Annotated in this window: 208 protein-coding genes, 2 tRNA genes, 5 pseudogenes and 2 riboswitches (1 of these 217 cut by a window edge); of the genes and pseudogenes, 132 read left to right on the forward strand and 83 right to left on the reverse strand. The window is 64.6% G+C overall.

Going from position 1 to position 226,930, the window contains the following annotated elements; all coding sequences use genetic code 11:
• On the forward strand, positions 1 to 336 hold the 3' portion of the coding sequence (locus PCE31107_RS01215) for a TonB-dependent receptor (protein ID WP_150605999.1). 1,911 nt of this gene lie to the left of the window's left edge; the window shows 336 of its 2,247 coding nt (coding positions 1,912–2,247); its start codon lies off the left edge, out of view; it ends in the stop codon at positions 334 to 336.
• Between the two features lie 15 nt (positions 337 to 351).
• Positions 352 to 1,038: a Fe2+-dependent dioxygenase gene (locus tag PCE31107_RS01220; RefSeq protein ID WP_130024500.1), complete on the forward strand. Its 687-nt coding sequence runs from the start codon at positions 352 to 354 to the stop codon at positions 1,036 to 1,038.
• 57 nt (positions 1,039 to 1,095) lie between these two features.
• On the opposite strand, the gene PCE31107_RS01225 is transcribed toward PCE31107_RS01220, so the two are convergent.
• Together PCE31107_RS01225 and PCE31107_RS01230 are read right to left on the reverse strand one after the other, a co-directional pair.
• On the reverse strand, positions 1,096 to 1,665 hold the full coding sequence (locus tag PCE31107_RS01225) for a Spy/CpxP family protein refolding chaperone (protein ID WP_150606001.1): 570 nt from the start codon (positions 1,663 to 1,665) through the stop codon (positions 1,096 to 1,098).
• Positions 1,666 to 1,900: 235 nt separating this feature from the next.
• A complete protein-coding gene (locus tag PCE31107_RS01230) occupies positions 1,901 to 2,308 on the reverse strand; it encodes a DoxX family protein (RefSeq protein WP_130024502.1) in 408 nt (135 codons plus the stop codon).
• A gap of 383 nt (positions 2,309 to 2,691) precedes the next feature.
• On the opposite strand from PCE31107_RS01230, the gene PCE31107_RS01235 reads away from it, so the two are divergent.
• The 3 genes from PCE31107_RS01235 to PCE31107_RS01245 all read left to right on the forward strand — a co-directional run bounded on the left by PCE31107_RS01235 (position 2,692) and on the right by PCE31107_RS01245 (position 4,733).
• Positions 2,692 to 3,279 carry a hypothetical protein gene (locus tag PCE31107_RS01235; RefSeq protein ID WP_246181677.1) on the forward strand — a complete coding sequence of 196 codons (588 nt, stop codon included), beginning with the start codon at positions 2,692 to 2,694 and terminating at the stop codon, positions 3,277 to 3,279.
• A gap of 148 nt (positions 3,280 to 3,427) precedes the next feature.
• Positions 3,428 to 3,829 (forward strand): PaaI family thioesterase, encoded by a 402-nt coding sequence (locus PCE31107_RS01240; RefSeq protein WP_130024504.1) that lies wholly within the window; start codon positions 3,428 to 3,430, stop codon positions 3,827 to 3,829.
• 55 nt (positions 3,830 to 3,884) lie between these two features.
• Positions 3,885 to 4,733, forward strand: coding sequence for a patatin-like phospholipase family protein (locus PCE31107_RS01245; RefSeq protein WP_130024505.1), 849 nt, complete (start codon positions 3,885 to 3,887; stop codon positions 4,731 to 4,733).
• A gap of 23 nt (positions 4,734 to 4,756) precedes the next feature.
• On the opposite strand, the gene PCE31107_RS01250 is transcribed toward PCE31107_RS01245, so the two are convergent.
• A complete protein-coding gene (locus PCE31107_RS01250) occupies positions 4,757 to 5,767 on the reverse strand; it encodes a D-2-hydroxyacid dehydrogenase family protein (protein WP_150606005.1) in 1,011 nt (336 codons plus the stop codon).
• Positions 5,768 to 6,329: 562 nt separating this feature from the next.
• Here PCE31107_RS01250 and PCE31107_RS01255 point away from each other — a divergent pair.
• The 3 genes from PCE31107_RS01255 to PCE31107_RS01265 all read left to right on the forward strand — a co-directional run bounded on the left by PCE31107_RS01255 (position 6,330) and on the right by PCE31107_RS01265 (position 9,103).
• Complete coding sequence (locus tag PCE31107_RS01255; RefSeq protein WP_246181678.1) at positions 6,330 to 8,216, forward strand: phosphoenolpyruvate carboxykinase (GTP); 1,887 nt, start codon at positions 6,330 to 6,332, stop codon at positions 8,214 to 8,216.
• A 251-nt stretch (positions 8,217 to 8,467) separates the two neighbouring features.
• On the forward strand, positions 8,468 to 8,668 hold the full coding sequence (locus PCE31107_RS01260) for a DNA-binding protein (RefSeq protein ID WP_130024507.1): 201 nt from the start codon (positions 8,468 to 8,470) through the stop codon (positions 8,666 to 8,668).
• A gap of 15 nt (positions 8,669 to 8,683) precedes the next feature.
• Positions 8,684 to 9,103 (forward strand): type II toxin-antitoxin system VapC family toxin, encoded by a 420-nt coding sequence (locus tag PCE31107_RS01265; RefSeq protein ID WP_130024508.1) that lies wholly within the window; start codon positions 8,684 to 8,686, stop codon positions 9,101 to 9,103.
• A gap of 74 nt (positions 9,104 to 9,177) precedes the next feature.
• On the opposite strand, the gene PCE31107_RS01270 is transcribed toward PCE31107_RS01265, so the two are convergent.
• Positions 9,178 to 9,810, reverse strand: coding sequence for a response regulator transcription factor (locus PCE31107_RS01270; protein ID WP_130024509.1), 633 nt, complete (start codon positions 9,808 to 9,810; stop codon positions 9,178 to 9,180).
• The gene (locus PCE31107_RS01275; protein WP_150606007.1) at positions 9,807 to 11,192 is read right to left on the reverse strand and encodes a cache domain-containing protein; all 1,386 of its coding nucleotides are present in this window, start codon (positions 11,190 to 11,192) and stop codon (positions 9,807 to 9,809) included. Before PCE31107_RS01275 ends, PCE31107_RS01270 begins: the two co-directional genes overlap by 4 nt.
• 365 nt (positions 11,193 to 11,557) lie before the next feature.
• Here PCE31107_RS01275 and PCE31107_RS01280 point away from each other — a divergent pair, with 365 nt between their 5' ends.
• A complete protein-coding gene (locus tag PCE31107_RS01280) occupies positions 11,558 to 13,624 on the forward strand; it encodes a carbon starvation CstA family protein (RefSeq protein WP_150606009.1) in 2,067 nt (688 codons plus the stop codon).
• A gap of 16 nt (positions 13,625 to 13,640) precedes the next feature.
• A complete protein-coding gene (locus PCE31107_RS01285) occupies positions 13,641 to 13,838 on the forward strand; it encodes a YbdD/YjiX family protein (RefSeq protein ID WP_130024512.1) in 198 nt (65 codons plus the stop codon).
• A 106-nt stretch (positions 13,839 to 13,944) separates the two neighbouring features.
• Here the strand turns inward: PCE31107_RS01285 and hemN are convergent, their stop codons facing one another.
• Positions 13,945 to 15,312 carry an oxygen-independent coproporphyrinogen III oxidase gene (gene hemN / locus PCE31107_RS01290; protein ID WP_150606840.1) on the reverse strand — a complete coding sequence of 456 codons (1,368 nt, stop codon included), beginning with the start codon at positions 15,310 to 15,312 and terminating at the stop codon, positions 13,945 to 13,947.
• Positions 15,313 to 15,920: 608 nt separating this feature from the next.
• On the opposite strand from hemN, the gene PCE31107_RS01295 reads away from it, so the two are divergent.
• A complete protein-coding gene (locus PCE31107_RS01295; RefSeq protein ID WP_017233789.1) occupies positions 15,921 to 16,889 on the forward strand; it encodes a LysR family transcriptional regulator in 969 nt (322 codons plus the stop codon).
• A gap of 98 nt (positions 16,890 to 16,987) precedes the next feature.
• Here PCE31107_RS01295 and PCE31107_RS01300 read toward each other — a convergent pair whose 3' ends face one another.
• From PCE31107_RS01300 to dprA, 3 genes are all read right to left on the reverse strand, one after another.
• Entirely contained in the window at positions 16,988 to 19,675 is a 2,688-nt protein-coding gene (locus tag PCE31107_RS01300) for a DNA topoisomerase III (RefSeq protein WP_150606013.1), read from the reverse strand.
• Between the two features lie 226 nt (positions 19,676 to 19,901).
• Positions 19,902 to 20,291: a thioredoxin family protein gene (locus PCE31107_RS01305; protein ID WP_130024515.1), complete on the reverse strand. Its 390-nt coding sequence runs from the start codon at positions 20,289 to 20,291 to the stop codon at positions 19,902 to 19,904.
• Positions 20,292 to 20,382: 91 nt separating this feature from the next.
• Positions 20,383 to 21,723 (reverse strand): DNA-processing protein DprA, encoded by a 1,341-nt coding sequence (gene dprA, locus PCE31107_RS01310; protein WP_174966515.1) that lies wholly within the window; start codon positions 21,721 to 21,723, stop codon positions 20,383 to 20,385.
• Between the two features lie 237 nt (positions 21,724 to 21,960).
• Between dprA and def the strand changes: the two genes are divergently transcribed.
• From def to PCE31107_RS01385, 15 genes and pseudogenes are all read left to right on the forward strand, one after another.
• The gene (gene def / locus PCE31107_RS01315) at positions 21,961 to 22,464 is read left to right on the forward strand and encodes a peptide deformylase (RefSeq protein WP_130024517.1); all 504 of its coding nucleotides are present in this window, start codon (positions 21,961 to 21,963) and stop codon (positions 22,462 to 22,464) included.
• A 146-nt stretch (positions 22,465 to 22,610) separates the two neighbouring features.
• Complete coding sequence (locus PCE31107_RS01320; protein ID WP_150606018.1) at positions 22,611 to 24,359, forward strand: ArnT family glycosyltransferase; 1,749 nt, start codon at positions 22,611 to 22,613, stop codon at positions 24,357 to 24,359.
• A gap of 30 nt (positions 24,360 to 24,389) precedes the next feature.
• Complete coding sequence (gene fmt / locus PCE31107_RS01325) at positions 24,390 to 25,373, forward strand: methionyl-tRNA formyltransferase (RefSeq protein WP_130024521.1); 984 nt, start codon at positions 24,390 to 24,392, stop codon at positions 25,371 to 25,373.
• A gap of 211 nt (positions 25,374 to 25,584) precedes the next feature.
• A complete protein-coding gene (htpX, locus tag PCE31107_RS01330) occupies positions 25,585 to 26,445 on the forward strand; it encodes a zinc metalloprotease HtpX (RefSeq protein WP_130024522.1) in 861 nt (286 codons plus the stop codon).
• Between the two features lie 172 nt (positions 26,446 to 26,617).
• Positions 26,618 to 27,931 carry a 16S rRNA (cytosine(967)-C(5))-methyltransferase RsmB gene (gene rsmB, locus PCE31107_RS01335; RefSeq protein WP_150606020.1) on the forward strand — a complete coding sequence of 438 codons (1,314 nt, stop codon included), beginning with the start codon at positions 26,618 to 26,620 and terminating at the stop codon, positions 27,929 to 27,931.
• Positions 27,928 to 28,521: pseudogene (locus tag PCE31107_RS01340) on the forward strand (DUF4390 domain-containing protein); the annotation flags it as partial. The gene rsmB and the pseudogene PCE31107_RS01340, both read left to right, overlap by 4 nt.
• Positions 28,522 to 28,720: 199 nt before the next feature.
• The gene (locus PCE31107_RS01345; protein ID WP_281352549.1) at positions 28,721 to 31,012 is read left to right on the forward strand and encodes a sensor histidine kinase; all 2,292 of its coding nucleotides are present in this window, start codon (positions 28,721 to 28,723) and stop codon (positions 31,010 to 31,012) included.
• On the forward strand, positions 31,013 to 31,753 hold the full coding sequence (locus PCE31107_RS01350) for a response regulator (protein WP_150606024.1): 741 nt from the start codon (positions 31,013 to 31,015) through the stop codon (positions 31,751 to 31,753).
• A gap of 104 nt (positions 31,754 to 31,857) precedes the next feature.
• Positions 31,858 to 31,933, forward strand: a tRNA-Phe gene (locus PCE31107_RS01355).
• A gap of 210 nt (positions 31,934 to 32,143) precedes the next feature.
• Positions 32,144 to 32,881 (forward strand): 7-cyano-7-deazaguanine synthase QueC, encoded by a 738-nt coding sequence (gene queC / locus PCE31107_RS01360; RefSeq protein ID WP_150606026.1) that lies wholly within the window; start codon positions 32,144 to 32,146, stop codon positions 32,879 to 32,881.
• 22 nt (positions 32,882 to 32,903) lie between these two features.
• A complete protein-coding gene (gene queE, locus PCE31107_RS01365) occupies positions 32,904 to 33,539 on the forward strand; it encodes a 7-carboxy-7-deazaguanine synthase (RefSeq protein ID WP_150606028.1) in 636 nt (211 codons plus the stop codon).
• 12 nt (positions 33,540 to 33,551) lie between these two features.
• Positions 33,552 to 33,992 (forward strand): 6-carboxytetrahydropterin synthase QueD, encoded by a 441-nt coding sequence (queD, locus tag PCE31107_RS01370; RefSeq protein WP_425494706.1) that lies wholly within the window; start codon positions 33,552 to 33,554, stop codon positions 33,990 to 33,992.
• 180 nt (positions 33,993 to 34,172) lie between these two features.
• A complete protein-coding gene (locus PCE31107_RS01375; RefSeq protein ID WP_150606030.1) occupies positions 34,173 to 34,559 on the forward strand; it encodes a hypothetical protein in 387 nt (128 codons plus the stop codon).
• A 38-nt stretch (positions 34,560 to 34,597) separates the two neighbouring features.
• Positions 34,598 to 35,020, forward strand: coding sequence for a DsrE family protein (locus PCE31107_RS01380; protein WP_130024529.1), 423 nt, complete (start codon positions 34,598 to 34,600; stop codon positions 35,018 to 35,020).
• A 171-nt stretch (positions 35,021 to 35,191) separates the two neighbouring features.
• Positions 35,192 to 35,905 carry a tetratricopeptide repeat protein gene (locus tag PCE31107_RS01385; RefSeq protein ID WP_150606032.1) on the forward strand — a complete coding sequence of 238 codons (714 nt, stop codon included), beginning with the start codon at positions 35,192 to 35,194 and terminating at the stop codon, positions 35,903 to 35,905.
• Positions 35,906 to 35,998: 93 nt separating this feature from the next.
• On the opposite strand, the gene rodA is transcribed toward PCE31107_RS01385, so the two are convergent.
• The 5 genes from rodA to PCE31107_RS01410 all read right to left on the reverse strand — a co-directional run bounded on the left by rodA (position 35,999) and on the right by PCE31107_RS01410 (position 42,122).
• Entirely contained in the window at positions 35,999 to 37,147 is a 1,149-nt protein-coding gene (gene rodA, locus PCE31107_RS01390; RefSeq protein ID WP_017231975.1) for a rod shape-determining protein RodA, read from the reverse strand.
• On the reverse strand, positions 37,147 to 39,360 hold the full coding sequence (gene mrdA / locus PCE31107_RS01395) for a penicillin-binding protein 2 (RefSeq protein WP_150606034.1): 2,214 nt from the start codon (positions 39,358 to 39,360) through the stop codon (positions 37,147 to 37,149). The genes rodA and mrdA overlap by 1 nt, the downstream gene beginning before the upstream one ends.
• Before the next feature lie 43 nt (positions 39,361 to 39,403).
• Complete coding sequence (mreD, locus tag PCE31107_RS01400; protein ID WP_130024533.1) at positions 39,404 to 39,916, reverse strand: rod shape-determining protein MreD; 513 nt, start codon at positions 39,914 to 39,916, stop codon at positions 39,404 to 39,406.
• A 9-nt stretch (positions 39,917 to 39,925) separates the two neighbouring features.
• Complete coding sequence (gene mreC / locus PCE31107_RS01405) at positions 39,926 to 40,894, reverse strand: rod shape-determining protein MreC (protein ID WP_017231544.1); 969 nt, start codon at positions 40,892 to 40,894, stop codon at positions 39,926 to 39,928.
• A 184-nt stretch (positions 40,895 to 41,078) separates the two neighbouring features.
• Positions 41,079 to 42,122, reverse strand: coding sequence for a rod shape-determining protein (locus tag PCE31107_RS01410; protein WP_010805637.1), 1,044 nt, complete (start codon positions 42,120 to 42,122; stop codon positions 41,079 to 41,081).
• A gap of 550 nt (positions 42,123 to 42,672) precedes the next feature.
• Between PCE31107_RS01410 and gatC the strand changes: the two genes are divergently transcribed.
• From gatC to PCE31107_RS01475, 13 genes are all read left to right on the forward strand, one after another.
• Entirely contained in the window at positions 42,673 to 42,972 is a 300-nt protein-coding gene (gatC, locus tag PCE31107_RS01415) for an Asp-tRNA(Asn)/Glu-tRNA(Gln) amidotransferase subunit GatC (protein ID WP_130024534.1), read from the forward strand.
• A gap of 122 nt (positions 42,973 to 43,094) precedes the next feature.
• Positions 43,095 to 44,585 carry an Asp-tRNA(Asn)/Glu-tRNA(Gln) amidotransferase subunit GatA gene (gatA, locus tag PCE31107_RS01420; protein WP_150606036.1) on the forward strand — a complete coding sequence of 497 codons (1,491 nt, stop codon included), beginning with the start codon at positions 43,095 to 43,097 and terminating at the stop codon, positions 44,583 to 44,585.
• Between the two features lie 89 nt (positions 44,586 to 44,674).
• Positions 44,675 to 45,091 (forward strand): hypothetical protein, encoded by a 417-nt coding sequence (locus tag PCE31107_RS01425; RefSeq protein WP_246173882.1) that lies wholly within the window; start codon positions 44,675 to 44,677, stop codon positions 45,089 to 45,091.
• A 127-nt stretch (positions 45,092 to 45,218) separates the two neighbouring features.
• Positions 45,219 to 46,691: an Asp-tRNA(Asn)/Glu-tRNA(Gln) amidotransferase subunit GatB gene (gene gatB / locus PCE31107_RS01430; RefSeq protein ID WP_150606842.1), complete on the forward strand. Its 1,473-nt coding sequence runs from the start codon at positions 45,219 to 45,221 to the stop codon at positions 46,689 to 46,691.
• A gap of 126 nt (positions 46,692 to 46,817) precedes the next feature.
• Complete coding sequence (locus PCE31107_RS01435; protein ID WP_150606040.1) at positions 46,818 to 47,624, forward strand: polyphosphate kinase 2 family protein; 807 nt, start codon at positions 46,818 to 46,820, stop codon at positions 47,622 to 47,624.
• Positions 47,625 to 48,115: 491 nt separating this feature from the next.
• Positions 48,116 to 48,763 (forward strand): type 4 pilus major pilin, encoded by a 648-nt coding sequence (locus tag PCE31107_RS01440; RefSeq protein ID WP_174966516.1) that lies wholly within the window; start codon positions 48,116 to 48,118, stop codon positions 48,761 to 48,763.
• Positions 48,764 to 48,818: 55 nt separating this feature from the next.
• Complete coding sequence (locus PCE31107_RS01445; protein WP_150606044.1) at positions 48,819 to 49,397, forward strand: toxin co-regulated pilus biosynthesis Q family protein; 579 nt, start codon at positions 48,819 to 48,821, stop codon at positions 49,395 to 49,397.
• Positions 49,398 to 49,447: 50 nt separating this feature from the next.
• On the forward strand, positions 49,448 to 51,241 hold the full coding sequence (locus PCE31107_RS01450; protein WP_150606046.1) for a secretin N-terminal domain-containing protein: 1,794 nt from the start codon (positions 49,448 to 49,450) through the stop codon (positions 51,239 to 51,241).
• 1 nt (position 51,242) lies between these two features.
• Positions 51,243 to 52,598 carry a type 4b pilus protein PilO2 gene (gene pilO2 / locus PCE31107_RS01455; protein ID WP_150606048.1) on the forward strand — a complete coding sequence of 452 codons (1,356 nt, stop codon included), beginning with the start codon at positions 51,243 to 51,245 and terminating at the stop codon, positions 52,596 to 52,598.
• Positions 52,588 to 53,049 carry a hypothetical protein gene (locus PCE31107_RS01460; RefSeq protein ID WP_130024542.1) on the forward strand — a complete coding sequence of 154 codons (462 nt, stop codon included), beginning with the start codon at positions 52,588 to 52,590 and terminating at the stop codon, positions 53,047 to 53,049. Before pilO2 ends, PCE31107_RS01460 begins: the two co-directional genes overlap by 11 nt.
• Entirely contained in the window at positions 53,033 to 54,751 is a 1,719-nt protein-coding gene (locus PCE31107_RS01465; protein ID WP_174966517.1) for a GspE/PulE family protein, read from the forward strand. Before PCE31107_RS01460 ends, PCE31107_RS01465 begins: the two co-directional genes overlap by 17 nt.
• Before the next feature lie 36 nt (positions 54,752 to 54,787).
• Entirely contained in the window at positions 54,788 to 55,885 is a 1,098-nt protein-coding gene (locus tag PCE31107_RS01470) for a type II secretion system F family protein (protein WP_130024544.1), read from the forward strand.
• On the forward strand, positions 55,885 to 56,778 hold the full coding sequence (locus PCE31107_RS01475) for a prepilin peptidase (RefSeq protein WP_246181680.1): 894 nt from the start codon (positions 55,885 to 55,887) through the stop codon (positions 56,776 to 56,778). Before PCE31107_RS01470 ends, PCE31107_RS01475 begins: the two co-directional genes overlap by 1 nt.
• Here PCE31107_RS01475 and PCE31107_RS01480 read toward each other — a convergent pair.
• Positions 56,704 to 58,428 carry a GMC family oxidoreductase gene (locus tag PCE31107_RS01480; RefSeq protein ID WP_150606052.1) on the reverse strand — a complete coding sequence of 575 codons (1,725 nt, stop codon included), beginning with the start codon at positions 58,426 to 58,428 and terminating at the stop codon, positions 56,704 to 56,706. The genes PCE31107_RS01475 and PCE31107_RS01480 overlap by 75 nt on opposite strands.
• A 289-nt stretch (positions 58,429 to 58,717) precedes the next feature.
• On the opposite strand from PCE31107_RS01480, the gene PCE31107_RS01485 reads away from it, so the two are divergent.
• Complete coding sequence (locus PCE31107_RS01485; RefSeq protein ID WP_150606054.1) at positions 58,718 to 60,382, forward strand: isovaleryl-CoA dehydrogenase; 1,665 nt, start codon at positions 58,718 to 58,720, stop codon at positions 60,380 to 60,382.
• Between the two features lie 70 nt (positions 60,383 to 60,452).
• Positions 60,453 to 61,931 (forward strand): coniferyl aldehyde dehydrogenase, encoded by a 1,479-nt coding sequence (locus PCE31107_RS01490; protein WP_150606056.1) that lies wholly within the window; start codon positions 60,453 to 60,455, stop codon positions 61,929 to 61,931.
• 129 nt (positions 61,932 to 62,060) lie between these two features.
• Here PCE31107_RS01490 and metK read toward each other — a convergent pair whose 3' ends face one another.
• Positions 62,061 to 63,239, reverse strand: a complete 1,179-nt coding sequence (gene metK / locus PCE31107_RS01495; protein ID WP_017235129.1) for a methionine adenosyltransferase — start codon at positions 63,237 to 63,239, stop codon at positions 62,061 to 62,063.
• Positions 63,240 to 63,427: 188 nt separating this feature from the next.
• On the opposite strand from metK, the gene PCE31107_RS01500 reads away from it, so the two are divergent.
• The 5 genes from PCE31107_RS01500 to PCE31107_RS01520 all read left to right on the forward strand — a co-directional run bounded on the left by PCE31107_RS01500 (position 63,428) and on the right by PCE31107_RS01520 (position 68,496).
• Positions 63,428 to 64,324, forward strand: a complete 897-nt coding sequence (locus PCE31107_RS01500) for a lipid A biosynthesis lauroyl acyltransferase (protein WP_130024547.1) — start codon at positions 63,428 to 63,430, stop codon at positions 64,322 to 64,324.
• A 43-nt stretch (positions 64,325 to 64,367) separates the two neighbouring features.
• Positions 64,368 to 65,219, forward strand: a complete 852-nt coding sequence (gene dapF / locus PCE31107_RS01505) for a diaminopimelate epimerase (RefSeq protein ID WP_150606058.1) — start codon at positions 64,368 to 64,370, stop codon at positions 65,217 to 65,219.
• 168 nt (positions 65,220 to 65,387) lie between these two features.
• Entirely contained in the window at positions 65,388 to 66,056 is a 669-nt protein-coding gene (locus PCE31107_RS01510) for a DUF484 family protein (RefSeq protein ID WP_130024549.1), read from the forward strand.
• A gap of 58 nt (positions 66,057 to 66,114) precedes the next feature.
• A complete protein-coding gene (gene xerC, locus PCE31107_RS01515; RefSeq protein ID WP_150606060.1) occupies positions 66,115 to 67,161 on the forward strand; it encodes a tyrosine recombinase XerC in 1,047 nt (348 codons plus the stop codon).
• Between the two features lie 120 nt (positions 67,162 to 67,281).
• On the forward strand, positions 67,282 to 68,496 hold the full coding sequence (locus tag PCE31107_RS01520) for a class I SAM-dependent rRNA methyltransferase (protein ID WP_150606062.1): 1,215 nt from the start codon (positions 67,282 to 67,284) through the stop codon (positions 68,494 to 68,496).
• A 19-nt stretch (positions 68,497 to 68,515) separates the two neighbouring features.
• Here PCE31107_RS01520 and PCE31107_RS01525 read toward each other — a convergent pair whose 3' ends face one another.
• Positions 68,516 to 69,391 carry a DMT family transporter gene (locus PCE31107_RS01525; protein ID WP_150606063.1) on the reverse strand — a complete coding sequence of 292 codons (876 nt, stop codon included), beginning with the start codon at positions 69,389 to 69,391 and terminating at the stop codon, positions 68,516 to 68,518.
• Between the two features lie 144 nt (positions 69,392 to 69,535).
• On the opposite strand from PCE31107_RS01525, the gene PCE31107_RS01530 reads away from it, so the two are divergent.
• The 7 genes from PCE31107_RS01530 to hslU all read left to right on the forward strand — a co-directional run bounded on the left by PCE31107_RS01530 (position 69,536) and on the right by hslU (position 77,456).
• The gene (locus PCE31107_RS01530) at positions 69,536 to 70,030 is read left to right on the forward strand and encodes a Fur family transcriptional regulator (protein ID WP_017235122.1); all 495 of its coding nucleotides are present in this window, start codon (positions 69,536 to 69,538) and stop codon (positions 70,028 to 70,030) included.
• A 91-nt stretch (positions 70,031 to 70,121) separates the two neighbouring features.
• Positions 70,122 to 71,183, forward strand: a complete 1,062-nt coding sequence (locus tag PCE31107_RS01535) for a CobW family GTP-binding protein (protein ID WP_150606065.1) — start codon at positions 70,122 to 70,124, stop codon at positions 71,181 to 71,183.
• A gap of 390 nt (positions 71,184 to 71,573) precedes the next feature.
• The gene (dksA, locus tag PCE31107_RS01540) at positions 71,574 to 71,993 is read left to right on the forward strand and encodes an RNA polymerase-binding protein DksA (protein WP_130027651.1); all 420 of its coding nucleotides are present in this window, start codon (positions 71,574 to 71,576) and stop codon (positions 71,991 to 71,993) included.
• Between the two features lie 234 nt (positions 71,994 to 72,227).
• A complete protein-coding gene (locus PCE31107_RS01545; RefSeq protein WP_150606067.1) occupies positions 72,228 to 72,710 on the forward strand; it encodes a hypothetical protein in 483 nt (160 codons plus the stop codon).
• 426 nt (positions 72,711 to 73,136) lie between these two features.
• Positions 73,137 to 75,149 (forward strand): TonB-dependent receptor, encoded by a 2,013-nt coding sequence (locus PCE31107_RS01550; RefSeq protein ID WP_150606846.1) that lies wholly within the window; start codon positions 73,137 to 73,139, stop codon positions 75,147 to 75,149.
• 289 nt (positions 75,150 to 75,438) lie between these two features.
• Positions 75,439 to 75,990 carry an ATP-dependent protease subunit HslV gene (gene hslV / locus PCE31107_RS01555; RefSeq protein ID WP_150606069.1) on the forward strand — a complete coding sequence of 184 codons (552 nt, stop codon included), beginning with the start codon at positions 75,439 to 75,441 and terminating at the stop codon, positions 75,988 to 75,990.
• 107 nt (positions 75,991 to 76,097) lie between these two features.
• On the forward strand, positions 76,098 to 77,456 hold the full coding sequence (gene hslU / locus PCE31107_RS01560; protein WP_150606071.1) for an ATP-dependent protease ATPase subunit HslU: 1,359 nt from the start codon (positions 76,098 to 76,100) through the stop codon (positions 77,454 to 77,456).
• 74 nt (positions 77,457 to 77,530) lie between these two features.
• Here hslU and PCE31107_RS01565 read toward each other — a convergent pair whose 3' ends face one another.
• Positions 77,531 to 78,073: a response regulator transcription factor gene (locus PCE31107_RS01565; protein ID WP_017235115.1), complete on the reverse strand. Its 543-nt coding sequence runs from the start codon at positions 78,071 to 78,073 to the stop codon at positions 77,531 to 77,533.
• Positions 78,070 to 79,338, reverse strand: a complete 1,269-nt coding sequence (locus tag PCE31107_RS01570) for an ATP-binding protein (RefSeq protein ID WP_150606073.1) — start codon at positions 79,336 to 79,338, stop codon at positions 78,070 to 78,072. The genes PCE31107_RS01565 and PCE31107_RS01570 overlap by 4 nt, the downstream gene beginning before the upstream one ends.
• A 252-nt stretch (positions 79,339 to 79,590) precedes the next feature.
• Between PCE31107_RS01570 and PCE31107_RS01575 the strand changes: the two genes are divergently transcribed.
• Positions 79,591 to 80,118 (forward strand): copper chaperone PCu(A)C, encoded by a 528-nt coding sequence (locus tag PCE31107_RS01575; RefSeq protein ID WP_150606075.1) that lies wholly within the window; start codon positions 79,591 to 79,593, stop codon positions 80,116 to 80,118.
• Between the two features lie 166 nt (positions 80,119 to 80,284).
• Here the strand turns inward: PCE31107_RS01575 and PCE31107_RS23580 are convergent, their stop codons facing one another.
• Positions 80,285 to 80,632, reverse strand: a complete 348-nt coding sequence (locus tag PCE31107_RS23580) for a cysteine-rich CWC family protein (protein WP_246181681.1) — start codon at positions 80,630 to 80,632, stop codon at positions 80,285 to 80,287.
• 431 nt (positions 80,633 to 81,063) lie between these two features.
• Between PCE31107_RS23580 and argB the strand changes: the two genes are divergently transcribed.
• Together argB and PCE31107_RS01590 are read left to right on the forward strand one after the other, a co-directional pair.
• The gene (argB, locus tag PCE31107_RS01585; protein WP_130024557.1) at positions 81,064 to 81,969 is read left to right on the forward strand and encodes an acetylglutamate kinase; all 906 of its coding nucleotides are present in this window, start codon (positions 81,064 to 81,066) and stop codon (positions 81,967 to 81,969) included.
• A 111-nt stretch (positions 81,970 to 82,080) separates the two neighbouring features.
• Positions 82,081 to 82,779 carry an adenine nucleotide alpha hydrolase gene (locus PCE31107_RS01590; protein ID WP_150606077.1) on the forward strand — a complete coding sequence of 233 codons (699 nt, stop codon included), beginning with the start codon at positions 82,081 to 82,083 and terminating at the stop codon, positions 82,777 to 82,779.
• A 15-nt stretch (positions 82,780 to 82,794) separates the two neighbouring features.
• Here PCE31107_RS01590 and PCE31107_RS01595 read toward each other — a convergent pair whose 3' ends face one another.
• Positions 82,795 to 83,700, reverse strand: coding sequence for a LysR family transcriptional regulator (locus PCE31107_RS01595; RefSeq protein WP_150606079.1), 906 nt, complete (start codon positions 83,698 to 83,700; stop codon positions 82,795 to 82,797).
• A gap of 250 nt (positions 83,701 to 83,950) precedes the next feature.
• On the opposite strand from PCE31107_RS01595, the gene mdlC reads away from it, so the two are divergent.
• From mdlC to PCE31107_RS01610, 3 genes are all read left to right on the forward strand, one after another.
• Entirely contained in the window at positions 83,951 to 85,579 is a 1,629-nt protein-coding gene (mdlC, locus tag PCE31107_RS01600) for a benzoylformate decarboxylase (RefSeq protein WP_150606081.1), read from the forward strand.
• A gap of 53 nt (positions 85,580 to 85,632) precedes the next feature.
• A complete protein-coding gene (locus tag PCE31107_RS01605) occupies positions 85,633 to 87,102 on the forward strand; it encodes an aldehyde dehydrogenase (protein ID WP_150606083.1) in 1,470 nt (489 codons plus the stop codon).
• Positions 87,103 to 87,196: 94 nt separating this feature from the next.
• On the forward strand, positions 87,197 to 88,564 hold the full coding sequence (locus PCE31107_RS01610; protein ID WP_150606085.1) for an MFS transporter: 1,368 nt from the start codon (positions 87,197 to 87,199) through the stop codon (positions 88,562 to 88,564).
• 115 nt (positions 88,565 to 88,679) lie between these two features.
• Here PCE31107_RS01610 and PCE31107_RS01615 read toward each other — a convergent pair whose 3' ends face one another.
• From PCE31107_RS01615 to PCE31107_RS01625, 3 genes are all read right to left on the reverse strand, one after another.
• Positions 88,680 to 89,624 (reverse strand): PDR/VanB family oxidoreductase, encoded by a 945-nt coding sequence (locus tag PCE31107_RS01615; RefSeq protein WP_130024563.1) that lies wholly within the window; start codon positions 89,622 to 89,624, stop codon positions 88,680 to 88,682.
• A complete protein-coding gene (locus tag PCE31107_RS01620; protein ID WP_150606087.1) occupies positions 89,621 to 90,694 on the reverse strand; it encodes an aromatic ring-hydroxylating oxygenase subunit alpha in 1,074 nt (357 codons plus the stop codon). The genes PCE31107_RS01615 and PCE31107_RS01620 overlap by 4 nt, the downstream gene beginning before the upstream one ends.
• An 84-nt stretch (positions 90,695 to 90,778) precedes the next feature.
• Positions 90,779 to 91,447: a GntR family transcriptional regulator gene (locus PCE31107_RS01625; protein ID WP_130024565.1), complete on the reverse strand. Its 669-nt coding sequence runs from the start codon at positions 91,445 to 91,447 to the stop codon at positions 90,779 to 90,781.
• 211 nt (positions 91,448 to 91,658) lie between these two features.
• On the opposite strand from PCE31107_RS01625, the gene PCE31107_RS01630 reads away from it, so the two are divergent.
• The 19 genes from PCE31107_RS01630 to PCE31107_RS01720 all read left to right on the forward strand — a co-directional run bounded on the left by PCE31107_RS01630 (position 91,659) and on the right by PCE31107_RS01720 (position 109,710).
• Positions 91,659 to 92,501: a gallate dioxygenase gene (locus tag PCE31107_RS01630; RefSeq protein WP_017233984.1), complete on the forward strand. Its 843-nt coding sequence runs from the start codon at positions 91,659 to 91,661 to the stop codon at positions 92,499 to 92,501.
• Positions 92,498 to 92,857 carry a protocatechuate 3,4-dioxygenase gene (locus PCE31107_RS01635; RefSeq protein ID WP_130024566.1) on the forward strand — a complete coding sequence of 120 codons (360 nt, stop codon included), beginning with the start codon at positions 92,498 to 92,500 and terminating at the stop codon, positions 92,855 to 92,857. Before PCE31107_RS01630 ends, PCE31107_RS01635 begins: the two co-directional genes overlap by 4 nt.
• A 19-nt stretch (positions 92,858 to 92,876) precedes the next feature.
• Positions 92,877 to 94,217, forward strand: a complete 1,341-nt coding sequence (locus PCE31107_RS01640) for a LysR family transcriptional regulator (RefSeq protein ID WP_130024567.1) — start codon at positions 92,877 to 92,879, stop codon at positions 94,215 to 94,217.
• 389 nt (positions 94,218 to 94,606) lie between these two features.
• On the forward strand, positions 94,607 to 95,803 hold the full coding sequence (locus PCE31107_RS01645; RefSeq protein ID WP_150606089.1) for an ABC transporter substrate-binding protein: 1,197 nt from the start codon (positions 94,607 to 94,609) through the stop codon (positions 95,801 to 95,803).
• 37 nt (positions 95,804 to 95,840) lie between these two features.
• Positions 95,841 to 96,713 (forward strand): branched-chain amino acid ABC transporter permease, encoded by an 873-nt coding sequence (locus tag PCE31107_RS01650; RefSeq protein WP_017233988.1) that lies wholly within the window; start codon positions 95,841 to 95,843, stop codon positions 96,711 to 96,713.
• 10 nt (positions 96,714 to 96,723) lie between these two features.
• Positions 96,724 to 97,812, forward strand: a complete 1,089-nt coding sequence (locus tag PCE31107_RS01655; RefSeq protein WP_150606091.1) for a branched-chain amino acid ABC transporter permease — start codon at positions 96,724 to 96,726, stop codon at positions 97,810 to 97,812.
• A complete protein-coding gene (locus PCE31107_RS01660) occupies positions 97,809 to 98,561 on the forward strand; it encodes an ABC transporter ATP-binding protein (protein ID WP_150606093.1) in 753 nt (250 codons plus the stop codon). The genes PCE31107_RS01655 and PCE31107_RS01660 overlap by 4 nt, the downstream gene beginning before the upstream one ends.
• The gene (locus PCE31107_RS01665; RefSeq protein ID WP_150606095.1) at positions 98,554 to 99,273 is read left to right on the forward strand and encodes an ABC transporter ATP-binding protein; all 720 of its coding nucleotides are present in this window, start codon (positions 98,554 to 98,556) and stop codon (positions 99,271 to 99,273) included. The genes PCE31107_RS01660 and PCE31107_RS01665 overlap by 8 nt, the downstream gene beginning before the upstream one ends.
• Positions 99,274 to 99,308: 35 nt before the next feature.
• Positions 99,309 to 100,064, forward strand: a complete 756-nt coding sequence (locus tag PCE31107_RS01670; RefSeq protein ID WP_150606097.1) for a PIG-L deacetylase family protein — start codon at positions 99,309 to 99,311, stop codon at positions 100,062 to 100,064.
• Entirely contained in the window at positions 100,061 to 100,765 is a 705-nt protein-coding gene (locus PCE31107_RS01675; RefSeq protein WP_174966518.1) for a 4-carboxy-4-hydroxy-2-oxoadipate aldolase/oxaloacetate decarboxylase, read from the forward strand. The genes PCE31107_RS01670 and PCE31107_RS01675 overlap by 4 nt, the downstream gene beginning before the upstream one ends.
• 10 nt (positions 100,766 to 100,775) lie before the next feature.
• Entirely contained in the window at positions 100,776 to 101,894 is a 1,119-nt protein-coding gene (locus tag PCE31107_RS01680) for a 4-oxalomesaconate tautomerase (RefSeq protein ID WP_150606099.1), read from the forward strand.
• On the forward strand, positions 101,891 to 102,646 hold the full coding sequence (locus tag PCE31107_RS01685; RefSeq protein ID WP_150606101.1) for an alpha/beta fold hydrolase: 756 nt from the start codon (positions 101,891 to 101,893) through the stop codon (positions 102,644 to 102,646). The genes PCE31107_RS01680 and PCE31107_RS01685 overlap by 4 nt, the downstream gene beginning before the upstream one ends.
• A complete protein-coding gene (locus PCE31107_RS01690; RefSeq protein WP_130024575.1) occupies positions 102,643 to 103,125 on the forward strand; it encodes a nuclear transport factor 2 family protein in 483 nt (160 codons plus the stop codon). The genes PCE31107_RS01685 and PCE31107_RS01690 overlap by 4 nt, the downstream gene beginning before the upstream one ends.
• A 195-nt stretch (positions 103,126 to 103,320) precedes the next feature.
• Complete coding sequence (locus tag PCE31107_RS01695; RefSeq protein ID WP_370363321.1) at positions 103,321 to 104,400, forward strand: porin; 1,080 nt, start codon at positions 103,321 to 103,323, stop codon at positions 104,398 to 104,400.
• Positions 104,401 to 104,685: 285 nt separating this feature from the next.
• On the forward strand, positions 104,686 to 105,489 hold the full coding sequence (locus tag PCE31107_RS01700) for an HAD-IA family hydrolase (RefSeq protein ID WP_017233997.1): 804 nt from the start codon (positions 104,686 to 104,688) through the stop codon (positions 105,487 to 105,489).
• A gap of 10 nt (positions 105,490 to 105,499) precedes the next feature.
• Positions 105,500 to 106,156 (forward strand): nucleoid occlusion factor SlmA, encoded by a 657-nt coding sequence (slmA, locus tag PCE31107_RS01705; protein ID WP_017233998.1) that lies wholly within the window; start codon positions 105,500 to 105,502, stop codon positions 106,154 to 106,156.
• A gap of 311 nt (positions 106,157 to 106,467) precedes the next feature.
• Positions 106,468 to 107,649: a homoserine O-succinyltransferase MetX gene (gene metX / locus PCE31107_RS01710; protein ID WP_150606103.1), complete on the forward strand. Its 1,182-nt coding sequence runs from the start codon at positions 106,468 to 106,470 to the stop codon at positions 107,647 to 107,649.
• Entirely contained in the window at positions 107,646 to 108,308 is a 663-nt protein-coding gene (metW, locus tag PCE31107_RS01715; protein ID WP_240756135.1) for a methionine biosynthesis protein MetW, read from the forward strand. The genes metX and metW overlap by 4 nt, the downstream gene beginning before the upstream one ends.
• 106 nt (positions 108,309 to 108,414) lie before the next feature.
• Complete coding sequence (locus PCE31107_RS01720) at positions 108,415 to 109,710, forward strand: AmpG family muropeptide MFS transporter (protein WP_150606105.1); 1,296 nt, start codon at positions 108,415 to 108,417, stop codon at positions 109,708 to 109,710.
• Between the two features lie 88 nt (positions 109,711 to 109,798).
• Here PCE31107_RS01720 and PCE31107_RS01725 read toward each other — a convergent pair whose 3' ends face one another.
• Complete coding sequence (locus PCE31107_RS01725) at positions 109,799 to 110,572, reverse strand: exodeoxyribonuclease III (RefSeq protein WP_150606106.1); 774 nt, start codon at positions 110,570 to 110,572, stop codon at positions 109,799 to 109,801.
• A 139-nt stretch (positions 110,573 to 110,711) separates the two neighbouring features.
• A complete protein-coding gene (locus tag PCE31107_RS01730; protein WP_017234003.1) occupies positions 110,712 to 111,656 on the reverse strand; it encodes a LysR family transcriptional regulator in 945 nt (314 codons plus the stop codon).
• Positions 111,657 to 111,852: 196 nt separating this feature from the next.
• Between PCE31107_RS01730 and PCE31107_RS01735 the strand changes: the two genes are divergently transcribed.
• The 14 genes from PCE31107_RS01735 (at position 111,853) to PCE31107_RS01800 (ending at position 124,915) form a co-directional block, all read left to right on the forward strand.
• Positions 111,853 to 112,296 carry a CidA/LrgA family protein gene (locus PCE31107_RS01735; protein WP_150606109.1) on the forward strand — a complete coding sequence of 148 codons (444 nt, stop codon included), beginning with the start codon at positions 111,853 to 111,855 and terminating at the stop codon, positions 112,294 to 112,296.
• 70 nt (positions 112,297 to 112,366) lie between these two features.
• Positions 112,367 to 113,050, forward strand: a complete 684-nt coding sequence (locus tag PCE31107_RS01740; RefSeq protein WP_017234005.1) for an LrgB family protein — start codon at positions 112,367 to 112,369, stop codon at positions 113,048 to 113,050.
• Between the two features lie 108 nt (positions 113,051 to 113,158).
• A riboswitch (S-adenosyl-L-homocysteine riboswitch) is annotated at positions 113,159 to 113,284 on the forward strand.
• 32 nt (positions 113,285 to 113,316) lie between these two features.
• Positions 113,317 to 114,732 carry an adenosylhomocysteinase gene (gene ahcY / locus PCE31107_RS01745; RefSeq protein WP_130024579.1) on the forward strand — a complete coding sequence of 472 codons (1,416 nt, stop codon included), beginning with the start codon at positions 113,317 to 113,319 and terminating at the stop codon, positions 114,730 to 114,732.
• Between the two features lie 176 nt (positions 114,733 to 114,908).
• Positions 114,909 to 115,268, forward strand: a complete 360-nt coding sequence (locus PCE31107_RS01750) for a phage holin family protein (RefSeq protein WP_017234007.1) — start codon at positions 114,909 to 114,911, stop codon at positions 115,266 to 115,268.
• Between the two features lie 47 nt (positions 115,269 to 115,315).
• Positions 115,316 to 116,155, forward strand: a complete 840-nt coding sequence (locus tag PCE31107_RS01755; RefSeq protein ID WP_150606111.1) for a TlyA family RNA methyltransferase — start codon at positions 115,316 to 115,318, stop codon at positions 116,153 to 116,155.
• Positions 116,156 to 116,181: 26 nt separating this feature from the next.
• Positions 116,182 to 117,012 (forward strand): methylenetetrahydrofolate reductase [NAD(P)H], encoded by an 831-nt coding sequence (metF, locus tag PCE31107_RS01760; RefSeq protein WP_017234009.1) that lies wholly within the window; start codon positions 116,182 to 116,184, stop codon positions 117,010 to 117,012.
• Positions 117,013 to 117,217: 205 nt separating this feature from the next.
• Positions 117,218 to 118,858: an ABC transporter substrate-binding protein gene (locus PCE31107_RS01765; RefSeq protein WP_150606112.1), complete on the forward strand. Its 1,641-nt coding sequence runs from the start codon at positions 117,218 to 117,220 to the stop codon at positions 118,856 to 118,858.
• Positions 118,859 to 119,088: 230 nt separating this feature from the next.
• A complete protein-coding gene (locus PCE31107_RS01770) occupies positions 119,089 to 120,093 on the forward strand; it encodes an ABC transporter permease subunit (RefSeq protein WP_017234011.1) in 1,005 nt (334 codons plus the stop codon).
• A 12-nt stretch (positions 120,094 to 120,105) separates the two neighbouring features.
• Positions 120,106 to 121,026 carry an ABC transporter permease subunit gene (locus tag PCE31107_RS01775; RefSeq protein ID WP_130024583.1) on the forward strand — a complete coding sequence of 307 codons (921 nt, stop codon included), beginning with the start codon at positions 120,106 to 120,108 and terminating at the stop codon, positions 121,024 to 121,026.
• Positions 121,023 to 122,027, forward strand: coding sequence for an ABC transporter ATP-binding protein (locus PCE31107_RS01780; protein ID WP_150606114.1), 1,005 nt, complete (start codon positions 121,023 to 121,025; stop codon positions 122,025 to 122,027). Before PCE31107_RS01775 ends, PCE31107_RS01780 begins: the two co-directional genes overlap by 4 nt.
• Positions 122,024 to 123,070 carry a peptide ABC transporter ATP-binding protein gene (locus tag PCE31107_RS01785; RefSeq protein WP_246181682.1) on the forward strand — a complete coding sequence of 349 codons (1,047 nt, stop codon included), beginning with the start codon at positions 122,024 to 122,026 and terminating at the stop codon, positions 123,068 to 123,070. Before PCE31107_RS01780 ends, PCE31107_RS01785 begins: the two co-directional genes overlap by 4 nt.
• 32 nt (positions 123,071 to 123,102) lie before the next feature.
• Positions 123,103 to 124,068 (forward strand): TraB/GumN family protein, encoded by a 966-nt coding sequence (locus PCE31107_RS01790; protein ID WP_150606116.1) that lies wholly within the window; start codon positions 123,103 to 123,105, stop codon positions 124,066 to 124,068.
• Positions 124,069 to 124,214: 146 nt separating this feature from the next.
• Positions 124,215 to 124,616, forward strand: a complete 402-nt coding sequence (locus PCE31107_RS01795) for a hypothetical protein (protein WP_150606118.1) — start codon at positions 124,215 to 124,217, stop codon at positions 124,614 to 124,616.
• Positions 124,613 to 124,915: a type II toxin-antitoxin system RelE/ParE family toxin gene (locus PCE31107_RS01800; RefSeq protein ID WP_165385220.1), complete on the forward strand. Its 303-nt coding sequence runs from the start codon at positions 124,613 to 124,615 to the stop codon at positions 124,913 to 124,915. Before PCE31107_RS01795 ends, PCE31107_RS01800 begins: the two co-directional genes overlap by 4 nt.
• A 32-nt stretch (positions 124,916 to 124,947) precedes the next feature.
• Here the strand turns inward: PCE31107_RS01800 and ureG are convergent, their stop codons facing one another.
• The 17 genes and pseudogenes from ureG to urtA all read right to left on the reverse strand — a co-directional run bounded on the left by ureG (position 124,948) and on the right by urtA (position 140,527).
• A complete protein-coding gene (ureG, locus tag PCE31107_RS01805) occupies positions 124,948 to 125,586 on the reverse strand; it encodes an urease accessory protein UreG (protein WP_150606120.1) in 639 nt (212 codons plus the stop codon).
• Positions 125,587 to 125,668: 82 nt separating this feature from the next.
• The gene (locus PCE31107_RS01810; RefSeq protein WP_150606122.1) at positions 125,669 to 126,394 is read right to left on the reverse strand and encodes an urease accessory protein UreF; all 726 of its coding nucleotides are present in this window, start codon (positions 126,392 to 126,394) and stop codon (positions 125,669 to 125,671) included.
• A 205-nt stretch (positions 126,395 to 126,599) separates the two neighbouring features.
• Positions 126,600 to 127,313, reverse strand: a pseudogene (gene ureE / locus PCE31107_RS23585) (urease accessory protein UreE); the annotation flags it as partial.
• 3 nt (positions 127,314 to 127,316) lie between these two features.
• On the reverse strand, positions 127,317 to 129,017 hold the full coding sequence (ureC, locus tag PCE31107_RS01820) for an urease subunit alpha (protein ID WP_017234020.1): 1,701 nt from the start codon (positions 129,015 to 129,017) through the stop codon (positions 127,317 to 127,319).
• Positions 129,014 to 129,319 carry an urease subunit beta gene (locus tag PCE31107_RS01825; RefSeq protein WP_130024590.1) on the reverse strand — a complete coding sequence of 102 codons (306 nt, stop codon included), beginning with the start codon at positions 129,317 to 129,319 and terminating at the stop codon, positions 129,014 to 129,016. The genes ureC and PCE31107_RS01825 overlap by 4 nt, the downstream gene beginning before the upstream one ends.
• Positions 129,320 to 129,364: 45 nt before the next feature.
• A complete protein-coding gene (locus PCE31107_RS01830) occupies positions 129,365 to 129,940 on the reverse strand; it encodes a HupE/UreJ family protein (protein ID WP_150606850.1) in 576 nt (191 codons plus the stop codon).
• A 233-nt stretch (positions 129,941 to 130,173) separates the two neighbouring features.
• Entirely contained in the window at positions 130,174 to 130,476 is a 303-nt protein-coding gene (locus PCE31107_RS01835) for an urease subunit gamma (protein ID WP_017234023.1), read from the reverse strand.
• Positions 130,477 to 130,640: 164 nt separating this feature from the next.
• On the reverse strand, positions 130,641 to 131,363 hold the full coding sequence (locus PCE31107_RS01840; protein WP_017234024.1) for an amino acid ABC transporter ATP-binding protein: 723 nt from the start codon (positions 131,361 to 131,363) through the stop codon (positions 130,641 to 130,643).
• Positions 131,350 to 132,000 carry an amino acid ABC transporter permease gene (locus tag PCE31107_RS01845; RefSeq protein ID WP_150606126.1) on the reverse strand — a complete coding sequence of 217 codons (651 nt, stop codon included), beginning with the start codon at positions 131,998 to 132,000 and terminating at the stop codon, positions 131,350 to 131,352. Before PCE31107_RS01845 ends, PCE31107_RS01840 begins: the two co-directional genes overlap by 14 nt.
• Complete coding sequence (locus PCE31107_RS01850) at positions 131,997 to 132,683, reverse strand: amino acid ABC transporter permease (RefSeq protein WP_150606128.1); 687 nt, start codon at positions 132,681 to 132,683, stop codon at positions 131,997 to 131,999. The genes PCE31107_RS01845 and PCE31107_RS01850 overlap by 4 nt, the downstream gene beginning before the upstream one ends.
• Positions 132,684 to 132,723: 40 nt before the next feature.
• On the reverse strand, positions 132,724 to 133,494 hold the full coding sequence (locus PCE31107_RS01855; RefSeq protein ID WP_130027659.1) for a transporter substrate-binding domain-containing protein: 771 nt from the start codon (positions 133,492 to 133,494) through the stop codon (positions 132,724 to 132,726).
• Positions 133,495 to 133,946: 452 nt separating this feature from the next.
• Positions 133,947 to 134,798 (reverse strand): urease accessory protein UreD, encoded by an 852-nt coding sequence (locus tag PCE31107_RS01860; protein WP_150606130.1) that lies wholly within the window; start codon positions 134,796 to 134,798, stop codon positions 133,947 to 133,949.
• 77 nt (positions 134,799 to 134,875) lie between these two features.
• Positions 134,876 to 135,577 (reverse strand): urea ABC transporter ATP-binding subunit UrtE, encoded by a 702-nt coding sequence (gene urtE, locus PCE31107_RS01865; RefSeq protein ID WP_017234029.1) that lies wholly within the window; start codon positions 135,575 to 135,577, stop codon positions 134,876 to 134,878.
• A 2-nt stretch (positions 135,578 to 135,579) separates the two neighbouring features.
• Positions 135,580 to 136,446, reverse strand: coding sequence for an urea ABC transporter ATP-binding protein UrtD (urtD, locus tag PCE31107_RS01870; RefSeq protein ID WP_150606132.1), 867 nt, complete (start codon positions 136,444 to 136,446; stop codon positions 135,580 to 135,582).
• Entirely contained in the window at positions 136,443 to 137,645 is a 1,203-nt protein-coding gene (gene urtC, locus PCE31107_RS01875; protein WP_150606134.1) for an urea ABC transporter permease subunit UrtC, read from the reverse strand. Before urtC ends, urtD begins: the two co-directional genes overlap by 4 nt.
• On the reverse strand, positions 137,646 to 139,268 hold the full coding sequence (urtB, locus tag PCE31107_RS01880) for an urea ABC transporter permease subunit UrtB (RefSeq protein ID WP_150606136.1): 1,623 nt from the start codon (positions 139,266 to 139,268) through the stop codon (positions 137,646 to 137,648). It abuts the gene before it with no gap.
• 62 nt (positions 139,269 to 139,330) lie between these two features.
• Complete coding sequence (urtA, locus tag PCE31107_RS01885) at positions 139,331 to 140,527, reverse strand: urea ABC transporter substrate-binding protein (protein WP_369751579.1); 1,197 nt, start codon at positions 140,525 to 140,527, stop codon at positions 139,331 to 139,333.
• Between the two features lie 569 nt (positions 140,528 to 141,096).
• On the opposite strand from urtA, the gene PCE31107_RS01890 reads away from it, so the two are divergent.
• From PCE31107_RS01890 to PCE31107_RS01930, 9 genes are all read left to right on the forward strand, one after another.
• The gene (locus tag PCE31107_RS01890; protein ID WP_425494700.1) at positions 141,097 to 142,392 is read left to right on the forward strand and encodes an MFS transporter; all 1,296 of its coding nucleotides are present in this window, start codon (positions 141,097 to 141,099) and stop codon (positions 142,390 to 142,392) included.
• Positions 142,393 to 142,413: 21 nt separating this feature from the next.
• Positions 142,414 to 143,400 carry a GlxA family transcriptional regulator gene (locus PCE31107_RS01895; protein ID WP_150606140.1) on the forward strand — a complete coding sequence of 329 codons (987 nt, stop codon included), beginning with the start codon at positions 142,414 to 142,416 and terminating at the stop codon, positions 143,398 to 143,400.
• A 585-nt stretch (positions 143,401 to 143,985) separates the two neighbouring features.
• Positions 143,986 to 145,416 (forward strand): DcaP family trimeric outer membrane transporter, encoded by a 1,431-nt coding sequence (locus PCE31107_RS01900; RefSeq protein ID WP_240756139.1) that lies wholly within the window; start codon positions 143,986 to 143,988, stop codon positions 145,414 to 145,416.
• A gap of 357 nt (positions 145,417 to 145,773) precedes the next feature.
• Entirely contained in the window at positions 145,774 to 146,616 is an 843-nt protein-coding gene (locus PCE31107_RS01905) for an ABC transporter ATP-binding protein (RefSeq protein ID WP_130024599.1), read from the forward strand.
• Positions 146,613 to 147,503: an ABC transporter permease gene (locus tag PCE31107_RS01910; protein WP_130024600.1), complete on the forward strand. Its 891-nt coding sequence runs from the start codon at positions 146,613 to 146,615 to the stop codon at positions 147,501 to 147,503. The genes PCE31107_RS01905 and PCE31107_RS01910 overlap by 4 nt, the downstream gene beginning before the upstream one ends.
• A 136-nt stretch (positions 147,504 to 147,639) precedes the next feature.
• The gene (locus PCE31107_RS01915) at positions 147,640 to 148,638 is read left to right on the forward strand and encodes an ABC transporter substrate-binding protein (RefSeq protein WP_246181683.1); all 999 of its coding nucleotides are present in this window, start codon (positions 147,640 to 147,642) and stop codon (positions 148,636 to 148,638) included.
• 415 nt (positions 148,639 to 149,053) lie between these two features.
• Positions 149,054 to 149,731 carry a response regulator gene (locus PCE31107_RS01920; RefSeq protein ID WP_130024602.1) on the forward strand — a complete coding sequence of 226 codons (678 nt, stop codon included), beginning with the start codon at positions 149,054 to 149,056 and terminating at the stop codon, positions 149,729 to 149,731.
• Entirely contained in the window at positions 149,728 to 151,104 is a 1,377-nt protein-coding gene (locus PCE31107_RS01925) for a sensor histidine kinase (protein WP_150606144.1), read from the forward strand. Before PCE31107_RS01920 ends, PCE31107_RS01925 begins: the two co-directional genes overlap by 4 nt.
• A gap of 73 nt (positions 151,105 to 151,177) precedes the next feature.
• A complete protein-coding gene (locus PCE31107_RS01930; protein WP_130024604.1) occupies positions 151,178 to 152,188 on the forward strand; it encodes an ABC transporter substrate-binding protein in 1,011 nt (336 codons plus the stop codon).
• A 96-nt stretch (positions 152,189 to 152,284) separates the two neighbouring features.
• Here the strand turns inward: PCE31107_RS01930 and PCE31107_RS01935 are convergent, their stop codons facing one another.
• On the reverse strand, positions 152,285 to 153,733 hold the full coding sequence (locus PCE31107_RS01935; RefSeq protein WP_150606146.1) for an aminotransferase-like domain-containing protein: 1,449 nt from the start codon (positions 153,731 to 153,733) through the stop codon (positions 152,285 to 152,287).
• Positions 153,734 to 153,921: 188 nt separating this feature from the next.
• Here PCE31107_RS01935 and aptA point away from each other — a divergent pair, with 188 nt between their 5' ends.
• Positions 153,922 to 155,250 (forward strand): omega-aminotransferase AptA, encoded by a 1,329-nt coding sequence (gene aptA / locus PCE31107_RS01940; protein ID WP_150606148.1) that lies wholly within the window; start codon positions 153,922 to 153,924, stop codon positions 155,248 to 155,250.
• Positions 155,251 to 155,372: 122 nt separating this feature from the next.
• Positions 155,373 to 156,899, forward strand: coding sequence for a CoA-acylating methylmalonate-semialdehyde dehydrogenase (locus PCE31107_RS01945; protein ID WP_174966519.1), 1,527 nt, complete (start codon positions 155,373 to 155,375; stop codon positions 156,897 to 156,899).
• A 144-nt stretch (positions 156,900 to 157,043) separates the two neighbouring features.
• On the opposite strand, the gene pxpA is transcribed toward PCE31107_RS01945, so the two are convergent.
• Genes pxpA through PCE31107_RS01965 form a run of 4 tightly spaced genes read right to left on the reverse strand, consistent with a single transcriptional unit; the run spans position 157,044 to position 160,074 of the window.
• Positions 157,044 to 157,790 carry a 5-oxoprolinase subunit PxpA gene (gene pxpA / locus PCE31107_RS01950; RefSeq protein WP_130024607.1) on the reverse strand — a complete coding sequence of 249 codons (747 nt, stop codon included), beginning with the start codon at positions 157,788 to 157,790 and terminating at the stop codon, positions 157,044 to 157,046.
• Positions 157,791 to 157,832: 42 nt separating this feature from the next.
• The gene (locus tag PCE31107_RS01955; RefSeq protein WP_150606150.1) at positions 157,833 to 158,843 is read right to left on the reverse strand and encodes a 5-oxoprolinase subunit C family protein; all 1,011 of its coding nucleotides are present in this window, start codon (positions 158,841 to 158,843) and stop codon (positions 157,833 to 157,835) included.
• Positions 158,840 to 159,493, reverse strand: coding sequence for a 5-oxoprolinase subunit PxpB (gene pxpB, locus PCE31107_RS01960; RefSeq protein WP_130024608.1), 654 nt, complete (start codon positions 159,491 to 159,493; stop codon positions 158,840 to 158,842). The genes PCE31107_RS01955 and pxpB overlap by 4 nt, the downstream gene beginning before the upstream one ends.
• Entirely contained in the window at positions 159,490 to 160,074 is a 585-nt protein-coding gene (locus PCE31107_RS01965; protein ID WP_150606152.1) for a 5-formyltetrahydrofolate cyclo-ligase, read from the reverse strand. Before PCE31107_RS01965 ends, pxpB begins: the two co-directional genes overlap by 4 nt.
• Before the next feature lie 111 nt (positions 160,075 to 160,185).
• On the opposite strand from PCE31107_RS01965, the gene PCE31107_RS01970 reads away from it, so the two are divergent.
• The 4 genes from PCE31107_RS01970 (at position 160,186) to PCE31107_RS01985 (ending at position 165,150) form a co-directional block, all read left to right on the forward strand.
• Positions 160,186 to 162,192, forward strand: a complete 2,007-nt coding sequence (locus PCE31107_RS01970) for a lytic transglycosylase domain-containing protein (RefSeq protein ID WP_150606154.1) — start codon at positions 160,186 to 160,188, stop codon at positions 162,190 to 162,192.
• A gap of 51 nt (positions 162,193 to 162,243) precedes the next feature.
• Positions 162,244 to 163,194 (forward strand): complex I NDUFA9 subunit family protein, encoded by a 951-nt coding sequence (locus PCE31107_RS01975; protein ID WP_150606156.1) that lies wholly within the window; start codon positions 162,244 to 162,246, stop codon positions 163,192 to 163,194.
• Between the two features lie 64 nt (positions 163,195 to 163,258).
• Positions 163,259 to 163,903: a glutathione S-transferase family protein gene (locus tag PCE31107_RS01980; RefSeq protein WP_150606158.1), complete on the forward strand. Its 645-nt coding sequence runs from the start codon at positions 163,259 to 163,261 to the stop codon at positions 163,901 to 163,903.
• The gene (locus PCE31107_RS01985) at positions 163,900 to 165,150 is read left to right on the forward strand and encodes a multifunctional CCA addition/repair protein (RefSeq protein WP_150606160.1); all 1,251 of its coding nucleotides are present in this window, start codon (positions 163,900 to 163,902) and stop codon (positions 165,148 to 165,150) included. Before PCE31107_RS01980 ends, PCE31107_RS01985 begins: the two co-directional genes overlap by 4 nt.
• A gap of 59 nt (positions 165,151 to 165,209) precedes the next feature.
• On the opposite strand, the gene PCE31107_RS01990 is transcribed toward PCE31107_RS01985, so the two are convergent.
• From PCE31107_RS01990 to PCE31107_RS02000, 3 genes are all read right to left on the reverse strand, one after another.
• A complete protein-coding gene (locus PCE31107_RS01990) occupies positions 165,210 to 166,103 on the reverse strand; it encodes a glutamate/aspartate ABC transporter substrate-binding protein (RefSeq protein WP_174966541.1) in 894 nt (297 codons plus the stop codon).
• Positions 166,104 to 166,398: 295 nt separating this feature from the next.
• The gene (locus tag PCE31107_RS01995; protein ID WP_017235747.1) at positions 166,399 to 166,593 is read right to left on the reverse strand and encodes a DUF2905 domain-containing protein; all 195 of its coding nucleotides are present in this window, start codon (positions 166,591 to 166,593) and stop codon (positions 166,399 to 166,401) included.
• A 28-nt stretch (positions 166,594 to 166,621) separates the two neighbouring features.
• Positions 166,622 to 167,836, reverse strand: a complete 1,215-nt coding sequence (locus PCE31107_RS02000) for a class I SAM-dependent methyltransferase (RefSeq protein WP_150606164.1) — start codon at positions 167,834 to 167,836, stop codon at positions 166,622 to 166,624.
• 258 nt (positions 167,837 to 168,094) lie between these two features.
• Between PCE31107_RS02000 and PCE31107_RS02005 the strand changes: the two genes are divergently transcribed.
• From PCE31107_RS02005 to glmS, 5 genes are all read left to right on the forward strand, one after another.
• Positions 168,095 to 168,946, forward strand: a complete 852-nt coding sequence (locus PCE31107_RS02005; protein ID WP_246181684.1) for an SDR family oxidoreductase — start codon at positions 168,095 to 168,097, stop codon at positions 168,944 to 168,946.
• Positions 168,947 to 168,967: 21 nt separating this feature from the next.
• Entirely contained in the window at positions 168,968 to 169,363 is a 396-nt protein-coding gene (locus PCE31107_RS02010; RefSeq protein ID WP_150551021.1) for a dihydroneopterin aldolase, read from the forward strand.
• 13 nt (positions 169,364 to 169,376) lie between these two features.
• The gene (gene ttcA, locus PCE31107_RS02015; protein ID WP_150606856.1) at positions 169,377 to 170,321 is read left to right on the forward strand and encodes a tRNA 2-thiocytidine(32) synthetase TtcA; all 945 of its coding nucleotides are present in this window, start codon (positions 169,377 to 169,379) and stop codon (positions 170,319 to 170,321) included.
• A gap of 111 nt (positions 170,322 to 170,432) precedes the next feature.
• The gene (gene glmU / locus PCE31107_RS02020; protein ID WP_150606166.1) at positions 170,433 to 171,794 is read left to right on the forward strand and encodes a bifunctional UDP-N-acetylglucosamine diphosphorylase/glucosamine-1-phosphate N-acetyltransferase GlmU; all 1,362 of its coding nucleotides are present in this window, start codon (positions 170,433 to 170,435) and stop codon (positions 171,792 to 171,794) included.
• Positions 171,795 to 171,912: 118 nt separating this feature from the next.
• The gene (glmS, locus tag PCE31107_RS02025; RefSeq protein ID WP_150606168.1) at positions 171,913 to 173,742 is read left to right on the forward strand and encodes a glutamine--fructose-6-phosphate transaminase (isomerizing); all 1,830 of its coding nucleotides are present in this window, start codon (positions 171,913 to 171,915) and stop codon (positions 173,740 to 173,742) included.
• A 219-nt stretch (positions 173,743 to 173,961) separates the two neighbouring features.
• Here the strand turns inward: glmS and arsN2 are convergent, their stop codons facing one another.
• On the reverse strand, positions 173,962 to 174,417 hold the full coding sequence (arsN2, locus tag PCE31107_RS02030; RefSeq protein WP_150606170.1) for an arsenic resistance N-acetyltransferase ArsN2: 456 nt from the start codon (positions 174,415 to 174,417) through the stop codon (positions 173,962 to 173,964).
• Positions 174,418 to 174,714: 297 nt separating this feature from the next.
• Here arsN2 and arsH point away from each other — a divergent pair, with 297 nt between their 5' ends.
• The 3 genes and pseudogenes from arsH to PCE31107_RS02045 form a co-directional block, all read left to right on the forward strand.
• On the forward strand, positions 174,715 to 175,485 hold the full coding sequence (gene arsH / locus PCE31107_RS02035) for an arsenical resistance protein ArsH (protein ID WP_150606172.1): 771 nt from the start codon (positions 174,715 to 174,717) through the stop codon (positions 175,483 to 175,485).
• A 12-nt stretch (positions 175,486 to 175,497) separates the two neighbouring features.
• Positions 175,498 to 175,818, forward strand: coding sequence for an ArsR/SmtB family transcription factor (locus PCE31107_RS02040; protein ID WP_150606858.1), 321 nt, complete (start codon positions 175,498 to 175,500; stop codon positions 175,816 to 175,818).
• Positions 175,819 to 175,974: pseudogene (locus PCE31107_RS02045) on the forward strand (VOC family protein); the annotation flags it as partial.
• A 75-nt stretch (positions 175,975 to 176,049) separates the two neighbouring features.
• Here the strand turns inward: PCE31107_RS02045 and PCE31107_RS02050 are convergent.
• Positions 176,050 to 176,391, reverse strand: a complete 342-nt coding sequence (locus PCE31107_RS02050; RefSeq protein WP_130024620.1) for an ArsR/SmtB family transcription factor — start codon at positions 176,389 to 176,391, stop codon at positions 176,050 to 176,052.
• Positions 176,392 to 176,595: 204 nt separating this feature from the next.
• On the opposite strand from PCE31107_RS02050, the gene PCE31107_RS02055 reads away from it, so the two are divergent.
• Together PCE31107_RS02055 and arsB are read left to right on the forward strand one after the other, a co-directional pair.
• Entirely contained in the window at positions 176,596 to 177,111 is a 516-nt protein-coding gene (locus PCE31107_RS02055; protein ID WP_130024621.1) for an arsenate reductase ArsC, read from the forward strand.
• A 2-nt stretch (positions 177,112 to 177,113) separates the two neighbouring features.
• Positions 177,114 to 178,187, forward strand: a complete 1,074-nt coding sequence (gene arsB, locus PCE31107_RS02060) for an ACR3 family arsenite efflux transporter (RefSeq protein WP_150606174.1) — start codon at positions 177,114 to 177,116, stop codon at positions 178,185 to 178,187.
• 151 nt (positions 178,188 to 178,338) lie between these two features.
• Here the strand turns inward: arsB and arsC are convergent, their stop codons facing one another.
• Both arsC and PCE31107_RS02070 read right to left on the reverse strand, forming a co-directional pair.
• Positions 178,339 to 178,767 carry an arsenate reductase (glutaredoxin) gene (gene arsC / locus PCE31107_RS02065; protein WP_150606176.1) on the reverse strand — a complete coding sequence of 143 codons (429 nt, stop codon included), beginning with the start codon at positions 178,765 to 178,767 and terminating at the stop codon, positions 178,339 to 178,341.
• A complete protein-coding gene (locus tag PCE31107_RS02070) occupies positions 178,764 to 179,846 on the reverse strand; it encodes an ArsO family NAD(P)H-dependent flavin-containing monooxygenase (protein WP_150606179.1) in 1,083 nt (360 codons plus the stop codon). The genes arsC and PCE31107_RS02070 overlap by 4 nt, the downstream gene beginning before the upstream one ends.
• Positions 179,847 to 180,208: 362 nt before the next feature.
• Here PCE31107_RS02070 and PCE31107_RS02075 point away from each other — a divergent pair, with 362 nt between their 5' ends.
• Positions 180,209 to 181,168 (forward strand): GlxA family transcriptional regulator, encoded by a 960-nt coding sequence (locus PCE31107_RS02075; protein ID WP_150606181.1) that lies wholly within the window; start codon positions 180,209 to 180,211, stop codon positions 181,166 to 181,168.
• Between the two features lie 79 nt (positions 181,169 to 181,247).
• On the opposite strand, the gene PCE31107_RS02080 is transcribed toward PCE31107_RS02075, so the two are convergent.
• Positions 181,248 to 181,574, reverse strand: coding sequence for a DMT family transporter (locus PCE31107_RS02080; protein ID WP_130024625.1), 327 nt, complete (start codon positions 181,572 to 181,574; stop codon positions 181,248 to 181,250).
• 81 nt (positions 181,575 to 181,655) lie between these two features.
• Positions 181,656 to 182,642 (reverse strand): SLAC1 anion channel family protein, encoded by a 987-nt coding sequence (locus PCE31107_RS02085; RefSeq protein WP_150606183.1) that lies wholly within the window; start codon positions 182,640 to 182,642, stop codon positions 181,656 to 181,658.
• Positions 182,643 to 182,952: 310 nt separating this feature from the next.
• Between PCE31107_RS02085 and PCE31107_RS02090 the strand changes: the two genes are divergently transcribed.
• From PCE31107_RS02090 to PCE31107_RS02100, 3 genes are all read left to right on the forward strand, one after another.
• Positions 182,953 to 184,983, forward strand: a complete 2,031-nt coding sequence (locus PCE31107_RS02090) for an aconitase family protein (protein WP_150606185.1) — start codon at positions 182,953 to 182,955, stop codon at positions 184,981 to 184,983.
• Positions 184,984 to 185,106: 123 nt separating this feature from the next.
• The gene (locus tag PCE31107_RS02095) at positions 185,107 to 186,231 is read left to right on the forward strand and encodes a nickel/cobalt efflux protein RcnA (protein WP_150606187.1); all 1,125 of its coding nucleotides are present in this window, start codon (positions 185,107 to 185,109) and stop codon (positions 186,229 to 186,231) included.
• A gap of 315 nt (positions 186,232 to 186,546) precedes the next feature.
• Positions 186,547 to 187,644, forward strand: a complete 1,098-nt coding sequence (locus tag PCE31107_RS02100) for a saccharopine dehydrogenase family protein (protein ID WP_150606189.1) — start codon at positions 186,547 to 186,549, stop codon at positions 187,642 to 187,644.
• Between the two features lie 85 nt (positions 187,645 to 187,729).
• Here PCE31107_RS02100 and PCE31107_RS02105 read toward each other — a convergent pair whose 3' ends face one another.
• From PCE31107_RS02105 to PCE31107_RS02120, 4 genes are all read right to left on the reverse strand, one after another.
• Complete coding sequence (locus tag PCE31107_RS02105) at positions 187,730 to 188,806, reverse strand: porin (RefSeq protein WP_150606191.1); 1,077 nt, start codon at positions 188,804 to 188,806, stop codon at positions 187,730 to 187,732.
• A gap of 100 nt (positions 188,807 to 188,906) precedes the next feature.
• The gene (locus PCE31107_RS02110) at positions 188,907 to 189,977 is read right to left on the reverse strand and encodes an ABC transporter ATP-binding protein (RefSeq protein ID WP_150606193.1); all 1,071 of its coding nucleotides are present in this window, start codon (positions 189,975 to 189,977) and stop codon (positions 188,907 to 188,909) included.
• Positions 189,970 to 191,733 carry an ABC transporter permease gene (locus tag PCE31107_RS02115; protein ID WP_150606195.1) on the reverse strand — a complete coding sequence of 588 codons (1,764 nt, stop codon included), beginning with the start codon at positions 191,731 to 191,733 and terminating at the stop codon, positions 189,970 to 189,972. The genes PCE31107_RS02110 and PCE31107_RS02115 overlap by 8 nt, the downstream gene beginning before the upstream one ends.
• Before the next feature lie 168 nt (positions 191,734 to 191,901).
• Positions 191,902 to 193,005, reverse strand: coding sequence for an ABC transporter substrate-binding protein (locus PCE31107_RS02120; protein WP_150606197.1), 1,104 nt, complete (start codon positions 193,003 to 193,005; stop codon positions 191,902 to 191,904).
• Positions 193,006 to 193,148: 143 nt separating this feature from the next.
• On the opposite strand from PCE31107_RS02120, the gene PCE31107_RS02125 reads away from it, so the two are divergent.
• From PCE31107_RS02125 to PCE31107_RS02135, 3 genes and pseudogenes are all read left to right on the forward strand, one after another.
• Positions 193,149 to 193,838, forward strand: a complete 690-nt coding sequence (locus PCE31107_RS02125) for a response regulator (protein ID WP_130024633.1) — start codon at positions 193,149 to 193,151, stop codon at positions 193,836 to 193,838.
• 24 nt (positions 193,839 to 193,862) lie between these two features.
• On the forward strand, positions 193,863 to 195,305 hold the full coding sequence (locus PCE31107_RS02130; RefSeq protein ID WP_150606199.1) for a sensor histidine kinase: 1,443 nt from the start codon (positions 193,863 to 193,865) through the stop codon (positions 195,303 to 195,305).
• Between the two features lie 115 nt (positions 195,306 to 195,420).
• Positions 195,421 to 196,578 (forward strand): annotated as a pseudogene (locus PCE31107_RS02135) (cysteine desulfurase family protein); the annotation flags it as partial.
• Positions 196,579 to 196,627: 49 nt separating this feature from the next.
• On the opposite strand, the gene PCE31107_RS02140 reads toward PCE31107_RS02135, so the two are convergent.
• A complete protein-coding gene (locus tag PCE31107_RS02140) occupies positions 196,628 to 196,909 on the reverse strand; it encodes a hypothetical protein (protein WP_150606201.1) in 282 nt (93 codons plus the stop codon).
• A 57-nt stretch (positions 196,910 to 196,966) separates the two neighbouring features.
• A riboswitch (Fluoride riboswitch) is annotated at positions 196,967 to 197,045 on the forward strand.
• Positions 197,046 to 197,153: 108 nt separating this feature from the next.
• Here PCE31107_RS02140 and PCE31107_RS02145 point away from each other — a divergent pair.
• The gene (locus tag PCE31107_RS02145; RefSeq protein ID WP_150606203.1) at positions 197,154 to 198,491 is read left to right on the forward strand and encodes a voltage-gated chloride channel family protein; all 1,338 of its coding nucleotides are present in this window, start codon (positions 197,154 to 197,156) and stop codon (positions 198,489 to 198,491) included.
• On the opposite strand, the gene PCE31107_RS02150 is transcribed toward PCE31107_RS02145, so the two are convergent.
• Positions 198,488 to 199,438, reverse strand: coding sequence for a DUF72 domain-containing protein (locus PCE31107_RS02150; protein ID WP_150606205.1), 951 nt, complete (start codon positions 199,436 to 199,438; stop codon positions 198,488 to 198,490). The two genes, PCE31107_RS02145 and PCE31107_RS02150, sit on opposite strands and share 4 nt — an antisense overlap.
• A 177-nt stretch (positions 199,439 to 199,615) precedes the next feature.
• On the opposite strand from PCE31107_RS02150, the gene PCE31107_RS02155 reads away from it, so the two are divergent.
• From PCE31107_RS02155 to PCE31107_RS23895, 4 genes are all read left to right on the forward strand, one after another.
• Positions 199,616 to 201,700: an ATP-dependent helicase gene (locus PCE31107_RS02155; RefSeq protein WP_150606207.1), complete on the forward strand. Its 2,085-nt coding sequence runs from the start codon at positions 199,616 to 199,618 to the stop codon at positions 201,698 to 201,700.
• A 131-nt stretch (positions 201,701 to 201,831) separates the two neighbouring features.
• Positions 201,832 to 202,602 (forward strand): bestrophin-like domain, encoded by a 771-nt coding sequence (locus tag PCE31107_RS02160; RefSeq protein WP_174966520.1) that lies wholly within the window; start codon positions 201,832 to 201,834, stop codon positions 202,600 to 202,602.
• Positions 202,603 to 202,668: 66 nt separating this feature from the next.
• The gene (locus tag PCE31107_RS02165; RefSeq protein ID WP_130024640.1) at positions 202,669 to 202,950 is read left to right on the forward strand and encodes a DUF1653 domain-containing protein; all 282 of its coding nucleotides are present in this window, start codon (positions 202,669 to 202,671) and stop codon (positions 202,948 to 202,950) included.
• A gap of 218 nt (positions 202,951 to 203,168) precedes the next feature.
• The gene (locus tag PCE31107_RS23895) at positions 203,169 to 203,339 is read left to right on the forward strand and encodes a DUF6726 family protein (protein WP_425494707.1); all 171 of its coding nucleotides are present in this window, start codon (positions 203,169 to 203,171) and stop codon (positions 203,337 to 203,339) included.
• A 280-nt stretch (positions 203,340 to 203,619) separates the two neighbouring features.
• On the opposite strand, the gene PCE31107_RS02175 is transcribed toward PCE31107_RS23895, so the two are convergent.
• The 7 genes from PCE31107_RS02175 to PCE31107_RS02205 all read right to left on the reverse strand — a co-directional run bounded on the left by PCE31107_RS02175 (position 203,620) and on the right by PCE31107_RS02205 (position 212,012).
• Positions 203,620 to 204,792, reverse strand: coding sequence for an alpha/beta hydrolase family protein (locus PCE31107_RS02175; RefSeq protein ID WP_150606212.1), 1,173 nt, complete (start codon positions 204,790 to 204,792; stop codon positions 203,620 to 203,622).
• A 157-nt stretch (positions 204,793 to 204,949) separates the two neighbouring features.
• Positions 204,950 to 206,344: an HdeD family acid-resistance protein gene (locus PCE31107_RS02180; protein WP_150606214.1), complete on the reverse strand. Its 1,395-nt coding sequence runs from the start codon at positions 206,342 to 206,344 to the stop codon at positions 204,950 to 204,952.
• A 216-nt stretch (positions 206,345 to 206,560) separates the two neighbouring features.
• Positions 206,561 to 207,895: an argininosuccinate synthase gene (gene argG, locus PCE31107_RS02185; protein ID WP_150606216.1), complete on the reverse strand. Its 1,335-nt coding sequence runs from the start codon at positions 207,893 to 207,895 to the stop codon at positions 206,561 to 206,563.
• 112 nt (positions 207,896 to 208,007) lie between these two features.
• On the reverse strand, positions 208,008 to 208,904 hold the full coding sequence (locus PCE31107_RS02190) for a LysR family transcriptional regulator (protein WP_150606218.1): 897 nt from the start codon (positions 208,902 to 208,904) through the stop codon (positions 208,008 to 208,010).
• Between the two features lie 105 nt (positions 208,905 to 209,009).
• Positions 209,010 to 209,858 carry a DMT family transporter gene (locus PCE31107_RS02195; protein WP_150606220.1) on the reverse strand — a complete coding sequence of 283 codons (849 nt, stop codon included), beginning with the start codon at positions 209,856 to 209,858 and terminating at the stop codon, positions 209,010 to 209,012.
• Positions 209,859 to 210,331: 473 nt separating this feature from the next.
• Entirely contained in the window at positions 210,332 to 211,306 is a 975-nt protein-coding gene (locus PCE31107_RS02200) for a pyridoxamine 5'-phosphate oxidase family protein (protein WP_246181685.1), read from the reverse strand.
• 16 nt (positions 211,307 to 211,322) lie between these two features.
• Positions 211,323 to 212,012 (reverse strand): glutathione S-transferase family protein, encoded by a 690-nt coding sequence (locus tag PCE31107_RS02205; protein WP_150606222.1) that lies wholly within the window; start codon positions 212,010 to 212,012, stop codon positions 211,323 to 211,325.
• Between the two features lie 146 nt (positions 212,013 to 212,158).
• Between PCE31107_RS02205 and PCE31107_RS02210 the strand changes: the two genes are divergently transcribed.
• Entirely contained in the window at positions 212,159 to 213,052 is an 894-nt protein-coding gene (locus PCE31107_RS02210; RefSeq protein ID WP_150606224.1) for a LysR family transcriptional regulator, read from the forward strand.
• Between the two features lie 87 nt (positions 213,053 to 213,139).
• Here PCE31107_RS02210 and PCE31107_RS02215 read toward each other — a convergent pair whose 3' ends face one another.
• From PCE31107_RS02215 to PCE31107_RS02240, 6 genes and pseudogenes are all read right to left on the reverse strand, one after another.
• Positions 213,140 to 213,442 carry a hypothetical protein gene (locus tag PCE31107_RS02215; protein WP_130024647.1) on the reverse strand — a complete coding sequence of 101 codons (303 nt, stop codon included), beginning with the start codon at positions 213,440 to 213,442 and terminating at the stop codon, positions 213,140 to 213,142.
• Positions 213,443 to 213,747: 305 nt separating this feature from the next.
• Positions 213,748 to 213,824, reverse strand: a tRNA-Val gene (locus PCE31107_RS02220).
• Positions 213,825 to 213,908: 84 nt separating this feature from the next.
• Positions 213,909 to 214,697 (reverse strand): annotated as a pseudogene (locus PCE31107_RS02225) (NYN domain-containing protein); the annotation flags it as partial.
• Positions 214,698 to 214,769: 72 nt separating this feature from the next.
• Positions 214,770 to 216,179: an MFS transporter gene (locus tag PCE31107_RS02230; RefSeq protein ID WP_217425176.1), complete on the reverse strand. Its 1,410-nt coding sequence runs from the start codon at positions 216,177 to 216,179 to the stop codon at positions 214,770 to 214,772.
• Between the two features lie 98 nt (positions 216,180 to 216,277).
• Positions 216,278 to 216,472: a DUF2783 domain-containing protein gene (locus PCE31107_RS02235; protein ID WP_130024649.1), complete on the reverse strand. Its 195-nt coding sequence runs from the start codon at positions 216,470 to 216,472 to the stop codon at positions 216,278 to 216,280.
• A 31-nt stretch (positions 216,473 to 216,503) separates the two neighbouring features.
• A complete protein-coding gene (locus PCE31107_RS02240) occupies positions 216,504 to 218,192 on the reverse strand; it encodes an FAD-dependent monooxygenase (RefSeq protein ID WP_150606225.1) in 1,689 nt (562 codons plus the stop codon).
• 189 nt (positions 218,193 to 218,381) lie between these two features.
• Here PCE31107_RS02240 and PCE31107_RS02245 point away from each other — a divergent pair, with 189 nt between their 5' ends.
• A complete protein-coding gene (locus PCE31107_RS02245; protein ID WP_174966521.1) occupies positions 218,382 to 218,837 on the forward strand; it encodes a MarR family winged helix-turn-helix transcriptional regulator in 456 nt (151 codons plus the stop codon).
• A gap of 188 nt (positions 218,838 to 219,025) precedes the next feature.
• On the opposite strand, the gene PCE31107_RS02250 is transcribed toward PCE31107_RS02245, so the two are convergent.
• Together PCE31107_RS02250 and PCE31107_RS02255 are read right to left on the reverse strand one after the other, a co-directional pair.
• On the reverse strand, positions 219,026 to 220,744 hold the full coding sequence (locus tag PCE31107_RS02250) for an acid phosphatase (protein WP_130027666.1): 1,719 nt from the start codon (positions 220,742 to 220,744) through the stop codon (positions 219,026 to 219,028).
• Positions 220,745 to 220,983: 239 nt separating this feature from the next.
• Entirely contained in the window at positions 220,984 to 221,913 is a 930-nt protein-coding gene (locus tag PCE31107_RS02255) for a LysR family transcriptional regulator (RefSeq protein WP_150606229.1), read from the reverse strand.
• A gap of 213 nt (positions 221,914 to 222,126) precedes the next feature.
• On the opposite strand from PCE31107_RS02255, the gene PCE31107_RS02260 reads away from it, so the two are divergent.
• On the forward strand, positions 222,127 to 222,747 hold the full coding sequence (locus tag PCE31107_RS02260; protein WP_150606231.1) for an NAD(P)-dependent oxidoreductase: 621 nt from the start codon (positions 222,127 to 222,129) through the stop codon (positions 222,745 to 222,747).
• 69 nt (positions 222,748 to 222,816) lie between these two features.
• Here PCE31107_RS02260 and alkB read toward each other — a convergent pair whose 3' ends face one another.
• The 5 genes from alkB to PCE31107_RS02285 form a co-directional block, all read right to left on the reverse strand.
• The gene (gene alkB, locus PCE31107_RS02265; RefSeq protein ID WP_150606233.1) at positions 222,817 to 223,476 is read right to left on the reverse strand and encodes a DNA oxidative demethylase AlkB; all 660 of its coding nucleotides are present in this window, start codon (positions 223,474 to 223,476) and stop codon (positions 222,817 to 222,819) included.
• On the reverse strand, positions 223,473 to 224,204 hold the full coding sequence (locus tag PCE31107_RS02270) for a 2OG-Fe(II) oxygenase (protein WP_150606235.1): 732 nt from the start codon (positions 224,202 to 224,204) through the stop codon (positions 223,473 to 223,475). Before PCE31107_RS02270 ends, alkB begins: the two co-directional genes overlap by 4 nt.
• Positions 224,201 to 225,406 (reverse strand): bifunctional DNA-binding transcriptional regulator/O6-methylguanine-DNA methyltransferase Ada, encoded by a 1,206-nt coding sequence (gene ada, locus PCE31107_RS02275; RefSeq protein WP_246181686.1) that lies wholly within the window; start codon positions 225,404 to 225,406, stop codon positions 224,201 to 224,203. The genes PCE31107_RS02270 and ada overlap by 4 nt, the downstream gene beginning before the upstream one ends.
• An 88-nt stretch (positions 225,407 to 225,494) precedes the next feature.
• Complete coding sequence (locus tag PCE31107_RS02280; RefSeq protein ID WP_150606237.1) at positions 225,495 to 226,484, reverse strand: copper resistance D family protein; 990 nt, start codon at positions 226,482 to 226,484, stop codon at positions 225,495 to 225,497.
• Positions 226,484 to 226,894, reverse strand: a complete 411-nt coding sequence (locus tag PCE31107_RS02285; RefSeq protein ID WP_150606239.1) for a copper resistance protein CopC — start codon at positions 226,892 to 226,894, stop codon at positions 226,484 to 226,486. Before PCE31107_RS02285 ends, PCE31107_RS02280 begins: the two co-directional genes overlap by 1 nt.
• Between the last annotated feature and the right edge of the window lie 36 nt (positions 226,895 to 226,930).

Raw genomic sequence — 226,930 nt, forward strand, 5'->3', positions numbered from 1 at the left:
CAGGCGAACGACGGCACGCAGGGCAATGTGCTGGCCAACACGCCGCGACACTCGCTGACGCTCTGGTCGACCTATACGCTCGGTCACTGGGAGGTGGGCGGCGGCATGAAGTACATGTCAATGCGCTATGCGGCGAACACGAACCTGATTCGCGTGGGGGGTTACACGCGCTGGGACGCCACGATCGCTTACCATCAGCCGAAATACGACATTCGCCTCAATCTGCTCAACGTGTTCAACAAGACCTACTTCGACGCCCTGGTGCCGTCCGACGGCGGGCGGGCTGCGCCGGGCATCGGGCGCACGGCGCTGCTCACGGGCACTTACCGGTTCTGACGGAGACGCACGTCGATGTTGCTACGCATTCCGAATGTCCTCAATGCCGATCAGGTGCGCTGGGTTCGCGCATCGCTCGACAACGCGGGCGACGCATGGGTCGACGGCCTGGCCACGGCGGGCTATCAGGGGGCGCCCGTCAAACAAAACCAGCAGATCGACGAGCGCTCGGCCGTGGCTCGCGAACTGGGCGACGTGATTCTCGGTGCGCTGGAGCGACACCCGCTGTTTATCAGCGCGGCATTGCCGAACAAGGTGTACGCGCCGATGTTCAACCGCTATGGCGAAGGCATGCACTTCGGCCACCACGTGGACGGGGCGATTCGTTTGCAGCCGGGCAGCGGCATGCGCATTCGCACGGATATCTCCGCCACGCTCTTTCTCACGTCTCCGGATGCGTACGACGGCGGAGAACTGGTGATCGAGGATCAGTACGGGGCGCACGAGGTGAAATTGGCGGCAGGCGACATGGTGCTGTATCCGGCGACCAGCCTGCATCGTGTGAACCCGATCACGCGTGGCACGCGGGTCGGGTGCTTCTTCTGGGTGCAGAGTCTCGTGAGGGACGACACGCAGCGCACGCTGCTCTTCGACATGGACAACGCGATCCAGCGTCTCAACGCGTCGGACGCGGACGAGACCGCGCGGCGCTCGCTCGTCGGCTGCTATCACAACCTGCTACGCCTGTGGAGCGAGACCTGAGCACCGGCGCGCGCCGGGCCATCGTGCCCGGCGGCGCTGGACTCGCACCGATGTGACTTACTGCGCTTGACCGGCCGGCGGTTGCGGGGCCGGGGCGTTCTTGTGCATCGGACCGCGATGTTGCCTTGCCTTGTCGTGCCAGGCCTTCATCTTGGCCCAGCGCGCCTTGATCGTAGTGCTCACGAGCGTCTTCTGGTCGTTGTTCAGACCGTTGTACACGTTCAACCAGGCATCCTCCGTCTGGCTGCGAAGCTGACGGTTCTCGTCGAACGCCTTCTCGCGGGCGGCGCGCATGCCGGCCAGGTCGAGGATCGTCTGATCCTTCGTCTGCGCCATCATCTGCCGGAACTGTTCGCCATTCTTGCGCATGGCGTCGTGATTCTGCTTCGACGTGGTCACGGCCTGCTGCCACGCTTGTTCCTGCTGCGCGTTGAGTTTCAATTGATCGTGCAGCTTGTGCATGTCGCCGAGCCCCCACGGGCCGCGCTCGCCGCGCATGTGGTACGCGGCGGCATGGGGTGCCGTGGCCGGTGCCGCCGCATCGGCGGCATTGGCGGTATGAGCGACGCCGAGCATCGAGGTGGCGACGAGGATGGCCGACGCGGCGGCGATCTTCAGTTTGCGCATGGTGTTGACTCCCTGTGGATACTGCCGGAATTGGCAGTTTCAGAGTAAGTCATCGCCGCAGCGAACACGTTGCAAAGTGCAACCGGTGTATTACCTGACGTTACCAGCGCCGGGATTCGCAATATTCCGAAACGACTCGGCCCGCCCTTGCCGGGTGTCGACAAGGGCGGGCCGTTCATGAACTGCGCGCGACAGTTCGCGCAAAAGAGTGCGACTGGCGCGCTTCGTCCGTCGATCAGTCCCAGGCGCCGCGACCGCCCGACACGCTGTAGCGGCCCGCGCCGAAGAGCATCAGGCAAACGCCCATGAACAAGTAGAAGGCTTGCAGTTCGAGCGACCAGCCGCCGGTCTTCGCGAGATCGCCCAGTTGGTTCAGGTGCACCAGCGCGAACGCGACCACCATGTTGCCCACGACGAGCAGGCCGCCCAGGCGGGTGAGAACGCCGAGAATCAGCAGGACCGGGGCGAGCAGTTCGCCGAGATAGACGCCGTAGGCGAGAAAGCTCGGCAGGCCGTGCGACGTGATCATGCCCTCGATGAAGCCGATCCCGTTGATGACCTTGCTGACGCCGTGAAACAGCAGCAGGATGCCGAGGGTAAGGCGCAAGATCAGTTTGCCGAGATCGTCTCTGGTGCTCTGCATGGGGAAGGCTCCTTCTTGACTCGCGAATTCGCGTAAGGGGGCTGACAGGTACGGAGTAGCACGCTCGCTCGCGCCGCGTGCCGGCCAAATGGGCACCACTGTATCAAATCGTTACGGTGCTGTCTGCGGGTGTCCTATCGATTTCAGGGACATAGCGCGAATCGCGACAGGCGCGCCGATTACACGTGGTTACTTTTCGGACTGCCCGGTTACACGCCGGCTGTCGGCGCGGCGCTCGCCTGCGCCGTTAAACCGCATAAGGACACGGTCATTCGCTGGCAATCCCGCCAACGGCCCGGATCCCCGCCGGTTTCCTGAAGACGCATCACCGCATGCGCGTTCAGGCCAATTCAAAGCAGTGCAAAGCCAATAAGGATTCCATTATGAACGTCCGCAAAACCGTGATTCTGAGCGCCGCGACCCTTGCCTTGGGCGGTGTGTTCGCCTCGCAGGCGTTTGCCCAGACGCCCACGACCGAGACGTCGCGCGACGTCAAGCAACAGCAGCGCATCGACAATGGCCTCAAGAGCGGTCAGTTGACGACGAAGGAAGCGTCGCGTCTCGAGAAGGGCGAGGCGAAGATCGACCGGATGCAGGCGCACGCCGATCACACCGGCGATACGGCGGCCGAGAAGGCCCGCATTGCCCGCGACCAGAACAAGGAGAGCGCCAAGATCGAGCAGCTCAAGCACAACGACCGGGCGGCGAATCCCGGATCGGCGTCGTCGGAGCGCATGCAGGCCGACGTGCAACGCAACGTCAATCAGGAGAAGCGCATCGCGCAAGGACAAGCCGCCGGTACGTTGACCAACCAGCAGGCCGGTAGCCTCGAGCGCGGGCAGGCGCATGTCGACGCCGCCGAAGCGCATGCCGGCAAGAACGGTCACGTGAGCGCGGGCGAGCAGGCCGGCGTGCAGCACCGCGAAAATCATCAGAGCCGCCGGATTCGTCACGACAAGACGAACGGATGAGGGGTCGCTGAGGGGTATTCGCGTGCATGACCCGTGCATGACCGAGGCGCATGACCCTGGCGGATGACACAAGCGCTACCCCTGGCGGGGTGGCGCTTGTGTTTTGGGGCTATCATCGGCGTCTCAACGAAACCGGAGGACGCTCAGGATGGAGCTGGTGCAAGCGCAGAAGATGCTCGACGGACTCGTGTCGCCGTGGGTGCGGCAATTGAATCTGCGGATCGAAGCGACCGGTCCGGAGCAAAGCGAGCTCAGATTGCCGTTCGATGCCGCATTCAAGCATGGCGGTGGCGTGATCTGCGGGCAGGTGTTCATGGCCGTGGCCGACACGGCGATGGTGGTGGCACTCTCAGCCGCGCTCGGCGGCTTCCAGCCGATGACAACCGTTACACTCAACACGCAGTTCATGCGCCCGGTGACCGATGGCGATCTGCGCGTGATCGCGCGAATTCTGCGTCGAGGCAAGAACCTGGTGTTCGGCGAAATCGAAATTCTCGACGCGTCGGGCAAGATGGCCGTGCACGCGACGACGACTTACGCGCTGCTGTGAGCACACGGGCGCGAGGCGGTCGACGTGGCTCGCGCGATAGTACCGAGGAGGGCAAGTGTTCGATCAGATCGTATTCGCCGGGGGCGGCAACCGTTGCTGGTGGCAGGCGGGATTCTGGGAGCGCGTGACGCGCGACATGCCGCTGCGCCCGCGTATCATCACCGGCATTTCTGCCGGCGCGGCCACGGCGTGCATGCTGCACATGCGCTCGTCGGACTGGGTGATGGATTACTACCGGCAGGCGCTCGCGAGCAATCGCAAGAATGCCTATTGGGGCAATCTGGTGCGCCGTGAGCGGGTGTTTCCGCATTACCGCATCTATCGTCAAGCGCTGCTCGCGATCTATGACGGCCAGCTCGACAAACTTGCCGCGGCGCCGGAGATTCGCGTGGGCGTGTCGCACATCCCGCGCTGGCTGGGGCCACGCATGGCGACGGCGGCCGGGCTAGTGGCTTACAACATTGACAAGCACGTGCGCCGCACGTTGCATCCAACGCTCGCGAGGCAGCTCGGCTTTACCCCCGAATTCGTGCGCGCGCAGGACTGCCGGACGACAGCGGACCTGGCCGACCTGATGCTGCAATCTTCATGCACGCCGCCGTTCACGCCGATTCTGCGGCGCGACGGTCGCCCTGTGCTCGACGGGGGCATGGTCGACAACGTACCGGTCGATGCGCTCGACGTCACGCCGGGGCGTGTGCTGGTGCTGGTGACGCGGCGCTATCCGCGTCCGCAGATCTTCACGCAACATCATGCCGGGCAGGACCGCTTGTACGTGCAGCCGTCCGTGCCCGTGCCGATTTCGAGTTGGGATTACACGCGTCCCGAGATGATGGGCCCGGCCTTCGCGCTCGGTCGCCAGGACGGCGAGACTTTCCTGCGACATCGGGACACGATGGCGTAGGCGCCTCGTCGGCGCTGCAAATATCAGCGCCCGAAACCGAGCAGCGCGGCCGGGTTGGCGACGTGCGAGCGGTCGCCGTTCAGGAAATCGACGATATTCTGGAAGGCCACGCGGAAATACAGCTCGTAACTTTCTCGCTCGACGTAGCCGATGTGCGGCGTGCACACGCAATTCTCCAGTCGCAGCAGGGGGTTGCCCTGCAGAATCGGCTCGCTCTCGAAGACGTCGATGGCGGCCATGCCGGGGCGGCCCCGATTGAGCGCCGTGATCAATGCGTTCTCTTCGACCAGTTCCGCACGGCTCGTATTCACGAACAGTGCCGTGGGCTTCATGTGCAGCAGGTCGTCGAGTTTGACGAGGTGACGCGTCTCGTCGCTCAGGCGCAGGTGCAACGACAGCACGTCGCTTTGCGTGAAGAGTTCTTCCTTGCTGTTCGCCACGCGCAAGCCGTCGGCGGCGGCGGCTTCTCGCGATCCTTCGCGGCCCCAGACCATCACTTCCATGCCGAACGCGCGGCCGTAGCCCGCCACGAGTCGGCCGATCTTGCCGTAGCCCCAGAGGCCGAGGGTCTGACCGCGCAGCACCTGGCCCAGCCCGAAATTCGCCGGCATGCTCGACGATTTCAGACCGGACTGCTGCCACGCACCGTGCTTGAGGCTGGAGACATATTGAGGAATCCGGCGCTGCGCGGCCATGATCAGTGCCCAGGTGAGTTCGGCCGGCGCGGTCGGCGAGCCGATGCCCTCGAGCACGGCCACGCCGCGGGCGGTGCAGGCGTCGATGTCGATGTGCGCACCGGCACGCCCGGTCTGGCTGATGATGCGCAGACGCGGCAGTTTGTCGATGAGCTGGGCGGTGATGGCGGTGCGCTCGCGAACCAGAACGAGCACTTCCGCTTCGCCGACGCGGGCGGCGAGTTGCCCGACGCCCTTGACCGTGTTGTTGAAGACCTTGACGTCGTGACCAGCCAGCAGGGAGAAGCAGTCGAGCTTGCGAACGGCGTCCTGATAGTCGTCGAGAATGGCAATTTTCATGGCAAAACGTAATCGGATCGGCGCAGGACGGCGAGCGCTCTGCGCGGGCGGAACATGGGTCTGAGGCCGCCGCGACCGGCGGACGAACGGGTCGACCACAGGGACCGCGTCTGTCGGGGCCACCCAGTGCCGGCCTTGTTGCGACGCAGCACCGGCGCGATTTGCGCGGTGGTATGCTGACGCCTCGTTTTGCATAGTATGGCAGGTGTCCTGGCAACCATGGCGAAACCGCCTCAACACGATGGCAAAAAATCGAACCCACCCCGCAAAAGCAAGTCGGACCCGGTGAGCGAGACGCCTGATGCGCACGTATCGGTGCGCGTGTTGCCCCCTGCTGCCCCGCGTGTGGACTTGCGTGCGACGCAAGCCACACAACACGCTCCGTACTTCGTGCGGCCCATGCCTGCGTGCGCGTTGAGGTTTTGCGCACACGGCGATCGCCGGGGCTATCCTGCCCTTCCGGTATCCCCAATCGGAAGGGTCGCCCGGCCATCCAAGGTGCCTGCACGACGGACGCCCGGCGTCCGCCTCGATTTCCCGACTCTGCATGGAGACAACCCCCATGACGCAAGCCAGTGTGAGCGCAAGCGCGCTCAACGCCTCCTCCTCGTCCAATGTCGCAACCCGTGATCTGCCCGCCTGGGTGCGTCATCGCAAGCTGATCGACTGGGTGTCGCACATCGCGGCGATTACCCAGCCCGAACGTGTCGTCTGGTGCGACGGCTCACAGGAGGAATACGACCGTCTGTGCGAGCAGATGGTGGCTGCCGGCACGATGAAGCGGCTCAACCCGGCCAAGCGCCCGAACTCGTTCCTCGCGCTCTCCGATCCGTCGGACGTCGCGCGGGTGGAAGACCGCACGTTCATCTGCAGCGAAACGCGCGAAGACGCCGGCCCGACCAATCACTGGATCGATCCGCGTGAAATGCGAACGACGCTCGACGGCCTGTTCCAGGGCTGCATGCGCGGTCGCACGATGTATGTCGTACCGTTCTCTATGGGTCCGCTCGGCTCGCCGATCGCCCATATCGGCGTGGAATTGTCCGACACACCGTACGTGGCCGTGAACATGCGCATCATGACGCGCATGGGCCGTGCCGTGTATGACGTTCTGGGCGCCGACGGCGAGTTCGTGCCGTGCGTTCACACGGTGGGCAAGCCGCTCGCCGCCGGTGAGCAGGACGTGGCATGGCCGTGCAACAACACGAAGTACATCGTGCATTTTCCGGAAACCCGCGAAATCTGGAGCTATGGTTCAGGCTACGGCGGCAATGCGCTGCTGGGCAAGAAGTGTTTCGCGCTGCGCATCGCCTCGAAGATGGGCCGCGACGAAGGCTGGCTCGCCGAACATATGCTGATTCTCGGCGTGACGTCGCCCGAGGGCAGGAAGTATCACGTGGCGGCGGCGTTTCCGTCGGCCTGCGGCAAGACCAACTTTGCCATGCTGATCCCGCCGAAGGGCTTCGACGGCTGGAAGGTCGAGACCATTGGCGACGACATCGCCTGGATCAAGCCGGGCCGCGATGGCCGTCTGTACGCGATCAATCCGGAAGCCGGCTTCTTCGGCGTGGCGCCGGGCACGAGCGAGAAGACCAACCCGAACGCGCTGGCGACGCTCGGCGAGAACGTCATCTTCACCAACGTGGCCCTGACCGACGATGGCGACGTGTGGTGGGAAGGCCTGACCGATACGCCGCCCGCGCATTTGATTGACTGGCAGGGCAAGGACTGGACACCGGAAAGCGCGAAGGAGACGGGCCGCAAGGCGGCGCATCCGAATTCGCGGTTCACGGCACCGGCATCGCAATGTCCGTCGATCGATGCCGACTGGGAAAACCCGGCCGGGGTGGCGATCGATGCGTTCATCTTCGGCGGCCGCCGCTCGACGACCGTGCCGCTCGTGACGGAAGCGCGCGACTGGACCGAGGGCGTGTACATGGCCGCGACCATGGGCTCGGAGACGACGGCCGCGGCGGCGGGCCAGCAGGGGGTGGTGCGCCGCGATCCGTTCGCCATGCTGCCGTTCTGCGGCTACAACATGAGCGACTACTTCCAGCACTGGCTCGATACCGGCGCGCATCTGGACAAGCTTGGCGCCGCGTTGCCGAAGATCTACTGCGTGAACTGGTTCCGCAAGGGCGCGGACGGCAAGTTCGTGTGGCCGGGCTTCGGCGAGAACATGCGCGTGTTGGCATGGATGCTCGGCCGTATCGACGGCACGGCGCAAGGGGTGGAGCATGCGTTCGGCATCACGCCGCGCTACGAGGATCTGAACTGGAACGGTCTGTCGTTCACGCCGTCGCAGTTCGACGACGTGACTTCGATGGACTCCGCCGCCTGGCACGAAGAGTTGAAGCTCCACACCGAACTGTTCGACACGTTCAATCATCGTCTGCCGCAAGCGTTGCTCGACACGAAGACCGACATCGAGCGTCGCCTGAAGTCGTGATTCGCCCGATGTTCGAATGATCGCTCGCCGAAGTTGAGAGACGCCGGCATCACGGATCAAGTCAAGGCCGCACACAACGATCCCACCGAGGGAGACTTCGGTGGGATTTTTGTTGCCTTGTGAGACTTCCGAAAGGCTTGCCAGGCAAGGATCCTGGCGGTTTTCGATAGGACTGTGGTGATAGCATTTCTCCTGTTGTTCTGTTCGGACAACGACTTTTCCATTCGGAACCCCAGGAGGCGCTGATGCACATGATGTTGATCGAAGGTATTGACGAACCGCTCATGCGATCGATACGGTCGCGTGCGGCCATGTACGGGAGAACCCCGGAGGAAGAAGTGCTGACGATTCTGGATAACGTGGCGCGGGTTCCCGGGTTTCGCTCGCTGGGGGAAGCACTGTTGGCCATGCCGAATGTTGGACTGGACAGCGATTTTGAACGTATCAATTAAGGCACTGAGCGTCCGATGTATTTACTCGATACGAACGTTATTAGCGAGTGTCGGAAATGTGGGGGCGGTGACGAAGGGGTCCAGCGCTTTATCCGTCGGACCGATCGTGATCAATCACCGCGCTTTCTTTCGGTCATCACGCTGGGGGAACTACAGCGTGGTGTGAAAGTCCTTCGGCACCGGAATGATGCGCGACAGGCGGTGTTGATCGAGACATGGCTCGAGAAGCTGAAACGCGATTACGCGCGCGAGATTTTGCCGGTGGACCAGACGATCTGTAACGTTTGGGCACGTCTGCGCGTGCCCCATTCGGAGCACCCCATCGACAAGTTGATCGCTGCCACTGCGCTGGTGCATCGGCTTGTCGTGGTCACGCGCAACGTGAAGGATTTTTCCAATACCGGAGTGGAGGTATACAACCCATTTGTGCACTGATCACGGTCGGTGTGAGCGCCGTACTGTCACCCGACCCACGCGCGCCGAGCGCTCGACAGGCGCCCTCACGCGACCTACAGTCGATTCTCCACCGCAAACTTGATCAACTCCGCCTGCCCTTCGATGCCGAGCTTGCGCTTGATGTTGAGCCGGTGCGTCTCCACGGTGCGGACCGACAAATCCATTTCCGTGGCAATTTGCTTGTTTGCCAATCCGCGCGCGATCCGCGAGAGGATTTCGCGTTCGCGAGGTGTGAGTGAATCGATGGGCGCGTGCGACGTCGAGGCCTGTACCACGCGCGCGGCAATGGCGGCGCTGTAGTACGAATCGCCGCGCGCCACGCGTTCGATGGCGGTCACGATCTCGTGGGCGGGCGCGTCCTTGAGCACATAGCCGCGCGCGCCGGCGCGCACTGCCTGACGCACATATTCGGCGTTGTCATGCATCGAGAGGATCAGCACGGCGATGTGGGGGAACTGCTCGCGAAACTGGGCGGTCAGTTCAATGCCGTTCGTGCCGCGCATGCTGATGTCCATCAGCGCCAGATCCGGCGACGATGTCTTCGCCCGCATGAGCGCTTCCTGTGCATTGCCCGCCTCACCGACGACCTGCAGGTTGGGCGAGGCATCGAAGCGTGCGCGCAGTCCATCGCGCACGAGCGGGTGATCGTCGATCAGGAGCAGTCGAATGGGATGCGCTTGCGTCATTGGCGTGAGGCTGTACGAAGCGCCGCTTTCGCGGCGGCGGGCGTGAGGGGCACCCACGCGCTGATGGTGGTAAGACCCGGCCACGACTGAATGCCGAGAACGCCGCCGACGGCATCGAGCCGCTCGCGCATATTGCGCAGGCCGATGCCATGGCTGGGATTGTGATGCACGTCGGTCACGTCGAATCCGCAGCCGTCGTCAGCAATCGACAGGTGAATGCCGCCGGGTTTGAACATCAACAGGATCGAAACGCGCGACGCGTGCGCATGGCGTTCGATGTTGGTCAGCGCTTCCTGCGCGATGCGATAGAGCATTGTTTTGATGTTGTCGTCCAGCACGGGGGCGTCGCCTTCGACTTGCATCTCGACAGGCAGATTCGCATGCGAGCCGAACTCCCGTGCGAGCTGGTCGATGGCCGCGGCCAGGCCGAGATCGTCGAGCATGGCCGGGCGCAGCGCCTGCGAAATACGTCGCACTTCCCCGAGCGTGCCGTTCAACCGCTCGATGGCCACGCCCAGCGCGGTACTGGCGGCGGCGGGCGAGCCCGGCAGACGCATCGACGCCGACTCGAGCAGCAGCTTGACCGACACCAGCAATTGACTGATGCCATCGTGCAACTCGCGCGAGATGCGCGCGCGCTCGAGTTCCTGCGATTCCACCACCTGACGTGCCAGTTGGCGCAACTTCGCATCGGCGGTCTTGAGTTCGGTGATGTTCACGACGAGCCCGCACAGGGCCACGATCGCCAGGCATGTCGAGGCGATGAGGGTGATCCAGATCAGCGTGCGATCGATGTTCGCCTGCGCGCGCTCGTCCGACGCGCGCAGCGTAGCTTCGACGTCGTCGAGATAAATCCCGGTGCCGATCATCCAGTTCCAGCGGGGCAGGGCGACGACGTAGCCGAGTTTTGGCGCCATCTGGTGCAGAGACGGCTTTTCCCACGGATATTGCACATAGCCGCCGCCGGCGCGCGCCGCCGCGATCAGGCGCTGGATCGTGGGCGCGCCCGACGCATCCTTGAGCGACCAGAGATTGTGGCCGACAAGCTCGGGTTGGCGCGGATGCATCAGGCTGCGGCCTTCGAGATCGTAGACGAAAAAGTAGCCGTCCTGGCCGAACTCCAGGCGGGCAAGGATGGCCAGGGCTGCCTCGCGGGCGGCGGGCGTGTCGGGGCCGTCGTACAGCGGCTCGATGGCCTTGCGCGCAAGGCCCACGTAATGCAGCAGCTCCGCCCGCTTGTTGGCCAGCGATGTAGTTTGCACAGCGTCGTGCTGCGCGCTCGAAAGCTCGTTGCCCTGGTGTCGCACGGCCAGCGCGATGGCGACCATCGCCAGGGCGACCGGCAACAGCGCCAGGACGAAAAATTTCTGTCGGAGATTCATGGCGTTCGGAAAGCTGCATTGCCGCGTTTCGCGGGGCTTCGCTACGTAATAGCACGTAGCGGACCTGCGTAGTTTCGCGCTTGTGGCGCGGCGGGCAAACGCCAATACTACACGCCGAATCGTGGCCGGGGCTGCCGAGTGTCACTCGTCAGCGTCTCGCCGGTGTTACGCCAGTTCGGATGTTCACACGCCGATGCGGTGCGTAGCACCTCCGGTCCTTGCTGTGCGCAGGCCCCCGAAAGAGGGGCGCGTGCAGCGAGCCACGTTCCACGGTGCCGTCATGGCGCCGGGTCAAGAGGCGGGGCAGTGCCGCAACGGCGCCGTCCCGGGTTGCTGCCTGAAGGAGGCAGTTCCGAGGAGAGACAATGAATCGCATCTGGCAACAACTGCCCTGGGCAGCCGTGGCCGTCGTCGGCGCTTGCGCGCTTGGCACGGTGGCTCTATCGCGCGGCGAAACCGTCAGCGCACTCTGGATCGTGATCGCGGCTGTCTGCGTGTATCTGATCGCTTATCGTTTCTACAGCAAGTTCATCGCCACGCGCGTCGCGCAGCTCGACGGCTCGCGCATGACGCCGGCCTGGCGCCATAACGATGGCCTGGACTACGTGCCGACCAATCGCTACGTGCTGTTCGGGCACCACTTCGCGGCCATTGCCGGCGCAGGACCGCTCGTCGGCCCGGTACTTGCCGCGCAAATGGGCTATTTGCCGGGCATGTTGTGGATTCTCGCCGGAGTGGTGTTCGCGGGCGCAGTGCAGGACTTCATGGTGCTGTTCATCTCCACGCGCCGCGACGGCCGCTCGCTGGGCGATCTCGTGAAGTCCGAACTCGGCATGATTCCCGGGGTGATCGCGCTTTTCGGCGCGTTCCTCATCATGATCATCATTCTGGCCGTGCTGGCGCTGATCGTGGTCAAGGCGCTGGCAGGTTCGCCGTGGGGCACGTTCACCGTCGGACTGACGATCCCGATCGCGCTGTTCATGGGCGTCTACACGCGCTACATCCGTCCGGGCCGCATCGGGGAAGTGTCGATCATCGGCTTTGTGATGCTGATGGCCGCGATCTTTTTCGGCCAGAACGTGCACGACAGCGCCACCTTTGCGCCGCTGTTCACGTTCGACGGCAAGCAACTCACATGGATGCTGATCGGTTACGGCTTTGTCGCGTCCGTCTTGCCTGTGTGGCTGTTGCTCGCACCGCGCGACTATCTGTCGACGTTCCTGAAGATCGGCACGATCATGGCGCTGGCCATCGGCATTCTGGTGGTCGCACCCGAGCTGAAGATGCCCGCGCTCACCCAGTTCGTCGACGGTAGCGGTCCGGTCTGGTCGGGCAAGTTGTTCCCGTTCCTCTTCATTACAATCGCGTGCGGCGCGGTGTCCGGCTTCCATGCGTTGATCTCGTCGGGCACCACGCCCAAGCTGCTCGATAACGAACTCAACGCGCGCTTCATCGGTTACGGCGGCATGCTGATGGAGTCGTTCGTGGCCATCATGGCGCTGGTCGCGGCCTCGGTGATCGATCCGGGCGTGTATTTCGCGATGAACAGCCCGGCCGCCGTGATCGGCACGACGCCCGAAGCCGTGGCGCACGTCGTCTCCGGCTGGGGTTTCGCCATCACGCCGGACGTGCTCACCGCCACCGCACACGCCGTGGGCGAGAACACGATCATCTCGCGCGCCGGTGGCGCGCCGACGCTCGCCGTCGGCATGGCGCAAATTCTGCACCGGGTGATCGGCGGCGAAGCGATGATGGCGTTCTGGTACCACTTCGCGATTCTGTTCGAAGCGTTGTTCATCCTGACGGCGGTCGATGCAGGCACGCGTGCCGGCCGCTTCATGCTGCAGGATCTGCTGGGGACATTCGTGCCGTCGCTCAAGCGCACGGATTCGTGGCCCGCGAACCTGACCGCCACCGGCCTGTGCGTGGCTGCGTGGGGCTACTTCCTGTACCAGGGCGTGGTCGATCCGCTGGGCGGCATCAATACGCTGTGGCCGCTGTTTGGTATCTCCAACCAGATGCTGGCCGCGATCGCGCTGATCCTCGCGACGTGCGTGCTCTACAAGCTCAAGCGCGAGCGCTTTGCCTGGGTGACGGTCCTGCCCACGCTGTGGCTGCTGGCCTGCACGCTCACGGCCGGGTGGCAGAAGATGTTCGACGCGAATCCGAAGGTCGGCTTCCTGGCGCACGCGGCGAATTATCAGGCGGCGCTCGCCGACGGCAAGTTGCTCGCGCCGGCCAAGTCGGTCGCGCAGATGCAGCAGATCGTGTTCAACGATTACGTCGATGCAACGCTCTCCGGCGTGTTCATGTTCGTGGTCGTGTCCGTGGCGATCTTCGGCGTACGCACCATCCTCGTGGCACGCCAGGCCAACAAGCCGACGGCCCGCGAAACGCCGTTCGAGCCGATGCCGACCGGTCGTCAGGTCTGAGACCGGGGGCGACGCCATGCTCGATGAAGTCGGTAAGGTGGGCCGGTATCTGGGGCAGGCCATGCGTCTGATGGTTGGCCTGCCCGACTACGACACCTATGTCGCGCATATGCAGGTCACGCACCCGGATCAACCGGTCATGAGCTACGAGGCGTTCTTCCGGGAACGGCAGGAAGCGCGCTACGGCGGCAAAGGCGGCGGACGATGCTGTTGAGGCGTCGTTGGCCTCAATCGCCTCGTCAGCCTCGTCAACCCAGAAAGTGAGAACGCCCGGTGAGCACTTCACCGGGCGTTTTTTCATGGGCCGACCCGCGCTGCGCTCACATCACTTTTGCGCATCGCGAGTGAGCGTTGCCGCGACGATAGCGATCGAAGACCTGGGCGACGACGCGAACCAGCAAGCGTCCGGCCGGCAAGATGCGCAGTCCGTGGGCCTCGATGGCCACGAGACCATCGGCCGCCAGTTCGGCCAACTCGCCCAACTCACTCGCAAAATAGCTGGCGAAGCGGATGTCGTAAGCCTGTTCGAGTGGCGCGAATTCCAGCGACATGTGGCACATCAGGCGCGAAATGACGTCGCGCCGGATATGGTCATCGTCATCGAGTCGCACGCCACGCGCGATGGCGAGTCCACCGGCATCGATGGCTTCGTAATACGCCTTTAGGGTCTTGGCGTTCTGTGCGTAGCTATCCCCCACCCGGCCGATGGCCGACATGCCCACCCCGACGAGGTCGCAATCGGCCCGTGTGCTGTAACCCTGGAAGTTGCGATGCAGACTGCCAGCGGCCTGCGCACGAGCGAGTTCATCGTCGGGCCGCGCGAAGTGATCCATGCCGATATAGACATAGCCCGCTGCACTCAGGCGGGCAATGATCGTCTGCAACAGCGCCAGCTTTTGCGGGCCGTCCGGCAGGGCGTCGGGCAGGCAGCGCTGCATCTTGAACTGTTGTGGCAGATGCGCGTAGCTGAAGACCGACAGGCGCTCCGGCGCCATCTCGATCACGGCGTCGAGCGTATTCGAGAACGACTCGGACGTTTGATACGGCAGGCCGTAGATCAGATCGAAGTTGACCGACCGGAAACCACAACGTCGCGCGGCGTCGAGCGTAGCTTCGACCAGCGCGCGCGGCTGCACGCGATGAATCGCGGCCTGAACACGGGGATCGAAATCCTGCACCCCGATGGACAGACGATTGAACCCGAGCGCGCGCAAGGCGCGAATCGATGCCGGGCCGGCGCTGCGCGGGTCGATTTCGATGGCGTACTCGGCGCTGTCGTCGAGCGTCATCACGAAGTGGCGGCTGATGGCCTCGACAAGGGAAGCGATCTGTTCCAACGACAGGAACGTCGGCGTGCCCCCGCCCCAATGCATCTGCGCGAGCCCGCGCCCGGCGCCGAGCAGCGACGCCTGCCGTGCGATCTCCGTATGCAGGCGCTCGACGTAGGCCTGCGCGTGAGCGCGATTGTGCGTGACGATCTTGGTGCACGCGCAATAGAAGCACACCGTGTCGCAGAACGGCACGTGGACATATAGCGAGAGCGGTTTGCCAGTGCGTTTGGACTGCGCGGCTGCACGCGCATAGTCGTCAGCGCCGAAGTTGTCACGGAATTGCAGTGCCGTCGGGTACGAGGTGTAGCGCGGCCCGTTCACGTCGTAACGGGCGAGCAGTTGTGCATCGAAGTGGATCGGGGCGGACGGGACCGCGGTGTTTCGCGGCGCGTGCCGCGTGCCGCATCGTGAATGCCCGTGGCCCTCGGACGACGCCCGCGACGCACAGCCGGGACATGGCGTACCAGCGTGCGGTTCGCTGGGGGCTGCGGCGTTGGCGCAAGGCGTCGACGAAAGGCGGAGCGGAGTCATGACGCGGCCTGTAACAGTAGGTGATAGGGGACTGTAGCGTCGCCGCGAACGCCGCGCCCTGACCTGCGTCAAACACCGGGCTCACGGCGCGAAAGTCGCGAGAAAGTGGCGAGAAGCAGGCGTGATGGCTGACGACGTTGAGTGAATTCCCGCATCTGTCGCGGACCCCGGTGCCCGGAGGCGCGAGTCGCATGGTGGTCATGCACCAAAATCGTTGCCACGTCAGGCAAGTTTCGGCTGCCTACGGTAAGCTAGCGCCTTATTGAAGTCTCCCCGCCGTGTCGAGAGCCCTGGCGGCACGCACGGCCCACCCCGGAACGATCCGGGGCGGGGGTCCGACCGGTGCCCGCAGGTACGCGCAGCGCCGGTGAACGGCCGGCCCGCCCATGCTTGTCCTTGCCAGTACGACGCGGCACATCACGATTGGAAACACTATGGATCGTCTGCAATCGATGCGCGTTTTCGTCAAAGTGGCCGACAACGGCAGCTTTGCCCGTACGGCTGCCCAGATGGACCTGTCGGCCGCCGTGGTCACGCGGCACGTCGCCGAACTGGAATCGCATCTCGGTGTTCGCCTGCTCAATCGCACCACTCGCAGTCTGTCGCTGACCGGTGCCGGGCAGGTGTATCTCGAACGCTGCCGGCAGATCATCGACGAAGTCGACGAGGCCGACGCCCTCATTTCCAGCGCCTCACGCGATCCGAAAGGCACCTTGAAGGTTGTTGCACCGGTGTCGTTCGGTCTGCGCAACCTCGCGCCGCTCGTCAAGAAGTACCAGGAGTTGCACCCGAAGGTCGTGGTCGATCTCGCGCTGACCGACCGTGCGGTCGATCTGGTGGAAGAGGGCTACGATTGCGGCATTCTGCTCACGCGCATGATCAACAGCGAAAGCCTGATTTCACGTGTGCTCGCCGAGACGCGCGTGATGTTGTGTGCTTCGCCGGCGTATATCGCCGAGCACGGCGAACCGGTCACACCGCAAGAACTGGGCGAGCACGGTGTGCTCGGTCTGCCGAATGACATCTGGAGCGAAGACCGCGTGTTTTCTGGCCCGGACGGCGAGGTGCGCGTGCGTGTGCAGAACAAGTTCATCTGCAACAACACGGCGCTGCTGCGTCAATCGGTGCTGCTGGGGCACGGCATTGCGTTCCTGCCGTCATACCTCGTGGGGCACGATGTGCGCGACGGCGATCTCGTCGCGCTGATGCGCAACTACTCACAAACGCCGGTCGATGTCTCGCTCGTCTATCCCAGCCGGAAGTATCTGTCGGCCAAGACGCGCGGCTTTATCGATCTCACCGTCGAGTATTTCCGCCAGAACGAAGGCATTTCGGCAGCCGAACGCTGGGTGCCCCCCAAGATTCCGTCGCCGAGCGCGCCCACCACGGGCATTTCGGTGTGACGTAGTGCCCATCGCGAGATGAAAAAACGGCCACTCCCGCAAGGAAGTGGCCGTTTTCATTGCCCGGTGACAACCGGGCGATGCCGTACTCGATTCGCCTAGAACGGCGGATCGTCGTCCTCGACGGCAGCGTTGTCCGACGCGCCGGACGTGGCTTCCTTCTTGGCCGGCTTGGCTTTGGCCGTCGTTTTCCGGGCCGCTGTCTTCTTGGCCGGTGCCTTCGCCGCCGCGGTCTTCGTTGCCGTCTTGCGCGCCGGGGCGGCTTTGCCGTCAGCCTCGGCGTCGCCTGCCTTCGCAGCCGTCTTCTTCGGTGCCTTCGCTTCGAATTCGAAGCCGATGGTGCCGTCCTTCTGCTTCGCCAGATACGCTTTGAAAGTACGACCGGTGCGCGACGATTTGAAGCTCGTCAGCAGATCTGTCTTGCCTTCGGTGAGCAGCTTGTGAATCTGCTCGCGCGTGATTTCCTGCTGGAGAATCACCTTGCCCGACGTGAAGTCGCAAGTCTTGGGGCTGGCGACGGCGTTCTCGCAGACATAACGCATGCCGTGCTCAAACACGTTTGCGCCGCACTTCGGACACTTGCCGACCGGCTCCTGTCCCGTGAAGTCGGGGGCCTCGCCGTCTTCGTCGCCGTTGTCCTGGCCGAAGTCGAACTCGAGCTTGTAACCCATCTCGTCGTCGGGCGAGAGCTTCAGAATGGCCGAGAACGGACGGCCCATCTTGCTGCGGAATCCCGACAGCGGTCCGATCGTCTTGTTCTTGAGCAGGTCTTCGACTTCCGGGATTTCGAACTGACGCCCGCCTGGAATCTTCGAGATCGAGAAGCTGCAGCTCGTGCATGCGAAGCGCCGGTAGTTCTCTTTGACCACGCTGCCGCAATGCGGGCACGGCGTGGTGAGCGTGGCGTAGTCGCCCGGGATCGTGTCCGAGTCGTATTCCTTCGCGCGCTTGACGATGGTCTGCGTCATTTGCGCGATCTCGTGCATGAACTCGTCACGCTTGAGGCCACCGCGCTCGATTTGCGAGAGCTTGGCTTCCCATTCGCCCGTGAGTTCGGGCAGCGTGAGTTCGTCCACGCCGAGCCCACGCAATAGTGTCATCAACTGGAAGGCCTTGGCTGTCGGATGCAACTCCCGGCCTTCGCGCACGAGATACTTTTCCGTCAGCAACCCTTCAATGATCGCCGCCCGCGTGGCCGGGGTCCCCAGACCCTTGCCCGCCATCGCCTCGCGCCACTCGCCCTCTTCAACGAGCTTGCCCGCGCCTTCCATGGCCGAGAGCAGCGTCGCTTCGCTGTATCGTGCCGGAGGCTTGGTTTGCAGGCCAACCGATTCGACCTTGTCGACGCCAACCTTCTCGTCCTTCGCGACCGGCACGAGGTTCGGCTGCTCTTCCTTACCCTCTTTCCCGTCGCCCTGCGCTTCCTTGCCGTAAATGGCCAGCCAGCCGGCGTTGACGAGCACCTTGCCTTCGGTCTTGAAGTGATGGCCCACCACTTCCGTGATCCGGGTCGTCACCTGATACTCGGCCGCCGGGAAGAACACCGCCAGGAAGCGCTTGACGACGAGGTCGTACAGCTTTTGCTCCGGCTCGGAGAGGTTCTTCGGCGCCTGCAGCGTCGGGATGATGGCGAAGTGATCGCTGATCTTGCTGTTGTCGAAGATCCGCTTGTTCGGCTTGACCCAGTCCTTGCTCAGGACCTGGTTGGCGAACTGGTGGTAGTTGTTGCTCTCCTTGAGCACGGCCATCGTTTCCTTGACGGTGGCCAGGTAGTCTTCCGGCAGCGCGCGCGCGTCGGTCCGCGGGTACGTCAGCACCTTGTGCTTTTCGTACAGCGCCTGCGCCAGGCCCAGCGTGTTCTTCGCAGAGAAACCGAAGCGGCCGTTGGCCTCGCGCTGCAGGCTCGTCAGGTCGAACAGCAGCGGTGAGAGTTGCGTCGACGGCTTCGATTCTTCAGTGACCGTGCCGTGCTTGCCGCGCACCGCCGCCACGACCGATTCGGCGGCCGCAACGCTCCACAGGCGCGAATCGCGCTGCTCCGGATCGAATTCGTTGCGCTTGAAGTTCGGATCGAACCAGCGGCCTTCATAGAAGCCCGAGGCGGCAACGAAATCGGCGCGCACTTCCCAATAGTCGCGCGACACGAACTTGCGAATCTTCTCTTCGCGCTCGACCACGATCGACAGCGTCGGCGTCTGCACGCGACCGACGGTCGTCAGGAAGAATCCGCCCCCCTTGCTGTTGAAGGCGGTCATGGCACGCGTGCCATTGATGCCCACGAGCCAGTCGGCTTCGGCGCGGCTGCGCGCGGCGTCGGCCAGCGGCAGCATGTCGTCGTCGCTGCGCAGGCGGCTGAAGCCGTCGCGAATCGACTGCGGCGTCATCGATTGCAGCCACAGACGCCTGACCGGCTGCTTCGCCTTCGCGTGTTGCGCAATCAGGCGAAAAATCAGTTCCCCTTCGCGTCCCGCGTCACAGGCGTTGATCAGGACGTCCACGTCCTTGCGCTTGATGAGCCGTGTGAGCACCTTCAGACGCGACTCGCTCTTGGCGATCGGCTTGAGGTCGAAATGCGGAGGAATCACGGGAAGGTTGGCGAAACTCCACTTGCCGCGTTTGACTTCATAGTCTTCCGGCGCGCCGATTTCGACGAGGTGGCCAACCGCCGACGAGACGACGTAGTCGTCGTTCTCGAAGTACTCGTCATGCTTGGTAAAGCCGCCCAACGCCCGCGCGATGTCATTCGCGACGGACGGTTTCTCGGCAATGATCAGAGCTTTTGACATGACGTTAGGTAATGGTGAGGGGGTGTCGCCAAGCGACATTCGTTGGCTTTATAACATATAGCCAGTCCGGCGTTGCCGTCGGATCGGGCACAAGGCATGCCTGAAAGCGGCACATCATAAGCGCGTCGCAAGCCGGCGGCAAGCGCAGGCCCGGCGGCGCGGCCCCACCGCTGCGACACGGCGTCGCGCTTTGCCTGATGCGCTTGCCGGTCGGCTCCGACGGGGGCTATCCGGCAAGCAGGTGCTCGCGCAGCGCAGGGGCGGCCACCGTCGTGTCGCCCAGCACTCGCGCGTCGAGCATGCGCTCGAGAATGCCGACGGCCGGCAGCACTGGGCCAAAAAAACGGGCCTGTCCCGCCGCCTGCTGCGCATCCTGAACGAGCAGGGTCGGAAAGTTCTCGATGTCGTGATCGTCGAGCCAGTCGGCGTGCGTCTCGATATCCACCCAGACGAAGCACAGCGCCGGATGGCGAGCCGCCAATTGCTCGAACACCTGCGCATACTCGCGGCAGGTGCCGCACCACGCCGCGCACAAACAGGCCACGAGACGCGTGTTGCCATCGGCCAGCGCGGCAGCCAGCGCGGAGCGGTCGGCGACAGGATCGAAAACGGGCATGGTGTCGGTGATGTCGGTATCTCGGAATTGGGAGGGGACGCAGCGGCGACCGGCGCATTTCAGGCATCGGCCTCGGCGACCCGGGCATTCGCTAGCGTACGTCCCGGTCGGTCTGCCGGGCAAACCGTCCGCCGGGCAGTCGGGCGATCCGGCCGTCGAGTTCAAGCACGCTCAGATGCGCAAGCACGGTGGTGATCCCCAGGCCGGTGCGCCCGCAAAGGGTGTCCGCGCTGACCGGATCATACCCCAGCGCTTCCAGGACTGCTGCCATGCCGGGGGGCGCGGCGGTGCGCGTCGCCACGGCGGCGCGGGCCGTCGGTGGGCCACTGGCGCGCACGGTCTCGGTCATGCTGAATAGATCGGTCGCCGCGCCGTCGGACGGCGGGCGCCTCGATCCACGGGCGCGTCCGCCATGTGCGCGCTTGCGCGCATTTCCCGCGCTTCCCATGTCCGACAGGGGGAGCGTTTCCACGGTCGGCGCGGGCGGCGCAATGCCCAAGGCTTCGAAGACGTCGTCGGGCGATGTCGCGAGCGTGGCGCCGTCGCGAATCAACGTGTGGCAGCCGCGACTTTGCGGCGCGTGGATCGAGCCGGGCACGGCGAGCACGTCTCGGCCCAGATCGCCTGCCAGACGTGCCGTGATCAGCGATCCCGAGTGCGTGGTGGCCTCGACGACCACGGTGCACCGTGCGAGCGCGGCAATCAGCCGGTTGCGCCGCGGGAAATGATCGGCACGCGGTGGCGTGCCCACGGGAAACGCGGACAGCACGAGGCCGCATTCGGCGATGCGCTCGGCCAAGTCGCGATGATGCGTCGGGTAGACGAGATCGGGCCCCGTGCCCACGACGGCGCAGGTGCCGCCCGCCGTCTCGAGCGCGCCTTCGTGCGCGGCAGCGTCGATGCCGGCCGCCAGCCCCGACACGACGGTCACGCCCGCGTCGCCGAGCGCGTGGGCGAAGTGTCGCGCGTTGTCGCGTCCCTGCGGCGTGGCGCGGCGGCTGCCGACAAGCGCCGCCGCCATGGCCCCGGCGCGGTTTGGCAGACCGGCATCGCCGCGGCAATACAGGATTGGGGGGGCGTCGCCAAGCGTCAGCAGCTCACGCGGGTAGGCCGGCTCGGACAACGTGACGACCGCACACCCGGGACGACTGGCCCAGTCGAGAGTGCGGGCGATCTGTGCCGTCAACTCGGCGGACATCGGCGCGAGCAGCCTGTCCACGAGCGTGTCCGGCAGCACGCCAGCGAGCCTGGCGCGCGACGCCCGGAAGATCGCTTCAGGCACCCCGAATGCGCTCAGCAGACGCCGTACCGCAGCCGGGGGCACCCCGGGCGTGTGGCACAGCCGCAGCCAGTCCTTGATTTCCGCGTGGTCGGCCCCGATCTGAGGGCTATCGTGCGTGGCGTCGGTGTGAAGGGCGCTTTCGCGGGACATGACATCAGAACGGGCCTCGGGACAGGGCTCGGCGCAAGAGGCTCGGGCGGGTCGCGCGTGACCCGCCGCCAGCGTCGAGAGGGGCGCTATGCTAAAATTTTTCATCATCCGGTAAGCATTGACCGGGGGGCCAAGGCGGATATCCCCTGCGGCGCGAACATCGCGACGCAGCTGCCATCACAGGATTGTGCGTTCACGGCCACTCGCAGGGCAATGCGGCGAATTCCCGTTTTCATCATGGCATTACTGACAATTCTTCAATATCCCGATCCGCGTCTGCACAAGGTGGCCAAGCCGGTTGCCAAGGTCGACGATCGGATCCGCAAGCTCGTCAAGGACATGGCCGAGACCATGTACGACGCCCCCGGCATTGGCCTCGCGGCCACGCAGATCGACGTGCACGAGCAAGTCATCGTGATGGATCTCTCGGAAACGCGCGACGAATTGCGCGTGTTCATCAATCCCGAGATCGTCTGGCGCAGCGACGAACAGAAGGTTTATGAAGAGGGCTGCCTCTCGGTGCCCGGCATCTACGACGAAGTCGAGCGCGCCGACCGCGTGCGCGTGCGCGCCCTGAACGAGCAGGGTGAGGCGTTCGAACTCGACGCCGACGGCCTGCTCGCCGTGTGCGTCCAGCACGAGATGGATCACCTCAAGGGCCGCGTGTTCGTCGAGTATCTCTCGCCGCTCAAGCGCAACCGTATCAAGCAAAAGATGAAAAAACAGGTCGAACGCGCCTGAACCCCTCCGGCGGCGCCCAGCGTGGGCGTGGCCGGTAAAGTCCTCTATACTTGCAGCGCTCGCGGGCGCGTGTGTCCGCTTTCTGCCGCTGCGACGGGGCGTCATCGAACGTCCGCCGTCGGGCCAACTCCCGACTGTTTGCCGAGATGTCCATCGCCATCGCTTCGTCGTCTTCCCGCACCCGCACGATCTACTGGCTGAGCGCCGCGCTCCTGTTTGCCTTCCTGCTGGCGGGCCTGTTCGACCGCGACCCCTGGAAAGCCGACGAGCCGTATTCCGTCGGCATGGTGCTCAACTTCTTTCGCGGCCACGATCTGGTCGTGCCGCACGTGGCCGCCGATCCGTTCGTGGAGAAGCCCCCCGTGATGTACTGGACCGGGGCGTTCTTCGCTCGGCTGGCGTCCGGTGTGCTGCCGGTCTTCGATGCGGCCCAGCTCGCGGTGCTCGCCTGGCTGGTCATTGCGGTGATCTGTGTCGGCCGGCTGGCGCAACGCCTCTACGGCCCTGCGGATACGCACAATACAGACACGTTCAACTGGCTCGCGCCCATGCTCATGGTCGGCAGCTTCGGGGCCATCGAGAACATTCACAAACTGACGGCGGATGTGCCGCAACTTGCAGGCGCCGCGCTCGCGCTGGCGGCGCTGGCCCGTCTGGCCAAGGCAGAGAACTCGTCGCGCTTGTGGGGACTCTTGTTCGGCACGGGCGCCGGAATTGCCTTTCTGAGCAAGGGCCTGCTGGTGCCCGGTGTGCTGGGTCTCACCGCACTGGTCGTGCTCGCCGTGCCGGCGTATCGCACGCGCCGCTATGCGGGCGCGCTCGGCTGGGCGGTGCTGGCGTCGCTGCCGTGGCTGGTCATCTGGCCTGCGTTGTTCTGGCATGCCTCCGAGCCGCTTTTCATTGAGTGGTTCTGGGATAACAACTTCGGCCGGTTCTTCGGCTTTGTCCATCTCGGCGGAGAACGCACGACCTATGGGAGCGATTTCGCGAGCCTGATCGGGCTGACCTTCCCGGCGGGCTGGCTCGCGCTTGGCGCGCTGATCGCGCAACTGCGACAGGGCGGCGGGTTACGGCGGTACGTGATCGATTTTCCGGAGCAGGCCATGCTCTGGCTGTACGCCGGCTTGTTCGTGGCGACACTCGTCGCGTCGTCGGCCATTCGCGACATCTATATGCTGCCGCTCTTTCCGGCTATCGCGGTGCTGGGTGCGAACGCACGCTTGCCGACGTGGCTCGAGAAGGCGTGGTCGGGCGTGGCGCTCGTGCTCATGAGTGCGCTGGGACTGTTCCTCTGGGTGCGTTGGGGGCTGCAACTGACCGGGAACGGGCACGTCGCCGCGGGCCCGATCGGCAAGTGGCTGCCCCTCGATTACGTGCTGCCGTTCTCGCCGGGACTGGTGCTCGCGGCGGTTGTCGTCGCCGCGTTGTGGGTGAGTGCCATCGTGCACCGCCGTCGGCTCGGTGCCCTGGTCTTCGGTTTCGCCGGGCTGATGTTCGTCTGGGGAACGCTTTCCACGCTGTTGCTGCCCTGGATCAACGAGGCGCGCAGCTACCGCACGCCGTTCGACGGACTGCGTGAGTCGCTTGCCCATGCGGCGCCACATGGCACGCCATTGGCGACCCGATGCGTCGGGTCGTTCAACGTTGGCGAGTCGGAGCGCGCCATGCTCGACTATTTCATCGACGTGCGTCCGGTACAGCTTCCGGATCTGGCAGATGCGTCGCGCTGCGACGTGTTGCTGGTGCTCGACAAGGCCAATGCGCGCATCCCCGCGCCGGACGGCTGGCGCGAGATCTGGCAGGGCGGCCGTGCAGGCGATACCAATGAGCGCTTCCGCGCCTTCGTGGCGCCTTCGACCGCGGTGGCCGCGTCCGCCGCCGGCACCGTCAAGTAAGTTATCGCGTTCAGCACAAGGAAGTTCGTCATGACGCTTCGCATCGTCTTCGCCGGTACGCCGGAATTCGCACAAACCGCGCTTGCCGCCATCGACGCCGCTGACTTCCCTGTCGAGTTGGTGCTCACTCAGCCGGATCGTCCGGCCGGTCGCGGCATGAAGCTGCACGCCAGTCCGGTCAAACGGTACGCCCAGACGCATGGCATGCCGGTGTCGCAGCCGTCGTCGCTGCGCCGTAACGGCAAGTTTGCGGAGGAAGCCGCGGCAGCCATTGAACAACTGCGTGCGCTGGCACCCGATGTCATGGTCGTGGCCGCTTACGGCTTGATCCTGCCGCAGGAAGTGCTCGATCTGCCTCGATACGGGTGCCTGAACATCCACGGCTCGCTGTTGCCGCGCTGGCGCGGTGCGGCACCGATTCATCGTGCCATCGAGGCGGGCGACGCCGAGACCGGCATCACTATCATGCAGATGGACGCCGGCCTCGACACCGGCGCGATGATTCTGCGCGAGGCCGAGCCCATCCGGCCGGACGACACCACGGCGACGCTGCACGACCGCATGGCGGCGCTTGGCGGCAAGTTGATCGTCGACGCCTTGCGTCAGCTCGCGCGCGACGGGCATCTGCCGAGTGTTGCCCAGCCCGAGACCGGGGTGACCTACGCGGAAAAGATCGCCAAGCAGGAAGCGGTGCTCGACTGGCGCAAACCCGCCGAGGGACTGGCGCGCCAGGTCCGGGCGTTCGATCCTTTCCCGGGGGCGCTCGGCACAGTGCACGACACCCCGGTCAAGCTGTGGCGCGCGTGCGCCGTGGCGGGCAATCCGGGGGCTGCCCCCGGCACCGTTCTCGACGTGAGCGCCGACGCAATCGTCGTCGCGTGCGGCGCGGGCGCGCTTCAGGTGACCGAGTGCCAGAAGCCGGGCGGCAAACGTCTGCCGGTACGTGAATTCCTCGCGGGGTTCGCACTGGCGCCCGGCGACGTTTTCGCGGCAGGCCACCCGCCGGCGCAGTAATATGCACCGAATCGACCGTTCTGGTCATTGAAACCGTACGGAAAAGTCGTAAAACGTCACGGAATCGGCGGGAAATTCCAGCGAACGTCTGAAAAGTATCGATGCGAACGCCGCTGCCGTTGAATTTTTGACGACCGGCACCATCTAACGCCCGAGGACACGCAAAGTGCGTGGTTTCCTCGGGTCATCAAGATTTGCAGAGGAGAACACCATGTTCAATTGGATGAAGACCACCCTGCTGATGGCGGCCATCACCGCGTTGTTCATGGTGGTGGGCGGCATGATCGGCGGCAGGCAGGGCATGATGCTCGCGCTGGCGTTCGCGCTGGCGATGAATTTCTTTTCGTACTGGTTCTCGGACAAGATGGTGCTGCGCATGTACAACGCGCAGCAAGTCGACGAGACGAGCGCACCGCAGTTTTACAACATGGTGCGCGAGTTGTCGCAGCGCGCCGGGCTGCCAATGCCGAAGGTCTACCTGATCAACGAGGACGCGCCCAACGCGTTCGCGACCGGCCGCAGTCCGGAACACGCCGCCGTGGCGGCCACGACCGGCATTTTGCGTGTGCTCTCCGATCGAGAGCTGCGCGGCGTGATGGCGCATGAGCTGGCGCACGTGAAGCATCGCGACATTCTCATTTCGACGATTTCCGCCACGATGGCCGGTGCGATTTCGGCGCTCGCCAACTTCGCCATGTTCTTCGGTGGGCGCGACGAGAACGGCCGTCCCGCCAATCCGATCGCGAGCATTGCCGTGGCGATTCTCGCGCCGTTGGCCGCCTCGTTGATCCAGATGGCGATTTCGCGGGCGCGTGAATTCGAGGCGGACCGCGGCGGCGCGGAAATCTCCGGCGACCCGCAGTCGCTGGCGATGGCGCTCGACAAGATTCATCGTTATGCGCAGGGTATTCCGTTCGAGGCGGCCGAGCAGCATCCGGCCACGGCGCAGATGATGATCATGAACCCGCTGTCCGGCGGCGCGATCGCGAATCTGTTCTCGACACACCCGGCGACCGAAGAGCGTGTCGCCCGGCTGATGGAGATGGCGCGCACCGGGCAGTATCCGGCCTGACCGGGCGTGCCGCGCGCACGCGAGTGAGGACTGACCTCGCTCGCCACGGCCTCGCCCGGCGGCGCGCACGCCACCGTCAGGCGGGGCGTCAGTCTGCTATTCTGTGGCCAGACAGCCGTCCGATATCTCCCATGCCCGCCGTCGCGCGGGCATGTTCGTTTGTAGAAAGCCCATGCCGCAATCGAGTCTGCCCACCGAATCCCTGGCCTATGCGCTGCAGCGCGCCGCGCAGGCCCTCGAATCCGTCCAGAAGGGCACCGCATTGCCGCAAGCGCTGGCCCAGGCCACCACGCAATGCGCACCGACCGTGCGGGCCGCCGCACAGGATCTCGCTTACCGCGCCGTGCGCCGGCTGGGAAGCAGCCGCGCGTTGCTCGCCTTGCTCGTCAAGCCCGCACTGCAAGCGCGCGTGCGCGACATCCTGCTGTGCGCATTGGCGTTGCTGCAAGACGCCGCCGAGGATGCTGCGTACACCGAATTTACGGTCGTCGACCAGGCCGTGGAGGCGATTGCCGTGCAGCGTCGCACCGTCGCCGCGAAGGGGTTGGCCAACGCCGTACTGCGTCGCTTCCTGCGCGAGCGCGAGCGCCTGATGGCCGAGATCGCGAAGCAGCCCGAAGCCCGCTGGAACTACCCCGCGTGGTGGATCGACACCGTGCGCGCAGGCTATCCCGATCAATGGGAGACGTTGCTTGCCGCCGGCGACAGCCGCGGGCCGATGACGCTGCGCGTGAACACACGTCGCGTCAGTGTGGCCGCCATGCAGGCAAGTCTTGCGGCGGCGGGCATGGATGCCGAGATCATCGGTCCGGTCGCGTTGCGGCTCGCGCAAGCGGTGCCGGTGGACCGTCTGCCGGGGTTTGCCGACGGATGGGTGTCGGTGCAGGACGCCGGCGCACAACTGGCCGCGCCGCTCGTGCTGGGCGAGTCTTCGCGTGCCGGCATGAAGGTGCTGGACGCGTGCGCGGCCCCCGGGGGCAAGACCGGCCATTTGCTGGAAATGGCCGACGTGCAGGTCACGGCGCTCGAGTCGGATCGCCTGCGCGTGCCGCGTATCTACGAAAACCTGGAGCGTCTGGGACTCAGTGCGGACGTGCGCATCGGCGACGCCGGCACGCCGTCGAAGTGGTCCGGCGGTGGCTGGGACGGCGTGCCGTTCGATCGCATTCTGGCGGACGTGCCGTGTTCGGCGTCCGGCATCGTGCGGCGTCATCCGGATATTCGCTGGCTGCGTCGCCGGGCCGACATTGCGGCCCTGGTCGAAGAGCAGCGGCGCATTTTGTTGGCGCTCTGGGACACGTTGGCCGTGGGGGGCGAGTTGATCTATGCAACGTGCTCGATCTTCCCGGCGGAAAATGAGCAGCAAGCGCAATGGTTTGAACGTATTCGCACAGATGCGGTACGATTGGACGCTCCCGGGCAATTGCTGATGACCCCTGGCGGCGCCCACGACGGCTTCTATTACGCTCGCTTCCAGAAACGGTGACCTTTTCCCAACGGCTACTGGCCAGTTTGCTGCCGCTGCTGCTGTGCGTTTTTGCGCTCGGCTTCGCTGCGCCCGCGCGTGCCGAAAATGACATCCAGGTGCGCGAAGCGCGGCTTGAGCCGTCCGAGGGCGGCTGGTTGCTCGACGCGCGCTTTGCCTTCGAGCTCAACAGCAGCCTGGAGGACGCGGTCAATCGCGGTATCTCACTCTATTTCACAACCGACTTCGAACTCACTCGCTCGCGCTGGTACTGGTTCGACGAGAAGGTCGTGACCACGTCGCAGAGCGTGCGGTTGTGGTTCCAGCCGCTCACGCGTCAGTATCGCGTCTCCAGCAATAGCGGCAACAGCAGCAACAGCGGATTGCAGCTTGGCTTCGGCTCGTTGCGCGAGGCGCTCGCACTCGTGCGCAATGTAAGCGGTTGGCGCGTCATCGAGAAGGGCGTCGTCAAACCGGGCACGCAATATCAGGCCTCGGTACGCATGCGGCTCGACAATGCGCTGATGCCCAAGCCGTTCCAGATCGACGCCGTCAACAATCGCGACTGGAATCTCAGCTCCGACTGGGCGCGCTTCATGTTCTCGCCCGCGCCATCGTCGGCGGCGGCCAGCGTCCCGGCGCTCCCGTCCGTGGCGACAAGCACGGCGCTCGACCCCGCGAATCATGCGTTCCGTCTGAGGGGCCATTTGCCACTTGCCTTCAGCGCGGCGCTGCCGCCCGGAGTCGCCCGTGTCAAATAACGGCGGCGGCCTGCTCAAGCGCATCGTCATTCGCACACTTATCGTCACGATGGCGCTCGTCGCCATCGGGCTCTTCGGCCTGCTTGCGCTGGCATCGGCCAATACCGAATTCTTCGATCGCTACTATTCACTGCTCTACACCGCGAACATCGCGGTGGCGATCATCTTCGTCTTCATCGTCGGTGCGCTCGTCTGGATCATTCTTGCGCGGCTGCGCGAGCGCCGCTTCGGCACGCGACTTCTCGCCAAGCTGGCCATCTTCTTCGCGCTGGTGGGGGTGCTGCCGGGCGGCATCATCTATCTGGTGTCGCTGCAGTTCGTCTCGCGCAGCATCGAGTCGTGGTTCGACGTGCGCGTCGAGACGGCGCTCGACTCCGGACTCGAACTCGGACGCGCCATCCTCAACAACGGTCTGTCGGACCTCAGCGCCAAGGCGCAACTCGTGGCCGACAACCTCGCGTCGAGCGGCGACAAGGGGGGAACGCTCGCGCTGCTGCGCATGCGTGACCAGTTCGGCCTGCAAGACGCCACCATCGTCGACGGCAACGGGCGTGTGCTCGCGTCGGCGTCTGGCAGCTTCAATGCGCTGGTGCCGGATTTGCCGACGCCGCTCATGTTGCGTCAGGCGCGCACGCAATCGCGCGGCTATACGGCCATCGAAGGCGGCAGCGAGGGCTACGACAAGCATCAGGCACGAGATCAATTGCGCTGGCGCGTGGTGATCCGCATTCCGTCCGGGTACACGTCGTCATTGCAAGACGAAGAGCGTTTCCTGCAAGTCACCCAACTGGTGCCGGCCAATCTTGCGCAGAACGCCGAGGCGGTGCAGAGCGCCTATCGCGAATACCAGGAAAAGGCGCTGGGCCGCACGGGCCTGCGCAAGATGTATATCGGCACGTTGACGCTGTCGCTGTTCCTCGCCACGTTCGTGGCGATGATGCTCGCGCTGGCACTCGGCAACCAGCTCGCGCGGCCGCTCTTCCTGCTGGCACGCGGCACGCAGGAAGTCGCGGCAGGCGATTTGTCCCCGAAAGGGGAAATGCGCACCAACGACGAACTGGGCTTCCTGACGCAGGCGTTCAATGCCATGACGCGTCAGTTGTCCGACGCGCGCGCCACGGTCGAGCGCAATCGGCTGGCGCTTGAAAGCTCGAAGGCGCACTTGGAGAGTATTCTGTCGAGCCTCACGGCCGGCGTATTCGTTTTCGATCGCGACTTCCGCCTGACGACGGCCAATGCCGGCGCCGAACGCATCTTCAAGCAGAGCTTGCAGGGTGAGCTGAACCGCTCGCCTGCGCATATTCCGGCGTTGGTGGAGTTTGGTGAGACGCTGCGTCGCGCGTTCGCCGATCGCGATGCGAACGCCGATCTCGGCCCGGGCGGGCACTGGCAGCAGCAGATCGGTCTGACGCTGCCGGGCGAGACCGATGCCGTGACGCTGCTCGTGCGCGGTTCGCATTTGCCTGAGCCGATGGTCGCGGTGGCGGGCGTGCCGACGCGTGCGGGCGGTGGCTACGTCGTGGTGTTCGACGATATCAGCGATGTGATTTCGGCGCAGCGTTCGGTCGCGTGGGCCGAGGTGGCGCGGCGCCTGGCACACGAGATCAAGAACCCGCTCACACCGATCCAGCTCTCCGCCGAGCGGCTGCAAATGAAATTGTCCGACAAGTTGCCGCCGGCCGATGCCGAGGTGTTGCGCCGGGGCGCGACGACCATCGTCAACCAGGTGGCGGCCATGAAGCGCATGGTCGACGATTTCCGCGACTACGCGCGACTGCCGCCGGCGATCATGCATTCGCTGCAACTCAACGAGTTGATCGGCGAGGTGCTGACGTTATACGGGGTGGATGAAGGGCGCGGCGCGATTCGTCCGAATCTGGACGCGGACCTGCCGGCGATACGCGGCGACTCAACGCAATTGCGCCAAGTTATTCATAATCTGCTGCAGAATGCTCAAGATGCCGTCAGCGCAACCGAAAAGCCGCTTATCACGGTGGAAACGAAGACAGTAGAATACGCAGGAACGGATGTGCATCCCGGCGAACCGAAACGCACGGCAGTGCGCTTGACGATCACGGACAACGGGCCGGGGTTCCCGGCGCGCATTCTGACCCGCGCATTCGAGCCCTACGTGACCACGAAGTCGAAGGGCACCGGGCTCGGACTGGCGATGGTCAAGAAAATCATCGACGAGCATCAGGCGCGCATCGACATTCGCAACCGGCCATTACCCGAGGGCGAAGGCAGCGCAGGCGCACAGATTTCGATCTTGTTTACTCAATTGGCTGACGACCAGGAACTGTCGCGCAACAAGCCGGCAGAACACACGAAGGTAGCGTAAATGGCAACCATTTTGGTGGTGGATGACGAAATGGGGATCCGGGAGCTGCTCTCCGAGATTCTGAGCGACGAGGGGCATGTCGTGGAGGTCGCGGAGAACGCGCAGGAAGCGCGCGCCTTTCGCGCCGCGCACACGCCCGATCTCGTGCTGCTCGATATCTGGATGCCCGATACCGACGGCGTAACCTTGCTCAAGGAATGGGCGGCGCAGCAGTTGTTGACGATGCCCGTGATCATGATGTCGGGCCACGCCACGATCGATACCGCCGTCGAGGCGACCAAGATCGGTGCCCTCAATTTCCTCGAAAAGCCCATTGCCCTGCAGAAACTGTTGCAGGCGGTGGAGCAGGGGCTCGCGCGCGGCAAACGCGATCCGTCCGGCGCCGCGCCCAGCGCGTTTGCCGCGGACGACGATGCGCCTGACGCGGGCGTCTTCGGCGAGAGCGAACCGCGCCACGTCGGCGGGGGCCTGAACGGCTCGGCGGTGCATCACGCGCCGCTCGGCGCACACGATCTCGATGGCGGTGTCGCGGGGGCGGTGGTGGGCATGTCGGGCGACATCTCGTTCGACGTTCCGTTGCGCGAGGCGCGCGATGCGTTCGAGCGTGCCTACTTCGCCTACCATCTGGCCAAGGAGCACGGCAGCATGACGCGCGTGGCCGAGAAAACGGGCCTGGAGCGCACGCACCTGTATCGCAAGCTCAAGCAACTGGGCGTGGAACTCACGAAGAGCAAGACATGACGGAGGTGCGGCGCGCCCGAGTGCGCCGCGACGCCGCTTTCCAGCGGATTTTTCAACGAAGGGCTTGCGCGAAGCGTCGGCAGTCTCTATAATCGCTTTCTCTTGGCCCGGTAGCTCAGTTGGTAGAGCAGCGGATTGAAAATCCGCGTGTCGTTGGTTCGATTCCGACCCAGGCCACCAAATTCGAAGGGCTTGCGTACATCGCAAGCCCTTTTTGCGTTTGAACGAAAACGCTGCCCGATGATGGGTATCACGCCCTGACGATAGCCATGCCGGGCGTCGCGGTTCACAATCGCGTGACCTATCCCGCACGCGGGCTGCCCGAGGGGCGGCCGCAAGCGCGTGCCCCGGCCCCCGTCGTCCTGACGGCGAGGGCGATACTGCTAGCGCATGATCATGACGACAAGCACTGATTCCGCTCTGGTCCTGTTCTCCGGTGGACAGGATTCGACTACCTGCCTCGCGTGGGCGCTGTCGCGCTATGCGCGCGTCGAGACGCTGGGCTTCGATTACGGCCAGCGCCACCGCGTGGAGCTGGAGTGCCGCACCGATGTGCTGGCCAAGCTGCGCGGGCGTTTTCCGCAGTGGGCGCCGCGTCTGGGCGACGACCACATGATCGACCTGTCGATCCTGGGCCAGATCAGCGAGACGTCGCTCACGCGTGAGACCACGATCGCGATGGCCGCGAATCATCTGCCGAATACCTTCGTGCCGGGCCGGAATCTGCTGTTCCTGACGATTGGTGCGACCATTGCGTATCGACGCGGTTTGCGCGTGCTGGTCGGCGGCATGTGCGAGACGGATTTTTCGGGCTACCCCGATTGCCGCGACGACACCATGAAGGCGCTGCAGGTCGCGCTCAATCTGGGCATGGACCAGCGCTTTATCGTCGAGACGCCGCTGATGTGGATCGACAAGGCCGACACGTGGCAGATGGCGCAGGATCTGGGCGGCGACGCGCTGGTCGAGACCGTGCGCGAAGATACGCACACGTGCTATCTGGGCGAGCGCAGCGTGCTGCATGCGTGGGGTTACGGATGCGGCGAATGTCCGGCCTGCCAGTTGCGCCAGCGCGGTTTCGAGCAGTGGCGCGCACGCGGTCACGATCAGGATCGCGGCGCGGTCTGATCCTGGGAGAATCGAGAGCATCATGACGTACGCGGTAAAGGAAATCTTCTACACCTTGCAGGGCGAGGGGGCCAACGCCGGACGTCCGGCGGTGTTCTGCCGGTTTGCAGGATGCAACCTGTGGACCGGCCGCGAAGAGGACCGCGCGGACGCCGTCTGCCAGTTCTGCGACACTGACTTCATCGGCACCGACGGCGAGAATGGCGGCAAGTACCGTACGCCGGCCGATCTCGTCGCGCAGATCGTGGCGTTGTGGCCGGCGGGCGACCGCGCCCACCGGTTCGTCGTGTGCACGGGCGGTGAGCCGCTGCTGCAGCTCGACGCGCCGCTCATCGACGCGCTGCACGCCGAGGGCTTTCGCATCGCGGTGGAGACCAACGGCACGCAAGCGATCCCCGAGGGGATCGACTGGGTGTGCGTGAGCCCGAAAGCCGATGCCGAGCTGATCGTCACGCGCGGCGATGAGCTGAAAGTTGTGGTGCCGCAAGATCGCCAACGTCTGGCTGAGTACGAAGCGCTAGATTTCCAGTACTTCTACCTCCAGCCGATGGACGGACCGCTGCGCGACACCAATACGAAGTTGGCGATCGACTATTGCAAAGCGCATCCGCGCTGGTCGTTGTCGATGCAGACGCACAAATACCTGAATATTCCCTGAGCCGTTGCCGTGATTACGATTACCCGGAAACTCGAATTCGATGCGGGCCACCGCATTCCCGACCACCGAAGCCAGTGCCGCAATCTGCACGGGCATCGTTATGTGCTCGAGATCACGCTCGCGGGCGAAGTGAGCCGCGAGAGCGGTGCATCCGACAATGGCATGGTGATGGACTTCGCCGACGTGAAGGCGCTGGCCAACGAGCATCTCGTGTCGGTGTGGGACCACGCGTTCCTCGTTTATGAGGGCGACACGGCCGTGCGCAATTTTCTCGAGACGATGCCCGACCACAAGACGGTGGTCTTCGACCGGGTGCCGACTGTCGAGAATCTGGCGGCGACGGCCTTCGAGACGCTGAGCCACGTCTTTGACGCGCATTACGGCCGCGACTTGCGCTTGGTGCGCCTGCGTTTGTACGAAACGCCGAACTGCTGGTCGGAAGTCACGGCGTAATACGCTTCGACGCTTGTGCGGTCATCGTTGATGCCGCGTCCCGTCGCTGGGATGACGCCCACGCCGCCACGAATTCGACACTCCCGCCGGCAAATTCGACGGCGGACGGTGGCCACCTGACCGAAAGTGCCAACCCGCCAGATCTTGAGTCTGGCGGGTTTTTTCATTTCAGGAGTTGGCATGGCAAAAATTTCAGCGGGCAGCGACGTCATTGCGCAGAACGTGCAGACCGTCGTGCGGCTTGTCGCGATGCGGCGACGAGATTCACACGGCAATCTGCATTCCCTGGACCAGGTGGCGAATCGCCCGGTGGCTGCCGTTCTCCCGCAGCGGCAGCCAAGCGCACCGCCGCTCGATCATGGCGATTTCCGCGCGCATTTTGTGAGTTCGGCACCCACAGGCCATGCGCGGTTGCCCGTGCCGGCGCGAGAGCAACGGGGGGTATGTTCCGACGCCGCGACGCAGACCGACGCGGCATGGGAGGCGCCGCCGCCGTATTCGGTGCGGGATGTGACGCCCGGCGCGCCGGGCCCGAGCGATGCCCTGGGGCGGGCCAACGCGCTATGATGCGGCTGACACCACGTAACCAATAGGAGACTCCGCAAATGAAGACGCTGCTGCGCGGCTTGCTGGCCGCATTCCTGTTCGCGGCATTCGCCGTGCCTGCCACACAGGCATTCGCGCGCGACAAGGTCGTGTATCACATCAACGACGCCGAGCAACAGGCGCTGGCCGCTTTGCGCAACGTTCGCAACCAGCTCGACACGGTACCGGATACCGACATCGTGGTCGTCGCGCACGCGAAGGGGGTCGACTTCCTGATGGAAAGTTACAAGGATGCCGCGACCGTCGGGCCGCTGATCGCGGCGTTGCATGCGCGCGGCGTCAAGTTCGAGGTGTGTGAAATCACGATGAAGCAGCGCAACCTGAAGAAGGACCAGTTTGTGCTCGACGCGGACTTCACGCCGTCCGGTGTCGTGGAAATCACGCGCTTGCAGCAGAAGGGTTACGCGTACATCAAGCCATAAGTCGGACGTCTTGCCTCCGATCCAAGCCCTGGCGCGATGCCGGGGCTTTTGCATTGGCCAACGCGATCTCGATGGTCAAGGCGACGGCGAAACCGGCGCCGGCATGCGACCCCGGCGCGTCTTTTCCATTTGGCGCACAATACGTCCAAAGCCAGTCTCAGGAGGTTCGCGATGTCGACGTCTTACACCATGCGCCGGCTGCTCAGCGGTCTTGCCGCCACGTTGGTGGGAGCGGCCTGCCAGCCGATTCCTTATGCGGTAGCCGCCGCGCAAGCCCCGGCCCAGGGGCTGACCGATCAGGCCGTGCAGCACTATGAGGCGGGCCAGCAGTCGCAGGCACTCGGCGAGTTTCGCCGGGCGGCCGAGCAGGGCAATCGTCTTGCCCAATTCGACTACGCCATGATGCTGCTCAACGGCGAGGGCGGCACGCCCGATCCGAGCGGCGCCGTGCAGTGGCTCGAGCGCGCCGCGAACGCAGGCATGACCCAGGCACAGTACGTCTACGGCAAGATGTTCGACGACGGCTACGTCGTCGGCAAATCGATTCCCCAGGCCAATCTCTGGTACGAAAAGGCGGCAAAGCAGGGCCATGTGCAGGCGCAGGCGGCCATCGCCAACGAGTATTTCATCGGGCGCGGCGTGCCCAAGGATTACAAGACGGCGTTTGGTTGGTACGAGAAAGCCGCACGCGGGGGCGATCTGCCGTCGCAGTACATCGTGGCGAGCTACTACGAGCGGGGCTATGGCGTCGTGACGCCGGATCTCGGACGTGCGCGTCTATGGTACGAAAAGGCCGCCGCCCAGGGCGACGTGGCCGCCCAAGGCAAGCTCGATGCGATGAATCGGGGGCCCGCGCCCGCCCTGTCCCCTGTGCCGGCCCGTTAGCCGCCGGGGTTCGCACAGGCAAAAAAAACGGCAGGGCGCAGAGTGATGCCCCTGCTCCTGCCGTCTGCCTTGTCGGCGCAGCGCGCCGGACCGTCAGCTTTGCATCAGGCGCTTCTCGCGCGCCACGCTCATCAGAATGCCGATCCCCAGGCCGAGCGTCACCAGCGCGGTGCCGCCGTAGCTCATGAACGGAAGCGGAACGCCGACCACCGGCAGAATGCCGCTCACCATGCCCATGTTCACGAAGGCGTAGGTGAAGAAGATCATCGTGACGGACCCTGCCAACAGGCGCCCGAACAAGGTGGCGCCGGAGGCCGCGATCACCAGCCCGCGCGCGACCAGCAGCAGATACAGCACCAGCAGAACGGCTTCGCCGATCAGCCCGAACTCTTCGGCGAACACCGCGAAAATAAAGTCGGTGTGCTTCTCGGGAATGAACTCGAGGTGGGCCTGCGTTCCCTTGAGCCAGCCCTTGCCGGTTGTGCCGCCCGAGCCGATGGCAATGACCGACTGGATCGTGTGGAAGCCCTTGCCGAGCGGATCCGACGTTGGGTCCAGCAGCGTGCACACACGATGCTTCTGGTAGTCGTGCAGGAAGTACCATTCGACCCCCGGCTGACAGATCTTGTCCTGTACGGCCAGAACGGTGCCGATGCCGATCACGACAGCGACGAGTACCGGCAGAATGAGCTTCCACGACAGCCCGGCCAGATAAATCACGTAAAGTCCGGCGGCGGCCACCAGCAGGCCAGTACCGAGGTCAGGCTGTTTGGCGATCAGCCCCACGGGCAAGCCGAGCAACACCATGGCGACCAGGTAGTCGAACCAGCGAATATTGCCTTCGCGCTTCTGGAAGTACCACGCCAGCATCAGCGGCATGGCGATCTTCATGATCTCGGACGGCTGGATCACCATCCCCACGTTCAGCCAGCGCTTCGCCCCTTTCTTCGTCAGCCCGAACATCGCGACCGCAATGAGCAGTGCTACACCGGCCGTATAGAGCGGCACCGCGAACTTCATCAGTGTCTGCGTGGGCAGCATCGCCAGCAGCCACATCAGAATGAACGTCAGCACGATGTTGCGCACCTGGTCTTCGACGCGCCCGGGCACATCGATACTGGCGCTATAGAGCGTGACCAGTCCCACGCACAACAGCAGGAAGACGATCAGCGCCAGGGGCCTGTCGAAACCGACGAACAGGCGCTTCACCTGCTGTTTCCACGTATGTTTGTCGAGCGCCATCATGGCGTTCCTCCTTGCGCGCGAATGGCCGCGCGATGGCGAGCTTCGTCGGCGACAGTCGGACTCACGGCCGGCTGACGATGCGGCGCCGGGGCGGGCTTCGGTGCACGGGCAGCGGAAGCCGTGCCGTCGGTGCTACGCGATACGCTCGCCGTCACGTTTGACGCGACCGGGGCGACGCGTGCCACGGTCGTGCGGCCGCTCAGTTCGGCAGCGCTGGCGGGTGCGGCATCGGGTGCGGCGGACACGGCCGAGACGCCCGATGCCGCCCCCGGACCCGATGCGCCCGCTTGCAACGCCGCGGCTTCGGCGGCGCGCTCCTTCGGCTCGTCGACGAGGTAGTAATCGAGCAGACGGCGCGCGACCGGACCGGCTTGTGCGCCGCCCCATCCCGCGTTCTCGACGATCAGCGCGACGGCGATCTTCGGATCGTCGGCGGGGGCGAACGCGATGAACAAGGCGTGATCGCGTTTGAATTCGGGGATAGCGTTGTGGTTGTACTTCTCGTTCTTGCCGAGCGAGTAGACCTGCGCTGTACCGGTTTTGCCACCGGCCTCGTACGGTGCGCCCGCGAACGCCTGACGGCCTGTGCCTTCCTTGATCACCCCGACCATCGCGCGTTTGACGAAATCGATGTCCGCCTGCTTATAGGGTAGCCGTGCGCTTTCGTGCGGCACGGTGAGCTGGCGTGTGTGCGTGACAGGATCCTCGATGGCTTTCACGAGGTGAGGCTTCATCACCACGCCATTGTTGGCCAGCGTGGCAGTGGCGTGCGCCAGTTGCAGGATCGTGAACGAGTTGTAGCCTTGTCCAATGCCCAGGCTGACCGTTTCGCCGTCGTACCATTTCTGCTGCGCGGGCTTCTTGTACGCCTTGCGCTTCCATTCGGTCGACGGCAGAATGCCGCGCGCCTCGCCTTCGATGTCGATACCCGTCAACTGACCGAAGCCGAGCGGCGCCATGAAGTCATGAATCGCATTCACGCCCATATCGTGCGCGAGCATGTAGTAATACGTGTCGTTCGAGACCACGATCGAGCGGTACATGTCGATCCAGCCCTGGCCGTTGCGCACGTCGTTGCGGAACGTATGGTTGCCGAGGGTGAACGCGCCGGTGTCCTGGAAACCCCAGCTCGTGGTGCGCTTGCCCAGTTCGAGCGCGGCGAGCGCCATGAACGGCTTGTATGTCGAGCCGATCGGATACGTGCCGCGCAACGGACGATTGAGCAGCGGTCGGTCGGGCGAGTTGTTCAGTGCGTCCCAGTTCTGCTGGTCGATGCCTTCGACGAACATGTTCGGATCGAAGCTCGGCGCCGATACGAACGCGAGCACGTCGCCCGTTTTCGGCTCGATGGCGACGACCGCGCCGCGCCGGCCAGCGAAGGCTTGCTCGGCGACTTCCTGGAGCTTGATGTCGAGCGACAGCACCAGGTTGTCGCCCGGCGTGGCCGGGGTGCGCGAGATCGTGCGCACCGGGCGGCCACCGGCGGTGACTTCGATTTCCTCGAAACCGGTGATGCCATGGAGCTGCGTCTCGTAGCTCTGCTCGACGCCGATCTTGCCGATGTAATCGGTGCCCTTGTAGTTGTTGACGTCGCGGCGGATGTCGTACTTGGCGCTGTCGCTGTCGTTCTCTTCGCTCATCGCCTCGATCCGCTGGCGATCGCGCTGCGAGATCCGGCCGATGTAGCCGATCACGTGCGCGGCGGTTTCGCCCAGCGGGTACTGACGGAAGAGCCGCGCGTGCACGTCCACGCCGGGAAAGCGGAAGCGCTGCGCGGTGAAGCGTGCGACTTCCTCGTCGGTCAGGCGCGTGCGGATCGGCAGGCTCTCGAAGCTCTTGCTGTCGTCCATGAGCTTCTTGAAGCGGGCGCGGTCGCGCGGCGTGATCTCGATCACGTCGGACAGATCGGTGATGAGATCTTCCAGCGGACGGCCGATCTTCGATGGCGTGATTTCCAGCGTGTAAGCAGAATAATTACGCGCGAGCACCACGCCGTTGCGATCCATGATCACGCCCCGGTTGGGCACGATCGGCGCGAGCGAGACGCGATTTTCGTCGGCTTGCAGCGCGTACTGGCTATGGCGGAAGACCTGCAGGTAGACGAAGCGTACGCCGAGCAGGCCAAAGCAGATCAGCACGAAAAATGCAGCCGCCGTGATCCGCAGATGAAACGTCTGCAGTTGTTGCTGGGGATTCTTGAACTCGGTCATGCAAGCAGGGCTCGGTGGCGCGATCGGGTGGGGACGGGGCCCATCAGATCGGACGCGTGTCGTCGCGGTCGACGGCGCGCTTCTGCGGCGCCAGCAACAGGATACTGATCACCGGCCAGAGCAGGGCTTCGACAAACCCCGCCGCGAGCGGCCACCAGCCCGGAAACGCCGCACCGGTCGCCAGACGAATGATGAATGGCACCACGTGCGCGAGCAACAGCAACGGCAGCACCGTCAGCGCCTGACCAAGCAGCGTAAAAAACAGGACGCGGCGGTGAATCATGATAGCGCCGTACGAAAGCAACGTGTAAGCGAGCGCGTGCTCGCCCAGCAGGCCGGCGTTGTGCACGTCCATGAGCAGGCCAACGAGGAACGCCACGCCCATGCCCACCTTGCGCGGCTGGTGGATGTTCCAGAACATCAACACCAGCGCGACGAAGTCGGGCATGGCGGGGGCGTGGCCCCACGGCATCAGGTTGACCAGAAACGCCACCACGAGACTGATCGCGATGAAGTACGGATTGACCGGCAGCAGAATGTATTGCGGTCGTGACATGTCGATTCCTCAATGACCCTTGCGGGCGGCCGGGGCGCGCTTCGGATCGGCGCGCGTGCCGCCCTTCTGGCCGGGCTTCTCGCCGCTTGCCGACGGATCGGACGCACGCGCGAGATCGGCGGCGGCGTCCGGATGCAGGGCGAGCGGCGTGGTGTATTGCAGCACCAGCACCTGACGCTGGCTGCGCAGATTGGCCACCGGCTGACACAGAATGCGCGCGAACGCGGTGTCGGATACGCGGTCGACCTTGGTGATACGGGCCACGGGCAGGCCGGCGGGGTAGATGCCGTCCAGGCCGCTCGTGGCGATTTCGTCGCCGACCTTGACGTCGGCCGACAGCGGAATGAAGCGCAGGTCCAGCACGTTGCCGCGCAGCCCGCCGTAGATCACGCTATGCACACCGCTGCGCGTGACTTGCACGGGCACGGCTTGCTCCTTGTCGGTGAGCAGCGTGACTTCGCTTTGCAGCAGGAAGACGCGCGAGACCTGACCGAGCAGACCCTGTTCCGTGACCACCGGGGCGCCGAGCTTCACGCCATGCTTTGTGCCGCGATCGATGACCACGCGCTGCGTGAACGGGTCGCGTGTGTCGTACTCGATCTCGGCGGGAATGCTCGGCACGGGCAGGCGCTCGCGCAAGGCGAGCATCTGGCGCAGATGTTCGTTCTCGGCGGTCAACTGGTTATTGCGTTGGGCCTGCACGGAGAGTTCGAGGTTTTGCGCGAGAAGCGCCCGGTTCTCGCCCGAGAGTTGCGATTCGGTCGAGAAGAAGCCCGCCACGCCGAGAATGGCGTCGCGCGGCAACAGCATCATGCGTTGCACCGGATACAGGGCGGTGCCGACAACGGCCCGAACCCGTTCCAGCGTGTTGTAGTGCGAGTCGACCACGAGCAGGCCGATGGCGAGCGCGACGAAACAGATTAGCCGGGCCAACGCCGACGGTCCCTGTTTGAACAGTGGCGGCGGACTGTACTGCATGGTGGGCCCTTCAGGGGAGCACGCGCAGCGAGGCGCCGCGGTGCGCGAATGGTGTCAGTCGGGTGCGACGGAACAGCATGACGACAAGCTCCGTGCGCATGGTCTTGCTGCGTGGCCCGTCGTGTCGGGCGAGGGGGGGAAGGGATGGCCCCACCGCGCCGGACGACGAACCACGCACGTTGGCTTACTCGTAAGAGAAAATGCTGCCGAGCTTGTCCATGCGCTCGAGCGCCATGCCCGAGCCACGCACCACGCAGGTGAGCGGGTCTTCGGCGACCAGCACCGGCAGGCCCGTTTCTTCGGCGAGCAGACGGTCGAGATCGCGCAGCAGCGCGCCGCCGCCCGTGAGCATCATGCCGCGCTCGGCGATGTCGGCGCCGAGTTCCGGCGGCGTTTGTTCGAGGGCGATCTTCACCGACGACACGATCTGGTTGAGCGGATCGGTCAGCGCTTCGAGGATTTCGTTGCTCGAAATGGTGAAAGCGCGCGGAATCCCTTCCGAGAGGTTGCGGCCCTTGACTTCCATTTCCTTGACTTCGGAACCCGGGAAGGCCGAGCCGATTTCCTTCTTGATCGCTTCGGCGGTCTGTTCGCCGATCAGCATGCCGTAGTTGCGGCGGATGTAGTTCACGATAGCTTCGTCGAACTTGTCGCCACCGACACGTACCGATCCCTTGTAGACGATACCGCCCAGCGAGATCACGCCCACCTCGGTCGTGCCGCCGCCGATGTCGACGACCATCGAGCCCGTGGCTTCCGAGACCGGCAGGCCGGCACCGATGGCCGCGGCCATCGGCTCTTCGATCAGATACACCTGCGAGGCACCGGCACCGTGCGCGGCTTCCTTGATGGCGCGGCGCTCGACCTGGGTCGAGCCGCACGGCACGCAGATGATGATGCGCGGCGACGGCGAGAACAGGCGCGACTCGTGAGCCATCTTGATGAACTGCTTGATCATCTGCTCGGTCACGGTGAAGTCGGCGATCACGCCGTCCTTCATCGGGCGAATCGCCTCGATGTTGCCCGGCACCTTGCCAAGCATTTGCTTGGCTTCCTTGCCGACGGCTTGAATCGTCTTCTTGCCGCTCGGGCCGCCTTCCTGGCGAATGGCGACGACCGACGGTTCGTCGAGCACGACGCCCTTGCCGCGCATGTAGATGAGCGTGTTGGCGGTGCCCAGGTCAATGGCCAGGTCGTTGGAGAAATAGCTTCGAAGAAAACCGAACATGCAAAATCCTGTGTCTGCGTGAGGCCGTCCCAATGGATGTGACTGGGACGGCGGCCTGTCATCTGGGTTCCGGCCTGTTCGCAAAAAAAATCGCCAGGCGCCACGCGGCGGCTCGCGAAACGTGCGGACAAACCGAGGAATGCGGTACCGGGCAGGAGGCGGGGCTGCCGTTATCCATCCGTCGCGTCAGGGTCTTCCAATGGACTGCGCGAACGTCTGTCGCGCCCCTCGGACTGGCCGTGGCCCACCTGCGCGACAGCGGCGAAGGGTGCAAAAACACGCTCCGACGCAAATTTAATGCGCAATGATACCTTATAATTTCGCAGGTTTTGCAGGAAAAACGAGCACGTTGACACCCCATTCGACGCCCCGGTGCGCCCGCCGGGAGCCTTGTGGCACGGCGCGCCAGCCCTCCTGCGCAGCCCGGTGCACGGAGTAAAACGGCGGACGAGTCCAACGCCGTCCGCACATTCTCCGCATTCTGGCCCTAATTTTGGCGTCAGGCATGCACCCGGCTGCTCTCCAATGCGCACTTTTTCGGGATTTCTTCATGGCTTTGAATCTCTCAGACGTCAAACGCATCGCCCACCTCGCGCGTCTCGAGCTGGCCGATGACGAGGCGGCTCACATGGAAAAGGAGCTGAACGGCTTCTTCGCGCTCGTCGAGCAGATGCAATCGGTCGACACGAAGGACGTCGCCCCGCTGGCGCATCCGATCGAGCAAATTCAGGCCGTCGCCCAGCGCCTGCGCACCGACGCGGTGACCGAGCAGGTCGATCGCGAGGCCAATCAGCGTCCCGCGCCCGCCGTCCAGGACGGCCTCTATCTGGTGCCGAAGGTCATCGAATGAGTCCGGCCCGTTGCGCGATGACCGTGTCCGGCGCGCCGGACGCTCGCGCAACGGATTGCCGCGCGCCCTCGGCGCCCCGCATGTCCTCATGCCTTCATGCGCTATAACGCACAGCCGCCACCATGGAACAAGATCTGATTCATTTGCAGGATTTGCGCGCCGCGCTCGACGCCAAGCGCGTCTCGAGCGTCGAGCTGACGCAGCACTACCTGGACCGCATTGCCGGGGCCGCCGATCTGAACGCGTTCGTGCACGTCGACGCCGAAGCGAGCCTCGCGCAAGCCCGTGCCGCCGACGCGCGCATCGCCGCAGGCGAGGGCGCGAACCGGCCGTTGCTGGGCATTCCCGTCGCGCACAAGGACGTATTCGTCACGCGTGGCTGGCGCAGCACCGCTGGCTCTCGCATGCTCGAGAACTACGTCAGTCCGTACGACGCCGCCGTCGTCGAGCGTCTGGCGCACGCGGGCATGGTCACGCTGGGCAAGACCAATATGGACGAGTTCGCCATGGGCTCGTCGAACGAAAACTCGTATTACGGCCCGGTGAAGAACCCGTGGGACACGCGCGCCGTGCCCGGCGGCTCGTCGGGCGGGTCGGCTGCCGCGGTGGCCGCGCGTCTCGCGCCGGTCGCCACCGGGACCGACACCGGTGGCTCGATCCGTCAGCCGGCGGCGTTCTGCGGCGTGACCGGCATCAAGCCGACGTATGGCCGCGTGTCGCGTTACGGCATGATCGCGTTCGCTTCGTCGCTCGACCAGGGCGGCCCGTTCGGTCATAGCGCGGCGGATTGCGCATGGATGCTCAACGGCATGGCGGGTTTCGACGAACGCGACTCGACCAGCCTGGAGCGCGCCGACGAAGACTTCTCGCGCGGTCTGGGCAAGCCGCTCGACGGCGCAACGGCCGACAAGCCGTTGGCCGGTCTGCGCATCGGCTTGCCGGCCGAGTATTTCGGTGAAGGCCTCGACGCCGACGTGCGCGAAGCCATCGACAACGCGTTGCGTGAGTTCGAGCGGCTCGGCGCCGTGCGCGTGCCGGTGTCGTTGCCGAAGACCGAACTGTCGATTCCCGTGTACTACGTGTTGGCACCGGCCGAAGCCTCGTCGAACCTGTCGCGTTTCGACGGCGTGCGGTACGGTCACCGCGCGGCCGAGTACCGCGATCTGCTCGACATGTACAAGAAGTCGCGTGCCGAAGGCTTCGGCACCGAAGTCAAACGCCGCATTCTGGTGGGCGCGTACGTGCTCTCGCACGGCTACTACGACGCTTACTACCTGCAGGCGCAGAAGATTCGCCGTTTGATCGCGCAGGACTTCCAGAATGCGTTCGCGCAGTGCGACGTCATCATGGGGCCGGTGGCGCCGTCCGTCGCGTGGAACCTCGGCGAGAAGAGCGCTGATCCGGTGCAGATGTACTTGGCAGACATCTACACGCTGTCGGTCAGCCTGGCCGGCTTGCCGGGGATGAGCCTGCCGGTCGGCGCGGGGCGCGATGCGCGTCCGGTCGGCCTGCAACTGATCGGCAACTACTTCGACGAAGCCCGCCTGCTGCAAGTGGCCGACGCGTTCCAGCGCGCGACCGACTGGCACACGCGCGCTCCGGCAGGCGTCTGATCGTGCGCCGCCAGCGCTTGACCACGTCGCTCGCACCGCAGGGGGCGCGCACCGCCGCATGGGCATTGAAGGGGTTGGCGCTCGCCGGCATGGTGCTCACGCTCGCGTCGTGCAGCTTGCCGATCGGGCGTCCGACGCCGATCGCCTACCGCGAGATCAATCTGTCGGGCTATTGCTCGCAGACGGACGAAGATGGCTTTCGCGAACAGGCAACGCTCAAGGTGTCGTCCAATCAGGTGCAGTCGCTCGACTGGCGCCTGTGGGTCGGCCAGCGGGGCAGCTGCCACTTCAATCTGGCGGATTTCCACCAGACGCAGTGGCGCCCGAGCATCGAACTGCGGGCGAACAGCGGAAGCTGCAAGCTGCTGATCTGGCAGGATCCGGGCAACGTGACCATCGGCCATGCCAACTGCGAGGCGTATTGCACGCCAGGCATTTACCAGAACGCCTGGCCGGTGAGTTTCGATCCGCGCTCTGGGATTTGCGCGGCGGACACTCGCCGGTAGACGCGAACCAGCGCCAGCCAGCATCGGCGAACAGGAACAGAGGCCGGAGCGTCACCGTCGCGGCGACGACCGGCGGCAAGGGCAGGGCGAATGCGCCATGCCGACAAGTTGAGACAGGGTGAACCTTATGCAATGGGAAGTCGTTATTGGTCTGGAGACGCACACACAGCTCTCCACCGCTTCCAAGATTTTCTCGGGCGCATCGACGCAGTTCGGCGCGGCCCCCAACACGCAGGCCTGTCCCGTGGATCTGGCGCTGCCGGGCGTGTTGCCGGTGCTCAATCGCGGGGCTGTCGAGCGCGCGATCGAATTCGGCCTGGCCATTGGGGCGACGATTGCGCCGCGCAGCATCTTCGCGCGCAAGAATTACTTCTACCCCGACCTGCCGAAGGGCTATCAGATCAGTCAGTATGAAATCCCGGTGGTGCAGGGCGGCTCGTTGAAGATTCAGGTCGAGGCGGATGCCCGCACCGGTCGCGAGGCCTATGAAAAAGTCGTGACGCTCACGCGTGCGCACCTTGAGGAAGACGCGGGCAAGTCGCTGCACGAAGACTTCGCCGGCATGACCGGCATCGACCTGAACCGCGCCGGCACGCCGCTGCTCGAAATTGTGACCGAGCCCGACATGCGCAGCGCGGCCGAGGCCGTGGCGTACGCGAAGGCGTTGCACGGACTCGTGGTGTGGCTCGGCATTTGCGACGGCAACATGCAGGAAGGCTCTTTCCGCTGCGACGCCAACGTCTCTGTGCGTCCTGTCGGTCAGAAGGCGTTCGGCACGCGTGCTGAAATCAAGAACCTGAACTCGTTCCGCTTCCTCGAAGAGGCGATTCAGTACGAAGTGCGCCGTCAGATCGAATTGATCGAAGACGGCGGCACGGTGGTGCAGGAAACGCGTCTGTACGATCCGGACAAGAAGGAAACGCGTTCGATGCGCAGCAAGGAAGACGCGCATGACTATCGCTACTTCCCGGATCCGGATCTGCTGCCGCTCGTGATCGATAACGAATGGATCGAGCGCGTGCGCGCCGGGTTGCCCGAGCTGCCCGCCGGCATGCAGGCGCGCTTCGTCGAGTCGTACGGCTTGTCCGACTACGACGCCGCTGTGCTCACCCAATCGAAAGCGCAAGCGTCATACTTCGAAGCCGTGGTCGCGAAGACGGGCAAGGCGAGTGCCAAGCCGGCCGCGAACTGGATCATGGGCGAGCTGTCGTCCCTGCTGAACCGCGAAGACATCGGCATCGACCAAAGCCCGGTCTCGAGCGCGCAGCTCGCGGGTCTGCTCGCTCGCATCGCCGACAACACGATCTCCAACAAGATCGCCAAGGAAGTCTTCCAGTTGATGTGGGAGGAGCGCGCCACCGATGAGGGCGCGGCGGATCGCCTCATCGAAGCGAAGGGGCTGAAGCAGATCACCGACACGGGCGCGATCGAGAAGATCATCGACGAGGTGCTGGCCGCCAACGCCAAGTCCGTCGAAGAGTTCCGCGCGGGCAAGGAGAAGGCGTTCAACGCCTTGGTCGGTCAGGCGATGAAGGCCACCAAGGGCAAGGCCAATCCGGCGCAGGTCAACGCGTTGCTCAAGCAGAAGCTCGGGGCCTGACGCGGGAGAACCCGCCGCCAACGCGGCGGCGAGAATCCCTCGGGCAAAAAGCGCGGTGGCCCGTTCGGCGCCGCGCTTTTGTTTTTGCGCGATACTAGCCCGCAGGCCTGTCACGAGGAGTTGGCGATGTTCGAGAAATACCGCGTACCGCTCGGCAAGAAGCTCGACCTGTCGGATTACGATCCGGCCGATACGCCATTCAACGGCGAGAGCAAGGGCGACGACAAGGCGCGCATGGCCGAGCTGGCGCTCAAGCTCGACGAGTTGCAGACGCTTCTGCACGCCAACTGCCGGCAACGTGTCCTGCTCGTGTTGCAGGGCATGGACACCAGCGGCAAGGACAGCACCATTCGCGCGGTGTTCCAGAACGTCGATCCGCTCGGCATTCGCGTGGCGAATTTCAAGTCGCCCACGCCCACGGAACTGGCGCGCGACTTTCTGTGGCGTGTCCATAGCGTCGTGCCCGGGGCGGGCGAGTTGGTCATCTTCAATCGCAGCCATTACGAAGACGTGCTCATCACGCGCGTGCACGACTGGATCGACGCCGACGAGTGCAAGCGACGCTACACGCACATCAACAACTTCGAGCGTCTGCTGGCCGACAACCACACGCGCATCGTCAAGTGCTTCCTGTATATCTCGTCCGACGAGCAGCGCAAACGCTTGCAGGAGCGCATCGACGATCCGAACAAGCACTGGAAGTTCGAACTGAACGATCTCAAGGAGCGCAGCTTCTGGCCGCATTACACCAAGGCTTACGAGGCGGCGCTATCCGCCACGTCGACGGAACACGCGCCTTGGTACGTCGTGCCGTCCGACGCTAAACGTCACCGCAACCTGATGGTGGCTGAGTTGCTGGTGCAGGCGCTAACCGATCTGAATCTGTCCTACCCGCCCGCACGACCGGAACTCGCGGGCATGAAGGTGGAATGACTGCGGTGCGCTGACGCGTCCGGCGTCGTGTTTTCGGCGGCGGGCGGCGCAAATCCGCGGTGCGTCCGGTCTTCCACGCCGCGTGGCGTTACCGTCCCGATCTGCGTACGCACGCATGCCACGCGCCTTGTGAAACCGCTGAATGATGACGTCGGCGCGCGACGTTGGGAATACTCTTGTTGCGGTTGGGCCGATTCTGACGGCCACGACAACCCCTGGTGCGACACTCGTTCGCGTCGATCCTTGCCCCTCCTTGCTCTGAACTTCCTCCAGGACGCTTGTTCGCCGTTTGGCGAGAGACAGCGTCTTATCGAAATTGGCACGCAGATGGGTGCTTTCCTGCCCCCCGGGATTGTCAATTTGCGAAAAATTCGGATAACACGCGATAACGCGGTGCCGAGTGTTCAGGCATAAATCGCCCCTGTCGCAGCGCACGGATGTCACCGCAAAGGCGCGCGGCTTTTCCAATCGATTTGCTCAGGAAGAGGGGTATGGACATGCAAGTGAACGAGGGCGCACTCGTGCAAATGAAAAATAAGATGAAGGGTCGATGGATCAAGCGCGGCCAGCGCGGTGTGACGCTGGTCGAATTGTCCGTCGCCGTCGCGGTCATGGGGCTGATCATGGCTGGGGCGATGGTGGGTGTGCCCAGGCTGATGAACTCCGTGCGCGTGAACCAGGAGATCAAGGACTGGCAGATGGCCGTGGTGTCGATTCAAAACGCCGTGCTTTCCGGGCAACTGACGGCCAAGACGAGCCCGCAAGATATGGACAAGATGGGTCTGTTCGGCTCGATTACCCCGTCTCCGGCAGGCACGGTCGGCGAATATCTGAACCGCTTCGGCGGAACGTTGAAAATGGCACCTATCACGACCAAGATCAACGATGGGCCGAATTTCGGGGTTCAGGTGACGTCGGAGGATGTGCCCAGCGATCAATGTCAGAAGTTCATGACGACGCTGCACTCGAACTTCACGACAGTCACCGTGAACGGTACGAATCTCAAGAATTTGAGAAAGCCCTTCGAGATGGGCAACCTGGCGGTGGCGTGCCAATCCTCGAATATGTCGGGGGACGACGCGGGCCAGAAGAACGACCTGACCAAGGCGAAGCTCGAGTTCACCATCAGCGGCTCCTGATCTCATGATCGAACCCCGTCCGGTATTTCGGCATTGAATTCGACGTGAGGAAAACATGCACATCAAAAGCGTGCTGACCGCTGCCGTCGCGACAACCGTCTGGTCGAGTACGGTTGTCGCTGTCGAGAGGTCTCAAGAAGCGCCTCGATCGCCCGATCTGCAGATCGCGTTCGCCAGTCACAAACCGTTGATGTCCGGCAGGGCGGCGGCAGTATCGCCGCCACCGCCGCTCGCGAGCGCGCTGGACACGGCACCGTCGAACGATGCGCCGCCGGAGGGGGGCTCGACGTCCGCATTGCCCACATTGCCCCTGTCGTCCGTATCGCCGTCGCCGGCCATCGCCGCGTCGGAACCGCTTGCGCAGGTCGAAGTGCGCGAGCTTCTCGAACTGCTCATGTCGCCGGGCGACGGCCGCGTCTCTGTGGCGCTTCAGCGTTACCTGGAGGCGCACGGCTGGCAACTCGCCTGGGAGATCGATCGCGACTTCCCCATCGAGTATCCCGCCACCTTCACGGGCGACTTCCTGGGCATCGTCGAGCAGGTCGTGGTTTCGTTGCAGAACACCGATGCCCCCATTCGCGTGAAAGTCTACGAGGCCAACCGCGTGCTGCGCGTCGTTCACGCCACTCAATAACAAGCGTTGCGCTCCCCCCGGCGCAGCCTTCATCACGGAAGCGGTAATCCATGAGTAAGCGACTTGGCGTGTTGTGCGCCACTACGTTCCTGACGGCGTGCGGCACGCCCGGCATGCTCTCCAAGACCGACGCCAACGTTTCGCAGGTGCTGACGAACGCGCAATCGGCGTTCGACACGCATGCGGCGGTCCCGATTCGCGCCATCGAGCACGTTGAGGGGGCGTGGCTGGCCAAGCGTTCCGTCCCGATCAACGCCTCGATAGCGTTGCCGGACTTCTTCAAGCGCAACGTGCGCTTCGCGACCGGCGCGCCATTGCCGATGTCGGTCGTGCTGGCCCAGGTGGCACGCGGCAACGGCTTGACCATTCGCCTGGCCTCGGACGTGTCGTGCGCCGCGGGTGGCGGGAGTGGCGCAGGTAGCGGGGGGGGCGGCCCGCGTGCCGCGAACCGTGGCAGCAACGGCGGCAGCCCGGCCAACCTCTTCCAGCTCAATTGCGCCGACACGGGCGAGCCGACGGTGCCGCTGCAATACACCGGCACGCTGTCGGGACTGCTGGACACCATTGCGTTTCGAACCGGCACGCACTGGACCTACCGTGACGGCGTGGTTCATTTCGCACGGTATGTCACGCGGACTTTCCAGATCAAGATGATGCCCGGCAGTTCGTCGTATCGGGCGTCGGTGGGCAAGGCGTCGCAAATGCAGGCCAGTCGCGGTGCCTCGGGCGGTGGCGGGGCGGGCGGCTCGGCGGGCGGCGTCGATCTGAGCTTCAATGCCGACGCGAAGGTCAGCGTGGAGTCCGAACTCGATTACTGGACGGATCTCGTCAAGACGGTGAGCGACATGCTCTCCGAGGGCGGACGTGTCACGCCTTCCGTTGTGACGAGTTCGCTGGTCGTGAGCGACTCGGCCGACGTCATCGAACGCGTGGCGAGCTATATCGACGCGGAGAACGCGGTGCTCGGCCGTCAGGTCAAGTTGCGCGTGCAGGTGTATTCGGTCTCGCTCGAGGAGAATTCGGCCACGGGCGTCGACTGGGATCTGGTGTATCAGGCGGCGAGCGGCATCACGCTGGGCCTGGCGGGCCCCGCAGCCGGCGGCTCGCTCATGTCGCGCAAGGGTGGGATGCAGCTCAGAACGATCGATACCGGCCGATTCAAGGGGTCCAACGCCTTCATCCGCGCGCTCAGCCAGCAGGGGCGCGTGAGTACGGTGATCGACACCACGGTCGTCACGCTGAACAATCAGCCGGCGCCGGTCGCCGTCACTCAAAATCAGGGCTTCGTCGCGCAAACGAAGATGACACCCGGCAATTACGGCGGACAAGCCGTCGTGACCGCCGAACAGTCGGTGCTGACCACGGGCTTCGTGATGAATCTGCTGCCCACGCTCATGGATAACCGAAGCGTGATGTTGCAGGTTCAGATCGACATGTCCGACCTCAGGAAGCTCGACAAGATCAACCTGCGCACGGGCAAGGAAACGCCGAGCGGCAGCAACGTGGGCGCCGGAGAGGGCTCAGGCACGGACGTGAGCGCGAAAATCGGAACCGATGGGGTGCAGGTGGGCATTGGCGGCCAGGGCGAGGGCGGTCGCGGGAGCGGCGACGACGGTCTCGGCGTGGGCACCTTTATGCAGTTGCCGATCACGGCGTCGATCCAGACCATGCAGCGGGCATCGCTCAAGTCGGGCGATACGCTGGTGCTCAGCGGCTTCCGCCGCAAGGACGATTCGACCGATCGCGACGGCATCTTCAATTACGAAGGCGGCACGAAGGAGGCGCGTCAGCAGGTCAAGGAAGTCGTCATCCTGATTTCGCCGGAACTGACCGAGGGCGTGTGACATGACGCGCATATTGTCCAACCATCTCGTCGTCGGTGGGCAGTGGGAGACGTTGATCGGCTTGCAAAAGGAAGCCACGGAGATCCGTGGGCTTGCCAGAAGCCGGGATGCATCGCACTTCGCCGTGGCCGACGACGGCGCCGGTACGCGCACCGTGGGCCTGTTTTCAACGGACCCGGTCATCAAGGGGCAAGGCACGCCGGAGCGATACGCGCTGGGCGCCGTGCTCGGTGCGATGGTCGATGCGCCGAATGTCGCGTTTCTGCATCCCGACCCCGACAACGCCGCGGCAACGCTCCTCATCACGCTGCGCGAGCACCGTCCGGAACTGGATCTGGTGGTGCCAGCGTCCGACGTGCGCGCGCGGCTGGAACAATGGGCCGCAGAGATCGACGGCGAGATCACGATTGCCGGTGTGGCGCCCCTGAGTTTCGGCGTTGCCGACGTGGCGCTCACGCTCGAGGACATCGCGAAGCAGGTCGATCAGGAACCGTCGCGCGAGGCGTGTCTGCAGGCGGTGCGCAAGCCCCTGCCGGCACGGCAACTGAAAATCGCGGCCATCGCACTCGTCACGCTCTGTCTCGTCGGTGGCGCCGGGGCGTGGGGGTGGTCCTGGTATGACGACATGCAGCAGGCGAAGCGCGCGGCGGCCAATCGGGTCGATCCGGTCGATGTCTACAAGCAGGCGCTTGCGCGCGCCATCGACGCAGAGCCGTTCGCGGCCGGGGCGTCGTATGCGCGTCGACTGCAATACACGATTCAGGCCCTGCCGGCGAACGCGGGCGGATGGCGTCCCGCCGCCATTTCGTGCAACACGCAGGACTGTGAGATTCAGTGGCAGCGCCAGGAGGGCGGCACATTCGATCTGCTCCTCTCGCAACGTCCGAACGCGCAGATCGTCGATCTCGACCACGCGACGGAGTCCATGACGCCCGTCGAGGCCGTCCCGCCGGTGTCGAAGTCCGCCGTCGCCGCGACGGCCAAGGCTGTCGCGCAAACGCCTGCCGACGACGAAGACGATCCTGACGACGGCGATACGCGTGTGACGCCTGTGCCGCGCACGCAATTCCTGCGCACGGCGGGTGCCCGTCTGCAATCGCTCGGCGACTACGGCATGGACATCTCGCTCTCGATGCCTCAGCCGCTCGTCAACGTGCCGCCGGAGGTCGCGAGACGCAGCGATGTGCCGCCGCCGATCGCCAAGGGCGAGTGGAAGATGGCCGGGCACCTGGCGTTCGTCGATTCCGTGGCCGGTCTGATGATGCGCGCCGGCAACATGTCGTTGCACGAGTTGACGATCGTGATCGACGACACCAAACCCGTCTTCTCCGCTCAAGGAACCTACTATGTCCACTAAGCTTCGCTTGACCGCTGGGGTCGCGACGGCCGCGATGCTGTCGTTGCCGATGTCGATCGTGCCCGCGCGTGCCGCCGAGACCATCGACACCTTTGCGCGCGCCCACCTCAAGTCGTCGCAGGAAGCCGCGGACGCCCAGGGCGAGGCAAAAGGGGCTGAGCGTCCGCCCACGAGCGGTGGGGCGCCCGACGTGCCGCCAGAGCTGCTCTTCATTCACGGCGTCGACGAGACCACGGTGGCCTATTTGCGCGTCGATGGCCGCTTCGGCTACAACGTGAGCAACGGCGACCGGTTTGGCGACTGGCGGGTGGTGAAGATCGGCAGCGACTTCGTCGACGTGGCGCGAGGCGGCAAGCCGCGTCGCCTGCTGTTGCCCAATGCGATGGGCCCGGCACCCACGAACAACGCCAGACAGGGCTCACCGGGGCGACGCGATGGCAACGATTTCTGACCGTTTCCAAGCCGCGTTCTCGCGCGTCAACGCGCGTGGCGGCGCTGTCGCACGACCGATTGCCGACCTTCGCCTGGAAGACATCCAAACGCAGGGCTGGCGTCAGGATCTCGGCATCACCCTGGCGGGCGCCGAAAACGGGTCGTTGGTGCTCGTGGCCATCAAGCCGCGCCTGTTCCTGGTGTTGCTCGAGCACACGACGTTCGTTCGCATGCAGGGCTCGGATCTGCTCTCGCGTTTCGAGCAGGCGGTGCGGGCGACGCACCGGCTCGATCTCGAAGGTGTCTATGTCGGCACGACCGAAGAGATCCTGCTCATGCAGTCGCGTCTGCAACAGAACGGCGATGACGGCGCACGCACCGAGGAGCAGCGCACCGGCGCCTACCGGAATTTCGATCTGATCATCGAGCGCGCCATTGACGCTCGGGCGTCCGACATCCATTTCGAGTTTCGCGAGGGCCGGCATGTGCGCGTGCGCATGCGCATTCACGGCAAGTTGCGCGCCACCAGCGAGGTCGATCGCCTGTCGCGCGACTACCATGCGATGCTCGACGCGGTCTCGGCGGCCTACAACTCGCGCGCCGACCCCAGCAGCCGCAGCCACAATCACTTCGACGAGGACCAGCATCAGAGTTGCTCGATTCCCTTGAACCTGCGCAATCGCAAGTATCAGCTGCGCCTGCAGAGCATCAAGGAGAATCGCGGCGTCGATGTCGTGCTGCGCCTGCTCGTCAACGAGGCCGTCGACGACGATGTCATGTCGCTCGCCGAACTCGGCTATTCGGACGACCAGGTCGAAGTGCTGGAGAACGCGGTGTATCGCAGCCCGGGGCTGACAATCATCGCGGGCGAGACGGGCTCGGGAAAGTCGACGACCTTGCGCACCATGATGATGTACGAGCGCGACGCCGGTAAGAAATTCTTCTCCATCGAAGATCCGGTCGAGTACATCCAGCCGCATGTGACGCAGATCCCGATTCAGCGGCGTGCCGAAGACGGTCACGGCGAATCGGCCTTCGGCGCGGCAGCGAAAGTGCTGCTGCGCGGCGATCCGGACAAGCTCATGCCCGGCGAGATCCGCGACGTGGAGACCGGCTCGTTCGCGAAATCGATGACCGAGACGGGGCACCAGGTGCTCTCGACCGTGCACGCGTCGAGCGCCTTCGGCATTATTCCGCGCCTGATCAGCGACGAGATCGGCATGCCCGTCTCCGCCGTGACCTCCCCCAATTTTCTTACCGCGATGGTGTACCAGAAGCTGATTCCGGTGCTGTGCGATCACTGCAAGTTGCCGGCTATCGGCAAGCTCGACGAGATGACGTTGAGCGTGATCGGTGGCCTCGGCATCGACACGGCGCGTGTCTGTGTGGCGGGGCCGGGGTGTGGGCATTGCAAGGGCCGGGGCACGGCCGGGCAGACGGTCGTGGCGGAGGTGTGCGAGTTGACCGAGGAATTGCTCGACCTGTTGCGGCAGTCGAAATTCTGGGAAGCGCAGCGGCACTGGCGCGCGTACCACGACGGCGATCTCACGAGCCCCGTCATGTGCGGCAAGTCGGCGATGGAGCATGCGATCTACAAGATGGCGCAGGGCCGCATCGATCCGCAGGACATCGAGGCGGCGTTCTACAAGCTCAAGAAGTTCCAGTTATGGAAGGGCGGCTCCACGTCGCCGCAGCCGCCGCGCCGACTCGCGAGTGTGTGAGCCGTTGTCACGAAACTGGTTTGAAACGCCCTTCAAATGCCTATGCTCGAAGCCGTCAAACATCTGCTAGCCAAGCTATCGCCCGCGCGCGATCCGTATCCGGGACTGAGCCGGGCGAAACGTCATTTTCGCAAGATGCGCGCGAAGTTCTACAGCGACTTCGCCGACGCTATCGAGGACGGTGCCAATCCGTTCGAACTGTTCTCCCGCCGGTATGCGCGCGCCAAGGAGCGGCGCAATCCGATGGCGCCGCTCTATGCCATCTGGCGCGACCGCGCCAGCTCGAAGAACCTGCGCAAGTCGTGGCAGGGCACGATTCCCGACGAAGACCTGATCGTGATTTCCGCCGGCGAAAAGGGGGATCTCGCCGGCACGCTGCGCTTTCTGGCGCGTGTGGTCACCTTGCAGCAGCAAACCCGCGCGGCGATCGCCGGGGCCGTGGTGCTGCCGATCTTCATGTCGGTGCTGCTCGCCGCGATCCAGTTGGGCGTGGCCTACGGCATGATGCCGATCATGACCGAGATCATGCCGCCGGAGCGGTTTCCGCTCGTGGGCAAGGGGCTGTATGTGTTGTCGGGCTTCGTGGCGAATTGGTGGCCGTTGCTCTATGGCGTGCCGCTTGCGGTCGTGGTGGCGATCTCGCTGTCGCTGAGTCGATGGGCGGGCCCGCTGCGTCGACGCGCCGACCGTTTCGGCCCGTACGCCGTGTATCGCGATGTGCGGGCGGGCGAGTTCCTTGTGGCGCTCGCTGCGCTGACGGGGGCGAAGACGTCGGTGTTCGACGCCGTCTCGCTGTTGCTCGTGGGCGCGTCGCCCTGGATGCGCTCGCACCTGCTGCGCATGCGCGCGTCGCTCAAGAGCGAGCGAAGTCTGGTCAAGGCGATGGACACCGGCATCTTCAACGAGGAGGTCTTCGATCGTCTGGTCGAATACGCGGGACGCACCAACTTCGATGCCGGCATTCGCAAGATCGGCCTGATGACCATCGAGGAAGTCGCGGAGCGCGTCAAGGCGCGTTCCGCTGCGCTACGCTCGGTGCTGATGGCGTTGGTCGGTCTGACGATCATCTTCACCGTGGGCGGCATGTTGCAGATCGGGCACGCGGCGGGTGAGTACGCGGAGTCGATGTTCTGATGATGGTGTTGCTCATCGATAACGTTGGGAATGACTTTCGGGCACTGCCGCGCGAAGCGGTGGTGGTGGCGATGGCGATGCTGGGGCTGCTCGTCGGGAGCTTTCTGAACGTCGTCGCCTCCCGTCTGCCGCGCATGCTGGAGCGACAATGGGCGCAGGAGGCCGCGACGTGGGCGGGCGAGTTGCCGCCGGTCACGCCCACGTTCAACCTCGCGTGGCCGCCGTCGCGCTGCCCGCATTGCGAGACTCGCATCGCAGCGCGTCACAATGTCCCGGTGCTCAGCTACGTCTTCCTGCGCGGCCGGTGCGCGCATTGCCGCGACCGCATTTCCCCGCGCTACCCGCTCGTTGAACTGGCCGTGGGTGTCATGTTCGCGACGCTCGCCTGGACGTTCGCGCCGTCGACGCAGTACGTCGCGATGCTGGCATGGTGCGGTTTCGGCGCGACGTTGCTCGCGCTTTCGCTGATCGACATCGACACGCGACTGTTGCCCGATGCGCTCACGTTGCCGCTGCTGTGGGCCGGCTTGCTGGGCAGCGTCGCGGGCCTGACATTACCCGTCGACGACGCCGTGCTCGGCGCTGCGTTGGGGTATGGCGTCATGGCGGTGATGGGGGGCGCGTATCGGGCGCTGACCGGCGTCGACGGACTCGGCGGCGGCGACGCCAAGCTCGTCGCCGCGTGCGGCGCGTGGCTGGGCTGGATCGGCACGCCGCTGATGCTCGCGTTCGGCGCGGTGGCGGCCACGCTCGCTTTCGCCGGCCTCGGCGCATGGCGCGGCCGCGCGTTGCGCGAGCCGCTGCCGTTCGGTCCTTGGCTATGCTTGGGTGCGGTGGCGAGCCGCCTGTGGGGCGAGCCTTTCCTGGATCTGTGGCTGCGCCCGGGCGGCTAACGTCGCTGGTGCTTGCGGCGCGGTGTCGACGGATGCCGATCCAACGCGCTGCGTCAATCGACCCCCGCCCGACAACATCAGGTCCGCGGCCTTTTCGCCGATCATCATCGACGGGGCGTTGGTGTTGCCGCCGATGAGCGTGGGCATGATCGACGCATCGACCACGCGCAAACCTTCCACGCCGCGAACCCTCAGTTCCGGATCGACGACCGACGCCGCGTCGCTGCCCATCCGGCACGTGCCGACCGGGTGGTAGATGGTGTCGGCGCGCGCACGGATCAGCGCGGTGAGCGCTTCGTCCGACTCGATGCCCCGGCTGTGCAGCTCCTCACCACCGAACTGCGCGAGCGACGGCGCTGCGAGAATCCGGCGAATCACGCGCACCCCGCGCAGCAACGTGTCGACGTCCTCCTGCGCTTGCAGAAAGGCCGGGTCGATCCGCGGCGCGTCGCGCATGTCGGCGCTGGCAAGCGTCACGCGCCCGCGGCTTTTCGGATGCAATACGCAGGCATGCAACGATAGGCCTCGGCGCAGATGCAGACGACGATTGTGGTCGTCGCAGATGCCCACGAGGAAATGCATCTGCAAATCGGGGCGTGCCAGCGACGGATCGCTCCTGAGGAAGCCGCCGGCTTCGGCCACGTTGCTGGCGAACAGGCCGCGCCGCTCGCGAAGATAGTCCAGCCCTTGCGTGAGCAGATGCCACAATCCCGCGGGCGTGTAGCCGACCAGATCGCGATGCGCCACGTATTTGTTGATGATGAAGTCGATGTGATCCTGCAGGTTCGCTCCGACACCCGGGGCATCGACGTGCACCTCCACGCCATGCGAGTGCAAGTGTTCGGCGGGACCGATCCCGGAGCACATCAGCAACTGCGGCGAATTGAACGCTCCGGCGCTCAGCACGACTTCAGCGCGTGCGCGCAACGTCTCCAGCGCGCCGCGCCGTTGTACTTTGACGCCGGTCGCGCGCTTGCCATCGAAGACAACGCGCTGCACCAGCGCGTCGGTGATGACATGCAGATTCGCGCGTGATTTTCCTTGCAGATAGGCGCGCGCGGCGTTCCAGCGCTGCCCGTCTTTTTGCGTCACCTGATAGATGCCCGCGCCTTCGTAGTGCGGACCATTGAAGTCGTCGCTCACGGGAAACCCGGCTTCGCGCGCCGCGTCGACATAGTGTTGCGAGAACGGATTGACCGTGCGCAGATCGGCAACGTTGAGCGGGCCGCCGGTACCGTGCCAGGCGTCTGCACCGCGTTCGTTGTTCTCGTTGCGACGGAAGTACGGCAGCACGTCGTCCCATCCCCAGCCGGTGCAGCCGGCCTGCGCCCATGCGTTGTAATCGTCCGGGTGACCGCGCGTGTAGATCATCGCGTTGATCGAACTCGAGCCGCCCAGGCCACGTCCGCGTGGCTGATAGCCCTGACGTCCGGCCAGCCCCGCCTGTGGCGTCGTGCGATAGCCATAGTTGCGCCGCGATCGGAACGGCACCAATGCGGCGAGACCGAGCGGCAACCGTACGAGAAAGCTGTTGTCGGGCGGACCCGCTTCGATCAGCGCGATCGTGCTGCCCGGCGCACCGTCGGCCAATCGCGCCGCCAAGGCACAACCGGCGGAGCCGCCGCCGACAATGATGTAGTCGTAGTCCATGCTGTCATCCTCCCTTGGATGGGCACTGCATCTACTGCTTTTTTTGACGTCTTGTACGCTGCATTTTGCTTGTCGTTCTGTGCGCGATTGTCTCGTGTCTGGCTGTGCGCGGTGCCGCTTCATGGGCGACGCCTCGAAGCGGCACTCATTGTAAGCAGACAATCCCTGCGCCCGGGGGGGATGTGAAGCAATCCTCTAATTTATGGGAGCGCGCGGACCTAGCCGCTATGATGAAAGGATCCCCATGGCGTGACCGTCACATACGGCAATTGGGCATACGGAGACACGGATGACGCAAGCCTGGCAGACCCACGACGTCACCAATCAGGTGCCGCCGCTTACCGACTACAACCTTTACGCCACCGACGCCGCGTTGCAAGCCGCAGTGGCGGCGTTCGGCGCGGGGTGGCATGCGACAACGCTGCATCGCCAGGGCGCTCGCCTGGGCGAAGCCGAGGTGCAGGCGTGGGCGGAGGCGGCCAATCGTCACGCGCCGGAACTGCAATCGTTCGATTCGCAAGGCAATCGCATCGATCGCGTCGAGTTTCATCCGTCGTGGCATGCGCTCATGGACTTGTTGCGGGGGGCCGAACTGCAGTCGTTGCCGTGGGCGCATCCGCGCGACGGTGCGATGACGGCGCGCACGGCGGCCTATTTCCTGCACGCGCAGAACGAGGCCGGTGCGTTGTGCCCCACGACGATGACGTTCGCGAGCATTCCGGTGCTCGCCAAGGAGCCCACGCGCTTTGCGTCGATCAAGGACAAGTTGCTCGCGCCACAGCACGACCCGCGCGACGTGCCGCTGGCGCAGAAGCACGCCATTCTCATCGGCATGGGGATGACGGAGAAACAAGGCGGCTCCGACGTGCGCACCAACACCACCACGGCCACCGATTGCGGGGACGGCACGTTCTCGCTCGTCGGGCACAAATGGTTCTTCTCCGCGCCGCAGTGCGACGCGCATCTGGTGCTCGCACGCGACGCCGACAGCGATGCGTTGTCCTGCTTCTTCGTGCCGCGCTACGCGCCGGACGGGCGCAAGAACGGTGTGCAAGTGCAACGTCTGAAGGACAAGCTCGGCAATCGCTCCAATGCGAGCAGTGAAGTCGAGTTGCAGGGCGCCTGCGGCACGCGAGTCGGCGCGCCTGGGCGAGGAATTCCCACCATCATCGAGATGGCGACGTACACGCGCCTCGACTGCGTGATCGGCAGCGCGGCAATGATGCGCGCGGGTGTCGTGCAGGCGATTCATCACGCGCGCCATCGCTCGGCGTTCGGGGCGAAGCTCGTCGATCAGGATCTGATGACGACGGTGCTCGCGGATCTGGCGCTGGAGTCGGAAGCGGCAACGTGGCTGGCCATGCGGCTGGCACAGGCGTTCGACGCGGGCGTGTCCGACAACGATTCGCCGCACGAGCGGGCGTGGCGTCGCATCGTGCTGCCTGCCGCGAAGTTCTGGGTATGCAAGCGCGCGCTCGAACTCGCGGGCGAGTGCATGGAGGTGTGGGGCGGAAACGGCTACGTCGAGACCGGCCCGCTGGCGCGGCTGTATCGCGAGGCGCCCGTCAATTCGATATGGGAAGGCTCGGGCAACGTGATGTGTCTCGATGTGTTGCGCGCCATGAGCCGCGAGCCTGACGTCGCACAGCACTGGTTCCGATGGGTCGGCGAGCGCACGGGATCGCATGCGCCGCTGCGCGCGGCGTTGGCGCAGTTGCACGGTTGGCTGGCGGCCGATCCGGCAACGCACGCGACTCGCGCGCGTGCGATTGCACAGCAGGTGGTACTGCTGGCACAGGCGGCGTTGTTGCTCGAACACGCGCCGGCCGAGTTGGCGCATGGCTTCATCGAGAGCCGATGCTCGAACGCGGGCGGGCGGGTGTACGGCGTGATGCCGGACACGCTCGCGGTGGCAGTGCAACGTGCCTGGCTCGACCGGGCTTTTCTCGCATAACGGATAACAATATATCGATGGCGTTGGGCGGCCCCTGCGGGGCCACCTGCGACCTCAGGGAGGAGAAGGCATGGGATACCAACATGAATTGAACGGGTTGCATGAGGCGACACCGTCGTCGGCACCGGATACCTCGACCGACGACGACATCGCCCGCGCGTCGCTATTGCCGCGCTTCGACGCGATGCGCCGCGCGCACGACGCCGCACCGCACGTCGAATGGCCGACGCGCAAGCGTCACCTGAAAGCGCTGCAAGCGATGCTTCACAAGCATCGCGAAGCGTTCGCGGGCGCCATCGACGCGGATTTCGGCGGCCGCTCGGCGCAGGAAACGGACATGCTCGAACTGTTCCCGTCGCACGGCAACCTGAAGCATGCGCTCGCGAACACGCGCCGCTGGATGCGTGGGTCGCGCGGCTGGGCAAACCTGTGGATGCTGCCTGCGCGACGCGCCGTCGTGCCGCAGCCGCTCGGCGTCGTCGGTGTGATCGTGCCGTGGAATTACCCGTTGTTTCTGGCCGTCGGTCCGCTCACCGACGCCTTGGCCGCCGGCAATCGGGTGATGATCAAGGTCTCCGAGGTCACGCCGCGCTTCGCGGATGCGTTTGCGGCCGCCGTGGCCGAGACGTTCCCGCCGGAGTGGGTCACGGTCGTGACGGGTGACGCACAGGTCGCGCGCGCGTTCTCGACGCTGGCGTTCGACCATTTGCTGTTCACTGGCGCGACGTCGATCGGCCATCATGTGATGCGAGCGGCCAGCGAACACCTCACGCCGGTGACGCTCGAACTCGGTGGCAAGTCGCCGGCCATCATCGGGCCGGGTGCGCGATGGGAGCACGCGGTGGAGCGCATCATGCTCGGCAAGCTGGTCAACGCGGGTCAGACCTGTGTGGCGCCCGACTATGTGCTCGTGCCGCGCGACAAGCTCGACGCCTTCGTTGCCACGGCGCGGCAGGTGGCGGCGCGCTTGTATCCCGACGCCGTGAACAATCCGCAATACACGAGCATCGTGTCGTCTCGGCACTTCGAGCGGTTGTCCGGGCTTGCCGCCGAGGCGGCGGCGCAGGGCGCCACGTCGCATGCGCTGTTCGATACCCCGGCGCAGGCGGCGCGCCGGCGTCTGCCGCCCGTGGTGCTTACCGGTGTTCATGACGGCATGCGCGTGATGCGCGAGGAGATCTTCGGGCCGCTGTTGCCGGTGGTGCCCTACGACGATCTGGACGCCGCCATCGCCTATGTCAATGAGCGTGCGCGTCCGCTCGCGCTGTATGTGTTCGATACCGACAACACGCGCATTGGCCGCGTCGTCGACGGCACGATTTCCGGCGGCGTGACGATCAACGACACGCTGCTGCACGTTGCGGAGCATGCGCTGCCGTTCGGCGGCGTGGGGCCGTCGGGCATGGGGGGGTACCACGGCGAGGCGGGCTTCCGGACGTTCTCCAAGGAGAAGCCGATCTTCCGGCAGGCGCGCTGGAACGGCGCCGGCCTGCTCAACCCACCGTATGGCAAGGTGTTCGCCACGATGATCCGGCAATTGATGCGCTGACCTCTGAGCTCTGACGTCGGGCATCCGACGTCGCGATAAAACAAAACCCCCGCCGGTTCAGTCCCGAGCGGGGGTTTTGTTGGGCGTTCGCCGGTCGAGACCGGCGGGCACCACGAGAGCGATGTCGGATCAGGCCACCGCGCGCAGGCCGGCGTCGGCCAGCAGGATGTCGGCGCGGTCGGTCGCTTCCCACGAGAATTCCGGCTCTTCACGGCCGAAGTGCCCGTAGGCGGCGGTCTTCTCGTAGATCGGGCGCAGCAGGTCGAGCATCTGGATGATGCCCTTCGGACGCAGGTCGAAGTGCTTCTCGACCAACTCGGCGATACGCTGATCGCTGATCTTGCCCGTGCCGAACGTGTTGACCATGACCGACGTCGGTCGCGCCACGCCGATGGCGTACGAAACCTGGATCACGCACTTCGAGGCAAGACCGGCGGCCACGATGTTCTTCGCGACATAACGGCCCGCGTAGGCGGCCGAGCGATCGACCTTCGACGGATCCTTGCCCGAGAACGCGCCACCGCCGTGCGGTGCGGCACCGCCGTATGTGTCGACGATGATCTTGCGGCCCGTGAGGCCGGCGTCGCCCTGCGGGCCACCGATCACGAAACGACCGGTCGGGTTCACCAGGAACTTGATGTCGCCCTTGATCAGGTCGGCCGGCAGCACCGGCTTGATGACTTCTTCGATGACGGCTTCGCGCAGGGCTTCCAGCGCAATGTCCGGATGGTGCTGCGTCGAGAGCACGACGGTATCGATGCTGTGCGGACGGCCGTTTTCGTACTTGATGGTGACTTGCGACTTGGCATCCGGGCGCAGCCAGGGCAGACGACCGTCACGGCGCACTTGCGACTGGCGCTCGACCAGGCGGTGCGACAGATAGATGGGCAGCGGCATGAGTTCCGGCGTTTCGTCGCAGGCGTAGCCGAACATCAGGCCCTGGTCGCCGGCGCCCTGATCGAGGTTGTCGTCATGCGCACGGTCCACGCCCTGGGCGATGTCCGGCGACTGGCGGTCGTAGGCGACCAGCACCGCGCAACCCTTGTAGTCGATACCGTAGTCGGTGTTGTCGTAGCCGATGCGGCGGATGGTCTCGCGCGCGACTTGCTGATAGTCGACCGTGGCGGTCGTGGTGATTTCACCCGCGAGCACGACGAGACCCGTGTTGCACAGCGTTTCTGCGGCAACGCGCGCGTACTTGTCTTGCTTCAGGATGGCGTCGAGCACGGCATCCGAAATCTGGTCGGCGACCTTGTCGGGGTGACCTTCGGAGACCGATTCGGAAGTAAAGAGATAATCGTTCGCCACTTCTGGCTCCTCTAAACGAATTTGGCGACTCACGTTGCCGTCATCGGAGGGGAAGCGGCGACGCTTTAGCGGAAAATTGGTCGAATGCGCTGCCTCGATAGGGTGGCACATTCGAATCGCCCCGCAAGTTGTCAGTTAACTCGGCGATGTCGCTTATTATACGCCCCTGAAGAAATCCTGCTTGCGACATGGCAACCACACCCAAGAAATCCCTCGGCTACTACCTGAGCGTTGGCCTGCTGCGCGGCCTCAACCTGCTGCCCTATGGCTGGGTCGCGCGCTTCGGCGCCGGTCTAGGGCACCTGTTGTACCTGATTCCCAGCTCGCGAAAGCGCGTTGTGCACACCAATTTGCGGCTGTGTTTCCCGCATTGGGACGAGGCGACGCGCGAGCGCGTGGCCAAGGCGTCGTTCGTGCATGCCATTCGCAGCTACGCGGAGCGCAGCGTGCAATGGTTCGCCGACGGCAAGAAGCTGGAGCGGCTCATCGAACTCGATTCGGCGGTCGACCTGCTCGACCCGAACATGCCACCCACGATCCTGCTCGGGTTCCACTTCGTGGGTATCGAGGCGGGCTCGATTTTCATCAATTACTCGCTGCACCGGCCGTGCGCGTCGCTCTACACGCCGATGTCGAACCCGGCGTTCGACGCGATGGCCCGCGAGCAGCGCGGTCGTTTCGACGCGGAAATGATCGCGCGCGGCGACAGTGCCCGCGATGTGCTGCGCATGTTCCGAAAGGGCAAGCCGGTCATGCTGGCGGCCGACATGGACTACGGCGCGCGGAACTCCACGTTTGTGCCGTTCTTCGGCGTGAACACTTGTACGCTGACGTCTGTGTCCCGTCTGGCCGAAGTCGGCCGGGCCCAGATTCTGCCGTTCATCGGCGAGGTGCTGCCCAACTACAAGGGCTACCGCCTCAAGGTCTTCCCCGTGTGGGAAAACTATCCCAGCGGCGACCCCGACGCCGATGCGCGCCGGATGAACGCGTTCCTCGAAGAACAAATCCTGAAGATGCCGGAGCAGTACTACTGGGTGCACAAGCGCTTCAAGACGCGCCCGCCCGGCGAGCCGAGCGTGTATTGACAGGCGCCGGATGCGCGTCGGCCTTCTCCACTACAATAGCGCCATGAAGCTCAAATTCACCAAGATGCAGGGTGCCGGCAACGACTTCGTCGTGATCGACGGCATCTCGCAATCCATCGATTTCACGCCCGAGCAGTGGCGCGCGCTCGCCGACCGCCATTTCGGCGTCGGCGCAGACCAGCTCCTGCTCGTCGAACGCTCGACGCAGCCTGGCGTTGACTTCCGCTATCGCATCTTCAACGCCGACGGCGGTGAGGTGGAGCATTGTGGCAACGGGGCGCGCTGCTTCGTCAAGTTCGTGCGCGACACGGGGTTGACCGACAAGCGCACGGTGCGCGTCGAGGTGCAGCAGGGCTTGATCACGCTCACGATGCGCGACGACGGCCAGGTCAGCGTGGACATGGGCGCGCCGATCCTCACGGCGTCGGATGTGCCGTTCGACGCCAGCGGGCTGGCCGGGCGGGGCGAGGGCGACGACACGCTTTGGCCGCTCGACGTGGCCGGCAAGACGACGTGGATTTCCGTGGTCTCGATGGGCAATCCGCATGCGGTGCAGGTGGTGGATAACGTCGATACCGCGCCGGTGGAAACGGACGGCCCGCTGATCGAGCGTCACGCGCGCTTCCCGCGCCGCGTGAATGCGGGCTTCCTGCAGGTGGTGGACAAGCATCGGGCGCGTCTGCGCGTGTACGAGCGCGGTGCGGGCGAGACGCTCGCCTGCGGCACCGGCGCGTGCGCGGCGGCAGTGGCAGGCATCCGCCGCGGGCTGCTGGCCGCGCCCGTGGCCATCGAAACCCACGGCGGCACGCTCACCATCGACTGGGACGGCGCAAGCGGTCCGGTCATCATGACGGGACCCGCCACCACGGTCTTCGAAGGGACGATCGAGATCTGACGCCAAACGTCGGTCCCGGTGTTCCGCGCGGGCAGGCCGCGGGAGCGGCACAGTAGGATTTTGGTTTCTGACGGACTCTGATTTAGCGACCCTGGCGGCCGTGCGCCACCGTTGTGCCTCGTGCGCGGCGGCGGCTGGCGGCAGTTGACGAACAGCAGACGGACACTCATGAACGACCGAGATATTGCGGAATACCTGATCGCGCATCCCGACTTCTTCGAACGCCATGCCGAATTGCTGGCCGGCGTGCGGCTCACCAGCCCGCACGGCCAGCGCGCCGTGTCGCTGCAAGAGCGCCAGATCGAGATGCAGCGCGAAAAGACCAAGCAGATCGAGCGACGCCTCGCCGAATTGATGCGCTACGGGCACGAGAACGACGACATCTCGGCCAAGCTGCATCGCTGGAACCTCGGCCTGCTCGGCGAGCGCGATCCGCACGCATTGCCCGACGCGATTGCCCGCGGCCTGCGCGACGTTTTCAACGTCCCCTTCGCGGCCGTTCGCGTGTGGAACGTGGCCGCGCCGTACCAACCGGCCGAGTTCGCCCGCAGCGTGAGCGAAGAGGTCAAGATCTTCGCCTCGAGCCTGGCGACTCCCTATTGCGGTGCCAACACCGGTTTCGAAGCCGTGACATGGCTCGGCGCACCGAGCGATCCGGCGTCGGTGGCGCTGCTCGCGCTGCGCGACCCGCAAGTGACGGATGGACCGGTCTTCGGCCTGCTCGTCATGGGCTCGGAAGACGCCCGCCGTTTCCATGAGGGCATGGCGACCGACTTCCTGACGCAGATCGGGGAACTGGCCGGCGCGGCGCTCAGCAAGCTGCGCGCGAACGACTGATGCGCGTCGCCGGCGCCCGGGCGGACTGATGCGCTGACGGCACCTTTCACCACGCCTTATGGCCACCTCGACCCGATCGCCGCGTCCTGCCAGCGTGGCCACGCCCAAGGCGCGCGCCGGGCGTGCCTCGCCGGATCGCGCGCGCAAGCCCGGGGCGCAAGCCGGGGCGTCGGACGACGAGACGCCGCTCGAACCGGGCATCCGCCACTACCTGACGTCGCTCGCCAGCGAGCGCAAGCTCGCCGAGCTCACCCTTGAGAACTACACGCGCGACCTGCGCCAGTTGCAGCGTCTGGCGCGCGGCCGCTCGCTCGAATCGCTGGAGCACGGCGACATTCGCCGCTTCGCCATGCAGTTGCACAGCGAGGGCCTCGTCGGCCGCTCCATCGCCCGCAAGCTCTCCGCCTGGCGAGGCTACTTCGCGTGGCTTGCCCAGCGCACCTCGCTAGCGGCCAATCCCGTCGACGGCGTGCGCGCGCCGAAACAGCCCAAGCCGTTGCCGAAAGCGCTGTCGCCAGATCAGGCATCGGCGCTCGTCGAGTTCGTCTCCGGCACGTCGGCCGAGGCCGTGCGCAATCGGGCGATGTTCGAGCTGCTGTACTCGTCGGGCCTGCGTCTGTCGGAACTCACGAGCCTCGATCATCGCTACGTCGAGGCCGAGGGCTACCGTTCCGTGAGTTGGCTTGATTTGCCCGAACGCGAGGTGGTCGTGACCGGTAAGGGGAACAAGCGACGCCGCGTGCCCGTGGGCGAGAAAGCGGCGCAGGCGCTGGCCGGTTGGCTGGACATGCGGGCAGGACTGGCAACGGCTGAGCCGCATGCGCTGTTCCTGTCGGCGCGCGGCAAGCGCATCGGCGCGCGCGCGGTGCAGCAGGGGCTGGCGCGCCACGCGCTGGCGGCCGGGCTGCCGACACACGTGCACCCGCACATGCTGCGTCACTCGTTCGCCACGCACGTCCTGCAATCGTCCGGCGATCTGCGCGCCGTGCAGGAGATGCTGGGGCACAGCAATATTTCAACGACACAGATCTACACGAAACTCGATTTCCAGCACCTTGCGAAGGTCTACGATCAGGCGCATCCGCGCTCGCGCAAGAAGCCCTGAGCGTTGCGGCGGACGGCGCGACTCGGTGTAGAATCGCGTCCTTCCTCAGCAAGTCCCGCACGTTCTCCGTCTGCTGGATGACTTGCCGTCACCCCGTCGTCAACCGTTGGTCCGTCCCGCATGAATACCTTGACCCTCAAGCCCGGCAAAGAAAAGTCCTTGCTGCGCCGTCACCCCTGGATTTACGCCACCGCCGTGGCGCGCGTGGACGGCAAACCGGCTTCCGGCGCGACGGTCGTGGTGCGCGCCGCCGACGGGCGATTTCTCGCTCGCGCCGCCTTCAGCCCGGTCTCGGCCATCCGCGCCCGCGTTTGGACGTTCGATGAAAACGAGCCGGTCGATCATGCGTTCTTCAAGCGTCGTGTGAGCGCCGCCCTCGCTTATCGCGAGCAGATGGTCCACGACACCGGGGCGACCCGCCTGATCTTCGGCGAGGCCGACGGCCTGCCGGGCCTGATCGTCGACCGCTACCAGTCCGCGCCCGGTGCGCCCGTGACGGACCAGATCGTCTGCCAATTCATGGCGGCCGGCGTGGAAGCGTGGAAGGACGCGATCGTGAACGCCCTCGTCGGCGCGACCGGCTGCCCCAATGTCTACGAACGGTCCGACGCCGCCGTGCGCGAGCGCGAAGGCCTGCCGAGCCTTACTGGCGTGCTGGCGGGGGCTGAGCCGCCCCAGGCGCCCGACTTGCTCACGACGTACGAGTGTGGCGTGAAGTATTACGTCGACGTGCGCAACGGGCACAAGACCGGCTTCTATGTCGATCAGCGCGACAATCGTCTGCTGGTGAAGCAGCAGGCCAAGGGCCGCGACGTGCTCAACTGCTTCTGCTATACCGGTGGCTTTTCGCTGGCGGCGCTGGCGGGCGGGGCGCAGAGTGTGTTGTCCATCGACTCGTCGGGCGACGCGTTGGCAATCGGCGCGCGCAATGTCGAACTCAACGGTTTCGACGCCGCGCGTGCCGAATGGCGCGACGCCGATGTCTTCAAGACCCTGCGCGCGTTGCGCGACGAGGGACGCCTGTTCGACATGATCGTGCTCGATCCGCCCAAGTTCGCGCCGTCGGCCCATCACGTGGAGCGTGCCGCACGGGCGTACAAGGACATCAATCTGGCCGGTTTCAAGCTGCTGCGCCCGGGCGGCCAACTGCTGACGTACTCGTGCTCAGGCGCGATCGACGCCGATCTGTTCCAGAAGATCGTGGCGGGCGCGGCCGTGGATGCCGGAGTGGACGCCCGCATTCTGCGCCGCCTGTCGGCGGGCATGGATCACCCCATGCTCACGCAATTCCCCGAAGGCGAATATCTCAAGGGGCTTTGGTTGCAGCGTATGTAAGCGCTCGCTTCTGTGGACGTCAGCCCAGTGTCAGTGCGACCACGCCCAACGCGATCAACACGGCACCGCCCACGCGGCGGTGCATCTCCCCCTCGCCCAGCAAACGCACGCCCAACAGCGCGGCAATCATCATCGACATCTCCCGCGCCGGGGCAACGTGCGACACCGGCGCGTACTTGAGTGCCGTCAGGATCAGGAAGTAGGACATCGGCGAGATCAGCGAGATCAGCACGATCTTGCGCCAGTTTGCCTGCCACACCATGACCATGCGCGCGGGACGCGAGCACGCCATCGGTGCCGAGAGCACGACGCGCAGCACATTCTCCAGGTAGTAGTAGACGAGCGGTGCAAGCAGCAGGGTGCGGATGGCGTAGGCGTCGGCCAGCGTATAAGCCGCGATGAATCCGCCGGTCAGCACGCCCCAGCCCGCGCCCGCGTGCATGGTGTCGCGCCGGAACAGGCGCTCGCCCCCGGCGATGATCAGCACGCCGGCGACCACCAGCCCGATCCCGAAAAGGGCCAGCCAGCCCGGGCGTTCCCCCAGCAGCACGATGGCGCCCAGCGACGACAGCAACGGCCCGGTGCCCCGTGCGAGCGGATAGACGACCGACAGGTCGCCCACCCGGTAGCCGCGCTGCAGGACCAGCGTGTAGCCGTAGTGCAGCATGGCGCTCGTGGCGATCACGCCCCAACCCAGCGCATTCGGCCAACTGGCGTCTGAACCGATCAGGAAAAACAGCGCCAGCGGCGTGTACAGCACGACGGTCAGCAGCGCATAGAGGAAGACGAGCTGCGGGCCGCCACCTTCGCGCGTGTCGATGCGTTTGGCGAGGAAATTCCAGGTGGCATGCAGGAATGCGGCGGTAACGACGAGGGCGAGAGCGGTGAGCGACATGGTGAGTGGTGTTTTTTGCGTCAATTGTATGACGCATTGCCCGTTCACCTCCGGACAGACTCGGTCGGCGGCCTTCGGGGCTCGGAAAATGCCTACTTTTGCAACTCCGTTGCAGTACTGGCGGTGCTGTGCTTAAATCGATTCATGAGCCTTATTCAACTACAACCTTATCTGGAAGCCGCCCGTACGAGCTTGCAAGAGCAGTCGGGCCGCGTGACCTCCGGACGCGTGCGCGTGCTGGCGATGCTGCTCAAGGCGGGCCGTCCGCTCACGCATCAGGAGGTGCTGGCCGATCTGGCCACCGACGCCGATCCGCTCGACCGCGTAACGGCCTACCGCGTGCTCGATTGGCTGGTCGCGCAGGGCTGGGCCATCAAGCAGGCCGGCGATGACCGAATCTTCCGCTTCGTCATGGCCGAGCATGTCGACCCGCAGCGTGCGGCATCGCCGCGTCCGCATACGCAACACGGACATTTTCGTTGCGTACGCTGCCACCGGACCTTCTGTCTTGACGATTGGCCCCAGCATCCCCAATTGAGTGAGCGCGAACTCAAGCGCCTGCCCAAGGGTTTCGTGGGCGAACAGGTCGAGCTGATGATTCACGGCACTTGCGCACAGTGCGCGGGCGCCCCGAACTGACGCGTCCCCAGCCGCTTTTCGTTACCTCGGGTACAGTGGGCGACATTCAGACGGCGTCAGGTACGCCGCATTACAACAGGACATAGCATTCATGACCCCCGTCACCATCCTGACCGGCTTTCTCGGCAGCGGGAAAACCACGCTGCTCAAGCGCATCCTGACCGAGGCGCATGGCATGAAGATCGCCGTCATCGAAAATGAATTCGGTGAAGAGAACATCGATAACGACATCCTCGTGCACGACAACGCCGAGCAGATCGTGCAGATGAGCAACGGCTGCATCTGCTGTACGATCCGTGGCGACCTGGTGAAGGCGCTGTCCGACCTGAACAGCCAGCGCGACGCGGGCGCGATTCAGTTCGACCGCGTGGTCATCGAGACGACCGGCCTGGCCAACCCCGGCCCGGTGGCGCAAACCTTCTTCATCGACGACGAAGTGGCCGACACCTACCGGCTCGACGCCATCATCACGCTGGTCGACGCGAAGCACGCCCAGCAGCAGCTCGATCAGCACGAAGTGGTGCAGCGCCAGGTGGGGTTTGCCGATCGCCTGTTCATCACCAAAGCCGATCTGGTCACGCCCGAGGCGCTGGACGACCTGAAGCATCGCCTCGCGCACATGAATCCGCGCGCGCCGCAGCAGGAAGTCGACTTCGGCCAGGCCGAGCTCAAGCAGATCTTCGACCTTCACGGCTTCAACCTGAACGACAAGCTCGACATCGATCCGGAATTCCTCGGCGCCGACGACCACGCGCACGATCAAGGCCATGATCACGATCACTCGCACTGCGATCACGATCATGACCAGTGCGCGCACGAGGGGCACGATCACGGTCACGCCCACGTCCACCACGACGACGCCATCAAATCGTTTGTCTTTCGCAGCGAGAAAGCCTTCGATCCGGCGAAGCTGGAGGATTTCCTCGGGAGCATCCTACAGGTGTACGGCGAACGCTTATTGCGTTATAAAGGTGTATTAAACATGCGTGGCATCGACCGCCGGGTCGTGTTCCAGGGCGTTCACCAGATGATGGGCAGCGACGTGGGCGCGAAATGGCAACCCGATGAGACGCCGAACACCAAGATGGTGTTTATTGGTGCCGAGCTGCCGAAAGACATCATCCTGCAAGGGCTGGAGCGCTGTCTGGTCTGAGCGGGACCGGCGAACCGTGCAACGGGAAACCCCTTAATCAGGGCTGTTGAACGATTCGGTTACAATACGTGCCCACTGGGGCTGCCGCCAGCGAACCAACGCGGCACTTCGGAGGGCAGGCAGGGGAGCACCGCCATGGCTACCGCCTCTCGCAAGACTGCCAACGCAGGCCCCACGCGCCGGTCAGAGCCGGCGTCGGAAGCGGGCGCCAAGCGGGCTCCAGCAGGTAATTCGAAGACGGGCGAAAAGGCCGCCGCCAAGCACGGGGCGCCCAAATCGTCCGGTAGGAACGTAACCCAAGAAGCCGCCCGCGGCATCGCCGGTAAGCAAGACGTCCCACTCGCTGCAGGGGCGTCACCGGACTATCCGAAAGAGACGCCACAAAAACCCATGAGCAAGAAAAGACTTTTGACCGAGGCCGAAATTCTGAAGATGGGCGAGAAGGACTACATGAATGAAGATCAACTCGCCTTCTTCAAGGATCGTCTGGAAAACCTGCAGGCTGACATTTTGCGTAACGCCGGTCAAACCACCGAGAACCTGCGCGAAACCATTCTCGTCCCGGATCCGGCCGACCGCGCCACGATTGAAGAGGAGCACGCGCTTGAGCTGCGTACCCGCGATCGTGAACGCAAGCTGCTGAAGAAGGTGCAACAGTCGCTCGCTCGCATCGAATCGGGCGAATATGGCTGGTGCGAAGAAACCGGGGAGCCGATCGGCGTTCCGCGTCTGCTCGCCCGCCCGACCGCCACCCTGTCGCTCGAAGCGCAAGAGCGTCGCGAATTGCGTCAGAAGCTGTTCGGCGACTGATCGCATCGCACCACCGGCCCGACGCCGCGCGGTGGCGGCAGGTCAGGTCCGTCGGCTCCCGGTTTGCCAAAGGCACGTCGTCTCGACGTGCTTTTTTGTTGCCGTTTTTTGACGTCGTCCGGTCGACCGCGCCCGTTCCTCCCGGAACTGTGGCTTGCACGCAACGCTTGCTGACGCTCGCCGTCGAGCCAACTTTATGCCACAATTGCAACTCAGTTGCAATTGTGGCCGCCCATGCCGTCTATCGAATCCGCTTCCCGCTTTTGGCGCGCGCGTCTGCGCACGCGGGTGGGGTGTGGGCGAAGCGGTTGGGTTGCGTGGCTCATCGTTGCGCTGATCGGCGTACAGATCTGGGGGCTGCAACACGAGATTCTGCATGCCCGAAGGTTGTCCGGCGTGCCGCCCGTTTCGGCAGATGCGGGCCGGTCAGCGGCGGCCGAGGCGAATGATCCGGACGAGGCGGGAGGTGCGGATCTCGCGATGGCCGCACACGGCCGCGCCCAAGCTGTCGGCACGGCGTCCGTCGATTTCGGCAACCCCCACCACCATTGCCATCTGTTCGAAGGCGCCACGCTGGCTGCGGCCATGGCCGTGGCCGTCCTTTCGTGGGGAAGCGATAACGTCATCGCGAGCCTCCCTCAGCGCCCGACTGGGCGCCGTCACCCGAGCGTTCACCGACGACCGTTCGACTCTCGCGCACCGCCGCTCGCGATCTGACGCGACGCGTATCTGCGCCACACCTCGCGTCATTCGCGTCATTCGAACTTCTCCGCGCTGACTGCGCGAATCCCTGCCACTGTCCGTCCCGACCCTCGCAGCCTTCGGGCCTGCGATGGCGGCGGCGGCTGCACGCTCGTCGGCCCATCATCGCCGGCGCGGCGGGGTTTCGTTCGCGCCGACGCCCGGAATCCTCGGGAGCCCGCTGACGAGGCTCCCGCGCACCGACCCAACACACCCGATACCGACATGGCACTTTCTGCTTTGAACAGCGCGCGTGAGCGCGCGACGCCCTTGCCCGCTCCCGCTTTCCCCATCGAGGCCCCTTCGGCTTCTCGCCGAACACGCCGCGCGTGGCCCGTGAACACGCCACGGCCGCTCGCCGCAGCGCTGACGTTCAGCGCGCTCGCTGCGGCAAGCGCGTCCGTGCAGGCGGCGGATGTGTCCGATGCACCTTTGGATGCAACGTCTGCCACTGCCGTTCCGGTGAGGCCCGAAGTGACGTTGCCAACCACCTTCGTGACCGGCAATCCGCTTGGGCGCGCCGCCGCGGACTTGACCGTGCCACTCACCGAACTCGACGGGAAGGCGCTGGCGTTGCGCCGTGCGGGCACGCTGGGCGAGACGCTCGACGGGCTGCCCGGCGTTTCGGCCACGTCGTACGGCCCGAACGTCAGCCGCCCCATCATTCGTGGCCTCGACGGCGACCGCATTCGCGTGTTGCAGAACGGCACCGCGGCGCTCGACGCCTCGTCACTGTCCTACGATCACGCCGTGGCGCAGGATCCGCTGACGATCGAACGCGTAGAAGTCGTGCGGGGCCCTGCGGCACTGCTCTACGGCGGCAACGCGGTCGGCGGCGTGATCAACACCATTGACAACCGCATTCCGCGTGAATCCATCACCGGTATTTCCGGTGCGACGGACTTCAGCGCTGGCGGTGCGAACCGCGAACGCGCCGGGGCCGCGCAACTCGAATTCGGCAACGGCGAGTTCGCGTTCCACGTTGACGGCTTCGCCCGAAAAAGCGCGGACCTGCGCATTCCCGGCTTCGCCCGTTCGGCGCAACAACGCGCCCGCGACGACGAGACCACGGCGCAACCGTCGGGCACCTTGCCCAACAGCCAGGGGCAGGCGAGTGGCGCGGCCGTCGGTGCGTCGTGGACGTGGGCCGACGGCTATACGGGCCTGTCGTACTCCGGTTACGACTCGGATTACGGCACCGTGGCCGAGGCGGACACACGCATTCGGCTGCGGCAGCAACGTCTGGCCTTGGCCAGCGAGATCCGCGACCTGGGCGGCCCGATCACGGCCCTCAAGTTCAACTTTGGCTACACGGATTACGAGCACAAGGAAATCGAAAACGGCGAGACGGGAACGACCTTCAAGAATCACGGCTACGAAGGCCGTATCGAAGCGCGTCACGCGAAGCTCGGGCCACTCGACGGCGCCGTGGGCGTGCAGTTCTCGCAGAACACCTTCTCAGCGCTAGGCGAAGAGGCCTTTGTGCCGAAGAGCGACACGCGCAATGTCGCGCTGTTTGCCCTCGAAGAGTGGGCCATGCATCCGGCGATCAAGCTCTCGTTCGGCGCGCGCATCGAGCACTCGAGCGTCAAGCCGACGGCGGGCGGTAATGAGCGCTTCGACAATCTCCCGTCGCGCGACTTCACGCCGGGCAGCGTGTCGGCGGGTGCGGTCTTCGCATTGGCCCCCGCGTGGTCGGTCGCGCTCAACACCTCCTACACCGAGCGCGCGCCAACGTTCTACGAGCTGTATGCGAACGGCCCGCACCTGGCGACCGGGGTCTGGGAAATCGGCAGTCCGCAGGCCGCGATTGAAAAGGCGTTTTCGACGGACCTGTCGCTACGCTATGAACAGGGCCCGAACAAGGCCAGCATCGGTCTCTTCTACAGCCGCTTCAACAACTTCATCGCACTCAACAATACGGGGCGCACGATCGATGAGGGCGGCCAAAGTTTGCCGGTCTATCAGTACGCGGGCGTGCCTGCCGACCTCTACGGTATGGAAGCCGACGGCCGTGCGCGCCTTTGGCGCGGTCACGGCAACCTCGATCTCGAACTGCGCGGCGACTACACGATCGCGCGCAACCGCGAGACGGGCGAACCGCTGCCGCGCATCGCACCCTTGCGTCTGACGGCGGCGCTTGCCTATGCGTTGGGTCACTGGGGCGCGCGACTGGAAATGGTGCACGCAAGTCCTCAAGCCCGCGTGCCCGCCAACGATCTGACGACCCGTGGCTACACCACGCTCGGTGCGGCGCTCACCTATCAGTTCAAGACGGGTGGCGCGCAGTGGCTGGCGTACTTGAAGGGAGAGAACCTGACCAACCAGGAAGTACGTTTGGCCAGCTCGGTGCTGCGCGACATTGCGCCGCAGGGGGGACGCTCGGTTCGCGTCGGTTTGCGCACCACGTTCTGAGCGGGATTGCGCCGCAAAAACGGGGTAATTTCCGAGAAATTTCCTCGCAGCACAGGATTCGCGCGGCGCCATGCCGCGCGAAGTTCACGATCCATGCCGCTTTGCGCGACATCGCCCCGAGGTCGCCAAGCAGGGCGCGCGTGTTGCCGTCGACGCCTCTTGATATTCTTTCGATTGCCCTAAACTACAGTGACATCTCGCTCGGTCGGGCTCGTCGTCACGGTTATGTGGCGCGCGCGGCCGGGCCAATCGTTACGGGGCGCACGTCGTCCCCCGAAAAGGAACAGGCATGGAGCAATATCACGGCACCACCATCGTCTGCGTTCGGCGCGGCGATCAGGTCGCGCTTGGCGGCGACGGTCAGGTCACCCTCGGCAACATCGTGATGAAGGGCACCGCCCGCAAGGTTCGCACGATTTACGACGGCAAGGTTATGGTTGGCTTCGCGGGTGCGACGGCCGATGCCTTCTCGCTGCTCGATCGTTTCGAGGCGAAGCTCCAGAAGCACCAGGGGCATTTGACGCGCTCGGCGGTGGAACTGGCCAAGGACTGGCGTACCGACCGCATGCTGCGCCGGCTCGAAGCGATGATGATCGTCGCCGATGCCGAGACCACGCTGGTCATCACCGGCAACGGCGATGTGCTCGATCCGGAGGGTGGCGTTGCCGCGATCGGTTCGGGCGGATCGTACGCCCAGGCGGCTGCCCGCGCGTTGGTCGAGAACACGGACCTGACGCCGGCGGAAGTCGTCAAGAAGGCGCTGACGATCGCGGGCGAAATGTGCATCTACACCAACGGCAATCACATCATCGAGACGCTGCCCCCGAAGGCAGCGCAGTGACGACGCGCGTGCCGCAGCGGGCCTCCCTCCTGCGGCACGATTGGCCGGTCGGCAGGTGACCGGCCGGGCGTCACCCTCCGTGCGAACCCCCTAATTTAGCGAACGTCATGACCCATATGACCCCCTCAGAGATCGTTTCCGAACTCGACAAACACATCATCGGCCAGCACAAGGCCAAGAAGGCCGTCGCGGTGGCGTTGCGCAACCGCTGGCGCCGTCAGCAGGTGGCCGATCCCCTGCGTCAGGAAATCACGCCGAAGAACATTCTGATGATCGGTCCGACCGGTGTCGGCAAGACCGAAATCGCGCGCCGTTTGGCCAAGCTGGCCGATGCGCCGTTCATCAAGGTCGAGGCGACGAAGTTCACCGAAGTCGGCTACGTGGGGCGCGACGTGGACAGCATCGTGCGCGACCTCGCGGAAATCGCGATCAAGCAGACGCGCGAAGCTGAAATGAAGAAGGTGCGCACCACGGCGGAAGATCGCGCCGAGGATCGCATTCTCGATTTGTTGCTGCCGAGCGGGCGCGAGTCGTCGCGCGATATCCGTTTCGGTTCGGCGTCGCACGAGGTCGAGGCCAGCAGCGAGGATAACGCTACGCGCCAGACGTTCCGCAAGCGTCTGCGCGAAGGTCAGCTCGACGACAAGGAAGTCGAGTTGGAAGTGGAAATTCCGGCGCAGGGCATGGAGATCATGGGCCCGCCGGGCATGGAAGAGATGACCGAGCAGATCAAGGGCATGTTCGCGAATCTGGGCAACCAGCGCAAGAAGCGCCAGAAGCTCAAGATCAAGGACGCGCTCAAGGTGCTGACCGACGAAGAAGCGTCGAAGATGCTCAACGACGAGGAGGTCAAGCAACTGGCCTTGCGCAACGTCGAGCAGAACGGCATCGTGTTCCTCGACGAAATCGACAAGATCGCCACGCGCAGCGAAGTGGGTGGCGGCGACGTGTCGCGTCAGGGCGTGCAGCGCGACCTGCTGCCGCTCGTGGAAGGCACGACCGTGAGCACGAAGTTCGGCATGATCAAGACGGATCACATTCTGTTCATCGCGAGCGGGGCGTTCCATCTGGCCAAGCCGAGTGATCTGATTCCGGAACTGCAGGGCCGCTTCCCGATTCGCGTCGAACTCGAATCGCTGTCGGTCCAGGATTTCGAAGCGATCCTCACGCAGACGGATGCCAGCCTCGTGAAGCAGTATCAGGCCTTGCTCGCCACGGAAGACGTGATGCTCGACTTCGCGCCGGACGGCATCAAGCGGCTCGCGGAAATCGCTTTCTCGGTCAACGAGAAGACGGAAAACATCGGGGCGCGACGTCTGTATACCGTCATCGAAAAGCTGCTCGAGGACATCTCGTACAACGCCGGCAAGCAGGCGAATGAAGTCGTGTCGATCGACGCCGGCTACGTCAATCGCTTCCTCGAGGAAGTGGCACAGAACGAAGATCTGTCGCGCTACGTGCTGTGATGGCGTAACGTTCGCTGCAATGTGAAAAAGGCCCCTCGGGGCCTTTTTTGCGTTTGACGATTTGACGATGGACGTTACTGCTTTACCGGACGCTTGAGCAGTTTGCGCTGCAGCGTGCGCCGATGCATGTTCAGCGCGCGTGCCGTGGCGGAGATGTTGCCGTTGTGCTCGGTGAGCACGCGTTGAATGTGCTCCCATTCGAGGCGCGCGACCGACAGGGGCGAGGGGTTTTCGATGGCTTCGTCGGCCTGGGTCTCGCTCGCGTCGCTGCGCAGCGACGCGAGGATGGTGTCGGCGTTGGCCGGCTTGGCCAGGTAGTTGTCGGCGCCATCCTTGACGGCTTGCACCGCCGTCGCGATGCTCGCGTAGCCGGTGAGCACCAGCATGCGTGATTTCGGTTGCAACGCGCGCAATGGCGCGATGAGCGGCAGCCCCGAGTCATGGCCCAGATGGAGGTCGACCGAGATCAGGTCGAACTGGCGCGTACGCGCCGCGAGCAGCGCCGCGGCACTGTCGGCGGCGATCTGGACGTCGTAGCCGCGCCGCGTCAGCGCGCGCGCGAGCGTTTCGGCGAAGACGACGTCGTCGTCGATAAGGAGGAAGTGGGAGGCGTTCATGTCTGACTCCGCGAGCCGAAGAGGAAAGTGGCCATCGGCAGGCGCAGCTCGGCGCGCGTGCCTTGCGGCGTGTTGGGGGTGAGGACGATGTCGCCGCCGAGACGCTGGGCACTGGCAAAGGCCAGATACAGGCCCATGCCTTGTCCGCCGTGCGTACTCATGACGGGTGAATTTCCCAGCCGGGTACGCAGTTCGGCGGTCATGCCGGGGCCTTCGTCGCAGACCGTGAAGCGGATGTCGTCCGGGGTGACCGCCACGTCGAGGGTGACCGACGACGGGCTGAAGTACGCGGCGTTATCGAGCACGATGGTCAGGATCTGGCCAACTTGCACGGTGTCTTCGATGCGCGCGGTCAACTTCGGCGGTACGCGCATCTGGAACTGGACTTGCGGATGCCGTAAGCGCCATTGCGTGGTGAACGCCGGCAACCATTCGGCCAACGCTTGCCGAACCGGTGCCGCCGCACGCGTCTGCACGTGGCCGATGGCGCTCTTGCACAGCGCGATCTGTTGTTCAAGCGTCTGCAGATCCGGCTCGTAGGGTTTCAACGCGGCATTGCCCAGGCTCTCGCTGCGCAGTTCGCCGACGACCACGGCCATGGTCGAGAGCGGCGTGCCGAGTTCGTGCGCCACGCTCGCGGCCTGAGCGCCGAGAGCGGCCATCCGCTCATCGCGCAGCAGCCGCTGTTCGGCGCGGGCGAGTTGCGCGTCGCGCGCGCGCAAGGCCCGCGACATCCGCGAAACGAACCACGCGATCACGAGCACGCTGACCACGAAGTTGACCCACATGCCGGCCAGATGCAGGCGCAGCAGATTGCCCGGGTCTGCCAGATCGAGCGGCACGTACTGAAAGTTCAGCGCGCCATACGCGACCAGCGAGAGCAGCGCCAGTTGCGACGCGTTGCGCCATGGCAGCACGGCGGCGGCGATCGCCAGGCCCGGCAGGAAGAGGGAGACGAACGGGTTGGTCGCGCCGCCCGAGAAGAACAGCAGCGCCGTGAGCGCGGCCAGATCGACGAGCAACTGGCTCATCAGGTCCAGATCGGTGCGGCGCCGTGCGCGCTCGATACCCCGTCGCGCGCGCACCCACGTGAGGACGTTGAACAGAACTTCGAGGGCGATGATGGTGAGCATCGGCTCGAGCGGCAGACGTACGCCGAGCCAGAGTTGCACGACGCCGATCGTCGCCAACTGGCCGACGATGGCCAGACAGCGCAACCAGAAGAGCTGAACGACGTTGGCTCGCTCGATGGGGAAATGGGTCATACGACAAGTGTACCAAGTCCGGGTCACGGGCTATCCCGCGTCGCGGGGCGCTGCGACACTCTGCCGCATGGGGGCCGATGAAGAACCGATGAGGCGCTGATGAGGCGCCGATGGGCGGCATCACGCAACGCGTTCCCGCGGGTGGCGGGGCGCGACTACAATGAGCATCCAAGTCTTGCGCGGCAGGGTGTCGCGTAACCTCTCATGCGATACAGGGCGGAGGCCCTCCGTCGACAACGATTAGGAGTTTGCATGAAGCACAAGCTATGGGCAGTTGCCGCACTGAGTCTCGGCATGGCTTCGGCCTACGCACAGGTGGGGCAGGTGACGGTGTCCGACGCGTGGGCACGCGGCACCGTGCCGGGTCAGAGTGCGACCGGCATTTTCATGACGTTGCAGGCGCCTCGGGCGACCACTCTCGTGGGCGTGAGCACCCCCGCCGCCGCAAACGCCGAAGTCCATGAAATGAAGCTCGAAGGCACGCTCATGAAAATGCGCGCCCTGCCGAGCGGTTTGCCGCTGCCGGCCAATCAGCCCGTGCAGCTCAAGCCGGGCGGCTATCACATCATGCTCAGCGACCTGAAGACGCCGCTCAAGAAGGGCGACACCGTGCCGGTCACGTTGCGCTTCGAATCCGCCGATCACAAGATGTCCGAGCAGCAGGTTCAGATCCCTGTGCTCGACCTGACGGCCAGCGGGCCTGCGGGCGCCGGCATGAGTGGTATGAGCGGTATGAGCGGTATGGCCGGCATGGCACACGGCGCCGCCCATAGTCAATAAAGCACCGGCGGTTCAGGCCATGGCCAACAAGACGCTCGGTACCCGGCAGAAGCTGATGTTTCGCGGCACGGCGGGTGTCGGCGGCCGGGTGGGCGCCCGTTACACGGGGGGGCGGCCTCCGCCACCGGCGCCTGGCGCGCCCGGGGTGCCGGGCCGTCGGCCGGGCTCAGTCGGGATTGGCAATGGTCGCGAGGTCGGTGGGGTTGGTGAGGTTGGCGGACGTCGCACGGGCGGCGGCGGTGCCGTTGATTCCCACACCGGCCGCAAGCAGCGCCGCGCTAAGACAGGCGGGGCATAGACAGGTGCCCGTGCCGAGCCGGGGCGAAGCGGGCAGATAGGGCCAGTCGAGGCACCAGCAGCGCACCTCATTCGGGTGTTCCGTGGGCGACGTCACCGCACCACACGCTACGGTCGCGCCACATTGCGGGCAGCGTGAGGGATCCGGCGTGCGTCCGTCCCGCCCATTCAGTCCGTCGCGTCCATCGGCGCGTTGATCCGCCACTGTCTCAGACATGGCCAAGTCTTCGTTTGTCATGGGTGTGCGGCTTGCATGCGAGGTCGGATCGTTTTGCCGGCGGCTCGCCGGTGCCACGCGGCGAAACGAGTTGCACAACTGCAACAGCGGCGGCATTGTCAGGGGCTGGCCTCTGGCGGCGGGCCGCAGCGCGTAAATCGGGGGCGAAAGCGGACGCGGTAAAAATCGGCCACTGACGGGCGTGCATGGAGCGGCCAAAGGGGAGATACGCACGCGCGGCCCTGCGCCGCTGACGGGGCGAGAATCGCCGCATTTGCGCTTGCCGCCCCGCATGTGATGAAGGGTAGCCACGGGCATCGACCGACGCAAGTCCCAGACCCCGCCGAATCCCGTCAAAGCCCCGCACGGCCGGGCGCCTTGGCTGTACAATTCGGCGTGTTTCTGGTCCACCTGCGAAAAACCTTCCCGCCATGTCCGATCTGCAACCGTCTTCCATCGACGACATCGCTCCTGCTCTCAAGGCCGAAGTCCTGGCTGAGGCGATGCCGTACATCCGCAAATATCACGGCAAGACCGTCGTGATTAAATACGGCGGCAACGCAATGACCGAGGAGCGCCTGAAGCGAGGCTTCGCGCGCGACGTCATTCTTCTCAAGCTCGTGGGCATCAACCCGGTGGTGGTGCATGGGGGCGGTCCGCAGATCGATCAGGCGCTCAAGAAGATCGGCAAGCAGGGCACGTTCATCCAGGGCATGCGCGTGACCGACGAAGAGACGATGGAAGTGGTTGAGTGGGTGCTCGGCGGCGAAGTCCAGCAGGACATCGTCATGCTGATCAACCAGTACGGCGGCCAGGCGGTGGGTCTCACCGGCAAGGACGGCGGCCTGATCAACGCGCGCAAGATGTTGATTCCGGATCGCGAAAACGCCGGCGAGCTGCTCGACATCGGTTTCGTCGGTGAAGTCGACTCGATCAATCCGGCCGTGGTGCGCGCGCTGCAAGACGACGCTTTCATTCCGGTGATTTCGCCGATCGGCGTCGGGGAAGATGGCCAGGCGTACAACATCAACGCCGACCTCGTGGCCGGAAAGCTCGCCACGGTGTTGGGCGCCGAGAAGTTGGTGATGATGACCAACATCCCGGGCGTGATGGACAAGGACGGCAATCTGCTGACCGACCTGTCGGCGCGCGAGATCGACGACCTGTTCGCCGACGGCACGATCTCGGGCGGCATGCTGCCGAAGATCTCGTCGGCACTCGACGCTGCGAAGAGCGGCGTGAAGTCGGTGCACATCGTCGACGGCCGCATCGAGCATTCGGTGCTGCTCGAAATCCTGACGGAACAGCCATTCGGCACGATGATCCGCTCGCACTGAGTGCGACGCGTGGGGCGGTGACGATGCCAACATCGCACGGCCCCCGAGTATCGAAGGCGGACCCTGCGGGGTCCGCTTTGTTTTGGTGTGATCCCCTCTTCGCGAGACCGCATGCCCACCCCCGCCTTTTTCTCCTGGAGCGGCGGCAAGGATTCCTGCCTTGCCCTGCATCACGCATTGTCTGGCGACACGCACGGCGAGCCGCACTACGAGGTGCGTCGTCTGCTTGCGATGTTCGACGAAACGGGCGACAGCTCGCGCTCGCATGGTTTGCCGCGTGAATTGATGCAGGCGCAGGCCGAGGCGCTCGGCATCGCGCTCGACGTCGGCCACGCCGGCTGGCGCGAATACGAGGCGGCGTTCGTCGCCCGCTTGCTGGCGATGCGTGCCGAGGGCATCACGCACGGTTTGTTCGGCGATATCGATTTGCAGCCGCATCGCGATTGGGAAGAGAAGGTCTGCGCGGCGGCGGGCATGACCGCCGTATTGCCGCTGTGGCAACGCGAGCGCCTGACGCTCGCGCACGAATTCATCTCGCTGGGCTACCGGGCGGTGATCGTCTGTGTGGACGGTCGGCACCTCGGGCCGGAATTCGTCGGCCGCGAATACGATGCCTCGCTGCTGGCCGACCTGCCGGCGCATGTCGACGCGTGCGGTGAGAACGGCGAGTTCCACACGTTCGCCTACGATGGCCCTCGCTTCACGCGCCCGGTGCCGTGGCGCATCGAGCGCGTCGAGACGATTCACGGCCCCAAGGAGTACGGCGGCACGCCGTACCATCGCGCGCAGATCGTGGCAGCGGGCGGCTGACCGGCGCCCGGGGCATCAGCCGGGCGCCGTCAGTCGACGTAGTTCGTCGAGCAACTTGGCGGCGGGGCTTGGCAAGATCCCTTGACGGCGGCGGAACGCCGTGAGCGTGCGCGTGGCGTGAACGGTCGGGATTGGCAGGGTGTCCATCACACGCGCGCGCGCTTCGACGTCATACATCGGCTCGGGCATCCACGTCAGAAAGCCACATCGCGCGACCATGCTCTTGAGCACCGGGACAGAGCGCGTCTCCACGACAATGGTCGGCAACGCGAGCCCATGCGCGGCGAACACGCTTTCCACATGCGCGTATGGCGCCGTGCCGCGTGGCGGAATCGCCCACCGTTCCCCGAGTGTGTCGGCCAGCGTGAGCGTCTTGCGCTGGCGCAACGGATGGTCGCTCGCGGCGACCACATAGCTGTCGTCCTTCCAATGGCAGTCGGAGATCGCGACGATGTCGTCGGTGTCGGGGGCCACCGTCGAGAGCGCCAGATCGATCTCGTGGCGCATCAGTCCCTGGGCGAGCCGGTCCCAAACCCCTTCGATGATTTCCACGCGCAGGTTCGGCCAGCGGTCGAGCACGCGCTCGACGGCGAGCGGCAGCACATGGCTGGCGATGGCACCGACCGCGCCGACCTTGATCGTGCCTTTCGCGAGCCCGCGCAGCGCATCGATTTCTTCACGCGCATGTTCGGCTTCGCGCTCGAGCAACATGGCGTGCGGCAGCAACGCTTGCCCGAACGCCGTCAAGGCCATCCCCTTGCTGTGACGCTCGAACAGCGGCGCGCCGAGATCGGCTTCGAGCCGTTTGATGGTGCGGCTCAGCGCGGGCTGCGTGAGATGCAGCTCGGTCGCGGCGCGTCCGAGACTGCCGGTCTCGACGATGGTCGTGAAAGCGCGCAATTGCTGGAGATTGAGGCTCATGAGGGGGAGGGCACTCCGGAGGTCGGAACGAGACCGAGCGCCGCTCCGGCAACATGGCAGCATGGCGGCGCATAAGTCATGCAGAATCGTAATGACTTCGGCACACAAAAGCAATTCCGGTGCATACATCGACTCCCTATACTCGTCGAAACGCTCGCCGAGACCCGCACCTGATCGCGCGGCCCGAGCTACGACAACCGCCCGCCGTCACGCGTTCGCCCGTCGACGGTGGCAGGAGACGACAGCCCTCATGAAAGACAGCCGAGAAGTTCGCGCCGGCCAACGCGCCGGCGACCCTCAGACCCTGACGGTTCGCGAGGTGGTCATCGATCTGATGCGCCGCCATGGCATGACCAAGGTATTCGCCAACCCCGGTTCGACTGAGCTGCCGTTGTTCCGCGACTTCCCTCCGGACTTCGAGTACGTGCTGGGCCTGCAGGAGGCCGTCGTTGTCGGCATGGCCGATGGTTATGCGCAGGCGAGCGGCAACGCGGCGTTCGTCAACCTGCACTCGGCCGCCGGTGTCGGCAACGCGATGGGCAACATCTTTACCGCCTACAAGAACCAGACGCCGCTCATCGTGACGGCCGGACAGCAAGCGCGCTCGATTCTCCCGTTCGATCCGTTCCTCGCGTCGGTGCGTGCGACCGAGCTGCCGCAACCGTACGTGAAGTTCAGTCTGGAGCCGGCGCGCGCCGAAGACGTGCCGATGGCGTTGGCCCGCGCCTATCACATCGCCATGCAGGAGCCGAAGGGACCGGTCTTCGTCTCCATTCCGGTCGATGATTGGGACCGGCCGGCCGAGGCGTTGCCGCCGCGTCAGGTGAGCACGCGGGTGCAGCCCGATCCGTTCGCACTTGCTCAACTGGGGGCGGCGCTCGACGCATGCTTGCGTCCGGTGTTCGTGGTCGGCTCGTCGATTGACCGCGCCGGGGCGTTCGATGCCGTGCGCGCGTTGGCCGAGCGGCATCACGCGCGCGTCTTCACCGCACCGATGTCCGCGCGTTGCGCGTTCCCGGAAGATCACCGATTGTTTGCCGGCTTCCTACCGCCGATGCGCGAGAAGATCGTCGATCTGCTGGGCGGTCACGATCTGATTCTTGTGATTGGCGCCCCGGCGTTCACGTATCACGTGGAAGGGACCGGGCCGCACGTGCCCGAGGGCGCTTCGCTGTTCCAGTTGATCGAAGATCCGGGCGTGGCCGCGTGGACGCCGGTCGGCGCCTCCGTCGTCGGTAACGTACGACTCGGTGTCGAAGCCTTGCTCGCGCGTGAGCTCCCCGGCGAGCGCGCGTTGCCGCCGCCGCGCAGCATGCCGACGGTGGCGCTGCCGAACGCGGCAGGCGAGCGCATGTCGACGGCCTTCGCACTGCAAACGCTCGCGAGCGTGCGCGCGGCGCACGACATCGTCGTCGAGGAGGCGCCGAGCGCGCGCTCTGTCATGCAGCAATACCTGCCGTTCTCGCAGCCGGGCACGTTCTACACCATGAATAGTGGCGGTCTCGGCTACTCGATGCCCGCGGCCGTCGGGGTGGCGATGGCGCATCCCGGGCGGCGCGTCGTCGGCCTGATTGGCGATGGTTCCGCGATGTACTCGATTCAAGGATTGTGGAGCGCGGCCCAAGCCAGGCTGCCAATCACGTTCGTTATCCTGAATAATCGGCGATACGCCGCGTTGCAGGACTTCGCGCCGTCGTTCGGCTTCGGCCCCGCCGATCCGGTGCAGGGGACCGATCTGCCCGATCTGGATTTCGTGCGTCTGGCCGAAGGCATGGGCGTGCGCGCACAGCGCGTCGCGCAGGGCGGCGAGTTGCACGGCGTCCTGTTGCAGGCACTCGCGAGCGGCGAGACGCGTCTTGTCGAGATCGTGGTGACATGACGCACGGCGTGTGCCATCCCGAGACGAACTACCGAGTCAGGAGACAAAACACCATGCAAGCCCAGCAAGACCCCAAAGCGCTGACGATGCTGATCGCCGGCAAGCGCGTCGGCGCCACGCACGGCGCCACGTTCGAGCGACGCAATCCGTTGGACGGCGAGGTCGCCTCGCGCGCCCCCGCCGCCACGGTCGACGACGCCCGCGCCGCGGTGCGCGCCGCGTGGGACGCGTTCCCCGCCTGGTCGAACACCGGTCCCGGCGAACGGCGCGCGCTGTTGATGAAGGCGGCCGACCGGCTCGAAGCGAAGATCGAGGCGTTTCAGGCGGCCATGGCGGCGGAAACGGGAGCGTCCGGTCTGTGGGCCGGATTCAACGTGCATCTGGCGGCGCAGGGCCTGCGCGAAGCGGCTGCCATGACGACGCAGATCGCCGGCGAGATCATTCCGTCGGATGTGCCGGGAAGCCTCGCGATGGGCGTGCGTCAGGCCGCCGGCGTAGTGCTTGGCATCGCGCCGTGGAACGCGCCGGTCATTCTCGGTGTGCGCTCGCTCGCGCTGCCGCTCGCCTGCGGCAACACGGTCGTCTTCAAGGGCTCGGAGCTGTGCCCGGCCACGCACGGCCTGATTGCCGATGCGCTCGACGAAGCCGGTCTGCCGCCGGGCGTCGTGAACTTCATCACGAATGCACCGAAAGACGCGGGCGCCATCGTCGAAGCGCTGATCGCGGCGCCTGCCGTGCGTCGCGTGAACTTCACCGGCTCGACGCGCATCGGCCGCATCATCGCCACGCTGTGCGGCGAGCATCTCAAGCCGGCGGTGCTGGAGCTGGGCGGCAAGGCGCCGTGTCTTGTGCTCGACGATGCCGATCTCGACGCGGCCGTCAGCGGTGTCGCGTTCGGCGCGTTCGCCAACTCCGGCCAGATCTGCATGTCGACGGAGCGCATCGTGGTGGCGGAATCGATCGCCGACGCCTTCGTCGACAAGCTCGCCGCCAAGGCGCGCGCACTGCCGCTGGGCGATCCGCGCGACGGCCCGGTCGTGCTGGGCTCGGTGATCGACATGGCGACCGTGGCGCGCTGCAACGCGTTGATCGACGATGCGCTTGCCAAGGGCGCAACGCTGCTGTGCGGCGGCCGTGCCGACACCACGCTCATGCCTGCGACGTTGCTCGATCACGTCACGCCGGACATGCAAATCTACCGCGAAGAGTCGTTCGGTCCGGTCAAGGGCATTGTGCGCGTGAAGGACGACGAAGCCGCCATCGCCTGCGCCAACGACAACGCCTATGGCCTGTCGTGCGCCGTGTTCAGTCGCGACATCGCCCGCGCGATGGGCGTGGCCAAGCGCATCGAATCGGGCATCTGCCACATCAATGGCCCCACGGTGCACGACGAAGCGCAGATGCCGTTCGGCGGCGTGAAGTCGAGCGGCTGGGGACGTTTCGGCGGCAAAGCCGGCATTCACGAATTCACCGATCTGCGCTGGATGACGGTGCAGACCACCCCGCGTCATTACCCGTTCTGAGCGACGTCCAGTCGCCAGCGCACCGATGACGTCATGCAGGACCACCATACCGCCGCAGCCGGGACACCGGAACAGACGGCCGGAGGAGACAACCGTGTCACAACCGTTTGAGACTGCGCCGGCGACTGCCGGCGCCACGTCCGGCCACACGCAGGCCGGCGACGCGCACCACTCCGAAGCGAACACCGCCGGCGCGACGGCGAATTTCGGCCGCGTAGTGGCGGCCAGTTGCTTCGGTACCGCCATCGAGTGGTATGACTTTTTCGTCTACGGCTTTCTCGCGCCCATCGTGTTCGATCGGCTGTTCTTCCCGCAGCTCGACGCGATGACCGGCATGATCGCCGTATTCGCTACGTTCGCCGTGGGCTTCCTTGCGCGGCCTATCGGCGGCATCGTGTTCGGGCACTTCGGCGACCGCATCGGGCGCAAGTCGATCCTGCTGTTCACGCTGATTCTGATGGGCGTGGCCACCACGATGATCGGTCTGTTGCCGACCTACGATCAGGTCGGCATGTGGGCGCCGATCATGCTTGTGACGTTGCGCTTCGTTCAGGGATTTGCGCTCGGCGGCGAGTCGGTCGGTGGGTTGCTGATGACCGTCGAGGGGGCCCCCGCGCACCTGCGCGGCCTGTTCGGCGGACTGATCCAGGCCGCCGGGCCGACGTCGATCGTTGGCGCGTCGCTCGCTATCGTGCTGATTACCCGCTTGCCCGAAAAGGATCTGCTCGCGTGGGGCTGGCGCGTGCCGTTTCTCGTGAGCCTGCTGCTCGTGGCGCTGGGCACCTACGTGCGTCTGAAAGTCGAGGAGTCGCCGAGCTTCAAGGCGGCGGCGCAGCATCGCGACATCGCGAAAGTGCCGGTCGTGGAAGTGCTCACGCATTACTGGCGGCCGACGCTCGTCACGTTCTTCATCTGCCTGGCCGAGACGAGCTTCTTTTACCTCGTGGCGATTTTCTCGCTGTCATACGGCACCAAGACGCTCGGCTTGCCGCGCAACATGATGGCCGACGGCGTGCTGTACGCCAATCTGCTCGCCATGTTGACGATCCCGATGTTCGGCATGCTCTCCGACAAGCTGGGCCGCCGTCCGATGTTCCTGTTGGGGCTGACGGCCACGGCGATCTTCATCTATCCGTTCTTCCTGATGCTGGGCAGCAAGGAGACTGCGCTGGTCGTGCTCGCCATCGTGATCGGCGCGGGCTTGATTCACCCGATGATGTTCGGCCCCGAAGGCAGTTTCTTCTCGGAACTGTTCGAGACGCGTGTACGCTTCTCGGGCGTGTCGCTCGGCAAGCAGATCGGTACCGTGCTGGGGGGCGGACTCGCACCGATGATCGCGGCGAGTCTGCTTGCCTGGAGCCATGGCCACATCTGGCCGGTCATCGTCTACTTCCTCGTGCTCGCCGCGATGGCGCTGATCTCGACGTTCCTCGTCCGGGAGACGAAGGCCCGGGTGCTGTGAGGCCTACGACGTAGAGACGTCGATGGCGCTCGCGACGCGGTCAGGTCATCAAAAAAAGTCAGCCCCGCTCGCGATGCGAAGCGGGGCGATTTCCTTCGGTGAGGACAAGGATGCGTTACAGATCGAGCACCAGCAAGGGCGACTGGCTACGCGAACAGCACGGCAGGATCTGATCGTTGGCGGCGCGCTCGTCGTCGGTCAGATAGACGTCGCGATGCTCCGGGGTGCCGTCGATCACCCGCGTGAGGCACGTGCCGCACACGCCTTGCTCGCACGACATCTGCACTTCCACCCCGTGCGCGGCGAGCGCCGCGACAATGGTCTCGCCCGCCTTCACGTCGATCACGCGGCCGCTCGAATGCAGCTTGACCTGGAATGCCTTGTCGCCCGCCGTGTCCGACGGTACCGGTGCGGCGAAGTACTCGCGATGCACATTGCCTTCCGGCCACTGCGCCGCTTCTGCGCGCGCCAGCACGGCATCGATGAATCCTGCCGGGCCGCACACATACAGGTGCTTGCCGCCGGACGGTTGCGCAAGGATCGCGTCGAGATCGGCCCGCTCGCCTTCGCTGTCGAAGTACAGACGCGTCTTCGCCGCGAGATCGTCGCGCGCGAAACGATCGCGAAACGCCGTGCGCGCTGGTTCCCGCGTGCCGTAATGCACTTCGAACGACGCGCCGCGGGCGCACAACGCTTCGGCCATGCACAGAATCGGCGTCACGCCGATCCCTCCGGCAAGCAGGATGCTGTGCGTGGCGTGTTCCACCAACGGGAAGTGATTGCGCGGCGCGCTGATCTCCACCGTCGTGCCGGGCGTGAGCGCGTGCATGGCGGTCGAGCCGCCGCGCGACGCCGGGTCGCGCAGTACGCCCACGCAATAGCGATGGGTCTCACCGGGCGCATTGCACAGCGAGTACTGCCGCACAAGCCCGTCGGCCACATGCACGTCGATGTGCGCACCCGCGGTGAAGGCCGGCAATGGGTTGCCGTCGACACTCACCCATTCGAATTCGCAGATGTCGGTGGCGACATCGCGCTTGCTCGCGAGCCGGACCTTCATGCCGCGTTCTCCGCGTTCCCCAGACTGCCCACGTTCCCCCGTCCGGCCCGTTCGGCCTCGATCAGCCGATCGAGCACCTTGCGCGACTGCACGCCGCCGGCGTCGATGTTGAGCTTCAGGATCTTCTTCTCCGGATACGCCGAGAGGTTGCGTTGCTGGGCTTCGAGCACTTCCTGGTCCTCGGCGAAGATACGGCCCTGGCCGCGCTTGATCGCGGCGGTCAGCTCGGCATCTTCGGGCTTGAAGTTACGCGCCATGCCCCAGAAGTACCAGATCGATTCGTCGGTCTCGGGCGTAATGAAGTCGACGACGATGCTGCCGGCCTTCTTGTCGGCCGGGGCGTCGTAACCGCCATGACCCGCGTGCGCCACACCGACTTCGATCATCACGTGACTTGGCGGCGTGAAGCGGCACACCTGCCAGCGGTCGCACGGCACCTGGTCGTCCAGGCCGTTCGCGCGCAGCGCGCTTGCCCAGAACGGTGGCGCCTTGATGTTCTCCATATGACGCGCCGTGATCACCCTGTCCCCCTCGACCGTCGTCTTCGGCGGGGCTTCCTCGATCTCGTCCTGACCGATGCTCGTCGCGTGCACGTAGGTCTCGTGCGTCAGGTCCATCAGGTTGTCGATCATCAGTCGATAGTCGCACTTGATGTGATACAGGCCACCGCCGTAAGCCCACTGATCGCTCACCGCCCATTCCAGGTGAGGAATTTCGTCGGGATTCGCGAGCGCGGCGTCGCCCGGCCAGACCCACACGAAGCCGTAACGCTCCACGCACGGATATGCGCGCGTTTTCGGGAAGCCGCCGACACGCTGGCCGACCATCTTCGTGCACTTGCCGCCGCCGTCGACCGTCAGGCCGTGATAGCCGCAAACGAGGTGGCCGTCCTTGACGAAGCCCAGCGACAGCGCCGCGCCGCGATGCGGACAGAAGTCTTCCAGGGCCGCGACGTTGCCGTTGGCTTCCCGGAAAAACACCATCGCTTCGTTGCAGATCTTGCGGCCCAATGGCTTGTCGGCGAACTCGTCCGGCGTGCACGCGACGTACCAGGTATTTTTCAGAAACATGATCGTTTGTCTCCTTGGCGCGCCGTCGACGGGCGCGCTCTCGTGTCGATAGAGGATGCTCGGGATGAAGTCGAGGGGCGCGTGTCAGAGCAACTGCGCGCCCATGCTGTGTTCCTGGGTGACGATGTGCTCGCGGCACATGAACTCGGCGCGATCGGGCTGACGGGCGGCAATCGCCTCGACAATCGCGTGATGCTGGCGATGCGCGTACGCGATGATGTCGGCGTACTGGCGTCGGTCCTTGTGTCCGAAGGCCACCGTACGCGGCGCGACGAAAGGCACCAGATTGCAGCGCGCGACGAAGCCTTCGAGCAGCGGATTGCGCGCACCGACGACGAGAAGGTCATGAAAGCGCGCGTTGAGCGACGCGTAACCGATCTGTACTTCGGCCGTCATCGTATGGTCGGCGAGCAGGGCGTCGCCTTCGGCCAACAGGTCGCGCAACTGCTTGAGCAGCTCGGCGCTTGCACCCTTTTCGGCCAGCAGACGCGCGGCATAACCTTCGAGCGCGCCGCGCAGATGCAGCGCCTCGACACTTTCCTCACGCGTATGCGCTCGCACCGCGTAGCCGCGCTGACCGGCACGCACGACCAGGCCTTCCTCGGCAAGCACCGGCAATGCCTGCCGCACCGGCATGCGCGAGACACCGAGTTGCTCCGCGAGCTTGGCTTCGGCGAGACGCTCGCCCGGCGCAAGCTCACCCTTGAGAATCATCTCGCGCAACTGAACCGTGGTGGGCGTGGGATGCAGCATGCGTCTCCTTTCGATGGCGGGAATCCGTGCCGGTCATTCTGGAGGCTTCCAGCCCCGGCTTTTTTATTATGGGATCCCATAATAAGACATTGCATCAGTAAATACCCTGCTTTATGTGCATATGGGATCCCGTATAGACTCGCCGCAGCATAACAGTGGGGGATCGCATGGCATCGCCCACGCATGACAAGACAAACGACGGAGACTTCACGTGGCAAAGATCATTGGGGGGATCGGTACGTCGCATGTGCCGACCATCGGCGTGGCGTACGACAAGGGCAAGCAGCAGGATCCCGCGTGGGCGCCGCTGTTCCAGGGCTACGAGCCCGTGGCGAAGTGGCTGGCGGAGAAGCAGGCCGATGTGCTGGTGTTCTTCTACAACGACCACGCGACCACGTTTTTCTTCGACATGTATCCGACGTTCGCGCTCGGCGTGGGTGACTCGTTCCCGATCGCCGACGAAGGGGCCGGGCTGCGTCCGTTGCCGCCGATTCGGGGCGACGTCGCGCTGCAGGCACACATTGCCGAGTCGCTCGTGAACGACGAGTTCGACATCACCGTTTTTCAGGACAAACCCATCGATCACGGCTGCGCGTCGCCGCTGCCGCTGCTGTGGCCGCACAAGCCGGACTGGCCGGGAACGGTCGTGCCGATCGCCATCAACGTTTTGCAATATCCGTTGCCAACGGGGCGCCGCTGCTATCGCCTGGGTCAGGCCGTGCGCCGCGCCATCGAGTCGTATCCGGAAGATCTGCGCGTGGTGGTGGTGGGCACGGGCGGTCTCTCGCACCAGATCCACGGCGAGCGCGCGGGCTACAACGACGAAGCGTGGGATCGCGAATTCCTGTCGTTGCTCGAACATCAGCCCGAGACGCTGACCGAACTCAGGCATGTGGATTACGTCGAGCGCGGCGGGGCCGAGAGCGTCGAGCAAATCATGTGGCTGTCGATGCGCGGTGCGCTGGGCCCGCGCATCAAGCGTCTGCATCTGAACTACTACCTGGCGACGACGACGGCCATGACCGTCGCCCTCTACGAGGAGGACGCCGCATGAATCCGCAGCTCGAAGGCATCGACGCGATCACCGGCACTTACGCGTTCGACTTGCGCGTGAGCCATCGCACGCTCAAGCTCAATCGCTTCTTCTGGCACATGATTCGCGCCGACAATCGCGAGACGTTTCTCGGCGACCCCGTTGCCGCGATGACCGCCGCTGGTCTGACCGCCGACGAACAGGCGATGGTGCAAGCGCAGGACTGGCTTGGCCTCGTGCGTCACGGCGTGAATTTCTTCGTGCTGGAGAAATTCGCTCGCGTGGTGCGCAAGACGAACCTCGAAGTCTATGCGCTCATGCGCGGCGAGACGCTCGACGAGTTCATGGCCACGCGTCGCGTGCCGACCCTGCGCTGAGCCCGGCGACGCACCGCGCATGTCCATCGACACTTCCATCAGCCTGACCACACCGTTGGCCGCCCCTCAGCTCGCCTGTCACGAGCGCGGCACGTGGAGTCGTACGCCGCAGAGCAACGAGGCGACGCTCCTGTGTCGAAAATTGCGTGGCCTGCGCGCGATGGTCGCCGTGCTGGAATGCGATTCGGTTGCGCGTGCGGCGCGCATGCTGCATCTCTCGCAGTCGGCCGTCGCACGCTCGATTTCCGACATCGAGTCGGCGCTGGGCTTCCCGCTGTTTCACCGCAGTGGACGCGGTCTGACGCCGAATGCGGCTGGCCAGCGCCTGGGCGTGCGCGCCTCGCGTGCACTCACGGAGTTGGCCAACGGGTATCGCGAGGCGTTTGCCGCCACGGCGTCGCAGGCCGACGGTGGCGCGCGGGCGGCAAGTCGCTTCGCGGCGGTCGTCGCCCCGCAGCAACTCACTAGCTTTATCGCGGTCGCGGAGCTGGGTAGCGGGCCGCTCGCGGCGAGCCGCCTGCAATGCTCTCAGCCGACCATCCAGCGCAATCTCGATCAGCTCGAAGATCTGATCGGCATCAAGCTGTTTCGACGCACGCCGCGCGGCACGCGTCTGACAGACGAGGCGCAGGCGTTGCTTGGCCCGGTCAAGCGCGCGCTGGCCGAGCTGGCGATCGCCGAAGACGAACTCGCGCCGTTCGGGGGGCGTCAGCAAGGCACCGTGATCGTGGCCGCGTTGCCGCTGTCCAGCGGCTTTCTGCTGCCCAAGGCCATCGACAGTCTGCTGTACCAGTCGCCGTATCTGAACGTGACGGTGGTGGACGGCACCTACGAAGCCCTGATTCGCCAGTTGCGACAGGCGGACGTCGACATGATCGTCGGTGCCTTGCGAGCGAGCGACGTGCCGCCGGACATTCGCCAGGAGGCGCTGTTCGAGGATCACCTGTCGGTGGTCGCCCGTGCCGATCACCCATGCCTGTCGCCGGGCCGCACGCCCACGCTCGCGGAACTGGCCGAGTACGGCTGGGTGAGCCCGCTGCCCTCCACGCCCGCACGCCGGGTATTCGAGCGCGTGTTTCATGCGGAGGGTCTGGCATTGCCGCGTACGCAGGTGCACGCGAGCAGTTCACCGGTGGTGCGCGGGTTATTGTCATCGAGCGACCGGCTTGCGTTGCTCTCGCCGGTGCAGATCACGTCGGAGTTGCGCACCGGCGAGCTGGCCGTCGTACCGGTGCCGTTGCAGCATGCACGTCGTGCGATCGGTGTCGCCACGCGGCGCGACGGTTTGCTGTCCCCGGCTGCTGAGCAATTGCTCGACGAGTTGCGCGCGATGGCCCCGACAATGCAGCATCCGACGTAAGACGCGTGTCAGGCTCGCGATACGGTTCGCGAGCGCGGCGAAATTCGCTGATTTCGCCATGGCTTGCATGTGGCGACGCGTTCTCTTCCTTCCGAGTCATTCGACTTGAAATGTGCCGTGACGCCTGCCCGCCGCGCCTTTCGCGGCGGGCGTTCCACCATGGGAACGCAAAACGTCTCGCACTGCGAAATCTCGCTCGCGAAATGCGTCCCGTCACGTAAGGGAAATCTCGGGGATATACGAAAAACGCGACGCTCGACGCGGGAGTTTCATTCGACGCGCCGCGCTCGGCTGCCTAAGCTGTTTCCCATACCTTGAAAAGGCTCGCCCCCCGGCGCGCCACATCGAAAAGACGGAGCGGCGCTCGACGCCGACGAGGAGACGACACCATGATGAAGCGCCATCTGTGGCTTGCTGTAGCACTTGCGAGTGTTTGCCAATTCACCGCTGTCTCGGCGCGTGCCGAGGAAATCAAGGTCGGCATGCTGGGGCTGTTCTCCGGCTCGGCGTCCTGGTGGGGCACGGAGTATCGTCGCGGCGTCAACCTGTGGCTCGAGCAGCACAAGAACAAAGTGGGCGACGACACGCTCGTGATCCTGGAGCGTGACGAAGGCGGCGTGAATCCGCAACGCACGCGTCAGCTGGCGCAGGAGCTGGTGGTGCGCGATCAGGTGCAGTACCTGTTCGGCGGCTCGTTCACGCCGAACGTGCTGGCCATGGCCGACGTGGCGACGCAGACCAAGACGCCGCTCGTCATTGGCAATTCGGGCACGTCCAGCGTGACGCTCAAGTCGCCGTATTTCGTGCGCACGGGCTTCACGCAGTGGGCCGTGAGCGTGCCGCTCGTGGAGTACGCCGCCAGCAAGGGCGTGAAGAATGCGGCCATCGTGGTGGCCGACTTCGCGCCGGGCTACGACGCGATCGACGCCTACAGCGAGACGTTCAAGAAGGCGGGCGGCAAGATTGCCACCGAAGTGAAGGTGCCGCTCGGCACGACCGATTTTTCGAGTTATCTGCAACGTGTTCGCGATGCCAAGCCGGATGCCCTCTTCCTGTTCATGCCGGTGGGGCCGATGTCAGCCGGGTTCGTCAAGGCGTTCAAGGAGCGCGAACTCGACAAAGCGGGTATCCAGCTCTTCGCAACGACGGAGACGATGGAGTCCGATTTGCCGGCCATCGGCGACAGCGCAATCGGCACGATTACCGCCCTGCATTATTCGCCGTACCTGACGTCGCCGGAAAACACCTCGTTCGTGAAGGCCTACAAAGCGAAGTACGGTCCGGGGGCGCTGCCGTCGATTGCCTCGGTGTCGGCCTACGACTCGATGACCGTCATCGCACAGATGATCAAGGCCACGAAGGGCAAGAAGGATGGCGACAAGGCGATCGCCGCGGTGAAGGGTTTCGCCTGGACGAGCGCCCGGGGTCCGGTGTCGATCGATCCGAAGACGCGTGAGATCGTGCAGAACGTGTATATCCGCCGGGTGGAGAACATCGACGGAAAGCTGGGCAACAAGCCCATCGAGACCTTCAAGTCGGTGGTCGAGCCGTGGCATGTGAGCCACCCCCAAGTGGCCGCCAAGTAACGCAGGCGTTGTCGCTCAGTTCGTTCGGTAATTCGTCATGACGCAATCGCTTGCCACTTTCCTGTCGTTGTCGATCGACGGTGTGGCCTACGGGATGTTGCTGTTCCTCATCTCCGTGGGTCTCACGGTCACGCTGGGCGTAATGCGCGTGGTCAATCTCGCGCACTCCGCCTTCGCCATGATCGGCGGATATTTCACCTTGTGGGCCATGCAGCGTGCCGGGCTCGATTTCTTCGCCGCGTTGCTCGTCGGGGTGGCGGGCACCATGGTGCTCGGTGCTGTGCTCGAACGCACGTTGTATCGCTGGGTCTACACGGCCAACGGTCTGGGGCAACTGCTCATGACGATCGGGCTCGCGTTCATCATCTGTGCGCTGGCCAAGCATCTCGCCGGGACCGAGCTGCAGTCGATTCCCATTCCCGAGGCGCTGCGCGGCACATGGGACTTCGGTGCATTCTCCGTGTCCGTCTATCGCATCTTCGCCCTGGTGTGCAGCGCGGTCGTGGCCCTCGGCATCTGGTGGGGGCTGGAGCGCACGCCGTTCGGTGCGAAGTTGCGCGCGGCCGTGGACAACCCGCGCATGGCGCGCTGCGTTGGCATCGACGTGCCGCTCGTGTTCTCGATCACATTTGCCATCGGATGCGGGCTGTCCGGACTGGGCGGCGCGCTGTCGAGCCAGATCCTGCCGCTCGAGCCTTACTACGGTCTGAAGTATCTGGTGCTCGTGCTGATCGTGGTGGCGGCCGGTGGTCTCGGCAGTCTGCGCGGCTCGCTCTATGCAGGTCTGCTGCTCGGCCTGATCGACACGCTCGGTCGCTATTACGTGCCAGCGCTCGGCGCTTTCATGATTTACCTGGCCGTGCTGGCCATTCTGCTGATCCGCCCGCAAGGGTTGGTCGGGCGCGCCTGAGCGGAGGGTCATGATGTCTCATACGAATCCGCTGCCGTCGGCCGCAGGCACGGCGCACGTTGTCCCCGCGCTGCGACGCAAACGTCTCGGTGCGCTCGATGCGGTGTTGCTTCTCGCCGCCGTTGCCACTTACTTCTTCGCCGATCTGTATCTCGCGCTAGCCACGAGCGTGCTGATCATGATCATCTTTGCGCTCTCGCTCGATCTCGTGCAGGGCTATTGCGGCATCGAGACACTCGGGCACGCGGCATTCTTCGGCAGCGGTGCCTACGCGGCCGGCCTCTTCGCGCTGCACGTCTCGCCCGACCCGCTGCTCGGGCTGGTAGCGGGTGCCGCGGTAGCGGCGCTGGTGGGGCTCGTGACCGGCATCGTCGTGCTACGGGTGAGTGGGCTCACGCAGATCATGCTCACGCTCGTGTGCGCCACGCTGCTCTATGAGGCCGGCAACGTCGCGAAGTCGATCACGATGGGCGACGACGGCCTGACGGGCTACACCATCGCGCCGGTGCTGGGCAAGTTCGAGTTCGATATCTATGGACATACGGCGTATCTCTACGCACTCGCCGTGCTGCTCGTCGTGTATTTGTTCGCGCAATTCCTCGTGAACTCGCCGTTCGGTCTGACCGTGAAGGGCATTCGGGAGAACGCCACGCGTATGTCGCTGCTCGGTGTGCGCGTCGGCTTGCGTCGCCTGATGCTCTACACCCTCGCCGCGGCCCTGGCCGGCGTAGCGGGTGCGCTCTCGGCACAGGTCAACAATATCGTGGCCCTCGACGCACTGTCGTTCACGCTGTCGGCCAACGTGCTCGTGATGCTTGCCCTGGGCGGCACCGGACGCCTCTATGGCGCGGCCCTCGGTGCCATCGTCTTCATGGTGTTGTCCGATCGCATCGCCGCCATCGACCCGACGAACTGGCTCGCCGCCCTGGGCGTGCTGCTCATTGTCGTGGTGCGCTTCGCGCCCGACGGCCTGATCGGACTGGTGGATCGCTTTGCCGCTCGCGTCTACCGTGCGCGGCGTCGCGACCCGCGCGCGAGCGTGACGCACACCGTCGGCAACACCCAGGCAACGACCACGGACAAGGAGGTGACGCCGTGAGCGCCGCACTCGACATTCAGGGTTTGTCCAAGCGCTTCGGCCAGCTCGACGTCACACGCAACGTCAGTCTGTCGCTGCCCGTGGGCGCGCGACACGCACTGATCGGCCCGAACGGCGCTGGCAAGAGCACGCTGATGAATCTGCTCACGGGCGTGCTCAAGCCGAACGCCGGTGTGGTGCGCGTGGGCGGCACCGATGTGACGTCGATGCCGTCGCACCAGCGCGTGAAGCTCGGGCTGGCGCGCACGTTCCAGCTCAACACGCTATTCGACACGCTCACCGTGGCCGAGAACGTTGCGCTCGCCCTCACGGCGCGCGGCGGCCTCGACGCTCGCATCGGCAAGCCGCTCGCGCGCCGTCCGGCGCTCGTGGAGGAAGCGGCGGAGCGTTTGCGCGCGCTCGGCATGCTCGATCTCGCGGGCAAGCGCATCGACGAGTTGGCCTACGGCCAACGTCGTCAGGTCGAAATCGCACTCGGTCTGGCGCTTGATCCCAAGGTGCTGCTGCTCGACGAACCCGTGGCCGGGGTGCCGTCGGGGCAGGGCCGCAAGCTGTTCGAATTGCTTGAACGCTTGCCCGAAGACGTGGCGGTGATGGTCATCGAACACGACATGGATCTGGTCTTCCGGTTCGCGCGCCGCATCACGGTGCTGGTCGAAGGCGCGGTGCTGATGGAAGGCGAGAAGAACGACGTGCGCCGCGATCCGCGCGTGCGCGACATTTATCTGGGGCGTCGCCATCATGACTGACATCGTGCTTGAAGCCAGCGGGCTCAGCGCCGGGTACGGCGAGACCATTGTGCTCGAAGACGTGAGCCTGCGTCTGGCGTCGGGAGAAGCGCTCGCCATTCTCGGTCGCAACGGCGTGGGCAAGAGCACGCTGCTGCTCAGCCTGCTGGGACTGACCACGCGCCACGGCGGCGTGGTGCGTTATCGGCATGACGACATCTCGTCGTGGCCGGCGTACAAGCGAGCACGCGCCGGGTTGGCGCTGGTGCCGCAGGAACGCGAGATCTTCAAGTCGCTCACCGTCGAAGAAAACCTGCAGGTGTCCGCGATGGGGACGGCCGCCGGCGCCTGGACGCTCGATCGCGTGTACGACCTGTTCCCACGCCTGCACCAGCGGCGTCGCAACCTGGGCAACCAACTCTCGGGCGGCGAGCAGCAGATGCTGGCCATCGGCCGCGCGTTGATCGGCAATCCGCGCGTGCTGCTGTTCGACGAGCCGTTCGAAGGGCTTGCACCGGTGATCGTCGATCAACTGGTCGATGCGTTCTGGAAGCTGCGCGCGGACGGCGGCATGGGCGTGGTGCTCGTGGAGCAGCACGCGGAACTGGGATTGGAGCTGACGGACCGCGCACTGGTGCTCGACCGGGGCCGCGAGGTCTGGGCGGGACGCAGCAGCGAACTGGCCGCATCGCCGGAACTGCTCGGCACGCTGGTCGGCCTGGAAAGCGCCTGAACGGGCACAGCACAACACGTATTGACGTCAAACATATGAGCACATCACAGCACACCTTCACCGGCGGATTGGCCGGCCTTGTGGTCAGCGCCCATTCGGCGGACTTCGTCTGGCGTGCGGCGGGCACGATTGCCACGCATGTCGCGCAGGGCTATCGCATGAAGGTCGTGTGCCTGTCCTTCGGCGAGCGTGGCGAGTCGGCCAAGCTCTGGCGCAAGGGCGCGGACATGACCGAGGCGAAGGTCAAGGTCGCGCGTCGCGAAGAAGCGCAGCGCGCGGCCGATATTCTCGGCGCGGAAATCGAATTCCTCGATATCGGCGACTACCCGATGCGCGTGTCCGACGAGACGCTCTTCCGGCTCGTCGACATCTACCGCGAGCTGCAACCGTCGTTCGTGCTGAGCCATTCCGAGAAGGACCCGTACAACTTCGATCACCCGCTGGCGATGCATGTGACGCAGGAAGCCCGCGTCATTGCGCAGGCCGAGGGCCACAAGCCGGGCGAGACGATCATCGGTGCCCCGGCGGTGCTCGCGTTCGAGCCGCATCAGACCGAACAGTGCGAGTGGATTCCGAACACCTTCGTCGATATCACGCCGGTGTGGGACACGAAGCGTGCCGCCATCGAGTGCATGGCGGGGCAGGAGCACTTGTGGGATTACTACACGCGTGTGGCGTTGCAACGCGGCGTGCAGGCCAAGCGCAACATCGGCATCGCCGCCGCGCGCGACATCAAGTACGCGGAGGGCCTGATGCGTCTCACACCGGTCGTGACGGAGCAACTGTCATGATCCGCGGCGTCGTCGTTCGTCAGATTCCCCGTGTCGATGCCGCCACGCTCGACGTGCTGCGCAGCGCAGGCAGCGCCACGGTGCACGAAGCGCAGAGCCGGCTCGGCCTCATGGCCACGTACCTGCGCCCGATCTACGCCGGCGCTGCGGTGGCCGGCAGCGCGGTCACGGTGCTCGCGCCGCCCTCGGACAACTGGATGCTGCACGTTGCCGTGGAGCAGGCGCAGCCGGGCGACATCGTGGTGGTCGGCGTGACCTCGCCTTGCGACGACGGCTACTTCGGCGACCTGCTCGCCACGTCGATGAAGGCGCGCGGTGTCGCCGGCCTCGTCATCGATGCAGGCTGTCGAGACATCGGCACGCTCACCGACATGCGGTTTCCGGTGTGGTCGAAGGCCATCTCGTCACAGGGCACGGTCAAGGAGACGCTCGGCTCGGTCAACGTGCCGGTCGTGTGCGCCCATCAGATCGTGAACCCGGGCGACGTGATCGTCGCGGATGACGACGGCGTGGTCGTGGTGCCGTTCGCGAACGCCGAGGCCGTGGCCCAGGCGGCGGCCGCACGCGGCGCCGACGAAACCTACAAGCGCGGTGTGCTCGCGGGCGGCACGCTCGGGCTCGACTATTACAAGATGCGCGAACGCCTTGCCGCGAAGGGCTTGCGCTACGTCGATTCGCTCGACGAGCTGCAAGGCGAATGAGGACCGCGACGTGACGCATTCGCAAACGCGTATCCGGGCGGCCGTCATGCGGGGCGGCACCTCGAAGGGGTTGTATTTCCTCGCCGAGGATTTGCCCGCGCAGGGCGCTGCGCGCGACGCCGTGCTGCTCGCGGCGATGGGCTCGCCCGATGCACGTCAGATCGACGGCATGGGCGGTGCGAATCCGCTCACGAGCAAGGTCGCCATCGTCTCGCGCGCCACGCGGCCCGACGCCGACGTGGACTATCTCTTTGCCCAGGTCGTGGTCGACGAAGCGCGGGTCGACTACGGACAGAACTGCGGCAACCTGCTCGCCGGGGTGGGGCCGTTCGCGATCGAGCGGGGGCTCGTGAGCGCACCGGGTAACGTGACGGACGTCGGCATTCACATGCTCAATACGGGGCAGGTGGCGGTGGCCACCGTGCAGACCCCGCGCGGCATGGTGAAGTACGACGGCGACGTGGCCATCGACGGTGTGCCGGGAACGGCTGCTCCGATTCCGTTGATGTTTCGCGATACGGCCGGTTCCTCCTGCGGTGCGCTGTTCCCGACGGGGCAGCGTCAGGATGTCGTGGACGGCATCACGGTGACATGCATCGACAACGGCATGCCGCTCGTGCTCCTGCGCGCGGCGGACCTGGGCATCACTGGCGCGGAGTCTTGCGAGCAGCTCGACTCGGCGCCAGCGCTTCAGGCGATGCGCGACCGGATCGAGGCAATTCGACTGGCTGTCGGCCCGCGCATGCATCTTGGCGACGTGCGTTCGCGCACAGTGCCCAAGATGTGTCTCGTCGCGCCGCCGAAGGCCGGCGGTGCCCTCGCGACACGTTGTTTCATTCCACATCGTTGCCACTCGTCCATCGGCGTGTTGGCGGCCGTCAGCGTGGCGACGGCTGCCGCGCTGCCGGGCACTGTTTGCCACGCGATGGCCGTGGTGCCGGACAACGACGCGCCGTTGCTCGCCATCGAACATCCGACGGGCGAATTCACCGTGCGCCTCGCGCTTGGCGTCGATGCCGACGGTGCGCCGGACGTTGCCGGCGCCGGCCTGCTGCGCACGGCGCGCTGGCTCTTCGACGGCGAGGTGTGCATACCGAATCGTGCTTGGCCGCAGGGAGGAAAGCCATGAGTGTCGAACGTTCCCCGTTGCTCCTGCTCCCCGGCTTGCTTTGCGATCACGTGGCCTGGGCGGCCACCGCCGCAGCGCTGCCGCAATACGATTGCCGCGTTCCCACGTGGGGCATGCTCGACACCATCGACGCGATGGCCGATCACGTGCTGGCAAGTACCGCCGCGCCATGCTTCGCCCTCGCAGGGCACTCGATGGGCGGACGCGTGGCGCTGGAGGTGGTGCGTCGCGCACCGCATCGCGTCACGCATCTTGCGCTGCTCGACACGGGTTATCAGGCGCTGCCCGACGGCGAGGCGGCCGAGAAGGAGCGTGCCGGACGCGCGGCTTTGCTCGCTCGCGCGCGCGAAGCCGGCATGCGGGCGATGGGGCAAGTGTGGGCGACCGGTATGGTGCATCCCGACCAGATCGGCACGCCGCTGTTCGGCACGATTCTCGACATGATCGAGCGCAGCCACCCCGATCAGTTCGCCGCCCAGATTCATGCATTGCTCGGTCGACCGGATGCAACGTCGCTGCTGGCCGGCGTTCGCTGTCCGACGCTCGTGTTGTGCGCCCGGCAGGACACCTGGAGCCCGCTCGCGCGTCACGAAGTGATGGCGGGGCTCATCCCGGGGAGCGTGCTGCACGTCATAGAACACAGTGGCCATATGAGTCCGATGGAGCGCCCGCAGGAAGTGGCGCAGGCCATGCGGTCCTGGCTGGCACGGTCCGCGTCGCACACCGAATCCTCCGAGGGGCGCGACGCATGACGAACGATGCCGCCGATCAGGACCTGACGCCCGGCGTCGACCCGCAATCGCTCGACGCCCTGCTGGCCAAACAGGCTTGCCACGACCTGGTGATGCGCTTCGTCGCCTGCAACGACCGGCGCGACGCGCAGGGACTCGCCGCGCTGTTTGCCGAGACGGGGGTGCTCGTGCGCCCCAACGGCGACGCGCTCATTGGCCCCGTCGCCATTGCGGCTGCCTATGCGCAGCGTCCGGTGGATCGGCTCACGCGGCACCTCGTAGGCAACGTGCTGATCGATGTCACGGCGCCGACGCGCGCAATCGGCAGTTGCACGGTGCTGCTCTGGAGCGGCTCGGCACACGATGTGCCGGGGCCGTTCGGACGTCCGGCACAGGGCCCTCAGGTGATGGGGGAATTCGAGGACACGTTTGTGCGGACCGCGCAGGGCTGGCGCATTGCCCGCCGCGAAGCGCGTTTCACTTTCGTACGCGACGCGTGAGGAAAAATCAGCACCGCACGTCGCGCCATCCATGCACTTGAACCCGGCGGAGGGCGCAGTCAGGGCGGTGGTTCCAAGGGCAGTACCCGAGGCGGCCAGCATGCCGTCTTGCAAAAGTCTGGGCCGGCGAGGTTGCCAACGGTCCGGAGGTTGAAGTCTGTAGTTGCTGTGTATTTCAAAAACAAGGGGACAGAAGTGAAAGTGAAACATGCATTGGCCGCTGGCCTGCTGCTGGGGGCGGGCCTGGCGCACGCGCAAAGCAACGTGACGCTGTACGGGATCGTCGATACCGGCATCGCCTACTACAACAACGCCGCCACGGGCGGCAGCTTCATCGGCGAGCCGACGCTCACGGGCAAGGTGCCGTCGCGCTTCGGCCTCAAGGGCGCGGAAGATCTGGGCGGCGGCCTGAAAGCCGTCTTCACGTTGGAAAGCGGTTTCCAGCCGGGGACGGGTAACCTGAACTACGGCGGACGTCTGTTCGGCCGCCAGGCCAACGTGGGTCTCGCGGGCGACTGGGGCACGGTGCTCCTTGGCCGCCAGAACAACATGACGTTCTATGTGACGGGCAACGCCGACGTGATCGGACCGTCGATCTTCTCGCTGGCCAGTATTGATCCCTACATCGCCAGCGCGCGTAGCGACAGCGCCATCGGCTACATGGGTAAATTCTCCGGCGTGACGCTTGGCGCGACCTACAGCTTCGGGCGCGATGGCTCGGCCGCGGGCGGCCCGTCGGCCACGAACTGCGCGGGCAACGTTGCCGGCAACTACCAGGCCTGCAAGCAGTTCACCGGCCTGATCGGCTACGACTACCAGAACTTCGGTATTTCGGCGTCTTACGACCAGATGCGCGGCAACACCGGCGCCGCGGCACCGCTGACCAGCTCGCACTACACCGATTCGCACTCGGTCATCAACGCGTACTACAAGTGGTCGACGGGACGCGTGGGCGGTGGCTGGATTCACCGCAACGTGAGCGCCGACGCCGCCTCGCTGCGCTCGGACATCTACTTCATTGGCCTGACCTATCTGCCGACGATCACCTGGGCGTTCGACGCGCAGGCCATTCGCTACCAGTTGAAGAGCCGTGCCAACGCGACGATGCTCATCGGCCGCGCCACCTACTCGCTCTCGAAGCGCACGTCGCTGTATGGCCTGGTCGGCTGGGTGGCGAACAGCCAGAATGGCGCGGTGGCGATTGCCGCCGGCGGCTCGGTCGCCACGGGGGGCAACCAGTTCGGCACGATGCTGGGCATTCAGCACACGTTCTGACCGGTCGCGCCGGCGACAAGACGCAAGACGTCATGGAGACGTCATCAAGACGTCAGCGCAACGCCAGAACGCGCAGCATCGCGTGCTGTTCAAGCGAGGGGATCGTTCCGGGGGGGGACGATCCCCTGGTGAGGCGGTGCTGCGCCCCCCCAGGTTTGTCAAAGCGGGATTCGCGCGCTAGCATCGTGCCTAGTCATGGTGGCACCGTGTTCTGCGACAGGAAGGGCGATTGTCGGGGCGTGGTGACCATCTCCCCGTATCTCCTCGCATGAATCCGCTATCTTCGTGTCTTCTTCTCACGTTCTGAGCCGGCGACGCCGGGCGCCCCGCGCCCGCAGCGAACACGGCACGCGCGGTCCGGTCTGGCTGTTCGATCTGGACAACACGCTGCATCGCGCGTCGCACGCGATCTTTCCGCGCATCAATCGCGCGATGACGGCCTATATCGTCGAGAAGCTGGGGCTGCCGCCCGACGAAGCCAATCGTCTGCGTACCGACTACACGGCGAAGTACGGGGCCGTGCTGCTCGGCCTCATCAAGCATCACGCCATCGATCCGCACGAGTTTCTGGCGCGCGTGCACGAGCTGCCACCGCTGGTCGAGGTGCTGCGCGCCGAGCGCGGGATCGCCCGCCTGCTCGCCGGCTTGCCAGGGCGCAAGATTCTCCTGACCAATGCGCCCGCGCATTACGCCCTGCCGATTGTCGAGGCACTGGGCATTCGCCGACATTTCGAGCGCTGCGTGAGCATCGAGGACATGGCGGACCGCCGGGCCTGGCGCGCCAAACCGGATGCGATCATGTTGCGTCGGCTGCTGGTGCGCGAGGGCCTCGCGCCGTATCGGACGTGGCTGGTCGAAGACACGCGCTCCCACCTCAAGCACCTCCGGCATTTCGGTATCAAGACGGTCTGGATCACGGGGCATCTGCCGGCCAGAAACAGTCTTGGCGATGCCATGCCGCGCAGTGGGCGCCCACACTACGTGGATATCAAAGTACAATCTCTGCGCGAGTTACGGGCGCGCCTTGCGACCGGGGCCGGTGCAAGACGCGCAGCCCGAGCCGCCCGACCCAAAAATACCTACCGATAACGACCAGACGATGCAGCAGGAAAACTCTTCGAGCGGTGCCGGTTACGGCGCCGCCGATGCGCTTGAGGCCGTGCCCGCGCCGGTGAAGACAACCCGCCCCAAGCCGGGTGAGCGCCGGGTGCAGGTATTGCAGACGCTTGCCGCCATGCTCGAGACGCCCAAGGGCGAAAAGATCACCACGGCCGCGCTCGCCGCGCGTCTCGACGTTTCCGAAGCGGCGCTCTATCGCCATTTCGCGAGCAAGGCCCAGATGTTCGAGGGTCTGATCGAGTTCATCGAACAGACCATCTTCGGTCTGATCAACCAGATCTCCGCGCAGGATCAGGACGGCGTGACGCAAGCGCGCGCCATCGTGCTGATGCTGCTCGGGTTCGCCGAGAAGAACCCCGGCATGACGCGCGTGCTGACCGGCGAAGCGCTGGTCGGCGAACACGAGCGCTTGCAGGAGCGCATGAACCAGTTGCTCGACCGCATCGAGGCGTCGCTGCGCCAGGTGTTGCGTCTGGCGTGTGCACAGGGCACGCTGCCGGAGACGTTCGATGCCAACTCGCGCGCCAACCTGCTCGTGTCCTACGTGCTCGGCCGCTGGCATCGCTTCGCCAAGAGCGGCTTCAAGCGCTCGCCGGTCGAGGGGGCCGAGCCCCAGATCGCCGCGCTCCTGCGCTAAGATCCCAAGTCTGCGCCGACGGCGCGGATTACGTTATACTTTTGCTTCCCGCGCCGAGGCCGACGTACGTTTGACCGGCCTTGATGCGATGATTGGCGCGCCGATTTGGTGACTCGCTTGCGGGCGCGCGAATGACTCTGACTGAGGGTTCCCCGGCAGAGGGCATTCATTAAAAATGCGGCTAAAGAGGTCGTGCGCGCACGCCGCCGTTTTCCCGTCGACCCCTTTTCCCGCACAGAACGCTTCAGGACGCCGTCCGTCGACCCTTGTCGACTGGGGCGCCGGCCCCGGCATGTTTCGGAAAGGGAGTTATGGAATCTTCAATCGGAATCGTCACACCGCAGCGGATGCACTTCGCTGAGCCGCTGGCACTGCAGAACGGCAGCATGCTCGCCGGCTACGACCTGATGGTCGAGACCTACGGTGAATTGAACGCCGATCGCAGCAATGCGGTGCTGGTGTGTCACGCGCTCAACGCGTCGCATCATGTGGCCGGAATCGCCGCCGACAATCCCAAGGACATCGGCTGGTGGGACAACATGGTCGGGCCCGGCAAGCCGCTCGACACGAATCGCTTCTTCGTCATCGGCGTGAACAACCTCGGCTCGTGCTTCGGCTCGACCGGGCCGATGAGTCTCGACCCAACCACGGGCACACCGTACGGCGCCCGCTTCCCCGTCGTGACCGTCGAGGACTGGGTCAACGCGCAGGCGCGCGTGGCCGATGCGTTCGGCATCCATAAGTTCGCGGCAGTGATGGGCGGCAGTCTCGGCGGCATGCAGGCGTTGGCGTGGAGCATCATGTATCCGGAGCGCATTGGGCATTGTCTGGTGATCGCCTCCACGCCGAAGCTCTCGGCGCAGAACATCGCCTTCAACGAAGTGGCGCGCTCGGCCATCCTTTCCGATCCGGACTTCTACGGCGGCAACTATTACGCGCATGGCGTGGTGCCGCGTCGCGGGCTGCGCGTGGCGCGCATGATCGGCCACATCACCTATCTGTCCGACGAGGACATGGCGACCAAGTTCGGCCGCGCGCTGCGCCGTGCCGAGGTGATGGCCGACGGCGTAAAGGGCGACGGCAACGCGCAGGACGACGGCTATCGTTTCAGCTTCGACGTGGAGTTTGAGGTCGAGTCGTACCTGCGCTACCAGGGCGACAAATTCGCCGAGTACTTCGACGCCAACACCTATCTGCTGATCACGCGCGCACTCGATTATTTCGACCCGGCCCGCACCGTGGGTGGCGATCTGGCGAAGGCGTTGTCGCACACCACGGCCAAGTACCTGATTGTGTCGTTCGCGACCGATTGGCGTTTCGCGCCCGCGCGCTCGCGCGAGATCGTCAAGGCGCTGCTCGACACGCGCCGTACCGTGAGCTACGCCGAGATCGATGCGCCGCACGGGCACGACGCCTTCCTGCTCACCGATGCGCGCTATCACAACCTGGTGCGCGCCTACTACGAACGTATCGCCCAGGAGGTCGGGGTATGAGTCAGTCCACGGTACCGGGGAACAGCGCCCAGGCGGCGGCGCTCGCAGCGTCGCGCGGCCGCATTTCGGCGTCGCTGGCCGAGCGGCCCGACTTCCGGGTGATCGCGCGATGGATCGAACCGTCGTCGCAGGTGCTCGATCTCGGGTGTAGCGACGGCTCGTTGCTCCGTCTGCTGATCGACGAACTCGATGTGAGCGGTTACGGCGTCGAGATCGACGACGCCGGTGTGCTGGCCTCGGCGCAGCGCGGCATTAACGTCATCCAGCAAAACATGGAAGACGGGCTGAAGCTCTTTGAGGATCAGAGCTTCGATACGGTCATCCTGTCGCAGACCTTGCAGACCCTTCACCGCACGGCGGACATCCTGCGCGAGACCGTGCGGGTCGGCCGCGAAGCGATCGTGTCGTTCCCGAACTTCGGTTACTGGCCGCACCGGTTGTCGGTGTTGCAGGGACGCATGCCGGTGTCGAAGAGCCTGCCGTTCCAGTGGCATAACACGCCGAACGTGCGCGTGCTGACCATCAAGGACTTCGAGGCGCTGGCCCCGGACGTCGGTGTGCAGATTCTCGATCGGGCCGTGCTGCATAACGGGCGACTCGTGTCCGTGGGCGCGAACTGGCGTGGTAGTCTTGCGGTCTATCGCGTCAAGCGTTCCTGAACCGACGGCAGCTAACGGGGCAGCGAAGCGCCGGGCCCCTGGCGGGTGAAGGCAAAGGGGGCCGGGTGCCGTGCACCGCGGGCGGCTGGCCCCAACTGTCCTTTCCATGACCGATTCGCTGCCGCCCGACGACGGGCGCGTCTTCCACCCCACGCGGATGCTCATCTGCGTGATTCTCGGTTTCACCTCCGGCTTGCCGCTGTTCATCCTGCTCAACCTGGTGCAGGCATGGCTGCGCAGCGAGCACGTGGACCTCAAGGCCATCGGCCTGTTCGCCCTCATCCAGTTTCCGTACACGTGGAAGTTCCTGTGGGCGCCGCTCATGGATCGCTTCGCACCCAACGTGTTCGGATGGAAGCCGGGACGGCGACGCGGCTGGATGTTCGTCACGCAACTGCTGGTGGCCGGTGTGGTGGCGCTCATGGGAACGTATTCGCCGCAGCGCGACCTGATGACGATTGCCGCGCTCGCGGCCGCGCTGGCGTTCTTCAGCGCCAGTCTGGACATTTCGCTGGATGCTTATCGGCGCGAGTTGCTGTCCGACCGAGAGCAGGGTCTCGGCACGGCGATGCATGTGAATGCCTATAAGGTGGCGGGACTCGTGCCGGGGTCGCTGGCCCTCATCATGGCCGATCATCTGCCGTGGTCGCAGGTGTTCTTCGCGACGGCGGCGTTCATGCTGCCAGGCATCGTGATGACGCTCGTCGTCAAGGAGCCGGCGATTCGCGGTACGCCGCCGAAGACGCTGCGCGAGGCGGTGGTCGAGCCGTTCCACGAGTTCGTCACGCGCGGCGGCTGGACAAAGGCGCTGTTGGTGCTCGCGTTTATCTTTCTCTACAAGTTGGGCGATTCGATGGCGACGTCGCTGGCCACGTCGTTCTACCTGGATCTGGGATTCACGAAGACGCAGATCGGCGTGGTCGCCAAGGCGACGAGCCTGTGGGCGAGCGTGGCGGGGGGCATCATCGGCGGGGTCTGGCTGATCAAACTCGGCATCAACCGTGGGCTATGGGTGTTCGGCGTGCTGCAACTGGTGTCGGTGCTGGGCTTCGCGTGGCTGGCGAAGGCAGGGCCGGTCGTCACGGGGCTGGGCGCGGTGATCGCCTTCGAAGCGTTCACGGCCGGGTTGGGCACGGCGGCGTTTACCGCCTACATCGCCCGTACAACCGACCCGCGTTACACGGCGACGCAGTTCGCGCTGTTCACGAGTCTGGCGTCGGTGCCACGCACGTTCGCGAACGCGGGCACCGGGTATATCGTCGACGGCGTGGGCTGGGTGACCTTCTTCCTCATCTGCACGGTGCTGGCCGTACCCGGCATGTTGCTCTTGCCGAAGGTCGCCCCCTGGGGGGCCGACGATGACGATGGCGATGGCGTGCCCGCGGCAAGCGGGTCGCGCTGACGCGAGGGGGCAGGCCCCCTTCGTCGCCTTCGCTGTGATGGTATGGCTCGGGCGCGGCACGAGCGTGCCGGCGCGTTGGGCGTCTGGATTACAGCGCGTGATCGTAGTCGACCGTGAGCGGCGCGTGGTCGCTGAACTTGATGTCGCGAAACACGGAGGTCGTCTTGGCTTTGCCGGCGATGCCGGGCGTGGCGATCTGGTAGTCGATGCGCCAGCCGACGTTCTTCGCATAGGCTTGTCCGCGATTGCTCCACCACGTGTATTGATCGGCGCGCGGGTCGAGCGTGCGGAAGACGTCGACATAGCCGTGGTCGTCGAACAGCTGTGTAAGCCAGGCGCGCTCTTCCGGCAGGAAGCCTGAGTTCTTCAGGTTGCCCTTCCAGTTCTTGATGTCGATTTCCTTGTGCGCGATGTTCACGTCGCCACACAGGACGACCTCGCGTCTCGCCGCCTTGAGCGCGAGCAGGTGCGGCATGAAGTCGGCCATGAAGCGGAACTTGGCGGTTTGTCGTTCCTCACCGCTCGAACCCGACGGGATGTACACCGAAATGACCGACAGGTTGCCGTAGCGCACTTCGACATAGCGGCCCTCGGCATCGAACTCGGCATTGCCCCAGCCGACGACGACGTCGTCCGGCTCGCGCCGCACGTAGACGCCCGCGCCGCTGTAGCCCTTCTTCTGCGCGTAATGGAAGTGGCCCTGGTAGTCGTGGGGCGTGAGGAAGTCCGGCGTCATGTCCGGCAACTGCGCCTTGATTTCCTGTACGCACAGGATGTCGGCGTCCTGATTGCCGAACCACTCGAAAAAGCCCTTTTTGGCGGCCGATCGCACGCCGTTCAGATTCGCGGTAATGATGCGCATGAGTGTCGATGCGCCGCGCTCACGCGGCAAGGGAAAAGGTCAGCGGCAAGGATACCGCAATCACCGGATCGTGTTGGACGACCTGCGATGGTCGGGGACGGCGTGCCGTCGGCATAGGGGTGTCGACGTTGGCTGGATGTCACGTGCGCCGCGCGCCGCCGGCGATGGCCGCCTTGGCCTCGCCGTCGCCGCCCGGGCCGAGTAGGTCGCGCGCGAGCGCGAGCCAGCGTCGCGCCGCGTGCGACAGATACGAGTCGCGCCGCCACGCCATCGCCAGATCCCACGGAATCTCGGGGTCGCGCACGTTCGCGATCACGAAGCGTTTCGGGTCGAGCCGCGCGCAGAAGGGCTCGGGCAGCAAGGCAATGCCGACGCCGTTGTCCACCATCGATGCAATGAAGTCCCACTGGCTGGAACGTCCCGCAATCTTGGGCGTGAAGCCCGCGCGACGACATGCGGTGATGACCAGTTCGGACAAGGCAAATCCCTCGCCGTAGAAGACAAACGGTTCGTCGCGCAACTCGCCCAGACCGATGGAGGCGCGGCCTTCCCAGCGTGAATCGCGCGGTGCAATCAACCGCAACGGGTAATGGCACACGGGCAGCACGTCGAGAATCGTGGGATCGACCGGCAGCAGCACGGCGCCCAATTCGATGTCGCCGGCCAGCAACGCCTGTTCGATGGCACGCGAACCGGTTTCGAAGAGCTTCATCTCGATATCCGGGTAGTGCTGATGAAACGCGCCGATCACCGGGATGAACAAGTCGCCGCCGAGCGGCGGAATTCCGATCGACAATTCGCCGCGCGCGACCGTCTCGAGATCGGCCACCTCCTGCTGCAGGCGCGCGTAAGCGGCGAGCACATCCTGCCCGCGCTCGAAGACGACGCGTCCCGCATCGGTCAACTGAAGCCTGCGGCCCATGCCGCGCTCCTCGCGCAACATCAGCGGCGTACCCAACTCGTCTTCCAACGCCTTGACCATCTTGCTCACGGTCGGCTGAGTGACAAACAGCGCCTCGGCCGCCGCCGTGAAGCTCTGCTGTCGCACCACTTCCACAAATCCTCTCAACGCGCGCAGTTCCATTTTGGATCTCTCTTGTGCACCGCATTGGTGCCATCAGCTGAAAAGCCCCGTCCTGTATGGCTTTCTCACGCACCATTAGGGTTAATACTTAAATTATTCCAATTTGGAATCGATTTGATAATTCTAATTCATTATATTTATGTTGCGGTGCTTCCTATACTCGGTCTCATATTGATGTCACACCCGGGAGCCCGCCATGACCAAGATGATTGCCAGCCGTATGTATCGCCGTAGCAAGGGCGTGGTGGACGTGGTTTGGCAGATCGCGCTGCTCACCGGTATCTATTTGGTGGCGGATGCTGCATCGCGTCATTTTCATCTCCCGCTGCCGGGTGGCGTACTGGGGCTGCTCGCCGTGGTGGCACTGCTCATGAGCGGTGTGCTGAAGACGGAGAAGATCAAGCGCGGTGCCGACTGGTTTCTGGCGGAAATGATTCTCTTCTTCGTGCCGATGGTCGCGGCCGTCATGCAATACACCGATCTGCTGCGCCAAGAGGGCCTGCAATTGCTCGCCGTGATCGGCGTCGGCACGGTGCTCGTGATGGTCTCGACGGCGCTGGCGGTCGATCTGGCCTGCCGCGCCGAGCGTCATCTCAAGCGTGCCCTCGTTCGCCGTGCGCACGCGCACGATGTCCGCTGATGCGTGACGTGTGCCAAGCCGCCGCTGTCGCAGCGGTGCCCAATCCTGCTGGCGCTTGCCGGGTCTTGCCATGAATCATACGGCGCTCCTGCTGCTCGTTCTCACGGTCGTCTTCTATTACGTGTCGAAGCGCCTCTATGCACGTTTCGGCAAGGTGTGGCTCGGCCCGGCCATTCTCGCGCCGGTCCTGCTCATCGCCGTGATGGTCGGCGGCGACATTTCGTACACGACGTACATCTCGGACTCGCGCTGGCTCGTGTGGCTGCTTGGCCCGACGACGATCGCGTTTGCCGTACCGATCTACGAGCATCGCGACATCATTCGCCGGCATGCCTTTGCACTGATCGTCGGCGTTCTCGTCGCGATGGTCGTGGCCGTGGGCAGTTCCTTCGTGCTTGCCCGCCTGTTCGAGCTGCCCCCCGAGATGGCGCGCAGCCTGCTCGCCCGGTCGATCTCGACGCCGTTTGCCCTTGCGGTCTCCGACAAGGTCGGCGGCTCGCGCGATCTGGTGGGGCTTTTCGTCATCATCACCGGGTTCATCGGCATGTTGCTCGGCGAGGCGCTGCTGTCGTGGTTGCCGCTGCGCACCCGCATGGCGCGCGGCGCGCCGTTCGGCGCGGGGGCCCACGGCTTCGGCACCGCCAAGGCGCGCCAGATCGGTAGCGAAGAGGGTGTCGTGGCCAGTCTCGTCATGATGATCAACGGCATCGTGATGGTCTTTGCCGCGCCGTTGCTCGCCCATCTGCCCATCTGACGGCCGGTCGGCACGGGCGCCGCGCCGTTCGCGTCTCCCCCTCGAAAAATATCCCTTCGGGCGTCGCCCTTGCCCCGACGGCGCGCATCAGTTTTGCTACAATGCCGGGGTCTTGAGGAGCGTTGCGACAGCCACGGTGCTGCCAGGCTCAAGATCCTTCCTATTGGCCCCGCCGGCCGCCGGTTACTTCCGGAGCGCATGGCGTGTGGGCCCCAAGAACGGCGCTCACGTCCCAACTATCTAGTCTTTTAGAGAAAGGAGGCGTGATGAACGCCGTAGTCGATTCAAAATTCTCCGATTTCCATGTTGCCGATATCAAATTGGCCGATTGGGGCCGCAAAGAGCTGACCATCGCCGAGAGCGAGATGCCGGGTCTGGTGGCCACGCGGGCCGAATTCAAGGCCAGCCAGCCGCTCAAGGGCGCGCGCATCGCCGGCTCGCTGCACATGACGATCCAGACGGGCGTGCTCATCGAGACGCTCACCGCCCTGGGCGCCGAAGTGCGCTGGGCCTCGTGCAATATCTTCTCGACGCAGGATCACGCCGCGGCGGCCATCGCCGCCGCCGGGATCCCCGTGTTCGCCTTCAAGGGTGAGTCGCTCGACGAATACTGGGAATACAGCCACCGCATCTTCGAATGGCCGAACGGCGAGTTCGCCAACATGATTCTCGACGACGGCGGCGACGCCACGCTGCTGCTGATTCTGGGCAGCAAGGCCGAGAAGGATCTGTCGGTCGTCGGCAATCCGACCAACGAGGAAGAAGTCGCGCTGTACGCATCGATCAAGCGCCACATCGCCATCGATCCGCAGTGGTACAGCAAGCGCCTGGCGCAGATCCAGGGCGTGACCGAAGAAACCACCACGGGCGTGCACCGTTTGTATCAGATGGAGAAGGACGGCACGCTGCCGTTCCCGGCCATCAACGTGAACGACTCGGTCACCAAGTCGAAGTTCGACAACCTGTACGGCTGCCGCGAGTCGCTGGTCGACGGTATCAAGCGCGCGACCGACGTGATGATCGCCGGCAAGATCGCCCTCGTGGCGGGCTACGGCGACGTGGGCAAGGGCTGCGCGCAAAGCCTGCGCGGTCTGGGCGCCACGGTGTGGGTCACGGAAATCGATCCGATCTGCGCGTTGCAGGCCGCGATGGAAGGCTACCGCGTGGTGACGATGGAATACGCCGCCGACAAGGCCGACATCTTCGTGACGGCCACGGGCAACTTCCACGTGATCGATCACGACCACATGGCGGCCATGAAGCACCAGGCCATCGTGTGCAACATCGGTCACTTCGATTCGGAGATCAATGTGGCGTCGACCCGCAAGTACGAGTGGGAAAACATCAAGCCGCAGGTCGATCACATCATCTTCCCGGACGGCAAGCGCATCATCCTGCTGGCGGAAGGCCGCCTCGTGAACCTGGGCTGCGCCACGGGCCACCCGTCGTTCGTGATGAGCAACTCGTTCACCAATCAGACGCTCGCGCAAATCGAGTTGTTCGTGCATGGCGACAAGTACAAGAACAGCGTGTACGTGCTGCCCAAGCATTTGGACGAGAAGGTCGCGCGCCTGCACCTGGGACGTATCGGCGCCGAATTGACGGTGCTCACCGACGATCAGGCAAACTACATCAGCGTTGACAAGAACGGTCCGTTCAAGCCGGCGCACTACCGTTATTGATCGGTAGCGATCGCTACCCATCAATAACGTGTCTTGCCGACCGTCGCCAGTGCGCTGCAAGGCACGGGTGACGGGCAGCGGTTTTGCGCGGCGGCATCGTACGCCGCCGCGTTGGGTTTTGTCACTGCCGGTGCCGGGACTGACCTCCCGCATCGGCCTGTTCTTCGGAGCTTGCCATGCGTCTGCTGCTGATTTGGCTCATCAATGCCATCGCACTTCTCGTTTTGCCGCACGTTGTGTCAGGCATTCAGCTCAAGGGCATCGGGACGGCCCTGGTCGTTGCGATCGTGCTCGGTCTGATCAACGCGTTTCTCCGGCCGTTGCTCGTCGTGCTGACGTTGCCGGTCACGGTGCTCACGCTCGGGTTGTTCATCTTCGTGATCAACGCGCTGTTGTTCTGGCTGGCGGCGCATGTCGTCAAGGGCTTTGAAGTCTCGGGCTTCTGGGCGGCGCTCTTCGGCTCGCTGCTGTACAGCCTGATCTCGTGGATTCTGTCGGCGCTGGTGTTCGGCGGCGACCGCGCTACCAACGTGTAACGGTCGACGCGTCGTCGTCGACCTTGTATTGCAGGAAATTCGCTGTCATGTCGCAAGCCCTTCGTGCCGATCAAGCCCTCGTCGCCCGAGGCTTGGCCGCATCGCGCACCGCCGCGCAACGTCTGATCGATGCCGCACGTGTTTATTACGCGGGTACCGAAACGGCCGTGAAGAAAGCCAGCGAGGTCGTGGCGAGCGACGAGGATCTGGAAGTGCGTGCCGCCGCCGACGGCTTGCCCGGCGAGGACCGCTACGTGTCGCGCGGCGGGCTGAAGCTGGCCGGTGCGCTGGCGCAAACGGGGCTCGACGTCACCGGCCGCGTTGCGCTCGACGTCGGGTTGTCGACCGGCGGCTTTGCCGACTGCCTCTTGCAGGCGGGGGCGACGCGGGTGGTCGGGGTCGACGTCGGTCACGGGCAACTGCATCAACGTCTGGCGCGCGAGCCGCGGCTCGTATCGCTCGAAGGGATCAACGCGCGGCATCTGTCGCGTGAGGCGCTCGATGCGCGCCTGGCGCAGCAGGCGGTGGGGGGCGGCGCACAGGGCGAACAGGCGTCGACGATGGCGGCTGTCCCGGAGGCAGGCTTTGACCTGATCGTCGGGGATGTGTCGTTCATTTCGCTCACACTGGTGTTGCCGGCCGTGGCGCCGCTGCTGGGCGCGACCGGCGATTTGCTGATGCTGGTCAAACCGCAGTTCGAAGTGGGGCGTGAGCACATTGGCCGCGGCGGCCTGGTGCGAGATGCCGCGCAATATGCGCAAGTGGAGACAAAAATCCGCGCCGCCTGTGAGACGCTGGGACTGACGGTAGCCGCATGGCTCGACAGTCCTATCGCTGGCGGTGACGGCAACCGGGAGTTCTTCGTGCACGCGACGCGCGCGGCATGAACGACTCTCTCGATAAAAGAACGATCATGACGCAACCTTCCTTCAGTTTCGAATTCTTCCCGCCCAAGACGGCGGAGGGCGCGGAGAAGCTGCGCGCCACGCGCCAGCAACTCTTCCCGCTCGGTCCCAAGTTTGTCTCGGTGACGTTCGGTGCCGGCGGCTCCACGCAGCAGGGTACGCTCGATACGGTTGTCGAAATCCAACGCGAAGGCGTGGAGGCGGCCCCCCACCTTTCTTGCGTCGGTTCGACCAAGGACAACATCCGCGAGATTCTGCAGACGTATCGCCAACACGGCATCCGCCACATCGTGGCGCTGCGCGGCGATCTGCCGTCGGGGATGGGGGAAATCGGCGAGTTTCGTTACGCGTCGGAGCTGGTCGAGTTCATTCGTGCCGAAACCGGCGAATGGTTCCACATCGAGGTGGCGGCCTACCCGGAGTACCATCCGCAGGCGAAGTCGCCGCGCCTGGACCTCGAGCATTTCGCCCACAAGGTGAAGGCGGGGGCGAATGCGGCCATCACGCAATACTTCTTCAATGCGGATGCCTATTTCCGTTTCGTCGACGATGCATCGCGTCTCGGTGTCGACGTGCCGATCGTGCCGGGGATCATGCCGATCACGAACTATTCGCAGATGATGCGTTTCTCGGAGATGTGCGGTGCCGAAGTGCCGCGTTGGATTGCCAAGCGTCTCGAAGGCTTTGGCGACGACCGCGACTCGATTCGCGCCTTCGGGCTCGACGTGGTGACGGCGCTATGCGAACGGCTGCTCGCGCAGGGCGTGCCCGGGTTGCACTTCTATACCCTCAATGCGGCGTCGGCTACCAAGGCGATGTGGCAGCGACTCGGCCTGTAACGAGTAGCGAAATCGTTTGCCAACCGGTAGGGCGGATGGGAAGTCAATTCTAATCACAATTCAGTGATTTCCTAATCAAAAACACCACAAATAGGCGGTTTGCTAGGGATTTGGCGTGTTGTAGCACGGGGGAAGCTTCAGTAATATCCCCGGTAGGCTCGGCGACAGACCGTTGCCGGGCATCACACCCGATCCCGAGGAGCCTATGAAACAGACTCACACCCTGCGTTTGCTTTTGGCTGCGACGTTGCTTGCCGGTGTGGCCGTGATCCGGCCCGCCGCAGCTGTCGAAATCCCGAACAAGACCCTCGTATATTGCTCCGAGGGCAGCCCGGCCGGCTTCGATCCGGGCCAGCTCACCACCGGCACCGATTTCGATCCTGCCGACGCCATCTACAATCGCTTGATCGCGTTCAAGGCGGGCGAGACGGGCGTGATGCCCTCACTCGCGGAGTCGTGGGACATCTCGCCGGACAACAAGATCTACACGTTCCATCTGCGCAAGGGCGTCAAGTTCCACACCACGGAGTACTTCAAACCGACGCGTGATTTCAACGCCGAGGATGTGAAGTTCACCTTTGATCGCATGGGCGATCGCGACATGCCCTTCCGCAAGGCCTATCCGACGGAGTTTCCGTATTTCGTCGACATGGGGCTGCAGGCTGATATCGACCACATCGAGGTCGTTGATCCGTACACCGTTCGCTTCGTGCTGAAGAAGGTCGACGCCCCGTTCCTTCAGAACCTGGCGATGCCGTTCGCATCGATCCTCTCGAAGGAGTACGCCGACAAGTTGCTCGCGGTGAACAACGCTCGCGATATCGCGCTCAAGCCGGTCGGTACCGGGCCGTTCATCTTCCGCAGCTATACGAAAGACGCCACGCTGCGCTTCGATGGCAACAAGGAATACTGGAACACGAGTCTGCCGCCGAAGGTCAGCAAGCTGATCTTCGCGATCACGACCGACGCCAACGTTCGCATTCAGAAGCTCAAGCGCAACGAATGCCAGATCACGACCTACCCGCGCCCGGCCGATGTCGATGCGATCAAGGCCGAGATCGCGGCGCAGGGCAAGGCGTCGAAGCTCAAGATGCCGGACCAGGTCGGCTTCAACCTCGGCTACGTGGCGTACAACGTGCAGAAGAAGCCGCTCGATCGTGTGGAAGTGCGCCAGGCACTCGACATGGCGATCAACAAGAAGGCGATTCTCCAGTCCGTCTATGGCTCGGCCGGTCAGTTGTCGAACGGCGCACCGATGCCGCCGACGCAGTGGTCCTACGACAAGAACATCAAGTCGGCCGGCTACGACCCGGAGAAAGCCCGTGCGCTGCTTGAGAAGGCGGGCGTGAAGAACATGGAAATCACGCTGTGGGCCATGCCGGTGCAACGTCCGTATAACCCGAACGGCAAGCTCATGGCCGAGATGATTCAGGCCGACTGGGCGAAGATCGGCGTGAAGGCCAATATCGTCACGTACGAGTGGGGTGAGTACATCAAGCGCGCCAAGGCGGGTGAGCACGACGCGTTGCTCATTGGCTGGACCGGCGACAACGGCGATCCGGACAATTGGCTCGGCGTATTGCTCGGCTGCGATTCGGTCAACGGCAACAACTTCTCGAAGTGGTGCTACAAGCCGTTCGACGATCTCATCAAGCAAGCACGCCAGACCACGGACGTCGCCTTGCGCACGAAGCTCTACACGCAGGCACAGGAGATCTTCGCGCAACAACTGCCGTTCTCGCCCATCGCGCACTCCACGCAGTACAAGCCGATGGCCACGAACGTGAAGGGCTTCAAGCTGAGCCCGTTCGGCCGCAACAGCTTCATTGGCGTATCGCTGGAGTAAGGCACCCGGCGTGGCGCGTTGATGACCGCATCCGGCTGACGCCGGGTGTCGGTCGCTACCTGTCGCCATCCGTCGTCATCCCGGTATCACGCAGGCAGACTCGGCCGCCGCGCCCGAGTCCGCCTGCCGCAACAGGACAAAGGATCGTCCATGATTGATTCACGCGGCATAGCGCCATCCGTCCCCGCACAGGGGATGGGCGGTGCGCGAAGCCCCCACGGAAACCTCCTATGCTGAGATTCGTCATGAGACGACTGGGCATGGTGATCCCGACGTTCATCGGCATCACTGTCCTGGCGTTCGCGCTCATTCACCTGATTCCCGGCGATCCGATCGAAGTGCTCGTGGGCGAGCGAAATCTCGACCCTGTCATGCATGCCGAGGCGATGAAGCGCCTGGGTCTCGATCAGCCGCTCACCACGCAATATTTCGTCTATCTGAAGCACGCGGCGCAAGGCGACCTCGGGCGCTCCATCGTCACCAACGAGGGGGTGCTTCACGAGTTCTTCGCCCGCTTTCCCGCGACGCTCGAACTTGCCCTGTGCGCAATGATCTTCGCGCTCGCCGTCGGCTTGCCGGCCGGCGTGGCGGCGTCGCTGCGGCGCGGCAAAATGCTCGACCACACCACGATGGGCGCGGCCCTCACGGGCTACTCCATGCCGATTTTCTGGTGGGGCCTGCTGCTCATCATGTTCTTCTCCGTCTACCTGCAATGGACGCCCGTGTCCGGCCGCATTGGCGTGGAGTACGATGTGCCGCACGTTACCGGCTTCATGCTCATCGACACATTGCTCTCGGGCGACGAAGGGGCGTTCAGTTCCGCGGTGAGTCATCTGATTCTGCCCACCATTGTGCTCGGCACCGTGCCGCTCGCGGTGATTGCCCGCATGACGCGCTCGGCCATGCTCGAAGTGCTTCGCGAGGACTACATCCGTACGGCGCGTGCGAAGGGACTCTCGCCGTGGCGCGTGATCGTCGTGCATGCGTTGCGCAACGCGCTGATTCCGGTCATCACCGTGATCGGTCTGCAAGTCGGCGCGCTGCTCGCCGGTGCGGTGCTGACCGAGAACGTGTTCTCGTGGCCCGGCATCGGCAAATGGCTGATCGATGCCATTCTGCGACGCGACTATCCGGTGGTGCAGGGCGGCATTTTGCTCATCGCAACGGGCGTGATCCTGGTCAACCTGCTGGTCGACGTGCTTTATGGCGTCGTCAACCCGCGCATCCGGCATTGAGGAACGTCAATCATGAGCGATACACCGGCTACGCTGCCGTCCCCCGCCGCCGTGACGGCCACGCCTCGTGGGCGTTTGTTCCGGGAGTTCCTGCGCAGCTTCACCGCGAACCGTGGTGCAACGGCCGCGGCCATCGTGCTGTTGTCGATGTTCGTGGCGGCGATTTTCGCGCCATGGATCGCGCCGCACAGCCCCATCGAGCAATATCGCGACTTCGTGAAGATTCCGCCCGCCTGGTTCGACGGCGGCAACCTTCAGTTCCTGCTCGGGACCGACGAGGCAGGCCGCGACATTCTCTCGCGTCTGATCTATGGCGCACGCCTGTCGTTCTGGATCGGCCTGTCGTCGGTGGTGCTCTCGCTGATTCCGGGCATTCTGCTGGGGCTGCTGGCGGCGTTCTTTCCACGTTGGCTCGACACGCCGATCATGCGGTTGATGGACATGATGATGGCGTTGCCGTCGCTGTTGCTGGCCGTGGCCGTGGTCGCCGTGATCGGCCCGGGCCTCGCCAACACGACCATTGCCATCGCGATCGTGACGTTGCCGGCGTATGTGCGTTTGACGCGCGCGGCGGCGATCGGCGAGTTGCAGCGCGAATATGTCATTGCCTCGCGCATGGCCGGGGCGGGGACGTTGCGACTGATGTTCTCGACGGTGTTGCCGAACTGCGCGGCGCCGCTCATCGTGCAGGCGACGCTGAGTTTTTCGGTGGCCATTCTCGATGCGGCGGCGCTCGGCTTTCTCGGCTTGGGCGTGCAGCCGCCGCTCGCCGAGTGGGGCTCGATGCTCGCCTCCGCACGCGACTACATGGAAAGTGCCTGGTGGATTGTGACGCTGCCGGGACTTGCGATCGTCATCTCGGTGCTCGCCATCAACCTGGTCGGCGACGGCCTGCGCGACGCACTTGACCCCAAACTGAAGCGAATCGCATGAGCCTGCTCTCCATTCGAAATCTTTCGGTCGACTTCGACGGCGCACGCGCCGTCGAGGCCATCGACCTCGACGTCGGCCAGGGTGAGATTCTTGGCGTGGTCGGCGAATCCGGTTCGGGCAAGAGCGTGACGATGCTCGCGCTCATGGGGCTGGTCGACGCGCCAGGCCGCGTACGCGCCGACGAAGTACGCTTCGACGGACGCGATCTGCTGCGCGCGTCGGCGCGCGAGCGGCGCGGCATCGTCGGCCGCGACGTGTCGATGATCTTTCAGGACGCGCTTTCCAGCCTGAATCCGAGCTACACCGTTGGCTATCAGATCGCTGAGGTGTTGCGCCGCCACATGGGGCTGCGCGGACGTGCGTTGCACGATCGCGTCGTCGAGTTGCTGGAGCAGGTCGAAATTCCCGATGCCGCGAACCGGGTCGGCGCGTATCCGCATCAACTCTCCGGCGGAATGAACCAGCGGGTGATGATTGCGATGGCGATTGCCTGTCGCCCGAAGCTGCTCATTGCCGACGAGCCGACCACTGCGCTCGACGTCACCATCCAGGCGCAGATCATGGCCTTGCTGCTGCAATTGCAGAAGGATCACGGCATGGCGCTCGTGCTGATATCCCATGATCTCGCCGTGGTGGCCGAAGTCGCGCACCGGGTGGCCGTCATGTATGCGGGGCAGGTGATCGAAAACCAGCAGGTGCCGGCGCTGTTCGATGCCCCGCATCATCCCTACACGGAGGCGTTGCTCGCAGCGATTCCCGAGCACAACCGGGGCGTGCGGCGACTGCGTACGTTGCCGGGCATGGTGCCGGGGCGCGACGATCGGCCGACGGGCTGTCTGCTTTCGCCGCGTTGTCCGTATGCCGACGACCATTGCCGCACGGTGCCCCCGGCGTTGAAGCCCTACGTCGGGCCGAACGCGTCGGGCTCGCCCCAGGTGCGATGCTTCAAGCCGCTACCGCATGCGGTGGCGGACGAACGGACGACAGGAGGAGCGCAATGAGTGAAACCGTTTTCGCGACACCTCCGGGAGTGCCGCAGGCCCCGGCCGCACATGAAGCTGGCCGCGACGGCAGCCGCGTGGTGCTCGCCGCCCACGATTTGACGCGTTTCTACACCGTCAATCGTGGCTTCATGCGCCCACAGGCCACGGTCAAGGCACTCAACGGCGTGTCGTTCTCGCTGGCCGCCGGTCGTACGCTGGCCGTGGTCGGCGAGTCGGGGTGCGGCAAATCGACGCTGGCGCGGGTGCTGACGTTGATCGAAGCGCCGACGTCCGGCAGACTCGTGGTCGACGCGACCGAGACCACGGCGGCGTCGGCGGGGGCGCTGGCGCCGCTGCGCACGCGGATCCAGATGGTGTTCCAGAACCCGTATGCGTCGCTCAACCCTCGCAAGACGGTGGGGCAGGCGCTCGACGAGCCGCTGTCCATCAACACCTCGGCGAGCCGTGCCGAACGCGGCGAGACGATCGCGGCGATGATGCGCACGGTGGGGCTGCGTCCGGAACATGTGGCGCGCTATCCGCACATGTTCTCTGGCGGGCAGCGGCAGCGGGTGGCGATCGCCCGGGCGATGATCCTGTCGCCGGCCATCGTGGTCGCGGACGAGCCAGTTTCGGCCCTGGATGTCTCAATTCAGGCACAGATCCTGAATCTTTTCATGGATTTGCAGGACCGATACGCGACGAGTTACGTATTCGTGTCGCATAATCTCGCCGTGGTCGAGCATGTGGCCGACGACGTCATGGTGATGTATCTCGGCCGGGCGGTCGAACACGGCCCCAAGGCCGCCGTGTTCGGCAAGCCGCTGCATCCGTACACCAAGGCGCTGATGTCGGCGACGCCGGCGATCAAGGCCGCCGAGCGGCGCGTGAAGATGGCGCTGACCGGCGAGTTGCCCTCGCCGCTGCGGCCACCGCCGGGGTGTGCGTTTGCGCCGCGCTGTCCGTACGCGATAGACCGTTGCCGCGAAGAAGTGCCGCAACTGCGCAAGCTCGACGAGCGTCTGGTGGCGTGCCATCGGGTTGAAGACATTGAGGGATGACGAGATTGGGTGGACCACCACGCGCGACGCATGTGAGTCGGGGCGCTGCATTGGCCGGCTGGCTGCTCGGTTGCCTGCTGATGACGTTCGCCATCACGCTGGACGCGGCGTCGATCGTAACGCCGCAAGCCGTGGCGCCGCGAACGTTGCCGCTGGTCGTGCCCGAGCCGGGCGAATCGCCGCCCGGCGCCAATCTCCCGTTCTACGAAGCCCGCAAGGGCGACATGACCATCTACGTGATGGGCACCCTGCACGTCGGCAAGCCGGACGACTACCCGTTTCGCAAAGTCGTGGTCGATGCGCTGCGCGTGTCGTCGGTGGTGGCGTTCGAGTTGTCGCCCGACGACCTGACGATGTCCCAGGACGACGTGCAGAAGTACGGCATGTGCTCACGCGCCTGTCTGCCGAGGCTGATCCCGGGGCCGCTGTGGCGTAAGCTGCGCGCGCGTCTCAAGGGCAATCCGGCGATGCTGGCCGAGATTCGTCACATGCGCCCCTGGCTGGCGGCGCTGCTCGTCGAGACGCTGGATTCGATGGGGGCCGATCTGCAAACGGAGTACGGCACCGAGAACCAGTTGGAGAATATCTATCGCGGTCGCATCGTCGGTCTCGAATCGCTGGCGGAGCAGATGGATGCCTTCACCGGACTGTCGTCGGCCCAGCAGAACGAACTACTGGCGCAGGAGTTGGTGCTCACACCCAAAACGGCAACGGCGCAGGTCGAGGAGTTGCATCGCCTGTGGCGGGCCGGGGATGCCGAGCTGGTGTTCGACTGGTCGCAGAGCAAGGCGGCACAGGTGAGGCGCAACGTGGCACTGGCCGATGCCATCGACGAGCGCATTCTGTACTCGCGCAATCGACGTTTTCTGGCGCGCATGCTGTTTCTGGCGGACCCGGGCAAGCCGGTCTTCGTCGCCATCGGCACGCTCCATCTCGGCGGCCCGCATGGGGTGCTGCAACTGCTGCGGGAGCATGGATTTTCCGTGACGCAGCGGTAGTCTGAAACGGACCTGAGACAGGCGGGCGATCCGGCTAGGAATCGCCCGAGAAACAATCCCACCCGATTGACTCCCCCATCCCTGACGATTAATTTGGTCACACTCGTGTGAATGGCCCCCCGCCCAAATCCTTGTCAGGAGTCACGATGCCAATTGTCGATCAAAGCGCCGATCTTGCCGCGCGCCAAGCGCCGGTGCATGCCATTCCCTCCACGTCTTTCGAGCCGTCTGAGCCCGTTGAGCCCAAAGAGCATTACGCGCTCAGCGTTGAAGAAGAAGCGCAGATTCTCTACGACGCAACGATCCGTGGACTTGCCGACGTGGCCGCCGGCCGCAAGCTGCCCAGCGAGGTCGTGAAGACCGGATGCTCCGTCGACCTCAATGAAGCGTATTTCGAGTTCCCGCATGACCCCAGCGAGATCCACGTCGACGAGTTTGTGGGCATCCTACTGGGGCTGCGGGACGCCGACGCCGGGCGCACGGTACCTGATGAGGTGGTCAGCGCCCAGTTCGCCGAATATCGCCGGAGGCTGTTGGATTCGCTGTGAGTGTGACGATTCGTTGGTCGGAATATGCCCTGCGCGAACGCGTTATCCTCTGGAACCAGTTGTCGAATGCCAGCCCCAGCGCAGCCTTGAACCTGAATGTGTCCGTGGAGCGCGCGCTTAGGCATCTGCGGTGTTTTCCGGCGATGGGGCGTCCGCACAGGGCGGGGAACACCCGGGTGTTGGTGCCCCATAAACGCTACAAACTCATCTATCGATTAAAGGAGAACGCGGTCACCATCCTGTCATTACACAACGTCAGTCGTCCCTGGCCGCCCAGGGACTACCCGTTCCACGACTGACGTATCCCCGGCCGGCGGCTTCGTGCATGACCTCAAGCCAGCATCCCCCGCGCCTCGATAAAACGGATGATCTCCTGAAGGCCTTTGCCTTCCCTCATGTTCCCCATGACGAACGGACGCATGCCGCGCATCTTTTGCGTATCCGCACGCATGATGTCCAGCGATGCGCCGACGTAGGGGGCAAGGTCGGTCTTGTTGATGACGAGGAGATCGGACTTGGTGATGCCGGGGCCGCCCTTGCGCGGTATCTTCTCGCCACCGGCCACATCGATCACGTAGATCGTGAGATCCGAGAGTTCGGGACTGAACGTGGCGGCGAGGTTGTCGCCGCCCGATTCGATGAAGACCACATCGGCGTCGGGAAAGCGTTCGAGCATGCGCTCGACCGCTTCGAGGTTGATCGACGCATCTTCCCGGATGGCCGTATGCGGGCACCCGCCCGTCTCGACACCGAGAATGCGCTCGGGCGCCAGCGCGCCGGCCACCGTGAGCAGGCGCTGGTCTTCCTTCGTATAGATGTCGTTGGTGATGACGACGAGATCGTAGCGCTCGCGCATGGCTTTGCAGAGCATCTCGGTCAGGGTGGTCTTGCCGGAGCCGACCGGGCCTCCGATGCCGACACGCAGCGGCGGATTCTTTTTGGTGCGACGGGTGTTGGCAGATGTCGTCATGGCGAATGTCGTGGGCGGCGGAGAAAAAGGGAGGTGACGAAATAGCGAAATGACGGAAATTGAAGACGCGACGTACCGCGTCTCACGAACGGAACAGGCGTGAATACTGTGTCTCGTGACGCGACGCGAGAATGGCGAGCGCCGGGGAAAACGTATTGATCTGGTCGTCAGGTAACGATGCGGCTCGATGCGCGGCATCGACCACACGAGGACGCAATGCCACGATCACACGTTGCGCGGCCAATTGTCCGAGCGGCACGGCCTTGAGCGCGCCGGCCACCTGATTCTCAAGCCAACTGAACGCGTAAGCGACGAGCGTGTCCAGCAGCGGAGCGCCATGCGTCAGCGCCGCGAAGGCGAAGGCCGTCGGCAACGCGATCGGACGCAGCGAGGACAGGTGTTCGCGCTGTATCGGATCCCCCCATTCGAGGGAGATCGCCAGTTGCGTGAGTGACCAGCCCATCTGCTCAGTTTCCGCACGCAACTCGGCCGCCTCGCGCGTGGCGAGTAGCCAATCGTTCGCACGGGCGATCGACGCGACATCGCCGGCTTGCCAGTGGCGCCACTGTCTGGCGAGCAGGGCCATCTCGCCGGTCGTGAACACGCCGTCGAGCTGGCTGGCAATCCAGCGCTCGGCGCTCGGGGCATCGTGAATGATGCCGTGTTCGACCGCGGCTTCAAGCCCTTGTGAATAGCTGAACGCGCCGATGGGCAGCGCCGGGGAGGCGAGATGCAGCAGCGCCGCGAGCGACTGCAGCGACGCGGCGGCAACCGTTTCAGTGAGCGGTCTGGCCAGACTTGCCGTCATTGGTCGAACTCACAGAAAGAGGTGCATCGTCCGGTGCGCGGGCATGATCATGCACGCCATCTGGGCCGTGCGCATGGACATGGTCGCGATGAACGTCGTGGGCGTGTGAGTGCGCGCAATCAGCCCCATGCACGTGAGCCGGCGAGTGATCACAATCGGGGGCGTGCACGTGACTTGGCGAGTGGGCGCAATCGGGGCCATGCACGTGAGCCGGCGAGTGATCGTGATGGCACCCCGGGCCGTGAACATGACCGTGGTCGTGGTCGTGGTTGTGATCGTGCGAATGCGCGTGCCCATGCCCATGCCCTTGATCTTGGTCGTGGTCATGACCCTGGTCGTGCGAATGGCCATGGTGCTCATGGAACACGCGCTGGGCGAGCGCCATGTCCTCGGCAAAGGTCGCGTCATGACCGTGCTTGTGCCCACCGCCATAAGCGCCCGCTTCCGGTTCGAACGGCATCAGCGCTTCGGCCACATCGACATCCAGTCGCAGCAACATGTCGCGTAGCACCGGGTCGTACTCGAGCTTAAGATAGCCATCGCCCACTTCGACAGGCGTGTGCCGATTGCCGAGATGGTATGCCGCGCGGGTCAGCGCGAGCGGCGTGGCGGCCGTTACGAGCAGCACCGTCTCCGGGGCGGCTTCCACGCGAATGAGGCCGCCGTCGTCGGCCACGAGGCCATCACCGCCACGCAGCACAGTGCCGCGCGGCAGGAACAGGGCGACGTCTTCGCCGGTCTCCAGCGTGGCGCGCAGGCGGCTCTTGCTGCGCGCATCGAACGGCAGCACGAGCGCCGGGGCACGCCGCATGAGCGGCGCAGCCAGGCGTCCGGCCTCGAGGCGCTTCTCGACGCGACGAAGCGTCGTCGAAGGGGCGGCGTTGTCCGCCGAGGGGGGCGATTCGGGGGCTTGCGACATAGGTCAGAAAAGGAAGTAACGTTGCGCCATCGGCAGCACGCTCGCAGGCTCGCAGGTCAGCAACTGGCCGTCGGCGATCACCTGATAGGTCTCGGGGTCGACGCTGATATGCGGCAGCCAGTCATTGTGGATCATGTTGGCCTTGGTCACCTGCCGGATATTGCGCACCGGCACGATGCGCTTGGCCAGTCCATAGCGGCCGGCCACGTCGCCATCGTACGCCGCCTGCGACACAAACGTGAGCGACGTGCGCGCCAGCGCCCCGGCGCGCGCGCCGAACATTTCGCGATAGTGCACCGGCTGAGGCGTCGGGATGGACGCGTTCGGGTCCCCCATGAGCGCTGACGTAATCATGCCGCCCTTGAGAATCAGCGACGGCTTCACGCCGAAGAACGCCGGCTCCCACAGGACCAGGTCGGCCCATTTGCCGACCTCCACCGAGCCGATCTCATGGGCCATGCCGTGTGTGATCGCCGGGTTGATCGTGTACTTCGCCACGTAGCGCTTGACGCGGAAGTTGTCGGCCTGCGCCGAGTCGGTGCCGAGCGCGCCGCGCTGTACCTTCATCTTGTGCGCCGTCTGCCAAGTTCGCATGACGACCTCGCCGACGCGCCCCATGGCCTGAGAGTCCGACGAGATCATCGACAGTGCGCCGAGGTCATGCAGGATGTCTTCGGCGGCAATCGTTTCGCGGCGAATGCGCGATTCGGCGAACGCAATGTCTTCCGCGATGGCCGGATCGAGGTGATGGCAGACCATCAACATGTCGAGATGCTCGTCGAGCGTGTTGATGGTGTACGGCCGCGTCGGGTTGGTGGACGACGGCAGCACGTTCGCCTCGCCGCAAACTTTGAGAATGTCCGGTGCGTGACCGCCCCCGGCGCCCTCGGTGTGGTACGTGTGGATCGTGCGGCCCTTGATGGCCGCAACGGTGGCTTCGACGAAGCCGCCCTCGTTGAGCGTGTCGGTGTGGATGGCGACCTGCGTATCGGTCGCATCGGCCACCGACAGGCAGGCGTCGATGGCGGCCGGCGTGGAGCCCCAGTCTTCGTGCAGCTTCAGGCCGATCGCGCCGGCCTCGATCTGCTCCATCAGCGGGGCGGGCTGGCTGACGTTGCCCTTGCCGAGAAAGCCGAGGTTGATCGGCCAGCCGTCGGCCGCTTGGAGCATGCGCTCCAGGTGCCATGGCCCCGGCGTGCAGGTGGTGGCGTTCGTGCCGGTCGCCGGCCCGGTGCCGCCGCCGAGCAGCGTGGTCACGCCGGACGACAGCGCCTCGTCGATCTGTTGCGGGCAAATGAAGTGGATGTGCGAGTCGATGCCGCCTGCCGTGACGATCATGCCTTCGCCGGCGATCACTTCCGTCGCGCCGCCCAGTGGAATGGTCACGCCGGGCTGGATGTCCGGATTGCCCGCCTTGCCGATGCCCCAGATCCGGCCGTCCTTGAGTCCGATGTCGGCTTTGACGATGCCCCAGTGGTCGATGATGACGGCATTGGTGATGACGGTATCCACGACGTCGGCGCGCGTGCGCTGCGATTGGCCCATGCCGTCGCGAATCACCTTGCCGCCGCCGAACTTCACTTCTTCGCCGTAGATCGTATAGTCGCGCTCGATCTCGACGATGAGTTCCGTGTCGGCGAGCCGCAGCCGGTCGCCCGTCGTGGGGCCGAACATTTCCGCATAGGCGCGGCGTGAAATCTTCATAGCGCCCCCATCACGCGACCCGCGAAGCCGAAGACGCGTCGGTCCCCCGCCAGCGCGACCAGTTCGACCGTGCGTTGTTGCCCCGGCTCGAAGCGCACCGCGGTGCCGGACGCAATGTTCAGGCGAAAGCCGCGCGTCGCTTCGCGGTCGAATTGCAGCGCGTCGTTGACTTCGTAGAAGTGAAAATGCGAGCCGATCTGGATCGGGCGATCGCCGGTGTTGGCAACGCTCACGCTGAGGGTCGGGCGACCCTCGTTCAGCGTGATGTCACCTGCGGCGGGCAACAGTTCTCCGGGAATCATGAGCGTCTCTTGGAGGAATTGAAGGATGCGCGCAACCTTGGCGGCTCAGGCTGCCGCGACGAGCAGCGCCGCGCCGTAGGCGAGCACGCCCGCTCCGAGCACGCGCGGCAACCACGCGGTACGGCGACGCAGCGCAACGCCGGCCACGATGCCCAGACTGTGCAGCACGCCGGTCGCAAGCAGGAAGCCGGCCATGTAATGCATGGCGCTCGCCTCGGCCGGCAATTCCGCACCGTGAGCCACCCCATGGAAGATCGCGAACGCGCCGACGACGGCGGCCCCCGCTGCGCCGGGCAGATTCGCGCGCGTCGCGAGCATGAGTCCCAGCACGAGCAGCGAGACGGCAATCATCGGCTCCACGCCCGGCAGCCCCGCGCCATACGCCATGCCGAGCAACCCGCCTGCGGCAAGCATGGCGACGAAAGCCAGCGGGGCGAGCCAGACACGTTTCGACGTGAGCGCACTCCACAAGCCAACCACGATCATGGCGCAAAGGTGATCGGCACCGGTGAGCGGATGCACGAAACCGGCGACGAAACTGCCCGCCGCGTCATGGCCCGGATGACCGGGGTGTGCGAGCGCGAGACTCGATGCGGCGAGCAGCGCGAGGCCAGTCGTCACACGCACGACGCGACGGTAGGTGCGACTGGGGGCCGGGGAAGCATCCGCCGCGCACGCGACGGTCACTTCATGGGCATCATGGGCATTCGGGAGGCGGGCCACTGACATGAGACGTCCTTAAGATGGGATTGTCGACGATAGAAAAACGGTTTCGAATCGAAGGACAACGATGAACGAGCGCGAATGGCGACGATGGCCGCCACTGCACGAGGGGCGTTCCGCGCGTGCGCCCTTCAGGGAATCGGGTGGTGCACGGTGACGAGCTTGGTGCCGTCCGGAAACGTGGCTTCGACCTGAATGTCCGGAATCATTTCGGGCACGCCTTCCATCACGTCGTCGCGCGAGAGCAGCGTGGTGCCGTAATGCATCAGGTCGGCCACGGTGCGTCCGTCGCGCGCGCCTTCCATGAGGGCGGCGCTGATGAAGGCCACGGCCTCCGGGTAATTCAGCTTCAGCCCGCGCGCACGCCGACGTTCGGCGAGCAAGGCGGCGGTGAAGATGAGCAGCTTGTCTTTTTCGCGCGGAGTGAGCTTCATCGTGAACGGGGGGGAACGTCAATGCGAAAGGGTCGTGGGGCGGTCGCCGTTGCCGCACATCATAGGCGCACGCCCTTGTCCGCGCCACTGGGTTTTGCCGTCTGCGTGGCGCGCACCAAAACTGTGCGAAACGACGCGGCGGCAGGTGTCGGTCATTGGCGTCGTCATTGGCAGAGAAAGCGCTGCAATTCCGGTGTCGACGGCTGCGTGAAGAGGGTTTCCGGCGCGCCGGACTCCCAGATCTTGCCCTGATGCATGAACACCACGCGGTCCGACACATGACGGGCGAAGCGCATCTCGTGCGTGACGAGAATCAGCGTCATGCCTTCGGCGGCAAGGTTTTCAAGCACCCCAAGCACTTCGGCGACCAACTCGGGATCCAGCGCCGAGGTGATCTCGTCGCACAGCATCACGGCCGGACGCATGGCGAGCGAGCGGGCGATCGCCACACGCTGCTGTTGACCGCCCGAGAGCTGCGATGGATAGCTGTCGAACTTGTCGGCCAATCCCACCTTGTCGAGCATGGCGCGGGCAACGTCGCGCGCTTCGGCGCCAGGGGTTTTCTTCACCACCTTCTGCGCGAGCATCACGTTTTCGCCGGCCGACAGATGCGGAAACAGGTTGTACTGCTGGAACACCATGCCGACTTTCAGACGCAGGGCGCGCAGATCGGTGTCGCGCGCGCCGACGTGCACGCCCTCGACGGCGACACTGCCCGCGTCGAACCGCTCCAGGCCGTTGAGCGTGCGCAGCAATGTGCTCTTGCCCGACCCGCTCTTGCCGATGATCGACACGACCTGACCGCGCTCGACGTCCAGATCGATGCCCTTGAGCACGGGGGTTTCGCCGAAGCGCTTTTGCATGCCCCTGACTTCAATGAGCGACATGGAGTTTCCTTTCGAGATGACGCGCCCACAGCGACAGCGGATAGCAGGCAGCAAAGTAGAACAGCGCGACGAGGCCATACACGGTAAACGGCTGGAACGTCGCGTTGGTGAGCATGGTGCCGGTCTTGGTGAGTTCGTCGAAGCCGATGATCGACGCGAGCGCCGTGCTCTTGACGACCTGCACCGAGAAGCCGACCGTGGGCGCGATGGCAATGCGCAGCGCCTGCGGCAAGATCACGTGACGCAGTTGCTCGCGGTAGCGCATGGCGAGACTCGACGAGGCCTCCCATTGGCCGTGCGGAATCGCGTCGACGCAGCCGCGCCAAATCTCCGTGAGATAGGCGCTCGTGTAGAGCGTGAGGCACACGGCCGCCGCGACCCAGGGCGAGACGTCGAGGCCGAGCAGCGGCAAGCCGAAGAACACCAGGAACAACTGCATGAGCAGCGGCGTGCCCTGGAACACTTCGATATACAACGCCACGGCGCGTGCTGCCCAGGAAACGCGTCCAACGCGCACGACAAGCAACATCAGGGCGACGCCGCCGCCGCAGACGAAGGCGATGGCCGACAGGGCGAGTGTCCAGCGTGCCGCGAGCAGCAGGCCGCGCAGCATGTCCCACGTCGAGAACTCGATCATCGGGCACCTGCCTTGACGTTGACCGTGCCGCGAAAGAGGCGCCGTGCGCAGCGCATCAGCACACGACGCAGTGCGATCGCGAGCGCGAGGTACACGGCGGTGACGATCAGATAGCTCTCGAACGCCCGGAACGTGCGCGACTGCACGAAGTTGGCGGCGTACGACAGATCGGGCACGGAGATCTGCGAGACGACGGCCGACCCCAGCATCACGATCACGATCTGGCTGGCGAGTGCGGGGAACACCTTGGCAAACGCCTGCGGCAAGATCACATGACGCAGGATCTGAGCGCGCGTCATGGCGAGCGACAGTCCCGCTTCAGACAGACCGCGCGGCACCGCGCGCATGCCGGCGCGAATGATCTCGGTGGCGTATGCGCCGAGGTTTACGCTCATGGCGAGGACGGCGGCGGTCGTCTCGTCGATATGAATGCCAAGACTCGGCAGTCCGAAGAAGATGAAGAAGAGCTGCACGATGAACGGCGTGTTGCGGATCAGCTCGACGTACAGCCCGGTAATGGCTTTGAGCCACGCCGCGCCTTCCTCGCGGGCGACGGCGCACAGCGCGCCGACGCTCACACCCACGACCGTGGACACGGCCGTGAGCACAACTGTGAGCGCGGCGCCGCGCACGAAGAGCATCAGGTATTGCCGCAGATCGGCGAAATCGAGAACGTAATGCATGTGAAGCCGGTGAGGAGTCGCGAGGGGCGGGATGTCAAGATCAGAGATTCGTCGGCAGCGGCATGCCGAGCCACTTCTGCGAGATGTTGCTCAGCGCGCCATCTTTCTTCGCAGCGGCGAGAATTTCGTTGACCTTGCCGAGCAGGCGCGGCTCGTTCTTGTTCAGGCCGACGAAGCACGGCGAGTTCTTGATGAGAAACTTCGGCTCCGGCAACTTGGGCGGGTGCTTGGCGAGAATGGCCGCGGCCACGACGTTGCCCGTGGCGACCAGTTGCACCTGCCCGGAGAGAAACGCCGAGATCGTGCCGTTGTTGTCTTCGAAGCGCTTGATCGTGGCGTCGGCCGGGGCGATCTTCGAGAGTTCGATGTCTTCGACGGCGCCGCGCGTCACGCCGACAGTTTTGCCCGACAGGTCGGCGGGCTTGGACACCGCGAGATCCTTGGGCCCGAACACGCCGTTGTAGAACGGCGCATACGCTTGCGAGAAATCGATGACCTTCTCGCGCTCGGCGCTCTTGCCGAGGCTGGAGATCACCAGGTCGGCCTTGTTCGTCGTGAGGTAGGGGATGCGGTTGGCGCTCGTCACCGGCACCAGTTCCAGCTTCACGCCCATGCCCTTGGCGAGCAAGGCGGCAGCGTCAATGTCGTAGCCGACCGGCTTCATGTCGGCGCCGATCGAGCCGAACGGCGGGAAGTCTTGCGGCACGGCCACGCGCAGGGTGCCACGCTTGACGATGTCGTCGAGTCCGTCGGCATGCGCGCTGCGCGGCACCGCCACGGCGAAGACGGTGATTGCGCTCACGGCCAGCATCAGCGTGGTGAAAGCGCGACGGGTCCGTGCGCGTGCGCCGAGCGTGGCGGCAACGGTGTCGTGAGAGAAGGCACTACGAATGAACGGCAGCATAGAGGCAACCTCGGGGATCAGGGGGGCGAAGCATTCCGGTAACAGGAGTGTTCCGGCGGCCGGCACATCTGGTCTGACCGGTCGATACAGTGATCTAGCAGGAATCGTGCCCGGCAATGCTTCGGGTCACGAGGCTGATGGGATGGGGCGCACGCACGCGCAACGTGCCGTGGCGACGGCTACGGCGACGGCGATGCCGACGACAACGGGAAGTGGCGAAAACGGGGAGGGAAGCCCAGCATTGGTGCGAAATCGGGCCGGCGAGGGTGACGCGGCATCGCGCGCGTCACCGTTATGGTGCGTGTGGTGCGTGTGGTGCGTGTGGTGCGTGTGGTGCGCGTGACGGGAGGGAAGCCGTCTCACGTCGCCCAGAGTCGCAGCGGCTCCGCGGGCACGCCGTGAACGAGCGGGCGCAGCGTCAGCCAATGCGAGACCAGCAACCGCCGTACCGTCTCCATGTCGTGTCCGAGCACGCGCAGCACGAGCACGTTGCCCGGCAGGCACGTGATCCCCGCGCGCAGTGTGTCGTCGAACGGCAGGCCTTGGGCGAGCGACTCGGCCAGCTCGCGTGTGCAAGCGGCACCGACGGCCCACAGCGTGGCGAAGACCGGGAAGCCCGCAAGCGCGGTGGTGCCGGTGCGTTGCGCATCGTCGGCGTCGAGCACGGCCTGTTCCGCCCACAGCAGACGATCCGTCGCATCTCGCAGTTCGAAGCGCGCGCGCCATTGACCGTGCGTCCACTGCTCACCCGCCGCCTGACGGCCAAGCAGCGTGGCGTCCCAGCCGATGACGGACGCGTTCTCGCCAAGCTTCACGGTGATGCATTGGCGCGCATCCGCATGCTCGAACACGATGTTCTCGAGCGGCAACCAGTCGAGCTTCGCGCCGTCGCGCACGCTGAGGCGGATGTCCTGCGTCCCGAATCGGCCTTGCGACTTGTACCACTTGGTCGCCCCGGGCGTGGTCAATACCGCGTGCGCGTTCTCACCGACCTCGACGTCGATGGACAGCGTGTCGCCGCCCGCAATCCCGCCGGGCGGATGCACGACCACGGCATGGCAAATGCCGGGGCCTTCCGGATGAAGCGACTTCTGGACGACGAGCGGGCCGTGGTGGCGTCGCGTGGCGAGAACGGTGCGTGCTTCGTGACGGGCGAAGCCGAGCGTCAGCGCGGCGTGCCAGCCGGCGCTGGGCGTGTGCAGAGAATTCATGAAAATCGTTCGGCTATGGATGGCGCGAATCTAGCACGCGCCGCCAGCGCGCGACATCGAAACCTGCCGCCTCTGTTTCACACGGCCACCTGATGCCGTACGCCGTCGGCTTCCATGTCCTTGCCCAGGCCGCTCGCCACGATGGCGCCCCGACTCATCACGCGATAGTGATCCGCGAGTTGCAGGGCAAAGTCGTAATACTGCTCGACCAGCAATACCGTCATGCCGCGTTCGTCGACCAGACGCCGCAATGTTGTCCCGATGTCCTTGATGATCGACGGTTGAATGCCTTCGGTCGGCTCGTCGAGGATCAGCAGTTGCGGGTCGCTCATGAGCGCGCGTCCGATGGCGAGTTGCTGTTGTTGCCCGCCGGACAGGTCGCCGCCGCGCCGCTGCTTCATATCGCGTAACACGGGGAACAGTTCGTAGATGTGCTCGGGCACGCCGCGCTTGGCCTCGCGCGCGGGACGGCTCGCCGCACCGATCAACAGATTCTCTTCGACAGTGAGACGAGGGAAGATCTCGCGTCCTTGCGGTACATACGCCAGCCCATGCGCCACGCGCGCATACGGGGGGGCCGATGTCAGTGCAGTGCCGCGCCACGCGATGCTGCCCGACTTCACCGGCACCACGCCCATGAGGCACTTGAGCAATGTGGTCTTGCCCACGCCGTTGCGCCCGAGCAGCACGGTGAGCTGGCCGTCGGGCACGGTGAACTCCACGTTGCGCAGAATGTGGCTGCCGCTGTAGTACTGATTGAGTGCGTGAATTTCCAGCATGGTCAGCGTCCCAGATACGATTCGATCACGCGCTCGTCGCGTTGCACGACATCGAGCGTGCCTTCCGCCAGCACCCGCCCTTCGGCCATCACGGTCACGAGTCCCGTCTCGCCGGCGAGGGCGGCGACGAACGCCATGTCGTGCTCGACCACCATCATCGAACAATGCCCGCGCAGCCGGTTGAGCAACTCGGCGAGCTGCGCGGTCTCCTCGTCGGTCATGCCGGCGGCGGGTTCGTCCAGCAGCAGGAGTTGCGGTTGCTGCATGAGCAACATGCCGATCTCCAGGCGCTGCTTCTGGCCGTGCGACAACTGCCCCGCACGCACATGTGCCTGATGCTCCAGGTGCGTGAGCGCGAGCACTTCCTCGATGCGGCGTCGAATGGTCGGCGTGAGCATGTCCCACAGTGCGCGGAACCAGCGTTTGTCGCCCGCACACGAGAGTTCGAGGTTCTCCCACACGCTGTGATGTTCGAACACCGTCGGCTTCTGGAACTTGCGGCCAACGCCCGCCTGCGCGATGGCGGGCTCGTCGAGCCGGGTGAGGTCGAGCGTCTGGCCGAGGAAGGCGCGGCCGGCATCGGGGCGGGTCTTGCCCGTCACGACGTCCATCATCGTTGTCTTGCCCGCGCCGTTCGGGCCGATGACGCAGCGCAGCTCGTCGGTCTTGATCGCCAGCGACAGGTCGTTGAGGGCGCGAAAGCCGTCGAACGATACGGAGATGTTCTCGAGGTACAGGATAAGACCGTGCGACGTGTCGATCTCTCCCGGCACCACGAGATGCGACATTCCGGTAGCGTCGCCGCTGACGGTGACGGATGCATCGGGTGCGTCGGCGATCTGCCAGCTGATGTCGATGTCGGGTCTCATGCGCGGTCTCCGGTGGCAGGGTGCGGCGCATCGCCTTCGGCGGCGGCCGGCGCGTGCAGCGTGCGCTTGCGGGACAATTGTGCGACGAGGCCGATCACGCCCTGCGGCAGCAGCAGGGGCACGAGCACGAACATCGCGCCGAGGAAGAACAGCCAGTACTCAGCGAAGTAAGCCGTGAAGAAGCTTTTCGCGCCGTTGACGAGGAACGCGCCGGCAATCGCGCCCACCAGCGAGCCGCGCCCGCCGATCGCGACCCAGATCGCCATCTCGATGGAGTTCACCGGCGCCATCTCGCTCGGGTTGATGATGCCGACCTGCGGCACGTAAAGCGCGCCCGCAACGCCGCACAGCATGGCGGACAACGTCCACACGAACAGCTTGTAGCTCAGCGGCCGGTAGCCGAGGAACATGGCGCGCGATTCGCCGTCGCGAATGGCCGTGACCACGCGGCCGAACTTGGAGACGACCAGCGCGCGGCACAGCAGGAAGGCGCCGATCAGTACGACGAACGTCACGAGGAACAGCACCGTGCGCGTGTTCGCCGACGTGATCGAGTAGCCGAGAATGCGCTTGAAGTCGGTGAACCCGTTGTTGCCGCCGAAGCCGGTCTCGTTGCGATAGAAGAGCAGCATGGCGGCGAACGTGAGCGCCTGCGTGATGATCGACAGGTACACGCCCTTCACGCGCGAGCGGAAGGCCAGGTACCCGAAGAGCCACGCCACCACGCCGGGCAGCGCCACGACGAGGAACATCGCCCACGCGAAATGCTCGGTGCCGGTCCAGTACCAGGGCAGCGACTTCCAGTCGAGAAACACCATGAAATCGGGCAAGTTGCTGTGATACACGCCGTCGCGCCCGATGCCCCGCATCAGGTACATCCCCATGGCATACCCGCCGAGCGCGAAGAACAGGCCGTGGCCCAGGCTCAGGATGCCGCAATAGCCCCACACCAGATCGAGCGCGAGCGCCGCGATCGCGTAGCACATGATCTTGCCCACGAGTGTCATCGCGTAGGCCGACAAGTGCAACGGGTGCGTGGCCGGCAGCACCAGGGCGCAAACCGGCACGAGAATCGTTACCGCCAGCACGAACGCGAACAGCAAGGGCGCGACATGCTTCGGCAGGAGCCGGGCGCGCGCCGGCACGTCCAGCGAGATCGAAGGGGCGATCCCTTCGGGCAGGAAGTTCGATGTCTGCATTCAGGCCTCCGCGCTGCGCCCTTTGAGCGCGAACATGCCCTGCGGGCGTTTCTGGATGAACAGCACGATCAGGATCAGCACGGCGATCTTGGCGAGCACGGCGCCCCACACCGGTTCGAGCAGCTTGTTGGCGACGCCCAGGCCGAACGCACCGACGATGGTCCCGGCCAGTTGTCCCACGCCGCCCAGCACCACGGCCATGAATGAGTCGATGATGTAGCTCTGCCCGAGGTCCGGGCCGACGTTGCCGATCTGCGAAAGCGCGCATCCGCCCAGGCCGGCAATCCCCGCGCCAAACGCGAAGGCGTAGCTGTCGACGCGTCCCGTCTTCACGCCCACGCAGGCGGCCATCGACCGGTTCTGCGTGACGGCGCGAATGAACAGCCCCAGGCGCGTGAGGTTGAGCACCGACCACGTGAGCGCCACGACCACCAGCGCGAATATCAGGATCGCGATGCGGTTGTACGGCAGCATGAGGTTGGGCAGTACGGCGACGCCGCCGCTCATCCACGACGGATTGATCACTTCGACGTTCTGTGCACCGAACAACGTGCGAACGCCCTGGATCATGAGCAGGCTGATACCGAATGTTGTGAGCAGCGTTTCGAGCGGGCGGCCGTACAGATGCTTGATGACGGTACGCTCCAGCACGAAACCGAGGGCGGCCGCCACGAGAAAGGCGGCGGGCACGGCGGCTACCAGATAGGCGTCGAAGGCCCCCGGCAGGAAGCGCTGAAAGAGGGTCTGCACCACGTACGTGGCATACGCGCCGACCATCAGGAATTCGCCGTGCGCCATGTTGATGACACCGATCAGGCCATAGGTGATGGCCAAGCCGAGCGCGGCGAGCAGCAGCACACTGCCGAGCGACAGGCCGGCGAAGAGCGTGCCGAAGAACTCGCTGCGGCGCTGCGCCGCGGCCAGTTTCGTCAGGGCGATGTCGGCGGCGCTGCGCACGTTGGCGTCGGGCTCGGCGTAGGTGCCGTCCGCTTGCTTCGCGACGATGGGCAGCAGCAGATCGCGCATCTGCGGGTCACCCGCCGCGGCGATCAGATCGATGGCTTCACGACGCTTCTTCGCGTCGGTGTCATGCAATGCTGTTTGCGCCCAGAGTTGGTCGAGCCGTTTGCGCAGCGTCGGATCGGTCTCCTTCTGGCGCGCCTGTTCGATGAGCGTCTTGAACGCGGGCGACGGGTTTTGCAGCATCGTCTCGATGGCTTTCGCCCGGGCGTCGTGATCGGGCGAGCGCAAGGCGCCGGCGGCGGCGGCCGTATCGACCTTGGCGCGCAGCACGTTGTTGAGCGTGATCGAACCCGCGTTCTCGCCCTTGATAGGGGCGCCTGTGATCGGATCGAGGGTCTTCTCCCCATCCTGGATGGCGAGGCGATCGCCCACGGTCACGACCGTGTCGTCGGCCAGCGCCTTGAGGAGCGCGACGGCCTGCGGCGAGCCGTCGGACACGAGATGATCGATGGCTTGCGATTTGGCGTCGAAGTCGTCGCCGGCGAGCGCCGTGAGGTCAGCGCCAGAGACGGCGGCATGGGCCAGGGAGGGAGTGGTCAGCGCGGCGCCCAGCGAGAGCAGGACAAGGGCGGCAGCGGTCCAGCGTCTTATCGTTATCATCAAAACCTCTGCGCGCGCCGGCGGCCGTCGATCCGGCGCCGGCGCAGGGAATGGAAGGAGGGTCAGACCTTGTCGGGCTTGCCTTCGTTACCCGCGATGTACGGGCTCCACGGCTGCGCACGCACCGTGGTCTTGGTCTTCCACACGACGTTGAACTGACCGTCCGGGCGGATCTCGCCGATCATCACCGGCTTGTGCAGGTGGTGATTGCCGTCCATGACCATGTCGAAGCCGTCCGGCGACTTGAAGGACTGGCCGATCATCGCGGTGCGTACCTTGTCGACGTCGACGCTGCCCGCTTTCTCGACGGCTTGCTTCCACATATGCATGCCGACGAACGTGGCTTCCATCGGATCGTTCGTGACGCGCTTGTCGCCGCCGGGCAGGCCCTTGGCCTTGACGTAGGCGAACCACTCCTTCTTGAATGCGTCGTTGGTCGGGTTCTTCACCGACATGAAGTAGTTCCATGCCGCGAGGTGTCCCACGAGGGGCTTCGTGTCGATGCCGCGCAGTTCCTCTTCACCCACGGAGAACGCCACCACCGGCACGTCGGTCGCTTTCAGACCCTGGTTGCCCAGTTCCTTGTAGAACGGCACGTTCGAATCGCCGTTGATGGTCGAGATGACTGTGGTCTTGCCGCCCTGGGCGAACTGCTTGATGTTGGCAACGATGGTCTGGTAATCGCTGTGGCCGAACGGCGTGTAGACCTCCTGAATGTCCTTGTCGGCCACGCCCTTCGAATGCAGGAAGGCGCGCAGGATCTTGTTGGTCGTGCGCGGATAGACGTAGTCGGTGCCGAGCAGGAAGAAGCGCTTGGCGCCGCCGCCTTCCTTGCTCATCACGTATTCCACCGCCGGGATCGCCTGCTGGTTCGGCGCCGCACCCGTGTAGAAGACGTTCTTCGACATCTCTTCGCCTTCGTACTGCACCGGGTAATAGAGCAGGCCGTTGAGTTCTTCGAAGACGGGCAACACCGACTTGCGCGACACCGACGTCCAGCAGCCGAACACGGCGGCGACTTTGTCCTTGGTGAGTAACTGGCGGGCTTTTTCCGCGAAGAGCGGCCAGTTCGACGCCGGGTCGACCACCACGGCTTCGAGCGGGCGGCCCATCACGCCACCCTTGGCGTTGATGTCGGCAATCGTCATGAGCGCGACATCCTTGAGCGACGTCTCCGAGATGGCCATCGTGCCTGAGAGCGAGTGCAGGATGCCGACCTTGATGGGCGACTTGCTCTGCGCGAACAAGTTGGGCGCCATGCCCGTCAGCGATGCGGCGCCCGAGAGGGCCGCCATCTGGAGTAGCGTGCGTCGTTTCATGGTACGTCTTCCCCTTTCCTGGTTAGACCGGTCGATCCGGTACCGGGGGACTTACGCAAAGGCCGTGCCAGCGATGGACGGAATTGGGCATGCGAGGTCACGGTGCACGTTCGCGCGAAGGGGAAGTGCCGGACGTCGCAAGGTGCGCTCAGGCCCGTGCGGGACGCGTTGGCGGGCCGAATCGGCGGGGGCGATCGCGCGGTGCGCCGGGGACTCTGTACCGGGGTACATGGGCGTGTCGTCCTCCGAAAGAAGCACGTTGGTGCGGCTGCGCGCTGAGTTGGTGCGCACCGACTTGGCGCGATCTGGCGACCTGCGCGGCGGGAAGGTTGTTGTTCGCGGCGGCTGAGTGGCGCCCGAAGTGCGCGAAGTGCCCGAAGTGCCCGAAGTGCCCGAAGTGCCCGACGACGAGGTGGCACTTTTTGATGCATGATTGGCATTCGTGCCAAACCGGCTGACGGCAAGATGAGGGCTCCCGACGACTCTCCGACTTGTTCGACAACACGCTCATGACCGATGCCATTGCCGGGCGCGCCGCGCGCCCCACGGATTCCGAACCCAGCGGGCGCCAGAAGCATTCCGGGCGCCCCGATCGTTCGATGGGCCGCCGCTATGCCGCGGTGTTGGCCGCGTGTCAGGCGCTATTCACCGCGGGGTTGTCCGTCGATCTGACGTTGACGGGACTCGTCGGCTACATGCTGGCGTCCGACAAAGGTTATGCGACGCTGCCCTTCTCGTTGATTACCGTGGCATCCGCCATCACCACGATCTTTGCGTCGATCTTGATTCAGCGCATCGGACAGCGTCTCGGCTTCGCGCTGGGCGCATTGTTCGGCACGGTCGGCGGGCTGGTGTCGGTCATGGCGATCTACGAGCGCCACTTCGCGATGTTCTGCGCGGGGACGGCATGTGTGGGGGTGTTTCAGGCATTCGCGCGCTATTACCGGCTGGCCGCGGCCGACGTCGTGCCGCTCGAAGACAAGCCACGCGCCATTTCCATCGTGCTCACCGGCGGCGTGCTGGCCGCGGTCATCGGACCAGCGCTCGCGGCTGGCAGTAAAGACTGGCTCGCGCCGGTGACGTTCGCGGGATCGTATCTCGTCGTGGCGATCCTCTCGGCGATATCGCTGGTTTTGCTCGTCGGATTGCTGCGCGATTTACCGGTGCATGCCGTCGGCGGTGCGACCGGCGACGCCGATGCGTTACCGGCCAGACCGCTCGGCGAGCTCATGCGTCAGCCGATTTATGTGGCGGCGCTGGCGAACAACCTGATCGGCTTCATGGTGATGATGTTCGTCATGACGGCAACACCCATCGCGGCGGTGGCGTGCGGACACAGTATCGACGACGGGGCGCACATCATCGAGTGGCACCTTGTGGGAATGTATGCGCCGTCGTTCTTCTCGGGGCATCTCGTCAAGCGCTGGGGTGTGGTGCCGGTGTTGCTGGCGGGCATTGCGATGAGTGCCCTGTGCGGAGTCGTCGCCCTTGCATCGACGAGCCTGCCGTACTTCTATGCGGCGCTGGCGTTGCTCGGCGTGGGCTGGAATTTCATGTTCGTGGGCGGCACGACGTTGCTCACGATGTCGTATCGTCCGGCGGAGCGTGCTCGCGCGCAGGCTGCCAACGAATTCATCACCTTCGCCGGGACGGCGCTCGCGAGTCTGTTCGCGGGGCAGTTGCTCGCTCGCTTTGGCTGGGCCACCATCAATCAGGCGACCTTCCCGCTGCTCGCGATCGCGGCGCTGGCGACGGTATGGTATGCCGTCGACGCGAAGCGCCGTGCGGCGCCCGCGACGGCCTGACGCTCCCATGTTCTCGTGACCATGAACCCACCTCGTCTCGTTGCCTTTCTCATCGTGCCGCCGTTCGTGTTGCTGGATCTGGCCGGACCGCTCGATGCGTTTCACGCCGTTATCCGCAACTTCGCGGCGTTGGGGCAGGCGACGCCGTACCGAACCGTGGTGGTGTCCGAGCACGGCGGGCCGGTGGAGACGGGGTCGGGCATCACGTTGCATACCGAACCGATGCGCGCACTCGACGCGATGCCCGTCGATACGTTGATCGCGGTGGGCGGAGCCGTGGCGCATCGTCCGGCGGTGCCGGGTGAGGTGGGCGAGTGGTTGCGCGCCTATGCGCCGCGCGTGCGGCGCGTGTGTTCCGTGTGCGTGGGGGCGTTCGTTCTGGGGGCGGCGGGGTTGTTGGATGGACGTCGCGCGACGACGCACTGGCTCGACACGGCGATGTTGCAGGCGTGCTTTCCGAACGCGCGGGTCGAGTCCGATCCGATTTATGTGCGTGAGGATCCGGTGTGGACATCGGCGGGGATTACGGCGGGGATCGACCTGGGGTTGGCGCTGGTCGAGGACGATTTGGGTGCGGATATCGCGTTGCAGGCGGCGCGCCGGCTGGTGGTGTTCCTCAAGCGCGCCGGGGGGCAATCGCAGTTCAGTCCGCCGTTACAGGCGCAGGTCGCGGCGGGAGCGCCGTTCGGGGATTTGCATGCGTGGATGTCCGAACGGCTCGATGGCGATCTGTCGGTGGTGCGGCTGGCCGAGCAGGCGAACATGAGCGCGCGCACGTTTGCGCGGAGTTATCTCGCGCGCACGGGGTCGACGCCGGCCAAGGCGGTCGAGCGCATGCGCCTGGAAGCGGCTCGGTTTGCCTTGCTCGATTCGGATGCGCCGCTCAAGCGCATCGCCGCACGGGTGGGCTTCGGCGACGAACAAAACCTGCGGCGCGCCTTTCAACGTCAGTACGGCGTGACACCGGTGGCGTATCGGGAGCGGTTTGGGGTCGTGGGCGTGGCGTAGGCGTGAGACGTTTGCGGCGGCCAGGGATGGTCGGCGTCAAATGCTCTCGGCGCCATTGCTGGCTCATGCGGCGCACGAACGATGCAGCGCGCCGTGGCGGTCGGTTGAACCGGTTTTCGAAGCGTCCATCCGGTATGGCGATCCGGTTCACAAGACCGATCCTTTCATCACGGTGCACGTCAACGGACGCCTGGTTCGGATGCGGCTCGACACCGGGTCGAATCGTCACGTGATCGCCGTGGGTATGGACGTGCTACGCAACCGTATGGTATTTCACGACAACGCGCGCCTCCGGCTCGCCTTGCTCGAACGGACCGACGCGTCTCCTCCAAGGCAATTGCCGCAGGGGACTTAGACCGCAGACCCCACGCCGCCCACTTCCTCACCGCCCCGGGTAAACACCGTCAATTCAGTCCCGCCAGCGTCAGCTAGTTGACAGCTAGTCCTCCCTAAGATTCGTTCACTGCTCACGAAGCTTCCTTGAGCGGGTTTGCATGAACAACAATCAGATGCAGGAGACAACGGATGAAACGGTGGGCGAAGTTACCTAAGAGGCGAGAACGTCGTTCGAAATTGGACAAGTCGTTGTCGGCGAAAGTCCTGTGCTGCGCAATTGCCGGTCTCGGCGCGATGCCGGCGGCACATGCCGATGACATGAGCCAGCTCCAGGCGGAGATTCACGATCTGTCGGTACGGCTCGATCAGTTGAAAATGGCGCAGAGCCAGACAGCCAAGAATCCCGTCGCGGTATCCGTGGCGCAAGCGCCGGCCGAGAGTCTGCCGCCGACGAAGGCCGAGCAGATGAGCATTTCGGACCAGTACATCCGTCGCGGCGCCATGCCGGGGTCGTTCATCGTCCCGGGCACCGACACCTCGCTCAGTATTGGCGGCTTCATCAATTTTCAGGGCATTTACGATCCCACCGAAAATCTCGGACCAAAGTTTGCGATAGGCAACCTGGATCCTGCCGGCAGCAACGCCCGAGCGCAATCGGCGCGTACGTTCCATTTCCAGGACAAGGTTTCACGACTGGTCGTGGGGAGCAGCACGCCAAGCCCGTACGGCAACATCACCACCAATTTCGGACTCGACTTCTACGGCTTCGTCTCGGGCGGCGACAACAACCAGGCATTGCAGAACAATAGCTGGGGTGCTCGCGTGGTCACCGCCTACGGCACGATTGGCGGGTTCCTCGTCGGTATGGCGAATTCGAACTTCATCGACGACCCGGACGCGGTCGAAACGTTCGACAACGCCGGACAGGCAGGTCTTCCGGCCGCGCGCACGCCGCAAGTCCGTTACACGATGCCGCTCGGCAAAGGCAGTGCCGTGTCGTTCGCACTGGAAAACCCGCAGACCGGCTACCAGGACACGCGCGGCAACATCGAGGCCGTGACGAAATCGAATCCGTTCCCGGATCTGAGCGTGAAATACGAGCGCGAAGCCGACTGGGGGCACTTTCAGGTTTCAGGGATTGCCCGCGAGCTCGGCTTTACCGACCAGAATGGATCGCGCACGACAAAGCTTGCGGGCGCGATGCTGATGGGCGCGACATTCAATCTGCCGAAGGCGGGCGGCGGATATGGTCGTGACAATTTCGGCGGCCAGATCTGGTACGGCGCATTGGGCCGATACATTCCGGACGATTTCGGTGCCAACACGGCTTCCGTGCTTGCGATCAACAACGGAACGGCCGCGAATCCCACGGGGGCCACGGATGTCCAGGTTCAGCCCGAGCTTGGGGGAGGCCTGTTCTTCCAGCATTGGTGGACCGACAAGCTGCGTTCGAACATTGGATTCGGATACAACCACCAGCGATTGGCATCGTTCCTGCCCGCCGATCCGCAGAACGCCGTCACTACCAAGACCGTTCACCTCAACCTGATTTATCGACCGTTCCGCACCGTCGACGTGGGCATCGAGGTGATGTGGGGGCAAAAGACGTTCCAGAACTCGACGGGACTGTCTGCCGCGACGGCGAAACGTATCGAGGCCGGCGGCATCTGGCATTTCTGATCGAACGTTGACGAGTCAGACGGAAGAATCGACGCCAATGCGTTTTTCCGACAGCGCTTGCTAAGTGCGATTCTCGTAGCCAAAAAATCTGAGTGGTGCGCGGAGTCTGTCATTCGAGTGCTTTGCAAGTCTATGAAGATAGGAGTCCTATTTATATGGGTGATCGGCGTGTTCGAAAGTTTCAGTGATTCTAAATTTTCAAGCCGGTGCTTGCCTTTCGGCAATGGGTCACTGAAGGGGTAGCCCGATACGGGTTCGAAGAGAGCTCGATGTGGGCAGCGTGAGATTTTTGCAATTCACTCATCGGCGTCCACCACTTGGTCGGATGTCGATGGGTACACGACATAAGGTTTTGCGATGGTAGCGAATTCAGCAGGGCAAGGAGGTATTCAGTTCTCCGGGGTGACGAAGCGTTTTCCCACGCGAGACGGCACCGAAAAAACGGTGTTGCGCGATGTCAGCCTCGTCATCGAGCCGGGCATGTTCTGCGCGGTGGTGGGGCCGACCGGATGCGGCAAGTCCACGACCTTGACGCTGGCTGCGGGGCTGTATCGACCCAGCGCCGGCGTTGTCAAGGTGTCTGGCCAGGCCGTCGACGGCATTTCCGGCGGTGCCGGCTTTGTCTTCCAGAACGACGCCCTCCTTCCCTGGAAGTCGATCCTGAAGAATGTGGCGCTCGGGCCGTCGTTTCGTGGCGTCCCGAAAGAGGCCGCGATGGACGAGGCGCGTGAGTGGCTGCGGATTGTCGGTCTCTCGGGCTTCGAAGACTACTTCCCGTATCAGCTGTCCGGGGGCATGCGCAAGCGCGTCAGCCTTGCCGCCGCACTCATCAACAAACCCTCCATGCTTCTCATGGATGAGCCGTTCTCTGCGCTCGACGTGCAAACGCGCGCCATCATGTCCAACGAATTGCTGACGCTATGGGAGCGCACCCGACCGTCGGTCCTGTTTGTGACGCACGACCTGGAGGAGGCGATCGCCCTCGCCGATCGCGTCGTGGTGATGACCGCCGGGCCTGCCACCGTCAAGGCGGTGTTCGACATCGACCTGCCGCGCCCGCGCGGCGAAGTGCAGGAGATCCGCTTTCATCCGCGGTTTCTCGATCTTTATCAACAAATCTGGGAATCGCTGCGCGAGGAAGTCGAGCAAGCCTATTCCCGAACGACCTCCGCAGCGAAGGTCAGGGGGGCCGCAGCATGACCAGCTCGAACTCAAGCGCAAAGCTCAACGGCGCGATAGCAGGGAGCGATTCGGTGACGGTGGCGGCAGCCGCGCGACGCAAGGCACAGCGTCGCAAGAACCTCGTTTGGTTGGGGCGGGCGACCCTGTTCGTACTGTTGGTCGGCGGCTGGCAGCTGTTTTCATACTGGGGAGTCATCGACCCGTTTTTCTTCGGATCGCCGAGCGGGATCGTCGCTCGACTCATTGAATGGGCTCGCAGCGGGACAGCTTACGGCTCTATTTGGCTACAGATCTGGGTCACCATCGAAGAGTCGCTCCTCGGCTTTATTGCAGGCGTGACGTCCGGCATCCTGTTCGGCGTGCTGTTGGGCGAGATCCCGTATCTGGCAGACGTGGTCGGCCCATTCATCAAGATCGTCAACGCGCTGCCGCGGATCGTGTTGGGCTCGGTGCTCGTCATGTGGCTGGGGCTCGGCATGCCGTCGAAGGTAGTGCTGGCCGCCGTCCTCGTGTTCTTTGTCGTGTTCTTCAACGCGTTCCAGGGCGTGCGCAGCGTCGATCGCAACCTGATCGCCAACGTGCGCATTCTGGGCGGATCGCGCTTCGATGTCATCGCGAACGTGGTCTTCCCCTCCGCGATGACGTGGATTATCGCGAGCCTGCACGTCGCCTTGGGCTTCTCGATCATCGGGGCCATCGTCGGCGAGTTTCTGGGCGCGCAGCAAGGCCTGGGCCTGGTGATCGCGACGGCACAGAACACGTTCGACGCCAATGGTGTCTTCGGCGCGATGTTGATCATCGGTGTCGTCGCGCTCAGCGCGGAAGTGTTGATGGCAATGCTGGAAAAGCGACTGCTTTCCTGGCAGCCCCCTACGGGTGCCGATAGCAATATGCCGGGCGTTTGATCGCGCCCAACCCAGGCAATACGAGTGGAAACCACCGACAAGGGATCTCCTCGCGGAATCCCGAATATCCAAGGAGATGAGAGTCATGAAAAAGAAATCACACGCAGTAAAGCTTTTGGCGGGCGTGCTGTGCGCCGTGGGCCTGATCAGCGGCCACTCCATGGCTGCCACGCTACCCAAAGTAAGCATGATGATCGGCGGGATCGACAAGCAGATCTATCTGCCGTACCAGCTCGCACAGAATCTCGGCTTCTTCAAGAAGTACGGCGTTGACATGCAGTTGAGCACGGAAACGGCCGGCGGTGTTGGCGCGGAAGAGGCCGTGGTGTCCGGGCAGGTCGAGATGGCGGGGGCGTGGTACCTGCATACCATCGATTTCCAGCAGCATGGCAAGAACGTGATCGGCATCGTCCAGCTCAGCGGCGCGCCGGGCGAGCGGGAGATGTGTGCGACCAACGCCGGCGTCAAGACGCCGGCCGACTGGAAAGGTAAGGTGGTGGGCGTGACGGACGTCGGGTCGGGAACCGACGACCTGACGCTCTACCTTGCTGCCCGCTACCACCTGACGTCAAAAGACTTCACCCGCGTGGGCGTTGGTGCGGGGCCGACCCTGATCGGCTCGCTCAAACACAACCGAATTGTCTGCGGAATGACGACTCAACCGACCGTCAATGCCGTCGAGAAGATGCATCTCGGCTATTCCGCGATCGACCTTGCCACCGGCCCGGGCGTCAACAAGTGGCTGGGCGGCTACTGGCCGACGGCCAGCGTGCTTGCGCGAGGCGAGTGGGTCAAGGCACACCCGGTCGAAACGCAGGCGGTCGTCAACGCGATGGTCGCCACCATGCACTGGATCCATACGCATAGCGCCGCGGAGATCGCCGATCATCTGCCAAAGGATTTCGTCAGTAATCAGCTGTCGAGCAAGGAGGAATACGTCAAAGCGCTCGAGCAGGACAAGGGCCAGTTTCTACCGGACGGCATGATGCCGAAGGGCGGCCCCGAGACCGTCCTCGCCGTGGAAAAGCTGGCCGGCAAGATCGTTAAGCCGATCAATCTCGACGCGACGTACACAAATGACTTCGCGATCAAAGCCAATACGCTGCTGGCGAGCGAAGCCAAGGGAGGGAAATAACCGATTGCCGGAATCGGAAGGGGCACGTAATTTGCTGCCAAATGCCCTTTTCCGCAAAAAATGACGTCTGACAGGAGCTGTCTGCGCTTGCGCGGATACCTCCTGATCGGCGCAGCCTGAGCGACCGCGAGGAAACGGTGCGAGACGAACGTTCGACGCAAGTGCGGCACTCGGGTGAAACGCGCCCCAGCCGCGGCTTCGCCAAGACGACTTGAAGTCCGACGTCGCTTGGCCAGTCGAATATCCCCGAGCCGAGAAACCCGGGATCATCGATCACCGTCCTTTGCGAGATTCGTGATCTCTGCAAGCGACGTTTCGTCCAGCTACGTGCGACCCGCCGCTGTCCTGTCGCTTGTTTTGCGCAACCGGAGGCGGATTGCCGACACAGTTTCGGTGTGGACTGTTGGATAGCTCGATGAAACTACTACTGGTAGAAGACAACCTGGAATTTGCGCTCTGGCTCAGCAAGGCATTGCAGGCAGAGCGCTTTACTGTCGAGTGCGTGCATGACGGCTCGACAGCCATTCATCACATCGAGCAGTCGCAGTACGATTTGTTGTTGCTCGACCTTCGTCTGCCGGGCATGGATGGGCGTAGCGTGTTGCGCAACATCCGCCGGCGGCGTAACGATATGCCGGTGCTGGTCGTGACGGCCAACGCATCGGTCGACGCCAAGGTCGACTGTCTGGATCACGGTGCGGATGACTACGTGGACAAGCCGTTCGAGCTGAGGGAACTCGTTGCGCGCATCAAGGCGCTTATTCGGAGGAGGGGGCGTAGCAGCCAATCGATCGTGCAGTGCGCCGATCTGCAGTTCGATCTGGATACCCACGAGTTCCGGGCAGCGGGCCTGCCGCTCGAACTGACGCTGCGCGAGCACGATGTGCTTGAAACGCTGATGTTGCGCCAAGGCAAGACGGTGACGAAGGCGCAATTGATGGTCAAGGTATTCGATCTTGGCAGCGAGGCGAGCGAAAACGCTATCGAGACCTACGTGCACCGTCTGCGCCGCAAGCTTGCGGGCTCCCAGGCACGTATCCTCACGCTGCGCGGCTTGGGCTACTTGTTGCGCGATGCCGGCGCAACGACATGAACCAGTTGCGCGTTCGCCTGCTGCTGTGGGTTCTGGTGCCCATGACCCTGGTATTGGCGTTGATGGCCGGACTGTCGTTGGAGAATGCGCGCAGCACCGCGCGCCTGGTTCAGGACCGCCGGCTGCTCGCGTCCGCCGAGGTGATGGCCGGGCAGGTGCGCTGGCAGGACGAGCGATTGAGCGCAGAAACACCGCCGGCGGCACTCAGGATGTTCGCTTCAAGAGCGCGGGATCGCGTTTATTTCCAGGTGCGCGCAACGCCTGGCGAACTGCTCGCCGGCTGGCCGGATCTGCCCGAAGGCGTTGCACCGGATAATGGCGGGCCTTCTTATAGCGATATAACGTACCGCGGCAATAGCCTGCGCATGGTGACATTGATGCGCCGCGTATACAGGAACGGACGCACGATATCGGTATCGGTGAGTGTAGCCGAGGGCCACAATGCCTTCCACCGTCTAATTGCCACGTTATGGCGGCCTGTCCTTATTCAGGAGTCGGTGCTGCTCGCGGTGGCGCTGGCGCTCATGATCGTCGGATTGACGCTCGAACTGAGGCCGCTTTTGTTGCTTCGCAGAGATTTGGAGGCGCGCGAAGCGGACGATCTGACGCCGCTGGACACGGTGCGGTTGCAAGGCGAGCTGCAACCCATCGTCGAGACGATCAACCAATATGCAACGCGTCTGACCGCACAGGTCAACATACAGAAGAGGTTTGTCGCAGACGCGGCCCACCAGTTGCGCACGCCTGTCGCGCTTGTCAGCACACAACTCGACTACGCCGCTCACCTTGCCGTGGATCCCGAGTTGAAGGAAACGCTGCGCGCCGTGAGGGCATGTACCCGGCGTCTCAAGGATCTCATCAACCAGTTGCTGAGTCTCTCCCACGCGGAAGCCGCTCGAGGCACCCATCTGCCGCGTCAGAATGTGAATCTGCTTGAGCTGACGCAGCAGATACTGGTCGACCTGTCGTTGCTGGCGGATGACAGGGGCATCGATCTCGGGTTGAGCTCAAGCAGTGCGGACGTCTGCGTGATGTCTTACCCAGCCCTGGTCCATGCGCTACTTTTCAATCTTGTGGATAACGCGGTGCGCTACACTCCGCGCGGCGGCAATGTGACCGTCCACGCAGGGCTCGCGGACGCGTACGCAATTCTGCAGGTTGACGACACGGGTCCGGGCATACCGGACACACTAAAGCCGCATGTCTTCGAGCGCTTCAGCCGCGGAAACGTTTCCGACAATAACGGGTTCGGGCTTGGCCTCGCCATTGTCAACGAGGCGGCAAAGGCTTGCGGCGGTGTCGTTGAGTTGTCGAGCCGACCGGGCGGCGTCGGACTCAGTGCCGTTGTCCGGTTTCCGGCGCGCGGAACATAGCGCGCACCCGGATACAGACTGCATGCCTTGCAGCGATGCCGCCAGACTTTATATTGCGTACACGGGAAAAAGCATGAGCACTTTGAGGCGTATTGCCGTCACGACGGTCATGTTGGTCGGATGCTGTTCGTTCGCGAGCATCGTCCAAGCCGCCGAGAAGATTACGATCATGGTCGGCGGCGAGGACAAGATCATCTATTTGCCAGTGATATTGGCGACACGACTTGGCTACTTCTCGCAGCAGGGGCTGGATGTCGCCGTCGTAACGGAGCCGGCCGGGGTCAATGCCGAGAACGAGATGATCGCGGGATCGGTACAGGGCGTGGCGGGTTTTTACGACCACACAATCGATCTGCAAAGCAAGGGGATCGAAGTCGAATCCGTGGTGCAGTTCTCCGACGTGCCTGGCGAGGTAGAGCTGGTCTCTACCACCCAGCAAGAGAAGATTGGCTCGCTGATCGACTTTCAGGGCAAATCGTTAGGCGTGACCGGGCTCGGTTCGTCGACAGATTTCCTGACCCAATATCTTGCAAGCAAAGTGGGTCTTGATAGAGACGATTATCGGCTGGTACCGGTCGATGCCGGTAAGACTTTCATTTCCGCCATGCGGCAACATCTGATCGTCGCCGGTATGACGACCGATCCTACCGCGGTTGAACTGCTATTGACGGGCGAGGCCAAAGTGCTGGTGGACCTGCGCACCGAAGCGGGTACGCGTGATGCCCTCGGCGACATCTATCCTGCGGCATGCCTTTACATGCCCACGGCGTGGGTCGAGACACATCGGGACGAGACGGGAAGGCTGGTCAAAGCGATTGTCGGCGCACTGCGATACCTCCATGCTCACAGTGCCGAGCAAATCGTCGATCAGTTGCCGCGCAACTACTACACCGGCAAAAAGGCACTGTATGTTGCTTCGATGAAGTCATTTTTGCCGATGTTCACGAGCGACGGGCGTATGCCTGCGGGGGGGCCGCAAGCCGTGCTGAGGGTGCTGTCCGCGATCATGCCCGCGGTGAAAGCGGCCGACATCGACTTGTCGAAGACGTATACTGCCGCCTTCGTCGACAGCGCTGCCAAGTAACGGCGAAGCTGACATTGCTGGCGAGCCTTGGTCGGTTGGTCGTCGACGGCCGACCGGCGATCTCACCCACCAGATCCCATCGGCCGACGCATAGCGTCATGCCGCCAACTTCCCCGCCGCCGCCTGATCGAGAAAGCGGAACAGGCGCGCGTCGTCCGAATAGGCAACGTTGAAGCGGAACCAGTGGCAGGGCTCGTTGTGAGCCAGAAAGAACTCGCCCGGTGCCAACATGATGCTCTCCGACAGCGCCGCCTCGGCCAGCTCGCGCGCCGGTTGCGCCGTCTCCGGCAAGCTGCCGCACACGAACATCCCGCCTTCCGGCTGCGCCAGCAGTGTCACCCCGTGCGACTGCAACTGCGTGATGAGACGCGCACGCGAACGCGTCAGTCGGTCCGACAGGCGTTCGATGTGCTTGCGATGACGTCCCTCGGTGAGAATCGCATGCACGATGCGCTCGTTGATTTCCGAGGACGTGAGGCCCGCGACCATCTTGCTGCGCGCAATCTCATGCGCCAGATCGCGCGAACACGCCAGATAGCCCACGCGCACCGACGGCGAAATTGTCTTCGAAAAGCTCGACACGTAGATCACGCGCGACAGACCATCCATCGCCGCCAATGACGGCGTGCCCGCCGGCGCCAACTCGCGATAGATGTCGTCTTCAACGATCCAGAAACCATGCTGCTCGGCACACTGCAAGATGCGATGCGCGGCCGCCGGTGTGAGCGAGGTGCCCAACGGATTCTGCAACGCCGGATTTACGAACAGCGCCCGCGGACGGTGCGTCTGCGCCGCCTGCTCCAGCGCCGCGAGGTCAAGACCGGCCTCCGTGCGTGGAATGCCCACGACGTTGAGGCCCGCCAGACGCAACACCGCCAGCAGATTGCAGTACGCCGGCGCCTCGACCAAGACCGTATCGCCCGGCTTGAGCAGCGTGCGCACCACCAGGTCGAGCGCTTGCGTCGCGCCATGCGTGAGCACGATATGCTCGGGCGGCGCGTCGATGGACAACTCGCCGAGACGCCGCGCCAGCCACTGACGCAACGGCCCATAGCCCCGAGGATGTCCGTAGTGCGCGAAATGCGCGCCCGGCCCCTTCGAGAGCGAACGCAGCGCGCCATGCAGCCCGTCTTCGTCGAGCCAGCTGTCGGGCAACCATCCGCAGCCGCTCTTCACCGCGATCGCGTCGTCCGCGAAGATCTCGGAAAGCAGCCACGCATTGGTGACTTCGCTGGCTGTGGTGCTCACCGCCAGCGCGCCGCCGGGGCTGGTCAGCCCAGTGTCTCGTGCGTCGGCCGCCCCCGCGACAAAGAAGCCCGCGCCGCGCCGGGCCACGAGCGTGCCGCGCGCGACGAGCCGGTCATACGCCTCGACCACTGTGAACGTGCTGATGCCGTGCGCCTTGGCCAGCGAACGGATCGACGGCATGCGCATGCCGCCGTGCAGCGTCTGACGCTGTAACGCTCGCTCGACCTCCCGCACGATCTGATCGACGAGCGCTTCCGGTTGGGCGCGGTTCAGGGAAAAGGCAAGCGGTTGGACCATGGTATCGGGGCATCGGCTGTTGCCAATACAGTTGAGGCGATTGACCAATACAGAATATACATTTTACGAGTGACTGTACATGTCTGTATCGGTTCGTCTCTCGTAGGATCGATCCCATCCACCCGTGGCGCGCCGTCGTGCCGAGCGCGGGACATTCTGATCGAGCCAAGCTCTGGGGAGACCCCGCGATGAACATGAAAGACCTGAATCTCGACATGACGGCGTTCTGGATGCCGTTCACCAACAACCGTCAGTTCAAAAGCTCGCCGCGCCTGTTGGTGAAGGCCGAGGGCATGTATTACACGTCGTCGGACAATCGCAAGATTCTCGACGGCACCGCCGGTCTGTGGTGTGTGAACGCCGGCCACTGTCGCACCGAGATTGTCGAGGCGATCCGTCAGCAGGCCGGCGAGATGGACTTCGCGCCGACGTTCCAGATGGGACACCCGAAGGCGTTCGAGGCCGCCAGCAAGATCGCCGCAATCACGCCGCAGGGGCTCGATCGCATCTTCTTCACGAACTCGGGCTCGGAGTCGGTCGACACCGCCCTGAAGATCGCCCTGGCCTACCATCGTGCGCGCGGCGAAGGCCAGCGCACGCGCCTCATCGGTCGCGAGCGCGGTTACCACGGTGTGGGCTTCGGCGGCATTTCGGTCGGCGGCATCTCGCCGAACCGCAAGGCCTATTCGGGGCAACTGCTGCCGGCGGTCGACCATCTGCCGCACACGCTCAACATCAAGGAAGCGGCCTTCACGAAGGGGCAGCCGGCCTGGGGCGCCCATCTGGCCGACGAACTCGAACGTTTGGTGACGCTGCACGACGCGTCGACCATCGCCGCCGTGATCGTCGAGCCGCTCGCCGGTTCCACGGGGGTACTGGTGCCGCCGCACGGCTATCTGCAAAAGCTGCGCGAGATCTGCGACAAGCACGGCATTCTGCTGATTTTCGACGAAGTCATCACCGGACTCGGCCGCCTGGGCAAGCCGTTCGCCGCCCAGTATTTCGGCGTGACGCCGGACATCATGACGATGGCCAAGGGCGTGAACAATGCCGCCGTTCCGATGGGCGCCGTCGCGGTGAAGACGGGCGTGCACGACACCATCGTCGACGCCGGTAACTCGGGCGCGATCGAGTTCTTCCACGGCTATACCTACTCGGGTCATCCGCTGGCCGCCGCCGCGGCGTGTGCCGCGCTCGATCTGTACAAGAGTGAAGGCCTTTTCGAACGCGCAGCAACGCTTGCGCCGCATTTCGAGAAGGTCATTCACGGTCTGCGCGATCTGCCGAACGTCATCGACATCCGGAACCTCGGGATGGTCGGCGGCATCGAGCTGTCCAACCGCGACGGCAAGCCAGGCGCACGCGCGCACGAAATCTTCGTCAAGTGCTTCGAGAAGGGAGCACTGGTGCGTTACACGGGCGACATCCTGGCGTTCTCGCCGCCGCTCATCATCAGCGAAGCGCAGATCGACGAGTTGTTCGGCATCGTGGCGGAAGCCATTCGCGAGACGGCGTAAGCGACATCCACCGCAAGGCTGGGCGGCCGCCGCGCGACGCCCCGCCATCCATCAGACAGTCAGGGCGAACGCCCGCCTCGGGCGGACGCTCGCCCACCGACAGCGTTTTCACGGACATCGACATGAATCAACGAGTGAGCACCGAACGTATCGAGCATTGGATTGGCGGCGCAAGCGTCGCGTCTGGAGAAGCCGATTGTCGCTTCGGCGAAGTGACGAACCCGGCCACCGGCGAAGTTATCCGTCAGGTGGCCCTGGGCGGCGCGACGGATGTCGCCGGTGCGGTGGCCGCCGCACGTGCCGCCTTGCCCGGCTGGCGCGCCACGCCGCCGATGAAGCGCGCCCGCGTGATGATGAAGTACCGCGAGCTGCTTGAAACGCATCGCGAAGCACTTGTGCAACTGATCACGCAGGAACATGGCAAGACGCTCGACGACGCCCGCGGCGAAGTCACGCGCGGTATCGAAGTGGTCGAATTCGCCATGGGCATCCCGCAGCTGCTCAAGGGCGAGATCGCGCCGCAGGTGGGCACGGGCGTGGACACGTATTCGATTCACCAGCCGGTCGGCGTCTGCGCGGGCATCACGCCGTTCAACTTCCCCGCGATGGTGCCGCTGTGGATGTTCCCGATGGCCGTGGCGTGCGGCAACACCTTCGTGCTCAAGCCGTCGGAGAAGGTGCCCTCGGCGGCGCTGTTGCTCGCGCGCCTGGCGAAGGACGCCGGGCTGCCCGACGGTGTGCTCAACGTCGTGAACGGCGACAAGGCGGCGGTCGATGCGCTGCTCACGCATCCCGACGTGAACGCCGTGTCGTTCGTCGGCTCGACGCCGATCGCGCAATACATCTACAGCACGGCGTCGGCGCACGGCAAGCGCGTGCAGGCGCTCGGCGGCGCGAAGAACCATGGCGTGGTGATGCCGGACGCCGACCTCGATTTCACCGTCGATGCGCTGATCGGCGCCGCATATGGCTCGGCAGGCGAGCGCTGCATGGCCATCTCGGTGGCCGTGGCCGTCGGCGACGTGGCGGATGCGTTGGTGGCGCGTCTGGCGCAAGCCGCGACGTCGCTGCCGGTCGGTGACGGTGCCGACCCTGTCGCGCAGATGGGGCCGTTGATTACCCGCGCGCATTGCGACAAGGTGCGCGGCTATGTCGACGCCGGTGTCGGCGAAGGTGCGAAGCTCGTGGTGGACGGCCGTGGCCTCAAGGTCGCACAGCGCGACGACGGCTTCTTCATCGGCCCGTGCCTGTTCGACAACGTGACGCCGGAGATGTCGATTTATCGCCACGAGATTTTCGGGCCAGTGCTGGCCGTGGTGCGCGTGAAGACGTTGGAAGAAGCGATCGCGCTCATCAACGGTAATCCGTACGCCAACGGCACGGCGGTGTTCACGACGTCGGGCGGTGCCGCGCGGCGCTTCGAAGACGAGATCGAAGTCGGCATGGTGGGCGTGAACGTGCCGATTCCGGTGCCGGTGTCGTACTTCTCGTTTGGCGGATGGCGCAATTCGCTGTTCGGCGATCAACACATCTACGGACCCGAGTCGGTACGCTTCTACACGCGCTCGAAGGTGGTCACGCGTCGCTGGTCGGAGGGACGTCCGGCGAATGCCGCGTCGTCGCTCGTCATGCCGACGCTCGGCCAATAACGGCGATCAAGCGGCAATCGGCGCAATCGGCGCTAACGCTGTGCCGCGCAGGTGCCGATGCTTGCCGGTAGAGAAATGAAAACGCCGTCCGGGGGATCTGAACTGCCCTCGGACGGCGTTTTTTGACTTGTGATGGCGGCGAAGTCAGGTCAGATGAACCGGCGCGACGTCGATGCCCTCGTCGAGCAGGAAGCCGCGAATGCGCCGCGCGAAGTCGAGTGCGTGTTCGCCGTCACCGTGCAGACAGACGGTTTGCGCCCGAATCGGCACGAGCGTGCCGTCGATGGCGCGCACGTGTTGCTCGCGCACCATCATCAGCGTTTGGGCGAGCGCATCTTCCTCTCGCTCGATCAATGCGCCAGGCGTGCCACGTTTGACCAGCGAGCCGTCCGGGTTATAGCCCCGGTCGGCGAAGACCTCATCGACGGCCTGCATGCCGGCAGCCCGTGCCGCCTTCACCAACTCGCCGCCCGCCAGCCCGAAAATCGCCAGGTCGGTGTCGAACGCGCGAATGGCTTCGACGATCGTCTCGGCCAGTGCCGGGTCGCGCGCCGCCTGATTGTAGAGCGCGCCGTGCGGCTTGACGTGCGAGAGCCAGCCGCCTTGGGCGCGCACTATCGCGGCGAGGGCGCCGATCTGATACAACATGCCCGCGCGGATGTCGTCCAGCGGAAGCTGCATTTCCGTGCGGCCGAAATTTTCGCGGTCGGGAAAGCTCGGGTGCGCGCCGATGGCCACGCCGCACGCCAGCGCCCAGCGCACCACCTGCTGCATCGTGCCCGCGTCGCCCGCGTGCCAGCCACACGCCACATTGGCCGAGCTGACCTGGGCGAGGAGTGCTTCGTCGTAGTTGCAACCTTCTCCGAGGTCGACGTTAAGATCGATTTTCATCCGGGATTCTCCTGCGGGGGACGACGATGCGCGGGCGTGGCGTCAGGCCTTGCGCGAGATGGCCGGCCGCCGCGACGTCGTCAGAATGCCGTGATCGTGCCACGCGAGCGCGCGCTCGATCTGGGCCAGATAGCGTCGCTGTTCGTGCAGCGCTTCGCGCGCCTCGGCGCCGCTGCATTCCGAAAAATACAATGTGCTGCCGAGCCGCGCCTGTCCGAGCCGCCACAGATCGGCGCCGATCACGACGCCGATCTTCGGGTAGCCGCCGGTGGTCTGGGCGTCGGCCATCAGAATGATCGGCTGCCCCGACGGTGGCACCTGAATCACCCCCGGCACCACACCGTGCGAGAGCAGATCGTGGTTGCGATTTTTCTTGCGCGCGAGCGGCTCCGGGCCCGACAGCCGGTAGCCCATGCGGTTGCTGTTGGGCGTGACATGCCAGGGACTCTCCCAGAAGCCCTTGTGCGAGGCGGCCATGAAGTCGTCGTATTCCGGACCGGGCAGCACCCGCACGCGGTGCGCCAGCGGATCGGACAACCACACCGGCGGACGTACCCCCAACGGCGCGGCCTTGCGCGCGGCGGCGCTGGGTTGCCCGATGGCGATGCGGTCGCCGTCGCGCAGGGCACGGCCCTCGAAGCCGCCGAAGCCGGCCGCCAGATCGGTGCTGCGCGAGCCGAGTGTCTCGGGGACATCGACGCCGCCCGCCACGGCCAGATACGTGCGCATGCCGAAGCGTGCCGGGCGCAACGTCAATGTCTGACCGCGCGCGACGGGGAAGCGCCACCACGACCACACGGGGACGCCGTCGAGATCGGCATGGCAATCGGCACCGGCCAGCGCCACGAGGGTCGCGCTCGCAAAGCGCAACACGCACGCCCCCATCGTGATTTCCAGCGTGGCGGCGTTGGGGTCGTTGCCCGCAAGACGGTTGGCGACGGCGCAGGCCAGCGCATCGACGGCACCGCCGCTGGCAATGCCGAATTCACGCAGACGGGAGCGGCCCAGATCCTGGACCGTGGTGAGCAGGCCGGCACGCAGGATATCGATCACAGGTCGAGACTCGCGATGGTGAAGCGCACACGGTCGCCCGGCGCCAGCAAGGCGGGCGGTGTCGCGGTGGGGTCGAACAGCGCGCTGGACGTGTGACCGATGATTTGCCAGCCGCCGGGGGAGGCGAGCGGATAGATGCCGGTCTGGTTGCCGCCGATGCCGACCGACCCCGCCGGTACCGACAGGCGAGGCTCGGCCCGGCGTGGCGTGGCAATCGACTCGTCGAGCCCGCCCAGATAGGCGAAGCCCGGCTGAAAACCGAGGAAGTAGACGATGTATTCCGGTGCGGTATGACGTTGCACGACCGTCTTCGGTTGCAGACGTGCGTGCTTTGCCACGTCGGCAAGGTCTGGGCCGTGCTTGCCGCCGTAGTGCACGGGGATCTCGATGTCGCGTCCGACTTCCCCGGCGACGGGCTGCGTCTGCCAGGCGTCACGCAGGCGCTCGCTCAGCACGTCGATATCGGTGGCCAACGGGTCGAACACCAGCGTGAGGTTGTTCATGCCGGGCACGACGTCGCGCACGTGAGGCCAATCCTTCGCGAGGGCCGCCGTGTGCCAGACGCGGCGTTGGGACGCGAGCGTGGGCGAGGTGCCCGCTTCGCACACGAGCGCGCTGTCGCCGAGCGGCAGGATCTTGAGCGTTGTCATGGCGAGGGGGGCCTGGATTCGCGACGGTTGTCGTCGGCGCGCGTGAAGGTGGTCGATTCGGTCACGATGACGTCGAGCGCCAGATCGTGGGCTTCGGCCGTGAGACCGTCGATTTCGAGTGCGTCGTAAGCAATGCCGACCGTTTGTGGTGCCGGGGACATTGAATGCAGGGTGCGGTCGTAGAACCCCCCGCCGTAGCCGAGTCGCAGGCCGTCGCGCGTAAAGCCGACGCAGGGAATCAACAGCAGGTCGGGCACGAGCACGTCGGCCTCGAGCGGCACGGGAATGCGGTAGCGGCCTTCCGTCATGCGGGCATCGGGGGTCCAGCGGTGAAAGACGAGCGGCGCGGCCGGGGCGGTCACGACCGGCAATGCGGCCAGGCGTAACCCCTTGCGCGACGACTGCGCGAGCCATGCCGAGATCACTTCGCGGGCGTCGAATTCGCCCTGGATCGGCCAGTAGAAGCCGACACAGCGCGGCGCGCGACGCGTCAGCTCGTCGGCCAGCCGGGCGGCGAGTGCGGCGTCGCGACCGGCGCGTCCGGCGAGCGTGGTGCGCGTGTCGAGCAAGGCCTTGCGCAAACGTGCCTTTCCGGCGACCGATTCGGTCCCATTTCCGGACGTTTGGGCCGCCGGTTGGGCGGGGTCCCGTGCTATGCTTGGATTCACTTTTTACCCGACGCTCCCCCGAAGATGTCAGATCGTTTGACCCGAGTATATCGCGCCGTTGCGCTGGCCCTGACCGCTGCCACGCTCGTTGCCTGCAGCACGACCCAGGCAACCGGTCGTTCCAAGGCGCATTCGGCGGCAAGCCGTGCAACGGCATCTGCCGATCAGCTTTCGCAGCGCTCGCCCGACGACATCTTCGTGCAACTGCGCGAAGCGGCCCGCGCCAACGACGCGCCGCGCGCCACGGCGCTCGCGGCGATGCTCTCCGGCTACGACGTGCCGTCGTACGTCCAGTACTTCCAGATCAAGCCGCGCATGTTCGACCGCTCGGGCAAGGCGCTCATCGATGCGCCCGACGATGATATCCGCGCCTTCTTGCGCACGTATGACGGTCAGGCGATCGCTGACCGTCTGCGCAACGACTGGCTGCTGGTGCTGGGCAAGCGCCACGACTGGCAGACGTTCGATGCCGAATATCCGAAGTTCGTGCTCGACGACGACACGCAGGTCAAATGCTACGCGCTGATGTCGCGTGCCGCGCGTGGCGAAAATGTCACGCAGGCCGCCACCGAATTGCTGACCACGCCGAAATACTACGGCGAGGGTTGCGTCGACATGATCAATACGCTGGCCGCGAGCGGCCAGTTGCCGCGCAAGGAGGTCTGGCACCAGATCCGTCTGGCCTACGAGGAAAACTACACCTCGCTCGGCAAGCAGATCGCCGATGCGTTGGGCGCCGCGCGCCCGGACGACAGCCTGCTCGACCTGGCCGCCACGCGCCCGGCGCAGATCCTCGCCCGTGGGGTGGACGGCTCGGAAGCGTCGCGCCAGCTCACGCTGCTCGCCGTCGTGCGCATGGCCCGCAGCGACGCCATGCTGGCGGCGAGCAGTTTCTCCAGCGTCGCGGACAGTCTGTCGCCGGACGAGCGCGCCATCGGCTGGGGCAGCATCGGCATGCGCGGGGCGTTGTCGCAGAATCCGATGGCCATCACCTGGTACCGTCAGGCCGGAAACGCCAAGCTCTCGGCGACGGCGCAGGAGTGGAAGATTCGTGCGGCGCTGCGCGCGGGCGACTGGAATCTCGTGCGCACCGGTATTGAAGCGATGCCGGCGGCGTTGCGCGACGACGGTGTCTGGACTTACTGGTACGGGCGTGCACTGCGCGAAGCCGGGAAGGGCGATGCGGCGCGTGCGCAATTCCAGAAGATCGCCATGCAGCCCAACTTCTACGGTCAACTGGCGAACGAGGAACTGGGCAACAAGACGTCGCTGCCACCGCGCACGACCGTCACCCAGGCCGAGGTCGATGCGAACCGGGCGAACGCCGGCTTCCGGCGCGCCGCGAAGTTCTACGATCTCGGTTTGCGTTTCGAAGGCAATCGCGAGTGGAATTGGGAACTGCGCAACATGACCGACCGCCAGTTGCTCGCCGCCGCGCAGTACGCTAACCAGATCGAACTGTTCGACCGCACGGTCAACACGGCCGATCGCACGAAGGTCGAACACGACTTCGCGCTGCGCTACCTGATGCCGTTCCGCGACAAGGTGGAGCCGCTGGCCGCGGCCGTCGATCTTGACGAAGCGTGGGCCTACGGGCTGATCCGGCAGGAGTCGCGCTTCATCATCAATGCCCGCTCGTCGGTCGGGGCAGGCGGTCTGATGCAGATCATGCCGGCCACCGCGAAGATGGTCGCGCGGCAGATCGGCATGGATTACCAGCCGGGCATGATGCACGACATCGACACGAATATCCGTCTGGGCACGAGCTATCTGGCGGATATCTACAACAAGTTCGACGGCTCGGCGGTGCTGGCGTCGGCCGGTTACAACGCCGGCCCGGGACGTCCGCGCACGTGGCGCTCCACGCTGGATCGTCCGGTCGAGGGGGCCATCTTCGCCGAGACGATTCCGTTCAACGAGACGCGCACCTATGTCGAGAACGTGTTGTCGAACACCACGTACTACTCGGCCCTGATCACGGGTCGTCCGCAATCGCTCAAGGAGCGGCTCGGCATCATTCTGCCCCAGTGACCCGGCAGCGGTCGGAGCCGCGAACCCACCGTCATGTCGCGGAGGTGACGCATGCGCCATAACGTTTGTGTCGTGGGTGGCACCGGCTTTGTCGGCAGCCATCTGGTTGCCCGGCTGGTGTCGATGGGATACGCCGTGCGCCTGCCAACGCGGCGTGTCGACGCCGCCAAGGCGCTCGGCGTGCTGCCGGGTGTGGAACTCGTCGAATGCGACGTGCACGATCCGCGCGCGCTGGAGCGCGTGATCGCGGGCAGCGACGCGGTCATCAATCTCGTGGGCATTCTGCACAGCGACCGAGGCACGCCCTATGGCCGCGCGTTCGCGCGCGCACACGTCGAGCTGCCGCGCAAGATCGCGCAAGCGTGCAGCGACCGGGGCATCGCGCGGCTCATCCACATGAGCGCTCTGGGCGCCGATTCGAATGGCCCGAGCATGTACCAGCGCTCGAAGGGCGACGGCGAAGTTGCGATTCGAGCGACGGGGATTCCCGTCACGATCTTTCGTCCGTCGGTGGTGTTCGGTCCGGGCGACCACTTTCTGAATACCTTCGCGGCGCTGCAGCGGCGTTTGCCCGTTGTGCCGCTCGCGTGCGCCACGGCGCGCTTTCAGCCCATTTACGTGATGGATGTGGCGCAGGCCTTCGCGAGTGCGATCGACAACGACGCCACGCTTGGCAAGACGTACGAACTGGGCGGCCCGGAGGTATACACGCTCGAAGCACTCGTTCGCTTTGCGGGCGCCGCGTGCGGCTGCGAGCGGCCGATCCTGCCATTGCCGGAGGGCGCCGCGCGCCTGCAGGCCGCTTTCTTCGAGAGGCTGCCGGGCGAGCCGATCATCACGCGCGACAACCTCGATTCGATGCGTGTCGATAACGTCATGAGCGGCCCTCTGGCGCCCGAACTCGGGCTTACGCCGAATGGGCTCGAGATTGCCGTCGATTATCTCGACGGCGATAACGAGGAGCGTCGTCTGTCGGACTACCGGCGTTACGCGGGGCGCTGACACCTCACTCTTTTCAATCCGGCGCGTCACTCCCCGATGCGTCATGCGCGCAAGGAACGTCTTCATGCAACTGATCATTGCCAACAAGAGATACTCGTCGTGGTCGATGCGTCCGTGGGTCGTGCTCAAGCACTTCGGCATCGCCTTCGAAGAATGCAACGTCTGGCTCGCGCAGCCCGACTCACGTGAACAGATTCTGCGCTATTCGCCCACCGGTAAAGTCCCGTGCCTGATCGATAACGGCATGACCGTCTGGGACTCGTTGGCCATCTGCGAGTACCTGGCGGAGAGCTATCCGCATCTGCCGCTATGGCCGAAGTCGCGTGAAGCGCGAGCCCATGCGCGCAGCGTTTGTGCCGAGATGCACAGCGGATTCACCGCCCTGCGCACGCATATGTGGATGAACGTCGGCGTGCATTGGCCGGGGGCATCCGCGACGGATGAGGTGCTTGCCGATGTCCGTCGTATCGAAGCGATCTGGGAGGATTGCCTCGCGCGCCACGATGGCCCGTTCCTGTTTGGCGACTTCACCATTGCCGATGCGTTCTACGCCCCGGTGGTGATGCGTTTCGCAACGTTCGAGCCCGCGTTGTCGGCGCGCGCACAGGCGTATGCCAATCGCATTCGCGAAGTGGCGGCCGTGCAGGCGTGGGTGGCTGCGGGACGCGGCGAGACGCAGCGTGTGGCTTACTACGAAGCGCGTCCATGAAGATTTACGCGGTTGGCGGCGCGATTCGCGACGCCATGCTGGGTTTGCCCGTCAAGGATCGGGACTACGTGGTGGTGGGCGCGACGCCCGAGGAGATGGTGCGGCAAGGCTTCAAACCGGTGGGCCGCGACTTCCCGGTGTTTTTGCATCCCAAGACGCAGGCCGAGTACGCGCTCGCCCGCACCGAGCGCAAGACGGCGCGCGGCTATCACGGATTTTCGTTCTACTTCGCCCCCGAAGTCACCCTTGAAGAAGACCTTGTGCGACGCGATTTCACCATCAATGCGATGGCACGCGAGGTCATGCCCGACGGCAGTCTGTCGGATCAACTGGTCGATCCCTATGGCGGCCGACGCGATCTGGAGGCGAGGCTGTTTCGCCACGTCGGCGAGGCTTTCGCCGAAGATCCCGTGCGGATTCTTCGGTGCGCCCGTTTTGCCGCGCGCTTCACGGACTTTTCGGTGGCCGACGAGACGCTCACGCTCATGCGCGAGATGACGGCCAACGGCGAGGTCGATGCGCTGGTGGCCGAGCGCGTCTGGCAGGAAATTTCACGCGGGCTGATGGAGCATCGGCCGTCGCGCATGTTCGATGTCTTGCGCGCATGTGACGCCATCGATCGCATCCTGCCCGAGGTGGCCCGGTTATGGGGGGTGCCGCAGCGCGCCGACTTCCATCCCGAAGTGGACACCGGCGTACACGTGATGATGGTGCTCGACTACGCCGCGACGCAGGGCTATTCGCTGCCGGTACGCTTCGCCGCCCTCACGCACGATCTCGGCAAAGGCACGACGCCTGAAGACGTATTGCCGCGTCACATCGGGCACGAGGGACGAAGTGTCGACTTGCTCAAGCCCTTGTGCGCGCGTTTGCGCGTGCCGGTCGATTGCCGTGAGCTGGCGCAGGTCGTGGCACGTGAGCACGGCAACATCCACGCGAGTCCGAAGTTTGGCGCGGCGGCGCTCGTGCGTCTGCTGGAGCGGTGCGACGCCCTGCGCAAGCCCGACCGGTTCGTGGAGATACTTCAGGCTTGCGAAGCCGATGCGCGTGGACGCGGCGGGGATTTCGCCACGGCACCCTATCCGCAACGCGATCGGTTGATGGCGGCGCTGGGCGCGGCGCGCAGCATCGATGCGGGCGCGGTGGCGCGACTGTATGCCGACAACCCTGTGAAGATTCGCGACGCCGTGCAAGCCGCAAGAATCGATGCCGTCGAGGCGGCGGGGCTGGGGGGCGAGGGGCGCTGAGTCGCCCGGGGCATGCGAGACGTTCGCGTCTGCGCATGCCCGCGACAAACGAGGGTCGCTTACTCGAACGCCTTGTCGTTCGGATTCGCGTAGATCTGCTTGAGTTGTTCGCTCATCGCGAAGTTGAAGTTGATCTGCTTCGGCGGCACCGGCGATTCGAACCACTTCTTGTACATCGTGTTGATCTCGCCGCTCTTCATCACGCCGGCGAGCGTGTCGTCGACGAGCTTCTTGAACTCGGCGTCGCCGTGTCTCATCATGAAACCGTAGGCTTCGAACGATTGCGGCGTGCCCGTGACGACCCAGTCGTCGGGGTTGCGGCCCATCGTGCGCGCACCGGCGAGCAGCACATCGTCCATCATGAACGCCTGCACGCGACCGCCCTGGAGCATGGTGAAGGATTCCCCATAGTCCTTGCCCGAGATCACGCTCATGTTCATCTTCTTCTCGTTGTTCATCCTGTTCAGGATGCGCTCCGACGTCGTGCCCGCATTGGTCACGACCGGCTTGCCCGCCAGATCCGGGAAGTCCTTGATGCCCGAGTGCTTGTTCACGAGCAACCGCGTGCCCGCGACGAAGAAGGTGTTCGAGAAATCGACCTGCGCCTGACGCGCCTTCAGGTTCGTCGTCACGCCGCACTCGATATCGACGGTGCCGTTCTGCACGAGGGCAATGCGGTTTTGCGAGGTAACGGGGATGAAGCGCACTTGCAGGTCAGGTTTCTTCAGGCGCGTCTTCACCGCATCGACGACCTTGTTGCACAGGTCCTGCGAGTAACCGATGACGTTGTGATTGTTGTCGTAGTACGAAAACGGAATCGACGACTCGCGATGCCCAATCGAGATCACACCGCTGCTCTCGATCTTCTGCAGCGTCTCCGAGGCGGGCTGCGCCCACGCCGCGCCCGTCGCGAACCCCATTGCTACGCCCAGCATCATCCCGGTCAATCGCATCTTGATCATGTCCTGCTCCTGAAATGGCCTCACTTTGATTCGTGATTGAATTATTTGTTGCATGGTAATTTTTTTGCAACAAATGATCAAATCGTAGTTAACCCTAGCGATGGTTGCCATCCGGCGCACCGCGATGACGGCGACGCGCGCAGACATGCGTCGGGCCGACGATCGGCGGCGGATCGGGGCTGCGGGTGGACGCGCGGAGCGGGGGGGCTGGCGGCGCCGGGGGAAACCGAGAGGCGCGTGCGGGGTTGGCGGATGTTGCAACAGGTGTTGCGTCGCTCGCCAGTGACTACAGCAGGCGAATCAGCAGATTGAAGACGAGCGAGAGCACGACGGTCGAGGCGAACGGGAACACCATTTCGCGGCCGCGCCAGCGAAGGCGCAGATCTCCGGGCAACCGGCCGATGCCGAGCTTGGTGAGCCACGGCGAGGCCGCCGAGAGGATGCAGATCGCGATGAAAATCGTGAACATCCAGCGAAACATATCGGTGTGGCCTCGCGGTGAAGGGGGGTCAGAGGGCGTGGCTACGGTCGCCGGTGGCGAAGCCGAGCAGGCCCGCCCACTCGTCCATGCCGCGACCGAACGCGATGACCTTGAAGAGTTCGCCCATCTCGGCTTCCGAGAGCAGCTTCTGCGCGGCGGCGGCGGCCGGCAGGAACACCTTCGGATCGGACGGATCGAGTGCGCTCATCAGCTCGATGATGCCGGCGTTCATCAGGAATCGGGCTTGCGAGGTGAAGCCCAGCAGATCGAGACCGGCTTCGACGCCGGCATCGGCAATCCCTGAAAACTCCACGTGAGCCGTGATGTCCTGCAAGCCGGGGTAATAGAACGGATCGTCGTGCGCGTGGTGGCGGTAGTGGCACATCAAGGTGCCGTCTGCGCGCTGCGGATGATAGTACTCGCGCGCGGGAAAGCCGTAGTCGACGAGCAGCAAGACGCCGCGCGCGAGCAGGGGCGCCACGCTGCGCACGAATGCCGAGGCGGCTTCGTGGGTCTCCGTCCGATATTCCTGCGTCGGCGGCAGATCGGCCAGCGCGTCGAGGGCCTGCGGCAATGGGCCGGTATGGCGATGGGCGTCCCAGGCGAAACCGTCTTGCGTACGCACTACGCCACGTTCGAACCAGACGGGCTGCCCAGTGTCGTCCGGGCGGCGTGTCCACAGGCGCACCGGCATGGCGTCGAGCACTTCGTTGCCGAGCATCACGCCGTGAAAGGCGTCGGGCAACCGGTCGAGCCACGTGACACGATCGAGCAGATGCGGCGCGGTGCGGGCAATGGTTTCGCGCTGGCGCGCTCGCAGCTCGCCGGAGAGTTCCATGATCGAGTAGCGCTCGCAGGGCGTGCCTTCGGCGTCGAGCGCGAGCAGCAAGTCGGCCGCCAGACGCCCGGACCCAGCGCCGAATTCGAGCACCTGCGCGTCGCCCGTCTGTTCGAAGATCTCACCGATCTGACGGGCCAGCGTGCGCGCGAAAAACGGCGTGAGCTCCGGCGCCGTGACGAAGTCGCTTCCGTCGGCGGCCAGGCGCCCGAATTTCGCGGCACCGGCGGCGTAGTAGCCGAGGCCGGGCGCGTAAAGGGCCAGTTCCATGAAGCGATCGAACGGCAGCCAGCCGCCGGCCGCGTCGATGGCGTCGGCAAGATAGGCCGTGAGGCGGCGCGAGTGTTCGAGCGCGTCCGGCTCGGGAACGGGTAAACTATGGGGTTTCGGTGCGGCCTGATTCATGCGGGCATTGTAGCGGAGACACCGTCGGCCGGCTGCTTTGGTTGGCATTGACGTGTCTGCGGACGATTTCTGGGTGATTTTTGACAGTTTTCGTCAATTTTCAGTCGTTTTTTCGCGGTTTTCGCCAGTGTTCGCGGTGCATGTCCGCTGCATGGATGCCGCGCGAGGGCGTCGCGAGCGACGGCGCCGAGCATGGATCCAAGCCCATCGCCGTCCGAAGTGCATCGACCCAACCGCCCTCTGACAGGAATTCGCCGCATGACCGTTGCATCGACGCCACGCCCTACGTCCGCCGCAGGTGATGCCGCCTGCACGCCGGCTGTGCCGCCGGTGCCACGTGTCGCGCTCGTGACGGGTGGCGCGCGTCGGATCGGCCGCGCGATCGCGCTGCGGCTCGCCGGTGCGGGGTGGGACGTCGCGGTTCACTACGAGCGTTCGCACGACGAGGCGCTCGAGACCGTCGCGGCCATCGAGGCGCTGGGGCGCCGGGCGGTCGCGTTGCAGGCATCGCTGGCGGATGAAGCCGCCACGGCCGGGCTCATCGGCCGGTGTGCCGAGGCGCTGGGCGTGCCCGCTTGCCTCGTCAACAATGCCTCGCGCTTCGAGTACGATAGCGCGGGCGATTTCGGCTATCAGGCGCTGGAGCGCCACATGCGCGTGAATGCGGGCGCACCGCTCGTGCTCGCGCGCGAGATGCATGCCGCATTGGGCGAGTCGGGGCGAGGCGTCGTCGTCAATCTGCTGGATCAGAAGCTGGCGAATCCGAACCCTGATTACCTGTCGTACACGCTGTCCAAGGCCGCGCTGGCGGTGGCCACGACGTTGCTTGCCCAGGCGTTCGCGCCCCGCTTGCGCGTGGTCGGCGTGGCGCCGGGCGTGACGCTGCTGTCGGTCGACCAGACCCCGACGGGCTTTGCGGCGGCACATGCGGCCACGCCGTTGGGCGCATCGTCGACGCCGGAGGACATCGCGCAGGCGGTGGCGTATCTGGCCGACGCGCCTGCGGTGACCGGCACCGTGTTGTATGTCGATGGTGGGCAACATCTCGCGAGTTCGTCGCGGGACGTGAAATTTCTGACCGAGCCGGCCGATGCCGACCGGTCTCGTTGATTGTCATTAAGAGTTTTCAAAATGCATAGCGCTCTTTCCCACCCTCGCCTGATGGACTGCCGTCGCATGTTCCTGCGCGACTACGAAGTGTTCATCAACATCGGCGTGCACGATTACGAGAAGCGTGGCGAGCAGCGCGTGCTGATCAATGTGCAACTGTTCGTGCCGCTCGCCGAGAGCACGCCCTTGGCGGACAAGCTCGACGAAGTGGTCGATTACGACTTCATGCGCGAGACCATTGCCAAGCGCGTAGGGCTGGGCCACATCCACCTGCAGGAAACCCTGTGCGACGACGTCGCGAGCGCGCTGCTCGCGCATCCGCGTGTGCGCGCCGTGGGCGTGTCGACCGAGAAGCCCGACGTCTATCCCGATTGCCACTCGGTCGGCATCGAAGTGTTCAAGATGAAGGATGTTTGACATGAGTGCCGTCATGCCCGAGACCGGCGCGCCGCTGGTCGCGACCGGAAACGTCGCCCCCGATAGCGTGAAGAAAGCGCAGAAGCTCGCGTTCGAGAACAACAAGCTCGAGAAGCGGCTGTTCCGTCTGACGGGACAGGCCATTGGCGACTACAACATGATCGAGCAGGGCGATCGTGTGATGGTGTGCATGTCAGGCGGCAAGGACAGCTATGCCATGCTCGACATCCTGCTCAAGCTTCGCGAGCGTGCACCGATCGACTTCTCGATCGTTGCCGTCAACCTCGACCAGAAGCAGCCCGGTTTCCCGGAACATGTGCTGCCCGACTACTTCCGTTCCATCGGCGTGGATTTCCACATCGAGAATCAGGACACATACTCGATCGTCAAGCGCGTGGTGCCCGAGGGCAAGACGACGTGCTCGCTGTGCTCGCGCCTGCGTCGCGGCATTCTCTACCGCGTGGCGGGCGAACTCGGCGCGACCAAGGTGGCACTGGGCCACCACCGCGACGACATCATCGAGACCGTCTTCCTGAATCTGTTCTACGGTGGCAAGCTCAAGGGCATGCCGCCGAAGCTGCAGTCGGACGACGGCAAGAACGTGGTGATCCGCCCGCTCGCCTACGTGCGCGAATCGGATCTCGAACGCTACGCCGAGTACAAGCAGTTCCCGATCATTCCGTGCACGCTGTGCGGCAGCCAGCCGAACCTGAAGCGTGCCGAGATGAAGTCGCTGATTCGCCTGTGGGAGAAGCAGCATCCCGGGCGCATCAAATCGATTTTCAGTGCGCTGTCGAACGTGGTGCCGTCGCATTTGATGGATACGAACCTTCACGACTTCAAGAGTCTGCGCGCGACGGGGCAGCCCGATCCGCTCGGCGATATTGCGTTCGACGAAGCGCCGTGCGGCGACGAGAACGACGCGGGCATCATCCGGATTACGCAATTCGACGACTGATCGCGAGCGGCTTCATTCGCGGCATCGACACCCGAGGCGGCCTGCCGGACAAACCGGCGCGCTCGCCTGACCCTGACACACGAACTTCCACTTTCGAATCGTCACGACACCATGAATATTGTGATTCTCGCTGCCGGCATGGGAAAGCGCATGCGCTCGAAGCTGCCCAAGGTGTTGCAGCCGCTGGCCGGCCGGCCGCTTCTGTCGCATGTGATCGCGACCGCACGCAAGCTCACGCCGGGGCAGCTCATCGTGGTGATCGGACACGGGGGTGAGGCCGTGCGCGACGCAGTGGCCGGCGACGGCGTGCATTTCGCCGAGCAGGCACAGCAGTTGGGCACCGGACACGCCGTGCAACAAGCGGTGTCGCTGCTCGACGAATCGGTGCCGACGCTGGTGCTCTACGGCGACGTGCCGCTCACGCGCCCCGAGACGTTGCAGGCGCTGCTCGACGCTGCGGGCAGCGAGAAGCTGGGCGTGCTCACCGTCGATCTGGACAACCCGACGGGGTATGGCCGGATTGTGCGCGACGCGGCGGGCAACGTGCTGCGCATCGTCGAACAGAAAGATGCGAACGAGGCCGAACTGGCCATTCGCGAAATCAACACCGGCATCATCGTGGCGCCGACGCGCGCGCTCAAAGGGTGGCTGGCGGGTCTGAAGAACCAGAACGCGCAGGGCGAGTACTACCTCACCGACGTGATCGCGTGTGCGGTCGCGGACGGCGTGCCGGTCGTCACCACGCAACCGGCCTTCGCGTGGGAGCCCAACGGCGTGAACGACAAGGCGCAGCTCGCCGAGCTTGAGCGCGACTACCAGCGCAATGCGGCGGGCGCGCTGCTGGCGGCGGGCGTGACCCTGATCGATCCGGCGCGTTTCGACCTGCGCGGCGAGATCGCGTGCGGCACCGACGTCTCGATCGATGTGAATTGTGTGTTCGAAGGCAAGGTGACAATTGGCGATGGCGCGACCATCGGTCCGAACTGCGTGATTCGCAACTGCACCATTGGCGCGGGCACGCGCATCGAGGCGTTCAGTCACCTGGACGGCGCCGTGGTGGGCGCCGACGCGCACGTGGGGCCCTACGCACGTCTGCGACCGGGCGCAGATCTGGCCGACGAGGTGCACATCGGCAACTTCGTGGAAGTGAAGAATGCGTCGCTCGCGAAGGGCTCGAAGGCCAACCATCTGGCGTATGTCGGCGACTCGACGGTGGGCGCGCGGGTCAATATCGGCGCGGGCACCATCACTTGCAATTACGATGGCGCGAACAAGCATCGCACGGTGATCGAGGACGACGTCTTCATCGGCTCGGACACGCAGCTCGTGGCGCCGGTGACGGTGCGGCGCGGCACGACGATCGCCGCCGGCACCACGGTGTGGAAGGACACGCCGGAAGATTCGTTGGTGCTCAACGGCAAGACGCAGGAAGCGAAGACGGGTTACCTCCGTCCGCGCAAGCAGAAGCAGTAAAATCGGCGGTTATGGACCGGCGTGCGAAGCAGTCGCAAGCACAGGCGCGCGCCGGCGAGTCAAAACGGATTGAATCCGATCGAATGCGCCAGGGTTTCTGGCACGAAGGGAAACGAATATGTGCGGCATTGTCGGCGCGGTAGCGCGACGTAATGTAGTACCGGTGTTGGTCGAAGGGCTGCGCCGTCTGGAGTACCGTGGCTACGACTCGTGCGGCGTCGCGGTATTGAAGGATGGTGTGCCGCAGCGTGCGCGCAGCGTATCGCGCGTGGCGGATCTCGATGAGCAACTGGCGCAGACGCATCTGGGCGGCGAGACGGGCATTGCCCACACCCGCTGGGCGACGCATGGCGCGCCGATCACGGACAATGCGCATCCGATCTTCTCGCGCGACGACGTGGCGCTGGTGCACAACGGCATCATCGAGAACCATGAGAGCCTGCGCGACGAACTGCGCGGTCTGGGCTATGAGTTCGTGTCGCAGACCGACACCGAGGTCATTGCGCACCTGGTGCATCACCTGCTGTCGAACGGCGCCGCGGGCGATCTGTATCACGCGGTGCGTCTGGCGACGCGCCGTCTGCACGGCGCCTACGCCATCGCGGTGTTCCGCAAGCAGGAGCCGCACCGCGTGGTGGGCGCGCGCGCGGGGTCGCCGCTGGTCGTGGGCGTGGGTGAGGGCGAGAACTTCCTCGCGTCGGATGCGCTGGCGCTGGCCGGCACGACCGATCAGTTCATCTACCTGGAAGAGGGTGATGTCGTCGAACTCACGCTTGAGGGCGTGAAGATCGTGGACCGTAACGATGTGGCCGTCGAGCGCGAAGTGCGCACGGTGCAGGCATACACGGGTGCGGTGGAGCTGGGTCCGTATCGTCACTACATGCAGAAGGAAATCTTCGAGCAGCCGCGTGCGATCGGCGACACGATGGAGGGCGTGGAAGGCATTTCGCCCACGCTCTTCGGCGAGAAGGCCGAAGCGGTGCTCCGCAGCGTCGACTCGATCCTGATCCTGGCGTGTGGCACGAGCTATTACTCGGGCCTGACGGCCAAGTATTGGCTGGAGTCGCTGGCGCAGATTCCGACGCAAGTGGAAGTGGCGAGCGAGTATCGCTATCGCGACAGCGTGCCGAATCCGAAGACGCTGGTGGTAACGATTTCGCAGTCGGGCGAGACGGCCGACACGATGGCGGCGCTCCAACATGCGCAGTCGCTGGGCATGACGAACACGCTGGCGATCTGCAACGTGGGCACGAGTGCGATGGTGCGTCAGACGGCGCTGCACTACCTCACGCGCGCGGGGACGGAGATCGGCGTGGCGTCGACGAAGGCGTTCACCACGCAGTTGACGGCACTGTTCTTGCTGACGCTGACGATTGCGAAGCTGCGCGGGCGATTGACGGCGGCGCAGGAAGCCGACTATCTGACGCAGTTGCGTCACTTGCCGGCAGCGCTGCACAGCGTGCTGGCGTTGGAGCCGCAAATCATCGCGTGGGCGGAGGACTTTGCGCGTCGCGAGAATGCACTGTTCCTCGGGCGCGGGCTGCATTACCCGATCGCGCTGGAAGGCGCGCTCAAGCTCAAGGAAATCTCGTACATTCACGCCGAGGCGTATCCGGCCGGCGAACTCAAGCATGGTCCGTTGGCGCTGGTGACGGAAGAGATGCCGGTGGTGACGGTCGCGCCGCGTGATGCGCTGGTCGAGAAGCTGAAGTCGAACATGCAGGAAGTGCGTGCGCGTGGCGGCCAGTTGTATGTATTCGCCGACGCGGACACGCAGATCGCGAACGCCGACGGCATCCACGTGATTCGCATGCCGGAGCACTACGGCCAGCTGTCGCCGATTCTGCACGTCGTGCCGCTGCAATTGCTCGCGTATCACACGGCCTGTGCGCGCGGCACCGATGTCGACAAGCCGCGGAATCTGGCCAAGTCGGTGACGGTGGAGTGAGGCGGGAAGGGCTGACGGATGGCTTGGCAACTTCGATTAGTTGCACTTAAGTCATTTGGAGAAGTTTCGCTTTGGGCCACGAAAAAATCCCGGACGTTCATATGGGATAAGGCTGAAGCGAAACTTCCCGAGCGAGTGCTCTCGCCCCCCTCACACATCCCGGCTGCGTTTCCGAATGCGCCGAAAATGACGTGTGCCCGGTTGCGACTCGTTGTGGCGTTACGCGCGCAATGTCTTGGACATGCAGGTCGCGGATGCCGGGCAAATGCTGGCGAATTGCGAACTCGCCTGTAGCGCTTGCGGCGCGGCGCTTCGGTCCACAATCACGTATCCCGCACGGGCAAAGAACGGGCCCGCTGTGGTGGTCAGCAAGTAAAGGGCTTCCATGGCTTGCTGCCGGGCTTCCGCTTCCGCCGCAGTGACCAGCGCACGCCCAATCTGCATACCTCTGGCGCTCGACGTAACGGCGAGCGAGCGCAATAGTCCGACGGGACCGTAGGCTTCTAACCCGGCACTTCCGACGACTTCCCCATCGCTTGTTGTCGCGACGAGAAAGGCTATCCGTGTCGGCTCAGTGATGTCCTCCCATGGCAAGTCGCACTTTGCCAGGAGCGCTCGTATCTGAGGAAGGTCCCTTGCCCCCGCCCGTCGGATTGTGATGCCACGTTCGTCCATCGCGATTGACTCCGGTGAAACGTCAGGCCGCGAGCGCGACACGCAAATGGAAGTGCGGCGTTTGTATCTGTGCGAGTCCAGCCCATGTCGCCGCCAATCCGCTCTCCGCGTTTGACGGGGAAGGGCTTGAGGGCGGCTGATTCAGCGGCGAACTCGACGCGTTGGGTTCCATACCGGGGTGTCCCCTCGCTTCACATGGATTGCTTGGTCTGGAACGGCGACTTTCGGCGATTCTACTTGCAATTATTTGATATTTCCATAAATATCGAACAATAGGATGCTCAACGGACCGATTCAATGACCCCCCCTGACCCGAACGGAACAACCTTTCCGGCTGCAAAGACGGAATATCTCGACACGTCCATCGCGGCACGCCTTGGCATGCCAGGCGCCGCACCGGTGCGGATCCTCCTTTTGTATGGCTCGCTGCGCCAGCGCTCGTACTCCAGGCTGCTCGTGGAAGAGGCCGCCCGCTTGCTCCAACGGTTCGGTGCTGAAACGCGCATCTTTGACCCGCGAGGGTTGCCGTACCCGGACGAACCGGGCGTTGAAGACCATCCGAAGGTCAAGGAGCTACGCGAGCTCTCCATCTGGTCTGAGGGCCAGGTCTGGTGCAGCCCCGAGCGTCACGGGACGGTTTCTGGCGTCCTGAAGACGCAGATTGACCAGTTGCCTTTGTCGATGGGCGGGATCCGGCCGACTCAAGGACGCACGCTTGCGGTGATGCAGGTCAGTGGCGGCTCGCAGTCGTTCAATACCGTGAATCAACTGCGCCAGTTGGGCCGTTGGATGCGTATGTTCACCATCCCCAATCAGTCGTCGGTCGCGAAGGCCTACGATGAGTTTGATGACGCCGGCCGTATGAAGCCGTCGCCGTACTACGACCGCGTTGTGGATGTGATGGAAGAGCTCGTGAAGTTCACGCTGTTGCTGCGTGGGCGCGCGGACTACCTCGTCGACCGATATAGCGAACGAGCCGAGAAGGGGCGGGTGCTCGATGTGAACGCAGACTTGGCGTCGCTCGCGATGGGGATGAACGCAACACCGCAACATGAAGAGGTGGAGTAAGCGGTGGCCAATATTGATTCGATGCGTGCTGTAACCGCGCTCGCCGCGCTTGCTCAGGAGTCGCGCCTCGCGGCGTTCCGATTGCTCGTGACGGCCGGGTCTGCGGGCATGAACGCGGGGGCTATTGCCGATGCGCTCGGTACGCCGGCCCCGAGCTTGTCATTTCACCTGAAGGAATTGACCCACGCGGGCCTTATCGAAGGCCATTCGCAGGGGAGAAACGTCATCTACCGGGCGAACTACGAAAACATGCAGACGCTCATCGATTTTTTGCTGGAGAACTGTTGCGCGGCCGAAAAATGTGGCCGCGCTTCCAGCGTGGCGGAGATGTAAATGAAGCGGTTTCACGTACATGTTGTCGTGCCGCGCCTCGACGAAAGCGTACGATTTTACAGTGGCCTGTTCGGCGCAGACCCTACCGTGCTGACAGGCGACTATGCCACGTGGATGCTGGAAGACCCGCGCGTCAATTTCGCGATCTTGTCCCGCTGCTGCTGAGCGTCGTGCAGATGCGAAATGGCCGCCTGATCAAGCGGCCATTTTCTTGTCTTCGTGCATGGAGGGTCAGGCAGCGACCGCCTTCGGTTTGCACTTGACCGTCTTCTTCGGCGTACACGCCTCGGCACCTTGGCAGCAATTTTCCGTCAGGAAGTCGATGAGCCTGTTCATGTGGTCAATCGCCGGTGCGTAATAGATGAATCGCCCCTCCTGGCGCGACGTGATAAGGCCGGAGTGGGCCAATTCCTTCAGGTGGAAGGACAACGTGGCGCTCGCGAGACCGAGGGCCTCTTGAATCACGCCAACGCTGAGCCCGTCCGGCGCGGCTGTGACGAGCAGGCGAAAAACCGCAAGGCGAGTAGGCTGCGCCAAGGCGGCAAGCGCTTTGACTGCGTCGTTTTCCTTCATGATGCTGGGTCGCATTGGTTAAGCAACCATTCTAAGCCTATCGCGATGGCTATGGCACGTGAGCTGCTTCCGATAGCCCGACCCGGTGAATGGGGTAACAGCCCGGTGACTTACCGTCCCCAAGTCGGTTGTCGGACGCCAACATTTCGATTATATTGGAAATATAGATTTAATTCGGCCAGGCCCAACCCGCGGAGAATTATCGTGACCGAACAACGCAAATACAACGTCCTCTTCCTGTGCACGCACAACTCAGCGCGCTCGATTCTCGCGGAGGCCGCGTTGAACGCGCTGGCCGGTGACAGATTTGTCGCCTACAGTGCGGGCAGCCATCCGGGGAAGGCTCCGAATCCGCACGGTATCGCGTTGCTGCGCTCGCAGCACATTTCCGTTGAAGGGCTCCGGAGCAAGAGCTGGGACGAGTTTGCGGTCGACGGCGCACCACGCATCGACTTCATTTTCACCGTTTGCGATGACGCGGCAGGTGAAGTCTGCCCGATTTGGCCCGGTCATCCGGCCAAGGCCCACTGGGGTGTGCCCGACCCTTCGCAGGTCGAGGGTAGCGACGAGGAAAAGCGCCGGGCTTTCCTGAAGACCTTCGTGCAGCTCAAGAAGCGCATCGAACTGTTCACAAACGTGTCGCTCGACAAGCTCGACCGTATGGCGGTTCAGAAGGAGATGCAGAACATCGGCACGTCGTTGCGCGAGAAAGGGGAGTAAGGATGTCGGACAGTCAAACCGTCGATACGCCGTCGGAGAAAGCTGCGGGAGGTATCGGGTTCTTTGAGCGATACCTGTCCGTGTGGGTTGCCCTGTGCATCGTCGCTGGTATCGGGCTCGGCAAACTGATGCCCGGCGCCGTGCAGTCGATTTCCGCGCTCGAGGTCGCTCACGTCAATCTGCCGGTGGGGCTCCTCATCTGGGTGATGATTATCCCGATGCTCCTGCGAATCGACTTCGCCTCGCTGGGTAAGGTTCGCAGCCAGCTCAGGGGGATCGGCGTCACGCTCGTTATCAACTGGGCGGTGAAGCCGTTCACGATGGCGTTCCTCGCGTGGGTATTCGTGCGGCACGCGTTCGCCTCGATGCTGCCGGCCGACCAATTGGATAGCTATGTTGCCGGCCTGATTCTTCTGGCTGCCGCGCCGTGTACGGCGATGGTATTCGTCTGGAGCCAACTGACGAAAGGTGACCCATACTTCACGCTCTCGCAGGTAGCGCTGAACGACCTGATCATGGTCTTCGCGTTTGCGCCGATTGTCGGACTGTTGCTGGGCATTTCGAACATTGCCGTGCCGTGGGATACGCTGCTTACTTCCGTGGCGCTGTATATCGTCATCCCGGTCATCATCGCGCAGCTCATTCGCAAGATGCTGCTGGCCGGAGGGGAACCTGGCTTTCAGCGCGCACTTGCCAAGATTGGGCCATTCTCCATTGCAGCGCTGCTGCTCACGCTGGTGCTGCTGTTTGCTTTCCAAGGTGAGCAAATCATTGAGCAACCGGGCGTTATCGTGCTTCTCGCGGTGCCCATCCTGATTCAGGTCATCATCAACGCATCGCTTGCCTATCTGGCCAACCGCAAGCTCGGTGTCGCCCATGAGGTCGCTGCGCCGTCGTGCCTGATTGGGGCCTCGAACTTCTTCGAGCTGGCTGTGGCCACTGCAATCAGCCTCTTTGGCCTCAAGTCAGGCGCAGCCCTGGCAACGGTTGTCGGGGTTTTGATTGAAGTGCCGCTCATGCTTGCGGTCGTGAAGGTGGTGAACGCTTCCCGACAGTGGTATCAACGTCAGTCGTAAGGTCACCCGGCAGGCCGCGAATTCGCGGCCTGCCGCATTTTGATACGACCTCGTGCGATTCATGGCCGGCATCGGTGATGCCGACCTCAAGGTTGTTCTAACGTGGATTCTGGCAGGCGCACCGAAGCAGTAGCGCGCCTGAACTCGCTGATCACCCCTTGATGAGGCGGTTGCCTGCACTGTCGACGACGACTTCACCGTCTTCCTTGGTGAAGGCACCCTGTTGCGGCGCCTGCAAGATATCCAGAACCACCTCAGACGGACGGCACAGTCGCGCACCGAGGTCAGTCGCAACGATAGGCCGATTGATGAGGATGGGGTGAGCCATCATCGCATCCAGAAGCTGGTCGTCCGTTACGCCTTGTTCGCCCAGCCCCAGCGCTGCGAACGGCGTGCCTTTCTCGCGCACGACCTCGCGCACCGAGAGGCCCGACCGCTCGATGAGATCGACGAGTTGGTCTCGCGTGGGAGGATTCTTGAGGTATTCAATGACTTCGGGTTCGATACCGGCATTCTGAATCATGGCCAGCGTGTTGCGCGACGTCCCGCAATCGGGGTTGTGGTAGATGGTGACCTTCATGAGCTACTCCGTTCTCGAATTGATGCAAGGTATTCGGCAACCTGATTGGCCGTGTCTCGAGCACTACGCATCACGCCGATGAGCGTTGCTGACGCGAAGCCTGTCCACTCGCCATAGCCCACGAGCCATAGTCTGGGTTCGCGAACGGCGTGAGTGCCTTCGGTTGCTACGCGTCCGTCGCCTTCGAGCACCCCTAACCCGTCCAAGTGGTCCAGGGCTGGCCGGAAGCCGGTGCACCAGATGACGACATCCACGGGCGAGTGAGAACCGTCCGCCCAGACCACACCGTCTGCGACGAAGCGCGAGAACGGCCGTACCGAGTGGAGTACACCCCGTGCCCTGGCTTCCTTTACGCTCTTTACCATGACGACGTCGCCGAGACCGCCGGTAGGTGCCGGGGCCGGTCTGCCTTCGCTTTGTGCTTTCCACTTTTCCGTCGCGCGCTCGAAAAGCACTCTGCCATCCACGTCATCCGGCAGGAAAAGTGGCTCGTCTACCGTAACCCATGTCGCGTTACAGGCCTGCGACACCTCCGCCAATATTTGGGCGCCCGAGTTGCCACCTCCAACGACCAGGACGTTCTTACCGTGAAGCGCATCGGCATTTCGGTAATGGGCTGAGTGAAGTTGCTCACCTTGGAACAGTTCCTGCCCGGGATAAGACGGGATGAAAGGCTTCTTCCACGTACCCGTGGCGCTAATCACCGTTTGTGCCAACCAGTTGCCGTCATTGGTTTCGACAAGCAGGCGCGTATCCGCCCGCTTCACAGAGGTCACGTGCACGGGACGTCGAACCGGAATTTGATATCGGCGTTCGTAATCGGTCAGATAGCGAACGATTTCGTCGCGCAACGGATATTCGCTCTCGCTGCGTGGCATTGGCCAGCCGGGGAGTGAGCTCCATTGCGCCGGCGAGAACAATCGCAGCGAATCCCATGCCTGCAGCCATGCGCCACCGGGAGCGGGCTGCTCGTCCAACAGAACGTAGTTCAAGCCGGCACGGCGGAGGAAGTAGGCGACAGCCAGTGCAGACTGACCGCCTCCAATTACGCAAACGTCGGTTGAATGGATTTGTTGCATCGTGAGTGTGGCCAAGTCCGCGACTAACCAATATTTCCATAATGCCGGAAATGTCGCCTTTATGCTCGGCGGTGTATCTCTGTCTCTTGAGAATGTGTGTTTGGATTGCCACGGTGCATGGGGATTCCTGATGGAGAGTCTTTACGCCGACAGCGCATGCTCTCAACATCCATTGTTCCGATTCGCGCCCCGGGGCGATTCAGGGAGCGTCATTCAGGGCGACGTAGCCCTGACATCAATCCGCTCATAGCGCGGCGCGATCGTTCCATCTCGGCCAGAATACGTGAATTCTCGGCCACGTTCTGGCGAGCGAGGGTCGAGGCAGCTACACTGGAATGTCATCGGGACTACAGGTCGCGGCCATGAAAGTTGCTGTGCTCACCTTTCCAAACGTGCAAATGCTGGACGTTGTCGGGCCAGTGGAAGTGTTTCACGAAGCGGCGCGACAAGCCGGCGCGCCGTCGACCTACCAGTTTGAAATTGTCTCCACGACGCCCGGCATGTTGCTGGCGTCCAACGGGATGCGGATCACACCCGACGCGACACTGGACACGAGCAGCGCGGATATCGATACGCTGTTGATCGCGGGCAGTCCATCGATGCAGCTGCTGGAGGACGATGCAGCCATCCGTCAGTGGATACTGCGTTACGCAAAGACGGCGCGTCGTATTGGCTCCGTCTGTTCAGGCGCGCTCCTTCTCGCGCGCGCGGGCTTGCTCGACGGGCGCAAGGCCACCACCCACTGGAACTACACGGCGCGCCTGAGCCGCCTGTACCCGAAGGTGGACGTCCAACCGGACCAAATTTTCGTCAGGGATGGTGGCATCTACACGTCAGCGGGCGTGACGGCGGGGCTGGACCTTGCCTTGGCGCTCGTGGAGGAAGACCTGGGGCGTGCCGTCGCCATGAAGGTCGCGCGTCAGTTCGTCATGTTTCTCAAGCGCCCCGGCGGGCAGTCGCAGTTCAGTGCGCATCTGAGCGCACAGGTGTCGGAGAAGAGCGCGATTCGCGACGTGCAGGAATGGGTGCTTCAGAATCTGTCCCAGTCGCTATCGGTCGAAGCGCTTGCGGAGCGTGCCGGAATGAGTGCGCGAAATTTCGCGCGCATCTTCAAACAGGAATGTGGCACAACCCCCGCATCGTTCGTCGAGGACGCCCGCATCGATGCGGCACGCAGACTGCTTGAGGAAACCAAACACCCCTTGAAGAAGGTGGCGAGTCTGACGGGTTTTGCCGATCCCAATGGACTGCGACGCGCCTTCCTGCGCAAGCTCAGTGTCTCCCCTGTGGACTACCGCCGACGCTTTCGGATGGCCGCCTAGCGGCATACGACCGACGCGTCGCCCCGCCTCGTGGGACCGTGCCGGTCGGCACGGCGCACCGATATCGCTTGGCGCGAAGCTAAGCAATCGCGCCGGCCGTAATGCGCAAGCCGACGACGCCGGACAGAATGAGCGCGATACATACCACGCGCGCCACCGACGCGGATTCGCCGAGGAAGATCATGCCGACAACGGCCGTTCCGGCTGCACCAATCCCTGTCCAAACTGCATAGGCCGTGCCGACCGGGAGCGATCTGAGCGACGTGTTCAACAACCAGATGCTGCCTAGTCCGGTGATGGCGGCATAGACGCTTGGCCAGAGCCGGCTGAATCCCGCCGACCATTTCATCCCGAAGGCGAAAGCAATTTCCAGAAGTCCAGCGACACTGAGCACGATCCAAGACATAGCGAATTACCGATGTAGCGTAGGGGCGATCAAAATGAAAACGCCCTCCGGGCAGAGGGCGCCGTGGCAGAGCCGGCAATTTCAGCCGACCAGAAGTCGATGAGTGAACAGGCGGTGCAACGTGCGCACGAAGAGCACGAGGATGGCAGCGCTCAGGAAGGCCAGGATAAGGCCGGCGAGCCCCTTGAGCACCCAGGTATCCGAGTAGGCCGCGTACTTGATGGCCGCATTGGACAGCGCCGCGATCGGGAAGCTGACGGCCCACCACGAGGCAGCGAAGGGAATCGATCGGCGGAAGACCTTGAGCGAGAGCGAGATGAACAGGAACAGGCCGAAGTAAAAGAGCAGGGCGGCAAACATGTCCACGTGGTGGGTGACGTTCACGTACGCCAGGAAGCCCACTTCGAACGGTGCAATCATGATGATCAGCGACGGCACCATGCCGGCCGGCAGCGGTTCATGATGCACCACGCGCGAGAAGATCATCGTGAAAAACACGAGCGCCATCATCGTGCCGATTGCTATCGAAAACATGTTCAGTTCGTGCGCCCATGCCATCGGCATCGTGCCGCCTGCCACGGCGATATCGAGTGTGGCAACGCCGGGAATCAACCAGGCCGGCGCCGCATGGGCCGGATCCTCCTTGCCTCGGAAGAGCCGACCCGCGATAACGAACGCGAGACCGATCGTCAGAATGGATCCGAGGGTCCAGATGACTTCGCCGAGCGCCGCGCTGTAGAAGCCGACGACGGACGAGAGCAGCAGCACCGCAATCGTGATGGTGCCGAAGAAGTTGCCTGCGACGGGATGATGGAATTCCGCTTTGACGACCGCGGGATACCGCGCCCACTTGATGGCGTAGCCGATTGACAGGGCCAGGAACGTGAGAATGGCGATGACGCCAATCCCCTCTGCGATTTCTACATCGGCGCCGAAGAGCTGATGTGCTCCACGCCACGCAAGCGACAGTCCGGAAATGCCCATGACTGACGCAAACAAATTGACGGGCAGGTGCTTTACCGAGCTACGCGGCTGAATATATTGCGTAGCGTTGGTGGCATGACTCATGATGTCCTCACTGACTTTCGGTCTTACGCCGGTGCCGCGGTGGCAACCCGGCTCGCTGGAGCGAAGCGTCGCTCGCGCCGTGAGGAAATTATGGGATGCGGTGCGCAAGACCGAAAGTGACGTAATGCGGCAATTCCTGCCAACGTTGTGGCAGACATTGCCATCTGCGGGGAAAGGCGCGCCAGCGATGTGTCAGAGGCGCGTCGCGCGCGCAAGCCGGGGCCTTCGCAAATCGGGATGGCGACCTGCATGAATCGGCACTTCAGGATCGCGTGAGCGTTCGGTACATTTCCGGGACCAGGAGCGCTGCATGACCGACCTTCACATTCCAGGCCGCATTCTCTTCCTCAGCGAAGACCCCGATACGATCGATGCCCAGCTTCAAGGGCATACACTGAATCTTGCGCAGGCGGGGTCGCTGCGCAACGATGTGTCGACCGACGAGATCACGCCGATTCCGGTGCTGACGTATTACGACGACCGTCTGGGACGCTATCCCTACGTCGGCCTGAAGGCCGGCGAGCGGACACCGATCGGCACGGACGGCGTGAAGCACGGCGGGTTCAGCGTGACAGTCGCTGGCAAACGCTACGGGAAAGGCTCCTCGCGCGAGCACAGTCCGGTCGCGGAACGTCGTGCGGGCATCGTCCTGGTCATCGCGGAAAGCTTCGAGCGCATCTATCGACAGAACGCCGACAACGTCGGCTTGTTCACGTCGACGGACTTCGGACTCATCGACCGAATCCAGCGGGGTGAAGCGATCGACATCGAGGAACTGGTGGCGCCGCGTGACACACTCGCTGCCGCGATTCTGAGGCACGGTGGCCTGCTCAAGTACGGCCAGGCGCGCATGCGCGACGTTCGCCCTTACGCCATGGCGAACACGTCGCCCAGGCCGCAGACCCTCGCGGAGAAGATTCTGTCGCGTCATCTCGTTGTGACCGACGATGTCGCCGGCGGCTTGCAGCCCGGCGTCGGCGGATTCGTGAGAGCCGACTGGCGTTTCATTCATGAGTACTACACGGGCATGTGTACCCACATGCTGCATGTGGCCTTCGGGCAACCGACGGTGCTCCACGCGCCGCAGTCAATCGTTGCCTTCGAAGATCATCTCTCGTATTCGAACCGTAGCCCGGTGCATAGCAAGGACGAGCTGATGACCGGTGTCTACCACTTGTCGAACGCGCATCGCGACTTCGTTCGCGAGTACGGCATTCGCCATCATGGCTACCTCGGCGACGCCGACGTGTCGGATGGAAATGGCTCCGAAGGCATTTCGCACGCCATCATGGCCGAGACGTATGCGTTGCCGGGACAGGTCGTGGTCGGCACGGACTCCCATACGCCGCATAGCGGTGCGGTGGGTTGCGTGGCGTTCGGCGTGGGAACGACGGACATGGCCAACAGCATGGTCACCGGTGCCGTGCGGTTGACGGTGCCTGAGTCGCTGCGCATCGATCTCGTGGGTCGGATTCCTGCGGGCGTGACGGCAAAGGACATCGTGCTCGAACTGCTCGCGGCGCCCCGCATCAAGGCAGGCGCGGGCGTGGGCAGGGTCTTCGAGTTCACGGGAGAGGCGATCAAGCAGTTGTCGACCGACGAGCGCGCTACGCTGACGAACATGACCGCCGAACTGGGCGGATTTACCGGCCTCGTTGCGCCGGACGAGGAAACGGTTCGATTCCTGCACGAACGCCGAGGGGTGACGTTCGTCATCGAAGACTGGATGCACAGTGATGAGGGCGCAGTCTACGCGGACGTCATTCGCATCGATTGCAGCGCGGTCGTCCCGATGGTGGCGCGGCCGGGCGATCCCGGGAACGGCGTGCCGATCACCGCCGTCACTGAAGGGCCGATTCGCTTCGACATTGCCTATGGCGGATCCTGCACCGCCGGCAAGCGTGAAGACTTCGACTATTACCATGCGGTCCTGTCATGGGCGGCGGAGCGCGGGCTGACGGTGCCCTCGCATGTGAAGTTGTATCTGCAATTCGGGACCGTTGCCGTTCGGGACTACTGCGAGCGTCGTGGCTACCTGAAAGCGTTCGAGCAGGTGGGCGCGGAATTGTTGCAGCCCGCGTGCGGCGCGTGTGCGAACTGTGGCCCGGGGTCGTCGACGCACGCCGAGCAGGTGACGATCAGTGCCATCAATCGGAATTTCCCAGGGCGCTCCGGACCCGGCAAGGTTTGGCTGGCCAGTCCGCCGACGGTCGCCGCGAGCGCCATCGCCGGTGAGTTGGTGTCGTTTGAGGAATTGCAGCGACGGTTCGGTGATCGCCTGCCGGACGCGCAGTCTCCATCGACGTCGCCGAGAGCGCTCCCTTCGTCTCCGCGTGCCTGAGCAATCCCCCGCCCTTGCGAGGGCTCGAGGGGCGGAGCGACGCGAGAAACGTGTAGAAAAAAGTGGCGCCGATATACTGGGGTGGAGTATATTGGCGCACCCACACTATGCACCTTCTCCGACATGGCCGACTTCGCCAACCTACTTCAACAGGGTAACGCGTGGCTTTTCATCCCCAGCGCAATCCTGCTCGGGGCGCTCCACGGACTGGAGCCTGGACATTCCAAGACGATGATGGCCGCGTTCATCGTGGCCATTCGCGGCACGATTGGGCAAGCGGTGTTGCTCGGCCTGTCCGCGACGGTGTCGCACACGGCGGTCGTTTGGGGCGTGGCGTTAGGCGGCTTGTATCTCGGCCGGAATTGGGACGCGCAAGCGACCGAGCCGTATTTTCAGATCGCCTCGGCGGTGCTGATCGTCGCCGTCGCCTGCTGGATGGTCTGGCGCACCTGGCGCGATCAACATCACCACGGTCATGACCACGACCATGATCACAGCCACGGCCACATCCACGAGCATGATGAGACGCGAGTCATCGATACGGGGCACGGTCTGGTCCGTCTGGCGATCTTCGAGGACGACGTGCCTCCGCGCTTTCGTTTGTCCCGCCAAGGAAATCACGGTCAGGATTGGGCGGCGGATAACGTACGACTCGAGACCGAGCGTCCGGGAGGCGCCAAGCAAACGTTTACGTTTGTGCCGCGTGACGGGTATCTGGAGTCTGTCGAAGAGATTCCGGAGCCTCACGCGTTCAAGGCGCGCCTGCTGCTGGAACACGGCTTCCATCGTCATGGCTACGATGTCGAGTTCGCGGAGCACGATCATTCGCATGGCGGCCTGGACGTGGCCTCGGACGAATACCAGGACGCCCACGAGCGGGCGCACGCCGACGACATCAAGCGCCGCTTCGCGAATCGGGACGTCACGACCGGGCAGATCGTCATGTTCGGTCTGACGGGCGGACTCGTGCCATGCCCGGCGTCGATTACGGTGCTGCTGCTTTGCCTTCAACTCAAAAAGTTCGCCCTGGGGGCGGGGCTGGTGCTGTGCTTCAGCATTGGACTGGCGCTCACCATGGTGGCCTCCGGCACGCTCGCCGCGCTCAGCGTCAAACACGTGTCCAGGCGTTGGAGCGGCTTCGGTGAGTTCGCGCGCAAGGCGCCCTATTTCTCCAGCGCCCTGATCGTAATGGTCGGCTTGTATGTGGGCTACCAGGGGTATCTCGGCTTGGCGACAGCGACTCACTGACACACCGCGTTTCGGCGATCGGCGGGCATCGTGCCCGCCCGAGTCCCCCTCCTTCCCCATTCCTCCGAACAGCTCATTGCGTCAAGGCCGAGCCGGCCGACGTTTCTTATGGGGGGGCAGCCCACAGAATCGTAGTTCGTCATGATGTTCGTCATTTCGGCAGGTAAATCACAAATTTCGACGAAATGACGCTACATATCATCCGACACTCTCCCTAGAATGGATGTGGCGGTGCTTGCACAAACGTCGAAGCCATCGATTCGGCGTGGTGCTGGCCAGCCCTGACGTTCGACGTTTCCATTCGAGGGGAAGACCATGAAGAAGATCGCCTTGCTTGGCGCGGGACACATCGGCCAGACCATTGCGCGCCTGTTGCACGATAGCGGCGAGTATCGGGTCACGGTTTTCGACCGCAACGCGCAGGCGGCTGCCGTGGTGCGCAACCATGCCCACACGTTCGTCGAACTGACGGGATGCGATACCGGCTCGCTGCAACGGGCCATCTCGGGCCACGATGCCGTCGTTAATGCGTTGCCCTACACCATGGCCACGAGCGCCGCGACGGCCGCGGTCGCAGCAGGGTGCCACTACTTCGATCTGACCGAGGACGTGGCCGCAACCCACGCGATCCAGCAATTGGCCGAGGGCGCGTCGACCGTGCTGATGCCGCAATGCGGCCTGGCTCCCGGATTCATCGCCATCGCGGCGCATCATCTCGCCGCCACGTTCGATCAGGTCGACTCCGTGAAGATGCGGGTCGGCGCGTTGCCGGCATTCCCCACCAACTCGCTGAAGTACAACCTGACGTGGAGCGTTGACGGACTCATCAACGAGTACTGCCAGCCGTGCGAAGCGATTCGCGACGGGATCCGGCTGAGCGTTCAGCCGCTGGAAGATCTCGAGCACTTTTCGCTGGATGGCGTGGAGTACGAAGCGTTCAACACATCGGGCGGATTGGGCACGCTATGCGAGACGCTCAGCGAACGCGTGCGCGATCTCGATTACAAGTCAGTGCGCTATCCGGGCCACGGCGCGTTGATGAAGGTGCTGCTCAACGAACTGCGCCTCAAGGACGATCAGGAAACGATCAAAACGATCCTCAAGCGCGCGGTGCCGAGCACCCTGCAGGACGTGGTCCTGATCTTCGTGGTCGTGAGCGGCCTTCGCCGCGGGGTGCTGACGCAGGAAGTCTTTGCGCGGAAAATCTTCGCCGAGCGCAACAACGGCCACAGCGCCAGCGCGATCCAGATCACGACGGCATCGGCTATCTGCGCGGCGCTCGACATGTTCTTCGGTGGGCAGTTGCCGCAGCGCGGCTTTGTGCGTCAGGAACAGATTGCCCTGGTGAATTTCCTCGCGAATCGGTTCGGCCAAGTCTACGCACACTCGACGCATATCGAATCCCTCTCCTGACGCCAAAGAGTGATCGCAAAAAAACACGACGACCCGGCAAGCGGCTTACCCACCACTGGCGCCGGGCCGTCGTCGAGGAAAAGCGTTAGAAGCGATGCTGGATGCCGGCGGTGACGCCGACCTGCGTATCGGCCGCACCGGTCAGGTCGCGCGACAGGCTCACGTTCTGACCATGTTTGGCGAACGCGTAACCGCCAGACAGGTACAGCGCGGTGCGCTTGGACATCGCGTATTGCGCGCGCAGCGAGATCAGCGTCGGATCCGCGTCGCTCGCATCCTTGATGTTCTGATGGTAGATCGCGCCGTACAACGTAAATGCCGGCGTGAAGTCGTAGGACCCGCCCAGCCAGTACATGTCGCTGCGCAGCGATGCGGTGCCTGCCGTCACAAACGTCTTCTTGTAGTTCCGGTAGCCCGCCATCACTTTCGCATGACCCAATCGGTAGCTCGCGCCGGCATGAATTCCCTGGATGTAGTCGGTCGTGTCGGCCGGCGCGACGCTACTGCCCGCGCCGTTCTGCCGGTCGTACGTGGCGACGAGCGCAAGCGGGCCGCTCTCGTAGCCGACAGCGAAGTCGTACTTCGATGAGGTCTTCGTACTGCCGGCCACATTGCCGAAGCCATACAACGCGCCGAACTTGAACCCGTTGAAATTGCCGTCGTATCGCACGGCGTTGGCCGAGCGCGAGAACAGTCCGTCCTTGCGTGCGCCGGTGGCCGTGGCACTGGTTGCCCACGAGTAGTTCGGCGCGTAGCCCATCGGATCGAACTGAAGCATGTAGTCGTACGTCGGCGTGAACGTACGACCGAGCGTGACCTGGCCCCATTGCTTGTGCTTGAGCCCAACCACCGCACGACGATCGAAGATCGCGCCGGGGCCATCGTCGAACTGACCGTTGACGAGGCTGATGCCGCTCTCGAGCTGGAAGATGGCCTTGAGGTCGCCGCCAAGGTCTTCGCTGCCCTTGAAGCCGAAGCGCGACGTATTCTTGCCGCCGGAGACGGCGCGTGCCGCGCCACCGGCGTCGCTGGCGTGATTCACATATTCCACCCCGGCGTCCATGATCCCGTAGATCGTCACATTCGATGCCGCTTGCGCCAGGCCGGCATTGAGCATGCCAAATGCGCTCAACGCGGCCAGGCCGATACTGCTTCTTTTCATGGGTGTCTCCTCTCTTCTGTTTCTCGTGGTGTTGCGCGGGAGAGCGCCCGCGCGTCGCGTGAAAAGGCAGGGGGCGCGCCGACGCGGCGGCGTGCCCGTGTCAGGCTTGCGCCTGCGCGAAGGCCCAACAATCGTTCGCCGGAAATTCCACCCAGTGATGGCCCGGCTCGCGTGCCACCTGGCCGAACGCGCGGAAGCGCAGCGATCCGCAATGGAACAGGTACTCCCAGCGGTCGCCGAGATACATCGACGTGACGAGCTGTGCGCTCACGCGGTTTTGGCCCGGGCCGTCGGCCACCTGTACGCGCTCCAGGCGAATGACAGCCTGCGCGTCCTGTCCCGGTGCGAGCGTGTCGCGCGCCCGGGCTTGCAGGGCGAAGCCATCGCCCGCGAGGGTGACGAGATCGCCGTCGACGGCACTCACCGTCGCATCGATCCGGTTGTTGCTTCCCATGAATTCCGCCGTGTACAGCGAGCGCGGCGCGCCGTAGAGTTCGGCGGGCGAGCCTTCCTGCTCGATGCGTCCGTTGCGCAGCAGCAGGATGCGATCCGACATCGCCATGGCCTCTGTCTGATCGTGCGTAACGCACAGCGCCGACAAGCCGAGCGAGACGATCAGCTCGCGCAGCCAAGCACGCGCTTCTTCGCGCAACTTGGCGTCGAGGTTCGAGAGCGGTTCGTCGAGCAGAATGACGGGCGGGTTATAGACCAGCGCGCGCGCAATCGCCACACGTTGCTGCTGACCGCCCGAGAGCTGGAACGGAAAGCGCGCTGCCAGATGACCGAGACCGAGCTGGTCGAGCGCGTTCTGCACGCGCTCGCGCCGCTCCGCCGCACCGACCTTGCGCAGCTTCAGGCCGTAACCGACGTTGTCGGCGACGGTGCGATGCGGCCACAGCGCGTACGACTGGAACACCAGGCCGAGCGAGCGTTGCTCGACAGGGCAGTCGATGCCCTGAGCGCCATCGAAGAAGACCTGATCGTCGAGGGCGATGCGGCCTTGCGACGGCTGTTCGAGCCCGGCCACCGCGCGCAGCAATGTGGTCTTGCCGCTGCCCGACGCGCCGAGCAGGCACACGACTTCACCGGCCTTGAGCTCGAACGACACGCCCTTGAGGATGGGGTTGGCGCCGTAGCTCAGGAAGAGGTTGTCGACGATGAGCTTATCCATGCAATTTGACTCCGAAGCGCAACGCCACGCCCAGACCGGCGCCGACCATCGCGATGTTGATGACAGAAAGCGCGGCGACCTGATCGACCGCGCCGGTCGCCCACAGCGACACGAGCAGCGAGCCGATGACTTCCGTGCCGGGCGAGAGCAAATAGACGGCGGTCGAATACTCGCGCTCGAAGATCATGAAGATGAGCAGCCACGCGGCGAGCAGGCCGAAGCGCACGAGCGGCAGGGTGACGTCGAGGCTCACGCGGCTGCGCGTGGCGCCGACGCTGCGTCCGGCCTCCTCCAGCTCCGGCCCGACCTGGAGCAGCGCACTTTGGATCAGACGCATGCCGTAGGCGAGCCACACGACCGTATAGGCCACCCAGATGCTCCACATCGAATTCTTGAGTTCGCGCAGTCCGGGCACGAACAGAAAGATCCACAGGAAGGCCAGACCGGCGAGCAGACCCGGCACGGCGCGCGGCAGCAGCACGAGATAGTCGAGCAGCTTCGTGGCCCAGTCGTTGCGTCGGTGTCCGGCGAATGCCACGAGCGAGTAGAAGCCGACCGCGATGGCGCCGCCGATCACGCCGATGCCCAGCGTGTTGAGGATGGCGCGCACCAGATTGTCTTGCTCGAAGAGTTCGGTGAAGTTTGCGAGCGTGAGCACATCGCTCAAGACCACGCCTTCGCCCCAATGCGTGACGAACGAGCGCAGCACGATGCCCGTGATCGGCACGAAGACCGTCACCAGCAGCCAGGCACCGACAATCGCCAGCGCGACCCAACGCCACACGCCCAGCGGCAGCACGGTCTGACGTCCCGCCTTGCCTTTGACTGTGACGTACTTGTTCGCGCGTTTGAGCAGGTGGCGTTGCAGCAGCACGAGCGGAAAGGTGATCGCGACGATGCACATCGCCACCGCTGCCATCAGGTGATACGACGGCACACCGAGCTTGTTGGTGAGCTTGTACAGGTACGTCGCCAGTACGAGGTGACCTTCGGGATCGCCCAGCACGAGCGGCAGACCGAAGACCTCGAAGCCGAGGAAGAACACGAGCACGCCGGCGAAGAGCAGGGCGGGCAAGGTCATCGGCAAGCTAACGTCAAGTGCCACCCGGAACGGTCGTGCGCCTGCCACGCGGGCCGCTTCTTCTACGTCGGAGCCAAGATTGCGGAGTGCGGCCGATGAGTAGAGGTACACGTGCGGCACGTGCGTGAGGCCGACGATCACGGTGATCGCGAAGATCGAGTAAATCGACCAGGGGGCGTCGAGGCCAGTGAGTTCGCGGAACCACACGGCGTAGAACCCGACGGGGCCGGCGGCCACGACGTAGCCGAAGGCGAGCACCATCGGCGAGACGAATACCGGCGTGAGCAGCAGCGGTTCGAGCCAGCGGCGGCCCGGCAGGTCGGTGCGGACCATGAGAAAGGCGAGAATGCCGCCGAGTGGGATCGAGATGAACAGCATCCCGAACGCGATGATGAACGAGTTCTTCACCGCCGACCAGAAGTCGGGATCGGCGAAGACGAAGCGGTAACCGTCGATGCCGAACGTGCGGTTGGCATCGAAGAATGGGGCCGAGAGCAGGCTCTGCACGACGATGAACGACAGCGGCAGCATCACGGCAACGGTGAGCACGGCGATGACCAGCCAGCGCGACGTGGCCGCGAGTGCGCGCCAGGGTGTTGTGCCGTGAGGTGTCGCCCCGGCAGGGGGGCGACCGGCAGGCACCGCAGAGCGCTCAGCGGTAGAAGATGACAGCATGAGGGTCTCCCTGCACCCCGCGGGGCGCATATCGAGAAAGGCTTGGGGAGAGGCAGGCCGCCGATGCGGCCGCCGGACTTAAGGGTGTTGCCGGTGACGCGATGACCGCGGGGCGGCGGCGCCCCGTCGTGTCACGTCAGCCATGAAGCGCATGCGACGGCGTGCCGCTCAGCGCTTGATGGACTGCTGCCAGCGCTTGAGGAATTCAAGACGCTTGGACTGATCGAGATAGACAAGCAGGCCCGCACCGATCGGAATCGGTTTGAGCGCCGAGCCGAGTTGTTGCGTGAGGTTCGCCATCGACGTCTCGCCGTCGACGTCCGCTCGAATCGAGAACAGGTTGGCCTGATTGGCGAGCAGCGTCTGGCCGCGCTTCGAGAGGAGGTAGTCGACCCAGAGCCTGGCCGCGTTCGAATGCCTGGCCTTCTTCGAAATCATGACGAGGCGGCTCACCACCTGCGTGTAATCGCGCGGATAAACGTAGCCGATGGACGGGTCCTTCTTCGCTTTGGCAAACGCGTACGAACCGAGGATGTTGTAGCCGATCAGGTTCTCGCCCGACGAGATGCGCTCCATCATTGCGCCGGTGCTCGATTGCAGCTTCGGGTTGAGCGCGCCGAATGCGGCCACCAGTTCCCACGTGACCTCCGGGTTCACGCGGGCGTCCTGCGTCAGATAGTTAAAGCCCACGCCTGACTTCTCGATGTCGTAGGTCGTCACCTTGCCCTTGAACCTGGCCGGATTCGCGTGCAGCAGCTTGATCAGTTCCATGCGCGTCTGCGGCACTTCGTTCGCCGGCAACAAGCGCTTGTTGTAGACGATGGCGAGTGGCTCGTACGTCGTGCCGTAGGCCTGCTTCTGGTACTGCGCCCATTGCGGAATGTGAGTGGATTCCGGCGATTCGTAGCTCGCGGTCATGCCGTCGTTCACCAGCTTGACCTGGAGGTCCATCGCGGAACTCCAGAGCACGTCGGCGCTGGTACTGTCGGCCGCGCTCTCGCTGATGTAGCGGTTGTACAGCTCGGTGCTGTTCATGTCGTTGTATTCGACCTTCACACCGTACAGCGACTCGAAGTCCTTGATGAGCGGACGCACGAGCGCCGTATCCGTCACCGAATACACGATGAGCTTGCCTTCCTTCCTGGCCGCGTCGATCGTGGCCTGATAGTTCGCCGGATAGCCTGCGGGCACCTGCGCATGGGCTGCGGGCATGGCGGCTGCGAAGAGCGCTGCGGTCGCGACCATCGCGCCAAGCGATTGCTGTTGCTTCATGTCATCCTCCGGAAGACCCCTTGAATGGGTTTGTCGTTTTCGTGTGGCGCATGGTAATTTGCCGAAACTTTCAATTCGCTTTCGATTTCGTATCGAAGCGGGCCCAAGCCCCCTTTTTTGGGTCATGGATTTCCCTAGGTCTCATGCGCATCCTGCTTGTCGAAGACAATCCGAGTCTGGCCAAATCGCTCTCCGAGGCGTTGACGCAGGCGCACTTCGCCGTCGATTGCATGCACGACGGCGAGGCTGCCGACCACGTGTTGCGCACGCAGGAATATTCGCTCGTGATTCTCGATCTGGGGCTGCCGCGTCTGGATGGCCTCGAAATTCTGCGACGACTGCGTGCGCGCCGTAACCGCGTACCGGTGCTGATTCTCACGGCGCATGGCTCGCTCGAGGATCGCGTGAAGGGCCTCAACCTCGGGGCCGACGATTATCTTTCAAAACCGTTCGAACTCGATGAGCTGGAAGCACGCGCTCGCGCGTTGATCCGTCGTGCCCAGCATCACGAGAGCGCCGATGTGGCGTGCGGACCGCTGGTGTTCGACGGCGTCGAGCGCAGCTTCCGTCTCGACGGCGAACTGCTGGCGCTCACCAAGCGCGAGCGAGCCGTGCTCGAAGTGCTGATCGTGCGTGGCGGACGTGCGATCAACAAGGAAGCGCTCTCGGAGAAGCTCTTCGGCATCGATGAATCCGTGAATCCGGACGCCATCGAAATTTACGTTTATCGCTTGAGAAAGAAGCTCGAAGGCAGCGGTGTGGCGATCGTCACGCTGCGCGGATTGGGCTATCTGCTCGAAGCGAAGGCGGGCGTGGCACCGCCTGCCGCCTGATCCGCGCGTCTGACGTCGCCCTGCATGTCGCAACCTAACCTTCGTCGCCAACTGGCGCTCTGGCTATTGTTCCCGCTGCTCGGGTTGCTCGCGCTTGACACCTGGCTGACCTATCAGCGCGCGATGAGCGCGGCCAATTCGGCGTTCGACCGGTCGCTGGAGTTTTCGATCAAGTCGATCCGCGAGGGCACGCAACTGATCGACGGTGAGGTGCAGGTCAATCTGCCGTACCTGGCGTTGGAGATGTTCGAATCGGATCGCGGCGGCAAGATCTATTACGTGATTCGTGAAGCGGGCGGCCGCGCGGTGACGGGTTATCACGATCTGCCGATGCCCCCCGTACGACTCGTGCCCGGGCCATACCACGCGGTGTTCTACGACGCCACGTATCGCGGCGAGACGCTGCGCATGGGAGCGCTGCAACTGCCCGTGCACGACGTGCCGAACGCGCAGACGCGTGTCGTGTGGATCGTCGTGGGTGAGACGACGGAGTCTCGCCACGAACTGGCGCGTCAGATTCTTACAGGCGCGCTGCAGCAGGAGGTGCTGCTCGTTGTGTTGGCGCTTGCCATCGTCTGGCTGGGCGTGACGCGTGGGCTGCGGCCGCTGAATCGGCTGTCCGCCAAGGTGGCGGCGCGCGATGAAGACGACACGACACCGCTCGACAATGTCGATCTGCCGACCGAGGTCAAGCCGCTCGTCGAATCCATCAATCAGTATGTGGGCCGCGTGGGCCGCATGCAGGCCTCGCGACAACGGTTTTTCGCCGACGCGGCGCACCAGTTGAAAACACCGCTCGCGATCATTCAGGCAGAGTCTGAACTCACACTCAGGGAATCGCTCAATGCCGGGGCGCGTGAGCGTGTGGAGCGACTCAATCATGCGGTGAAGCAGGCCGCGAAGAGCGTTCGGCAATTGCTGTCGCTGTCGCGTCTGGAGGCGGAAGGCGGCCCGCCGGTGGCGATGGTGCGGCTACGGCTGGACGATTTGGCGCGCAGCGTGGCCCTCGACTGGTCGCCGGTGGCGCGCTCGCGCGGGATCGATCTGGGCTTTGAGCATGACGGGCCGGTGCCGGTGGTGGCGCAGCGCGAGTTGCTGTCCGAGTTGTGCGGCAATCTCATCGATAACGCCATTCGTTATGCCGGCGACGGTGCTGTCATCACGGTGCGCACCTGGTGTGATGGCGATGTGCCGGTGCTGCAAGTCATCGACAACGGCCCCGGCATTCCCGAGTGCGAGCGTGAGGCGGTGTTCGAGCGTTTTTATCGCCGCGAGCACGATGGTTCGGCCCCGCAAGCGGTCCAGACTGCGGATGGTTCCGGGCTGGGACTCGCCATCGTCAGGGAAATCGTTCGGATGCATCGTGCCGATGTGTCGCTCGGCGATGCGCCCGGTGGCGGACTCGAGGTGACGGTGCGATTCCCAGCCAGCGACGGTGCTCAATCACGCCTGGAAGGAAATTCCTGATTTCGTTGAATTTTGGGAAGAAATTTGCCTGAATCGTCCGGTCAACGGGGGATTTCGCAAGCCTTTTCTCGTTCGCGGCGCGTACGATCGGTGCACTTTTTATCCGGGGCCGATCATGCGCGAGAGAGAACCACTCCATTACTTCGATTACGCGGCCACGACGCCGGCGGATGCCGCCGTGATTGCCGCCATGGCCGATTGTCTCGGGGTGGACGGCGTCTTCGGCAACCCGGCTTCGAGTTCGCATGCGGCGGGCGTGAGGGCGCGCCGTCTGGTGGAGCACTCGCGGGCCCAGGTGGCGGCGCTCATTGGTGCCGAGGCGGCCGAGATCGTGTGGACGTCCGGCGCGACCGAGTCGAACAATCTCGCACTCAAAGGCTATGCGGAACGCGGGCAGTCGCGCGCACATTTCGTGACGAGCGCGCTTGAACACAAGGCGATTCTCGACACGATGGCGTGTCTGGCATCGCGCGGCGCATCCGTCACGTATCTGACGCCGTCGGCCACGGGCGAGATCACCGCCGATGCCGTGGCGGCGGCGTTGCGGCCCGACACCGGACTGGTGTCGGTCATGCTCGTCAATAACGAACTCGGCACGCTGACGGACGTGGCGGCCGTCGCGAAGGTGGTGCATGCGGCCGGGGCGTTGCTGCATGTCGATGCGGCGCAGGCGCTTGGCAAGACTCCCATCGACGTCAAGGCGATGGGCATCGACCTGATGTCGATGTCGGCGCACAAGGTCTACGGCCCCAAGGGTATCGGTGCCCTATACGTGCGCCAGGAGGTCATGACGCGCATCGCCCCGCAGATGCATGGCGGCGGTCACGAGCGAGGCCTGCGCTCCGGCACGCTGGCGACGCATCAGATCGTCGGCATGGGCACGGCATGCGAGCTTGCCATGCAGGCCATGACGACCGATAACGCGCGCATCGCGCAACTGAGTCGCCGCCTGCTCGATGGCGTACTGCGGCTCGACGGCATCGTGCACAACGCCGCGGCGGCGCAGCGTATCCCTCATACGTTGAGCCTGACGGTGCGGCATCCGGGTTTCGCTACCTTCATGCTCAACGGCAACCTGGCCGTGTCGTCGACGTCGGCCTGCAACTCGGCGTCGGGGCAGCCGTCTCACGTGCTGAGTGCCATGGGTCTCGACAACGACGCCGCGAGCCGCACGGTGCGTGTGAGCCTCGGGCGCTTTACGACCGAAGCGTCGGTCGATTTCGCGACGGCGTGCTTCGAGCGTGTCGTCGGTCAGTGCCGGGCATTGGCCGCCTGAGGGTAGGGATCGGACCGGTAGTGACGCGGGCGCTGCGCTCGGCGATTCAGTACGACCCTGTCGGCTGCGGCGGGTCGCGGTACCAAACAGCGTCGCAGTCGTCTTCACGCATGTAGGGCTCGACGTCGAGTTTGGCATTGCGCGCAAGGATCCGCTGCGCCGTGGGCGTTGCGCAAAGCAACGCACGGGTGGCGTCGTTGAGATTGGCGATGATATCGGGCACAGAGGTGCCGGCTTTGACGACCGCCCGCTCGGGGTCGTAGCTGCCCATCAAGTGCAGGAAATCGATCGCGCGCTCGCCAGAGACTGCCGTGAATATCTCCGGCATTTCGGCGCATCGAATGTCACGCGTTGTTAGGGCTTGCGCTTCCTGATAGCATGTCGGCTGCTTCACGGAGATGGCATACCTCCGGCGTTCGTTTCGCAAACCGCCCCTCCCCGGGGCTGATGATGCCTGCAAGATCCTGGCGTGCCGGGAGGTTGCGGGTTATGCGTGCGAGCGTTTCTCTCATTCTCGGCAGTGTTCAGGCAATTTGTCGACGGCGTCGCTCGTCCCCCCCCTGTTGGACACCATGAAGATGCTTCAAGACTCTCCCTTGCGCGACTTGTTCGGCGTGTTGCCGCGCGCGGCACGCGCCAGTTCGCTCGCGGCGCTCGTCGGCATCATGGCCGGCAGTGCGTCGGCCCTGTTTCTTGTCGCGCTGGATCTCGCGACCGAGACGCGTCTGGCTCACCCGTGGCTGCTCGGGCTGCTGCCCGTTGCCGGTTTCGCGGTGGGCTGGCTCTATCTGCGGCTCGGCGCGAGCGTCGAAGCCGGCAACAATCTGCTGATCGACGAGATTCACGATCCGCGGCGTGTCGTGCCGTTGCGCATGGCGCCGCTGGTGTTGTTCGGCACGGTTGTCACGCATCTGGTCGGCGGGTCCGCCGGGCGAGAGGGCACGGCCGTGCAGATGGGCGGCGCGCTGGCCGACCAGCTCACGCACGTCTTTCGTCTGTCCGGTGAGCAGCGTCGTGTGCTGCTGATGTCGGGCATCGCCGCAGGGTTCGCCTCGGTTTTCGGCACGCCGCTCGCCGGCGCCGTGTTCGGCCTGGAGGTGCTCGCCATCGGACGCCTGCGCTACGACGCCCTGTTGCCGTGCCTCGTCGCGGCACTCGTGGGCGACGCCGTCACGCGCGCCTGGGGCGTGCATCACACCGTGTACACCATCGCGCCCGGCGCGTTTGCCGCGTCGATGTCGATCACCGGAGCGCTCAGTGCCGCTGCCGCTGGCGTGTTGTGCGGACTCGCCGGGATGGCGTTCGCGCAGGCAACGCACGCAACGTCGGCCTTCATGAAGCGGCGTATCGCCTACGCCCCGCTGCGTCCATTCGCCGGCGGGCTGCTGGTCGCCGTGGCGGCCACAGTGCTGGGCACGCCGCAGTACCTCGGGTTGGGCATCCCGACCATCGTCGACGCGTTTCATACGTCGTTGCCGTGGTATGACTTCCTCGGCAAGGCGGTCTTCACCGTCGTCACGCTTGGCTCGGGCTTCAAGGGCGGGGAAGTCACGCCGCTGTTCTATATCGGCGCGACGCTGGGCAACGCGTTATCGCATGTGTTGACGTTGCCGGCGGCGGTGCTCGCGGGCGTCGGTTTTGTCGCCGTGTTCGCTGGTGCGGCCAACACGCCCATCGCCTCGACGTTGATGGCCATCGAGATTTTCGGCCCGCAGATCGGGGGCTATGCCGCGATTGCATGCGTGCTGGCGTACCTGTGTTCGGGGCATACAGGCATCTATCGCGCGCAACGCGTCGGGTCTGGCAAGCACGGACCCGTACCGGAAGGCGCGCGACTCGGCGACCTGCCCGCATGGCGCAAGTCGCTCAAGGCAAGCGACCGGCCGACCGACGATGCACAGCACCCCTAAAGGTTGCTGCTCGCAAGCGTCGTGAGCGTGCGCGCGAACGCCGACGCGTTGTTCATCCCCTGATCTTCGTGGTTCGTATTGAAGAGGACGTGCGTGTCGTCGACGGTCGCGGCCAGTCGCTGGACGCGCGCCGAGATGTCGATCAACTCGCTCGCGCTGTACTCGTAGACGAAGCGTCCCGAGGAGGCGGCGACGCCCCGTCGGTTCCAGGCGGCGGCATTGCGGCCATGCAGGCGGACGACGCACAGATCGTCGCGCGTTGTCGCCCAGACCGCAGGCACGGTGTTGTCGAATCCGCCGGGGCTGTCGACGATGGTGTGGGCCGCCCCTGTCTCGCGCAACATGGCCAGCGTGGCGGCTTCGCGCGACGGCGTGTCGAACCAGCTACGGTGACGAAACTCGACGGCGTGCCGTTCGCCATCGAGCCGACGCGCGGTCTCGAAGACCTGCGCCCGCCCTGCGCGGTCGTTCTGCACGCGCGGGGAGAACTGGAAGTGAATGGCCGCCAGTCTCCCGCACTGACGCAACGGCTCGATGGCTTCGAGATAGCGTCGCCAGAGTTCGTCGCGAAGTTCCGCGGGGAGGTCGTGCGGCGCGAGCGATCCAAGCGACGCAAGCGGGCCATCTGGCCCTGCGCTTGCGTCGTCCCCCGCACCCAGCGCCTGCGCGATATCGCGCGGCAGTGCCGCGCGCGGCGTCGTATGGCCGGTGAACGCCCGAAATGCCTTGATGTGAAAGCGAAACGACGGGGGCGTGCGTTGCGTCCAGCGCCATGCCATGGCGGCGTCGGGCAGCCGGTAGTAGCTGCTGTCGACCTCGACCAGATCGAACTGCGACGCGTAATGACGCAACCGCGCCTCGGGCGTATCGACGCCCGGCGGGTAGAACCGTCCGCACGCGATGAGCGTCGGATCGGTCCAGGACGAGGTGCCGGTACGAATCGTCATGAGGTAGATAAGTGGGCCGTCCGACGGGCGACAGCCGGAATTCGTCCCAATTTCCGAACGGGTTCCGAGGAGGCTCGATGGGCGTCGAAGCCATCGTTATAATGTATAAATATACAGTACTCGATGAGCGTACTTGCGGGCCACGGCCTGCATTTTCATGGCGCTCCCAGACCTCGCATGTCCGAACAGACGACCGCCCCTGCCCGCGATCCGTGGGCCGAACTCAACGACCGCCAGCGCGAAGCCGTCGACTACGGTGTCGGTGACGATGGCGCGCCCGGCGGGCCATTGCTCGTCATCGCCGGCGCCGGCTCGGGCAAGACCAGTACGCTTGCGCATCGCGTCGCCAACCTCATCGTGCGCGGGGCCGACCCCAACCGTATCTTGCTGCTCACGTTCTCGCGTCGTGCCGCCGGCGAAATGGAGCGACGCGTGGGCGCGGTGCTGCAAAAGGTGCTGGGGCTGGCGTCGTCGCAACCGCCGTCGCTACCGTGGGCCGGCACGTTTCACGCCATTGGCGCCCGCATTCTGCGCGATGTGGCAACGCGCATCGGCCTGTCGGAAGCGTTCACCATTCACGACCGCAGCGATGCCGAGGATTTGCTGGGCCTTGCGCGCCACGACCTCGGCTTGTCCGCCACGCAGTCGCGCTTCCCGCTCAAGGGCACATGCCTCTCGATCTATTCGCGCGTGGTGAACAGTCAGGCGCCGCTTGCGGAAGTGCTCGCGAAGCACTTCCCATGGTGCGCGCAATGGGAGGCGCAGCTCAAGACGCTCTTCGGTGCCTACGTCGACGCGAAGCAAGCGCAGCACGTTCTCGATTACGACGATCTGCTGCTGTACTGGGCCGAGACGATGAGCGCGCCGGAACTCGCGCGCGAACTGGGCGAGCGCTTCGACCACGTGCTCGTCGACGAATACCAGGACACCAATCGGCTGCAGGCGCAGATCCTGCTCGCGATGAAACCCGACGGGCGCGGCCTCACCGTCGTGGGGGACGATGCGCAGTCGATTTATGCGTTCCGCGCGGCCACCATCCGAAACATCCTCGACTTTCCCGGGCAATTTGCCGAGCCCGCCCATGTCGTCACGCTCGAGCGGAATTACCGTTCGACACAACCGATTCTCGATGCGTCCAATGCCGTCATCGCCGAGTCGAACGAGCGCTACGCGAAGGCATTGTGGACCGATCGGCAATCGACGCATCTGCCGCAACTCGTCAATGTGAGCGACGAGTCGGGACAGGCCCGCTGGGTCGCGGATCAGGTGCTCGCCCAACGTGAGACCGGCACCCGATTGATGCAGCAGGCGGTGCTGTTCCGCACCGGTAGCCATAGCGCGGCGTTGGAACTGGAACTCACACGCCGCAATATCCCGTTCGTGAAATTCGGCGGCTTGAAGTTTCTCGAAGCGGCGCACGTCAAGGATATGTTGTCGATCCTGCGTTGGGCGCACAACCCGGCCAGCCGGTTGTCGGGGTTTCGTGTGGCTCAGTTGATCCCCGGCATCGGGCCCGTGAGCGCGACGCGTTTGCTCGACGCCATGTCAGCCTCCGCCGCGCCCGCGCAGGTGCTCGCGGGCTTCAAGCCGCCGTCGGCGGCCGCTGCCGATTGGCGCGCGTTCGTCGACGTCTTCATCGCGTTGCACGACACGCGGCTGTCGTGGCCGGCCGATGTCGATCTGGCGCTGCGCTGGTATGCGCCGCTGCTGACACAACGCTTCGACGACGCGGCCGTGCGCCAGGCGGACCTCGAACAGCTCGCCCGCATTGCGGGCACGTATGGGTCGCGTGAGCAGTTTCTGACCGAGCTGACCCTCGATCCTCCCGACGCCACGAGTGCGCAATCCGGCCCGCCGTTGCTCGACGAGGACTACCTGATTCTGTCGACGATCCACAGTGCGAAAGGGCAAGAGTGGCGCTCGGTCTATGTGCTCAACGTCGTCGACGGCTGCATTCCGTCCGACATGAGCACGGGCGACGACGAGGACATCGAGGAAGAGCGTCGGCTCTTGTATGTGGCGATGACGCGCGCGAAGGAATCGCTGCAACTGGTCGTGCCGCAGCGGTTTTATGTGCATCAGCAAACGGGAATGGGCGATCGCCACGTGTACGGCACGCGCAGCCGTTTCGTCTCCGACACGATGTTGCCGCTGTACGAAATTCTCCCGAAGCCGCGCGAGGGCGAGGTGCCGCGAAGGCCGGTGGGCGACGTGACCGTGCATATCGATGTCGCTCGCAAGCTTCGTAACGCGTGGTCTTGAGGCCGTATTGCGCGCATCAGGTATAGTCGCCGCATCGGCGGCGGTGCAGGGCTTACCGTCGCCTTGAAAGTTTCGCAAAGCTTTGTCGAGACGGATGCGGGGGAACGCGAATGCAATGGGTGGTGAACCACATGACGTTGATGCCGACGGGGCTGTTGCTCGTCAGCATGGCCATCGGCACGGCGCTGCTCGCCGTGGTCGTCGCGTGGCTGGCGCGTGTCTGGCTGTTCGATCGATTGGCCGATCCGTCAGAGGTGCGCGGCACGGTATCCGATGTCGTCCACGGTAGCCTGCTCGCGTTCATCGTTTTCGTGCTCGCCCATGTGTTGACCGACGTGCGTGCCAACCTCGGCCATGCGGACGATCAGGCGCTGCGCGAGGCGTCGGTGGTCCGACGTCTCGATCGAGAACTCAAGGCGGTTGGCGACAGCGATGCACAGGCGGCGCGCGTATTGCTGCGCAGCTACGTGACGTCCGCCGTCACCGACGAATGGAAGACGTTGAGCACCGCCGACCCGGATCTGTCGCCCGTGACCGAAGCGGCATTGACGGCGTTTGTCGGGGCTACGCGCCGGGTGGTCGCGAAACACGAGGACAGCGCCAGTTCGATCCGGACCTTGCTCGATCGGTTGGAAGAGGCCCGTCAAGGACGTTTCGAAAATTCGACGAAAACCGTGCCCGACGTGTTCTGGTGGGTCATCGCGCTCTTCATGCTGGCGGCCATGGCGATGAACGGCCGGTATCCGGGCTCGTGGAAAAGCCATTTCATCATCGCGATCCACATGGGCGCGATCGGGATGGTGATCGCGTTGATCATCAACCTCGATGAGCCGTTCCGTGGCGCTTCGGGCATCTCGCCTGCGCCGCTCGCAAAATCGGTAGGGATCGCGCTGCCGCGCTGACGCGGAACTTCAGCGAGCATTTTTTGCCGGACCGTATCCGGTTGTGGTCAGCAGGAGAAGAGAACGATGGTATCGAATGTGTCCGCGTCGTCGGCGGAATCCACGCCGGAAATCGAGGCGTTCCGCCCGGGTGTCTACCGTCACTACAAAGGCAATTGTTATCTCGCGCTAGGCGTCGCCCGCGCCGATGAGACCGATGAGCCGGTGGTCGTCTATACGCGGCTGTACCCGCGCGAAGGGCTACCCATGAGCACCCGTCTGTTGCGCATCTGGAATGAACCGGTGGAGACGGACAGCGGTCCGGTGCCGCGCTTCACATACATCGGCCACACGACGCCTGCTGCCTGAGCCACGTCGCCTCGCTCGCTTTGCGACGCCCGGGGCAAATCACATGAACGACTGGCCTTCCGCCCTTATCAGGACACCCCCTAATGACGCTGCGCCCCCCGATGCCCCATCCCACCATTGACGCTTCGCGCTCCCGCCCGGTAACGGTCGACGGGCAATCGCTCCGCACGCCCGACGTGGGGGACGCGACATTGGCGTCGAAACCCGCCCCGCGCAATCTGCGCCGGTGGTGGGCCTTGTTCGCGATTCTTCCGTTCGTGACGTCGGTGTCAGGGTGTGGATTGATGGCTGCCCCCTGCCGGGTGGCGTCGGCGGGGCTGAAGGTCATTCCGGGCGTGGGGGGCGTGCTGGCCACGCCGACGGACGCGTGTGCGGCTGCTATCGACTGAGTGCGCTGGGTCATGACCGCGCCGGACGGTCGAGCGAATTCCGGCCGCAGAAAAAAAGAAAGCCCGCGAATGGCGGGCTTAATCCATATCAGGAGGAGACATGGAGGAGACGAGTTCAGTATAGGACGTCGTGCTGCGACGCACCATATGTAATTTTACGTAGTTACCCGCATGTTGCATTTATGCAACGCAAAATAATCACAATAAAATCAGCTGCTTACAGTTGCTCCCCATAAGTCTTTCCACCTTCCCGACTCAAAACTTCGAGGCATCCCTCTAATTATTGTGCGTGCGCACCCTTTCTTTTCGATATGAGGTCGAGGACGAAGGGTACCGAATCGCGCAGCGAGGGATTGACGGTCGCATCGTGATCGAGCCCTTCGTACGTACGCACCACGGTGGTGGTTCCCGCTTGGGCCACATCGCGCGCAAATGCTTGTTGCATGATGACCGGCACGTCGATGTCGTTCATGCCCATGCCGATGAACACCGGATGCTTGATGTGCAGCGTCGGGTAGCGCAGTGACGGCGTCTGGTTGTCGAGCAGCTGCTGGATGTCCGGCTGCATGCTGTTGCCCGCATTCAGGCCGGCGGCCGTGGAGCGATCGGTCAGTTCGTCGATGCAAAGCGTGCGGGCTTCGTTCAGCACAGGCAACGCCTGCGGTGAGAAGTAGCGCGACGCCTGCATCGTCGGATCGCGGTCGGCCGCCGACAGGAACAGGTACATCGCGTACGGAATCTTCGGATCCGGCGCGCCCGGATCGGGTTGGCTCGCGAACAGCATGGCGGCCGACGTCTGCGCGTTGAAATACGGCGTGCCCGTGAGCACGGTTGCAATCACTTTGACGTCCGGCGCGTATTGCGGCTGATAACCGGCGGCCGAGAACGCCGCGTGTGCGCCCTGCGATTGCCCGACGAGGACGACGCGGTTCTGCAACGGGAAGACGCTGCGTGCAGCCAGCAGGCTGTCGAGCACGCTGTAGGCTTGCGCACGCGAATTCAGATAATGGTGCAGCCCGGGCGAGCCCAGACCCGCGTAATCGGGGGCCACGATCGCGAAGCCGAGCGAGAGCCACGTGCCCAGATATTGCATGTCGCGCTGGCTGCGCACGTTGAGCGACGGCGCGCACGCGCTGGCGACGCCCACCGTGCCGTGCGCCCACACAACGACCGGCCAGCCACCGGGCGGTGTCGGTCCTTTGGGAAGGAAGACGGCGCCCGTGTCTTCTCGCGCTTCAATGCCACCCACGCCATCGATGGAACTGTAACGAATGCGGAATTGCTCGCCGGCCTCGGGCAAGCCGTGGTCGGCATCGAGCGGCTGCCGGTCGACGATGGCACCGTGCGGAAGGGTGGCGGGCGCGGTTTCGGGCGTGATCGCGTGGGCCGCGCGGCCGATGACCAGACTGGCAAACAGGGCGGCGCTGATAAAGCGCCACAGGCGATGGAACATGCTGAACTGTCCTCGTATTGAGTTGTGCTTCTGAAGCATGCGTGAGTGAAGCTCACGCGTCGCCCGCGGACCTGCTGCCACTGCCTTGCGTCGTACCCATGACGTTACGCCGTCGCCATTCAGATGTCTCGGGCGTTTCCGTGTTCCGTCGGCCATGCTACGGCCGATTTTCCTGCGCTTGTGCGACGCTCGCCTGATCGGCGGCCTCCCGCCACGCGCGACGCGCCCGGCGCATGCGCCGCAGCGCGAGCGACGACATCGTGATCCAGCCAAACGGACGTGGATCGACGAGCATGCTCACGGCACGCGCGTAATCGAGCACCAGACCCGGCGTCCACGCCATCGTCTCGGCTCGCTTGCGCAGTTGCGCGGCGACCCACAGCTCGGGCGTGAGCCACAGGCGCACGAAGGTCCACCACCCGGCATCCGCCCCGCCGGGCAGTTGACCCACGCGGCCTTCGATCGCGGCCTCGAGCGCCTTGGCCACACTGCTCGAGCAGTTGCGGTGCGTGAGGTTATAGGTGGCGTTCTGACGGTAAGCCTGCCAGAACGTGCCTAGCTGACGCGGGCTGTAGTTGCGAATGCGCACCTTGACGGTGGACGCACACCACGCCTTCGATTCCGTTGCATAGTCCGGCTGGAACACGCCGGGGACGTCATTCTCGCGCGTGGCGCGCAGCAGTTGCCCGAATTGATCCGGAGAACGGTCGATTTCCTTGGCGGGATACAGACTCACATACACGCCTTCGTGACTCTCCAGCGCGGCGTGACCCGTCGAGATCACGCCATTCCCGTCGACGGCGGCGATATAGCGATCGATGACCGGGTGACGGCGCGCTGGGGCCTTGGACGAGCCCGATGGTGTCCAGACGTGTACCGTCAACGCGGGTTCGCCGTCGGCGGGCGGGCCCTCCCAGCGCGGTGCGCGGGGACGATGCTTCCACAAGCCGCGTTTGTCGCTGGGGCTGCCGAGAATCTGCTCGACGCGGAAGTCGCGGCGCAGGCGCCGCGCGCGCATGGCGAGGACCAGTAAGTTCCACCCGGTGAACGCGAGCCCCAGCCCGATGGCGTAGGGCAAGGTGCCCTTGTAGTGCGTCGGATACGGCTGATAGAAGAAGATCGCCACGGCAATCTCGACCAATCCCCCCGCCGTGGCCCAGCCCCAGCGCGGATACCGCACGACATAGGCCGCCACGCATTGCAGCAGTCCATCGGCAAGGAATAGCGTACCGAACAGCATCGACAGCCAGAAGTTACCGTGCTGTTGATGAAAGAAGAGCACCAGCAACGCGGCGAGGGTGAAGGTGCCGCCCTTGAGTCCGCGCACGATGCGCTGGCCACCGACGCCGATGCTGACAATGGCCAGCGTCGCCAGGCCTTCGAGCAGCAGCAGCCAGGCGAACACGTTGAGCGGGAAGTGCACCACGCCGTCGAGGGCATCGACGATCAGCGCCAGCCCGAAAGCGAAGAAAATCGCCCCGATCCAGATCAGGGCGAGGGCGCGGCGGCGCAAGTAATCGACGCCGAGCAACAGCAATATCAAGCGTACCAACGCAAGGTCTCCATCGCATGCGCCTGTCCGCGAGACGGGACACGGCGCGCACCCCGAATGCGTGAGGATTGGGGATGTGGCTGATTTTGACGCTATCTTAGCGCGTGAACCGTGACAGACCAAAAACAAAGGCGGCGCGCTCCTTTCAGGGCGCGCCGCCTGTTGTGGCGGGCGATACTCGCAGCGCCCCGAAAGGCACCGCGAGTGTTGGCCGACTCAGTCCTTCTTGGTTTCGAGCTGCGGCAGGGCGTCGTCGCTCGATGCGGTGAGCAGACCGGCCTTGGCGTAGGTCATGAGCTTCTCGCGCGTATCGACGATGTCGAGCGTGCGCATCGTGAGCTGGCCGATACGGTCGAGCGGCGTGAACACCGAGTCGCCCTTTTCCATCGTCAGGCGCTCGGGCTTGTACGTCAGGTTCTGCGACGTCGTGTTGAGCAGCGAGTAATCGTTGCCGCGACGCAGCTCGATGGTCACTTCGCCGGTCACGGCACGTGCCACCCAACGCTGTGCCGACTCGCGCAGCATGATGGCTTGCGGGTCGAACCAGCGGCCCTGATACAGCAGACGGCCCAGGCGGCGGCCATTCTCGCGATATTGCTCGATGGTGTCTTCGTTGTGGATGCCGGTGACCAGGCGCTCGTACGCGATGAACAGCAGCGCGAGGCCCGGGGCTTCATAGATGCCACGGCTCTTGGCTTCGATGATGCGGTTCTCGATCTGATCGCTCATGCCCAGACCGTGACGGCCGCCGATGCGATTGGCTTCCTCGAACAACTCGACGGCGCTCGCGAACGTCTTGCCATTGAGCGCCACCGGCTGGCCTTCTTCGAAACGCACGGTGACTTCTTCGGCCTTGATCGCGCAGTCGTCGCGCCAGAACGGCACGCCCATGATCGGCTGCACGATCTTGATGCCCGAATTCAGATGCTCGAGGTCCTTGGCTTCGTGCGTCGCCCCGAGCATGTTCGAGTCCGTCGAATAGGCCTTCTCGACCGACATCTTGTAATCGAAGCCGTTGGCGATCAGGAATTCCGACATTTCCTTGCGGCCGCCCAGTTCATCGATGAACGTCTGGTCGAGCCACGGCTTGTAGATTTGCAGGCCCGGGTTGGTCAAGAGACCGTAGCGGTAAAAGCGCTCGATGTCATTGCCCTTGTACGTGCTGCCATCACCCCAGATGTTGACGTCATCTTCCTTCATTGCCGCGACGAGCATCGTGCCCGTGACGGCGCGGCCGATCGGCGTGGTGTTGAAGTACGTGACGCCGGCGGTCGAGATATGGAACGCACCCGATTGCAGGGCGGCGATGCCCTCGGCCACGAGTTGCGCACGGCAGTCGATCAGACGGGCGTTCTCGGCGCCGTAACCCATGGCGCGGCGCGGGATTTCGTCATAGTCCGGTTCGTCCGGCTGACCCAGATTGGCCGTGTAAGCGTACGGAATCGCGCCCTTTTGGCGCATCCAAAGCAGCGCAGCGCTGGTGTCGAGACCGCCCGAAAAGGCGATGCCGACTCGTTGTCCCGTGGGAATGTGTTGCAGAATCGTGGTCATCGGCGTGGAAAAGCTGGGTTTTTAACCTGTCAAGTATCCCTGTCCGGGCTATGGATGGTCAAGTCTGACGGCCGATTCCCGTGCGTCGGGACGCCAAACATCGCCCAAAGGGTCACCACTGAGTACCGGCCACGCTGCATGCGGACGACAGGAAATCGGAAAACGCGCGAATCACGAGTGATGCCTGACGATGCTGCGGATAGACCACGTGGATTGCCGACGGGGCGGGCGCGAACGTGTCGAGGACCGTGACCAGCCGCCCGCTCAGCAAGGCGGGCGCGACAATGAACACCGGCAGCCACGTGATGCCGAGCCCGGCCACGGCGGCGTCGCGAGCCAGTTCGCCGTTGTTCACGCGCAGGCGCCCGGTCACCGGAATCTCGACCGGATGACCGTCTCGCGTATAAGTCCAGCTCACGCGCTGGCTATGCCCATAGGGCAGCAGGGCGTGCTCGCGCAGCGCTTCCGGCGTTTGCGGCGCATCGTGCGCCTCCAGATACCGCGGGCTGGCGCAGGTCACCATGCGCATGGGCGCGACCGCCCGGCCGATCAGCGACGAATCGGCCAGTGCACCGATGCGCACCGCCACGTCGTAGCCTTCGCCGATGATGTCGACGGTGCGGTCGTTGAGTTCCAGTTCGATGGTGACGTCCGGATAGGTCGTGAGAAACGACGGGATGACCGATCCGAGAAACATCGTGCCGAATGACATGGGGGCGGAGACCCGGAGATTGCCACGCGGGCGCTCCGCTTGACTGCTCACGGCGAGGTTGGCCGCCTCCACGTCGTCGAGAATGCGCCGCGCGCGCTCGTAATAGACGCGGCCGAGGTCCGTGACCGCGAGTCTCCGCGTCGTCCGCAACAACAAACGTACGCCAAGCGCCTGCTCCAGCGACGAGATGCGGCGGCTCACGAACTGTTTCGACAGGCCGAGCTTCGCCGCCGTGCCGGTAAAGCTCATGGCATCGACCGCGGTGACGAAGATCCGCATGTCGTCGAGTAAATCCATCCGCAAGCTCCCAGTCATAAGAAGATCCAGGTGACAACGAGGGGATTCACCCCAGCATTGTCACCCGGTAGCCGACAATCTTAGCCGAGATGACGCGCGAGCGGCCTATCGAAGCGCCAATCGCAGTCCCAGCAGGATCGCGGCCGTGCCTGCGACGGCGAGCGCCGTGGGACGGTGGCCGAAGATGCCCCAGTCGAGCAGCGCCGTGACCACGGGCACCAGATAGAACAGGCTGGTGACGGAGACGAGATTGCCCGTGGCGATCATGCGGTAGAGCAGCAGCGTCGCGCCGACCGAAATCACGAGCGCCATATAGAGCAGCGGCAACCAGAAACCGAGCGACGCGTCGACGTGCCACGGTTGCGTGGGCACGACGAGCAACGCCAGCGCGAACCCGACCGCGTACTGCAGCGGCAGTACGTCGAGCGGCGTTTGTCGCGAGCCTTTCTGCGCGAGGGTACCAAGCGTCATGCACGCCAGCGCGGCCAGCGCCCACAGCGAGCCCGCCGCCGACAGTCGCGCCGACATCAGGCTTTGTGCGACGACCAGCGCAAGACCGGCCAGGGCGACGGCCAGCCCGGCGAGACGTTGCACGCTATGCGCCCGCTCCAGCGCCACCAGCGTGAGAATCGGCTGCACGCCCAGCACCGTGGCGAGTGCGCCGGGTGTGATGCCATGCGAGAGCGCCAGCAGGTACGCCGCCTGATAACCACCAATGAGCAGCACGCCCGTGCCTGCGACTTGCCATCGGGTGCTCGCGGCCGGCCACCATTGACGGCGCGTCAGTGCGATGAGTGTGAGCGCAGCCAGCGCCACCCCCAGCCGAATGACAAGAAACGCAAACGCCGACGCATGCGCCAGCCCCCATTTGGCAGCCAGTGCGCCGCCGCTCCATAGCAGAACAAACAAGAGCGTGGCGCCGTGCCGGCGCCACGCGAGACCTTCTGATTGCATCGATCTTCCCCTGAACAGGATGTCCAGCCTGCCGGGGCGCCACGTCAGGGGAACCGGCTCAACGTTGCCGGTTCCCCTGACGCGATGTCGGCGCCGGTGCGACATGACAACGTGTCATGTCGCTCGACGCACGATGCGCGGACAGGCGGATCGAAACTGAAATTCGGATGAAAAGGAATTGAGCCGGGCGACGATCGCCCAGCGCGCCAACGGTGGCGTCAGGCCACGGCGCCGACGACTGCGACCACCCCAGCGGGGGGTGCCACGCCTGCAGGCGGGGGAGGCGCGACTGCCGCAAAACGTCCGCGCAGCCGTGAGCCCACCGCGCGTTGCGGCGGTGCTACGGCAAGTCGGAGGGACGTGTGAGCAGTCATGGATCGATGAGAAGAAAAGCGACGCCCGTCACTCGACGGGCGTGAACACACTTTACACGGTGCTTTTGAGGACGGCAAGCACGAGACCAACACATGACGTCACGCCGTTGGCCACGCGCCCGTGCGATCGACGCTCGGCGACGTCTCGCCATCGCGCCACGCGGCCGGCAGCGCACCATGCACGCGCCGAACCTCGCGCACCCGCATGCGCACAAGCCGCTGTGCGCCGGCGAAGCCGCTCGCCGTTTCGTCCTGCCAAAGAATTTCCGCGTCGCCTGCCACGTGCAGAAGGTCGCCCGACGCAAAGTCGACGAACACCAGTCCCGCCCTCGGATTGGCGTGCAAATTGCCCAGCGTGTTGTAGTAGGCGTTGCCACGGAAGTCGGGCCACGTCAGCGTGTTGGCATCGTCGACACGCACGAAGCCCGGCTTGCCGCCGCGATGCGAGACGTCCGTGCCGGCGCTGCGATCGGTCGCGCCGTCGCCCGCGTAATGCGTGGCGATGAAGAACGTGTCGGCGCTGGCGATCTGCCATTGCGCATCGTCGTCGAGCGATGTCTGCGGCGGCTCGGCAAGCGCCGGTGCGGCGTGCGCTTGCGGCGTGACGTCGCGTTTGTGGATGTATTGGGGGCAGTTGCCGAAGCTCTGCGCAACGCGAATCGCAAAGCCTTGCGCATCCGCGTCGACGACCTGTCCGTTCACACGATTGCGACGGCGTGTTGACGGCTCGAGCCCCAACACGCCCACCGGCGCGCCTGGCGTCACGGCGCCGTACAACGGATCGGTAGCGGGCGGCAAGGCATTCACTCGCAGCAACGTCGGGTCAGGCGCCTGGGCGAACCCTGGCGTGCCGCTTAACAGCGTTGCCCAGGGCTGCCCCCGCGCGTCGAGCGCACCCACGACCAGAAACGGCAACTGCGCGAAGAACTGACGATGTTGATCGGGCATCGCCGTGCGGATCACCCGCGCCCCGACATCCGCTATCGCTTCGCGCGAACCGGCCAGTGTCTGCACAGCGATTTCGCCTGCATGGAACGGCGACGTGGGCACGGACGATGATTCGGATGCATTCATGATGTCCTCCCGAGGCTCAGGCGGCGTTCAAGCCGCAAGCGCTCGACACCATTGGCACGAAGCGCGGCAGTGCGGCTACACGGGCCAACCACGCAAGCACGGCCGGATACGGTTCGAGCGAGACGTTGCCCTCGGGCGCATGCGCGAGATACGTGTAACACGCCACGTCGGCGATCGTCGGCGTGGCGCCCGCGAGAAACGGCGTCGCCTGCGGTGCCGACAGGTAGGCCTGCATGCGCGACAGGAGCAGTGTGGCGCGCTCGATCATGGCCGTGGCATCGATGGAACGCTTGAACACGACCACCACGCGCGCGGCCGCCGGCCCGAAGGCCAGATCGCCAGCGGCCACCGACAGCCAGCGCTGCACCGTGGCGGCCGTCACGGGGTTGCGGGGCAACCAGGTGCCTTGTGCATCGTAACGGCTTGCGAGGTAGACGAGAATCGCATTCGAATCGGCGATCACCTGCCCGTCATCGTCGATGGCGGGTACTTGCCCGAACGGGTTGACGGCGAGAAACGCCGGTTGCTTGTGCTCGCCGGCCATGAGGTCGATGTCGATGGTCTCGTACGGCAGATCCAGCAGGTGCAGCATCAGTTCGACACGATGGCAATGGCCTGACAGCGCATGCCGATACAGGCGAATCGGACGTGTCGGGCGCAAGGACGGGACAGGCGAGGGGGCGTGCGTTTCAGCGGGGTGGGCCATGAAATGTCTCCGATGGTGAGCGAGGCCGCGTGAGTCCTGCTCTCAGGTGTGTCGCGCGATGGACCCATTCTCCATCAAGCCGATTTTTGGATAAATGCCGAAGAGTTGATTTGACTGCTCCAATATTCGGAGTAATGATGCGCGGTATGGATAAACTTCGTGCCATGCAGACGTTCGTTGCCATTGTCGATCAGGGCAGCCTGAGTGCGGCGGCGCGCGCGCTCGATTCCTCGCTCCCCGCGGTCGTGCGCACGCTGGCGGCGCTCGAAGCATCGCTCGACGTTCGGCTGCTCAATCGCACCACGCGCCGCATCGCGCTCACCGAAGAGGGGCGAACGTATCTCGACACTTGTCGCCAGATCCTGAGCGAACTCCAAGAGGCAGAAGCGCGGCTGGCCGCGCGGCACGAGGCGCCAAGCGGCACACTCGTGGTCACGGCGCCGGTGCTTTTCGGGCAGTTGCACGTCGCGCCCGCGCTATATCGCTTCCTGCGCGCCTACCCAGCCGTCAAATGTCGTCTGTTGCTCAACGATCGCGTGGTGAATCTCTGGGAGGAAGGCATCGACGTCGGGATTCGCATCTCGCCGCTGGACGACTCCACGCTCGTAGCGCAAAGCCTCGGGGCAATTCGTCGCGTGGTGGTGGCGAGTCCGGCGTGTCTGGTCGAGCAAGGGGAAGTGATGCACCCGCGCGACCTGGCGGGCAAAAATTGCATCCGCTCGCAGGGTGGCGGTTTTGGACAGTGGCGGTTCTGGGAGGGAGGGCGCGAGTTCGTCGTGCCGGTCGATGGCAATCTCGAGGTCAGCCATGGCCTCACGGCCATCGACGCGTGCCTGGACGGGCTGGGCTACGGCTGCTTCCTCTCGTATCAGGTCGCTGCACCGATGGCCGACGGCCGTCTCGTGCGCGTGCTCAAGGACTACGAAGGACCGGCGCGGCCGGTCAATATCGTGTATCCCCACGCGCGACTGTTGCCCTCGCGCACGCGCGTGTTCGTGGAGTGGATGAAGCGGGAGTTGCGCGACGTGTCGATGCGATGAACAAAAGAACGCGGAAAGCGACAGTGCCGCTTCCCGCGTAAAAAGCCCGCCGACGCCAATCGGCGGACCGCTTCGTTCGTTGTGGGATCAGTCGTCGTCGCCGTGACGCCAGCCCCAACCGCGGTGGTGGCCGCGATCGTGACGGTCTTCCCAGCGGCGATCACGCCAGTCGTCCCAGCGGTCGCGACCGTAGTAGACGACCGGGCTCGGCGCTTCGTACATGGGGCGCGGCTGCACATAGACAGGCTGCGGTGCCACGTAGACCGGCGGCGCTTCAACCACAGGCATGGGCAGGCCCAGATAGACGCCAATGTCCGTACGGGCCGACGCCGCGCTCGAAGCGACGGCGGCGGCAGCACCAAGGGCAGCGACGATAAGCATGCGTTTCATGATGTCCTCCAATGGCGCTCGCAGGTCGATGCATCGGTTGATGGCATGGCGCGACTGCGTGCGCGTGGGCAATGAAGCCAGTGAGTCGGATCGATTCGCGACGGCGGTGCAAGCGGGGAAGCTTTCCCGTCCAGATGCCAGTCGTCGAACCATTGAAGCCAGTGTATCGATGACCCCGCGCAGCAGGTGCTACCAGTTTGTCGGGGATGTGTCGTTTTGTAACGCGGGCAATGGCCTGCGCGCGGTCGCGGAAAAAACAAAAGGCGTTACGCGAAAACGCGCAACGCCTTGTGCTTTTGATTCGTTGGTAGGCTCGATTGGACTCGAACCAACGACCCCCACCATGTCAAGGTGGTGCTCTAACCAGCTGAGCTACGAGCCTAGAAAGACCGCGAGTATAGGGGGAATTCCGGAACCTGACAAGTGTTTCGCGCGATATCGTCGAAAAAACTTTCGAGTGCGCTCATTCGCCGCGTTTCGCCGTGCCGCGCCTGGGCTTGATCCGTACCCAGAGGCTCTTGTTCCCGCCGCTGCCCGTGCGCTGCTCGACCTCGAACAGGCCGATGGTCGTCACGAGGTCGCTCAGCTTGCCGAAGCCGTAATTGCGCGCGTCGAAGTCCGGCGCCTGTTTGGCGATATGGCTGCCGATGGGGCCAAGGCTCGCCCACCCGTCCTCGTCCGATACGCCGGTCACCGCGTTACGCAGCAGTCGCACGAGGCGCGTGTCACGCTTCAGGTCCGACGCGCTGCGGCGCTTGCGCGGCGCCGGCGCGTCGTCGTCGTCGTCCCGCTCGTCGTCGTGACGCAGCAATTCCGTGTAGATGAACTTGTCGCAGGCGGTGACGAACGGTTGCGGCGTTTTGCGTTCGCCGAAGCCATACACGATCAGTCCCTGCTCACGGATGCGCGAGGCGAGTCGTGTGAAATCGCTGTCGCTCGAGACGAGACAGAAACCGTCGAAGCGTCCCGTGTAGAGCAGATCCATCGCGTCGATGATCATGGCGCTGTCGGTGGCGTTTTTGCCGACGGTGTAGCGGAACTGCTGGATCGGCTGGATCGAGTGTTCGAGCAGGCACTTCTTCCAGCCGTCGAGATTGGGTTTGGTCCAGTCGCCGTAGATGCGCTTCACGCTCGCCACGCCGTACTTGGCCACTTCGGTGAGCAAGCCCTCGACGATGGCGGGTGCGGCGTTATCGGCGTCGATCAGAACGACGAGCGTGGGGCCTTGAGCGGCCACGGCGGGGGTCACTGGCATGACGGGGTTCCTTGAACGCGAAGACGTTTCGCATTATGGCCCGGAACGGCGTCCGCCATGCCTTGACCGGGATCAGCAGTTGCCGCGACGCTGCCCCAGCGGTGCGAACCACAGCACCGCAATGCCCACGAGCAGGCTCGCGGCAGCGAACATCAGGCCCGAGGTGAACGAATGCGTCCAGTCCTTGAGCGCGCCCACGACAATGGGACTGAGCGCCGAGCCGAGATTGCCGACGGCATTGATGACCGCGAGTCCGAGGGCGCGCGTATGCGGGGCGAGACTGCGGTCGGGCACCGTCCAGAAGATCGCCATGGCGGTGTAGGCGCCGGTCGATGCCATCGCCACCCCGGCGAGGCGCATTGACGGCTCCGGCGCGAAGCACGTGACGACCCAGCCCGCCGCGGAGAAGAGCATGGGCAGCACGAGGTGCCAGCGGCGTTCCTGCAGCCGGTCGGAGCGGCGTCCCCACCAGATCATGCCGGCTATCGTGCAGACCGATGGAATCGCCGCGAGCAGGCCGATGGTCACGTTACTGCTCGTCGTGCCGAAGCTCTTGACGATCTGCGGAATCCACAACGATGCCAGCGAGAGCGTATTGACGAGACAGAAGTACCCTAGCGCGAACTTCGCCACGCTAGGTGTGAGGACGGCGCGCCACATGCGGTTGCCGGCGTGCGCCGCACTGCCCGTCTGTTGGGTGAGCGCGGCGGCGCGGTCGCGGGCGATCATCGTATCGAGCGTGTGCTTTTCGGCAACGCTCAACCAGCGTGCATCGGCGGGCTTGTCGTCCAGGTACCACCAGGTGACGACGCCGAGCAACACCGTCGGCAGTCCTTCGAGCACGAACAACCACTGCCAGCCGGCGAGTCCGCCCACGCCGTCAAGCCGCAGCAAATAGCCCGATGCGGCGGCACCAAGTGCGGACGTCACCGGCATGGCGATCATGAACCAGGCATTGGCGCGTGCGCGCGCGCCCGAAGGGAACCAGTCGCCCATGTAGAGCAACATGCCTGGCAGGAAGCCCGCCTCGGTAATGCCGACGATGGCGCGAATGAGATAGAGGCTCGTGGCATCGTGCGCGAACATCGTGGCGCTCGACGCGAAACCCCACGCGATCAGAATCGTGCCGATCCAGCGACGCGCGCCGACCTTCACCAGCATCAGATTGCTCGGCACACCGCACAGCACATACGTGAGGTAGAACACGGTCGAGGCCATGCCGAACATCGTGCTCGTGAGCTTCAGATCCTGGCTCATCGTGAGCGCGGCGAAGCCGACGTTGATGCGATCGAGAAACGAAAACAGAAACAGCACGAACAGGAAACCCAGCAGGCGGCGCGAGACCTTGCGTACGACTTCGCGCTCCAGGGCCTCGTTCGGAAGAGACGGCGACGCCGGCGTGCCATCGAGGGCGACAGCGGCGGGCGATGCGGATGCAGCGATTCCGCCGGCGATACCGGCGGCAGACGTGATACGACTCATGATGGGTGTCTTCTCCAACGCTCCCCGCCTCGAATATTGTGTGGCGGTGTGATGAAAACGGGCCCGCCATCGAGGGCGGACGCCGAAGGGAACCGTGCTTATTCCTGCGCGCTGCGGGCGGCCTGCTCAATGCAGTCGATCACGCGCTGCGGATCGTCGATCTCGTGTGCCAACAGCAGAACGACCTTGGCGAGCAGCAGCTCGCGCTTGTCGTGCGGTGCGGCGTCGATGGCCAGCGCGAGGGTGTCGTAAATCTCCTCGAGTCCAGCGATGGCGGTTTGTTGGGCGGTCATGGCAGAAAGCTTCCTTGTGTGACGTGACGGCTCAGGCGTGGGCCGTCGCCTGTGCGAGCGCGCTGGCAAGACGCGTGGCATCGAGCTGCTGCCAGCGGGCGCAGACATGATGATCGGGACGCACGAGGTACGCCGTGCCGTTGGCGGCACCGTATTTCGTCGCGGCATGGCCTGTCGGATCGGGCAGCGTGAGGTCCGCGCCCGTCACGTCGCCTTGCGACGATGAGAACGCGATGACCTTCACGGGCACACCGCGCTCGCGCCACGTCACGAGTTCGTGACGCACGGTGTCGTCGAGCGGGATGTCGCCAAACGTCAGCAGATGGAACGCGGCGCCGAGATGGTCGTACAGATAGTCGTTGTCGCCGAGCTTGACGTTCGGGGCTGGCGCACCGACGCCCGGCCCCGCCGTCATCCGCGCGTTGTCGTCGTTGGCGCTGTTGAGCGGCGAGTCGCGATAATCGTGCGCGCGCGAGGTGCGCCAGTGGAACAGCGGCCGCACGAATTCGTGATCGAGCGAGAGATCGAGCACGGCGTCGCGCAACACACGGAAGCCATGTGAGGGGGGCGTCATGAAGCGCGTGCTCTTGCCGGCTTCCGCGATGATCTCGCGCGCCGCGCCCACGCGGTCGTGCGTGTATGACGCGAGCAACGAGGCCGGTGCCGCACCCTTGGCAACCGCGGCGAGTTTCCACGACAGATCGATGGCGTCCTGGAAGCCGGTGTTGGCCCCGCGCACACCGAAGATCGGCAGCAGGTGAGCGGCGTCGCCCGCGAAGAGAATGCGTCCGTGGACATAGTCGGGCAGCGTGAGCGCGCGCGCCGAATAGACCGAACACCAGTCGAGTTCCCACGGCGTGCCGCCGAGCCCCATCATGTCGAGCTGCGCATCGATGCGCTCGCGAATCGTCTCCGGTTGCAGCGCGTGCTCGGACGTCTCCGACGCCGGCAACTGATAATCGACGCGCCAGATGCCATCCGGCTCGCGATGCATGAGCACCGTGTTGCCGGGATTCCAGTCGGGGGCGAAGTATGCCAGGCGCTCGGTGGGCAGATCGAGATCGATGCGGATGTCGGCGATGACGAAGCGGCCTTCGTAGCTCGCCCCTTCGAAGCGCAGGCCCAGCGCGGTGCGCACCGTCGAGCGCGCACCGTCGGCGGCGACGAGCCAGCGCGTGCGTTGCGTGTACTCGCCGTCGGGCGTGTCGATCCGCAGGGCCACGCCGTGCTCGTCCTGTGTGAGCCCGACGAGCTTGTTGCCCCATCGCATCTCGATGAGCGGCTGGCGCTCGACGGCATCCACCAGATAGCTCTCGAGCACGTTCTGTTGCAGGTTGATGAGCGGCGCGAAGCGGTCGTCCTCATCCACCGGCGATTCCATGCGGAAGACCCGCTGACCGCGATAGTACGAATTGCCGCTGGTCCATGGCAGGCCCTTGGCGAGCACGGCGTCGGCCACGCCCACGGCTTGCAGAATCTCCTGCGAGCGACGCGTGAAGACGATGGCGCGGCTGCCTTCCGAGACTTGCTGCTCGGCCTGAAGCACGACACAGCGCACCCCGTGGCGTGCCAGCGCGAGCGCCGTGACCATGCCGATGGGGCCACCGCCCACGACGGTGACAGGGACATCTGGGGTTGTCTCGCCCTGCGGCGCAAAATGCGGATGGACGCGGTACGCGTGATAAAGCGACGCGCGCGGGGTGGTCTCTGGTCGATGCATGATGCGGCACCCAAAAATTCAGCTCGGCGCGTGCGCAGCGGGTCTCGTGTCAGCGGGGAGACGCCGGATGCGCAGCGCGAATGGCGAAAGCGCCATCGAGCATATAGTTGCTAACGCAACCATTCTAGTGTGCTAATGTTGCGCTCGCAACCAAATATCGACCCTTTTCGACTAGGGAAAAACACTGAGATGCGGCCTGTCCACGAATCGCTCGACCAGTTCCTGACGTACAAGATGCACCGCCTGATGAAGCAGCACGACAAACGTATCGCGCAGTCGTATGCGGACACGGCGCAATTGAGCCTGGCCGAGTCGCGCGTGTTGGCGGCGGTGGGCACGGCGGGGGCGTTGTCGAACTCGGAGCTGGCGCGTCGCGCGAATCTCGACAAGAGTCAGGCGAGCCGGGGGGCGGACGGGCTGGTGTCGCGTGGGCTGGTGCGTCGTGCGCCGGACGAGCACGACGGCCGCGCGGTCAAGGTCACGCTCACGCCGGAAGGCGAGCGAGTGTGGCGCGTGGTGATCGATGCGGCGCGTGCCCACTACGACCGATTGTTCGACACGCTGACCGACGACGAGATGTGCGTGTACGAGCAACTGCTCGACAAACTGCTGCTGCGCTCGGACGAACTCGACGGACAAGGCTGATCGATCCCGCCGAGGGCATGCGCTACTTGCCGCGCGCCACGGAAAACGGAAAGGGCAGCCGCGTGGAACCGCTCCCAAAAGATCGGGAGGGGCGGACACGCAGATGCCCTTTTGCTCAGTTGCGATACACGTACATCGAATTCGTCAAAGCCATCGCCCTGCACGCGCGACGCCAACCTTAACCATCCTCAAGCGAACGACAGCGTCTTCGTCAGATCGCCCGGCGGCATGGCGCCACGCGCCGCGAAGGCGGCGTTGCGATGGGCGATGCCTTCGAGCGTCGGCAGATCGTACAGGCGCGTGACGAAGCGCAGGATCGACGTGGTGTCGTAGAAGGTGTGATCGACGTTGCCGCGCTTGGCGAACGGCGAGACCACCAGTGCCGGAACGCGCGAGCCCGGCCCCCAGCGGTCGCCCTGCGGCGGCGCGACGTGATCCCACCAGCCGCCATTCTCGTCGTACGTAATCACGACCATCATGTTCTGCCACTGCGGCGACTTCATGAGGTGGGCCAGCACGTTCGCCACGTGTTGGTCGCCCGATTCCACATCCGAATACCCTGCGTGCTGGTTCAGGTTGCCCTGCGGCTTGTAGAAGGTGACGGCCGGCAGCTTGCCCGCAATGGCGTCGGCGATGAATTTGTTCGCGATCGGGCTGTCGCCCTCACCTCCATCGCGCAGATGCATCTCGCGTGCGGCCGTGCCGGGCGCGAACTGCGCGAAGTAGTTGAACGGTTGATGGTGATATTGGAAGTTCGGTTTGTCCGCACCGCCCTTGTGATCGAGCGCCGACTGCCACGCGCCCGCGTACCAGGCCCATGACACGCCTTTCGTCGAGAGCACGTCGCCGATGGTGGCAAACGTTTGCGGCGGCAGCGTGGCGGGGTTGGACGGATCGGCCAGACGTTTGTCGCCCGAGGCAGCGGGCTTGATCGGCGACGGCTGGTAAGCCGGCATCATCGTGTTCACTGCGAAGTTGTCGGGCGTGATGGCACCGTCGCGCACGAACTTCGGCGGACCGCCGGCCGCCGAGGCGGGCGACTCCGGCGACACTGCCAGACGCACGCCTTGCGGCCCATCGGCCAGCACGGCGATCTTCTCCTTCGCCGGACTTTGCGCGGCGTTCGGATACACAGGCGGACGTCCCGCGATCAGGAACTGGTGGTTCAGGAACGAACCGCCGAAAGCCGCCATGAAGAAGTTGTCGCACATCGTGTACTGCTGCGCGATCTTGTACATGTCGAGCGTCTTGGCCGTTTCGCCGTAGTAACCCATCGTCAGACCGCCCGAATTGGCCCATGCGGCGAACTGGTTGTTCTTGCCGCCGTTGATCTGCATCTGGTTCTGCCAGAACAGGTGCCACAGATCGCGCGTGATGACGGACGTCGGAAGCAACTGGCCCTCGGCGTCCTTGAGCATGAACGGCGCGTTCGGCGCGCGCGCGATGTCCTTCTCGGTGATGTGGTACTTCTTCCCGCCGACGGTCTGCGCGCGCGGCACGAGACCCTCGAAGATCGGCGGCAAAAGCGGCATCGGGGTTTTGCCGTCGCGATCGAGCTGGGTGTAGACCGACGCCGGCACCTTCGAGAGGGGCTTCTCCACGCCGGGGAAATCGCCGAACAGATTGTTGAAGCTGCGATTCTCGAGATAGATCACGACCACCGTCTTGATGTTGGCCTTGAGTTGGGCGTCGAACGTGCCGCCAGCGGCGACGCTCGTCGGCGCGCCAGCACCGCCCTCGGCGGCGCAGCCGGTCAACGCCGTGGTGGCGCCCGCCGCACTGGCCGCACCGATGGCGGCGAGGCCTTGAAGCAGGCGGCGGCGCGACGGATCGCTCGGGTTGTCGTCGTGCGCGAGGTCGGCGTCGAGCGCGGGATCGTGAGGTTGGGGCTTGGCGTCGTGCGTCATGATGTCCTTGATGAGCGAGTCGGGCGTAGGCATTCGGCGAGGCAGGCGAGCGCACCCGCATCCGGTCGGTAACGGCTGGCGGACGCGCGCAGCATCGCCAGACTGCCGGGGCGGGGCAGGCAGACGACGTTTTTACGCGGGGAGTGTGACAATTCAGTGACGCCGTCGCGGCGTCACGACAGACAGCACGGGGTGGGGGCCGTCGGCGTGGCGCAAGCCGCTCACGTCGTTCATGCCGCTCATGCCTCGGGCGCGGCCGGTCGTCCGGCGTAGCCCGTGTCCTCGAACAGCTCCGTGCGGAACTGTTCGACCAGATCGTCGAGCAGGGCGCGCAATGCGCTGGGCATCTGCTTGCGCGACATGTACACGCCGTAGACGGTCATCTCGCGCGGCACGTAATCGGGCAGTAGCGCGCGCAGGGTGCCGTCGCGCAGATGCGGCAGCGCCGAGTAGACCGGTTGCATCGAGATCCCCGCGCCCGCCAGCGTGGCGGCAAAGACCACATTGACCTCATTGGCCGACAGATTGCCGCCGACGGGCACGCTCAACGGAGTGCCGTTGTGCGTGAACTGCCAGAGACTCTTGCCGAAGTACGTGTAGGTCAGGCAGTTGTGCAGGCTCAGGTCTTCGGCGCGCTCCGGCGTGCCGTGACGCTGGAGATACGACGGCGCCGCACAGACCACCGAGTGGCATGTGGCCAGCCGCCGCGCGATCAATCCCGGCGACGGCTCGGACGTGACGCGAATCGCCAGATCGATGCGCTCGTCCACCAGGTCGATGGTGCGGTCCGCCACCACGAGATCGATAGCCACACCGGGATGGCGCAAAATAAACCGTGTGACCGCCGCCGCCAGGAACGCCTGGCCGAGCGACGTACTGCAAGCCACGCGCAACAGACCGCGCGGCGCGCTGTCGGCGTGCGATGCGCACGCCAGATCGTCGGCGATGCCCAGCATCTCGCGACAACGCGGCAAGGCGTCGTTGCCAGCGTCGGTGAGGCTTACCGCTCGCGTCGTCCGGTGCAGCAGCCGCGTGCCGAGCCACGCTTCGAGTTCGGCCAGATAGCGCGAGACCATCGCCCGCGACATATCGAGCCGCTGCGCCGCCGCCGTGAGCGAGCCGCGCTCGGCCACTTCGGTAAAGACCCGCATTGCTGTCAGACGGTCCATGATTTGCTCGATCGACGCAACAAAGTGATCGCCATTATGGGCTTTTTTTGGGCGACTGACGCGACTACGATGGCAAGCATGCGTGTCGTCGAACGACGGCATCTTCGGGGCAAGGCGACGCCGATGCGTTGCCTCAATGCGGTCCCGACGGCTGTGCGCGCTGAGCGTCTGCCGCCTATCCCGCATTCCCCCATCACGCCCAGGAGAGTCTTGATGAAAGTCGCTTTGATTGGTATTACCGGCCGCGTGGGTACGCGCGTTGCCGCCGAACTGCTGCAGCGTCATCACACGGTGACCGGGATCGCCCGCAATCCCGAGCGCGTTGACGCCGAGCAGGGGCTCACCGTCGTCAAGGGCGATGCCGCCGATCCGGCGATGCTCGCGCCGCTGCTCGCCGGTCACGATGCCGTGATCAGCGCGGGTCGCTTCGCCTCGATGGACGCCGCCAAGCTCATCGACGCCGTGAAGCAGGCCGCCGTGCCGCGTCTGCTCGTCGTGGGCGGGGCAGGCAGTTTGGACATCGCGCCGGGCAAGGCGCTCATCGATACGCCGGAATTCCCAGAAGCATACAAGCCAGAAGCGAGTGCCGGCCGCGTGTTCCTGCAAGTGCTGCGCGCCGAGGCAAAGGACGCACCGTTGAACTGGACGTTCCTGTCGCCGTCGGCGTTGTTCGAGCCAGGCGAGCGCACGGGCAAGTTCCGTCTCGGCGGCGACGCGCTGCTCGTCGATGCCAACGGCAAGAGCTGGATTTCGATGGAGGACTACGCCATCGCGCTGGTCGACGAACTCGAACGGAACCAGCATCCGCACGCGCGCTTCACGGTCGGCTACTGAGCGCTACCGAGCGCTGCCGATTGCCGTCGAGCGTGACATGACGGCGGCGCGCGTCGATCGTCGGCGCGCTCAGCGCGCCTGCCGGAACGTGAGGTTGTAACGCACGGCTTGCGCGTCGAAGCTGCCTTCGACGCCGGCAATGCCGTGATAGACGAGTCGCGACGGCCCGCCCCAGACGACCACGTCACCCGGGGCGAGACGCATGCGGCGGGTGCGATCGCTACGGTGCAATCCGCCCCACAGGAACGTCGCGGGAAGTCCAAGCGACACCGACACGATGGGCGCGCCCAGATCGCGCTCGTCGCGATCCTGATGCAACGTGAGCCGCGCATCCAGCGAGTAGCGATTGACGAGACAGGCGTCTGGCGCGAAGTCGCGATACCCGGCAGCGTCGGCGGCGTGGTGTGCGAGCGCGAGAAACGATGCCGGCATCGGCGGCCACGGTTGCTGCGAGAGAGGATCGTGCGTGCCGTAGCGATACCCCTGCCGGTCGCTGATCCATCCCACTTCCCCGCAATTCGTCATGGCGACCGACATGCGCTTGCCACCTGGCGTCAGCCAGTGACGCAGCGGCGCTTGCGCGATCACCGCGTCGATATCGGCCTGCAAGGTCGTCAGTTGTGACTGCGCGAACCCGCGCAACACGAATGCGCCCGGACCGAGTGCGTCGGATGGCGGCGTGCCGTGGTCTTTGTCGTCGTGCGCTGAGCCGAAAAGGTCGAGTGTCATGTGGCGTCGTGCAGGATCACGCCGAGCGTGTGTCGATGGCCACTGCGCACGCGGCTCACGCCGTGGCGCAAATTGACGCGGTACACCCCGCGCGTGCCGTTCACCGGACGGTGGTGCACGGCGAACACGACTGCATCGCCGCGCGTGAGCGGCACCACCTCGGCGCGCGACTGCATGCGTGGGCGCTGCTCGGTGAGGACGAACTCGCCGCCCGTGAAATCCTCGCCGGGCCGAGACAGCAAAATGGCTACCTGCAACGGGAAGACGTGTTCGCCGTAGAGGTCTTGATGCAGGCAATTGTAGTCGCCTGCGGCATAGCGCAGCAGCAACGGCGTAGGGCGTCGCTGACCGGCGTTGTGGCATTGGTCGAGGTAGGCACGGTGCGAGGGCGGGTAGCGCGTGTCAATGCCCATCGCGACGTGCCAGCGGTGGGCGATGTCGCGCAACGGCGCGTAGAACGCTTCACGCAATTCGGCGACCAGCGGCGGCAGTGGGTAAGCGAAGTACTGATATTCGCCCTGCCCGAATCCGTGACGCGCCATGACGATACGGCTGCGGAAGCGGGGCGATGTGGGGGTGATGCTCGTGGGCGCGTCGGTCTCGCCGTACATTGCGCAGAGCGCAGCGCATTCGCTGGCGTTCAGCAGCTTTGGAATGCGCGCCGCACCGAAGCCATTGAGTTCGTCCTCCAGGGCGGCCCAATCGAGCGACAGCACACGCGCGCTCACCGCGTCACCTGGGGCGTCGCGTCGCCACTTTCCTCGCCCTCGTGGGCGAGCAAGGCGCGCTTGCGCTCCACGCCCCAGCGATAGCCCGACAGGGCGCCGTCATTGCGCACGATGCGGTGGCACGGAATGACGACGGCCAGTGGGTTCGATGCGCATGCCTGCGCTACCGCCCGCACCGCCCGAGGGGCACCAATGCGCTCGGCGATCTGCGTGTAGCTGGCGGTCGCGCCGGCCGGCACGTCGCGCAGTGCTTGCCACACGCGTTGCTGGAACGCCGTACCGCGGACATCGAGGGGCAACGACAGACCCGCGCGCGGCGACTCCACGAACCCCACCACCTGGGCCACCCATCGCTCGAACTCGGCGTCGGCCCCGACCAGTTCCGCCTGTGGAAAGCGGTCTTGCAAGTCCTTTACGAGCGCGTCGGGGTCGTCGCCCAACGACACGGCACAGAGTCCGCGCGCCGTGGCGGCGACCAGCAATGCGCCGAGCGAGCACTGCGCGACGGCGAAGCGAATCGATTCGGCCTTGCCGCCCGCGCGGAACGCCGCGGGCTTCATGCCGAGCAGCGCGTCGGCACTCGCGTAGAAGCGGCCGTTCGAATTGAAGCCGGCGTCGTAGTACGCCGACGTGACGCTCTCGGCCGCGGACAGTGCGTCGCGCACACGCTCGGCGCGATGCGCGTTGGCATAAGCGCGCGGGGTCACGCCCGTGACCGCGCGAAAGAGTCGGTGGAAATAGTGCGGGCTCAGGCCGGCTTCGGCAGCGAGCGCGTCCAGTCGCGGTGGCACCTCGGCCGTCTCGATCTGCCGACAGGCGGCCGTCACCAGTGCGGCGTGACGGGCTTGGCGCGCGCCGGATGCGCCAAGCGCCGGCTGGCAACGCTTGCAGGCACGAAAGCCCGCGCGCTCGGCCGCGGCGCTATCGGCATGGAACGTCACGTTTTCGCGCCGCGCGAGCCGCGCGCCACACGAGGGGCGGCAATACACGCCAGTCGTTCGCACGGCATAGAAGAATTCGCCGTCCGCCTGTTTGTCGCGCGCGGCGACCGCGGCCCACTTGGCGTCGTCGGTCGCGTAGCGCGATTTGGCCGAAAGGTGGCTCGCCGGGACGGTCGGCGTCCGGGCCTGCGAAAGACTCGGGCTGCCGGTCGGGGCGCCGGGATGAAGGGGGCGTTTGGCGGTCATTGGATCGGTGGACATCGCAGGGGGCTCCGGACGACTGAGGACTTGCCTTCAGTGTAGGGAGCGGGTCGCGATGCCGCGCTCCGTTTCTTGCTGTCGAATTCGGTCAGCCGCCCGGCGGCATCGTCGTGCCAAGCTTGGCCGCAAGGCTCATCACCATCACGAGCACGAGCGCCTCGATGGCGACCACGCGCGCGAAGGCCGTCGTATCCAGCGGCGTCTCGCCCGTGTCCAGCGCAAGACGCGGCAAGAAATGCCAACGGTTCCAAGCACCCAGCAATGCGGCAATGCCGACGAGCACGAGCTTCGTGACGAGCCAGGCGAAGTACGGCGCGTTCTGGGGGGCGAACCACAGCGAGGGCGTCTCACCGAGGGTGCGCCATGCGTTGAACGCCCCCGTCACCAGCGCGACGACCATGGCCAGTGCGGCGACCGAGGAAAGCCGTTCGCCATACGCTGCCCGTGCGCCAACTGGCCAATGACGCCAGCCCGGGATCGCGCATCCGGCCACGAGCAGCGCGCCGGTCCATGAGGCCGCGGCGGCGACATGCAGCGTGTGAATGCCAATGGCGAGCCACGGCACGGCCGCATCGGCCGCGTGCCCCGTTCCGGCGCGGGCGAGCGCCAGCGTCACGGCGCCGGCGGCGTAGACAATGCGCGCGTAACGCTCCTGACGATGCTCGCGACGATGATGCCGGTCACGAGGATCATCGGCGATCGGCAGCGCCGCGCGCAGGCGGCGTCGCGCGTCGTACCAGGCCCAGACGCCCGCGCACAGCAGTGCGACGCCGAGCGCGGCGATCCATTGCATCCGGCCGAAGTGGGTTTGGGTAAGCACCACCCACACGTCGCCCATCATGGCGGACGTGCTTTCCCAGTCGCCGCCCGTCATCGCATCGGTGCTTGCGAATACGTAGGCGATCCACGCGAATACGGCGAGGCCCGCCGCAAAGGCCGGCAGCACGCGCAGGGTGAGGCCGCGCCGCACGGCGTGCGGACTGCGCAGCAGCAGCACGCCGAGGGCCAGGGCCAGCGCCAGGTTCAGCAATCCTGCGGTGGCCGGCTGCCAGGTGCCGGCGGCCAGATCGGCCGACATCACTTCACGGAGAATTTGATGTTGCCTTGCGTGCGATGGCCGTCACTCGCGACGGCGACCCAGTTCGCTTGATAGCGACCCGCGGCAAGCGCGGGAAGCGACAGCGTGAGCGTTTTGCGCGCGGCGTCGAGTTCGGCCTTGGCCTGCGTGACCGGTTTGCCCTGGGCGTCGACCACGCCAAGCTTCGAGAGCGCGCCTTCGAGCGTCGAGTCGAACGTCACGCGCACGGCCTTCGGCGCTGCGACACTCGTCTGTGCGGCCGGATCGCTCGAGACGACGTGTGCGTGGGCCCACGCCCCTTGTGAGAGTCCGGTCAAGCCGACCACGGCCGCCAGTGTGAGTCCGTGCGTCGCGCGTCGCAGGAAGCCAGTGGCACGAGGAGCATGGGAAGCGTTCTTGGAAATGCGCATATCGAGTGGGCTAACGAGTTGGGTAATGATTTGAAT

This window comes from Pandoraea cepalis (genome assembly GCF_902459625.1).
Lineage (GTDB): Bacteria > Pseudomonadota > Gammaproteobacteria > Burkholderiales > Burkholderiaceae > Pandoraea > Pandoraea cepalis.

Bases quoted from the DNA above. Each gene is read 5' to 3' on its own strand.
- PCE31107_RS02160 (WP_174966520.1), top strand. From the start codon at position 201,832: ATGACGTTGATGCCGACGGGGCTGTTGCTCGTCAGCATGGCCATCGGC.
- urtD (WP_150606132.1), bottom strand. From the start codon at position 136,446: ATGAGACCCGACATCGACATCAGCTGGCAGATCGCCGACGCACCCGAT.
- arsC (WP_150606176.1), bottom strand. From the start codon at position 178,767: ATGAAGGTCACCATCTACCACAACCCCGATTGCGGGACGTCGCGCAAC.
- PCE31107_RS01735 (WP_150606109.1), top strand. From the start codon at position 111,853: ATGACCAAGATGATTGCCAGCCGTATGTATCGCCGTAGCAAGGGCGTG.
- argB (WP_130024557.1), top strand. From the start codon at position 81,064: ATGTCCGATCTGCAACCGTCTTCCATCGACGACATCGCTCCTGCTCTC.
- PCE31107_RS01350 (WP_150606024.1), top strand. From the start codon at position 31,013: ATGGCAACCATTTTGGTGGTGGATGACGAAATGGGGATCCGGGAGCTG.
- PCE31107_RS01450 (WP_150606046.1), top strand. From the start codon at position 49,448: ATGAGTAAGCGACTTGGCGTGTTGTGCGCCACTACGTTCCTGACGGCG.
- PCE31107_RS02195 (WP_150606220.1), bottom strand. From the start codon at position 209,858: ATGCAATCAGAAGGTCTCGCGTGGCGCCGGCACGGCGCCACGCTCTTG.
- PCE31107_RS01995 (WP_017235747.1), bottom strand. From the start codon at position 166,593: ATGTTTCGCTGGATGTTCACGATTTTCATCGCGATCTGCATCCTCTCG.
- PCE31107_RS01570 (WP_150606073.1), bottom strand. From the start codon at position 79,338: ATGACCCATTTCCCCATCGAGCGAGCCAACGTCGTTCAGCTCTTCTGG.
- PCE31107_RS02000 (WP_150606164.1), bottom strand. From the start codon at position 167,836: ATGAATCAGGCCGCACCGAAACCCCATAGTTTACCCGTTCCCGAGCCG.
- PCE31107_RS01640 (WP_130024567.1), top strand. From the start codon at position 92,877: ATGTCCATCGACACTTCCATCAGCCTGACCACACCGTTGGCCGCCCCT.
- PCE31107_RS01465 (WP_174966517.1), top strand. From the start codon at position 53,033: ATGGCAACGATTTCTGACCGTTTCCAAGCCGCGTTCTCGCGCGTCAAC.
- PCE31107_RS01590 (WP_150606077.1), top strand. From the start codon at position 82,081: ATGCCCACCCCCGCCTTTTTCTCCTGGAGCGGCGGCAAGGATTCCTGC.
- PCE31107_RS02250 (WP_130027666.1), bottom strand. From the start codon at position 220,744: ATGACGCACGACGCCAAGCCCCAACCTCACGATCCCGCGCTCGACGCC.
- urtA (WP_369751579.1), bottom strand. From the start codon at position 140,527: ATGGCGCCCAACTTGTTCGCGCAGAGCAAGTCGCCCATCAAGGTCGGC.
- PCE31107_RS02235 (WP_130024649.1), bottom strand. From the start codon at position 216,472: ATGACCGCCCAACAAACCGCCATCGCTGGACTCGAGGAGATTTACGAC.
- queE (WP_150606028.1), top strand. From the start codon at position 32,904: ATGACGTACGCGGTAAAGGAAATCTTCTACACCTTGCAGGGCGAGGGG.
- PCE31107_RS01240 (WP_130024504.1), top strand. From the start codon at position 3,428: ATGGAGCTGGTGCAAGCGCAGAAGATGCTCGACGGACTCGTGTCGCCG.
- PCE31107_RS02280 (WP_150606237.1), bottom strand. From the start codon at position 226,484: ATGTCGGCCGATCTGGCCGCCGGCACCTGGCAGCCGGCCACCGCAGGA.
- PCE31107_RS01675 (WP_174966518.1), top strand. From the start codon at position 100,061: ATGATCCGCGGCGTCGTCGTTCGTCAGATTCCCCGTGTCGATGCCGCC.
- PCE31107_RS01945 (WP_174966519.1), top strand. From the start codon at position 155,373: ATGAATCAACGAGTGAGCACCGAACGTATCGAGCATTGGATTGGCGGC.
- mreC (WP_017231544.1), bottom strand. From the start codon at position 40,894: ATGCAGTACAGTCCGCCGCCACTGTTCAAACAGGGACCGTCGGCGTTG.
- hslV (WP_150606069.1), top strand. From the start codon at position 75,439: ATGGAGCAATATCACGGCACCACCATCGTCTGCGTTCGGCGCGGCGAT.
- PCE31107_RS01490 (WP_150606056.1), top strand. From the start codon at position 60,453: ATGGGATACCAACATGAATTGAACGGGTTGCATGAGGCGACACCGTCG.
- PCE31107_RS02255 (WP_150606229.1), bottom strand. From the start codon at position 221,913: ATGGACCGTCTGACAGCAATGCGGGTCTTTACCGAAGTGGCCGAGCGC.
- PCE31107_RS02130 (WP_150606199.1), top strand. From the start codon at position 193,863: ATGTCGCAACCTAACCTTCGTCGCCAACTGGCGCTCTGGCTATTGTTC.
- PCE31107_RS02100 (WP_150606189.1), top strand. From the start codon at position 186,547: ATGAAGAAGATCGCCTTGCTTGGCGCGGGACACATCGGCCAGACCATT.
- PCE31107_RS02050 (WP_130024620.1), bottom strand. From the start codon at position 176,391: ATGAAGGAAAACGACGCAGTCAAAGCGCTTGCCGCCTTGGCGCAGCCT.
- mrdA (WP_150606034.1), bottom strand. From the start codon at position 39,360: ATGACCGAGTTCAAGAATCCCCAGCAACAACTGCAGACGTTTCATCTG.
- pilO2 (WP_150606048.1), top strand. From the start codon at position 51,243: ATGACGCGCATATTGTCCAACCATCTCGTCGTCGGTGGGCAGTGGGAG.
- PCE31107_RS01835 (WP_017234023.1), bottom strand. From the start codon at position 130,476: ATGAAGCTCACTCCGCGCGAAAAAGACAAGCTGCTCATCTTCACCGCC.
- PCE31107_RS01230 (WP_130024502.1), bottom strand. From the start codon at position 2,308: ATGCAGAGCACCAGAGACGATCTCGGCAAACTGATCTTGCGCCTTACC.
- PCE31107_RS01575 (WP_150606075.1), top strand. From the start codon at position 79,591: ATGAAGCACAAGCTATGGGCAGTTGCCGCACTGAGTCTCGGCATGGCT.
- PCE31107_RS01860 (WP_150606130.1), bottom strand. From the start codon at position 134,798: ATGAATTCTCTGCACACGCCCAGCGCCGGCTGGCACGCCGCGCTGACG.
- PCE31107_RS01935 (WP_150606146.1), bottom strand. From the start codon at position 153,733: ATGGTCCAACCGCTTGCCTTTTCCCTGAACCGCGCCCAACCGGAAGCG.
- PCE31107_RS01535 (WP_150606065.1), top strand. From the start codon at position 70,122: ATGACCCCCGTCACCATCCTGACCGGCTTTCTCGGCAGCGGGAAAACC.
- PCE31107_RS01270 (WP_130024509.1), bottom strand. From the start codon at position 9,810: ATGACGCAAGCGCATCCCATTCGACTGCTCCTGATCGACGATCACCCG.
- PCE31107_RS01480 (WP_150606052.1), bottom strand. From the start codon at position 58,428: ATGGACTACGACTACATCATTGTCGGCGGCGGCTCCGCCGGTTGTGCC.
- hslU (WP_150606071.1), top strand. From the start codon at position 76,098: ATGACCCATATGACCCCCTCAGAGATCGTTTCCGAACTCGACAAACAC.
- PCE31107_RS01890 (WP_425494700.1), top strand. From the start codon at position 141,097: ATGACCGATGCCATTGCCGGGCGCGCCGCGCGCCCCACGGATTCCGAA.
- PCE31107_RS01755 (WP_150606111.1), top strand. From the start codon at position 115,316: ATGTCGCAAGCCCTTCGTGCCGATCAAGCCCTCGTCGCCCGAGGCTTG.
- PCE31107_RS01650 (WP_017233988.1), top strand. From the start codon at position 95,841: ATGACGCAATCGCTTGCCACTTTCCTGTCGTTGTCGATCGACGGTGTG.
- PCE31107_RS01275 (WP_150606007.1), bottom strand. From the start codon at position 11,192: ATGAATCTCCGACAGAAATTTTTCGTCCTGGCGCTGTTGCCGGTCGCC.
- PCE31107_RS01625 (WP_130024565.1), bottom strand. From the start codon at position 91,447: ATGCTGCATCCCACGCCCACCACGGTTCAGTTGCGCGAGATGATTCTC.
- glmU (WP_150606166.1), top strand. From the start codon at position 170,433: ATGAATATTGTGATTCTCGCTGCCGGCATGGGAAAGCGCATGCGCTCG.
- dapF (WP_150606058.1), top strand. From the start codon at position 64,368: ATGAAGCTCAAATTCACCAAGATGCAGGGTGCCGGCAACGACTTCGTC.
- ureG (WP_150606120.1), bottom strand. From the start codon at position 125,586: ATGACGACATCTGCCAACACCCGTCGCACCAAAAAGAATCCGCCGCTG.
- htpX (WP_130024522.1), top strand. From the start codon at position 25,585: ATGTTCAATTGGATGAAGACCACCCTGCTGATGGCGGCCATCACCGCG.
- PCE31107_RS01970 (WP_150606154.1), top strand. From the start codon at position 160,186: ATGTCAGATCGTTTGACCCGAGTATATCGCGCCGTTGCGCTGGCCCTG.
- PCE31107_RS01635 (WP_130024566.1), top strand. From the start codon at position 92,498: ATGAATCCGCAGCTCGAAGGCATCGACGCGATCACCGGCACTTACGCG.
- PCE31107_RS02210 (WP_150606224.1), top strand. From the start codon at position 212,159: ATGGATAAACTTCGTGCCATGCAGACGTTCGTTGCCATTGTCGATCAG.
- PCE31107_RS01545 (WP_150606067.1), top strand. From the start codon at position 72,228: ATGCCGTCTATCGAATCCGCTTCCCGCTTTTGGCGCGCGCGTCTGCGC.
- aptA (WP_150606148.1), top strand. From the start codon at position 153,922: ATGAACATGAAAGACCTGAATCTCGACATGACGGCGTTCTGGATGCCG.
- argG (WP_150606216.1), bottom strand. From the start codon at position 207,895: ATGACCACGATTCTGCAACACATTCCCACGGGACAACGAGTCGGCATC.
- PCE31107_RS01770 (WP_017234011.1), top strand. From the start codon at position 119,089: ATGCTGAGATTCGTCATGAGACGACTGGGCATGGTGATCCCGACGTTC.
- metW (WP_240756135.1), top strand. From the start codon at position 107,646: ATGAGTCAGTCCACGGTACCGGGGAACAGCGCCCAGGCGGCGGCGCTC.
- PCE31107_RS01670 (WP_150606097.1), top strand. From the start codon at position 99,309: ATGAGCACATCACAGCACACCTTCACCGGCGGATTGGCCGGCCTTGTG.
- PCE31107_RS02285 (WP_150606239.1), bottom strand. From the start codon at position 226,894: ATGCGCATTTCCAAGAACGCTTCCCATGCTCCTCGTGCCACTGGCTTC.
- PCE31107_RS02105 (WP_150606191.1), bottom strand. From the start codon at position 188,806: ATGAAAAGAAGCAGTATCGGCCTGGCCGCGTTGAGCGCATTTGGCATG.
- PCE31107_RS02125 (WP_130024633.1), top strand. From the start codon at position 193,149: ATGCGCATCCTGCTTGTCGAAGACAATCCGAGTCTGGCCAAATCGCTC.
- PCE31107_RS01980 (WP_150606158.1), top strand. From the start codon at position 163,259: ATGCAACTGATCATTGCCAACAAGAGATACTCGTCGTGGTCGATGCGT.
- alkB (WP_150606233.1), bottom strand. From the start codon at position 223,476: ATGACACTCGACCTTTTCGGCTCAGCGCACGACGACAAAGACCACGGC.
- PCE31107_RS02145 (WP_150606203.1), top strand. From the start codon at position 197,154: ATGAAGATGCTTCAAGACTCTCCCTTGCGCGACTTGTTCGGCGTGTTG.
- PCE31107_RS01720 (WP_150606105.1), top strand. From the start codon at position 108,415: ATGACCGATTCGCTGCCGCCCGACGACGGGCGCGTCTTCCACCCCACG.
- PCE31107_RS02175 (WP_150606212.1), bottom strand. From the start codon at position 204,792: ATGTTCCATCGCCTGTGGCGCTTTATCAGCGCCGCCCTGTTTGCCAGT.
- PCE31107_RS02010 (WP_150551021.1), top strand. From the start codon at position 168,968: ATGCATAGCGCTCTTTCCCACCCTCGCCTGATGGACTGCCGTCGCATG.
- PCE31107_RS01855 (WP_130027659.1), bottom strand. From the start codon at position 133,494: ATGCTGGCCGTGAGCGCAATCACCGTCTTCGCCGTGGCGGTGCCGCGC.
- PCE31107_RS01485 (WP_150606054.1), top strand. From the start codon at position 58,718: ATGACGCAAGCCTGGCAGACCCACGACGTCACCAATCAGGTGCCGCCG.
- pxpB (WP_130024608.1), bottom strand. From the start codon at position 159,493: ATGACAACGCTCAAGATCCTGCCGCTCGGCGACAGCGCGCTCGTGTGC.
- PCE31107_RS01530 (WP_017235122.1), top strand. From the start codon at position 69,536: ATGAGCCTTATTCAACTACAACCTTATCTGGAAGCCGCCCGTACGAGC.
- PCE31107_RS01385 (WP_150606032.1), top strand. From the start codon at position 35,192: ATGTCGACGTCTTACACCATGCGCCGGCTGCTCAGCGGTCTTGCCGCC.
- PCE31107_RS01510 (WP_130024549.1), top strand. From the start codon at position 65,388: ATGAACGACCGAGATATTGCGGAATACCTGATCGCGCATCCCGACTTC.
- PCE31107_RS01895 (WP_150606140.1), top strand. From the start codon at position 142,414: ATGAACCCACCTCGTCTCGTTGCCTTTCTCATCGTGCCGCCGTTCGTG.
- PCE31107_RS01850 (WP_150606128.1), bottom strand. From the start codon at position 132,683: ATGCATTACGTTCTCGATTTCGCCGATCTGCGGCAATACCTGATGCTC.
- PCE31107_RS01685 (WP_150606101.1), top strand. From the start codon at position 101,891: ATGAGTGTCGAACGTTCCCCGTTGCTCCTGCTCCCCGGCTTGCTTTGC.
- slmA (WP_017233998.1), top strand. From the start codon at position 105,500: ATGCAGCAGGAAAACTCTTCGAGCGGTGCCGGTTACGGCGCCGCCGAT.
- PCE31107_RS02070 (WP_150606179.1), bottom strand. From the start codon at position 179,846: ATGCAACAAATCCATTCAACCGACGTTTGCGTAATTGGAGGCGGTCAG.
- PCE31107_RS01445 (WP_150606044.1), top strand. From the start codon at position 48,819: ATGCACATCAAAAGCGTGCTGACCGCTGCCGTCGCGACAACCGTCTGG.
- urtC (WP_150606134.1), bottom strand. From the start codon at position 137,645: ATGCAGACATCGAACTTCCTGCCCGAAGGGATCGCCCCTTCGATCTCG.
- PCE31107_RS02245 (WP_174966521.1), top strand. From the start codon at position 218,382: ATGCGGCCTGTCCACGAATCGCTCGACCAGTTCCTGACGTACAAGATG.
- PCE31107_RS01225 (WP_150606001.1), bottom strand. From the start codon at position 1,665: ATGCGCAAACTGAAGATCGCCGCCGCGTCGGCCATCCTCGTCGCCACC.
- PCE31107_RS02090 (WP_150606185.1), top strand. From the start codon at position 182,953: ATGACCGACCTTCACATTCCAGGCCGCATTCTCTTCCTCAGCGAAGAC.
- gatB (WP_150606842.1), top strand. From the start codon at position 45,219: ATGCAATGGGAAGTCGTTATTGGTCTGGAGACGCACACACAGCTCTCC.
- PCE31107_RS02190 (WP_150606218.1), bottom strand. From the start codon at position 208,904: ATGGATTTACTCGACGACATGCGGATCTTCGTCACCGCGGTCGATGCC.
- PCE31107_RS01990 (WP_174966541.1), bottom strand. From the start codon at position 166,103: ATGCGATTGACCGGGATGATGCTGGGCGTAGCAATGGGGTTCGCGACG.
- PCE31107_RS01985 (WP_150606160.1), top strand. From the start codon at position 163,900: ATGAAGATTTACGCGGTTGGCGGCGCGATTCGCGACGCCATGCTGGGT.
- PCE31107_RS01280 (WP_150606009.1), top strand. From the start codon at position 11,558: ATGAATCGCATCTGGCAACAACTGCCCTGGGCAGCCGTGGCCGTCGTC.
- PCE31107_RS02240 (WP_150606225.1), bottom strand. From the start codon at position 218,192: ATGCATCGACCAGAGACCACCCCGCGCGCGTCGCTTTATCACGCGTAC.
- arsN2 (WP_150606170.1), bottom strand. From the start codon at position 174,417: ATGGACGAACGTGGCATCACAATCCGACGGGCGGGGGCAAGGGACCTT.
- PCE31107_RS01255 (WP_246181678.1), top strand. From the start codon at position 6,330: ATGACGCAAGCCAGTGTGAGCGCAAGCGCGCTCAACGCCTCCTCCTCG.
- PCE31107_RS01305 (WP_130024515.1), bottom strand. From the start codon at position 20,291: ATGCCCGTTTTCGATCCTGTCGCCGACCGCTCCGCGCTGGCTGCCGCG.
- rsmB (WP_150606020.1), top strand. From the start codon at position 26,618: ATGCCGCAATCGAGTCTGCCCACCGAATCCCTGGCCTATGCGCTGCAG.
- PCE31107_RS02260 (WP_150606231.1), top strand. From the start codon at position 222,127: ATGAAAGTCGCTTTGATTGGTATTACCGGCCGCGTGGGTACGCGCGTT.
- PCE31107_RS02005 (WP_246181684.1), top strand. From the start codon at position 168,095: ATGACCGTTGCATCGACGCCACGCCCTACGTCCGCCGCAGGTGATGCC.
- PCE31107_RS01410 (WP_010805637.1), bottom strand. From the start codon at position 42,122: ATGTTCGGTTTTCTTCGAAGCTATTTCTCCAACGACCTGGCCATTGAC.
- PCE31107_RS01250 (WP_150606005.1), bottom strand. From the start codon at position 5,767: ATGAAAATTGCCATTCTCGACGACTATCAGGACGCCGTTCGCAAGCTC.
- ada (WP_246181686.1), bottom strand. From the start codon at position 225,406: ATGTCCACCGATCCAATGACCGCCAAACGCCCCCTTCATCCCGGCGCC.
- PCE31107_RS01260 (WP_130024507.1), top strand. From the start codon at position 8,468: ATGATGTTGATCGAAGGTATTGACGAACCGCTCATGCGATCGATACGG.
- pxpA (WP_130024607.1), bottom strand. From the start codon at position 157,790: ATGAAAATCGATCTTAACGTCGACCTCGGAGAAGGTTGCAACTACGAC.
- PCE31107_RS01470 (WP_130024544.1), top strand. From the start codon at position 54,788: ATGCCTATGCTCGAAGCCGTCAAACATCTGCTAGCCAAGCTATCGCCC.
- urtB (WP_150606136.1), bottom strand. From the start codon at position 139,268: ATGATAACGATAAGACGCTGGACCGCTGCCGCCCTTGTCCTGCTCTCG.
- PCE31107_RS01840 (WP_017234024.1), bottom strand. From the start codon at position 131,363: ATGTCGCTCATTGAAGTCAGGGGCATGCAAAAGCGCTTCGGCGAAACC.
- gatC (WP_130024534.1), top strand. From the start codon at position 42,673: ATGGCTTTGAATCTCTCAGACGTCAAACGCATCGCCCACCTCGCGCGT.
- PCE31107_RS01500 (WP_130024547.1), top strand. From the start codon at position 63,428: ATGGCAACCACACCCAAGAAATCCCTCGGCTACTACCTGAGCGTTGGC.
- PCE31107_RS02215 (WP_130024647.1), bottom strand. From the start codon at position 213,442: ATGAAACGCATGCTTATCGTCGCTGCCCTTGGTGCTGCCGCCGCCGTC.
- mdlC (WP_150606081.1), top strand. From the start codon at position 83,951: ATGAAAGACAGCCGAGAAGTTCGCGCCGGCCAACGCGCCGGCGACCCT.
- PCE31107_RS01520 (WP_150606062.1), top strand. From the start codon at position 67,282: ATGAATACCTTGACCCTCAAGCCCGGCAAAGAAAAGTCCTTGCTGCGC.
- PCE31107_RS01785 (WP_246181682.1), top strand. From the start codon at position 122,024: ATGAGTGAAACCGTTTTCGCGACACCTCCGGGAGTGCCGCAGGCCCCG.
- PCE31107_RS01285 (WP_130024512.1), top strand. From the start codon at position 13,641: ATGCTCGATGAAGTCGGTAAGGTGGGCCGGTATCTGGGGCAGGCCATG.
- PCE31107_RS01825 (WP_130024590.1), bottom strand. From the start codon at position 129,319: ATGATTCCCGGAGAACTGTTGCCCGCCGCAGGTGACATCACGCTGAAC.
- PCE31107_RS01435 (WP_150606040.1), top strand. From the start codon at position 46,818: ATGTTCGAGAAATACCGCGTACCGCTCGGCAAGAAGCTCGACCTGTCG.
- xerC (WP_150606060.1), top strand. From the start codon at position 66,115: ATGGCCACCTCGACCCGATCGCCGCGTCCTGCCAGCGTGGCCACGCCC.
- ureC (WP_017234020.1), bottom strand. From the start codon at position 129,017: ATGAAGATTTCACGCCGCGCCTATGCGGAAATGTTCGGCCCCACGACG.
- PCE31107_RS23580 (WP_246181681.1), bottom strand. From the start codon at position 80,632: ATGTCTGAGACAGTGGCGGATCAACGCGCCGATGGACGCGACGGACTG.
- PCE31107_RS01380 (WP_130024529.1), top strand. From the start codon at position 34,598: ATGAAGACGCTGCTGCGCGGCTTGCTGGCCGCATTCCTGTTCGCGGCA.
- PCE31107_RS01655 (WP_150606091.1), top strand. From the start codon at position 96,724: ATGATGTCTCATACGAATCCGCTGCCGTCGGCCGCAGGCACGGCGCAC.
- PCE31107_RS01605 (WP_150606083.1), top strand. From the start codon at position 85,633: ATGCAAGCCCAGCAAGACCCCAAAGCGCTGACGATGCTGATCGCCGGC.
- PCE31107_RS01300 (WP_150606013.1), bottom strand. From the start codon at position 19,675: ATGTCAAAAGCTCTGATCATTGCCGAGAAACCGTCCGTCGCGAATGAC.
- PCE31107_RS02155 (WP_150606207.1), top strand. From the start codon at position 199,616: ATGTCCGAACAGACGACCGCCCCTGCCCGCGATCCGTGGGCCGAACTC.
- PCE31107_RS01475 (WP_246181680.1), top strand. From the start codon at position 55,885: ATGATGGTGTTGCTCATCGATAACGTTGGGAATGACTTTCGGGCACTG.
- PCE31107_RS01810 (WP_150606122.1), bottom strand. From the start codon at position 126,394: ATGACGGCAAGTCTGGCCAGACCGCTCACTGAAACGGTTGCCGCCGCG.
- PCE31107_RS02150 (WP_150606205.1), bottom strand. From the start codon at position 199,438: ATGACGATTCGTACCGGCACCTCGTCCTGGACCGATCCGACGCTCATC.
- PCE31107_RS01265 (WP_130024508.1), top strand. From the start codon at position 8,684: ATGTATTTACTCGATACGAACGTTATTAGCGAGTGTCGGAAATGTGGG.
- PCE31107_RS02230 (WP_217425176.1), bottom strand. From the start codon at position 216,179: ATGAGTCGTATCACGTCTGCCGCCGGTATCGCCGGCGGAATCGCTGCA.
- PCE31107_RS01920 (WP_130024602.1), top strand. From the start codon at position 149,054: ATGAAACTACTACTGGTAGAAGACAACCTGGAATTTGCGCTCTGGCTC.
- PCE31107_RS01375 (WP_150606030.1), top strand. From the start codon at position 34,173: ATGGCAAAAATTTCAGCGGGCAGCGACGTCATTGCGCAGAACGTGCAG.
- PCE31107_RS01665 (WP_150606095.1), top strand. From the start codon at position 98,554: ATGACTGACATCGTGCTTGAAGCCAGCGGGCTCAGCGCCGGGTACGGC.
- PCE31107_RS01440 (WP_174966516.1), top strand. From the start codon at position 48,116: ATGGACATGCAAGTGAACGAGGGCGCACTCGTGCAAATGAAAAATAAG.
- PCE31107_RS01750 (WP_017234007.1), top strand. From the start codon at position 114,909: ATGCGTCTGCTGCTGATTTGGCTCATCAATGCCATCGCACTTCTCGTT.
- PCE31107_RS01975 (WP_150606156.1), top strand. From the start codon at position 162,244: ATGCGCCATAACGTTTGTGTCGTGGGTGGCACCGGCTTTGTCGGCAGC.
- PCE31107_RS01220 (WP_130024500.1), top strand. From the start codon at position 352: ATGTTGCTACGCATTCCGAATGTCCTCAATGCCGATCAGGTGCGCTGG.
- fmt (WP_130024521.1), top strand. From the start codon at position 24,390: ATGACGCTTCGCATCGTCTTCGCCGGTACGCCGGAATTCGCACAAACC.
- gatA (WP_150606036.1), top strand. From the start codon at position 43,095: ATGGAACAAGATCTGATTCATTTGCAGGATTTGCGCGCCGCGCTCGAC.
- metX (WP_150606103.1), top strand. From the start codon at position 106,468: ATGGAATCTTCAATCGGAATCGTCACACCGCAGCGGATGCACTTCGCT.
- PCE31107_RS02205 (WP_150606222.1), bottom strand. From the start codon at position 212,012: ATGGCCCACCCCGCTGAAACGCACGCCCCCTCGCCTGTCCCGTCCTTG.
- glmS (WP_150606168.1), top strand. From the start codon at position 171,913: ATGTGCGGCATTGTCGGCGCGGTAGCGCGACGTAATGTAGTACCGGTG.
- PCE31107_RS01295 (WP_017233789.1), top strand. From the start codon at position 15,921: ATGGATCGTCTGCAATCGATGCGCGTTTTCGTCAAAGTGGCCGACAAC.
- PCE31107_RS01460 (WP_130024542.1), top strand. From the start codon at position 52,588: ATGTCCACTAAGCTTCGCTTGACCGCTGGGGTCGCGACGGCCGCGATG.
- PCE31107_RS01235 (WP_246181677.1), top strand. From the start codon at position 2,692: ATGAACGTCCGCAAAACCGTGATTCTGAGCGCCGCGACCCTTGCCTTG.
- PCE31107_RS01345 (WP_281352549.1), top strand. From the start codon at position 28,721: ATGGCGCTCGTCGCCATCGGGCTCTTCGGCCTGCTTGCGCTGGCATCG.
- PCE31107_RS02140 (WP_150606201.1), bottom strand. From the start codon at position 196,909: ATGCCGGAGATATTCACGGCAGTCTCTGGCGAGCGCGCGATCGATTTC.
- PCE31107_RS02095 (WP_150606187.1), top strand. From the start codon at position 185,107: ATGGCCGACTTCGCCAACCTACTTCAACAGGGTAACGCGTGGCTTTTC.
- PCE31107_RS01910 (WP_130024600.1), top strand. From the start codon at position 146,613: ATGACCAGCTCGAACTCAAGCGCAAAGCTCAACGGCGCGATAGCAGGG.
- def (WP_130024517.1), top strand. From the start codon at position 21,961: ATGGCATTACTGACAATTCTTCAATATCCCGATCCGCGTCTGCACAAG.
- mreD (WP_130024533.1), bottom strand. From the start codon at position 39,916: ATGTCACGACCGCAATACATTCTGCTGCCGGTCAATCCGTACTTCATC.
- PCE31107_RS02110 (WP_150606193.1), bottom strand. From the start codon at position 189,977: ATGGATAAGCTCATCGTCGACAACCTCTTCCTGAGCTACGGCGCCAAC.
- ttcA (WP_150606856.1), top strand. From the start codon at position 169,377: ATGCCCGAGACCGGCGCGCCGCTGGTCGCGACCGGAAACGTCGCCCCC.
- PCE31107_RS01730 (WP_017234003.1), bottom strand. From the start codon at position 111,656: ATGGAACTGCGCGCGTTGAGAGGATTTGTGGAAGTGGTGCGACAGCAG.
- arsB (WP_150606174.1), top strand. From the start codon at position 177,114: ATGTCGGACAGTCAAACCGTCGATACGCCGTCGGAGAAAGCTGCGGGA.
- urtE (WP_017234029.1), bottom strand. From the start codon at position 135,577: ATGCTGGAAATTCACGCACTCAATCAGTACTACAGCGGCAGCCACATT.
- PCE31107_RS01320 (WP_150606018.1), top strand. From the start codon at position 22,611: ATGTCCATCGCCATCGCTTCGTCGTCTTCCCGCACCCGCACGATCTAC.
- dprA (WP_174966515.1), bottom strand. From the start codon at position 21,723: ATGTCCCGCGAAAGCGCCCTTCACACCGACGCCACGCACGATAGCCCT.
- dksA (WP_130027651.1), top strand. From the start codon at position 71,574: ATGAGCAAGAAAAGACTTTTGACCGAGGCCGAAATTCTGAAGATGGGC.
- PCE31107_RS02085 (WP_150606183.1), bottom strand. From the start codon at position 182,642: ATGAGTCATGCCACCAACGCTACGCAATATATTCAGCCGCGTAGCTCG.
- PCE31107_RS01595 (WP_150606079.1), bottom strand. From the start codon at position 83,700: ATGAGCCTCAATCTCCAGCAATTGCGCGCTTTCACGACCATCGTCGAG.
- PCE31107_RS02165 (WP_130024640.1), top strand. From the start codon at position 202,669: ATGGTATCGAATGTGTCCGCGTCGTCGGCGGAATCCACGCCGGAAATC.
- PCE31107_RS01690 (WP_130024575.1), top strand. From the start codon at position 102,643: ATGACGAACGATGCCGCCGATCAGGACCTGACGCCCGGCGTCGACCCG.
- rodA (WP_017231975.1), bottom strand. From the start codon at position 37,147: ATGGCGCTCGACAAACATACGTGGAAACAGCAGGTGAAGCGCCTGTTC.
- ahcY (WP_130024579.1), top strand. From the start codon at position 113,317: ATGAACGCCGTAGTCGATTCAAAATTCTCCGATTTCCATGTTGCCGAT.
- PCE31107_RS02115 (WP_150606195.1), bottom strand. From the start codon at position 191,733: ATGCTGTCATCTTCTACCGCTGAGCGCTCTGCGGTGCCTGCCGGTCGC.
- PCE31107_RS02080 (WP_130024625.1), bottom strand. From the start codon at position 181,574: ATGTCTTGGATCGTGCTCAGTGTCGCTGGACTTCTGGAAATTGCTTTC.
- PCE31107_RS01905 (WP_130024599.1), top strand. From the start codon at position 145,774: ATGGTAGCGAATTCAGCAGGGCAAGGAGGTATTCAGTTCTCCGGGGTG.
- PCE31107_RS01525 (WP_150606063.1), bottom strand. From the start codon at position 69,391: ATGTCGCTCACCGCTCTCGCCCTCGTCGTTACCGCCGCATTCCTGCAT.
- PCE31107_RS01925 (WP_150606144.1), top strand. From the start codon at position 149,728: ATGAACCAGTTGCGCGTTCGCCTGCTGCTGTGGGTTCTGGTGCCCATG.
- arsH (WP_150606172.1), top strand. From the start codon at position 174,715: ATGACCCCCCCTGACCCGAACGGAACAACCTTTCCGGCTGCAAAGACG.
- PCE31107_RS01765 (WP_150606112.1), top strand. From the start codon at position 117,218: ATGAAACAGACTCACACCCTGCGTTTGCTTTTGGCTGCGACGTTGCTT.
- PCE31107_RS02120 (WP_150606197.1), bottom strand. From the start codon at position 193,005: ATGAAGCAACAGCAATCGCTTGGCGCGATGGTCGCGACCGCAGCGCTC.
- PCE31107_RS01725 (WP_150606106.1), bottom strand. From the start codon at position 110,572: ATGCGCATCATTACCGCGAATCTGAACGGCGTGCGATCGGCCGCCAAA.
- PCE31107_RS01425 (WP_246173882.1), top strand. From the start codon at position 44,675: ATGGTGCTCACGCTCGCGTCGTGCAGCTTGCCGATCGGGCGTCCGACG.
- PCE31107_RS01845 (WP_150606126.1), bottom strand. From the start codon at position 132,000: ATGATCGAGTTCTCGACGTGGGACATGCTGCGCGGCCTGCTGCTCGCG.
- PCE31107_RS02200 (WP_246181685.1), bottom strand. From the start codon at position 211,306: ATGAATGCATCCGAATCATCGTCCGTGCCCACGTCGCCGTTCCATGCA.
- PCE31107_RS01740 (WP_017234005.1), top strand. From the start codon at position 112,367: ATGAATCATACGGCGCTCCTGCTGCTCGTTCTCACGGTCGTCTTCTAT.
- PCE31107_RS02075 (WP_150606181.1), top strand. From the start codon at position 180,209: ATGAAAGTTGCTGTGCTCACCTTTCCAAACGTGCAAATGCTGGACGTT.
- PCE31107_RS01795 (WP_150606118.1), top strand. From the start codon at position 124,215: ATGCCAATTGTCGATCAAAGCGCCGATCTTGCCGCGCGCCAAGCGCCG.
- PCE31107_RS01775 (WP_130024583.1), top strand. From the start codon at position 120,106: ATGAGCGATACACCGGCTACGCTGCCGTCCCCCGCCGCCGTGACGGCC.
- PCE31107_RS01620 (WP_150606087.1), bottom strand. From the start codon at position 90,694: ATGTTTCTGAAAAATACCTGGTACGTCGCGTGCACGCCGGACGAGTTC.
- PCE31107_RS01645 (WP_150606089.1), top strand. From the start codon at position 94,607: ATGATGAAGCGCCATCTGTGGCTTGCTGTAGCACTTGCGAGTGTTTGC.
- PCE31107_RS01565 (WP_017235115.1), bottom strand. From the start codon at position 78,073: ATGAACGCCTCCCACTTCCTCCTTATCGACGACGACGTCGTCTTCGCC.
- metF (WP_017234009.1), top strand. From the start codon at position 116,182: ATGACGCAACCTTCCTTCAGTTTCGAATTCTTCCCGCCCAAGACGGCG.
- queC (WP_150606026.1), top strand. From the start codon at position 32,144: ATGATCATGACGACAAGCACTGATTCCGCTCTGGTCCTGTTCTCCGGT.
- PCE31107_RS01615 (WP_130024563.1), bottom strand. From the start codon at position 89,624: ATGAAGGTCCGGCTCGCGAGCAAGCGCGATGTCGCCACCGACATCTGC.
- PCE31107_RS01780 (WP_150606114.1), top strand. From the start codon at position 121,023: ATGAGCCTGCTCTCCATTCGAAATCTTTCGGTCGACTTCGACGGCGCA.
- PCE31107_RS01930 (WP_130024604.1), top strand. From the start codon at position 151,178: ATGAGCACTTTGAGGCGTATTGCCGTCACGACGGTCATGTTGGTCGGA.